Raw genomic sequence first — 226639 nt, forward strand, 5'->3', positions numbered from 1 at the left:
GGTAGTTGTTCTTGAGCACATTGGCCTTGGTGGCCAGATCCTGCAGTTGTTTGAACACCTCGTCGGCGTAGAGCGGATTGCGGCTGCTGACGTAGTTCTTTTCCGCCTGGCGCACCATGAGCACCGCCTTGCTCAGCACATTGGCCTGGCCGGCCACGTCCAGCATCCGCAGGCCGTTGGTCTCGCCGATGCTCCTGAGCTGACGGATGGCTTCGCTGCTCAGCCTGAACTCCAGCTCCTCGAACCGCTCTATGGCCTGGCGGGCGCTGCTTTCCAGCTGTTGCTGGGCGTCGACCGCGGCCTGCTGGTGCCGGCGCAGGTCGGCCAGGGCGCCTTGGTAGAGGCCGAGGTATTGCTGCAGGTCGCCGATCTGGGCCGCTATCTCTGGATACTGCAGTATCTTGCGGGCTTCCTCGCTCAGTTCGGCGGCCTGGCGGCTTTGCTCCAGCGCTTGCTCCATGTATTGCTCGTCGTGGCGCAATAGGTAGTTTTTCTCGTTCATTCTGGCTTCGACCACCAGGGTCTCGATTTCATCAACTTTCACCAGGCGTTCGATCAGGTGCTGGATGGTCTGCATCCGGCCGTAACTGAGCCAGGCGCTGATCAGGGAGATCAGCAGTACCACCCCGAACCCGAAGATCAGCTTTTTACGTACACTCATATCGACGATAAAACGTAAAGCATTCATGAAGATATCCTCAAAAAGCGGGGGTGGTGACAAGAGGGCGGCCCAAGGTCCGGCCGTGGCCGTGTCGCGAAACAGCAAAGATGGGGGCTTTATTCATCGGGCTTCCTTTCAGGGTGTTTTTGCGTGATATGCGCCGGTGACGGATGCCATGGCCGTCACTTGGTTCCATGACTCAGCCTGATATCGGGGCCATTGCGCCTGCGTTTTCGCATCATGGCGCCGTCACCGCCTGCACGTCACTCGAGTCTGTACTGATCCACCAATCATATCGGCCTGCCCGGGCGAAAGCTTAGTATTTTATCCCTGTGTGGATTCATATAGGTCTTTTATTGGGTGCTTTTTTTAGCTGGATCACAAAGCTGAAACGTTTTAGCTGGAAGTCGTTGTTTGGCTAAATCGGTTTAGCTATGGTGCTCCCATCAAGTACGAGCGGAGAGAATGATGTCTGTGATTTATTGCCTGGGTGATGGTGTGATGGATTTGCTGCCGGCCGAGGGTGGCCAGCTGCTGCCCTGCGTGGGCGGGGCACCGGCCAACGTGGCCGTGGGCATCCGCCGGCTGGGCGTGGCCTCCGCCTTCGTCGGCCGTCTGGGCCGGGATCCCTTCGGCGACATGATCATCGACACCCTGGCACGCGAAGGCGTCGCCACCTCCTGGGTGCGGCAGGACGCGCGGCTGCCCACCAGTTCTACCCTGGTGGCGCTGGATGCCCGGGGCGAACGCAGCTTTTTCTTCCTGGCGCAGCAGTCAGCGGATCAACTGCTGGCGCCGGCCGACTTGCCCGAGTTCAAGGCCGGCGACTGGCTGCACCTCTGCTCCCTGGCCCTGACCGCCGAGCCGGCGCGGGGCACCACCCTGATGGCGGTGCGCCGCATCCGCCAGGCCGGCGGCTTCGTCAGCTTCGATGCCAATATCCGCCTGAGCCGCTGGCCGGACGAAGCCAGCCTCAAGGCGTCGCTGGAACGCATCATTCCGGACGTGGACCTGCTCAAGCTGTCCGGCGAGGAAGCCGAACTGCTCACCGGCCACGCCGATCCCAACCTGGCCATGACGGCCCTGGAAAACGAATACCGGTTGCCTTTTGTGCTTATTTCCCTGGGCGCAGAAGGCGTACTGGCCTCCCTCAAGGGGGAGCGACTGTGGCAGCCCGCCTTCGCGGTGGAGGCTGTCGACACCACGGGGGCGGGAGATGCCTTCATGGCCGGCCTGCTGGCGGGCCTGGCCACCTACCCCCAAGCCGATAAGGCGCAATTCGCCACCGTACTGACCCAGGCCCAGGCCTGTGGCGCCCAGTGTTGCCTACGACTGGGTGCCATGGCGGCCCTGCCGGATACGGCGGCGATGGAGGACTTTATCGCCCATAACCTCACTCTCGTTTAATTGCAGGAGAATTACATGACAAGGAAAGCATTATTGTTGGGTTTACTGGTGGCAGGGACCGCGGCCACCGCCAATGCCGAAGTGACCTGGGAAGGCAACAAGGGCCGCCTGAGCCTGGGCGGCGACGTCGAGTTCGACATCAACGCCGCCAACAAGCAGGAAAACAGCAACCTGTATATGAACGACGGTCGCGACGACCGCTGGGATCAGACCGGCCGGCTGCTGATCGACGTCTTCGGGGAGCGGACCGCCGACTCCGGCGCCTACGCCCGGGTCAAGGCCCAGCCCACCCTGGCCACCAACGGTGGCGTGGGCTCGGATGACGCCTGGTTTGCCTTCGGCCGCAGCGACGTGGGCGAGATGAAGATCGGCCGCTTCGAGGCGCTGGACCTCTTCCCCCTCGGCCAGGATGTGTTCGTGGAGCACTCCGGCGACACTTCCTCCGGCCTCTACACCGACGGCTCCGCCTACCTGTACATGGCCAAGGAAGCCCGCGGCCGGGCCGGTGACGCCGGTCACGTGATGGTGAGCCGCCAACTGGGCGATGTTTACCTCGAGCTGGCCACCATGTTCGGCAACCGGGAGGATTTGTTCAACGTGGTCGACGGTGCCCGCCGTTATCACGGCCACGAACTGACCAAGGAAAAAGACTCCATCGTGGTGCGGCCGGCGCTGCGCTGGCAGCTGGGCGACTTCAGCTGGGCGCTGGGCGCCGAGCACAACCTGGTGGAAGACGCCATCATCGACGACGAAGGCCGTAAGGTGGCCCGCCGCACCGGTTACGGCACCACCTTCGGCTGGCAGTCCGGCCTGATCAAGGCCAACCTCAACGCCGCCTACCTGGACGCGCTGAACGAAGAGAACTTGACCCTGGGCGCCAACGTGCTGTTCGACAAGTTCGGCCTGGGCTACATCTACGGCCGCAACGAGATAGACGAGGCCGCCGCCGGGTTCGAGTACCTCGAAGGCACCCAGCAGAGCAACACCCTCTATACCTCCTACCGGTTCGACAACGTGCTGGACCTGGACAACTTCGGCATCCTGCTCGGGGCCTACTGGTCCGACTTTGATGTGGAAGAGTCCACCACCGCCACCGACCGCTACGGGGCCCGGGTGCGCTTCAAGTACTTCTTCTAATCTTTATGGGGACGGCGATCGTCCCCATCCTTGTTTGTTGTAATGGGAATCTGCTGTTATGAATATTGAAGCCATTGCCAAAGGACTGCTGCCGCTGCTGGGCGGCAAGGATAACCTGGTCAGTGCCGCCCATTGCGCCACCCGGCTGCGGCTGGTGCTGAGCGACGACAGCCTGGTCGACAAGGCCGCCATCCAGGAGCTGGAAGGGGTAAAGGGCTGCTTCGCCAACGCCGGCCAGCTGCAGGTGATCTTCGGCACCGGCCTGGTCAACAAGGTGTATGCGGAGTTCACCAAAATCGCCGGCCTGGGTGAAACCAGCAAGGCGGAGCTGGTGGACGCCGCCGCCGCCAAGCTCAATCCGGCCCAGCGCCTGGCCCGGACCCTGTCCAATATCTTCGTGCCCATCATTCCGGCCATCGTCTCCGCCGGTTTGCTGATGGGCCTGCTCGGCATGGTGCGCTCCTACGGCTGGGTATCCCCCGACAGCGCCCTGTTCATCATGCTCGACATGTTCAGCTCGGCCGCCTTTATCATTTTGCCGGTGCTGATCGGCTTTACCGCCGCCCGCGAGTTCGGCGGCAACCCCTACCTGGGCGCCACCCTGGGCGGCATCCTCACCCATCCGGCCCTGACCAACGCCTGGACGGTGGCCGACGGCTTCAAGACCATGGAATTCATGGGGCTGGAAGTGGGCATGGTCGGCTACCAGGGCACCGTCTTCCCCATGCTGCTGGCGGTATGGGTGATGAGCCAGGTGGAAAAGCGCCTGCGCAAGGTGGTGCCCAACGCCCTGGATCTGATCGTCACCCCCTTCCTCACCCTGCTGATCGCGGGCTTCGTGGCCCTGCTGTTCGTCGGCCCCCTCGGCCGCGGCCTGGGCGACGGCATTTCGCTGGTGCTCAGTACCCTCTACGATCACGCCGGCTGGCTGGCGGGCCTGGTGTTCGGCGGCACCTATTCGGCCATCGTGATCACCGGTATCCACCACAGCTTCCACGCCATCGAAACCGGGCTGCTGACCAACCCGGCCATCGCCGTCAACTTCCTGCTGCCGATCTGGGCCATGTCCAACGTGGCCCAGGGCGGCGCCTGCCTGGCGGTGTATTTCAAGACCAAGGACGCCAAGCTCAAGGCCATCACGGTGCCGGCCGGCGCCTCCTGCCTGCTGGGCATTACCGAGGCGGCCATCTTCGGGGTCAACCTGCGCTACGGCAAGCCCTTCCTGGCCGGCCTGCTCGGCGGCGCCCTGGGCGGGGCCTACGTGGTGGCCTCCAAGGTGGGCATGACCGCCGTGGGCCTGACCGGCCTGCCGGGCCTGGCCATAGTGCAGCCCGCCTCGCTGCTGAACTACGGCATCGGCATGGTCATCGCCTTCGGCGCGGCCTTCACCGCCTCTACCCTGCTGAAGTACAAGCTGGACTGATGGAAATCAGGTAGCTGACAAACCTTCGGATTACTCCGTTGTCACTCCCGCGAAGGCGGGAGTCCACTGCAAACTGTCATGGACCTCCGCCTTCGCGGAGGTGACGACGAGATGCGGAGGTGACGACGAGATGCGGAGGTGGCGACGAGATAATGGAGTTTGTCATCAAACTGCAAGGAGATATGGCAATGACCGAACAGCAGTGGCTGAACAGGCTGAGCGAAGCCTTGCTCGGGGGGCTGAACCGGGCCGAGGGGGATCCCCACCGGCCCGGTTGGCATATCGCCGCCCCGGTGGGCCTGCTCAACGATCCCAACGGCTTTATCCAGTTCGACGGCCGCTACCGGCTGTTCTACCAGTGGAACCCGCTGGCCTGCGCCCACGGCGCCAAGGCCTGGGGTCAGCTGGTGTCGGACGACCTGGTGCACTGGCAACACCTGGGGTTGGCCCTGGCCCCCACCGAGGACTACGAGCGCAATGGCTGCTACTCCGGCTCTGCGGTGGACAACAACGGCGAGCTGACCCTGATCTACACCGGCAACGTCAAGTACGATCGGGAGCGGCGCACCGCCTTCCAGTGCCTGGCGGTGGAGCGGGAGTTCGGCGAGTTCGAGAAGCTGGGCCCGGTGCTGGACTTGCCCGAGGGCTACACCGGCCATGTGCGGGATCCCAAGGTGTGGCGGCACGACGGGCACTGGTGGATGGTGCTGGCGGCCCAGAGCGAGGACGGCCAGGGCAAGGTGCTGCTCTACCGGAGCGCCGATCTGCACCACTGGCAGCAACTCGGGGTGCTGGCCGGCAGCCGGGAGCAGGGCCTGGATGAGTTCGGCTATATGTGGGAGTGCCCGGATCTGTTCGAGCTGGACGGGCGCCATGTGCTCATATGCTGCCCCCAGGGCCTGCCGGCCGAGGCCGATCGCTACCGGAACCTGTACCAGTGCGGCTGGCTGGCCGGCGAGCTGGACTGGCACAGCGGGCGCCTGGCCCACGGCGACTTCCACGAGCTGGATCTGGGCTTTGAATTCTATGCCCCGCAAACCACCCTGGACGACCAGGGCCGGCGCCTGCTGATCGGCTGGCTCGGCCTGCCCGACGACAACGAGCCGGCCCAGCCGACCCGGGACTACGGCTGGATGAACCAGCTCAGCTGCCCGCGGGTATTGAGCTGGCGCCAGGGCAAGCTGTATCAGAATCCGGTGCCCGAGCTGGCCGCCCTGCGCGGCGAGGCGTTCGACTGGCAGGGGCTGGCGGTGCAGGCGCCCCGGCTGCAGGGCGGGCGGGCCGAGCTTGAGCTGGTCATCAGCGGCGAGGTGCGGCTCTACCTGGGCCAGGCGGCGGTGCTCACGGTTAACGCCGGCGGCCTCGAGCTCCGGCGCCTGAACTGGCGCAGCGGCGAATGGGAAAGCCGGCGCCGGCATGGGCCGGTCACGGATCTGCGGCTGCTGCTCGACAGCTCCAGCATCGAACTCTTTATCAACGAGGGGGAAGCGGCGATGTCGGCCCGCTATTTCCCGGGAGCCAACCCCGAGATCCGCTGGGGCGGAGCGGGGGAGACCCGCTTCCGCTACTGGCCGCTGGCGCCGGTGCTGCGCTCGTCGTGACCGGGCTCAGAGCCCGATATCCCGCACATTTTCCATCACCACGAAGGTGCTGGTCTGCAGCACATGGGGCAGGGCGGAGATCTTTTCGCCCAGCACCATGCGGTAGGAGGCCATGTCCTTGGTGCGGATCTTCAGCAGGTAGTCGAAGCCGCCGGCGATCATGTGGCACTGCTCCACCTCGGCAATCTTGAGCGCCGCCTTGTTGAAGGCGGTGAGGGCCTTGCTGCTGGTGTCGTTCAGGGTGATCTGCACGAAGGAGATATGGCTGAGTCCCAGCTTGCTCTGATCCACCAGGGCGGTGTAGCCGGTGATGTAGCCCTGCTCTTCGAGCCGGCGCATGCGCAGCTGGCAGGGGGTTTTCGACAGCCCGACCCGGGAGGCCAGCTCGGTGAGGGTGATGCGGGCGTTCTCCCGCAGCTCCTGGATAATCTGCAAGTCCGCCCTGTCCAGATTGCTCATCTTTCTCTTCCTCTTTCATCAACATGTCCCCGGCGCGATGGCATGGCGCGCCACCGACGTGCCGGGAAAATACGGCATTATGGTCAGTATGGCTACTTTTATCATTTTTTGTAGGTAATAGTTAAAAAATAAACGACATAAAAAGTCTATTGATCGTGTTTGTTTTCGCTATATAGGAAAAATGAATATTCACTTTCGGTTAGCATGATGCCAACAAAATTGCACATACCGAGGGAGAAGGTCGGATGAAAGAACAAGCACTGTCGCTGGCGGCTTGCCGGGAAACGATTCGTGGTCATTACCTGGCGGACGAAGCCGGGGTGGTCAAGGCCCTGGCGGCCAATGCCCGGGTGTCCGCCGACGTTCGCGCCCGCATCTCGGCCCGGGCGGCCGAGCTGGTGCGTAACGTGCGCGCCAGCTCCACCCCGACCATGATGGAAAAATTCCTGGCCCAGTACGGCCTCACCACCAAGGAAGGCGTGGCCCTGATGTGCCTGGCCGAGGCGCTGCTGCGGGTGCCGGACAAGAGCACCATCGACGAGCTGATCGAAGACAAGATTTCATCCGGCAACTGGGGCGAGCACCGCGGCCGCTCCAGCTCCTCGCTGATCAACAGCTCCACCTGGGCGTTGCTGGTCACCGGCAAGCTGCTGTCGCCGGTGGACCGCCAGGGCCTGGCGACCACCCTGCGCGGCATGATCAAGCGCCTGGGCGAGCCGGTGGTACGCACCGCCGTCGGCCAGGCGATGAAGGAGATGGGGCGCCAGTTCGTGCTGGGCCGCAACATCGAGGAGGCGCTCAAGCGCGCCAAAAAATACGAGGAGCGGGGCTACACCTATTCCTATGACATGCTGGGCGAGGCCGCCCGCACCGACGCCGACGCCCTGCGTTACCACCGGGCCTACTGGGCCGCCATCGCCGCCCTGGCGCCCCACTGCCGGCACCCGGACATCCGCCAGAACCCCGGCATTTCGGTCAAGCTGTCGGCGCTGCACGCCCGCTACGAGTTCGGCCAGAAAGCACGGGTGATGAACGAGCTGGTGCCCCGCACCCTGGAGCTGGCCAAACAGGCCAAGGCCGCCAACATGGGCTTCAACATCGACGCGGAGGAAGCGGATCGCCTGGACCTGTCCCTGGACGTGATCGAAGCGGTGCTGTCCGATCCCGCCCTGGCGGGCTGGGACGGCTTCGGCATCGTGGTGCAGGCCTTCGGCAAGCGGGCCGCCCCTGTGCTCGACTGGCTGTACGCCCTGGCCGACAGGCTCGACCGCCGCATCATGGTGCGGCTGGTGAAAGGCGCCTACTGGGATGCGGAGATCAAGCGCGCCCAGGTGATGGGGCTGGCGGACTTTCCGGTGTTCACCCGCAAGGTCAACAGCGATCTGTCCTATATCGCCTGCGCCCAGAAGCTGCTGGGGATGACCGATCGCATCTATCCCCAGTTCGCCACCCACAACGCCCACTCGGTGTCGGCCATCCTCGAGCTGGCCCAGGGCCGCGACTGCTTCGAATTCCAGCGCCTGCACGGCATGGGCGAATCCCTGCACGACGCCGTGCTCACCAGGCAGGGTACCCGCTGCCGTATCTACGCGCCGGTGGGCGCCCACCAGGATCTGCTGGCCTACCTGGTGCGCCGCCTGCTGGAAAACGGCGCCAACAGCTCCTTCGTCAACCAGATTGTCGACACCCGCATCAAGCCCGAGGACATCGCCCGGGATCCCTTCGATGCGGTGGCAGCCATGGGCGACCTGGTGTCGAGCAAGACCATAGCGCGCCCGGCCGCTCTCTACGGTGCTAAACGCCGCAACGCCCGGGGCTGGGACATCACCAATCCGGTGGAAGTGGCGGAAATCGACGCCGCCCGCGCGCCTTACCAGCACCACCGGTGGACCGGCGGCCCGGTGATCGCCGGCCCGGTGAACAGCACCCTGACAGAGGAAGTGCGCAACCCGGCGGTGCCGTCCGATCTGGTGGGGCAGGTGACCCAGGCCTCGGCAGAGGATATCGACACCGCCATCGCCGCCGCCCGCACCGGGTTCGCGCTCTGGTCCGCCCTGCCGGTGGCCGAGCGTTGCGCGCGCATCCGCCGGGTGGCCGACCTGTTCGAGGAACACGCCGCCGAGCTGTTCGCCCTGGCCACCCGGGAGGCGGGCAAGACCCTGCTGGATGGGGTTGCCGAGATCCGCGAGGCGGTCGACTTCGCCCGCTACTATCCGAATGAAGCCGAGCGTAACCAGGACGTCGGCACCGGCCGGGGGGTGATCGCCTGTATCTCGCCCTGGAACTTCCCCCTGGCCATCTTCGCCGGCCAGGTGCTGGCGGGGCTGGCGGCGGGCAACGCCGTCATCGCCAAGCCCGCCGGCCAGACCGCGCTGATCGCCACCCGGGCGGTCGAGCTGATGCACGAGGCCGGCATTCCCCGCGAGGCCATCCAGCTGCTGCCCGGCAGCGGCAGCACGGTGGGCGCAGCCCTGACCTCGGACCCGCGCATCGACGGTGTCTGCTTTACCGGCTCCACCGCCACCGCCCAGCGCATCAACAAGGTGATGGCCGAGTCCATGGCGCCGGACGCGCCCCTGGTGGCGGAAACCGGCGGCCTCAACGCCATGATAGTGGACTCCACTGCGCTGCCGGAGCAGGTGGTGCGCGACGTGCTGGCCTCTTCCTTCCAGAGCGCCGGCCAGCGCTGCTCCGCCCTGCGCATGCTCTATGTGCAGAAGGACATCGCCGATCACCTGCTGGAGATGCTGTTCGGCGCCATGGACGAGCTGCGCCTGGGCAACCCCTGGCAGCTCTCCACCGACGTGGGCCCGGTGATCGATGAGAACGCCAAGCGCGGCATCGAGGCGCACTGCGAAAAATTTGCGCGCCGGGGGCGGGTGCTCAAGCAACTGCCGGTGCCCGCCGAGGGGCTCTTTGTGGCGCCGACGGTGATCAAGCTCGAGGGCATCCACGAGCTGGAGGAGGAGATCTTCGGGCCCGTGCTGCACGTGGCCACCTTCGAGGCCCATGAGCTCGACCAGGTGGTCGACCGGATCAACGCCCAGGGTTTCGGCCTGACCTTCGGCCTGCACACCCGGGTCGACAAGCGGGTGGAACGCATCGTCAACCGGGTCAAGGTCGGCAATATCTACGTCAACCGCAACCAGATCGGCGCCATCGTCGGCTCCCAGCCCTTCGGCGGCGAAGGGCTCTCGGGCACCGGTCCCAAGGCGGGCGGTCCCCAGTATGTACGCCGCTTTATGAAGGTGGACACCGGGGCGGGCGTGCCGGCGGCGGCCGAGGCCGCGGTAACGGCGGCCCGGGTGCAGGAGGCCATCGGCCGGCTGGACGGCAAGGACTGGGCCCGTGCCCAACACCGGGCCGAGCGGCTGGCGGCCATCTTCGGCACCGTGCCGGCGGCGCTGGACGCCACGGCGGAAGAGATGCCGGGCCCGACCGGCGAGCTCAACCGACTGCGCTGCTTCGCCCGCGGCACCCTGCTCTGCCTGGGGCCGGATCTGGCCTCGGCCATGCAGCAGGCCGGCACCGCCCTGTCCCAGGGCAACGCCGTGGTGGTGGTGGCGCCGGGCGCGAGCGCGGCGCTGGCAGGCGCCGAGGCGGCCGGCATTCCGGCCATCGGCCTGGACGGCCTGCTGCAACCCGCCGCCCTCGAGACCCTTACCGGCTTCGAGGCGGTGGCAAGCCACGCCGACACCGCCACCCTGCGCCAGTACCGGCTGGCCCTGGCGCGCCGCGACGGCGCCCTGCTGCCGCTTATCACCGAGCAGGCGCTGCCCGAGCGCTTCGTGATCGAGCGCCACCTGTGCGTCGACACCACGGCGGCGGGCGGCAACGCCAGCCTGATCGCCGCCTCGGAGTAAGCGGCCGGACGGCCCGGGTCCTGCCCGCAGGGGGGCCGGGCCGTCACTCCCTGGATCCGGCGGCTCATGGTGCTGGCGGTCGATGTCAGGACGGGTAGAATGGGGGTATCTGCCAACAAGATGCTAGAGACGTGGATAAAAAGAAACTGACCATAGCCCGGCTGGCGGAGCTGGCCGGGGTGTCCAAGGCCACGGCCAGCCTGGTGATGAACGGCAAGGCCGACCAGTACCGCATTGCCGACGAAACCCGCGAACGGGTGATGGCGGTGGCCAAGCGCTACCAGTACCAGCCCAACCTCCATGCCCGCGCCCTGGGCTCCCGCCGCAGCCATACCCTGGGGCTGGTGATCCCCGATCTCACCAACTTCGGCTTCGCCAGCATCGCCAAGTCCCTGGAATCCCGTTGCCGGGAGGCCGGGCTGCAGTTGCTGATCGCCTGCTCCGATGACGATCCCGAACTCGAGCAACAGGTGGTGGCGGGGCTGATCCAGCGGCAGGTGGATGCCCTGATCGTGGCGTCCAGCGCCATCGACGACGCCCCCTATCGCCAGCTGACCGAGCGGCTGCCGGTGATCCAGCTCGACCGCCATATCGGCCAGTCGAGCCTGCCGCTGGTGATTTCCGATGCCTGCCGGGCCACGGCGGAGCTGGTGCAGTCCCTGGCCCGGGGGCAGGAGGCGGTGTACTTCCTGGGCGGGCAGCTGGCGCTGTCGCCCAGCCGCCACCGCCTGGCGGGCTACGAGCTGGGACTGCAGCGGGCCGGGATAGAGGCCCGGCCGGAATGGGTGCGGACGGCGGACTATCGCTCGGTGTCGGGCTACCGCATGATGGCCGAGCTGCACCGGGAGCTGGGCCGGCTGCCCGGGGCCCTTTTTACCGCCTCCTTTACCCTGCTCGAGGGGGTGTTGCGCTACCTCAACGAGCATCATTTGCTGGCCGAGCCGATCCGGCTCGGCACCTTCGATGATCACGAACTGCTCGACTGCCTGCCGATCGCGGTGGATGCGGTGGCCCAGGACTGCGACGCCCTGGCCGGGGCGGCCTTCGAGTTGTGCAGCCTGCTGCTGCGGGGCGAAACCCTGGTCAAGGCCGCCCATGTGGTGCCGACCAGGGTCCATTGGCGCAGCCGCGCTCAGTGCGAGGCGTAAGTACCGGAGCGGGACAGGGAGGCCACCAGCAGCTGGGCTTCGCTGACGGAGTGGAGTTGTTCGACCAGTACCTCGTCCTGCTGCCAGTCGACACGGCTACCGGTGGCGGCGTAGAGCTGGTCGTTCAGGCTGGCGGGCGTGATCCGCTCTTGCCGCTCGGCCCTGCCGCCCGGCAGGTAGATGGTGCCGTTGGAGAAGTCGACCGCGAAGGCCACCACCCCGGGCACGATAAAGAACAGCAGGCCGATGCCGTTGGCGATGGCCACGACCGGGTCGATGCGGCCGCTGATCTGGCCCTTGCGTTCGGGATAGAAGATGGTGCCGCAGGCGGCCAGCTGGGTGGTGAGCATCCCGGCCAAGGCCAGCGCCAGCGACTTTTGTTTGAGCCCCGTCATACAGTTACCTCTGTGTGGTTAAACGCCGACCCAGTTTATACGATAACGGTATTATCTGAATCCGTTTTTGGCGGGCTGTGACAGTGGCTGGCGCCGGTGCGGCCGGGAGGGGAAAAGCGCTAACGTAAGGCATTATGGTGCCGGCCTTACGTTAGCGTGTGATCAGGCCTTGAACAGCCGGTGGAAGGCCTCGGCGTGGTCCTGGCTGGCCTGCTGTTTGTCGTCGAAGGCCCGGGTGACCTCTTCCAGGGAGCAGGCTTCCTCCCTGAATTCCTGCACCTTGCGATCGTAATGGTCGCTCGCCGCCTTCAGTTTCGCCCTTTTATCCTGCAGTTCGTCCCAGGCGTCTCTGGTCGCTTCGCTGTATTTGGCCATAGGGTACCTCCTGTGTGGTTGAGCCCCTAAAGTGTAGTACGGCGAGGTGCCGGGTTGGAAAGGTCGATTGAAATCGCCCCTGCGGCGGGCATTGTAGGGTCGAATTTATTCGACCGAACACGGCTCCGGGTTGAGACGGTTCATTGAAATGGCTCGACAGGGATTGCCGGAAAGCAAAAAGCCCACCTTGCGGTGGGCTTTTCAGGATGATTTGGTCGGCGTGAGAGGATTTGAACCTCCGACCCCTGACACCCCATGACAGTGCGCTACCAGGCTGCGCTACACGCCGAAATCGTCGTTGTGTCGACGGGGACGGATTCTAGGGAAGTGGCCGGGGGCTGTCAACACCCGTTCCGGCCACTCTGGTGCGTTTGCCTGCTATTTGCGCACTAGCGGGTAAATTGCATCCGCTGGCCGAAGGCCTGTTCGCTGACCACGCCGTTCTGGTAGGCGATTTGGCCGTTGACCAGGGTGGTGTCGACCCGGCTCTTGAGGGTGGTGCCCTCGAGCGGCGACCAGCCGCAGTGGTAGAGCAGGTTGTCCTTGCTCACCGTGGTCTGGTCGTTGAGATCGAACAGCACCAGATCGGCGAAGTAGCCTTCGCGGATGTAGCCGCGATCTTTTATCTGATAACGTTCGGCCACCGCATGGGCGGTTTTGCGCACTATGGTTTCCAGGCTGAAGATGCCCTTGTGGTAGAACTCCATCAGCATCGGCAGGGCGTGCTGGCACAGGGGCAGGCCCGAGGGCGCGCCGAAGTAGGGGTTCTGCTTGTCGACCCAGGTGTGGGGGGCGTGGTCGGTGGCGATGATGTCGATGATGTCCTGGTTGACCGCGTCGATCAGCGCCTGCTGGTCGGCGGCGGTCTTGATCGCCGGGTTGCACTTGATCTGGGCACCCAGGCGCTCGTAGTCGGCCTCGTTGTAGAACAGGTGGTGCACGCACACCTCGGCGGTGATGTTCTTGTCCTTCAGCTCGGCCAGGGAGTGGCTGGCGGTGAAGTGGCTCATCTCCCGGGCGGTGGTGAGGTGCAGCACGTGCAGCTTGGACTGGTAGCGCTTGGCCAGGCTCACCGCCAGGGAAGAGGACAGGTAGCAGGCTTCGGCGCTGCGGATATGGCCGTGCTCGCCGAAGGGCACGGCGTCGCCGTACTTGGCCCGGGCCAGCTCTTCGTTGCGCTTGATGGTGGGCGAGTCTTCGCAGTGGGTGGCGATCAGTACCGGGCTGTCACGGAAGATGCCGGCCAGGGCCGCTTCGCTGTCGACCAGCATGTTGCCGGTGGAGGCACCCATGAACACCTTGACGCCGCAGGTCTGGTTGGGCAGCAGCCGCTGGATCTGCTCCAGGTTGTCGTTGGTGCCGCCCAGGTAGAAGCTGTAGTTGCCGGCGGCCCGGCCCTCGGCCAGCTTGAACTTGGCCTCCAGCGCCTCCAGGGTGGTGGTTTGCGGATTGACGTTGGGCATGTCCATGAAACTGGTGGTGCCCCCGGCCACGGCTGCGCGGGATTCTGACGCTATGTTGCCCTTGTCGGGCATGCCGGGCTCGCGAAAATGCACTTGATCGTCGATCATGCCCGGCAGCAGGTGTTTGCCGGCGGCGTCCAGCACCCGGGCGCCGGCGGGGGCGCTGAGGCCAAAGCCGATCTGGGCGATGCGCTCGCCCTCGATCAGCAGATCCTGCACCTGGACACGGCCTTCGTTGACCAGGGTTGCGTTTTTAATCAATAGTTTATTCATTGTGACTTCATTCCTTTGGCGGCTAACAAGGCTATAATAGCGAATCTTGCCCGGAGCCGACAGGCGAGGCCCGGCGATTTATCTCAAGGAGACAGGCAATGGCAGAAGAGACCATTTTCAGCAAAATCATCCGCAAGGAAATTCCCGCCGAGATCCTGTACCAGGACGAACTGGTCACCGCCTTTCGCGACATCCACCCCAAGGCGCCGACCCATGTGCTGATCGTCCCCAATGTGCTGATCCCCACCGTCAACGAGGTGGAGGCCGAGCACGAGCAGGCCCTGGGCCGGCTGTTCACCGTGGCGCGCAAGCTGGCGGCCGAGGCCGGACTCGCCGAGGACGGCTATCGCCTGATCGTGAACTGCAACCGTCACGGCGGCCAGGAGGTTTACCACATCCACATGCACCTGCTGGGTGGCCGCCCCCTGGGCCCCATGCTGGCGCGGTGAGGAGAGGCCGATGAGGTTGCCCCGTCTTAGTCTGCTGCTGGCGGCCGCCGTGCTCGGCGGCTGTACCCTGCCCAATCCCTATTCCACATCGCCGGCACCGGTGACCCCGGCCACGCCGGACACCCAGCCGGCCGCGCCCGTGGTACAGCCGCCCCTGCGCCCGACGCCGCCGCCGGTGATAGAGCTGCCCGAGCCGCCGGTGGCCACGCCCCTGCCCGAGGCGCGCAGCCCCAACCTGGATCGACTGGCCGACGGCCTGGCCGCCCGGTTGCGCAACAGCGGTGTCATCAACGAGGTGAACGGTGTGGTGCTGCTGGACGAGATCCGCAACCAGGCCGGCAGCCCGGTGGATACCCGGGGCCTGACCGAGCGGTTGCAGGCCAACCTGGCCGGCAGCCTGCGCTTTGTCGATGGCTCCCGGGTCAGCGGCCTGCGCCAGCAGCTGGCCTACCAGGGCGGCCGGGCCGACATGGCCGCCCTGGTGCGCCTGGGCCGGCAGAGCGGCGCCGACTACCTGCTGTCCAGCAGCCTGGGCCGCAGCGGCTCGGGCTTCAGCCTGCAGGGACAGCTGATGGAGCTCGCCAGCGGCGAGGTGCTCTGGTCCGACAGCGTCAGTGGACGCTGAGCCGCTGCTGAGGGCCCTGCCCGCCGAGTGGCGGGGGCGGTTGACGCCCCTGGCGGGCGGGCTGACCAACCGCTGCTGGCGGCTGGATAGGCCCGGCAACAGCTACTGGCTGCGCCTGGGCTGTGCCGACCCGGCCGCCCTGGGCATCGACCGCCGGCTGGAATTATGCGCCCACCTGGCGGCGGCCGCCGCCGGGCTGGCACTGCCGGTGCGCTTCGCCCGGCCCGAGCAGGGCCTGCTGATCCTGGACTGGCAGGAGGAAAGGGACTGGCGGCAGCGCACGCCGGACATGACCCGGCTGATGGGCCGGGTGGCGGCGCTGCACCGGCTGCCGACGGCCCTGCCGGTACTGGATTTGCGCGCGCGGCTGGGTCATTATCTGCAGCGATTGTCGCCGCTGCCGGCCGACATCGCCCGGGTGCTGCCCCTGTTCGAGCGCGCCGAACTGAATCCGTCCTTTTCCCCGGTGTTCTGTCACCATGATCTCAATGCCGCCAACCTGCTGGGCGGACGCCCCTGGCTGCTGGACTGGGAATATGCCGCCCGGGGCGATGCCGCCTTTGAGCTGGCGGTGATCGCCGACAGCTTCGGGCTGGATCGGCCGGGGCGGGCGGCCATGCTGGCTGCCTACCGGGCCGGGGGCGGCGAGCTGAGCGAGGCCCGGTTGGCCGCCCGGCTGCCCTGGGTGTGGCTGCTTACGGCGCTGTGGGCGGCGGTGCAATACCGCCAGTGCGGCCAGGCCGAATACCTGGAACAACAGCAACAGGCAGTGCACCGGCTCTGCCGATACCGAAACGAACTGGAGTGATGATGGGCCCTTTTATCCTTGACCTGAACGGCCACGAACTGGAGGCGGAAGAGTGCGAACTGATCGAGCACCCCGCCGTGGGCGGGATCATATTTTTCAGCCGAAATTATCATGACCGGGCCCAGCTGGACGCCCTGGTCAAGGCCATCCGCAGGGTCAAGCCGGGGCTGTTGCTCACCGTGGACCACGAAGGGGGACGGGTGCAGCGCTTTCGCGAGGGCTTTTTTCCGCTGCCGGCACCGGGCCGGCTGGCGGGCCTGGATCACCCCGAGCTGTCTTCCCTGCTGGAGGACGCCGGCTGGCTGATGGCGGCCGAGCTGCTGGCCCACGACATCGATCTCAGCTTTGCGCCGGTGCTCGATCTGGAGCGGGGCAGCGAGGTGATAGGGGATCGCAGTTTCGGCGCCGATCCGGAGCAGGTGATAGCGAGGGCCGGCGCCTACATCGGCGGCATGAAGGCGGCGGGCATGGCGGCGGTGGCCAAGCACTTTCCCGGCCACGGCAGCGTGCGCGCCGACTCCCACAAGGAAAGCCCGGTGGACGAGCGGGAGTTGGCCGAGATAGCAGCGGCCGATCTGCTGCCCTTCAAGGCCCTGGTCAGCCAGGGCCTGGTGCAGGGCATGATGCCGGCCCACGTTATCTACCGCGCGGTGGACCTGGAGCCGGCGGGTTTTTCGTCGTTCTGGATCAAGGAGATGCTGCGCCGCCGGCTCGGCTTTACCGGCCTGGTGTTCAGCGACGATCTGACCATGGAAGGGGCGGCGGTGGCCGGCGGCTACGCCGAGCGGGCGCGGCGGGCGCTGGCGGCGGGCTGCGACCTGCTGCTGGCCTGCAACCACAGGGCGGGGGCGGTGAGCATTATCGACAGCCTGCCCCATGATCTGCAGCGGGATCTGTCGCCCCTGCGCAAGCGGGACAACGCCGGCGCCGCCCACCTCTACGGCAGCCGGCGCTGGCGCGAGGCGAGCGAGCGGCTGCTGCGGATTTCCCGGGAGCAGGGCTGGACCGGCTGAAGGTCCGGGTGTTGATTTGATGTGAAAATAAAGTTGTGCTCTCAAGCACAGCTTTTAGAATGGCGGTGCCCGGCATGGGCACCACAGACTGCCGACAAAAGGTGGCCGTTCTCTGTTGTCACTCCCGCCAAGGCGGGAGTCCAGTGCAGTATGTCATGGAGCTCCGCCTTCGCGGAGATGACCGCAGTTTAACCGTGTTGATAAAGGGAAGATCCGGCAAAAAGCAGGTAATGGACTTGTTATCATGCGGTGCCCGGTACTGGCACCCTGAGCAAGAATCTGCCGCTATGGGCGGGCCATAGCCGCAGGTTTTTACTTTAAACATTGAAGAGGTCAGACATGACAAGGATTATCGTGGTCGGCGGCGGCGCCGGCGGCTTGGAGCTGGTTACCAAACTGGGCCGGCAACTGGGGCGTAAGGGCAAGGCGGAAGTGATACTGGTGGATCGCAACCGGACCCACCTGTGGAAACCCCTGCTGCACGAAGTGGCCACCGGCGCCATGGACCCGGGCATCGACGGCCTGAGCTACCGCTCCCAGGCCCACAATCACGGCTTCAGCTTCCATTTGGGCACCCTCACCAACATCGACCGGGAAGCCAAAACCATCACCCTGGCGCCCCTGCTCGACGACCATGGTAATCCCATGGTGAGCGAGCGCTATCTCAAATACGACATCCTGGTGCTGGCCATCGGCTCCGTGTCCAACGACTTCGGCACCCAGGGCGTGCGCGAGCACTGCATCTTCCTCGACAGCCCGCAGCAGGCCGAACGTTTCCACGACGAGCTGATGAACCGCTTTTTGCAGTACGCCGAGAGCGACACCGTGGACGAAAAGGTGGACATCGCCATCGTCGGCGGCGGCGCCACCGGGGTGGAGCTGTCGGCCGAGCTGTACAACGCGGTGGAGCACCTGGCGGCCTACGGCTTTAAAAAGCTCAACCGCAACTGCCTGCGGCTGACCCTGGTGGAGGCGGGGCCGCGCATACTGCCGGCGCTGCCCGAGCGTATTTCCGCCATGGCGCACAAGGAGCTGCGCGAGCTGGGCGTGGACGTGCGCACCAACACCATGATAGTGGAGGCCACCGCCGAGGGGCTCAAGACCAAGGAAGGCGAGCTGATCCCCGCCAAGCTGATGGTGTGGGCGGCGGGCATCAAGGCGCCGGACTTTATGAAGGACATCGCCGGGCTGGAGACCAACCGCATCAACCAGCTGGCGGTGACCAACACCCTGCAGACCACCCGCGACGAGAACATTTTCGTGATCGGTGACTGCGCCTTCTGCCTGCAGGACAACGGCAAGCCGGTGCCGCCCCGGGCCCAGTCTGCCCACCAGATGGCGAGCCAGGCCTATGACAACATCATGGCCAAGCTCAACAACAAGCCGCTCAAGCCCTATGCGTACAAGGACCACGGCTCGCTGGTGAACCTGAGCCGCTACTCTACCGTCGGCTCCCTGATGGGCAACCTGATGCGCGGCTCCATGATGGTGGAAGGCCGCATCGCCCGCACCGTGTACATCTCCCTCTACCGCATGCACCAGGTGGCGCTGCACGGCTACACCCGCACCGGCCTGATGATGCTGGTGGGCCGCATCAACCGCTACCTGCGCCCCCGGCTCAAGCTGCACTGATTTTTTAAGCCGGAAGCCGGAAGCCGGAAGCTTGAGGCTGGAAGCTGGAAGGAGTACCCTCCTTCCGGCTTCAGGCCGCGGAGAAACCCTGGCCTTTCTCTGTTGTCACTCCCGCTCTTTCTGTCACTCCCGCTCTTTCTGTCACTCCCGCCCTTTCCCGTCACTCCCGCGAAGGCGCTGAGGGATCCCCAAAAAAATCGGCAGGCATGGTAGATTGCGTCTTTATTAATCGCCAAAAAAACAAAGACGTTCCGCCATGCCTGCCGTGTCCTCAGTTTGCCATAAATTCTTCGCGTCTGCCTTCGCTCCTTTTCATCAGGCTCGGGTAAAAACCCTGCTGAACTGTGCCGAAGGACTCATTACCGGCAACACCCTCTCCTTGACCCGGATTGGACGACATCTGCCCGGCAAAGCCTGCGTCAAGCACAAGATAAAACGCGTCGACCGCTTTCTTCGTAATGAGAAGGCCCACCAGGACTGCGTCACCATGAGTGCCGCCCTGACCCGCCGCATCACCGATTGCTTGCCCTGCTGCTTCATTGCCATTGACTGGAGCGGCTGTTGCAGCCAGGACTTTCATGTCTTGCGCGCCAGCCTGGTGTATAAAGGTCGCAGCCTGCCCTTGCTGAACCGTGTTGTGCCCTCTGCGCGACAAGAAAATCATGATGAACATCAGCAGTTTCTGCTCGATCTGCATGCCGCCCTGGGGGCACACCAGCGGGTCATTCTTCTGTCGGACGGTGGCTTTAAAACGCCGTGGCTGAATCAGGTGCGGGCGTTGGGCTGGGTGTTTGTAGGGCGAGTGCGCGGGCGCATCCATGGCAAGTTGGATAACGAGAAAGAGTGGTATCCCGCGGCCACGCTGGCCCAGCAGGCGACGGCCACCCCAGAGGCGCTGGGAGCGGGCCTGTTGGGTAAGACAGTGAAGCCAGCCTGCCCGGTTTACTATCACCAGTACCATGCCCCCTCGAAGGGACGGCACAAGAAACGGGGCAAGAAGCAGCCCATGTATCCCCAGGCAGAGAAGCAGTATCGCGACGCGGCGGAAGAGCCGTGGCTGCTGGTGACCTCGGATGCGGAACTCACTGCCCAGCAGGTCGTCTCTCTGTATCGGAAGCGGATGCAAATCGAGCAGAACTTCCGTGATGACAAGAGCCAGCGTTATGGTTTTGGCTGGAGCAACAGTAAAAGTCAGGGGGAGGGTCGCTTGGGTCAACTGTGCCTGATAGCCCAGGTAGCAACCCTGCTCCTGTGGTTGGTGGGGTTCGAGTGCGAACAACAAGGGCTGCATCGGCGATACCAGGCCAACACCGAGGAGCGTCGGGTGCTTTCCTTTTTAACCTTGGGAAAACAGGTGCTTATCCATGAGCCGAGGAGAGTAACGGGCTCGCTACTGGAGCGAGCCTTAACACGCTTGAGCCGTATCTACACCCTCATGGAAGAGGTCGCGGCATGACCAGAAAAAACTGGGGAGCCGTCAGCGCGAAGGCGGGAGTCCAGGTGTTGGGCGCCGACGTGGTGTTGGCATTATGGATCCCCGCCTTCGCGGGGATGACGGCGGTAGGGGCGGGGATAATATTCCCGTCACTCCCGCGCTCTTTCCCGTCACTCCCGCGAAGGCGGGAGTCCAGGTGTCGGGCGCCGACGTGGTGTTGGCGTTATGGATCCCCGCCTTCGCGGGGATGACGGCGGTAGGGGCGGGGATAATATTCCCGTCACTCCCGCGCTCTTTCCCGTCACTCCCGCGAAGGAGGGAGTCCAGTGCAATCTGCCATGGATCTCCGTCTGCTTCCGGTCATCTCCGTCTGCTTCCGGTCATCTCCGTCTGCTTCCGGTCATCTCCGTCTGCTTCCGGTCATCTCCGTCTTCTTAACCCTGGTCATCTCCGCCTGCTCCGGGTTACCGAGTGCCCCCTTTCGGTGCATAACGATGCCGTGCCGCTATTTTGTGCACAGCTCCGATGGGTTCCGTTCCGGCACCGAACATCGGCGTTGTCCGCGGTAATGGCGGCATCGTGACGACATCATGAATGGCTCCATATGAAGATGAATGTTGCTGCCTGCATAATTAATATCGCTGCTGTCATAATGCCAGGTATTAAGATCTGACTTTTCCCTTATGCCTGGTTTTTAATGTCACTAAAAAGTTAAATTGCACTATTAAGTTTTGATTTTTTCCTTGTATAGTGACCGGGCCATCTGCGGGCCGGAAGGGGTTTCCGGCCGGTGAGTGTCGCCAATGGAGCGGGTGGCAGCCCATTCAAGGAGAGCATTAGATGAAAATGACCCCCACCGTACTGGCCGCGGCCCTGTCCGCCTGTTTGTCCACTTCCCTGTATGCCGCGCCCGAACTGCCGGTGGCCGGCCTGGATACCGGCAGCAGCCAGTACGCCACCGCCAACGCCTGGGTGGAAATCGACCAGGCCGCCTTCGAGCACAATATCCGCACCCTGCAGGCGCTGCTGGACGGCAAATCCCAGATCTGCGCCATCATGAAGGCCGATGCCTACGGCCATGGCATCGCCAACCTGATGCCCTCGGTGATTGCCGCCGGCATTCCCTGCGTGGGCATCACCAGCAACGAGGAAGCGCGGGTAGTGCGGGAAAGCGGCTATGAAGGCCGCATCATGCGGGTGCGCAGCGCCACTCCGGCGGAGGTGCGCGACGGCCTCCAATACGACATGGAAGAGCTGTTCGGCGATATCGAGGCGGCACGCCTGGCGGCCGAAGTGGCCGGGGCCGAGGGCAAGACCCTGCGTTACCACCTGGGACTGAACGCCGGCGGCATGAGCCGCAACGGCCTGGAGCTGGCCACCGAGCAAGGCAAGGCCGAGGCCCGCGCGCTGATGCAGCTGGATAACCTGGAGCTGGTGGGCATCATGACCCACTTCCAGTACGAGGAAGCGGACTTCGTGCGCCAGGGCCTGGCCAAATTCAACGAGCAGTCGCAATGGCTGATTGACGACGCCGGCCTGGACCGCAGCAAGCTGACCCTGCACACCGCTAACTCCTTCACCACCCTGGAAGTGCCGGAAGCCCGGCTCGACATGGTGCGCCCCGGCGGCATCATCTACGGCGACACCATCCCCAGCTATACCGAATACAAGAAAGTGATGTCGTTCAAGACCCGGGTGGCCTCGGTAAACGACTATCCGGCGGGCAGCAAGGTGGGCTACGACGGCACCCATACCCTGGAGCGGGATGCGCTGCTGGCCAACCTGCCCATGGGGTATTCCGACGGCTACCGCCGGGTATTCACCAACAACGCCCATGTGGTGGTGAACGGCCAGCGTGCGCCGGTGGTGGGCCGGGTGTCGATGAACACCACCATGATCGACGTGACCGATATTCCGGGAGTGAAGCCGGGTGACGAGGTGGTGCTGTTCGGCAAACAGGGTGAGGTGGAAGTGACCCAGGGCGAGCTGGAAGACGCCAACGGCGCCCTGCTGGCGGACTTGTACACCGTATGGGGCAACTCCAATCCCAAGATCCTCAAGCGCGCGCAATAACAGCGGGAAGCGGGAAGCTTGATGCCGGAAGCGGGAAGAAAAACCGCTTCCGGTTTTTTATTGCCTGCATCCCCCTGGCCTGGATGTCCGCCTTCGCGGGCATGACGGGAGCCGATGTTACTCCGTAGACCTTCCCATCACCCCGTAGCCTTTCCCATCACTCCCGCGCTCTTCCTGTCACTCCCGCGAAGGCGGGAGTCCATTGGCGGGCCGGCCAGCGAAGCAACCACCACAGATTTGGCTCCGGCGGCAACTTGCTCAGTCTGAGAAAAATTCAGGAAGAAGAAGACCGCTCGCTTTCGCGCTTCATCAGCATAAAGGTGAGGTACATCTTGGTCGGCAAAGAGAGGATCATGCCCAGTGCCACGCAGCCGGCGCTGACAAGAATGCCCTTCACCCCCAGCGGTTCCATATGGTCGCTGTTGTGCAGGTACACCCCCAGCACGATCAGGCAGATGCCCACCAGCATCACCCCCTTCAGCACCCGGATTAGCATCTCGTCGGACATGGACCCTCCCGCGAACCAGTCGCTACCACAGCTTCAGATTAGCGCGGGGAGGGGGCGGGGAGTTGATTTATATCAGGGATGGCTGCGTTTTTGGTACTTGGGGACAGGACCGCCATCATTTGACCCCGCTCCCGGGGTAATAACCACCTACACTTTACATGGTTATGTGTGTTCTCGGTGACCTGCGATACCCTGATATCGCGCTATACGGAGTGATAGGCCATGAACAACCGTCAAATATTAATAGTCTTGCTTGTTGCACTCGGGCTCAGTGGCTGCGATAGAAGCCTGCAAAGCTTCAGTTTGCCGGTGGGCGATGTTGCGCGTGGCGAGCAAGTGTTTATGAATATGCAGTGTCTGAGCTGCCATACGATGGAAGGCTATGAGCGACCGGCAGGCGAGCATGAGTTATCGATAAACCTGGGAGGCAAGGTGAAGGGCCTGAAAACCTATGGGGAGCTGGTGACCTCCGTGATTAACCCCTCCCACCGGCTGGCGCAAGGCTATGATCGTTCAACAATCCAGGTAGAGGGAGAATCGGTGATGCCGGTGTATAACGATGTGATGACGGTGACGGAACTCGTTGATCTGGTGACTTTTCTGGAGTCCCATTACGAGCTGGAACCCTATGAGCCGACTCCGTATGGCTCCTATCATTAACAGCCTTACCCGGAACCTGGTCAGTTAGCCAAAACCGGCGGTCTGCGCTCACGACTGCGCAGACCGCCCTTAACCGAATACGCTTTTTTCAACCAGTATCGCCTTGTAGCCCCCCTGGAAAAGGAGTCCCGCCCGTCTGTGGCTGCGGTTAAAGGTGTGTATCAACACCGTTGAGCTGGCGCATTCCGTTGGACGGAAACGTATTTAACAGAAACTGCCATACCGCCTGCGCGGCCCGGGTACGCGCGCCAACGCACACCAGGTTTACCGGGCTGTGCTCGGGATGACGCCAGTCGGTCAGCACCGGGGTCAGCAGCCCCGCATCGCGCTCGCGCACAATAAATTGGGGATCGATCATCATGATGCCCAGACCGGCACAGGCCATATCCACCAGGGCACGGCTGTTGTCGGTTTTAATCGCCGGCGTTACTTCCAGTATCTCGGTCCGGCCGTCGCTGCTCTCGAATGGCCAGAAGGCATGGGATCCAAATACCAGACAGTGGTGGCGAGCCAGGTCGTGAGGCGACTCCGGCACACCCTGCTCGGCTAGATACCGCGGCGAGGCAAACCAGCCCCAGCCTTTTTCACCGATTTTACGCGCAATCAGCGACGAGTCGGGCAGTTGCCCGATGCGGATGGCAATATCCACTTTCTCGGCCAGCAGGTCGACGGTTCTGTCTTCCAGACTCAGCTCGAGTTCAATGTCCGGATAGGTACGGCGCAGGCGGCCCAGCAGCGGCACCAGAAACACCTGGCCCATCAGAATGCTGGCGCTGATTTTTACCTTGCCCCTGGGCGTGGCCTGCATATCGTCAACCAGCCCATGCAGATTGGCCAGCACGGTCCCCAGCTCGCCGGTGCCGAGCAGCAGGTTGCGGCCGACATCGGTCAGCTGCAGCTGCCGGGTGGAGCGCTGCAGCAGGGGCTGCCCGACAAATTCTTCCAGCTGGCGGATCTTCTTGCTGACCGATGAACGCGGCAGGCCGAGCTCGCCGGCCGCGGCCTGAAAGCTGCCCCGTTCGGCCACCAGATGGAACACGTGCAGCAACGGCAGGTTGAGGTAAGCCATCGTCAGTCCTTTATTTGTTTTCATAAGGGAATCAATGAGTGAGCATATTGCTGCCTTATGGATGACAACGCAAGTTGCTAATCTGCCGGGCATACAACGCAATACAGAGGAGAATGCGTATGAACGGCAAGACAATTCTGGTTACCGGCGGTACGGCGGGCATTGGTTGCGCACTGGCGCAAGCGCTGAGTGAAAAAGGCGCCAAGGTCATCATCACCGGACGCGATCGGGCAAGGGTTGAGCAGGCGGCCGCCGCCATGGGTTGCGCCGGTTACGTCGCCGACAGCGCCGACAGCGCCGACAGCGCGCAGTTAACACGGCTGGCGGCGGCATTGCAGCAGGACAACATCCGCCTGGATGGCCTGGTGCTGAATGCCGGGGTGTTCTACCCCGACGCCGTCACCGCCACCACCGAGGAAGCCTTTGACCTGACCATGGCGATTAACACCAAGGGCCCCTTTATTACCCTGCAACAACTGCAGCCGCTGCTGAACAACCCGTCCAGCGTGGTGTTTGTGTCCAGCATTGCGGTGACCAAAGCCTTCCCGAATGCGGCCGTTTATGCCGCCAGCAAGGCCGCCTTTGAAGCCATTGTACGGGTGGCCAACCTCGAGTTTGCCCCCTTCGGTATCCGTATCAACTCCATCCGCCCGGGGGTCACGGCGACCGATATCCAGGGCAAGGCCGGCATGAGCGCCGAGCAGCAGGCGGAGCTGTTCGGCTCTATGAACGGCACCGTGCTGGGCCGGGTGATGACGCCGGACGATCAGATCGGCGCGATTGAATTCCTGCTGTCCGACCGGTCGCTGGCCATGCGCAGCGCCGTAGTGGAAGTGGATGGCGGCTTCCTGCTGTAAGCCGCGGCTGGCCGCAAAGCACAAGCCTCGGGAAGCTTCTGACGGCTGACAAACCGTCGTATTGCTCTGTAGTCACTCCCGCAGGCGGGAGCCCGGTGCCATATGTCATGGATCTCCGCCTTCGCGGAGATGACGGCAGTGGAGCAGGCTCCTTTCCCGGCATCGATTGAGGCGGATTGGATTTGTTCGAGGAGACTAAACCGCAAGCCGAGGGGAAGGGGCAAAAGGCAAGAGCTGATCCCCATCTCGCCTGGCCTGTATACCCTGGCCGAAGACGTCGTGGAGGTGCACAGACAGGGTGCCGCCCATGAATCGTCTCTTTGGGCGGCACCGACTTAAGTGACGGTTAACAGCGCTTAACGGGCGTATTTCTCGGCGCGTTTGCCGCGCAATATTTTTTTCTTCGGCCCGGTGCTTTTCGGGGCGCTCGGCTTTTTCAGGCGCACGGGCTTGGGCGCGGCCTGGTTGCCGGTGGCATCGGCCGGCTTGGCGCGGCGCGGCTTGCCCTTGGCATTGCCCGAGCCTTCCAGCTCGATCACCGTTTCGCTGGCCCGGTTTGCACGCCCGGACAACACCTTGCGCGAGATGCTTTTGAGCAGGGTGCCGCGGTTGCTCACTTCAAAGCCCGGCTTGACGATGCGTTTGATCTCGGTGCCAATCAGCTTTTGAATGCGCTCCAGAGTTTGCTCTTCTTCCCGGCTGACAAAGGAAATGGCGGTGCCGGCGGCCCCGGCGCGGCCGGTGCGGCCGATGCGGTGCACGTAATCCTCGGGCAGATAGGGCAGGTTGAAGTTCACCACATAGTCCAGGCCCTGGATATCCAGGCCCCGGGCGGCCACTTCGGTGGCGATAAGCACCTGCAACTTGGCGGACTTGAAGTCGGCGATGGCGCGGCGCCTGGAGCCCTGGCTTTTGTCGCCATGGCACACGGCGGCCTCGATTTTGCGCTGCTTCAGGCCGGCCAGCAGCCGGTCGGCCTGCTCCTTGGTGCTGGTAAACACCAGCACCTGGAACCAGTTTTTCTCTTCCAGCAGCTGTTCGAATAGTTCTATTTTGCGGCTTTCTTCCACCGGATAGACCGCATGGCGGACGGTATCGGCCGTGCTGTTGACTCGGGTGACCCGGATTTGCTGATGATTGTGCAGGATCTTGTGGGACAGCTCGTTGACCGCCGGCGAGCTGGTGGCGGAAAACAGCAGGGTCTGGCGCTTGGGCGCGGTCAGCTGCATCAGTTTCAGCACATCGGTGATAAAGCCCATGTCCAGCATGCGGTCGGCTTCATCCAGCACCACAAATTCCACGTCGCTCAATGCCACGTTGCCCAGGGTGATGTGCTCCATCAAGCGGCCGGGGGTGCTGATCACCATGTCCACGCCCGCTTTCAGCTTGTTGGCCTGGCCACCCATCTTCACGCCGCCGTAGAGCGCGGTGACGCTCAGCGGCAGATGCCGTGCGTAGCCGCCGATGGCATCGGCCAGTTGCTCGGCCAGCTCGCGGGTGGGGGTGAGGATAAGGGCGCGGGGGCGGCGCTCGACCCTGGCTTTGGGGTTGTCCAGCATGCGCTGCAATACGGGAACGGCGAAGGCGGCGGTTTTGCCGGTGCCGGTTTGGGCGGTCACCTGCAAATCCTTGCCGCGCCGGGCGGGCACTATGGCCTGGGCCTGTACGGGGGTCATAGCACTGTAGCCACATTCTACAAGAGCGCGCTGTAGATCCGGGGCCAGATCCAGAGATGAAAATTGCATAAGAGTTCCTCTGTAGAGTCGCTACAGTCAAAAAAACGAGGGCAGAATATACAGGATTTTGGCGGTGGAAGAGAGGATTGTTTGTGGTTTTGGCGAAATTTTGGCCGGTAAACCAGGGTGCTGCCGGACCTGGCGGCAGGTCCGGCAGCGGGGCTTAGCCTTCCTCGGCCTCGTCGGCGGCGACGCGGGGCTGATGGTTGCAGGCCCGGGCGAGGATCTCCACGTAGAAGGAGGGCAATTCCTGCGCCACGGCGGCATCGATATGGGCGTTGATTTCAGAGGTGAAAATCTTTTCCGCCGCCGCTTCAGTGGCACCGAAGCGGCAATCGAAGGTCCAGTAGTCCATGCCCGCCGGCAGTGCCTTGCGGCGCTCCCGGTTCAGGTATTTTCTGATGTCGTGCTTGATGGCGTCCACCAGACGAGCCGGCTTCAGCCTGGGGTGGGTCAGGGCGATGGTCTTTTTCATTCAAAATCCTAGGGGTGTGTACAAGAGTCAAGCCGAGTCGGCTTTTAAAGGCGGATTCTACATGGATGGGCAGAAGATAACTGCCCATTTCTGCGATTTTTTGTCCGTAAGGGGAGGCAAGCGGGGTCAGATGGAGAGGAGCTGGCCAGGTGATAGCCAAATGGGACGTAAATGTCAGGCCCGGATCCAAGCTCCGTCACCGCGCCATTAGCGCGAACACCCCCCATCCCAGGTATTCGCGCGTGTAAGTGACGTAGCGCCCGGGCTCCGAGGTTAATTGGGCACGAACCTCTTGGGCCAGCTCGTCGTCGGGGTTGGCTTCAAGCCATAGGCGCATGGTGAGCCACTTGGCCGCCTCGTATCTGTCCCAGCCGTCCTGATCCGCCTGAACCATTTCAACGACGTCGTAGCCGAGGTGGCCGAAAGACGCGATAAGCTCCGGGAGCGTGAGAAAATCGGAGATGGAGTGGGCAAGACACCCCCTGGCGACCTCTTCCGTCGGCGGCAACTGCCGCCAGTAGGGCTCGCCGATGAGGATGATCCCGTTGGCACCGAGACTCTTCGCCAAAAGCCCGATGGTGCCGGCAACGCCACCACCGATCCAGCTGGCACCGACACAGGCCGCCACACCGGCTTTTTCGTCGGCGACATAGCCGGCGGCATCGCCATGGATAAACTCGACCCGATCGGCGACGCCGAGTTCTTCGGCACGGAGTTTTGCCTGCTCGCTGAACAACTGGCTCATGTCGATGCCGGTGCCGATGATGCCGTGATCCCGTGCCCAGGTGCACAGCATCTCCCCCGAACCACTGCCGAGGTCGAGCACCCGGGTTCCGGGTTTCAGGCGCAGCGCCGCGCCTAGGGTGGCGAGCTTTTCGGGGGTGATCGGGTTGTGGATGCGGTGGGCACTTTCAGTAATGTTGAATATCCGGGGGATGTCCATGGTGGGAAATCTCCTTGGTTATTGCGGGCACTTCATCACGAAGAAGGCGTAGCCATAGTAGTTCGAGTATTGGCGGTAAAGCGCTATCTCCTGTTGTGCTTCTTCTATCACCGCCTGACCCTGGGGGTCGCCCTTCCATAGCTTTATCTTCTCGGCCAGGATCAGCTCCATTGGCTCGTAGTAGTCCCGCATCCATGTATCTGCGGGAAGCACAAAGTGGCCCTCCGGCTCGTATCCCAGCCGGCGGATCACGGCGAGCTTGCTCTCGATGGTGTCTATCTCGGAATACTGCTTCCAGAATTCAACCACCGGCACCGGCGGGTCGGGCTTTAACCAAACGGCCTCGCTGGCGGCAACATGGCCACCCGGGCGGAGGAACTTCTTGATTTTTTGGAGGCCACGCTCGAAGCCAAGATGATAGATGGCGCCTTCTGACCAGATGATATCGAAACTGGCGGCGAGGAAGTCCATTTGAGTCATGTCTTGCTCAAGGACGGTCAGCCGGTCTGAGACCCCCGCATTCGCGGCGTTGGACTGTGTTCGCTCGAGCATCAGCGGGAGAAAGTCGAGCGCCAGCACTTCTCCACCGGACATCTTGAGAAGATCAACCGTCTGCACACCCGGCCCGCATCCGATGTCGAGAATGCGTGGGCACGGCGGCACCGCTGACATCAACCCATAGGCGCGCCGGGTTGACTCGGACGAACCAGGGCCAGCCCGAGGCACCCTGCCAAAGACTTCAAGAAAGTATTCCATTCCTTCCATTTTCAGTGGGCTCCGTCAAAGCGGTTGATCGTTTGGTCGCACCTGCAGCGAATTGTTATGTTGCAACACACCAAGCACAGACAACGATTTCGCCATTTGGAGAATATAGCACTGTTTCCGATCTGCGCTCTCGGTCCCAAAATGTGAGTCGGGATAGCCACCCACCCCAGGGCAAGATTACGAAACCCCCAGTCCTGCCAAGACGTGTGACAGGTAGGCGCTGTTTCGGCTGGCCCGCTTTTGCTTGCGTTTCATCCCGGCCTTGAAGCTGGTATCTCCCTTCAACGCATTGAAGGCGATATGCCGGATGGTGGCCATATTCTCGCCGGCCTGCTCACGGCGGATGCGGCAGTCGTCTTCACGCATGCCCACATCCAGTTGCCAGTGCAGTTGGGATTCTATCGACCAGTGGGAGCGGCTCGCTTCCAGCAGCTCCTTGGCCGACAACTTGGCCGAGCTGATGTAGTAGCGCACCTTGATGTCCTTGGCCGGTTCGCCGCCCACTTCCCGGACTGCCGCCACTATCCCCAGCGTTTTCAGCTCCGGCCATTCAAACACCAGGTCGCTCAGGATGGACAAGTCGTCCACCGCCAGGCTCAGCCGGGTTTCCTTGCGGCCATGGCCACTTTCCTGCGTACTGTAGCTGTCACTCTCGGGATGTTGAAACATCTCCATGCGGAAGTAGTTGTTAAAGGCTTCCTCTAATCTGGGCTGGTTGCCTTTCACCGCCAGCAGGTAGTCCGCCCCCTTGTTGAGCACCTTCTGGGCGATGGCCCGCTGGCAGCCCATAGCGTCGATGGTCACCAGGCAGCCACGAATGCTCAGCAACTCCAGTAGTTCCGGAATGGCGGTGATCTCATTGGATTTGGCATCGGTTTTAACCTGGCCCAGCACCACCTGATTGGCGGCGCTGAACGCCGACACCATGTGGATGGCGCCTTGCCGGCGGCCCTTGTCGTAGCTGCGCCGCAGGGTTTTACCGTCGATGGCAATCACTTCGCCTGCGGTGGCCACATGGCAGTCTTTCATCCAGGCGGCAAAGCTCTTTTGCAACTGCGTGGCCGAGAGCATGCCCATCACCCGGGCGATGGTATCGTGCACCGGCACCCCGTTCTCGAAGTCGCCATACTGGCGCAGCCAGTCGAGGTGATCGACACCGAAATCTTCGATTTCCTCCCATCCTTCGGCGCCGCCAATCACGGCCACGATAGTGAGGAAAAGGATGTCCGAGAGCTTGTGCTCCACCTTCCATTGCTGGCGCGGGTCACTGATGATGGAGAGGTGTTGCAAGAGGCCGAGTCCGTTCATGGCGATCATCTGTCGTTGAAAAGACAGCATATGATCACAGCTGGCATTGATCGTCAAAGCGATCCTTCAATATCGAGATTTCTCTTCAAAAAGTGTGCTCTCCGCTGTACAACATGGCTGTCAGTGTTTAAATTTTTAACACCCCGAAAGCCTTGTCCCATAAGGCTTTTTCATGATCTTGCCCTGCCACCCACCCCATTCACTTAGTATTAACCCGGCGGCAAAATACATCGACTATGCCGCATAAGCGATGTGCTCCGATCGGAAGTAACTTTTCACCCGCTCCGACCTGCGCTGCAACTTCCGCATAGAGGAGCGGGTTCGCTTCTTGAGCTCTTCCACACTGCGAATCGCCGGCCCACTGTGCACCATGCCTTTCAGGTCACCATTGAGATACTCATCCGGATTCAGTTCCGGTGAGTAGGCGGGCAGGAAAAAGACCTCCAGAAAACGCTTTACCGTCCCTTTTTCCAGCCAGCGTTTGACCTTTTTGGCATGATGAACCCGCAGGTTATCCAGGATCAGAAATACTTTTCCCGGGGTGGAGGCAATCAGCCCGCGCATGAACTTGATCAACACGTCTGCCGTCATGGTGGATTCATACAGCATGAAGCGGACCGTACCTTGGTTGGTGATGGCCGACACCATGTTCAGGGAAACCCGCTTGGCCGGCAGGGCTTGTACCGGCGTCTTGCCAACCGGGGCATAGCTGCGCCCATGTTGGACCGTGTTCTTGATGCCGGTTTCGTCGCCCCAGAAGATCTGGGCCTTTTCAGCCTTGGCACGGGCCTTGATACGTGGATACTCCTCGTTCAGCCAGGCTTCGACACGAGCCGGGCTCTGCTCCCATGCCTTTTTCAAGGGCTTCTGGGGTGTAAATCCCCAGCGCTTGAGGTAGTCCCCCATGGTGCGAACCGGAATGTGGATGCCCCAAAATTGCTTGATCAGTTCAGCAATGGAGCGCCGGGTCCACAGGGCAAACCCCAGCTTGTACTGATCGGGCATATGGTCGCGGATAGCCTCGATCACCTTCTGCTGTTGCACGGCGTTCAGGCGGCCGGGCTTGTTTTTTGGACCCCGTTTCTGGACGGCGAGAGCCGCTTTGCCGCCGGCCTCGTAGCGCTTGAACCAACGGCCCACGGTATCAGGGCAAGATTACGAAACCCCCAGTCCTGCCAAGACGTGTGACAGGTAGGCGCTGTTTCGGCTGGCCCGCTTTTGCTTGCGTTTCATCCCGGCCTTGAAGCTGGTATCTCCCTTCAACGCATTGAAGGCGATATGCCGGATGGTGGCCATATTCTCGCCGGCCTGTTCACGGCGGATGCGGCAGTCGTCTTCCCGCATGCCCACGTCAAGCTGCCAGTGCAGCTGGGATTCTATCGACCAGTGGGAACGGGTCGCTTCCAGCAGCTCCTTGGCCGACAACTTGGCTGAGCTGATGTAGTAGCGCACCTTGATGTCCTTGGCCGGTTGGCCGCCCACTTCCCGTATGGCCGCCACTATCCCTAAGGTCTTCAGCCCCGGCCATTCAAACACCAAGTCGCCCAGGATGGACAGATCATCCACCGCCAGGCTCAGCCGGGTTTCCTTGCGGCCATGGCCACTTTCCTGCGTGCTGTAGCTGTCACTGTCGGGACGCTGAAACATCTCCATCCGGAAGTAGTTATTGAAGGCTTCCTCCAGCTTGGGCTGGTTGCCTTTCACCGCCAGCAGGTAGTCCGCCCCCTTGCTGATCACCTTCTGGGCGATGGCCCGCTGGCAGCCCATGGCGTCGATGGTTACCAGGCAACCACGAATGCTCAGTAACTCCAACAGCTCCGGAATGGCGGTGATCTCATTGGATTTGGCATCGATTTTGACCTGGCCTAGCACCACCTGATTGGCGGCGCTGAACGCCGATACCATGTGGATGGCGCCTTGCCGGCGGCCCTTGTCGTAGCTGCGCCGCAGGGTTTTGCCGTCGATGGCAATCACTTCGCCTGCGGTGGCCACGTGGCACTCTTTCATCCAGGCGGCAAAGCTCTTTTGCAACTGCGTGGCCGAGAGCATGCCCATCACCCGGGCGATGGTATCGTGCACCGGCACCCCGTTCTCGAAGTCGCCATACTGGCGCAGCCAGTCGAGATGATCGATGCCGAAATCCTCGACTTCTTCCCACCCTTCGGCGCCGCCGATCACGGCCACGATGGTGAGAAAGAGGATGTCCGAGAGCTTGTGCTCCACCTTCCATTGCTGGCGTGGGTCACTGATGATGGAGAGGTGCTGCAAGAGGCCGAGTCCGTTCATGGCGATCATCTGTCGTTAAAAAGACAGCATAGGATCACAGCTGATGTTAATCGTCAAAGCGATCCTTTCCCATCGAGATATTTCTTCAAAAAGTGTGCGCTCCGCTGTACAAGGTGGCTGTTAGTGTTTAAATTTAAAACCCGCCGAGAGCCTTGTCCCATAAGGCTTTTTCATGATCTTACCCTGTCCAGATGTGCGATTTGACGGTATGACTCGAGGTAGGAGCCGGATGCGTTAGCAGCGCACGTCCGGATCTGTGCGGGGGGTGGCGGGTGACCGCCATTCCTACCGCGACCAAGTACAGAGCATTAATCTCAATTTTAATTATCTCTTAGTCTTTGGATCTTCCTGGTGTCGATTAAAGCAAGTTAAATTGATTTTAGTGTAATTCGATACTTGGAGGTTAAAAGGTAAGGCTTGACCCCTAGTTTTGTGGTGGTAAGATTAGCGTGAACTTAGTCCTTTGGATGTTGAAGTGGTCTTTGTGATAGCTTAGTTTACATTTATACAAGTTTCACTAATTTCTCTGTATCCATAAAGCTATTGTTTAGAATAACTATTTTCATGTTGATTGTTAACGAGAAGGTATAGAGATGAAAAAAGTTTTAAGTGCAGCATTGGTTTTATCAATATGCTTCAGTGTTAAAGCTGAAAATGAAATGCCTCCTCCTTTTACTAAAGCGCTTTTTTATAAAATAGTTGAAGGAGTACCTCAGGTAGATGCATTTGATACTGAGGTGTCAGCAGTAGAGAAAAATAATAAGTATCTACAAGAGTTTGGGCAAGAATATACTCTTAATATCACCCTGACGGCTTATCATCCATTGGTTGGTTATATTTTATCTGGTCAACAATATAGAAGAGTAGAATATGATAAAGAAAATGTGATGATGCAGAATAATTTTGGTGCTAAATTTGAAGTTGAAGTTTCGACATATGAATTCGATTATGTCTCATTTGATGCGTTGTACCTACAGCCACCCGCAGATAAAGCTAGGCAGATTTTTGAAAAGGAAGCAATAATAACAACCAAAAAAATACTACCTCCTACTTCGAAAGGCGGACTGATATGTGGTAAGAATGAACCAACGGGATCTCCAACGATAGATACGCCGAAGATTTCAAGAATTAGTGGGTGTGAACTTGTAATGGTTGTGGATCAGATATTGATTGATGGTAATGACTATAGTGAATATATTGTAAGAGCAGGAGAGCTGTCTTTTATATATTAGTATATTGATGTAATGGTAAAGGTTAATGAATGATTAAGCCTTCCTCATTGCTTGTGACTTATAAGATATAAGTCTACATGGGTAAGGTGATAATGGTACTAAAATAAGCTACAAATAGATGATAGTAGTTTCTGGCAGTAGGCATAGCAGATTCAGTTAAGTGTCTCTCATACACCATCGAGTACGGACAGAAAACCGCGCTTGCCGTCATCGCTTTCGAATATAGATTCACGTCGATTACCCCGTGAGGTTAGATGGTACAGAGCACCTGCAAATTCCAGTCGTAACGGTCTGGCCATTCTGGGCTCCTTTCCAGGCATTGATTAACGCGAATTGGATGTATTCGAGTATAAGCCGAGATACGGGGCAAAAGGCAAGACCCCGTAACCCCGTAACCCCGTAACCCCGTAACTTCATGTTCAATGTCGATAGTATGTGGTTAAACTGTTATTTTTCTTTGCAGTATTCCTTTTTAAAATCACTTCCTTCGGTTAATCCCATTACATATGAGTTTGACATCGGGGTGGATAAAAACTTCAGAACGGCACCATTTCCATAGAATGTCATCTTTGTTGTACGGCCATCACTTTCTCCATCTTGATATGAGAACCTTTTTCCATCCAATATGGCTGAGTTAGGTGATAGTGTTACTATCAATTCATGATTTCCACATTGGTAATTGAATTGTTGAGCAGTTGTTAGTGGCGAAAATAAAACGCACCCTAATAGCACAAATTTATTCTTATTCATGTTCACTCCTTTTTTATAGGCAGCTTTTATTATAACTTTGATGCTTACAACATCTTTCGCATTCTTATTATATCTATTTGCATATAATATCTTGGACTCTGAAATCCCAAACCCATAGCCTTGGATATTCTGCAGAATGGTAGACTTGATACTGAGTTTTACCATTTAACTCTCTGACTCCAAACACTTTTGTTTTTTCTCCTGCTTTAGAACTGTCGTCACTCCAAGTTGTAATGCACTTTTTTCCTTCAGATAGGAATCTTTGAACCTCATAGCCTACTGATGTTATTGCTGCGTTTGTATTAGAGGTTAGTGTTAATCCTATAAATAAATAAAAGAATATTAAAAATCTCATTTTTCACCCTCTTGTTTTAAATGAATTCTCGGTTTAATTTTCTATGCTATTTCTGTTTGACTTTAGTAAGCGTGCAATCAATCCTGTCATCCCAACTTTCAATGCCATAACTGCAACAAGAATGATTAAATTGGTATTTGCATCCCATCGGCTGACTATACTTTCTTACCTTTTTCTATATCGTTTACATTTAGTCATATATTCTGTTCTATTCCATATTACCATAAACCACTCTCTTAATATTTAGTGACTTTAAAAGTAAAGGCAGATAATGAATGTACTCGAAAAAATATAATACGACATTTTCCAGGCTATGTTGAGTGTTTTTATTATGTTGCATATACCAGTACCTTTTTTCAGTAATTTAATATCTCTAAAAGCTCGCTTGCACGTGATTCAATCTCTTCACGATCAGCGTCTGATAGGGTGTGAAGGTAGCCATTTTTCAACACTCGTGCTGGTTTAGATCCACGTTTTGCTTTCTTATCACTATGGAACATTGTTTTGACTTTAGATTCACAGTAGGAGATACCTAAGTGTTTAAAAGATGCTTCGAGTTGAGTGTAACTCCACCTGAAAGGAATATCCGACAAGTTCTTATGGTAGGTAATTAGCTTCTTCGCCAAAACTTCACACACAAGCCAGAGATCCAAAAAATCTCCAAGGACCCCTTGAGCCTTAAATCCAGGAGAGCAATTAGCTATATCAGCTAGTGCTTTTAACTGCTGTTTGGTAAGGGACACGGTTTTTAACACAATACGTCCTCCTTGACAGTATAATGTACGCAACACAGGTCGAAAAGCTATGCAGCGTTTGTGGCTGCGATTGTTATGTGTTTTTACTCTCGAGTTGAATTCTTACCGGTGAACCACATTTCCTTGCTAGGATTCCTTTGGCTGCCAACGGCTTATTAATGTAAGTGTCAAAAGCCATTCCAATATTTTGAACTCTTACCCCCGTCTCGCTTTCAAGGTGTTTTAAAGAAATTTCTGCTGGTAATGTACGAGTGCCATCTTCAAGTTCTTTCAATATCACTCGAACAATTTTTGCTCCATCATCACTTAGCATCTACAAACTCTCCAATGATCATAAATCCAAGCTAATCAGCATGGATTTTTGCGCTCTTGCTTGAATGCCTTATTAAACGTCGCCCCTCAATGTGGGTGACTAATAACATTAAAAACCTAAACAATGACTTGAACTTGAGAGAATGATTTTTGCTGTTTGGCGTACTTGTGATTTTTAGTAAAGAGCCTGTTTTTGAATAAGCATTTTTAACTAAATATTCTGTATCTTTACCAATGTACTTTTTGAATTCGTCAAAGTCACCGATAGTTCTTGCTGTTACTTTTTCTTTTGAAATTGAATTTATAGAAAATCCACTTTCTATTGATTTGTCAAAAGCTTTTCTCTCAAGCCCCTTTGCTATATCGATATCACTAAGTTCATTTTGTAGAGCATCTGCAAGGAAGGTTAAATTACTTTGAATCTCAAATATCAAAGCCTGCCTGTTCGCATTTTTTGATTGCCACCTAGCTCGCTCCTTATCAAAGATATCGTATAGTTCTTTCCAAATGCTCATTGGTATTCCTTAGGCACCTGCGGTTTAATGCTGCACATATATGCTATTGCTTCAATCCGGCATGTATTATGGTAATTTTATCGTTATTTGTGAGTTGACAATATTTCAAGAAAAACATCATTTTGTAAACCACGAATGTATATTTTTATTCTGCTTGTGGTGTTTTAACGAACATTTTCAGTTGGGCACTAAATATACTCCGTATCCATGGACTTCTGGATGGCTGAATCAAGTGGCGGTCATATTCCGCGGCCACGCTACCGCCCGGACGTTTCAGGTCGCCAATCCCTGCCACCACTGTGTTCAAACGTATCTATTCTGGCCGCTGGGATGGGGCAGGGCAATTGCAAAAAGCAGGAAGTGGGGGGCAAAACGCCTGAGTGGTGGTTTTATAAGCGGTTTTGGGGGCGGTGGGGTGTGGTATTTGAGCGAAGGTCAGGGGTGGGTGTTGTCTGGCCGGCGGCTAACGCGCCGGGCTAGATGAAACCCTCTCCCTGGGCAGGAGGGAGAGGACTATGTTACCAGCCGTTTTCGGCCAGCTCCCGGGGGTAGCCGCGCTGGCGGGCCAGGTGCACTGCGGTGGCTTCCACTTTTGCCGGATCCTGGTCGGCGGTGATGGCCAGGGTGGGGGAGAGCGCCGGGGGCCGGTTTGCCGCCGGCTGGCCCAGCCAGCCCAGCTCCGCCAGCTTGCCGACGATGCGGTCGGCGGCGGTCAGCGCCGAGGAGGCTTTTACAATTTCTACCCGGGCGTAGTGGCTGCCCTCGAAGGACACGTCCGCCGCCCGCAGTTTGGGGTCGCTGCCCGGGATCTGCTGGGCGCCAAACAGCGGCTGACCGGCGGGCTCGGCCCCGGCAAAGGCGGGCAGCAGCCGGGCCAGGTGGGCGATGGCGCCGCGGGTGCGGGCGTCCACGTCCTCGGCCTGCCAGCCCTGGTCTATTTGCCGGCGATAGTGCTCGGGCAGGCGGGGCTGGGCGCTGTCGGCGCCGCTGGCCACCAGGCCGTCCTTGAACAGGGTGATGGCGTCGGTCATGCCGTGCAGCTGGAACAGGCCGCCGGGGTAGGGGGTCAGCTGGGCCATGCCGTCCGGGGTGCCGCGCTCGCCGTGGAAGATCACCTCGGGCCACTGGCCCGGCACCGGCCAGCGGGCCAGGTAGGCGGCCTTGTACTCCACCAGCCGCTGGCGGCGGTAGCCGGCCATGTCGTCCACCAGGCCGGTGCGAAAGCCGCAGGCGTTGACCAAAAAGTCCACCTCGTCCAGCCGTTCGCCGGCCGGCCCCCGGCTGTTAATGCGCCAGCCGCCCTCGACGGGGGCCAGCCCGGTGGCTTTGGTGTTCAGCCGCAGCTCGCAGTGGGGCGAGGCGGTCAGCGCCAGGGTGGCGGTGGCGGCCATGCGGAACAGGCTCCAACCGTATTCCTGCACCAGCACCAGGGGGAACTTGAGCCGGTCCGGATCCAGCCGCTGGGCCAGGGGCACCAGCCAGTCGTCCGGGCGTTGGGCCCGCTCGGGCAGGGGGCTGCGGGCCAGGGCTTCGAATTGTTCCCGGTCGTAGCAGCGGTAGTAGTCTTCGGGCTCGCCCAGCACCCGGTTGGCCGGGTCTTGTGCCACCAGCCGGCGGTATTCCTCCGCCAGCAGGGCCAGGCGCGGCAGCAGGGCGTTCGGGTCGCCCGCGTCGGTCACCGGCACCGCCACCACCGTGGGGCGGCGGTTGATGCAGTGGGGGTAGGCGCGCACCGAGGCGATGGACTGGCGCAGCAGCGCCAGGCACTGGTCGTCACTGATTTCCCGGTAGAGGTTGCCGCCCGCGTGCAGGTGGCAGATGGGCGGGCCCTTTACCAGGCCGTCGCTCGCCTCCAGCAGCAGGCTGTCAATGCCCAGGTCGGCCAGGCGCAGCGCCACCGTGGCGCCGGCCACGCCGCCGCCCAAAATGCCGACCCGCAGGGGGCCGTGGGCGGTGGCGTTACAGCAGGGTGATGTCATGTGGTCTCTGTCGTTTATCGCAGGCCGGCGCCGCCCCTCCCTGGCGGCGCGGGCGGGGTTAAATTTGGTGAGCCTCCAGCTCCTTCAGCATGTCGCCCACCAGGGCCAGCCGGGCCTTGGCGTCCTGGCTGGGAATGGCAAAGCGCAGCCGGGTCGGGCCTTCCATCTTGTAGATGCGCGGCTGGCTTTGCAGCAGGCTGACCAGGTAGCCGGGGTCGACTTTCGCCTCCTGGCCAAAGGAGAGGGTGCCGCCCTGGGGGCCGGCGTCGATTTTTTCTATGCCGAGCCGGCTGGCCCTGAGCTTGAGCCCGGCCAGGGCCACCAGGTTCTTGCCCGGCTCCGGCAGCAGGCCGAAGCGGTCGATCAGCTCCACCTGCAGCTCGCGCAGGGCGGCGTCGTCCTCGGCGGCGGCGATGCGCTTGTACATGGACAGGCGCATGTTCACGTCCGGAATGTAGTCGTCCGGCAGCAGGGCGGGCAGGCGCAGCTCTATTTCGGTTTGCGATCGCAGCAGCTGATCCAGGGCCGGCTCCTTGCCGGACTGCAGCGCCTTCACCGCCTGCTCCAGCATCTCCATATAAAGGCTGAAGCCGATGGCGGTGATCTGGCCGCTCTGCTCCTCGCCCAGCAGCTCGCCGGCGCCGCGGATCTCCAGGTCGTGGGTGGCCAGGGCAAAGCCCGCGCCCAAATCCTCCAGCGCGGCAATGGCCTCCAGCCGCTTCTTGGCGTCGGTGGTCATCCGCTTGGGGTGGGGGGTGAGCAAATAGGCGTAGGCCTGGTGGTGGGAGCGGCCCACCCGGCCGCGCAGCTGGTGCAACTGGGCCAGGCCCAGCTTGTCGGCCCGGTCCATGATGATGGTGTTGGCGCTCGGCACGTCGATGCCGGTTTCGATGATGGTGGAGCACAGCAGCAGGTTAAAGCGCTGGTGATAAAAGTCGGACATCACCCGCTCCAGCTCGCGCTCGCGCATCTGGCCGTGGGCGATGCCGATGCGCGCCTCGGGCACCAGGGCGCGCAGGGCGTCGGCGCTGTTCTCTATGGTCTGCACCTCGTTGTGCAGGTAGTACACCTGGCCGCCGCGCTTGAGCTCCCGCAGCACGGCCTCGCGCACCAGGGCCGGGTCGTGCTCGCGCACGAAGGTCTTCACCGCCAGCCGCTTGGCGGGCGGGGTGGCGATGATGGACAAATCGCGCATGCCGCCCATGGCCATGTTGAGGGTGCGGGGAATGGGGGTGGCGGTCAGGGTGAGGATGTCCACGTCGGCGCGCAGCGCCTTGATCTGATCCTTCTGCCGCACCCCGAAGCGGTGCTCCTCGTCCACGATCAGCAGGCCCAGATCCTTGAACTTCACCTCCTGGCTCAGCAGCTTGTGGGTGCCGATCACAATGTCGATGCTGCCGTCGGCCAGGCCGGCCAGCGCCTTGTCCTGCTCCTTGCCGCTCTTGAAGCGGCTGATCATCTCCACCCGCACCGGCCAGTTGGCGAAGCGGTCGCGGAAGTTGTCGTAGTGCTGCTGGGCCAGCAGGGTGGTGGGCACCAGCACCGCCACCTGCTTGCCGCCGTGCACCGCCACAAAGGCGGCGCGCATGGCCACCTCGGTCTTGCCAAAGCCCACGTCGCCGCACACCAGCCGGTCCATCGCCTTGGGCTGGGTCATGTCGGTCAGCACGGCGTTGATGGCCCTGAGCTGGTCGTCGGTTTCCTCGAAGGGGAAGGCGTCGCAGAACTGGCGGTAGGCGCTCTTGTCGTGGGTCACGGCCTGGCCCGGCTTGGCGGCCCGGCGGGCGTACACGTCCAGCAGCTCGGCGGCCACGTCGCGCACCTTTTCCGCGGCCTTGCGCTTGGCCTTGGCCCAGGCGTCGTTGCCCAGCTTGTTGAGGCTGGGGTCGTCGGCGCCGCTGTAGCGGCCCACCAGGTGCAGGGCGGTCACCGGTACATACAGCTTGTCGCCGCCGGCGTATTCCAGGGTGAGGTATTCGGACTTGAGCCCGCCCGCCTCCAGGGTCTGCAGCCCCGTGTAGCGGCCCACGCCGTGGTCCAGGTGCACCACCGGCTGGCCGATGGACAGCTCCGCCAGGTTGCGGATAAGGGTGTCCGGGCTCAGGGCCGTGGACTTTTCCCGCCGCCGGCGCTGGATCACCCGGCCGCCGAGCAGGTCGCCCTCGCACACCAGGGCGAAGTCATCATTCAGCACAAAACCCTGGGACAGGGGGCTCACCAGCAGGCCGAGGCGCTCGTCGCCGGCCGCAAAGCGGCCCAGGCTGTCCACCGGCCAGGGCTTGAGCGGGCTGCCCGCCAGCAACTCCAGCAGGGCCTCGCGCCGGCCGGCGCTCTCCACCGAGAACAGCACCCGGCCGGGGAATTGTTCGCAAAAGGCCAGCAGCCGGGCCAGGGGCTCGGTTTTCTGGTGCTCTACCTCAAGCTCCGGCAGGGGCGCCACCGGGGCGTTGATCCGGTCGCCCTTTTCCAGCACCGGGGTCTGGCTCAGTTGCAGCCGGGGCCAGTGGTTGAGCCGGCCCAGCAGCTCGTCGGGCCTGAGGTAGAGCTCGTCGGGGGCGAGCAGCGGGCGCAGCGGGTCGTGGCGGCGGTCTTCGTAGCGCCCCGCCACCTCCTGCCAGAAGGTCTCGGCGGCCTCGAGCAGCTCGCCCAGGCCCAGCACCAGCAAGGGGTCGGGCAGGGAGTCGAACAGGGTCTGGGTCTGCTCGAAGAACAGCGGAAAGTAATATTCGATGCCGGGCGGAAACTGGCCCTGGCTCACCCTGTGGTAGAGCGCCTCGGGCTCGTTGCGCAGGGCAAAGCGCTCCCGGTACTGGCCGCGAAAGCGCTCGATGGCGGCGGCGTCGGTGGGGAATTCCCGCGCCGGCAGCAGCCGGACATGGTCCACCTTGTCCTTGGAGCGCTGGGTGTCGGGGTCGAAGGGGCGCAGGCTGTCGATGTCGTCGTCGAAAAAGTCGATGCGGTAGGGCTCTGCCGCCCCCATGGGAAAGAGATCCAGCAGGGCGCCGCGGGCGGCGAATTCGCCATGCTCCAGCACCTGGTCCACCGCCCGGTAGCCGGCCTGCTCCAGCCGCCGGCGCAGGGCGTGCAGGTCGAGCCGGTCGCCGGTTTTCAGCAGCAGGCTGTTCTGCTCCAGCCAGGCCCGGGGCGGGGTGCGCAGCATCAGGGTGGTCACCGGCACGATCAGCAGGCCCCGGGTCAGGGCCGGCAGGCCGTACAGGGTTTCCAGCCGCTGGGAGAGGATGTCCTGGTGCGGCGAAAAACTGTCGTAGGGCAGGGTTTCCCAGTCCGGGAACAGGTGCACCGGCAGGGCCGGGTCGTCGGCCAGCAGGTGGCTCACTTCCTGCTCCAGGCGCAGGGCGGTGGGGGTGTCGGGCACCACCAGCAGCACCGGTTGGGCCTGCTGGCGCACCTGCCCGGCGATGGCGAGCGACAGGCTGCTGCCGATAAGCCCGCCCAGGCTGGCCCTGGGGCGGGGAGTGGGGCTGGGGATCTGTATCATGAGGCGGAGTGGTCGTCTTGTTGGGCGCGGCGCTCGGCGCGGGCCTTGAGTTGTTTGGCCTGCAGTTGCAGGCTGGCGCGGATCAGGGCGTCCCTGTCCTGCTCGCGGATGGCGATAAAGTCGCAGCGGTAGTGGCCGGGCTCGGCCTCGGCGCAGAGGACGCCGTAGGCGTATACCGCCACCGACTGCTCCGGTAAAAACAGTTTGACCCTTACCCGGGCCCCGTCGGCCAGGGGCTGACGCGAGGCGAAGCGAAAGCCGCCGCCGCCCAGGGTCTGGGTCTGGTAGCGCTGGTCCGGGCTGTCCTGGCCGGCCAGCACATAGCTCAGCACCAGGTCGATTTTGCGTGACTGCTGGTTGATCACCTCCACCAGTTCGGCGGCGTGCTCGTCCAGGTTGCGCAGCAGCCGGGCGTTGCTGGTGTCGATGCGGGTGATTTCGCTGACCAGCTTGAAGGGCGCGGGGATCTCAGCCTCCAGGGCTTCTTCGTCGGGCACGCTTTCGCCCTCGGCCAGGGGGATCAGGTTGACCTGGGCCTGGTAGTCGACGCTGAAATAGGGGTCTGCCATGATTCACTGCTCTTGTTGCGCCATTCACGAACCTTTATTATTCCGCAACTCGCGGGTGACGTAAAACCCTTTGAAAAACGGATGATTAGACCATGTTTCAACCCCTGACGCTGATGTTGGGCCTGCGTTATGCCGGCGCCCGGGGGCGGCGCAGCTTCGCCTCCTTCGTTTCCGGCTTCTCCACCATCGGCATTCTGCTGGGGGTGGCCGCCCTGATCCTGGTGTCGGCGGTGATGAACGGTTTCGAGCAGCAGTTAAAAGATCGCCTGCTCGGCGTCATTCCCCATGCCCTGGTCACCGGCGATCAGCGCCGCCTGGCCGAGCCTTCGCAGTACGCCGCCCTGTTCGATAACACCGGTGTAGTGAAAGCCGCGGCCCCCTTTATCAGCGCCGAGGCCATGGTGCAGGGGCCGGGCCACCTCACCGGGGTGGAGCTCTACGGCCTGGATCTCGCCAACGATCAGGACCGCCTGCTGCAGAGCCTGGACGCCCGCACCCGGGAATACTTCCAATACCTGCCCTATGGCCTGGTGATGGGTGCCGGCGTGGCCCGCAGCCTGGGGGTTGAGCCCGGCGACCAGGTGCGGGTCACGGTCACCGAAGGCAGCCGCTTCACCCCCCTCGGCCGGGTGCCGAGCCAGCGCCTCTTTACCCTGGTGGGCACCTTCAGCACCGGCAACGACGTGGACAACCAGGTGGTGCTGACCCGGCTGGAGGACGCCGCCCGCCTGCTGCGCTACCGGGAAGGGGAGGCCTCGGGGCTGCGCCTGTGGCTGAACGATCCCTTCGAACTGGAGCGGCTGCCGGCGCTGCCGGCGGGGCTCAGGCTAGAGAGCTGGCAGCAGAGCCGGGGCGAGCTGTTCCAGGCGGTGGCCATGGAGAAACGGCTGATGAGCCTGATGCTGGCGCTGATCATCCTGGTGGCGGCCTTCAATATCCTCTCCGCCATGGTGATGGTGGTGACCGACAAGGAAGCGGAAATCGCCATGCTGCAGACCCTGGGACTGAACCGGGAGCGGGTGATGGCGGTGTTCATGATCCAGGGCGGTTTCAGCGGTGTGCTGGGCAGCCTGCTCGGCTTTGCGCTGGGGCTGCTGCTCTGCCTCAACCTGGACGGGGTGCTCGACATCCTCGGCATCAACTTCTATTCCGCCGCCGGCGGCAGCCAGCTGCCGGTGCTGCTGCTGCCCGGCCAGCTGATCCTTATCCTGTTTTCCACCCTGTTGTTGTGCGTGCTGGCCAGCCTGTATCCGGCCTGGCGGGCGTCGCGCGTTCATCCTGCCGAGGCACTGCGTTATGAGTAACCCCCTGTTAGTGGTCGAATCCGTGAGCAAAACCCACCAGGACGGGGACCAGCCGGTGCATATCCTGAACGGCGTCAGCCTCAAGCTCGGCGCCGGCGAGAGCCTGGCGGTGGTGGGCAGCTCGGGCTCGGGCAAGAGCACCCTGCTGCACCTGCTCGGCAGCCTGGACGTGCCGAGCGCCGGCCGGGTGCTGGTGGAAGGGGAGGATCTGCACCGGCTGCCGGCCCGGGCCCAGGCCCGCTTTCGCAACCAGAAGCTGGGTTTCGTGTATCAGTTCCACCACCTGCTGGGGGAGTTCAGCGCCCTGGAAAACGCCGCCATGCCGCTGCTGATCGCCGGTCGGCCGGTGGCCGAGGCGAAGGCGCGGGCCGAGGCCCTGCTGAGCAGGGTGGGCCTGGGCCACCGGCTGGAGCACAGGCCCGCGGCCCTGTCCGGCGGCGAGCGTCAGCGGGTGGCCATCGCCCGTGCCCTGGTCAACAATCCCCGGCTGGTGCTGGCGGACGAGCCCACCGGCAACCTGGACGCCCACAGCGCCGCCGAGGTGTTCGCTCTGCTGGCCGAACTGCAGAGCGAGCTGGGCACCGGCCTGGTGGTGGTGACCCACGATCTGGCCCTGGCCGCCCGGCTCGACCGCCAGGCCCGGCTGGTGGACGGCCACCTGGAGGAGCAAGGCTGATGTTCCGTCCCTTAAGTGTCTACCTGGGCTGGCGCTTCAGCCGGGCCAAGCGGCGCAACCGCTTTATCTCCTTTATTTCGGTGGCGTCCATCCTCGGCATCGCCATCGGTGTCGGCGCCCTGATCCTGGGGCTGTCGGCGATGAACGGCTTCCAGCGCGAGCTGGAAAACCGCATCCTGTCGGTGCTGCCCCATGGCCAGCTCTACGCCGCCGAGGAGCCCGTGGCCAACTGGGGCGATATGGTCGGCCGGCTGGAGGCGGCGCCCGGCATACTGGCGGCGGCGCCCTTCGTGCCGCTCGAGGGCCTGCTCAGCAAGGGCGCCAAGCTCAAGGCGGTGCAGCTGCAGGGGGTGCTGCCGGCGCTGGAAGGGCGGATCTCGCGGCTGGAGCCCTACCTCGGCGGCGCCAGCCTGGAGCGGCTGGCGCCGGGCGAGCACGGCCTGATCCTGGGCAAGGCCATCGCCGAGCAGCTGGAGCTGGCGGTGGGCGACAGCGTGTCGCTGCTGCTGCCGGCGCCCGGCGGCCAGGGCTTCGGCTCGCCCCGCCGCCACAGCTTCACCCTGGTGGGCATTCTCAGCCTGGGCGGCCAGCTCGACACCGTGCTCGGCTACACCCACCTGGCGGACGCCCAGGCCCTGCGAGAGCTGGACGACGAGGTGATGGGCTTCCACCTGCGGGTGGACCGGGTGCTGGCCGCCGACCAGCTGACCCTGAACGCGGCCATGCCGCTGCCGGCGCCCTTCTACGTGAGCAGCTGGATGAACAGCCAGGGCAACATCTACCGGGACATCCAGCTGGTGCGCACCCTGATGATAGTGGTGCTGCTGCTGGTGATGGCGGTGGCCAGCTTCAACATCGTCTCCACCCTGGTGATGGCGGTCAACGAGAAGAAGGGCGACATCGCCATCCTCAAGACCATGGGCGCCGGCCCCTGGCAGATCCGCGGCGCCTTCGTGGTGCAGGGCATGCTCAACGGCGTGGTCGGCGTGGTGGTGGGCGGCCTGCTCGGCGGTCTGCTGGCAACCCGGCTGTCGGCGCTGGTGGCCGGTTACGAGCGGCTGACCGGACACCGGCTGCTCAACCCCGAAGTCTACTTTATCGACTTTATCCCCACCGAGTTCCACTGGGCGGATCTCTGGCTGGTCACCGGCTCGGCCCTGGGGCTGATCTTCGTCGCCACCCTCTACCCCGCCTGGCGCGCCGGCCGGCTGCTGCCGCGACAACTGCTGGGAGAAGCGTAAGAGCAGCTGGAAGCGGGAAGCTGGAAGCCTGAAGCCTGAAGCTGGAAGTTAACCGGAGGCGTCCTGTTTGAGGCGGTTGATAAGGCCGGAAAGCATGGCTGCGATATCTCGGGTTTCCTGTATCCAGTGCTGGCCGGTATCGCCGGCCAGATACCCGATATCCACTCCGATATAGGCCTGGGTTCTCAGTTCGGCACAGGAGCCTTTGGCGATCAGCAGGAAGTGGATCTTGTCTCTGGCTGTGCGACGGCTCATGCCCTCGGCTATGTTGCACGGAATGGACAAACCAGCCCGGGTTATCTGGTCCTTGAATCCGCGATCATTAAGGCCATGCAGTGCCTTGTAGATGTCTGCCGACAACCTTGCCGAGCGCTTCCATACATCCAGCTTTTCAAAATCCATGGTTCTGCTTGCCCAAACAGTGACTCCCAGACAAGCATAGCGTTAACTTCCAGCTTCCAGCTTCCAGCTTCCAGCTTCAGGCTTACTCCCGCTACTTCCTATTCACCTTCCGCAGCCACCAGGACAGCTGCACCTTCCAGCGCCAGCCCAGTTGCACCAGCAGCCAGCCGAGCAGGGCCGAGCCCAGGCCCAGCAGCAGGCAGCCGGTGAGCAGGGGCAGGGCGGCGGCGAGGGCTTCCGCTTCCAGCGGCCCCTCGAGGTCGAGCTCGGGGGTGCCCAGCAGCCGGGCGCCCAGGCGGTAGCCCAGGTAGAACATGGGGGCCAGGGTCACCGGGTTGTTGACCCAGACCATGGCGATGGCGAGCGGCAGGTAGCCCTTGAACAGCAGGGCCAGGGCGATGGCCACCAGGGTATGCATGGGCAGGGGCAGCCAGGCGGCGAACAGGCCGGCGGCCACCGCCACGGCGGCGGAATGGCGATTGCAGAACCAGTAGTCGGGCTCGAGCAGGCGTTCGCCGAACAGTCGCAGCATCCGGTGCTGGCGCAGGGTGGCCTGATCCGGCATCTTGCGGCGCAGCCACTGGCGCAGCATCAGCGGCCCCGCCGGCGCAGTTTCCAGCGGCGGGACACGGATCTGCGCCAGAGGGCGTGGATCAGCATGTAGCCGGAGGCCGAACTGACCACTCCCAGCACCAGGCAGCCCAGCAGGAAGGGCGGGGCCGCCGTGGTCATGGCGCTGCCGAGCCAGCTCAGGCTCATCTCGAAGTGCTGGTAGTGATGGGGCTTGTTCAGCAGGAAGGAGCCCAGTCGGTAGGCGAAGTAGAACATCGGCGGCATGGTCAGCGGATTGGTTGTCCACACCAGTACCGCCGACAGCGGCAGGTTGACCCGGAAAAGCATGGCCAGCGCCGCCGCCACCACCATCTGGAATGGGATGGGCAGCCAGGCGCAGAACAGGCCCACCGCGAAGGCGCCCGCCGCCGAGTGGCGATTCAGGTGCCAGAGGTTGTTGTCGTGCAAGCGGTGCCCAAGTTTGCTCAGGTGCTTGTGGTTCTTGATGGTGCCCGGATCGGGCATCAGGCGTTTTAACGTCTTTTTTGGCATCTGCTCCGGGTCCGCAATACTTATCCGATGGATAAGCGGCTGTTCTTTTTCTGTGCCGGCGTCTCGACCGTCCTGCTCTGGCCCTGGTTGCCGGACTGGGACTGGTGGCTACCGCTGGCCCTGCTGGGCGGGTTGTGCTGGCGCATCCGGCCGGCAACGGCTTGTCTCCTGTTCGGGATGATGTGGTCTCTGTGTTACAGCCACTGGCAACTGGGGTGGTTGCAGCACCCCGGCCTGTTCCAGCGCAGCCAGATGATGGCAGGCACGGTGGAGGCGGTACAGCACCGGGACCATGGCGTGAGTCGGCTGATTGTCAGTCTGAAAAGCCTTGATGGTCAAGTATTTTCCCCCCCTCCCCGGGTGCTGCTGTCCTGGTACGGGGAGGGGCCGGCCCCCGGGGAGGGGGCCTTCATCCGCTCGGTCAGCCGGTTGCAGCCGCCACACGGCCTGCATAATCCGGGCGGCTTCGACGGCGCCCGCTGGCTGCTGGGGCAGGGCATCAGCGCCCGGGGATACCTGACCGGCAGCCTGCATCTCCGGCCGGCCCCGCCTTCCCGCCGGATGCAGCTGCTGGAGGCGTTCCGGGATCTCAGCGCGGAGCTGCCGAGCCAGCGCTGGCTGCTGGCCCTGAGCTTCGGTGATCGCAGCCGGCTGCAGGGGCAGGACTGGGACACCCTGCGCGCCCTGGGCGTCAGCCATCTGTTCGCCATCTCCGGGCTGCATATCGGCCTGGTGGCCGGCGTGGGGCTGCTGCTCGGCCGGCTGGGCGGCGGTCGGCTGCCGGGTGCCGTGCTGGCGGCCGGCCTGGCCCTGGGCTACGCCTGGCTGGCCGGCTTTGCGCTGCCGACCCAAAGGGCGTTGCTGATGCTGTTGCTGTGGCTGGCCCTGATCGGCTGGGGCCGCTTCTGGAGCGGGCGGCGCATCCTGCTGGTCACCATGGCGCTGCTGCTGGCCACCATGCCCTGGCTGGCGTTCAACCCGGGGTTCTGGCTGTCGGTGCTGGCGGTGGCGGCCCTGCTGGCCAGCGCCGGCTGGCTGGGCGGGCGTGGCCTGTGGCGGCTGCAACTGGGGCTGACCCTGTTGCTGTTGCCGCTGGTGATGTTGCTGTTCGACGGCATCAGCTGGCTGTCGCTGCCGGCCAACCTGCTGCTGATCCCGTTGTTTTCCCTGCTGTTGATCCCGCTGCTGTTGCTGGCCTGCCTGGCGCTGGTCCCGTTTCCGGGACTGGCGCTGCTGTTGCTGCGCCTGCTGGACGGCCTGTTCGCGCCGCTGATGGCGGGCCTGCACGAGCTGGAGCGGCTGTTTTCGCCCTGGCTGGCGTTGTCGGCGCAGGCCCAGGGCGTCCTGCTGCTGGCCCTGCTGGTGCTGCCGGCGGCGCTCTTGCCCAGGGGACGCTGGCTGGCGGGCCTGGGCTGCTATCTGCTGCTGTTGCAGCTCTGGCCCCGGCCGGCCTGGGAGGTACGGGTGCTGGACGTGGGCCAGGGCCTGTCGGTGCTGGTGACCCAGGGGCGGGAGGCGCTCTTGTACGACACCGGCAACCGTTTCCCCTCCGGCTTCAACATGGCCGATGGCGTCATACTGCCGCTGTTGGCGCATCTGGACATTGACCGCCTCGACTACCTGGTGGTGAGCCACGACGACAGCGATCACAGCGGCAACCGGGACTACCTGGCCTCCGTGCTGCCGGTCACCCACCGCCGTGGCGCCTGGCCGGACGGCCAGCACTGCCGGGCCGGGCAAACCGAGCAATGGGGCCAACTGACCCTGAGGGTGCTGTGGCCGGTAGCGCCGAGCGGCCACAGCAACAACGATTCCTGCGTGCTGCATATCGGCGACGGCCGGCTGTCGCTGCTGCTGACCGGCGATATCGAGGCCCGGGCCGAGCGCGCCCTGCTCGCCACCGGCCAGGCGCTGGGCGCCCAGCTGTTGCTGAGCCCCCACCACGGCAGCCGCAGCTCCTCCAGCGAGGACTTCAACCGGGCGGTGGCGCCGGACTGGGTGGTGCACACCGCCGGCTTCAACAACCGCTGGGGCTTTCCCTCGCCGGAAGTGGTGGCCCGCTTCGACCGCCAGGGGGTGGCGCAGCTCAATACCGGCGAGCACGGCATGGTGCACCTGGCGGCGGACGGCGACCGCTGGCGGCTGCTGAACCCGAGGCGCGCCGGTGCCTGGTATCATCGGCTCAACGCTTGGTTGAACGAGGCTAAGCCGTTAGAATAGCGCCTTGTTTTTCAAGGCAGAGACCTTATGTCCCCACAAGCACACTCCTCGTCCTGGCCGGTGCTCAAGCGCCTGCTCGGTTATGTGAAGGAGCGCAAGCTCGGTCTGGTGGCCGCCATCTTCGGCATGGCCGGCTACGCCGCCGTCGACACCACTTTCGTCTATTCCATCAAGCCGCTGATCGACGAGGGCCTGACCGGCCAGGATCCGAACGTACTGAAGTGGATGCCGCTGTTCGTGATCGGCATCGTCTTCCTGCGCGGCGTCTGTACTTTCCTGTCCGGCTACTGCATGGCCTGGGTCGGCAACCATGTGGTGATGACCCTGCAGCAGCAGGTGTTCAACAAGCTGATGGCCATGCCGGTGGCCTTTTTCGACCGGCACAACACCGGCAATCTGCTGTCCAAGGTGACCTACGACGCCTCCCAGGTGTCGTCGGCGGCCAGCTCCACCCTGGTGACCCTGGTGCGGGAGGGGGCCACGGTGATCGGCCTGCTGGGCCTGATGTTCTACCATTCCTGGCAGCTGTCGCTGATCTTCTTCGTGGTCGGCCCGGTGGTAGGGGTGATGATAGCGGTGATCAGCCGCCGTTTCCGCCGCATCAGCAAGGGCATGCAGGACGCCATGGGCAACATCACCAGCAGCACCGAGCAGATGCTCAAGGGCCACAAGGAAGTGCTGATGTTCAACGGCCAGCGGGTGGAGTCGGGCCGCTTCTCCGGGGTCAGCAACAAGGTGCGCCAGCAGAACATGAAGATGGTGGCGGCCGACTCCATCGGCACCCCATTGGTGCAGGTGATCGCCTCCACCGCCCTGGCCATACTGCTCTATGTGGCCACCTTCGATGACATTCAGCAGCAGCTGACGCCGGGCACCTTCACCGTGATCGTCACCTCCATGATGATGCTGATGCGGCCGCTGAAGAGCCTGACCCAGGTCAACGCCGCCTACCAGCGCGGCATCGCCGCTTGCCAGAGCCTGTTCGAGCTGCTCGACAGCGACGGCGAACAGGACGAAGGCGACAGGCCGTTGGCGCGGGCCCAGGGCCGGATCGAATTCGACCATGTCACCTTCCGCTACCCCACCAAGGACACCCCGGCGCTGAAGGACGTCAGTTTCAGCCTGGCGCCGGGCAAGACCATCGCCCTGGTGGGTCGCTCCGGCTCGGGCAAGAGCACCATCGCCAGCCTGCTGACCCGCTTCTACGACGTGGACCAGGGCGAGATCCGCCTGGATGGGGTCGATATCCGCCAGTACCGGCTGAGCGATCTGCGGCGCCAGTTCGCCCTGGTGTCCCAGCATGTGCACCTGTTCAACGACACCATCGCCAACAACATCGCCTACGCCGCCCAGGGCGAGTACAGCCGCGAACAGATCATCGCGGCGGCCAGGGTGGCCTACGCGGATGAATTTATCCAGAAGTTGGATCAGGGCTACGACACCGTGATCGGCGAGAACGGCGCCAGCCTGTCCGGCGGCCAGCGCCAGCGCATCGCCATCGCCCGGGCCATGCTGCGCAATGCGCCGCTGCTGATCCTGGACGAGGCCACCTCGGCACTGGATACCGAATCGGAGCGTCATATCCAGGCGGCGCTGGAGGCGTTGCGCAAGGACAGGACGGCGCTGGTGATCGCCCATCGGCTGTCCACCATCGAGAACGCGGACGAGATCCTGGTGATCGACGAGGGCAGGGTGGTGGAGCGGGGCACCCATGCGGAGCTGCTGGCGCGCGAAGGCGCCTACGCCCAGCTGCGCAGCATCCAGTACGGCGAAGCCTGATGCGGGCCTGGTACAAGGCCCCCGGCTGGTTGTGGCTGCTGGCGCCCCTGAGCGGCCTGTTCGCCCTGGCGAGCGGCCTGCGCCGCTGGCTGTTCCGGCGCGGCTTCAAGGCCGTGTACCGGGCGCCGGTGCCGGTCATCGTGGTGGGCAACCTGACCGTGGGCGGCAACGGCAAGACGCCGCTGGTGGTCTGGCTGGTGGAGTGGCTGCGCGGCCAGGGCTACCGGCCCGGGGTGATCAGCCGGGGCTACGGCGGCAAGGCCGAGCGCTATCCCCTGGTGTTGGATGAGGCCACTTCCGCCGCCGAGGCCGGCGACGAGCCGGTGCTGATCCACAGACGCACCGGCTGCCCGGTGGTGGTGGGGCCCAACCGGAGCGAGGCCGCCGCCCGCCTGGTGGCGCTGGGCGCGGACATCATCGTCAGTGACGACGGCCTGCAGCACTACGCCCTGGCCCGGGACATCGAACTGGTGGTGGTGGACGGCAGGCGCCGTTTCGGCAACGGCCAGCTGCTGCCCATGGGCCCCCTGCGCGAGGGGCTGTGGCGGCTCGGCCGGGTGAGTGCCGTGGTCAACAACGGCGGCCCGGCCCGGGCCGGGGAATACCTGATGCAGCTGGAGCCGGGGCCGCTCCGGCCGCTGGCGGGGGAGACGGCGCCCGAGCCCGGCACCCGGGTTCATGCCCTGGCGGGTATCGGCCATCCGCCGCGCTTTTTCGCCACCCTCGAACAACTGGGCTTTGTCCTTGACCGGCGCCTGGCCCTGGCCGACCATAAAGCGGTGAGCCCGCAACAACTGGCGGCGCTGGCGTCGGCTCCCCTGCTGGTGACCGAGAAGGATGCGGTGAAGTGGCCGGGGGGGCACGACAACGCCTGGTTCGTTCCCGTCGATGCCCGGCTGCCTCCCGAATTTGAACAGATGCTGTTAACCCGACTGAAGGAGCAAGACCATGGCGATTGACGCCAAACTGGTGGAAATCATTGCCTGCCCGGTGTGCAAGGGCAAGCTGCAACTGGACCGGCAGCACAACGAGCTGATCTGCCGTTTCGACCGGCTGGCCTATCCCATTACCGAGAACATTCCGGTGCTGCTGGAAAACCGGGCCCGCAAACTCGACCTGGATGAGCTGCCCGGATGAGCGTTATCGTCGTGATCCCCGCCCGCTTCAGCTCCACCCGGCTGCCGGGCAAGCCCCTGGCCGATATCCATGGCAAGCCGATGATCCGCCGGGTGGTGGAGCAGGCCCAAAAGAGCGCCGCCGCCCGGGTGGTGGTGGCCACCGATGACGAGCGCATCCGTGCCGCCCTGGCGGATGCCGGGGTGGAGGTGTGCATGACCGGCCGCCATCACGAGTCCGGCACCGAACGCCTGGCCGAGGTGGTGGAGCTGCTCGGCCTGGCCCCGGACGAGATAGTGGTCAATGTGCAGGGGGACGAACCCCTGTTGCCGCCCGAACTGGTGGATCAGGTAGCCGGCCTGCTGGCCGGCAGTGACGCCCCCATGGCGACCCTGGCCACCCCCCTGGAGACGGCGGCCCAGTGGCAGGATCCCAACGTGGTCAAGGTGGTGCAGAGCCTGGCGGGCAAGGCGCTTTATTTCAGCCGGGCGCCCATTCCCTGGGACAGGGACGGCATGGCGGCCGGTGCACCGGCGTTGGACGGCTGTCTGCGCCATATCGGTATCTATGCCTACCGGGCCGGCTTTATCCGCCGTTACCTGGCCTTGCCGGCCAGCCCCCTGGAGCAGCGGGAAAAACTCGAGCAGCTCAGGGTACTCTGGCACGGCGAGAGCATCGCCCTGGCCGAGGCCTGCGTGGTGCCGCCGGCCGGGGTGGATACTCCTGAGGATCTGGAGCTGGTTCGTCGCCTGCTGAGCGAGGGCTGACTCGATTCAGCTCCCGCGGCAAGAGAAAATTCACTGCAAGAAAAAAGATAACGGGGTACATTGCCCCGCAATAACGGCGTACCGCCGCCACAAGGAAACCTCTGAGGAAAGTTATGATTACCCTGGGTGAATACATCGTCAAGAAACAAGCTGAATACCCCAGCGCCACCGGCGAACTGTCGTCGCTGCTGTCTTCCATCCGCCGTGCCGCCAAGGTGGTCAACCGGGAGATCAACCGAGCCGGCCTGGCCGTTGACATCATCGGCGGCAGCAGCGGCAGCGAGAACGTGCAGGGCGAGGTGCAGCAGAAGCTGGATGTATACGCCAACGATATGTTCAAGGCGGCGCTGGAAGCCCGGGGCGAGGTGTGCGGTATCGCCTCCGAAGAGGAAGATCATTTCGTGGCCTTCGACAGCGAAAGCCATTCCAATGCCAAGTACGTGGTGCTGATGGACCCGCTCGACGGTTCTTCGAACATCGACGTAAACGTTTCCGTGGGCACCATCTTCTCCATCTACCGCCGGATCAGCGAGCCGGGCGAGCCGGTGACCATGGAGGACTTCCTGCAGCCGGGCATCAACCAGATCGCCGCCGGCTACGTGGTGTACGGCTCCTCCACCATGCTGGTGTACACCACCGGCCACGGGGTGCACGGCTTTACCTATGATCCCACCCTCGGCTCCTTCTGCCTGTCCCACGAGAATATCCGCATTCCCGAGGAAGGTACCATCTACTCTATCAACGAGGGCAACTACATCAAGTTCCCCGACGGGGTGAAGAAGTACCTCAAGTATTGCCAGGAGAAGGACGACGCCAGCAAGCGGCCCTATACCTCCCGCTACATCGGCTCCCTGGTGTCCGACTTCCACCGCAACATGCTCAAGGGCGGCATCTATATCTATCCGTCCGGCACCAGCGCCCCCAACGGCAAGCTGCGCCTGCTGTACGAGTGCAATCCCCTGGCCTTCCTGGCCGAGCAGGCGGGCGGCAAGGCGTCCGACGGTTTCCGCCGGATCATGGAGATCAAACCCACCTCCCTGCACCAGCGCACGCCCTACTTCGTCGGCTCCACCCGCATGGTGGAAAAGGCCGAGGAGTTCATGACCCAGTACTCGTCGCCCGCGGCCGAATAAGGGCCGAGCGGGCGCCACGGCGCCATCCCGCACAATATCGAGGCCGGGCTTGATCCTGATCAAGCCCGGCCTTGTTGTCCGTCTTGAAAGTTGCCGGCGGCTGATAATACTTGATCTTGGAGTGGTCAAAAAACAATCAACCCGAGGAGGTGGTTATCATGGCACTGAAAGATCTGTCCCCGTCCAGACTGGCGCCCTGGAACTGGTTCCGCCACGAGCAGGACGAGGCCATGCCCATGGTGGACAAGGAGCAGGACGTCCACCCCATGCTCCGGCTGCAGCAGGACATGGACCGGCTGTTCGAGCGCAGCCTGCGCCGTTTCGGTGCCCCGTCCCTGGAAGACTGGCCCAGCTTCAGCCAGCTCAAACCCAGCCTGGACATCAGCGAACGGGAAGGCAACTACTTGATCAGCATGGAGATCCCCGGCGTCAAGAAAGAGGACATCAGCCTCACCCTGGAAGGGAACCGGCTGACCATCCGGGGCGAGAAGAAATACGAACACGAAGAGAAAACCGACAAGCTGCACCGGGTGGAGCGCAGCTACGGTCACTTCCAGCGCTTGCTCACCCTGCCGGACGATGCCAGGGCCGGCGATATCAAGGCCGAGTTCAAGGACGGGGTGCTGAAGGTCAGCGTTCCCCGCCAGCCGCACAGCGAAAGCAAGGCCAAGCAGATCGATATCGGTCCCTCGGCCTAGGGGCGGCACTCATAACAAAAAGGCCGGCGTGATGCCGGCCTTTGTCTTGCCCGAAAGGCTGCTTACTTTTCGACCTGGGACTTGAAATCCCGCTGGGGCGCGCCGGTGTACAGCTGGCGCGGACGGCCGATCTTCTGCTTGGGATCGGAGATCATCTCGTTCCAGTGGGACATCCAGCCCACGGTACGGGCCAGGGCGAAGATCACGGTAAACATGGAGGTCGGGATACCGATGGCCTTCAGGATGATACCGGAGTAGAAGTCCACGTTCGGATACAGCTTGCGCTCGACGAAGTAGGGGTCGGACAGCGCGATACGCTCCAGCTCCATGGCCACGTCCAGCAGCGGATCCTGGATCTTGAGGTCGTCCAGCACTTCGTGGCAGGTGTCGCGCATCACGGTGGCGCGCGGATCGAAGTTCTTGTACACCCGGTGACCGAAGCCCATCAGGCGGAAGGGATCGTCCTTGTCCTTGGCCTTCTCGATGTATTCGGGAATGCGATCCACGGAGCCGATCTCTTCCAGCATCATCAGGCAGGCCTCGTTGGCGCCACCGTGGGCCGGTCCCCACAGGGAGGCGATACCGGCGGCGATACAGGCGAAGGGGTTGGCACCGCTGGAGCCGGCCAGGCGCACCGTGGAGGTGGAGGCGTTCTGCTCGTGATCCGCATGCAGGGTGAAGATGCGGTCGATGGCGCGCTCGACGATGGGGTTGACCTTGTACTCCTCGCAGGGCACGGCGAACATCATATGCAGGAAGTTGCCCGCATAGCTCAGGTCATTGCGCGGATACACGAAGGGCTGGCCGATGGAGTACTTGTAGGCCATGGCGGCGATGGTCGGCATCTTGGCGACCAGACGGTGGGCCGCGATTTCACGATGTTGAGGATTGTTGATGTCCATGGGATCGTGGTAGAAGGCGGACAGGCCGGCGATCACGCCGCAGACGATGGCCATGGGGTGGGCATCGCGGCGATAGCCCTTGAAGAAGGACGACAGCTGCTCGTGCACCATGGTGTGACGCATGATGTTGTGGTGGAACTTTTCGTACTGCTTGGCGGTAGGGGCCTCGCCGTACAGCAGCATGTAGCAGACTTCAAGGTAGTTGGCGTTTTGTGCCAGCTGGTCGATCGGGTAGCCACGGTGCAACAGTATGCCCTGGTCACCGTCGATGTAGGTGATTTCGGACCGACAGGAAGCGGTAGCCATAAAACCGGGGTCGAAGGTGAAATAACCGTGTGAGCCCAGGGAACTGATATCGATCACATCGTAACCAGCAGTGCCTGACGCGATCGGAAGCTCGATGGGTTCCTTGCCGGGCAGATGCAGTGTGGCCTTTTGGTCAGCCATAGCACGTCTCCTTTTGCTTTTATAATAGATCCACGGGTAAGAATATTTACGCAGATTAAACGATTTTTTAATCGCTTTCACCTCCCATGGTGCGGCCATATTGAAGACAGAAGCGAGGGCGAATGTCAATTTTCGTCGGCGTGCCGCACAGCCCGTTAACCCCGTTGTGCGATCGAGTTTACATATTTGGCAATTGTTTCAGGGCCTTCATTGTAATTGCTCCCCCCCCTCCTTATACTGGCCGCCGAGGGTATAAGATGCAGTTGTGGCCATGTCGCAGATGCAGGCCAGGGGGTCCCGAGCGGTAGTAAGGCGAGGGGTTCCTGATGTGCATTTTTTGTCATGACCTCATTTTCGTATACCCGGGCAACACCTGTTAAAACAATAACTAACGTGCTCAATGGAGCTAGTGGGCAAGACCGTGACTAAAAAACAGAGACCTGTAAACCTCGACCTACGGACTATTCGCCAACCTGTCACCGCCATCGCATCCATCCTCCACCGGGTTTCCGGTGTCATCACGCTGTTTGCACTCGCCATCCTGCTGTGGCTGCTCAGTTACTCGCTCTCTTCCGAGGCCGGGTTCCGGGCGGTTGTGGATATTCTCGACGGTTTCTTCGTCGGGTTCATCCTCTGGGGTGTGCTGACTGCACTGGCCTACCATATCGTGGGCGGCATTCGCCACCTGATTATGGATCTGGGCTACTGTGAGGAGCTGGAGTCGGGTGCGCTGAGCGCCAAAGTGGCGTTCGGTGTGACAATTGTATTGTCACTGCTGGCGGGGGTACTGGTATGGTAACCAATTCTGCAACCTTTGGCCGCAGCGGCGTGCATGATTTCATGCTGATCCGTGCCACGGCCATCATTTTGACCTTATACACCATCTATCTGGTGGGCTTTATCGCCTTCAACGACATCACCTACGAGGTCTGGACCGGCTTTTTCGACAAGACCTTCACCAAGGTGTTTACCTTGCTGGCCTTGTTCAGCGTGCTGATGCACGGCTGGATCGGCGCCTGGCAGGTGCTGTCCGACTATGTCAAGCCGGCGCTGTGGCGCGGCCTGGCCCAGTTCGGGGTGGTGGTGTTGCTGCTGGTGTATCTGCTGACCGGTATCGTTGTTCTGTGGGGTGTATAAGGTGACTATTGCAATTCGCGAATTCGACGCCGTGGTAATCGGCGCCGGCGGCGCCGGCATGCGCGCCGCCTTACAAATAGCGGAATCCGGCAAGAGCTGCGCGCTCCTGTCCAAGGTATTCCCGACCCGTTCCCATACCGTGTCCGCCCAGGGCGGCATCACGGTGGCGCTGGGCAATGCCCACGACGACAACTGGGAATGGCACATGTACGACACCGTCAAGGGCTCCGACTACATCGGTGACCAGGACGCCATCGAGTTCATGTGTCAGACCGGCCCCGAGGCCATCCTCGAGCTGGAAAAAATGGGTCTGCCCTTCTCCCGTTTCGATAACGGCAAGGTGTACCAGCGTCCCTTCGGCGGCCAGTCCAAGGCCTTCGGCGGCGAACAGGCGGCACGCACCGCGGCGGCCTCCGACCGCACCGGTCACGCCCTGCTGCACACCCTCTACCAGCAGAACGTCAAGCATCAGACCACGGTGTTCTCCGAGTGGTATGCCCTGGATCTGGTGAAGAACCAGGACGGTGACGTGGTCGGCTGTACCGCCATCGATATCGAAACCGGTGAGGTGGTCTACTTCAAGGCCAAGGCGACCATACTGGCCACCGGCGGCGCCGGTCGTATTTTCCAGTCCACCACCAACGCCCATATCAACACCGGCGACGGTGTCGGCATGGCGCTGCGCGCCGGCGTGCCGGTACAGGACATGGAAATGTGGCAGTTCCACCCCACCGGCATCGCCGGCGCCGGGGTGCTGGTGACCGAAGGTTGCCGGGGCGAGGGCGGTTACCTGCTGAACAAGGACGGCGAGCGCTTCATGGAGCGTTATGCCCCCAACGCCAAGGACCTGGCCGGTCGCGACGTGGTGGCCCGCTCCATGATGATCGAGATCCGCGAAGGCCGCGGCTGCGACGGCCCCTGGGGTCCGCACATCAAGCTGAAGCTGGATCACCTGGGCAAGGAAGTGCTGGAAAGCCGCCTGCCCGGCATCTGCGAGCTGTCCCGCACCTTCGCCCACGTGGACCCGGTGAAAGAGCCGATCCCCGTTATCCCCACCTGTCACTACATGATGGGCGGTATCCCCACCAACGTGCACGGCCAGGCCCTGAAACAGGATGCCAACGGCAACGACGTGCCGGTGAAGGGCCTGTTCGCCGTGGGCGAGATCGCCTGCGTGTCGGTGCACGGTGCCAACCGCCTGGGCGGCAACTCCCTGCTCGACCTGGTGGTGTTCGGTCGTGCCGTGGGTCGTCACCTGACCGAAGCCCTGAACGAACTGGGTGAGGTGCGTGGTGCGTCCGAGTCCGACCTCGACGCCTCCCTGGCCCGTTACCACCGTTGGGAAAACACCCGCAGCGGTGAGGATCCGGTACAGATCAGGAAAGACCTGCAGCGCTGCATGCAGAACAACTTCTCCGTATTCCGGGAAGGCGATGCCATGGCCGAAGGCCTGGCCGAGCTCAAGGTGATCCGCGAGCGTCTGAAGTCCGCCCGTCTGGACGACACCAGTCGCGACTTCAACACTCAGCGTATCGAGTGCCTGGAGCTGGACAACCTGATGGAAACCGCCTACGCCACCGCCGTGGCCGCGAACTTCCGTACCGAAAGCCGTGGTGCTCATTCCCGCTTCGATTATCCGGAGCGTGACGATGAGAACTGGCTGTGTCATTCGCTGTACAGCCCGGAAACCGAGTCCATGACCAAACGCTCCGTGAATATGTCGCCGAAGACCCGTGACGCATTCCCGCCGAAGGCGCGGACTTACTGAGGGGAGGGGATAACATGCAAATTACCATTTCTGTTTACCGCTACAACCCGGAAACCGATTCCGCACCGCACATGAAGGACTATCAGCTGGATGTCCCCCAGGGCTCCGACATGATGGTGCTGGATGCCCTGCTGCTGCTGAAGGAGCAGGATCCTGGCCTGGCCTTCCGTCGCTCCTGCCGTGAAGGCGTGTGCGGCTCCGACGGCCTGAACATGAACGGCAAGAACGGCCTGGCCTGTATTACCCCGCTGTCCGATCTGCTGGCCAAGGGCAACAAGGTGGTGATCCGCCCGCTGCCCGGCCTGCCGGTGGTGCGCGACCTGGTGGTCGATATGAGCCAGTTCTACACCCAGTGGGAGAAGGTCAAGCCTTTCCTCATCGCCGAAGACAAGCAGCCGCCCGCCCGCGAGCGCCTGCAGTCGCCGGAAGAACGTGCCAAGCTGGACGGGCTGTACGAGTGCATTCTGTGCGCCTGCTGCTCCACCTCTTGTCCGTCCTTCTGGTGGAACCCGGACAAGTTCATCGGTCCGGCCGGCCTGCTGGCCGCCTATCGCTGGCTGGCCGACAGCCGCGACACCGCCACCGATGATCGCCTGTCCAACCTGGATGACGCCTTCAGCGTGTTCCGCTGCCACGGCATCATGAACTGTGTGAACGTGTGTCCCAAAGGCCTTAACCCCACCAAGGCCATCGGTCATATCAAGTCCATGCTGTTGAAACGGGCCGTGTAATAGTCCCAAACTGATAATCCGCCGCCCGCGAGGGCGGCTTTGACTCGACGACCAGAACGACAGTAGCCCTGTCGAGAAGTTACAAAGGGATAAAGATGCACAATGGCGTAATGCAAGCCTGGCTGGAATCTTCTCACCTGGCCGGTGCCAATGCGACCTATGTAGAAGACCTGTACGAGGCCTATCTTGCCGATCCTGAAGCCGTTCCCGACCAATGGAGGTCCGTTTTCGACGGCCTGCCGGCGCAAGACGGCAACGTTCAGGACCAACCCCACTCGCAAGTAAGAGATTATTTTCGCCGCCTCGCCAAAGACACCTCCCGTTATGCCACCCCAGTCAGTGACCCCCATACTGACGCCAAGCAAGTCAAAGTTCTGCAGCTGATCAACGCCTACCGTTTCCGGGGCCATCAGAACGCGAACCTGGACCCGCTCGGGCTGTGGAAACGGGAAACCGTGGCGGAGCTGGATCCGGCCTTCCACAACCTGACCGGCGCAGACCTCGAGGCGACCTTCAACGTGGGCTCCTATGCCATCGGCAAGGAAACCATGAAGCTGAAGGATCTGGTGGCCGCCCTGAAGAAGACCTACTGCGGCTCCGTGGGTGCGGAATACATGCACATCACCAGCACCGAAGAAAAACGCTGGATCCAGAGCCGCCTCGAGCCGGTGGTCGGTGCCCCCCGTTACACCCAGGAAGACAAGCTGCGCTTCCTCGACAGCCTGACCGCCGCCGAGGGTCTGGAGAAATACCTGGGCGCCAAGTTCCCCGGTGCCAAGCGCTTCTCCCTGGAAGGTGGCGACGCCCTGATCCCCATGACCAAGGAGCTGATCCGTCGCTTCGGCGAGAAGGGTGGCCGGGAAGTGGTGATCGGCATGGCCCACCGGGGCCGCCTGAACATGCTGGTCAATGTGCTGGGCAAGCGCCCGCAAGACCTGTTCGACGCCTTTGCCGGCAAGTACGAGACCCAGAGCTCCGGTGACGTCAAGTATCACATGGGCTTCAGCTCCGACTTCGAAACGCCCGGCGGCGTGGTGCATCTGGCGCTGGCCTTCAACCCCTCGCACCTGGAAATTGTCAACCCCGTGGTTATCGGCTCGGTGCGCGCACGCATGGACCGGCTCGACAACCCGGACGGCCGCCAGGTGCTGCCGATCACCATCCACGGCGACTCGGCCTTCGCCGGCCAGGGCGTGGTGGCGGAAACCTTCAACATGTCGCTGACCCGCGGCTATGGCGTGGGTGGCACCGTCCGCATCGTGATCAACAACCAGGTGGGTTTCACCACCTCCAACCCGCGCGATACCCGCTCCACCGAGTACTGTACCGACATCGCCAAGATGGTGCAGGCGCCCATCTTCCACGTCAATGCCGACGATCCGGAAGCCGTGGTGCAGGTGACCCAGCTGGCCCTGGACTTCCGCAACGAGTTCGGCCGTGATGTGGTGATCGATCTGGTGTGCTACCGCCGTCACGGCCACAACGAGGCGGACGAGCCGAGCGCGACCCAGCCGCTGATGTACCAGAAGATCAAGAAGCACCCGACCCCGCGCAAGATCTACGCGGACCGGCTGATCGAGGAGAGCACCGTCTCTACCGAAGACGCCACCTCGATGATCAACGAGTACCGGGATGCCCTGGACCATGGCGAGTGCGTGGTCAAGGAATGGCGCCCGATGGAGAAGCATTCCGTCGACTGGTCTCCCTACCTGGGCCACGAGTGGGACATGCCTTACGACTCCACCTATCCGCTGGACAAGCTGAAGGATCTGGCCGAGCGGGTGACCAGCTACCCCGAGACCCACACCCTGCAGCGCCAGGTCGGCAAGATCTATGATGACCGTCGGCTGATGGCCAAGGGCGAAAAGCTGGCGGACTGGGGCTTTGCCGAAGTGCTGGCTTACGCCACCCTGTGCGACAGCGGCTATGAAGTTCGCCTCACCGGCCAGGATTCCGGCCGCGGCACCTTCTTCCACCGCCATGCGGTGCTGCACAACCAGAACGACGCCAGCACCTATACCCCGCTGTGCCACCTGTCCGGCAACCAGGGCCAGTTCCAGGTCTATGACTCGGTGCTGAGCGAAGAGGCGGTGATGGCATTCGAATACGGCTATGCCACCGCCGAGCCGGAAGGCCTGACCATCTGGGAAGCCCAGTTCGGTGACTTCGCCAACGGTGCCCAGGTGGTGATCGACCAGTTCCTGAGTTCCGGCGAGCAGAAGTGGGGGCGGATGTGCGGCCTGACCCTGCTGCTGCCCCACGGCTACGAAGGCCAGGGCCCCGAGCACTCCAGCGCCCGTCTGGAGCGCTACCTGCAGCTGTGCGCCGAGCACAACATGCAGGTGTGCGTGCCGACCACCCCGGCCCAGGTGTTCCATATGCTGCGTCGTCAGGTGCTGCGTCCCATGCGCCGCCCGCTGGTGGTGATGACGCCCAAGTCGCTGCTGCGTCATCCGCTGGCGGTGTCCGAGCTGGACACCCTGGCCAGTGGAACCTTCCAGAATGCCATCGGCGAGATCGATGCCCTGGATCCGAAAGGCGTCAAGCGGGTTGTCCTGTGCTCCGGCAAGGTCTATTACGATCTGCTGGAAGCCCGCCGCAAGAATGAACAAACGGATGTGGCCATTATCCGGATCGAGCAATTGTATCCGTTCCCTCAGGAAGAGGTTGCCGCGATTCTTGCCGACTACCAGCACGTGAAAGACTTCGTCTGGTGTCAGGAAGAGCCGCAAAACCAAGGGGCCTGGTATTGCAGCCAGCACCATTTCTGGGCTGCCATCCCGGCGGGTGCCAACCTGCGTTATGCCGGTCGTGCCGCTTCTGCGTCCCCGGCCGTGGGTTACACCTCTGTTCACTTACAACAACAAAAAGCGTTGGTCGAAGACGCACTGACGTTGACTGAAGCATAACGCACAAAGGACATATTGATGACCATCGAAATCAAGGTTCCCGACCTACCAGAATCTGTCGCCGACGCCACCATCGCCACCTGGCACAAACAGCCGGGTGACCGGGTTGAGCGTGACGAAGTGATCGTCGACATCGAAACCGACAAGGTGGTGCTGGAAGTTCCAGCCCCCGAAGCCGGGATACTGGAAGCCATCCTCGAAGGTGACGGCGCCACCGTACTGGGGCAGCAGGTGATCGGCAAGCTCAAGCAGGGCGCCGTGGCCGGTGAAGAGACCAAGGACAAGCCGGCCGCCGCCAACGGCGAAGCCAAGGAAGAAGTCAAGGCCGATGCCGACGAGGCCCTGAGCCCGGCGGTGCGCCGCCTGGTGGCCGAGCACAACATCGACGTGGCCAAGCTGGCCGGCTCCGGCAAGGGTGGCCGCATCACCAAGGAAGACGTGGAAGCCTTCATCAAGGGCGGCAACAAGCCTGCCGCGCCGGCCGCCGAGGTCAAGGCCCCGGTCATCCCGCTGGGCGAGCGCACCGAGAAGCGCGTGCCCATGACCCGCCTGCGCAAGCGCGTGGCCGAGCGTCTGCTCGAAGCCAAGAACACCACCGCCATGCTGACCACCTTCAACGAGGTCAACATGGGCCCCATCATGAGCCTGCGCAAGCAGTATCAGGAGGTGTTCGAGAAGCGCCACGGCATTCGTCTGGGCTTCATGTCCTTCTACGTGAAGGCGGTGGTGGAGTCGCTCAAGCGCTACCCCGAGGTGAACGCCTCCATCGACGGTGACGATATCGTCTACCACAACTACTTCGATGTCAGCATCGCCGTGTCCACCCCCCGTGGCCTGGTGACCCCGGTACTGCGCGACTGCGATCGCCTGAGCCTGGCCGACATCGAGAAGAGCATCAAGGATCTGGCCATCAAGGGTCGTGACGGCAAGCTGACCGTGGACGACATGACCGGCGGCAACTTCACCATCACCAACGGTGGCGTGTTCGGCTCCCTGATGTCTACCCCCATCATCAACCCGCCGCAGAGCGCCATCCTGGGTATGCACAAGATCCAGGAGCGCCCGATGGCGGTGAACGGCAAGGTGGAAATCCAGCCGATGATGTACCTGGCGCTGTCCTACGACCACCGCCTGATCGACGGCCGCGAGTCCGTGGGTTACCTGGTGTCCGTGAAGGAGCTGCTGGAAGACCCGACCCGTCTGCTGCTGGACGTCTGAGTCGATAATAACAAGAGGTCGGGTTGCGGCCCGACCCGTTTGTATGCCCTGAACCCAAACACAACAACGGAAAACGCAACATGAATTTGCATGAATATCAGGCAAAACAGCTGTTTGCCGAATACGGTCTGCCCGTATCTGAAGGCTACGCATGTGACAACCCGCAAGAAGCGGTAGAGGCTGCCAGCAAAATCGGCGGCGACATGTGGGTGGTGAAGTGCCAGGTCCACGCCGGTGGCCGTGGCAAGGCGGGCGGCGTCAAGCTGGCCAAGACCAAGGAAGAAATCCGTGAGTTCGCCGAAAACTGGCTGGGCAAGAACCTGGTGACCTACCAGACCGACGCCAAGGGCCAGCCGGTGGCCAAGATCCTGGTCGAGTCCTGCACCGACATCGACAAGGAGCTGTACCTGGGCGCCGTGGTCGACCGTGGCACCCGTCGCGTGGTGTTCATGGCCTCTACCGAAGGCGGCGTGGAAATCGAGAAAGTCGCCGAAGAGACCCCCGAACTGATCCACAAGGCCGCCATCGATCCGCTGGTGGGCCCGCAGCCCTACCAGGGCCGTGAACTGGCGTTCAAACTGGGCCTGCAAGGCGACCAGATCAAGCAGTTCACCAAGATCTTCCTGGGCCTGGGCCAGATGTTCCTGGACTACGATTTCGCCCTGCTCGAGATCAACCCCCTGGTGATCACCACCGCCGGCAACCTGCACTGCCTGGACGGCAAGATCAACATCGACTCCAACGCCCTGTTCCGTCAGCCCAAGCTGCGTGAAATGCACGATCCGTCCCAGGACGACGCCCGTGAAGCCCACGCCGCCAAATGGGAACTGAACTACGTGGCCCTCGACGGCAACATCGGCTGCATGGTCAACGGCGCCGGCCTGGCCATGGGTACCATGGACATCGTCAACCTGCACGGCGGCAAGCCGGCCAACTTCCTGGACGTGGGCGGTGGCGCCACCAAGGAGCGGGTGACCGAGGCGTTCAAGATCATTCTCTCCGACAGCAATGTACAAGCGGTGCTGGTGAACATCTTCGGCGGCATCGTCCGTTGCGACATGATCGCCGAAGGCATCATCGGTGCGGTGAAGGAAGTGGGCGTCAAGGTCCCGGTGGTGGTGCGTCTGGAAGGCAACAACGCCGATCTGGGTGCCAAGAAGCTGGCCGAATCCGGCCTCAACATCATCGCCGCCACCAGCCTGACCGACGCTGCCGTTCAGGTCGTCAACGCCGCACAGGGGAAATAAGAGAATGAGCATTCTGATCAACAAAGACACCAAGGTTATCTGTCAGGGTTTTACCGGTGGCCAGGGGACTTTCCACTCCGAGCAGGCGATCGCCTACGGTACCCAGATGGTCGGCGGCGTGTCTCCGGGCAAGGGCGGCACCACCCACCTCGGCCTGCCGGTGTTCAACACCGTGCGTGAAGCGGTCGAAGCCACCGGCGCCACCGCCACCGTGATCTATGTTCCGGCTCCCTTCTGCAAGGACGCCATCCTGGAAGCCATCGACGCCGGCATCAAGTTCATCGTCACCATCACCGAAGGCATCCCGACCCTCGACATGCTGGACGTGAAAGTCAAGCTGGACGAAGCCGGCGTGCGCATGATCGGCCCCAACTGCCCGGGCGTGATCACTCCGGACGAATGCAAGATCGGCATCATGCCCGGCCACATCCACAAGAAGGGCAAGGTCGGCATCGTGTCCCGCTCCGGCACCCTGACCTACGAAGCGGTCAAGCAGACCACCGACGAAGGGTTCGGCCAGTCCACCTGTGTGGGCATCGGCGGTGACCCCATCCCCGGCTCCAACTTTATCGACATCCTGAAGCTGTTCCAGGAAGATCCGGAGACCGAGGCCATCGTGATGATCGGTGAAATCGGCGGCACCGCCGAGGAAGAAGCCGCCGCCTTCATCAAGGCCAACGTGACCAAGCCGGTGGTGTCCTACATCGCCGGTGTGACCGCGCCTCCCGGCAAGCGCATGGGCCATGCCGGCGCCATCATCTCGGGCGGCAAGGGCACTGCCGACGAGAAGTTCGCCGCCCTGCAGGACGCCGGTGTCAAGACCGTGCGTTCCCTGGCCGAGATCGGCAAGGCACTGCGTGAAGTGACCGGCTGGTAACACAAAGCCGGAAGCTTGAAGCTAAAAGCTGGAAGAGAAAAGGAGCCGTTGCAGGCTCCTTTTTTTATGCGGCTGGCTCTAGCTTCCAGCTTCCAGCTTCTAGCTTTAGTTACATGCGTTCCGTCCTGCTCCAGGGATCCGGCCTCATGCTGAACTGGCCGTGCTGCCAGTGGCTGGCCAGGCGGCGGAAATCGTCTCCCTTCATGTGGATCAGATCCCGGTGGTCGCCGCTTTCCAGGTAGACATCCGCCATGCCGAGCAGGGCGTCGTCGACCAGGGTGTCGATGGCGTAAGGATCGCCCAGAGCCGGGATGGCGCCCGGATCGCAGTCGTTGAACCACTGCTCCAGGGTGCGTTCCGGTGCCAGCTGGACTTCACCGTGTACCAGATAGTTCAGGCGCTGCAAATCCACCTTGTCGGCGGCGGGGATCACCGCCATGATCGACTTGCCGTCGTCCCGCTCCAGGATCACCGCCTTGGCCATCTGGGCGAGGGGAACGTGACCGGCGATGGCACTCTGTGCCGCTCCTTCCGAATAGGCATGGTGCACCATGTCGTAGGGAATATGATGTCGGTCCAAGTACTCTTTCAATCTGAGTGACATACCCATAGCTACCTCCCGAAGGCCAAGCCGTAGCCGGCCGCGCCTTTCTTTGCTGCATAACCAGTATAGACCTCCGCACAAAACTTGACTCTGTAATGCCTCATTTGAAGCCTTGATCCAGATCAAGCGCGGATGGGATTACCATTTTTTAACCGGCCAATTACCTTAGAATGACTTTTTCGGACCCGAACGAGAGCCCTAAGGAATGCGTAACCTCTCATTGAACTGGAAGATTTTCCTGCCGCTGCTGGTGATTTTCGTGCTGGTATTCGTGCTGTGCTTTGCCGTGTCGACCCAGCTGCAACGCGGCCTGGCCCTGCACCTGGCGGAGGAGAAGATCGAAACCACCGCCAACCTCTATATGGATCAGCTCAATGTGCTGATGGTGAACGGCGCCATTCACCAGCGCGGCCTGGTACAAACCAAGATCCAGGAAGAAAAGGGCATCGAGCAGGCGCGGGTGATCCGGGCTCCCGCCGTGACCAAACTGTTTGGCCCCGGGGCCCCCGATCAGGGTATTCAGGACGATCTTGACCGGCGTGCCATTGAACAGGGCGAAACCGTACTCGAACTGCACCTGGAAGACGACATTCCCAACCTGACCCTGATCAAGCCGTTCAAGGCCTATCGGGAATATCGTGGTACCGCCTGTTTGCAGTGCCACCAGGTGCCGGAAGGCACCGTCATGGGGGCGGTGCGCATCAGTTACGATCTGAGCGATACCTTTGGCCAGATAAAGAGCAATAACCTGCGCCTGGCCGCCATGCTGATTGGCGTATTCCTGGTGGCCTTTGCGGTGCTCTGGCTGGTACAGAATCACTATCTCAAACGACCGATCCTGAACATCAGCCACCGATTGCAGCAAGTGGCGGCCGAGCGGGATCTGTCTACCCGGCTGGTGCCGCTCGGTAAGGACGAACTGGGCGGCCTGGTCGGCGCCATCAACGGCCTGCTGGGCAGTTTTCAGCACAGCCTGACCGAGGTACGCCGTGTTACCGGTAATATTTATACCGCGGCCGGAGACATTCAGCAGACGTCTCAGCAGACCGATATCTCGGCCAGGGCTCAGGATAATGAAACCGCCCTGATTGCCACCGCCATCAATGAAATGGAAGCCTCGGCCCGGGAAGTGCGGGAAAACGCCCGACTGACCGCCGAAACCTCGGAGCAGAGTCATGCCTTTGCCCTGACGGCCAGCGATCAGGCTCGGGTGGCGGTAGAGGGGATCCAGACCCTGAATGGCGAGATTGGACGCATTGATCGGGTGATCCGCGAGCTTGACGGCCGCTGTGACCAGGTCGACAAGGTGCTCGACATGATCAAGGGGATTGCCGAGCAGACCAACCTGCTGGCGCTCAATGCCGCCATTGAGGCGGCACGGGCCGGCGCCTCGGGGAGGGGCTTTGCGGTGGTGGCCGACGAAGTGCGTACCCTGGCACTGCGCACCCAGCAGTCGGCCGAGGAAATCACCGGCATGATCCGCTTATTACAGAATGAAGCCAAGGATGCGGTACAGGCCATCGAGATGGCTGAAGGGCAGGCCATCGACAGCGTGGCCCGCACCCAGGACGCCATGAGCTCGTTGCAGGCCATTATTGAGCAGGTGGCGCGTATTAACGAACTCAACGCCCAGGTATCGGCCTCGGCGGACGAGCAAAGCGCGGTGTGTTCGGAAGTGAGCCGCAACATTACCCGGGTGCGGGACTCCTCCGGCGAAACCCTGTCCCAGGCCGAAGCCGCTGCCGGTGCCAGCCTGCAACTGGTGGAAGAGTGCAGGGTGCTGGAGCAGATGATTGCGCACTACCGGCTGCAGGGACGGGGTGAGGACGGTGACGAGCCCGTGCCGGCAGGAGCGCCGGTGGCGGCCATCTGAGACGGAAGGGGACGATGAGGCGTCTGCTGACAACCCCTCGTAGTTCTCTGTCGTCACTCCTGCGAAGGCGGGAGTCCAGTGCAATATGTCATGGTTCTCCGCCTTCGCGGAGATGACCAGAGGGAAAGACGGAGATGACGGCAGTTCAACAGCGGTGATAAAGGGAAATATCTGGCGAAAAAGCGGATGATGGACTTTGCCATCAAGCTGAAGGGGATGCTCAGGCGTCCCCTTTTACTTCCAGCACCCGGCTCAGCACTTCGCCCCGGGCCAGGCGGGTGCGCAGCTCGTCCCCGGGCGCAAGCCGGCTGGCGTCCGTCACCACCTGGCCCCGGCTCAGGGTGATGCTGTAGCCCCGGGAGAGGGTGGCCAGGGGGCTCATGGCCTCGAGCCGGGAGGCGGCCAGCGCCAGCCGGTGCTTGTCTTGCTCGAGGCGGCTGCGGCACAGGGCACCGAGTCGTTGCTCAAGCCGGAGCAGCCGATCGCGCCCGGCCTGCAGGCGGCGCTCCGGATGCTGATGCTGCAACCGCAGCCTGAGCGCGTCTAGGCGCTGCCCGGCCCGTTCCAGCCGGCGCTGCCATGCCCGCAGCAGGCGCAGTTGCAGCAGATCCAGGCCCTGGGCCTGCTGCTGCAGGCGGCGTTCGGGATGCTGGCGGCCGAGGCGCAGTTCCAGCTGCTGCAGGCGCTGACGCTGGCCCTGCAGGTAACGGCGCTGGGCCGAGGCCAGCCGCTGGCCCCACTGCAGCCATTGCTGAGCCTGGGCCTGGCCGTCGTGGCTGATCAGTTCGGCGGCGGCAGACGGGGTAGGGGCACGCAGGTCGGCCACCAGATCGCTCAGGGTGATGTCGACCTCGTGGCCGACCGCGCTGACCACCGGCAGGGCCGAGGCGGCGATGGCCCGCACCAGCCGCTCGTCGTTGAAGCACCAGAGATCTTCCAGCGAGCCGCCGCCCCGGGCCAGGATCAGCAGATCCGTTTCTGCCCGGCGGTTGGCGGCTGCCAGGGCCGACAGCAGTTGCGGCACCGCCGCCTCGCCCTGCACCTGGCTGGGGTAGAGAACCACCCGCAGCTGGGGGGCCCGCCGCGCCAGCACGGTCAGGATGTCGTGCAGGGCCGCGCCCGTGGCCGAGCTGATGACACCGATGCGGGCCGGATGGGCGGGGAGGGGCCGTTTGCGGCCGGCGTCGAACAGGCCCTCGGCGCCGAGCCGCTGCTTGAGCGCTTCGAACTGCTGCTTGAGCAGGCCCTCGCCGGCGGGCGCCATGGTCTGGGCCACCAGCTGGTAATCACCCCTGGGTTCGTACAGGGTGACCTTGCCGAAAATCAGCACCTGATCGCCCTCCCTGGGGCGGAAGGCCACGCTGCGGTTGTTGCCGCGGAACATGGCGCAGCGCAGCTGGGACTGGCTGTCCTTGAGCGAAAAGTACCAGTGGCCGGATCCCGGCATGGACAGGTTGGAAATTTCCCCGGTCAGCCAGACGGCGCCCATTTCGCCTTCCAGCAGCAAGCGGGCCTGGCGGTTGAGGCGGCTGACCGTATAGATGTCCGTTAACTTTTCCTGATGCAAAATGGCCCCTGAGTAGTATTTTTACATAAAAATAAACCGCTTTGCCCGATATTTTGCGCTTAATTTGCCAAAATAACAAAAATCGCTTTACCGGAGGGGGACGGATGCCTACAATTTGTCGGCAATATTTTTCCCCCAACCTATGGTGAATATTGCGATGCTTAGGATTGCCCAAGACGCCCTGACCTTTGATGATGTACTGCTGGTCCCTGCCCATTCCACCGTGTTGCCCAACACGGCCGATCTCCGCACCCGCCTGACCCGGGAAATCAATCTTAACATTCCAATCGTTTCCGCCGCCATGGACACGGTGACCGAGGCCGATCTGGCCATCGCCCTGGCCCAGGAAGGGGGCATCGGCTTTATTCACAAGAACATGTCGATCGAGCAGCAGGCGGCCCAGGTGCGCAAGGTCAAGAAGTTCGAGAGCGGCGTGGTGTCCGATCCGGTCACCGTCCGCCCGGACATGACCATCGCCGATGTGCGGGAGCTCACCCGCCAGAACGGATTCGCCGGTTATCCGGTAGTGACGGCCGAGGGGGAACTGGTCGGCATCATCACCGGGCGGGATGTCCGTTTCGTACAGGACATGAGCAAGAAGGTGCACGAGGCCATGACCGGCAAGGAGCGGCTGGTAACGGTGCCGGTGGGCGCGGCCCGGGAGCAGGTTGAGGCCCTGATGCAGGAGCATCGCATCGAGAAGGTGCTGGTGGTGGCCGCCAACGGCCAGCTGACCGGCATGATCAGCGCCAAGGACTTCCAGAAGGCCGAGAGCAAGCCCAACGCCTGCAAGGACGACCAGGGCCGGCTGCGGGTCGGTGCGGCCGTGGGTGCCGCACCGGGCAACGAAGAACGCATCGCCGCCCTGGTGGCCGCCGGCCTGGACGTGCTGCTGATCGACTCTTCCCACGGCCATTCCGAAGGGGTGCTGGAACGTATCCGTGAAACCCGCAAGGCCTATCCGAACCTGCCGATCATCGGCGGCAACGTGGCCACCGCCGCCGGTGCGCTCGCCCTGGCCGAGGCCGGTGCCAGTGCGGTCAAGGTGGGCATCGGTCCCGGCTCCATCTGTACCACCCGTATCGTGACCGGTTGCGGCGTGCCCCAGATCACCGCCGTGGGCAACGCGGTGGCGGCCCTGAAGGATCTGGGCATACCGGTGATCGCCGACGGCGGCATCCGTTTCTCCGGCGATATCGCCAAGGCCCTGGCCGCCGGCGCCCACTGCGTGATGATGGGCTCCATGTTCGCCGGCACCGAGGAATCGCCCGGCGAGATCGAGCTGTTCCAGGGCCGTTCCTTCAAGTCCTACCGCGGCATGGGCTCGCTCGGCGCCATGACCAAGGGCTCCAGCGACCGCTACTTCCAGACCGACAACGCCGCCGACAAGCTGGTGCCGGAAGGCATCGAAGGCCGGGTGCCCTACAAGGGCAAGCTCAAGGAAATCATCCATCAGCAGATGGGCGGCCTGCGCAGCGCCATGGGCCTGACCGGCAGCGCCACCATCGACGACCTGCGCACCAAGGCGGAATTTGTTAAGATATCCGGCGCCGGCATCCAGGAATCCCATGTCCACGATGTGACCATTACCAAGGAAGCCCCCAACTACCGGCTGGGCTGAACCCGAAAGCAACAAACGGGGGAGTAATCCCCCGTTTTTCTATTGTCGTCTGGCCCCCCACAGGCGGCCCTTGAAACTAGTAGGAAAGCGATGACCAAGAATATTCATGATAACCGGATCCTGATCCTGGACTTCGGCTCCCAATACACCCAGTTGATCGCCCGCCGCGTGCGGGAGCTCGGGGTGTACTGCGAACTGTGGGCCTGGGACGTGACCGAAGCTCAGATCCGCGACTTCAATCCGAACGGTATCATCTTGTCCGGGGGGCCCGAGTCCGTCACCGAGGCGAACAGCCCGCGGGCGCCGGAGTATGTGTTCAACGCCGGGGTGCCGGTGTTCGGCATCTGCTACGGCATGCAGACCATGGCCGAGCAACTGGGCGGCGCCGTGGCCGGCTCCAGCGAGCGGGAGTTCGGCTACGCCCAGGTGCAGCGGGTGGCCGAGTGCGCCCTGTTCGCCAATATCGAGGACGCGGTGGATGCCGAGGGCAACGCCCTGCTGGACGTGTGGATGAGCCACGGCGACAAGGTGGTGGCCCTGCCCGAAGGCTTCACCAAGGTGGCCCAGACCGGCAACTGCCCCTTCGCCGCCATGGCCGACGAAGAGCGCCGTTTCTACGGCGTGCAGTTCCACCCCGAGGTGACCCACACCCGCCAGGGTGCGCGCATGCTGGAGCACTTCGTGCGCGGCATCTGTGGCTGCGAGGCGCTGTGGACTCCGGCCTCCATCATCGAGGACGCCGTGGCTCGCATCAAAGAGCAGGTGGGCGACGATGAGGTGATCCTGGGCCTGTCCGGCGGTGTGGACTCCTCGGTGGTGGCCATGCTGGTACACCGTGCCATCGGCGACAAGCTGACCTGTGTGTTCGTGGACAACGGCCTGCTGCGCCTGAACGAAGGCGAGCAGGTGATGGAAATGTTCGGCGACCACTTCGGCCTGAACATCATCAAGGCCGACGCCGAAGAGCGCTTCCTGTCCGCCCTGGCGGGTGAGAACGATCCGGAAGCCAAGCGCAAGATCATCGGCCGCGTGTTCGTTGAAGTGTTCGACGAAGAGTCCAGGAAGCTGAAAAATGCCCGCTGGCTGGCCCAGGGCACCATCTATCCGGACGTGATCGAATCCGCCGCCTCCGCCACCGGCAAGGCGCACGTGATCAAGTCCCACCACAACGTGGGCGGCCTGCCGGAAGACATGAAGATGGGTCTGGTCGAACCGCTGCGCGAGCTGTTCAAGGACGAAGTGCGCAAGGTCGGTCTGGAGCTGGGTCTGCCCTACAACATGCTGTATCGCCACCCCTTCCCGGGCCCGGGCCTGGGCGTGCGGGTGCTGGGTGAAGTGAAGAAGGAATACTGCGACCTGCTGCGCCGTGCCGACGCCATCTTCATCGAGGAGCTGCACAAGCACGACCTGTACCACAAGGTCAGCCAGGCCTTCACCGTGTTCATGCCGGTCCGCTCCGTGGGCGTCATGGGCGACGGCCGCAAGTACGACTGGGTGGTATCCCTGCGTGCGGTGGAGACCATCGACTTTATGACCGCCCACTGGGCGCACCTGCCCTACGACTTCCTGGGGCATGTGTCCAACCGGATCATCAACGAAGTCGACGGCATCTCCCGCGTGGTGTACGACATCTCCGGCAAGCCGCCCGCCACCATCGAGTGGGAATAATCACTCGTTAGGTAACAGCTGGCAGCAACCGGCATGAAATGACATTTAAGCCCATGTTTACATGGGCTTTTTTGTTTTTATAGCCTGCACTGTCTGGCAACATTTGGCAGCGGGAAGCACGACTTGAGCGTGGTATCGAACTTGGTATTATCAGTGAGCGATGCCATAAGTGAGAGCCAATACCATGCTGCCTTGCCTTATGATTACATGGTATCAAATTTCAATAAAGCACTGTTTTTAAAGCAATAAAGAGCCAATTCATAGGGCTTTTTCAGCATGGTATCAACATCGACTAAGGACCAGACTCATGCTGACCGATACCAAGCTGCGCCACCTCAAGCCCAGAGACAAGCTCTACAAGGTAAACGACCGGGATGGCCTCTATATGGCCGTGACGCCGGCCGGCACCGTCTCATTCCGTTACAACTACTCCATCCATGGCCGCCAGGAGACGATCACCTTTGGCCGCTACGGCGTAGGTGGTATTACCCTGGCAGAAGCCCGGGAGCAGCTGCATGAAGCCAAGCGCATGGTGGCCGATGGCAAATCACCAGCCAAGGAGAAAGCCCGGAAAAAGGCCCGAGTGAAAGACGCGGAAACCTTTGGTGTTTGGGCGGAGAAGTGGCTGCGAGGCTATCAGATGGCGGACTCCACCCGTGATATGCGCCGCTCCGTGTATGCCAGAGAGCTGGAAAAGAAATTCGGCAATCAGAAGCTTACCGAGATAACCCATGAAGACCTGCGGGCACTGACCGACGCCATCGTAGAGCGGGGCGCACCGGCCACCGCCGTTCACACCCGTGACATTGTGCTCCAGGTATACCGCTGGGCGATTGAGCGGGGGCAGAAGGTCGAGAATCCGGCCGATTCGGTAAGGCCTTCCAGCATTGCCAGGTTTGAACCCCGGGACCGCACCCTGTCACCGGAAGAGATCAGGCTCATGTATCAGTACATTGAGCGGATTGGTACCTCACCGTCCATTCGGGCTGCGGTAAAGCTGTTGCTGCTGACCATGGTACGCAAAAGCGAGCTGACCAATGCCACTTGGAGTGAAATTAACTTCAGCGAAGCGCTGTGGACCATTCCCAAAGAGCGGATGAAGCGGCGAAATCCCCATCTGGTGTTCCTGTCCCGCCAGGCCCTGGACATTCTTATTGCCCTGAAGACCTTCTCGGGAGGTTCGGACTACGTTCTGCCGTCCCGCTATGACTCCGACTTGCCCATGAGCAGCGCCACCCTGAACCGCGTGCTGGACCTGACCTATAAGCTGGCTCAGAAAGAAGGGCAGCTCTTGGCCAAGTTCGGCCCCCACGATCTGCGCCGCACCGCCAGCACCCTGCTGCACGAAGCCGGTTACAATACCGACTGGATTGAGAAATGCCTGGCCCATGAGCAAAAGGGCGTAAGGGCCGTATACAACAAAGCCGAGTACCGTGAACAGCGTACTGCCATGCTGCAGGACTGGGCTGATATGATTGATGAGTGGATGGTATAAAATTCGACTAACTACCATCAGTACTTAATGTCAAATTATAAAATAATTCTAATTTGATTTTTAAAGTTGTAAGATGTCGTAGGTTGTTGAAATTATAATACAAAATCATCCAATGTTATTTAAGTGAGAGCATAAGTGGATAAAAGTTTAGAGATTGTTACGAGATCCTTTTTCTCAGACATTGAAAATAACTTCTCATTAAAAAAAGGTTCTATTGTTAATGCTAAAGCAATGGATCAGATGTATGAATCAGTGGAGGTTAAAAAAGGTTCATTAGGCGTAGCTGTTGAGTCGATAAGAGCCCTAAAGGCTCCGAAAGAATATACTTATCAAAATGTCTTGCGGGCTTGGTTCAAAAAGCCTGGCCTAAATGATTGCAAAGTTGGTCCTCATCCAGATTTTGCTTACTTGAAATATAGTGGTGATATAGAGCACCATCATATTGTGACGATGTTCGTTGATATAAAACGAAGTTCAAGGCTTTCTTTGCTAATACCTTTAGAAGAAGCGTACTTGGTAAAAAATCGTATTCTTCAAGCCTGTGTGGATGTCATCAGAGCTCTAGATGGCTATCCTCATAGACTTATGGGTGATGCGGTTATGGCATTTTTTGGAGATAAAAATACTTCTTCAGAAGATGCTATAGCGAATGCATTGAATGCTGCGTCTTCACTAAAACTTGTATTGACAGAATCAGTTTTTCCAGAGTTAGATCGTATACTTGGAAAAGATGTTAATCTTGGCATTAGAATAGGGTTGGACTTTGGTCATGATAAAGAGGTTATTTGGGCTAACTATGGATATGGCGAAGCCTCTGAAGTCACAGCCCTTGGTCTACCTGTAGATTTAGCTTCCAAGGCTCAATCCCAAGCTAAAACCAATACAGCTATGATCGGACAAGGAATACTAGACCACATTGATTTCCCAGACTTTTATTCAGAGATAAAAGTTATAGAAAAAAACGGTGAAACGTTCAAAGAACGTTATATCTTACCAAACATGAGCAATGATGAAGGTGAGAAATTAAACCGTCGATGCCGCTTACTCAAGATGGATAGTTATCAAGAGTTACTACCAATTCCAGTTAACTTGAAAAGTAATGGCATTGGTGGAATTAATTTAGTCCCTCATGATGATATAAGATTCAAATGTTATTATCTGTCAGATGATAGTCAAACTTGGGAAGAATACATATCAGTATCTTCATTCCTCAAGAAAGATGTGAAGTTGAAGTTTAAGATAGAAATACTAAATCCAGGTAAGCTCAGTTACTATGGTCCTTTGAAGGCAAAGTTAACAAAAACAAACCATGGGAAGGAAGCTGAAAACAAAGGTGATAAGGGAAGTTCCTATCAAACTATAAATATAGAACACAGTTCCAATCAATACCAAAATTCAATTTTAAAAGAAATTCCTGAGGCAACAGCATATAGAGGGCTTCACACAATGGAGATGATCTTATACCCTCAGTCTCAGCCGGAATTCATTATTTACAAGAACATCATAGGTGTTTTTATTGTTTGATTTGACTAGCAGGGGCGTGCCCCCTGTCTATTTTCTATTTGCATACATTTAAGATGTTAACAAATGCTGAATGCTCGCTAAAGAAAACTAGAATGGCCAAGCCGAATATGGATGACGTGAGAGATATCCACAACCAATATAACCCTTTTTTGAAATTACCCATTTTTGCCATACAAATGCCTGAGCAAATCCAGTGATTTTCTAAAATGTCGATTTCGATAATTGAATGGAAATCTTTTCCATTCAAGCTGTTATAGTGACTCTTGAAATCATCTAGACTTGAGAATCCATTCTTGATTGATGCAAAAGAGATAATGGATTTTGATTCTGATGGCTCTAGGTTGGGAGAGAAAACATTTCTAATGGAATTAAAAAACATGATCCATGGTACTAATGTTAATCCTATTATTGCACATATTAATGTGGTTGGAATCACTGTTTTTTCATCATTTATTACACTATAAAAAAGGGTCGAGTATATTCCTATAAATGTGATTCCAGCAGCTAAGCAAAATGATGCTTTTTGATCAGCAGATAGTATAAAGCTATCCGTTCGCCTTAGCGATTCAAGCAAAATCTGCGTTTCTTGCTTCATGTAAACACTCCTTAGATATAGTGATGAGAGAAACTAAAAAAATCCTTTCACTGATACGCAATTTTACAGGTCATCTACTCGATATTCCAAGCGCGATTTCAGCTAAACCCCGTCACTCCAAACAATCAACCCCTCGGCCCCCATTCGACAACACTTCCGCCTGCTTCAGCACCAGCTCTACCGCCTGGCACTTCCAGCGTTGCAGGGTACGGCGCACTAGAATAGGCAGTTTGGCCCGCATGTTTTCTATTACTTGCAAGCCCACCGTGTAGGGCTGGAGAGCAACTTCATTTTAGCCGCTAAAATTATGACAGCTGCTTTTTTAGCAAGTTTCTGCCAGATAAACCTGCTACTTGGCGTTCCGAAGGTTACTTTGTTGTGCTAGTCAGTACAAGTTTTATTTGTTTTTAGAATGTGCGCCTTGTTGCTTTTTGGAAATTTTAGCGGCTAAAAAATTATGAGGATATATCCTTTTTTAGCGCTCGTTTTTCTTTTTTGTTTGTCTGTCGGGAAGGTTTAGCTTAACTTTTCCTGCCTATTTCTTTCTGGTTTCGATATATCGAAAACAATTCCTTAGTTAGCTTTTTAAGTTGGAGGTTTAATTTATTTTTTATTTAAAAAAATATTTTTGTTGTTAGTATTAAAGTCTCTTCTGGTCTTGGGAGGCAATCACATGCAAGTAATGGCACATAAAGCACTTATAAACAGGAAAGTACTTCTGGAGATGATTCCGCTTTCAGCTCGGACAATTTACAACATGGAACAGCGGGGCGAATTTCCGCGTCGCATTGCACTAACAAGCAGAAATGTTGCCTGGGATCTGGCAGAGGTCGAAAAGTGGATTGAAGAGCGTAAGTCATCGGGTATTCAGGCCATGCGACCTGGTTATTTTATGGGAGGTTGACGATATGCCTCTTGATCTCATGTCTGCGTTTTCTGAGCTGCCGCCGGCGATTGATTACGTTTTGCCGAATATGGTTGCGGGAACCGTGGGGGCCATTGTTTCACCTGGCGGGGCGGGTAAGTCCATGCTGGCCTTGCAGCTGGCGGCACAGATTGCCGGTGGTCCCGACCTGCTGGATATTGGCGAGTTTCCCTCCGGCGCCGTGGCTTACCTACCAGCCGAAGATCCGACCGCGGCTATCCATCATCGGCTGCATGTACTGGGAGCACATCTCACGCTCCCACAGCAGCAGGCGGTGGCTGATGGGCTGCTGGTTGAGCCATTGATTGGCAGGTGCCCTGACATTATGTCCTCGGCGTGGTTCGATGGCCTCAGGCAGGTTGCAGAGGGTCGACGCCTGCTGATCCTGGATACACTGCGCCGTTTCCATATCGAGGAAGAAAACGCCAGCGGGCCTATGTCGCAGGTGATTGGCCGGATGGAGGCCATCGCCGCCGAAACGGGCTGCGCCATCGTATTTCTGCATCATTCCAGCAAGGGAGCGGCCATGATGGGCGCTGGCGACCAACAGCAAGCCAGCCGTGGCTCATCTGTGCTGGTCGATAACATCCGTTGGCAATCCTACCTCTCAGGCATGACGCCAGGGGAGGCCGAGGAATGGGGAGTGGATGACGGCCAGCGAGGCTACTTTGTCCGCTTTGGCGTAAGCAAGGCCAATTACGGCGCACCTTTTCCCGAACGTTGGTTGCGCCGACATGAAGGGGGCGTGCTCAAGCCGGCCGTTCTGGAGCGGCAAAAGCGGCAGCAGTTTGTGAAGCCGAAAGCAGTGGTAGGGCTTGGTGATGACAACTGGTAACAAGGTCGCTCCCACCAGCACGGCGTTACAGGCTCGTGTGATGATCTATCAACCCACTCAGCGTCCCCGAGAACGCAAGGGGCAATGGATGGACACCTGCTTTGGTCGCTGTCGAGTAACCGGCAGGCTCGGACAGCGCCATGCCGACCTTATGGAATCCATGCTGTACGTTGCCGAGCGGAAGCGGGATGTGTCGGATGGCGGAGTGGAGCTTCTGGTAGACCCTGCGAAGCTTCGCCGGACAATGTCCGATCATCAATACAGCCTTACCCAGATTGAGAAGCTGTTGGCTGAACTGCGGGCGGCGACCATCACTATAGAGACGCCGCAGTTTGATTTTCCAATTATCGGGGGCCTGATCGATCACGTAATACCCTCACCGATGACTCGTCCCGACCCTCTGACCAGGGGAAAACGCAACCTGTGGCGTGTCCGGTTGGGAGTTGCCCTGGTCATGCTGCTGGAGCACGACTTATCCCTTCACTACCAGCCGGCGCCTATCACCAGGCTCAAGCATGGGATCAGTCAAGCGGTAGCTCGCCATGTGCTGACCCATAAGCATGATCCAGCCGGGGGCTGGCATATGGATACCCTGATCCGTGCCGTATGCGGTGACGATGTTGCTGGCCAGGCCGTGCGGGATGGGCGTAGACGACTGAAACATGATGCCGCCGGGCTTGCCGAGCTGGGGATAGAAATCACTGATGAGAACAGGGTGAAGCGTGGCACAGCCGCCCGATAGCGTGGCGTACCCGCCCGAAGGCGTGGCACAACCGCCCGGAAGCGTGGTACAGCCGCCCGAATTTTTGCCGTTTTAGCAGGATCTTCAGGATATTTCAGGATATCCAGGCGGTATAACCGCCCGCTTGATGCGGGCGATTACACCTTTCTTGATAAAGCCCTTGTCGGGCTTTATCAATCGGCCTATGGCCGATGGTTGAACGCCAGGAGGGGAGGGTTGCCAGGTCCGAGTTGGCCTCCGGCTACAGTGCTGCCGGAGAAGACGAAGGAGCGCCGCAAAGGAATTGCTATGGCGTGGTTTATTGACACTTGAGGGGCGGCGCCTCGGTTTTATTGACATTTGAGGGGCAGCCATCCGGCTTGGTTGACACCTGGGAACGCCGGTTACGGTTGTATTGCCACCTGGAGTCAGCATTTTGGCCTGGTTGAGGGCTTGAGGCACGGTACTTTGGCGTTATTGACATTTGAGGGGCGGCCGGGCTGGTAGTGGGGAAAGCGGGTGGAAACCTGTGTATTCCAAGGTGGAAAGCGCAAGGTCGGCAGGCATGGGGCGAACACGATTAGAGCGCTGTTTTACCGCTGTTGGCGCGCTGCTTTATCGCTGCAACTATCAGCAACTGCGCTGTTTAAGGCTGATTGTGTGCGATTACACGACGAATACACGGTAATAGCGATGCTTTGCACAGGGCATACACACAAAAACGAATGCTGAGATGCGGGCAGGATGTGTGAAGTAGGCCCACCATGCAAGCATGGCGGAGCCTCTTCACCGGCCCTTATTCGCACCTGCGGTGCTCAACGTTCATCCTGCCCTGCGGGGCCGTCCAGCTCAGATGGCAATCACGAAGAGGACGGTGACATGGAGACAAGCGAGAACAAGCCAACGAGAAAGGGCAGTAATCCGATCAAGGTCTATTGCCTGCCCGAGGAAAGGGCGGCCATCGAGACCAACGCCAGGAGGGCGGGCCATAGCGCCTCGACCTATCTGCGCTTGGTCGGCCAGGGCTACCAGGTTCGAGGAGTGACCGATGCCGAGCAGGTGCGCGAACTGGTCAGGGTGAATGGCGACCTGGGCCGCCTGGGTGGCCTGCTGAAACTCTGGCTGACGAATGACGCCAGGGTGGCCGGAGTCGGGGCCAATACCATCCTGGCTGTTCTGGGCCGTATCGAGGCGACGCAGGAGCAGATGAGCTTCCTCATGGAGTCCATACTTCGGCCGAAGGCCGAATCATGATAGCCAAACACGTTGCCATGCGTTCACAGGGCAAATCCGACTTTGCCGGGTTGGTGAATTACATCACCGACAAACAGAGCAAGGAGCATCGGTTAGGGGCCGTTCGGCTGACCAATTGCGAGGCACATTCGGTCCGGGACGCGATCAGCGAAGTGCTGGCGACCCAGTTTGCCAACACCAGGGCGAAGAGCGACAAGACCTATCACCTGATTGTCAGCTTCCGGGCCGGGGAGCAGGTTGAAGCCGAGACCCTGGCCGCCATCGAGGATCGTATTTGCGAGGGACTGGGCTTTGGCGAGCATCAGCGTATCAGTGCCGTTCACAACGACACCGACAACCTGCATATCCATATCGCCATCAACAAGATCCACCCGACGCGGAACACCATCCACGAGCCCTACTACCCACACCAGACGCTGGCCGAGCTGTGCGAAGCCATGGAGCGGGATTATGGGTTGCAGAGGGACAACCACATGCCGCGCCGGCGCGGTGCCGAGGCCCGGGCGGCCGACATGGAGCGCCACGCCGGTATTGAAAGCCTGATCGGCTGGATCAAGCGCGAGTGCCTGGACGAACTCAAGGCCGCGCAGTCCTGGGGTGAGCTGCACCGGGTGATGCGTGACAACGGCCTGGAACTCCGGGGGCGGGGCAATGGGTTGGTGGTGATGGCCGGCGATGACGTTATGGTCAAGGCGAGCACCCTGGGGCGGGATTTCTCCAAGCCGAAGCTGGAAGCCCGTTTTGGCCCGTTCGAGCCTGACCAGGCGCAACAGGCCAGGCCCCGCCGACAGTACCGCAAAGATCCGGTACGGCTGCGGGTGAACACCAGCGCGCTTTACGCCCGGTACAAGTCAGAGCAGGCGACGGCAGCGGCCAACAAAACGGCGGCCCTGGATAAAGCCCGGCGACAGAAAGACCGCCGGATTGATCACGCCAAGATGAAAGGCAGGGCGAGGCGGGCGGCCATCAAGCTTACTGGCGGCGGCAAGCTGACCCAAAAGCTCCTGTATGCCCAGGCCAGCAGTGCCCTGAAAGCCGACATTGATGCCATCCATAAGCAGTACCGGGAAGAACGGCAGGCCATCCATGAGGCCCACGGAAAGCGCACTTGGGCCGATTGGCTCAAGCGGGAGGCCCTGCAGGGCGATGCCGAGGCCCTGGCCGCGCTGCGGGCCAGGGAGGCCGCTCAGGGCCTCAAGGGCAATACCCTCAAGGGAGAGGGGCGGGCGAAGCCCGGTCATGCGCCGGTGATCGACAACATCACCAAGAAGGGCACCATCATTTACCGGGCCGGCTCCAGTGCGGTGCGCGACGATGGCGACCGGCTCCAGGTATCCAGGGAATCCGACCAGGCAGGTATCCAGAATGCGCTACGACTGGCGATGGAGCGTTATGGCGACCGCATTACCGTGCATGGCTCGCCGGAGTTCAAGGCCCGAGTGATCCGGGCGGCCGTGGATGGGCAACTGCCTGTTAGATTCGCGGATGCCGGTCTGGAACGCCGTCGCCAGGCCCTGGCCAACAGCCAGGGTACAACCGGGGTCCAGGGGCGGGCCAAACGGTCGGGAGTAACGCCAATCGGCCAGGAGCCGCCGCCGATGCGCCGTAACCGGCTGCAAACCCTGTCCCAGCTCGATGTGCTGCGCCTTGGGAACAAGGCCGTCAGCACGCCGGCCCCGCCAGGGTCGAACGAGCAGGAGCGCCGCAAGGCCAAGCTGCGGGCGGAGCTGGACGCCAAGAAGGCAAGGCGGCAGAGCAAGGGGCGGGCGCGGTAAAATTTGTTCAATGATTGCAGTGTGCTAAAATGCAGTCATGTAAAGCAAGTGCGGGGTTTGAAATCATGCCGTCTATCACCGTTAGAAATGTGCCGGATGAGGTGCATCGTGCCCTGAAGGTGCTGGCTGCCCAGCACGGGCGCAGCGCCGAAGCGGAAATCCGCGACATCCTGGAAAATGCCGTAAAGCCGAAAGGCCGGAAGAAACTGGGTTCTCTGCTGGCCGAGATTGGCCGACGGGCCAAGTTGACCGATGAAGATCTTAAAACCATCGAGCAGGTGCGTGACAAGACCCCTGCCAAGCCCATGACGTTCGAATGATCGTACTGGATACCAATGTCGTTTCGGAGCCACTGCGTCAGGCCCCCGAAGCCCGGGTGATTGAATGGATTGACGCGCAGACGCTCGAAACGCTTTACCTGTCGGCTATCACGGTGGCCGAATTGCGTTTCGGGATGGCGTCGTTGCCTGCCGGCAAACGCCGTGACGGGTTGCAAGAGAGCCTGGAAAAGCAAATTCTGCCGCTGTTTGCCGGTCGGGTGCTGCCGTTCGATATGTCGGCATCGAAAGCCTACGGCGAGCTGATGGCGAAGGCACGGGCAGCCGGCCTGGCAATCGGCGCAGCCGATGGATATATCGCCGCGACGGCCGCCGCCAATGGCATGATCGTCGCCACGCGAGACGTCAGCCCGTTTGAAGCGGCGGGCGTAGACACTATTAACCCTTGGGAAGCCTAACCGTCCCCAAGGACAATGACACCGATGTTCAACAACAATGCGGCCGCGCGTTTTAACGGTGTCGCGCAGGTCGGACGCCGGGATAGTAAGTAACGAGCTATCTCTGTAGAGGTCCACATTCACCGCTGACGTTCAGCAGGGGTAGCGGTTTGCAGCCATATCCGGCGAGCCGCTACAGGTTGGTGAGTGCAACTTAGTTACGACAACACTAAGAGCACTCAATCATGCAAAAAGAACGTATTTTAGCGGCTAAAATGGCCGCGCTCGCCATCTCCCTGGCGTTGACCACGTCCGTGCCTGTACAGGCGGGCATTCCGGTTGTCGACGGCACCAACCTGGCGCAAAACATGATGTCCGCGATGGAGGCCGTTGCGCAGACGCTCAAGCAAATTGAGCAGTATCAAACCCAGCTCCAGCAGTACGAAAACCAACTGCAAAACACCATGGCTCCGGCCGCTTACATTTGGGATCAGGCCCAGACCACCATCAATGATCTGGTTCAGGCCACCAACACGCTTCAGCATTACCAGAACCAGCTTGGCAGCCTCGATGCTTACCTGGGCAAGTTCCAGGATGTGGCCTATTACCGCAGCTCGCCCTGTTTTAACGGTTCCGGTGGCTGCACACCGGCCGAAAAAGCTGCGATGGAAAAAAACCGCCGCCTGGCGTCCGAATCGCAAAAAGCGGCCAACGACGCGCTGTTTCGCGGGCTTAACCAGCAGCAGCGCAACCTGCAATCCGACGCTCGTCAGCTTGAACGCCTGCAATCCGCCGCCCAGGGCGCAGACGGCCAGCTTGCCGCCATCGGCTACGCCAACCAACTCGCCAGCAACCAGGCCAACCAGCTCCTGCAGATCCGTAGCCTGCTGATTGCCCAGCAGAATGCAGAGGCAGCCCGGCTGGCGTCCGAAATGGATGCCTACGCCAGGGGCGAAGCACGGGAACAGCAGCTGCGCACCTGGACCTATCAACCGAGCTCAGCAGATCGCTACTAAGGGAGGCCGCCATGAAAAGAATCATTCCATTAGTGGCCCTGGTTGCCTTGGTCGGGTGTGAGCAGGAAGTAGTACCGGAGGCGAGCGCGGCCACCTGTGCGCCGGCCGCATTTCAGCAGGCCATCCGCGAGCTGAGAAACGAGGCGAACCGGAAAGCCTTCACCCAGGCTTGCCGATCCTTCGAGAAAGCCCGGCAAATGCGGAGCTGGGAGTTTAAGCCCAGCTCCCCCGACCGGTATTGATGGGGGGCCACAGCATGAAACGAATAGCCTTTTGTGGCCTGGGAGTGTTGGCCGCCGTTGTCGTGTCGGAGCCCGTTCTGGCGCAGGAGCTGTCCAGCAGCAACATCATGGATGATGTGCTGGACCGTTTTCATGGTGCCGCCTCGACCTGGGGGCCCGCCATAGAAGCCGCCGCGAGCCGTCTCTTCTGGACCCTGGTGGTGATCTCGATGGTCTGGACCTTCGGCATGATGGCGTTGCGCAAGGCCGACATTGGCGAGTTCTTCGCGGAACTGGTGCGGTTCACCATCTTCACCGGGTTCTTCTGGTGGCTGCTGACGAACGCGAACCAAGGCATGAACATTGCCGGAACCATCGTCCAGTCATTGCAAACCCTGGGCGCGCAGGCCGGCGGCCTGTCCAACAGTAATCTCGGCCCGTCCAGCATCCTGGATCTTGGCTTTGAACTCTACGACCGGACGGTACAGGCCACGTCGGAGCTGAGCTGGCAACAGTTCGCCACTGCGCTGGTGATGGAGCTGATGGCCCTGGCGGTATTGCTGGTGCTGGCGATTATTTCCGTCAACCTGCTGTTGTTGCTGGCGGCCAGTTGGATACTGCTTTACGCAGGCGTGTTCTTCCTGGGCTTTGGTGGTTCCCGTTGGACCTCGGACATGGCGATCAATTACTACAAGGCCATTCTCGGCATTGCGGCCCAGTTGATGGCCATGGTGTTGCTTGTCGCCATCGGTCGGGATTTCCTCGCTCATTATTACTCGCAGATCAGCGAGAACATGGCGTCCCAGGAGCTGGTGGTGATGCTGGTGGTGTCTGTGATCCTGCTGTTCCTGGTGAACAAGGTGCCGCCCATGATTTCCGGTCTAGTATCCGGCGGCAGCGTCGGTGCCATGGGCATTGGCTCTTTTGGGGCCGGAGCTGCAATGGGCGCAGCCATGACGGCGGCCGGCATGGCCATGGCGGGTGCCAAAATGGCCGGAGGCGCCATGCTGGGCGGTGCCGCAAATGCGGTAGGTGGCGCCTCGGCCCTTAAGGCGGCATTTGAAAAGGCGTCGGCTGCCGCCTCGGCATCCGGTGGTGAGATGCCAGGCTTCGGTGAAACTGGCCATGGCGGCGGTAACTGGGCGGGTGAAAGCTCAAACGGTGGCGATACGGGCACGGGAGACACCCCGTTCGCGCAAGCCGCTGGCTTTGGTGGTTCTGGCACCCGCTCAGGCAGTAACGGTGGCGGGTTCAGCCGAGCGGCTTCGCTGGCAGCCGGCACGGCGGGAGAGCTGGCAAAAGGTATCGGCTCAAAGGCGGCCGGGAAGTTCCAGGGCAAAGTGAGCCAGACCGCCGGCGGCCGCTTGGCGTCCTCTATCCGCGAGGGCATGGAGCCGAGGGGCAATAACGATGCCGGAGGAGGTGACAAGGCGGGCGAACCTGCCCCATCTTTCGGTAACGACAGCCTGGGCGGCACCGGCTCTGTGGACCGTGGCTAGTAAGGCGCATAAGGAGACTCCTCGATGAAACAACGTCACTTCATGGTTGCCCTGGACATGCTCGACAAAGCCCAGGAGACCCACACCGGAGTCGCTTTTGAGCCGGTTATCGAACCAGCAGTAGGGGAAGAGAAGGACGCCGAGGCGGAGATTGCCGCCTTTGTGAACCGCCCGGACCCTACTGGCTGGGTGGAGGCATCAAGTAGCAACCGCATCAGCAATGACGCAGGAGCTGGGGCTGGGAAAACCCCGTTTTCAACTCAAACATAGCCTGTCAGAGAGGTGATATGTGACAACCGCCTATAATATCGAAGTTCAGGAAGCAATTTATCACGCAGCAGCCGAGCCATCTTCTTTGGTGTTCATCGATTAGCTGTGCGTATGCTACATTTTCGAACGTGTTTAGATACGGCCACGCAGTCCGTTGAAATCCTTCAAGCTTTACTAAAAACTAAACAGGGGTCACAAAGATTGGCTCAGGAGCTTCCTGTCCAAGAAGCCTCTTCTTTCGTTCTTTGTTTCGGTCTTTGATTGCCTCCTTCCTAGCTCTGTGAAACACTGGAACATAGTGTGCCCAGCGACTGTTGATCGGTTGTTGAGCACTCACGCGTGCATCCATAGAGGTCTTTGCAATCATCAGACACCTCCAGAACTCTTCAGGGGTCGGTGCGTCCCACATGCTTTCTATCCATATTCGTGCCCATTGAGCATTTTCATGCTCTGACAACGCATACTTGGCAACTTGTCCACAAATGCCTTTACTATCGATATGCTTACTCATAATATCAACGAATTCATCAGATTGGATCGAGTAACCCGCAATCGATATCGCGTATGCTTGGTCCAGGCTATTTTCGCTTGACGCCAGTTGTAGAACCGTCGACTTAATAAAGTCGGCGGCTCCAAAGCGTTCTGCTGCGAGCACTTCCCGAACAAGAACTGCTTCATTTTCTGAACCTAGAAGCCTTTTTCGCCACAATGTTTTCATTGGTTCAGACGCATAGCTTCCCCAAATTGCTTGATGTTCAAGTGTTAGGTCGTCTCCCAAAGATAGCGTTACGAAACCTTGTGACGAGCAAGCACGGTTCAGCAGTGCCACAGCTTGTTCAGGAGATTTCGAGGAGATTAGGTGTGCTACCGCAAAGGCCAAATTATTGAGCCAAATAAATTGGGCGCTCTCCGCCTTTTTCAAAATTTCGAGTAGTTTATCCAGCAGTGTAGGCACTTCAGCAATAAGATGCTGGAGACTGTCGATAGTGACCTCTCGCACCAATATTCTTGCATCTGACTCCTTAATTTCCTCGAAAAATACCTCCGCCACAGCGCTTAGTCTGCTTTGCTTCTCGTCGAAGTTATCATTATCCTCTAGAACCTCCCTCAAATCCTTTTGCTTAGGAAAGCGCTCTCCCTCTCGATCTGTTTCTTCAATAGACAGGAGAGGGAAGGGTACTGGCGCTGTTCGCGAGAATTGAAAGTCTGCGAGCGGAGGTTGTGTCTTGCCTGCATCTACGACTCCTCTGCGAATTTTTTGTAAAAAGTGATCGGCCAATAGCTTGGTAAACGCAGTGCCAAGCCTATCGCTTGACACGAACCAAGTCTTGTGGCTGATCCGCTTCAGAAGGTAATCAATTGATACTTCGCCTCGAACGCTCGCCTCGACCAATAACATCGAACCGAACCAGCTTTCACGAGTATCTCCGTCAGCTGAGGTCGTATTCCAATTGCTGCAAGTGTGCGCTTGTCGAACCTGCTTCAGGTCTCTGTGCGTCGCCAACTCAAAGGCGATGGCGCGAAGCTTTGAAGATTTTCCGCGAGAACACTTCAATATAAGTTCTTCGAGTTCATCATTTATCTGCGTCTGCCCATAAAGCGCAGCCGCAAGAGCGCCGTATGCTGCGTCTTCATCATTTTTTTTGAGTGCGTCTTGAGCCGCCGCTACTATTTTTTCTGTCGGCTGAGGTTTGAAGCTGGGGATGACTTGGAGTAGGTAGTCTGGCCCGAGGGCCTTGCCTGTCATGCACTTGAGTTGTTCACCTGCCGAAATCTGTGCGGCGGCGTAGTAGAATGCGAACATCCGACAAATCGATTGCTCTTTTTCGGGCAGTGTCTCAAAGGCATAGCTTTCCACCATCCTATTGATCAAGTTCTTTGCCAAGTCAGGATCGACCAATGGGAGGTGGTCCTCACAGTTCAAAATGACCTGTCGCAGAGGAAATCCTGTTCTTGTCAGCAGCCCTGCAAGGATATCTCGAGTTTTCTCAATAGCGACAGCGGGTTCAAATCGGCAGGCAACCGGCAGAAAATCCCTGAAGCTGTAATCTTCGCTTCCAAGACCCATAGTCTGCAAAATCTTGTCCGGATCGAGAGCACTGAATTGCTGCGCCCCTTTATTCATGTCTACCGGTCGTGTGGCGTCGGGGTTTGCCACCTTAGCCTGGCGCCATTTATCTGGTGACGGGGGATCGAAGTGAAACCAATCCATTCTTATCTCTTCAGCTAGCACGCTAGCTGCTACTGAGTCTGCTTCCTCTCCTGTTGCGTAAAGCATTCGAACAACCGTCCACTGACCACCTTGCGAGGTACATTTTGCACGCAGTGGCTCGATTGCCCTCAGGAAAGCATTTCTGGTCACGGCTCTATCCACCCGATTGAACGTCGTCAGTTGCTGAAATGCTTTCCGTGCAGAATACACATTCCTATCCAATGCAAACGCTAAACCCATTGCAACAAAGCTATCGGCGAAGTCAACGAGGGAGCGCCCCGCCAGTAGCCGAAGAGCCAGCGTAAACAAGTCATCAGGCTCGTTCGATACTTCGGTCATCCGCTCCAGTAGTTGTTTTTCAAAAGTGGATAGAGAAGACAATACCTCTCCGATTTCAGATTTTTTTTTCTCAATCTGTTTTTCGTACTCAGAATCACTCTGCCCGTGATAGCGATTGGTCTGTTCAACGGGATCCTTGTTGTAACAGTGAAGCCACTGATGAATGGCGGTTTCTGCCGCATGCCACCCTGCCTCGGAGGTTGAAACCTCAAACGCGGCGTGGACAAACCAGTCTTGATTGACCCGCAGCCCTCTTTCGAGGCAAAAATGCTTGAGGGCATCGAAAAGCGCTTTTGGCTGATGCTTGATGATCTCAACGAATTCCTCAAAGCGACGGTCGTCTACATTTTGGATATTGGCAAACGCATCCAGCAGAGCAGAGAAGATTTCCGTATCGAACCGAATGTCGTCTAGCGCGCAGATCAATAGAGATGCAAAGAGCACGTCAGCGGTTCGGTCCATAGCACTGATTGGTTCGACAAGCTGGAATATCCGCTTAGATAAATCTTGTTTCGCCCGAAGAGTTTGCCAAAGTTGGTCGACAAGTGTAAAGCCGAGCGCGAGGGTTAAGCCCTCGTCACGTAGTTCATACTGATCGCCGGGGCCTGGGAGTGGTCGGAAGAACCTAGTCTCAATGACTGCGTTGGAGTCCGCCTGAAAGTTTTGAGGCGGTTCGTTCGAAGACGCTTGCACCCGCTCCAACACTTCTGTTGCATGCTTGCTGAGACGGTTGGTCAAATCCACGAAGGTTTCGTCTTCGTAGTTCTCGAGCTGCGACCTGCGAAGGTGCTCCATTAGCAATCTATCGATCGTCAATCCTTTCCATGTGATGGCCTTCCGATGCGGAAGAGTTGTGACGGCAACGCTAAGCAGTCTGGGGTTTTGGAGTGTTTTTAGGGTTTTTGGGTCGAGCCAATCAAGAGAAATTCCATGATGTTGCAGAAGTTTATTGCGTTCTGCGGGCGACCACTCAGGAACCTTGATGACAGTCGGTGTGAAGGCTAAACCACGGGCGATTGCCTTCTGCCAGAAGTGTGGCCTGACGGTCACGAGCATCCTTCCTCCGACGGCATCTAACCGGGATTGGATGCCGTTAAGTAATTTGTCCCAACGGAGGTTTTGACGTTGGTTTAGACCGTCAACGACGACCATCAAAGAAGCTAGTGGTGGTGTAGTTCTCCATGCCTGAAGGCGGTGCCTCCACCTAATCTTAAGCGCGTCGTCGGCTATTTCGCCGGTTTGCTTGATCAGAAGATGGATCAAGAAATCATCCAAGTCTCCGACTGACACACCGTCAAGCTGCTCTGCGCTGACGAATAGCGCCAAGCCTTTTGCGTCAGAGCAGAGTTGTGCGGAAAGCCATGATTTTCCGTGGCCCTCATCACCTAACAGAACGACTTCTTTGCCTACTTGAATCTCGCTCGCGATGTGACCCCGTAGTTCGTCGCGCATCGGCGGAGAAGCTTGCTCCTTTAGAACCGCTAGTCCTTGGCCGTAACGTTCCCTAGCTAGGTGTGTGGAGCTAAACGTTTGCTTTCGCCACTCGATGTTCAAATCGACCGCTCGCTTTAACGCCAACTTCGAAACATTAAGATTTAACTTGAGTCTCTGAAGGAGGTTATCGAATTCTGGGTGATGCGAGACAGACGAGAATGCCGCTTCAAGGTCACCTTCGGTTAGCTTTTTCTGGTTCGTGTTATCATGGTGGTTTTTGACGATGAAATTGATGGCGTCATTACCTGCGGCAACCAGCACGATGGCAAGAAGCGGCAGCGGGGCGGCGGTCCAATCCAAAATAAGGGTGAAGACAGCGTTTTGGTCGCCAGTTACCTTCACGGCTGCTGCAAGCTGTGAGCTGACCTCGGTCGTTGCACCCAGAATCCACAAGCGGTCAGCAGTATTTTTACTGCGAGCTAAATCCACGATTTTTGTCAAAACATCATTTCTATGGATGTCCCCTGAGTATCGCTTGGCTTCAAAGCAAACGGGGTCGCCCGGCATGACAGCATCTCCGTCCATCCCGCCTTGCAGTCCACTTGCCGCAAGACGGAATGGGATGCCGGTCAAATTCGTCAGCGCAATGCGAAGAAGCCCTTCAAACCCGTCTCCCCCCGAGGCCTTGATCGACAAAATCCCAATTCTAATTGTGTCGAGGCTATCTTTGTATTTGCAAACGACATTTTTACTCATGCGTTCTCTCTTTTGATTGCTCGGGTGAGGCGTCGAGTCTCATTTAGAAAGTTATTTTTATTAACACTTGACTTGTTGGCACTGCTGCGCATCTGTTTCTTTACTAAAAGACTGAATCTTAGCGCAGGTGAATCTAAATTTTAGCTTTCACTCCGTTGCTAATCCAGCTCGCATTTGCAGCGGAAGTCTGCTTCCTGCCCATCTTGGTCCATCGTGATGAGTAAATAACTGATCCTAATAGTGCTACATTCTGGCTGTTCCGTAACCACTTCCGGGAAAGGGCGAAACTGTATCCATGAAGTGCCTGACCCGTTGGAGAAGTGACCAGATGCTGCGGCATTGGTGGTTACGGGTCACTGTCTCGTGCAGCTTGTGCCAGAGCAGCTCTATCTTGTTGATCCATGGCGAGCAACCGGTTGGAAGAGCAAGATGAACTTGGGGTTCTTCACCAGCCAGGCCTGGACCTGGCGGCTTTTGTGGATCACGTAGTTGTCCAGGATCAGAGTGATCTGCCGAGCCCGGCGATAGCGCCGCCGCAAGGCCTCCAGCAGGGTGATGAACAGGGAAGAATTCTTTTTATGGCCAGAGTGTCAACAACACCCCAGTTTGACCGCTTTTCATCAACATAGATTGTCCGGTTTTCATCAGTGTTCAGTGTCCGGTTGTTGAGCTTCGGTATCGTCAGTATCCTCCTGTCGTGGGAGTGTTCCGGGAACGAGACCGGCCTTACGTTTGTCTTTAAGCCGGTAGCTTTCCCCCCTGATGTTCAGCGTCGTTGAGTGGTGCAGGAGTCGGTCGAGGATCGCCGTGGCGATGACCTGATCTGCTCGACTTTGCTGTGGTAGTCCGGGTCTTTGATCCACAGTGTGTGGGCGACTCTACGCCAGACAATCCCCTCACGAGGCAGCCAACGGCGGAGCGTGGAGGCCGCGATGTCGAGACCCAACAACCGATTGATTTCAATAGCAAAGAGCTCGGTAGACCAACGACTGCGCTGGTAACCCAAGTCTTGTGGTGACATCTGGATAAGCGTCTGAAGCAGCATGATAATGTTACGGATAGGAAGAACGGGTGGCCGGCCTGCCGGCAGTGAACGCAAGGCATCGAGCCCGCCGTCCTGGTACCAGTTGAACCAGCGGCCCAGGGTAGAGCGCGCGGCCCCGGTCAGCTCCTATCGTTTGTGACGCAACAACACCGCCATGACTCTCCGAGCATGTTGTTTGTCTGGCGTGGTCTGAATGATTTTGTGCATCCGGTGTTGCTCAGGACGTGGCATGGGCTCAGTCCTTTGGGTGTCGAGTTGAGTATGTTTGGCGACTGATCAGATCGCACAAACTGGACTGAGTTCCCTGCCTCCACTGATCTACTATTCGGAACAGCTATTTAACGTTAAGCTAACGGAAAACCTGCCCTATCAGCGCAATTTGAGCGATTTTCATACAGCTATCCGTGTTGAAAACTGCGGGGGAGGGAGGTTGGATTTATGTCAGTATATCCTTTACTGTAACAAGGATGGTATAGAAGCAGATAAGTAGAGATTTTTAGAGCTTAATTATATATGTCCTTGATTGGCTAGGGATGGAGTGAGGTGGTCGGGTATGGAACAGTCTTTTTCAGTTAAAAATTTCCGGAGTATTTATGATCTTGATTTGCGAAATCGAGGAGATTTAGAGCGTGAATACTTTGAAGAAGCATATGGCGAAAGGCTGAAAATTAGAAATACAAAAAAGCTAAAGTATCAGATTGTATCAAAATTTAAAAAATGTTTGATAAAAAAAGACCGCTATGAAAAAAGAATGGAAGTAATCAGAAGGTTGTTGGAGATAAGAATAGATAGGTACAACAAGTGTGTAAATGATGAGATTGAAAGAATTTGCAATAAAGTAAATAGAAAGGGATATAAACTACCTTTAGAGAAGTTACCCAATCAGATTTCTGATAAAGACGCTTTTACAATTGGTAAGAGCGTGGAGAGTATATTTGTTACAAGGCATTTGCATAATATCATAAGAAGCACGTATAATATAAAGCAATCGCATCGTGACTTAATCGTTAGCAGAGTTAAAAGTGTTTGCTTAGATAAAAGCCCTAAATATATTGTCAAAGCTGACGTAAAAGATTTTTACGAAAGCATTGAGCATGAGCTTATTATAAAAAAGCTGCACGCATCCACAAGGCTGTCTGTATTGCCTAAGAGAATACTCACTCAACTTCTTAGATCATATGCTAAGTTGGTGGGGGGTGATAAAGGGCTTCCAAGAGGTGTTGGTTTAAGTGCCTATTTATCAGAAGTATATATGAAAGACTTGGATGATGAGCTGGTGAATAATCCGGATTTAACGTTTTATTCTCGCTACGTCGATGACTTAATATTGATATACTCTCCAGATGTTATAAAGAATAAGTCTTATTACCTTCAGACTGTAGATGAAGCTGTTGATAGGAAGAAATTAAAATTAAATAATAAAACAAAAGAAATTGATCTGACAATAGATAAAGCTCAAGAATTTGAATATCTGGGGTATGGGTTTTCATTTAAAGGTAAAGATATAGCAATTCGGCTCAGCAGTAAAAGGGTTGATAAATATAAAGAGCGTATCAATCAGGCTTTCGATAACTATTTTAAAAAATGCAAATATAATCCTGATGAAAAAGCTGATCTTCTAATAGATAAAATTCGGTTTTTAACTGGAAATACTCGGCTTTTGCATGCAAAAAGCAAAGCGTTTACTGGTGTCTATTTTAATAACATGTATATTAACCCGGCGGCAAAATACATCGATTATGCCGCATAAGCGATGTGCTCCGATCGGAAGTAACTTTTCACCCGCTCCGACCTGCGCTGCAACTTCCGCATAGAGGAGCGGGTTCGCTTCTTGAGCTCTTCCACACTGCGAATCGCCGGCCCACTGTGCACCATGCCTTTCAGGTCACCATTGAGATACTCATCCGGATTCAGTTCCGGTGAGTAGGCGGGCAGGAAAAAGACCTCCAGAAAACGCTTTACCGTCCCTTTTTCCAGCCAGCGTTTGACCTTTTTGGCATGATGAACCCGCAGGTTATCCAGGATCAGAAATACTTTTCCCGGGGTGGAGGCAATCAGCCCGCGCATGAACTTGATCAACACGTCTGCCGTCATGGTGGATTCATACAGCATGAAGCGGACCGTACCTTGGTTGGTGATGGCCGACACCATGTTCAGGGAAACCCGCTTGGCCGGCAGGGCTTGTACCGGCGTCTTGCCAACCGGGGCATAGCTGCGCCCATGTTGGACCGTGTTCTTGATGCCGGTTTCGTCGCCCCAGAAGATCTGGGCCTTTTCAGCCTTGGCACGGGCCTTGATACGTGGATACTCCTCGTTCAGCCAGGCTTCGACACGAGCCGGGCTCTGCTCCCATGCCTTTTTCAAGGGCTTCTGGGGTGTAAATCCCCAGCGCTTGAGGTAGTCCCCCATGGTGCGAACCGGAATGTGGATGCCCCAAAATTGCTTGATCAGTTCAGCAATGGAGCGCCGGGTCCACAGGGCAAACCCCAGCTTGTACTGATCGGGCATATGGTCGCGGATAGCCTCGATCACCTTCTGCTGTTGCACGGCGTTCAGGCGGCCGGGCTTGTTTTTTGGACCCCGTTTCTGGACGGCGAGAGCCGCTTTGCCGCCGGCCTCGTAGCGCTTGAACCAACGGCCCACGGTATCCGGATGAACATTCAGTAATCGGCCGATCTCGCGGAAGGTCTTATTTTCCAGTCGAAGTCGGATGGCCTGCTGCCTCAGCAGCTCTTGTTGCTCGGTGGTGAGCTTGCGTGCATCTGTTTTCATTCGCACAGTATATCAGATCTAAACTGCCGCCGGGTTAATATCTATTCGACCCAACGCTCCTTCCAGCTTGCCGATATCCACCCCGCCATGCAGACCCCGGCCGGTGCGCAGTATGTAGGAGTTGATCTCCACCACTCGTTGTGGCGGAAAATGCAGCAGGCTCATTACATGTCAGCCAGGCGCTTGAAGGTGTTCTGATGCTCCTTCAAGGTGAGCCGGGTTTCGGACTTGACTATCTGCTTGCCCTCTTCGCCGCTCAGGTCGAGCCGTTTAGAAGCGCGAATGTGAGGCCGGGTCTGTGCCTGGGGCAGGCCGTATTTATTGGTTTTGATATGGGTCGTCATGGCGTTCTCCTTGATGACGTGGTTAATGATGATGGTACGATCGGCCGCTGCGGCGGGCAAGCCTTCGAGTGCAATACAGACATGCCCGCCAGGGTGACTGATCAGGACTTGTTGTCTTTCAGGGTTTTTTTCAGTTGCTCGTCGCGCCAGGCAGAGCGGTGGCGCAATTGCTTGGTTGCCGCCTCAATGAACTGGAACAGCAGGTCGTGCGACACCATCAGGCCATTGGGCATGGTCATGGCCTTGAGCAGATCCTCGGGCGAGCCGATAAAGGTGTCTGGCGCCACCGGGCTGACGTGCTCTTTGCCTTCAAAGTCGAAGTGAACCAGCCAGCGCCGGTGAGTCAGGCTGGGGGCCGGTGCCACGGGTTGGTGGTCGAGCACGTCCAGCACCCAGCGACGGAACTCGGCGGCCACTTCGGTACGAGAGAACATGGCCAGCAGATGGGCGCCGCGCAGGGAGAAAATGCGCACCTCTTTTTGCAGATTTCCCGAGAGGGCCAATTTGACCCTCTCGGTCATGCAGGGGGTAAACTCGCCGGCGTTGCGGCGGTAAATGCGGCTGATGGCGTTTTCATTGGCATAGCCAAGGGCCTGGGCGATCTGGGCGGCTTGCAGCCAGGGCTGGCCGTGGTGATCAACAATATCGAGTGGGAATGAGGCCGGTTATCGGTGAATGACAAAAGCCCCTGCAGTGCAGGGGCTTTTTGTTATTGGGTGCATATAACCTATGATGCCGGCGCACCCGACATTTTCACACTCGTGACACAGAAGTCCATTATTTGAGCTGGGAGTTATCAAAACCTTTGGCGCTCGGACAGGTTCAGCTAAGAAGACATCAGCGGGAGAACCAGTCACTTGCAGACTCAGGTGTTCACGTTTATGATTTGTTCATGATTCATGAACGATGATAATGTGTGAACACTAACGCGACTCTGCTGATGCTGGCCCTGGATAGTCTGCCCTCGCACATCCAGGGCGAGTCAACCTTTGATCCAAAGCCGGATGGCCATCCTTACTCTGATGCTCAAGTCACCCTGACGGTACACGGCGAACGCTACCGGTTTAGCGTTGAAATAAAGCATATCCATCGTAAAGAAAGCCTCTCAACACTGCTGGGTGCTGCTCGTCCCGACACCCTGCTGGTTTGCAACAGACTGTCAGCTCATCTCGCCGACTTTTGCTCCAGCAACGCTATCAACTTCATTGATGAAGCCGGCAACGCCAGGGTGAGCTGTAACGGACTGAATCTGTGGATTGAAGGAAAAAACAGCTCTGAAAGTCACCCTGTAACTCAGCAGCAGGCAAAGCCGGGGCTGGGCTTTATGAAGCTGCTGTTTGCCTTGTTGGCTCATGAGGATGTGTTACACCTACCATTTCGAACTATTGCCGAGATGGCAAATATTTCGTTGGGCATGGTTAGCAAGGGGTTTAAATACCTGGAGTCTGAAAAGCTTGTCAGTCTGGGCAGTACCCGGCGGATTCTGGATAAAGAAGCCCTTTACCATATCTGGATTGAGCACTATCGCACGGTACTAAGGCCAAAGCTCGGTGGGCTAAAACTGGTTGCTCCGGATGACTGGCGAGATATCCCCTTAACACCCAATGATTACTGGGGGGGAGAAGTGGCCGCCGATGAACTGACTCGCTATTTACAGCCTTATGAGTTACAGCTCTTTACCTTTGAGCCACTGCAGAAAAAGCTTGCTCTGCTCAAGGCAAAGCCAGACCCTGCCGGCAGACTCTGGTTGGTTCCGGCATTCTGGGGGAAGGAGCTGGAAATCAATATCAACGCCAGGGCATTGCTGGCTGTTGCCGAACTGCTTGCAAGCAGCGATAGCCGAAACAAAGAGGTTGCCGAACTCATCAATGATCAATATCTACACCTTAAAACACTCCCTGAAACCCGGGTTTGAGCCTGTACTGACAGTGATCACCCGCACAACCAGACAAACCGGAGTGCCATTTTTTGTTGCTGGGGCAACGGCGAGAGATCTCGTTCTGTATCATGTGTTTGGGCGAGATCCCGGTCGCCAGACCCGGGATATTGATACCGGTATTCTGGTGCCGGATTGGGACGCTTTCGCCAGAGTAAGGCAGGCTTTGCTGGATGCTGGTTTAACAGTAACCAAGAGGATCCATCGACTACAAGACCCCGAAAGTGGCTTGCCAATTGATATTATTCCATTTGGTGCCATAGCCGATGACGCAGGTGAAATACAGTGGCCACCAGAGCATGCTGTCACCATGTCGGTGGCCGGGTTTCAGGAAGCTTACGATGCCGCCTTATCAGTAGAAGTAGGGCTGGGCGATATCATCAAAGTCGCGTCGCTGGCCGGGCTGACTCTGCTAAAGCTGATAGCCTGGCAGGAGCGGGGAAACGAGAGTAGTAAAGACGCGGCTGACTTTTTAACCATTCTGCTTGAGTACCAGCATGTTCAGGAGGATCGTCTGTGGGAGCCTTATGTCCCGGCAGAGCGGCTGGAGTATGATACCGAGAGGCAAGGAGCTTTCCTGCTCGGGTACGATTTGAAGATGATCTTGTCTGAGCCAGCAACCAATCCGGACACCGTCAGCCGGATTACCGCATTGGCGGCTGATATTGATGGACTGGTCGGGGCTCAGTTCAGAAGTCAGAACCTCTGCGGTTACGAGAGGGTAGAGCAGCTGCAGCATGACTTTTTGGCGGGACTGGAGTTGTAAGAACAGTCTCAACTCAGTAAAAAACTAAAAAATACTGAACATGGTATTTTTCTTGGTATTGAAGATGTATGGCTTAGTAAGATACTGATATTTAAAGGTACTATTGATTATCGAGTGGAAGTGATGCACTAGCGGCGGACGGCCTGCCGCATCCGGCGGAATAACAATAACAGCCCCTGATATCAGGGGCTTTTTGTATCTACAGGGCGGGCTGGTGATTTCTTGTTGTTTTTCTGTTGCCGGTTTGTGTCCGGGGGACTAGGCTAAAAATGCTACTGTTAAGTAAACATTTGAGTCCTCGACCACCCCCTGATGAGGTGGTCGTTTTTATTGGGCGGCCGGCCGCCGGAAGTGTCCTGCCGGGCGGCGTCGCACGGCCGCCTCTGTGGCTGTAAATATATTGTAAAATCAGCTTGTTGAAGCATTTTTGCTGGCCTTGAACCCGGCGGGTTGTTATGGTGGCCCGCGCGCCGGTAACCGGCCATCTTCGCTTCCCCTCAGCCCGGCACTGTCCCAAGGAGTTGTCATGCGCCGCACCCTGCTCAAGCTGCCCCTGCTGGCCCTGGCCATTTCCGCTTTGCCCCTGTCCCCGATGGCTGCCGATGCCGACCGGAAGGACATCGTCATCGGCACCACCGTCGGGGACTTCGCCGACATGGTGACCGAATCGGTCAAGCCCTTCCTGGAAGCGCGTGGCTACCGGGTAAAACTGGTGGAATTCACCGACTACGTGATGCCCAACCTGGCGCTGGCGGAAGGGGCGCTGGACGTCAACTGCTTCCAGCACCGGCCTTACCTCGAAACCTTCAGCAGGGACAGGGGCCTGGATCTGACCCCCGTCACCCAGGTGCCCACCGGCCCCATGGGGCTCTATTCCGGCAAACTGGACTCCCTGGAGCGGGTGAACAAGGGCAGCACCGTCGCCATTCCCAACGATCCCACCAACCAGGCCCGGGCCCTGCTGATGCTGGAAGACCTGGGCTGGATCAAACTCAAGGCCGGCATAGATCCGCTGCGCGCCAGCGAGTTCGATGTGGCGGAAAACCCCAAGGGCATCCGGCTGGTGCCGCTGGAGGCGGCGCAGCTGCCGCGCTCGCGCCAGGACGTGGACTTTTCGGTGATCAACGGCAACTACGCCGCTTCCAGCGGCATTCCCTTCGCCGAGGGCCTCTTCCTCGAGCGCAGCTACGATTTCATCAACTGGGTGGTGGTGCGCAGCGAGGACCGGGACCAGCCCTTCGTTCAGGACCTGATCGACGCCTACAACGCCGACGGCTTCAAGGACTATGCCATCAGGCGCTTCGAGGGTTACAAGTACCCCGAGTCCTGGAACCGCTGAGCGTCCGCCCATGCACCGTTCGTGGCAATTCGAGCACCAGGGCCGCCGGCTGGCGGTGATGGAGTGGGGCGACCCGGGGGGCGTGCCGCTGGTGGCCCTGCATGGCTGGCTCGACAACGCGGCCGGCTTTACCCTGCTGGCCAGGTTGTTGCCCGATGTCCGGCTGATCGCCCTGGATCTGGCCGGCCACGGTCTTTCCGACCACCGGCCCGCCGGCCAGCCTTACTATATCTGGGACAATGTGGCCGACGTGCTGGCGCTGGTGGATGAGCTTGGGCTGGCGCGGGTCGCGCTGCTCGGCCATTCCATGGGCGCCGGGGTGGCCAGCCTGTTCGCCGGGGCCTTTCCCGAGCGGGTCAGCCAATTGTTCCTGCTGGACGGCCTGGCGCCCCTCGCGTATCCGGCCGATGAGCTGCCGGCGCAGATGGCCGAGGCGCTGCTGAAAAGCGGCCGGCTGCAACGGCGTGCCCTGCGGCCCTATGCCAGCTTCGAGCAGGCGGTGCGGGCGCGCATGGGCGGGCGCTGGCCGGTGCGCCGCGAGGCGGCCACCTGGCTCTTGGCACGGGGCCTGCGCGAGGAGGCCGACGGCTGGTACTGGCGCAGCGATCTGGCGCTGACCCAGCCGTCGCTGGTGCGGCTGTGCGAGGCGCAAATCGCGGCCTTTTTGCGCCGGCTGTCCATGCCGGTGCTGCTGGTGATGGCGGACTCGGGCATCGGCATGGCACGGGTCGAAGCGCAGCTTGGTCTGGTGCCGCAACTGGAGCTCGAGGTGCTGGCCGGCGGCCATCATCTGCACCTGGAGCCGGCGCCGGCGGCGCGGATCGCCCGGTGGATAGGGGAGCGGTTGTCGGCCTAAAGCGGCAGCGAGTCCTGGGGCGGGTTGTCCTGCTGGGCGAGCTCCAGCTCCAGCTGTTTCTTGCGGGCGGCGGCCAGCACCCGGCGCCGGCGGTCCTGGCACAGGCGGATGACGTCGCGGCGCTGGGCCGGGGTGAACGTCAGCCAGTTGAAACGTTCTTCCCGGCTGCGAAAGCAGCCCTTGCAATAGCCCCTGTTGTTCACCTGGCATACGCCGATACAGGGGCTGGGTACGTCAAAAAACTCCAGCTGCTCCATAGTTCACCCCCTCCTTCACCCTGCTCAATGGAGCATATTTCGCCGCCATCGGCAAGCGGCTAGAGCTGATCCCGCAGCCGGTACCAGGCCATGGCCAGCACCAGGGCGGGAGTGCGCAGCAGCCGGCCGCCGGGAAAATCGTGGTGGGGGATGCGCCCGAACAGGTCGAAGCGCTCGGCGCTGCCGGCGATGGCGTCGGCCATCAGGGTACCGGCCATGCCGGTGAGGGCGATGCCGTGGCCGGAGAAACCCTGGGCGAAATAGAGGTTGCGGTCGAGGCGGCCGAAGTGGGGCGCCCGGTTCATGGTGATGCCCACGTAGCCGCCCCAGGTGTACTGCTGCTTCACGCCCTGCAACTGGGGGAATACCTGGCGCAGCCGCTTGCCCATGGCGTCCGCCAGGTTGAGGGGATCCAGGCGCGAGTAGCTGACCCGGCCGCCGAACAGCAGCCGGTGGTCGGCGCTCAGGCGGAAATAGTCGAGCACGAAGTTGATGTCGGCCACCGCCATGTTGTTGCGGATCAGGTCGCGGGCACGCTCGGCGCCGAGCGGCTCGGTGGCGGTGATGTAGGTGCCCACCGGCATGATCTTGCGCTCCAGCTCGGGGGCCAGTCCTTCGAGGTAGGCGTTGCCGCACAGCAGCAGGTGCCGGCTGCGCACCTTGCCCCTGGGCGTATGGGCCACCGGGGTGGCGCCCCGTTCGAGGCGGGTGACCGGGCTGTGCTCGAAGAAGCGGGCGCCGGCCTTGCTCGCCGCCCTGACCAGCCCCAGGGTGTAGTTGAGCGGATGCACATGACCGCTGGCGGGATCGAAGAGGCCGCCCAGATAGGCCTCGGTGTTCAACTGCCCCCGCACCTGCTCCCGGCTCCACAGCTCGAGTCCGTCATAGCCGAAATGGCGGCGCAGATCCCCGGCCCAGGCCTCCAGCTCGGTCAGATGGCGGGGCTTCACCGCCGCGTGCAGGTGGCCGTCGGCCAGATCGCAGTCGATGGCGTGCTCATGGATGCGCCGGCGCATCTGGGTCATGGACTCGAGCGAGATGTCCCACAGTGCCTTGCTTGTTTCCATGCCGACCAGGCGGGTGAGCTTGGGCTGGTCGCAGGCGTAGCCGAAGATCATCTGGCCGCCGCTGCGCCCCGAGGCGCCCCAGCCCGCCAGCCGGCCTTCCAGCACCGCCACCTTGTAGCCGCGCTCCGCCAGGGCCAGCGCCGCCGAGGCGCCGGTGATGCCGGCGCCGACGATGCACACGTCCACATCCAGATCTTCCTCCAGCGGGGGGAAGCTCAGGGGGTACTTGATGGAGGCGGCGTAGTAGGAATCGGCGTGCTGTTGCATAAGGGCTCCGGATGGCTAAACCAGATGTTGATACCACTGGTATTCCAGCGGGGTGACGTGCTGGTCGAACTCGGCCAGCTCGTGGCGTTTGTTGATGAGGTAGGCGCGGTGAAAATCCTTGCCCAGGTACTGGGACAAGCGGTGCGACTGGGCGAAGCGGTCGAGCGCGTCCTGCCAGCGGTAGGGCAGCAGCTGCAGGTCGAGCTTGTTGGCGTCGCCCTGGATGGGGGCGGGCGGGCGCAATTGCTCGCCGATGCCGTGATCCACCGCCGCCAGTATGGCCGCCACCACCAGATAGGGGTTGGCGTCGGCGCCGGCCACCCGGTGCTCGAGCCGGGTGTTGCTCTTGTCGCCGGAGGGAATGCGCAGCGCCACGGTGCGGTTGTCGAAACCCCAGCTGGCGTGCAGCGGCACGAACATGTGGGGCTGCAGCCGGCGGTAGGAGTTTGCGTTGGGCGCGAACAGCGCCATGCATTCGGGCAGCATGCTGCAGTTGCCGGCGATGGCCTGGCGCAGCAGCTCGTGGTTGTCGGAAAACACGTTGTTGCCGGCCTCGTCGAGCAGGCTGACGTGGATGTGCATGCCCGAGCCGGCCTGGCCGTTGTAGGGCTTGGCCATGAAGGTGGCGTACATGCCTTCCTTGATGGCGATGGCCTTGATCGCCCGTTTGAGCAGTATCGCCTGATCGCAGGCGGCGACGGCATCGTTCTGGTGCATCAGGTTGATCTCGAACTGGCCCGGGGCGTATTCGGCCACGGCGTTGTCCGCCGGTATCTTCTGCACCTGGCACACCTCCGCCACCCGCACCAGGAAGTCTTCCCAGCTGTCGAGATCGTCGAGGGAATAGACCTGGGTGTCGTGCATGCGTTCGTCGGTGCCCGGCAGTATGGGCGGCTGGGGCAGGCCGTCGGGACCTTCCTTCTGATCCACCAGGTAGAATTCCAGCTCCACCGCCACGCAGGGGCGAAGGCCTTTGTCCAGCAGCCGCTGCACCACCTTCTGCAGCACGTGGCGCGGATCGGCGAAGAAGGGACTGCCGTCGCTCTCCTCCATGGTCATCAGGATCTGGCCGGAGGGGGTCTTGTGCCAGGGTACCGGCACCAGGGTGTGTGGCAGCAGCCGGCAGACGCGATCGCTGTCGCCCTGGGCGAAGCCGAGCCCGGTTTCCTCCACCGTCTGGCCGGTGATGTCGAGGGCGAACACCGAGGCGGGCAGGCTGATGCCGTCGCGCAGGGCATTTTCCAGGGCGCTGGTCTGGATGCGTTTGCCCCTGAGCACGCCGTTGATGTCGCACAGCATCAGGTCGACGGACTGAAAGTCCGACCAGGGGCTGCCGGGGGCATGGTGGTGTCTGGCGCTGTGGGCCTTGTTCATGGCGTTATCCTTAACGGGTCATTCGAATCCTGTTATCAGGTAATCATGACAAGCAGTGTTTAATATATCCATATTTTTGCCAATTTTGATCCCGATCTCGTTTACTTTCCCGCAGCCTGATAATTTGTTTGCGGATCTGCAATTTCTATGTCTAGCATATTTTTAGCCAATTATGGACTATGCTTGCCTTTGTTTCCTAAACCATGAGCCTGGTTATGAGTGTTCAAGATCCCGAAAAGCGTGATATGGAGTGGCTGCGGCTGTGGATGCAGCAGCACGCCATTACCGAGGTGGAGTGCCTGTTGCCGGATTTCACCGGCAACGCCCGCGGCAAGATACTGCCCGCCAGCAAGTTCCTGAAGGAAGGGGGCATGCGGCTGCCGGAGAACATCTTCCTGCAGACCGTCAACGGCGACTGGCCGGAAGACGACAACATCGACTGGACCGAACGGGACATGGAGCTGCACGCCGACATCAACACGCCGCGGCTGGTGCCCTGGGCGACCGAGCCCACCGCCCAGGTGATCCACGACTGTTTCGACGCCGACGGCAAGCCGGTGGACATAGCCCCGCGCAGCGTGCTGCGCCGGGTGCTCAGGCTCTACGAGGAGCAGGGCTGGCGCCCGGTGGTGGCGCCGGAGCTGGAGTTCTTTTTGGTGAAGAAGAACGAGGACTGGGACTACCCGCTGGAGCCGCCCATCGGTCGCAACGGCCGGCCGGAAACCGCCCGCCAGTCGTTCAGCATCGACGCGGTCAACGAGTTCGATCCCATCTTCGAGGAGATGTACGACTTCTGCGAGGCCCAGGAGCTGGAGGTGGATACCCTGATCCACGAATCCGGGGCGGCCCAGATGGAAGTGAACTTCATCCACGGCGACGCCCTGGATCTGGCGGATCAGGTGTTCCTGTTCAAACGCACCATGCGCGAGGCGGCGATGCGCCACCACGTGTACGCCACCTTTATGGCCAAGCCGATGAAGAACGAGCCGGGCAGCGCCATGCACATTCACCAGAGCCTGGTGGACGTCAACGGCAACAATCTGTTCGCCAACGCCGACGGCAGCCACAGCGAGCTGTTTCTGCACTATATCGGCGGCATGCAGCGCTATATACCGAGTGCCGTGGCCCTGTTCGCGCCCAACGTCAACTCCTACCGCCGGCTGGCCTTCGGGGACTCGGCGCCGCGCAACATGGCCTGGGGCGAGGACAACCGCACCGTGGGCCTGCGGGTGCCGCGTTCGGGGCCGGCGGACCGGCGTGTCGAAAACCGTTTCGCCGGCGCCGATGCCAACCCCTACCTGGCCCTGGCCGCCAGCCTGGCCTGCGGTTACCTGGGCATGATGCAGCAGCTCAAGCCTACCGCGCAGGTGCAGGGCAGTGCCTACAACATGCCCTTCGGTCTGGCCCGCAGCCTGGAAGAGGCCCTGCTGGAGCTGGAGCAGTGCGAAGATCTGCGCCAGATCCTGGGCCCCCGCTTCGTCAACGCCTTTATTTCGGTCAAGCGCAAGGAATACGAGGCCTTCTTCACCGTGATCAGTGCCTGGGAACGGGAGTTCCTGCTGCTGAACGTTTAACCGAGAACGGAGCCGATCATGGCAGAGCAACAAGGAAGTCGCCGCCTGCAGGAGCTGGATGCCGCCCACCACCTGCATCCCTTTACCGACAGCCAGGCGCTGCACCGCAAGGGTACCCGCGTCATAGAGCGGGGCGAGGGGGTCTATCTGTGGGATGCGGACGGCAACCGCATCCTCGACGGCATGGCGGGCCTGTGGTGCGTCAACCTGGGCTACGGCCGGGAAGAGCTGATCCGGGCCGCCGAGCAGCAGCTGCGCCGGCTGCCCTATTACAACCTCTTTTTCCAGACCACCCATCCGCAAGCCACCGAGCTGGCCGCCACTCTGGCCGGGCTGCTGCCCGGCGACATGCAGCATGTGTTTTTTACCGGCTCGGGCTCGGAATGCAACGACACCGTGGTGCGCATGGTGCGCCACTACTGGGCAAGCCAGGGTCAACCCGGGCGGCAGGTGATCATCAGCCGGCACAACGCCTACCACGGCTCCACCCTGGCCGGCGCCGCCCTGGGCGGCATGAAGCCGATGCACGCCCAGGGCGGGCTGCCGTTGCCCGACATCGTCCATATCGACCAGCCCTATCACTTCGGGGAAGGGCAGGGACAGGATCCGCACGCCTTCGGGCTGGCGCGGGCCCGGCAGCTCGAGCAGAAAATCCTGGAACTCGGTCCCGAGCGGGTGGCGGCCTTTATCGGCGAACCCATCCAGGGTGCCGGCGGCGTCATCATTCCGCCCGCCAGCTACTGGCCCGAGATCAAGCGCATCTGCAAGCAGTACGACATCCTGCTGGTGGCGGACGAAGTGATCTGCGGCTTCGGCCGCACCGGTCACTGGTTTGCCAGCGAATACTACGATCTGCAGCCCGATCTGCTGTGCATGGCCAAGGGCATCACCTCCGGCTATATACCGCTGGGGGCGGTGGGGGTGGGCTCCCGGGTGGCCGAGGGACTCATCAGGGCCGGGGAGTTCTTCCACGGCTTCACCTATTCCGGCCATCCGGTGGCCTGCGCCGTGGCGCTGGCCAGTATCGAGGTGATGCGGCGAGAAAAAATAGTCGAACGAGTCCATACTGATACCGGTCCCTACCTGCAGCAGGCCTGGGCCAGCCTGGGGGATCACCCCCTGGTGGGCGAAACCCGGGGCCTGGGGCTGGTGGCGGCGCTGGAGCTGGTGGCGGACAAAACCGACAACCGGCGCTTCGGCAGCGCGGCCGGCGCGGGGCTGATCTGCCGGGAGCACTGTTTTGACCTGGGCCTGGTGATGCGGGCGGTGGGGGATACCATGATCATCTCGCCGCCCCTGGTGATCACCCGGGCCGAGATCGACGAGCTGGTCGACAAGGCCCGCCAGGCACTGGATTTGACTTACCAGACATTGATGAACTGACAAGGACGGAGAACACCATGGCGAACAAAGTGCAAAACGGTTATCGATTGGGTCTGTTGGCGGCCGGTGTGGGCATGGCGCTGAGTGCCCAGGCCCAGGAGCCGGCCCAGGTCAACTTCTATAACTGGTCCGACTATATCGCGGAAGATACCCTGGCCAATTTTACCGCCGACACCGGTATCCAGGTCACTTATGACGTGTTCGACTCCAACGAGGTGCTGGAGGCCAAGCTGCTGGCGGGCAACACCGGCTTCGACCTGGTGGTGCCCACCGGCGACTTTATGGGCCGGCAGATCCAGGCCGGGGCCTTTATGGAGCTGGATAAATCCAAGCTGACCAACTATGGCAACCTGGATCCCCAAATCATGGCATTGCTGGCAGACAAGGATCCGGGCAACAAGTTCGGCGTGCCTTATCTGTGGGGCACCACCGGTATCGGCTATAACGTAGACAAGGTGAAGGAAGCCCTGGGCGAAGCGGCGCCGGTGGACTCCTGGGATCTGGTGATGAAGCCGGAAAACCTGGAGAAACTCAGCCAGTGCGGGGTAGCCTTCCTCGATGCGCCCACCGAGATCTTTGCCGCCGCGCTCAACTATCAGGGGCTGGATCCCAACAGCACCAACACCGAGGACTATAACGGCCCGGCCACCGAGCTGATGCTGAGCCTGCGGCCCCACATCACCTACTTCCATTCCTCCAAGTACATCAACGATCTGGCCAACGGCGACATCTGCGTGGCGGTGGGCTGGTCCGGCGACATTCTGCAGGCGCGGGATCGGGCCGACGAGGCGAAGCAGGGGGTGAACGTGGCCTACAGCATTCCCAAGGAAGGGGCGCTGATGTGGTTCGACATGCTGACCATCCCCAGGGATGCCAAGCACCCGGACAACGCCCACAAGCTCATCGATTACCTGATGAAGCCGGAGGTGATCGCCGGGGTGTCCAACTACGTGGCCTACGCCAATGCCAACAGCGCCTCCAGGGAATTCGTGGACGAGGAGATCCTGAACGACACCGGCATCTATCCCACCGCGGAAGCGGCGGAGAAGCTCTATACCGCCAAGATACTGCCCCAGAGCGTGAACCGGGTGATCACCCGCGCCTGGACCCGGGTCAAGACCGGACGTTAAGCCTGGCCGAGCGGTGCCGCTCCCGGGCAGAGGACCACGGGAACGGCGCCGTCACCATTCGACAAGGTTCTCAAGGAGGTGAGCATGCCGGATAACGGTCACGAAGAGCAGGCCGGGGACAGCCCCTTCCTGGAAATCCGCGGGGTCAGCAAGCTGTTCGACGGCCAGCCGGCGGTGGATGACGTCAGCCTGCAGATTCGCCGGGGGGAGATCTTCGCCCTGCTCGGCGCCTCGGGCTGCGGCAAGTCCACCCTGTTGCGCATGCTGGCCGGCTTCGAGCAGCCGAGCAAGGGCGAGATCCTGCTCGAAGGGGTCGATATCGCCGAGGTGCCGCCCTATGACAGGCCCATCAACATGATGTTTCAGTCCTATGCCCTGTTCCCCCATATGACGGTGGAGGCCAACATCGCCTTCGGCCTCAAGCAGGACCGGCTGCCCAGGGCGGAGATCGCCGAGCGGGTGGCCAACATGCTCAGGCTGGTGCACATGGAGGAGTTCGCCCGGCGCAAGCCCCACCAGCTGTCCGGCGGCCAGCGTCAGCGGGTGGCGCTGGCGCGCAGCCTGGCCAAACGGCCCAAGCTGCTGCTGCTGGACGAGCCCATGGGCGCGCTCGACAAGAAGCTCAGGGAAGAAATGCAGCTCGAACTAGTCAACATCATCGAGCAGGTGGGGGTGACCTGTGTCATGGTGACCCATGATCAGGAGGAGGCCATGACCATGGCCGGGCGCATCGCCATCATGAACAAGGGCCGGCTGGTGCAGGTGGGCGATCCGCTCGACGTGTACGAATACCCCAACTGCCGTTACAGCGCCGAGTTTATCGGCTCGGTCAACGTGTTCGACGGCATCCTCGAAAACAACGATACCGACAGCGCCCTTATCCGCTGCGCCGAGCTCGAGCGGCCGCTCAGGATAAACCACGGCGTGTCCATCGCCGAGGGGCTGCCGCTGATGATAGCGGTACGGCCCGAGAAGATGTACCTGAGCCGCGAACAGCCCGCCGAGGAACACAACTGGCTGAGCGGCATCGTCGACGAGATAGCCTATCTCGGCAGCCTGTCCATCTACCATGTGCGGCTGGCCGCGGGCAAGCGTATCCTGGCCACCCTGCCCAACGTGGACCGGCACCGCAAGGGCAACCCTACCTGGGGCGACCGGGTGTATCTGCGCTGGGAGGCGGACAGCTGCGCCGTCTTGCTGATCTAGGGGGTGATGATGTACCGCCGTTCCCGTTCGAACACCGGCCGCCGGCTGGTGATAGCACTGCCCTACACCTGGCTGCTGCTGTTTTTTCTGATCCCTTTCCTCATCGTGTTCAAGATCAGCCTGTCCGAGGCAGCCCTGTCCATCCCACCCTATGGCGAAGTGGTGAGTTTCGCCAACGATCAGCTGCAGATAGTGCTGAATTTCGGCAACTACCTGTTCCTGCTGAGCGACAGCCTCTATATCCAGTCCTATTTGCAGTCGCTGCAGGTGGCGGCGGTGTCGACCCTGCTGTGCCTGCTGATCGGCTACCCCCTGGCCTGGGCCATCGTCCACTCCCGGCCGTCCACCCGCAACGTGCTGCTGATGCTGGTGATACTGCCGTCCTGGACCTCCTTCCTGATCCGGGTCTACGCCTGGATGGGCATCCTCGGCAACAACGGCTTTCTCAACAACCTGTTGCTCTGGCTGGGGGTGACAGACACACCGCTGCAGATCCTCAACACCAACACCGCCGTCTACATCGGCATCGTCTATGCCTATCTGCCGTTCATGGTGCTGCCGCTCTATACCGCCCTGATGCGCCTCGACTATTCCCTGGTGGAGGCGGCGGCGGATCTGGGCGCCCGGCCCTGGAAGACCCTGGCCACGGTGATAGTGCCGCTGACCAAGGGCGGCATCATCGCCGGCTCCATGCTGGTGTTCATTCCGGCGGTGGGGGAGTTCGTCATTCCCGAGCTGCTCGGCGGCCCCGATACCCTGCTGATCGGCCGGGTGCTGTGGCAGGAGTTCTTCAACAACCGCGACTGGCCGATAGCGGCGGCGGTGGCCAGCATCATGTTGCTGCTGCTGATGGTGCCCATCATGTGGTTCCACCGGACCCAACGTAAAGAGCTGGAGGACTGAGCCATGAACGCCATCCCCGTCAGCCGCTCCCGGCTGCGCCCCCTGATCCTGCTGCTGGGCTTCGGCTTCCTCTACCTGCCGATGCTGCTGCTGATCATCTATTCCTTCAACAGCTCGCGCCTGGTCACGGTGTGGGCCGGCTGGTCCACCCGCTGGTACGGCGAGCTGCTGCAGGATCAGATGATGATGCAGGCGGTGGGGCTGAGCCTGACCATCGCCTTCTTCGCCGCCTCCGCCGCCGTGGTACTGGGCACGGTGGCGGGTTTCGTGCTCACCCACATGGGCCGCTTTCGCGGCGAGAGCGGCTTCGCCTTCATGATCACGGCGCCCCTGGTGATGCCCGAGGTGATCACCGGGCTGTCGCTGCTGCTGCTGTTCGTGGCCATGGGCGACTGGCTGGGCTGGCCGGCCCAGCGGGGCATGGGCACCATCTGGATTGCCCACGTCACCTTCTGTACCGCCTATGTGGCGGTGGTGGTCAGCTCCCGGCTGCGGGAGCTGGACAAGTCGGTGGAGGAGGCGGCCATGGATCTGGGCGCCCGGCCGCTCAAGGTGTTCTTCGTGATCACCCTGCCGATCATCGCCCCGGCCATCATCGCCGGCTGGCTGCTGGCCTTTACCCTGTCCCTCGACGATCTGGTGATTGCCAGCTTCGTGTCCGGCCCCAACGCCACCACCCTGCCGATGGTGGTGTTCTCCAGTGTGCGCCTGGGCGTCAGTCCCAAGATCAACGCCCTGGCCACCATCATCATACTGATAGTGTCGCTGGTCACCTTTGTCGGCTGGTGGCTGATGGCCCGGGCCGAGAAGCGCCGGGCCCTGGAAGCCGCCGCCGCCCGGGCCGGCGGCTAGGGGAGGGCTCATGGAGCTGGCGGAACGACTGAAATGGCTGCGCACCCGGCACGGTCTGTCCCAACGGGAGCTGGCCAAGCGCGCCGGGGTCAACAACAGCCTGATCTCCCAGATCGAGCAGGCGGCGGTGAACCCCTCGGTGGCCACCCTGAAACGGGTGCTGGACGGCTTTCCCATCTCCATGGGGGAGTTCTTCAGCCTGGAGCAGGCGCCGCGACGGCAGGTGTTCTTCCGCGACCACGAGCTGGTGCCCATGAGCAGCGGCCAGGTGCAGATGTGGCTGGTGGGCCCCCTGCATGGGCGCCGGCTTGCACTGCAGCGGGAGCTCTATCCGCCCGGCGCCGACACCGGCCCCGGCATGCTGAGCAACGAGGCGGAGGAGGCGGGGCTGGTGCTGCGGGGCGAAATCGAGGTGACGGTGGGCGAGCACTGCTGCCTGCTGCGGGCGGGGGACGGTTACTACTTCGATACCCGCCAGCCGCATCGTTTTCGCAATATCGGCACCGAGGTGTGCGAGCTGGTGTCGGCGGCCACGCCGCCGACCTTCTAGAAGGAAGGGGGGGTATTGGCGGAGATCAGCTCCAGCGCCTGGTCGCCGATGCTGACGAAGCGGTGGGGCTGGGTGCTGTCGAAGTAGTAGCCGTCGCCCGGGCCCAGCTCGAACTCCTGTTTGCCCACGGTGAGCCGCAGCCTGCCCTGGATCACCACGCCGCACTCCTGGCCGGCGTGGCTGAGCAGCTCGGGGCCGGTGTCGGCGCCCGGGGGCATGGTTTCGCGCAGCAGGCCGATGGCACGGCCGGGAAAGCCGCCGCCGATGAGACGATAGCCGATGTTGCCGGAGCCCAGCTCGGGCTGCTCTTCGGCCCGGTACACCACGGGGTTGCTGTTGTCCTCGGCCTCGGCGAAGAATTCCGCCAGCGACATGGGCAGGCCGTCGAGCAGCCGCTTCAGGGAGCCGATGGAGGGGCTGACCTGGTTTTTTTCCACCTGGGAAATAAAGCCGTTGGTCACCCCGGAGCGCTTGGCGAGCTCACGCTGGGACAATTGGGCCTGTTGCCGGACGGTTTTCAGACGATTGCCAATGTCCATCTGCGGGAATTCTCCTTGAGTCCAATTGAATGTCAAAACGGATGCGAGCAAGATAACGCTATCGATTCTATAACAAGATCAGGGCGATGCCGTTGATCTCGCGCGCATTCTAACGCACAACGCGGCCGACACACAGAGGTGGGTATGGATATCGGAGTACCGAAGGAAATCAAGAACCACGAGTATCGGGTGGGCATGACCCCCGGCGGCGTCAAGGAGCTGGTGCGGGACGGCCACCGGGTGCTGGTGCAGAGCGGGGCGGGCACCGCCATCGGCCTGCTGGACGAACACTATGTTGCCGCCGGTGCCGAACTGGTGGCGGAGGCGGCCGAGCTCTTCGCCCGCGCCGAGATGATCGTCAAGGTCAAGGAGCCCCAGGCCGAGGAGTACCGGCGGCTCAAGTCCGGCCAGGTGCTGTTCACCTACCTGCACCTGGCACCGGACTTGCCCCAGACTGAGGGGCTGCTCCAGTCCGGATGCACCGCCATCGCCTACGAAACCGTGACCGATCGCCAGGGCGGCCTGCCGCTGCTGGCGCCGATGAGCGAGGTGGCCGGACGCATGGCGATCCAGGCCGGCGCCCATTGCCTGGAAAAGGCCCAGGGCGGACGCGGCATGCTGCTGGGCGGGGTGCCCGGGGTGGCGCCGGCCCGGGTGCTGGTGCTGGGCGGCGGCGTGGTCGGCATCAACGCCGCCCGCATGGCCCTGGGGCTGGGCGCCGATGTGACCCTGTTCGACAAGTCCCTGCCGCGGCTGAAGGAGCTGGACAGCCTCTACGGCCCAGGCCTGAAGACCCTGTATTCCACCGGGGATGCCATCGAGGCCGAGCTGCCCCGGGCCGATCTGGTGATCGGCGCCGTGCTGATCCCCGGGGCGGCGGCGCCCAAGCTGGTGACCCGCGAGATGCTGAAACTGCTGCCCAGGGGCGCCGTGCTGGTGGACGTGGCCATCGATCAGGGCGGCTGTTTCGAGACCAGCAAGGCCACCACCCACCGGCAGCCCACCTATGAGGTGGACGGCATCGTCCATTACTGTGTGGCCAACATGCCGGGCGGGGTGGCGCGTACCTCGACCTTCGCCCTGACCAACGCCACCCTGCCCTTTGTGCAGGCCCTGGCCAACAAGGGCTGGCGGCGGGCGCTGCAGGACGACGAACACCTGGCCCGGGGCCTGAACGTGCACGCCGGCAAGCTGTGCTACCTGGCGGTGGCCGAGGCCCATGAGCTGCCCTTTACCCCGCTGGAAGACGTGCTGGCGCACCCTTGATGAGGAACTTCATGCAGCTTGGATTGTTGCTCTGTGATCATATCGATCCGGAATTCAGCCGCACCGGTGGCGACTATCCCGATCTCTTTTCCGATCGCATCCGCGAGGTGGTGCCCTCGGCCCGGCTCCAGGTGTTCGATGCCGAGGCCGGTGAACTGCCGGACCCGGGCACCCGGCTGGACGGCTGGATCATCAGCGGGGCCCGCCACGATGCCTTCGGCGACTACCCCTGGCTCGAACGGCTGAAAGCCCGGGTGCATGAGCTGTTGGCGGCGGGAGAGCGGGTGGCCGGGGTCTGCTTCGGCCACCAGTTGCTGGCCCTGATGCACGGCGGCGAGGTGAACCGCTCGCCGGTCGGCTGGGGCATCGGCAACCACGGCTACCGCTGGCGAGCCGAAGGCTCCCCCGGTTACCGGCTGCTGGTGAGCCACCAGGATCAGGTGCTGCGCCTGCCCGGGCAGGCCCGGCTGCTGGCCGGCTCCACCTTCTGCCCCAATGCGGCCTTTACCTTGGGCGATCGGGTGATGGGGGTGCAGGGGCATCCGGAATTCACCCCCGGCTACGCCCGTTTCCTGATGGAACGGCGCCGGCACCGGTTCGACGACGAGCGCTACCGCCAGGCCATGGATTCCGTCGAGCAGCCCCACCATGGCCCCGAGGTGATGGGCATGATTCTGGCTTTTTTGCGGGGAGAGAGTCCCCATGTTCCGGACGAAACCGGCAACCCAGCGGATTGAGGAGCAGGCCATGGAACTCTATATCGCCAACAAGAACTATTCGTCCTGGTCGCTGCGACCCTGGATCTTGATGCGGATGCTGGGCATCCCCTTCACCGAGCGGCTGGTGCCCTTCGGGGAAGGCTCCAACTGGAGCGAGTTTCGCCGTTTCTCGCCCAGCGGCAAGGTGCCCTGCCTGGTGGATGGGAGCCTCACCGTCTGGGACTCCCTGGCGATAGTGGAGTACCTGGCCGAGTCCTGGCCGGCCGTCTGGCCCCAGGCCAGGGAGGCACGGGCCTGGGCCCGGTCGGCGGTGGCCGAGATGCACTCGGGCTTCGGCGTCCTGCGCGGCCGGTGCCCGATGAATTGCGGCCTGCATATCGCCCTTGACGGGATGGATGGCGCCCTGCGCCAGGATCTCGAGCGTCTGAACGAGCTGTGGCAGGAGGGGCTTGCGCGTTTCGGCGGCCCCTGGCTGGCGGGCGAGGCCTTCGGTGCGGCGGACGCCTTCTTCGCGCCCGTGGTGTTCCGGGCCATCAACTACCGGTTGCCGCTGGCACCCATCGCCGCCGGCTATGCCCAGCGCATCCTGGCGCTGCCGGCGATGCAGGACTGGCTGGCGGCGGCCCTGGCGGAGCCCTGGCGGGAGCCGGACCACGAGCGGGAAGCGCTGCAGGCCGGTACCCTGCTCGAGGACAGGCGGCGGAGCCCGGGCTGAAGCCCGCTTTCGGGAGTCGGCCATGGATGAACTGGCGGAAACCCTGCTGGCCGGGCACCAGACCCTGGCGCGGCTGGGGGTGGCGCTGCTGCTGGGCACCCTTATCGGCATCCAGCGTGGCTGGCAGAGCCGGGACACCCAGGCCGGGTTGCGGGTGGCCGGCATCCGGACCCATGCCCTGGTAGGGCTGCTCGGCGGCCTGGTGGCGCTGCTGGGTACTCATGTGGGCCAGTGGATCATCGCCGTCGGCCTGCTCGGGGTGGTGGCGGTGGTGCTGGTGGCCTACCGGGTGCACAGCCGGGAGCGGGCGGATTACAGCATCACCGGCAGCATCGGGCTGGTGCTGACCTTCTGCTTCGGCGCCCTGGCGATGCTCGACAACCCGGCCATCGCCGCCACCGCCGCGGTGATCACCGCCTTTATCCTCGACAACAAGCGGGAGATCCACGGCCTGCTGCATAAGCTGCAGGAGCACGAGCTGGACGCCGGGCTCAAGCTGCTGTTGATCACCGTGGTGATGCTGCCGCTGTTGCCCAACAGCGACATGGGGCCGGGCGGCGCCATCAATCCCTACGAGATCTGGTGGATGGTGGTGCTGATCGCCTCCATCTCCTTCCTCGGCTATTTCGCCATTCGGATCGGCGGCACCGAGAAGGGTATCTTCTTCACCAGCCTGTTCGCGGGGTTGAGCTCCTCCACCGCCCTGACCCTGCATTATTCCCGCCTTTCCCGCGAGTCGCCGGTGCTTTCCCCCTTGCTGGCGGCCGGGGTGCTGCTGGCCTGCGGCACCATGTTCCCGCGCATCCTGGTGTACTGCGCCCTGATCAATCCGGCGCTGCTGGCCGCCCTCTGGCCGCCGGTGCTGGTGATGGCGTTGCTGCTCTATGGTCCCGCCGCCTGGATCTGGCGCCGCCATCGTACCGAGGCGAACGTGGATCAACCGAGTCTGCATATGAACCCCCTGGATCTCAAGGCCGCCTTCCTGTTCGGTGGCCTTATCCTGCTGATCATGCTGCTCGGGGAATGGCTGAGGGAGCTGTTGGGGCGGACCGGCATACTGCTGCTGTCGTTCGCCTCCGGGGTGGCCGATGTGGACGCCATTACCCTGTCATTGGCGCGGATGTCGGTGTCCGGCATCGATCACGGCACCGCCGTGCTCGGCATCGTGCTGGCGGCATCGGTCAACAACCTGGTGAAGGCGGCCATGGCCCTGGCGCTGGGGGACGCCGCCCTGGGGCGGCGGGTGGCGCTGGCGATGGCCGCCTCGCTGCTGGCCGGCCTGGGGCTGGCCTGGGGGATGAACTGAAACAACACTTGAAGCCGGAAGCCTGACTTTTAGTCACAAGTTTTTGTTGACTTTAGATCAGCAAAACATCGGCCAAAGCGCACAGCTCCTCCGGCACGCCGTAAACCCCTCCCTGGGGGCTCCGCCGCGCCCTCCCTGGCGCGGAGGGCCGGCGGAGCTGCGCCCTTTGCCCTCTCTATCGCCTCGCAGCCGCCTGTTGGCACCATCTTCAGACGACGTCGGAGATTGAAAGAGGCAACAGGGATGGCCTCCGCCGACCGTCACCTGCCAGGGATGGCAGGTGCGAGCCTACATGGACGTACTTGCGGCGTGTCGGCGGAGGTAGCCCTGCTGCCTCTTCTCTGCATCAAATCAGGCAGCCGGACTTGTGACCAAAAGTCAGGCCGGAAGCCTGAAGCTGGAAGCGGTACCATGTGGCCAGGGAGAGTGGCGTATTCCATCTCGACATGAGCCGGCCTTCGGCAATAAAAAACGGCGCCGTACATCACGGCGCCGTTTGCTATTTTTTCTTCCAGCTTCCAGCTTCCAGCTTCCAGCTTCCAGCTTCCAGCTTCCAGCTTCCAGCTTCCAGCCGGTTTATGCCGGCAGCAGTTCCCGGTGCAGATCGGCCACCACCTGGCCGGCTACGTCTTCCTCGATCAGGAAGCACAGGTTGTGGGGGCTGGCGCCGTAGCAGATCATGCGGATATTGACGTCGCTCAGGGCCTGGAACACCCGGCTGCCAGTGCCGTTGACTTCGCTCATGCGGTTGCCGATCAACGCCACCAGCGCCAGGCCGTGCTCCACCTTGAGGTGGCAATGCTTGCTGAGCTCGGCCTGCACTTCCTCGGTCAGCAGCTCGGCGCCGGCGTCCAGGGTCAGGGACACGCTGATCTCCGAGGTGGTGATGAGATCCACCGAAATCTTGTGCCTGGCCAGAATGCCGAACACCTCGGCCAAAAAGCCGTGGGCCTGGAACATGCTCTGGCTGGTCAGGGTCAGCAATACCTGGTTGCGGCGCAGGGCCAGGGCGCGGAACAGGGGCTGGCTGGGGGTGCTGTTGCGGATCCAGGTGCCGCCGTCTTCCGGCGCCTTGCTCGAGCCCACGAACACCGGGATCTGCCGGCGGACCGCTGGCTGCAGGGTGGCGGGGTGCAGTACCTTGGCGCCGAAGGTGGCCATTTCCGAGGCTTCGCTGAAGCTGATTTCGGGAATGGCGCGGGCCTCGCTCACCAGGCGCGGATCCGTGGTGTAGATGCCGGGCACGTCGGTCCAGATCTCCACGGCGGCGGCGTGCAGTGCCTCGCCCAGCAGGGCGGCGGAGTAGTCGCTGCCGCCCCGGCCCAGGGTGGTGGTGCGGCCGTCATGGGCGGCGCCGATAAAGCCCTGGGTCACCACCAGCTGGCGTTCGCACAGGGGCTTGAGTTCTTCTTCCGCCGCCGCCGCCAGGGCGGTGAGATCGGGGGCGGCACGGCTGAAGCGGTCGTCGGTGCGCATCACCTTGCGCACGTCGAACCAGATGGCCTGGGTGCCCCGCTGGCGCAGCAGCTCCACGAACAGCCGGGTGGACATCAGCTCGCCCTGGGCCACGATCTCGTCGTGCAGCGCCTTGGTGGGGCTGATGGCGGCGCTGTCGGCCAGTTCCTTGATATGGTGCAGTATCTCTTCGATATGGCGGGTCAATACCTCGGGCTGCCCCAGGCTGTCGAGGATGCCGTGCTGGATGCCGGTCAACTGTTGCAGCAGTCGGGCACGGCTGTCCGGCTGGTGTTCCCCCGAGGCCAGGGCCACCAGCAGGTTGGTGACGCCGGAACTGGCGCTCAGTACCGCCAGGCGGGTGTCGGGGTTCTGTTCGAGAATGGCGGCGCAACGGCTCATGGCATCGGCGTCGGCAACGCTGGTTCCGCCGAATTTGGCAACGGTTAACTGACTCAAGTGCAGCTCCTTGATGTGTGCATGCGAAAACAAAAACGGGGGAACGACTGCAGGGACGGGAAAGGTCACTTAGAAGCACTCCACCCATGGGTGACAACCCGAAGGATTCAGCCTTCGTGGCCGACGGTGATACGCTGCCCCGTATCACCACCTCGGCGTTATCTCCCCTGACCGGCGATCTCGGGAGTGGGAGCTCCTCCTGCCGGCTGCCTGAATAACGCGCCTCTTCTTTTGCCCGAAGCGGGCTGCCATATAACTACTGACTCTGCCGGGCACTGTCAATGATTAAATGGCCAAATCCTCTTATATCAGATCCTTCATCATGATCTTGGAGCGTCGCTGGTAGTTGTACAGCTTCTGTTTGCCCATGGGCAGGGCATCGACGTCCACCGGCTCGAAGCCCCGCTCTCGGAACCAGTGGATGGAACGGGTGGTGAGGATGAACAGCCGGGTCAGGCCGCGTTTCTTGGCCTGATCCTCCACCTTGTGCAGCAGCATGTCGCCCCGGCTGCCGCGGCGGTAATCCGGGTGGATGGCGACGCAGGCCATCTCTGCCATGCCTTCCTCCGGGAAGGGGTAGAGGGCGGCGCAGCCGATGATGGCGCCGTCCTTCTCGATGATGGTGAACTGATCCACCTCCATCTCCAGTTGCTCCCGGGAGCGGCGCACCAGTATGCCTTCCTCCTCCAGCGGGCGGATCAGATCCAGGATGCCGCCGATGTCGTCGATACGGGCCTGGCGGGCCTGCTCGGCGCTCTGGCTGACGATCTGGGTGCCGAGGCCGTCGCGGGTGAACAGCTCCTGGATCAGGGCCCCGTCTTCCCTGTAGCTGACCAGGTGGCTGCGCGGCACCCCGGCACGGCAGCTGGAAATGGCGGCGCGCAGGTAGCGGGCGGTGCCGGACATGGTATCGCCCTCCGCCAGCAGCCGCTGCAGGTGCTCCTCCGCCTGCTCGGGAAAGAGTTCGGCGATGGCCACCCCGTCCTCGTTCATCACCCCGCGCTGGGAGCAGAAGCCGATCAGCTTGTCGGCCTTGAGCTCGATGGCCAGCCGCCGGGCCAGCTCCTCGGAGGAGAGGTTGAAGCTTTCACCGGTGACCGAGAAGCCGATGGGGGAAATGAGCACGGTGCCGCCGTTGGCCAGCTGGTGGTGGATGGTGTCGGTGTGGATGCGGCGCACCCGGCCCGAGTGCTGGTAGTCCACGCCGTCATCCACCCCCAGGGGCTGGGCGATGACGAAGTTGCCGGTCACCACGTTGATGCGGGCATTCTGCATGGGGGTGTTGACCAGCCCCATCGACAGCCGGGCCATGATGTCCATCTGCAGGCCGCCGCAGACGTCCTTGATCACCCGGAAACTGCTCTCGTCGGTAACCCGGGTGTGCTTGTGGAAGAGTCCTTCCAGTCCGGCTTCCGCCAGGCCCCGGTCGATTTGCGGACGGGCGCCGAACACGATGACCAGCCGGATCCCGAGGCTGGTAAGCAGCGCTATATCACTGATGATATTCGGAAAATTATCCTGGTCTATGGCTTCTCCGCCGAGCATCACCACGAAAGTGGAGCCCCGGTGCAGGTTCACATAGGGGCTGGATTGGCGGAATGCCTTGACCAGGGCGGCATCATTATCGCGCACGGAGTGTCCTTTAAAAACGGAAGAAAACAGGGATCAATGATCGTGAAAAGTAATGCAAAAAACAAGACTAAATACTTATATCTGACCCGGGCCGGGTGTTTCTCGTCCAACGACAAAGGGTGACTATGAGCTTGATTTCCATCAACACCGGACGGCGCTGAAGCGCGGATACTATATGCAATGTTAACTCAGGCATCGAGGCGTGAAATCGTCGCCGTTTGCGATGCAAAAATGAGAGCGGGCGCCAAGAATCGAAAATGTCCTGCCTCCGGCTTTATGTTAAGATTTTTAGGCATTTGGCCGCCACGGCGGGCGGATGCCAGGTAACTATAGCCAAAACAACAAAAGTGAGAACAACAATGCAAAGGAAACTGTGCTTGTCCGTTTTAGGAGGACTGGCGGCGCTGTCGAGTGCGCCCGTGTTCGCTGCCGGTGGTCAACTGGATTTGACCGGCTCCACTGTCGGCATTTTCGCTGTCGTTATCTTCGTCATCGCCTACCTGCTGGTGATGGGGGAGGAATACCTCCACCTGCGCAAATCCAAGCCGGTGCTGGTGGCGGCCGGTATCATCTGGGTGGCCATCGGCTGGACCTATATCCAGCACGGCATCCCGGGGGTGACCGAAGCCGCCTTTCGCCACAACCTGCTGGAATATGCCGAATTGCTGCTGTTCCTGCTGGTGGCCATGACCTATATCAACGCCATGGAAGAGCGCCGGCTGTTCGATGCGCTGCGGGCCTGGATGGTGCGCAAGGGCTTCAGTTACAAGACGCTGTTCTGGCTGACCGGTTTTCTGGCCTTCTTTATCTCGCCCATCGCCGACAACCTGACCACGGCCTTGCTGATGTGTGCCGTGGTCACCAAGGTGGCGGAAGGGGACAAGCGCTTTATCAACCTGTGCTGCATCAATATCGTGATCGCCGCCAACGCCGGCGGTGCCTTCAGCCCCTTCGGCGATATCACCACCCTGATGGTGTGGCAGGCCGGTATCGTCAAGTTCGGCGAATTCTTCACCCTGTTCATTCCGTCCCTGCTCAACTACCTGGTGCCGGCGCTGGTGATGAACTTCTTCATCGAAAACCGCAAACCCGCTTCTCTCTACGAGGAAATTGAACTCAAGCGCGGCGCCATCCGCATCGTGCTGCTGTTCCTGCTGACCATCGCCACCGCCGTGCTCTGCCACAGCCTGCTGCACCTGCCGCCGGTGCTGGGCATGATGACCGGCCTGGGCTACCTGCAGTTTTTCGGCTATTTCCTGCGCCAGACCCTGCCGGGGTCGCTGGCGCGCAAGCGGGCCCTGGCCCAGAAACGGGGCGACGAGGAAGCGCTCAAGCGCCTCGGCAGCGTGGTGCCCTTCGACGTGTTCAACCGGGTGGCCCGGGCCGAGTGGGACACGCTGCTGTTCTTCTACGGGGTGGTGATGTGCGTGGGCGGCCTGGGTTACATGGGCTACCTGGCGCTGGTGTCCGATCTGCTGTACACCCAGTGGGACGCGGTCTACGCCAACGTGGCGCTGGGGCTGATGTCGGCGGTGGTGGACAACATTCCGGTGATGTTCGCGGTGCTGACCATGCAGCCGGAAATGTCCCACGGCAACTGGCTACTGATCACCCTCACCGCCGGCGTGGGCGGCAGCCTGCTGTCCATCGGCTCCGCCGCCGGAGTGGCACTGATGGGCCAGGCCCGGGGCATGTACACCTTCTTCGGCCACCTCAAGTGGGCGCCGGTGATCTTCCTCGGCTACGTGGTGAGCATACTGGCCCACCTCTGGCTCAACGCCGAGAGCTTCCATATCTACGGCTGAGCCGGCACACCGCCCCCTTGCGGGGGCGGTGTGAGTTCGGCTACCACCAGAGGGTAGTCAGTCCCAATCCCACGAAGATGACCGCACTGGCGCCGTGTATCCACTTCATGGGGATGCGCTCGGCACCTTTTCGGCCGAGCAGCACCACGGGTACGTTGGCGGCCATCATGCCGAGGGTGGTGCCGGCCACCACCAGCCAGAAGTCTTCCACGAAGCGGGCCGCCAGCAGCACGGTGGCGAGCTGGGTCTTGTCGCCCATCTCCGCCAGGAAAAACAGCACGAAGGTGGTAATGAAGGGGCCGAAACGGTGGAACCGACCGTCTTCGTCGTCGAGCTTGTCGGGGATCAGCATCCAGACGGCCATGGCGAAGAAGGAGGTGGCCAGCAGCCAGCGCAGCCAGCCCGGATCCAGCCAGTGCTGGACCCAGACTCCCACCCAGCCTGCGAGGGCGTGGTTCAGCAGGGTGGCGGCCAGGATGCCGAGGATGATACTCAGGGGCGTTCTGAAACGACAGCTCAGCACCAGGGCGAGCAACTGGGTTTTGTCACCGATTTCGGCAATGGCAACGGCGAGCGTCGAAGTGGTCAGGGCTTCCAAGGTCTATACCAGAGGGGACGGGATTATTGTCAACCAATGAACAAGCCGTGCCGCCCGTCCCCGGTATCGGCATCAGCCTGTCAAAGGTCTCGTCAAACCCCTAAAGGTCACGGGCGCCATGGTGATTTTGCACCAATCGTGTTGACGACCGTCTCGCGTAGAGCGACTACTCCCCCTTGTGCAGGAGCGGCCATTTTAGCCGCCGAAGGTAAAAAAGCAAGGACTTAGCCGCCCACCTTTTTGACCTGGAAGCCGGCCTTGGTCAGCAGGGCGGCCACCTGCTCCAGCCGGTCGCCCTGGATCTCGATGACGCCGTCCTTGATGGCGCCACCGGTGCCGAGTTGGGATTTCAGGCGTTTGGCCTGCTCCTTGAGCTGCTCCATGGGCACGCCGTAGATGCAGATGACGCCGGCGCCCTTGCGTCCCTTGGTCTCGCGGCGCAACCGTACCAGGCCGTCGGCGGGGAAGGGACTGTTGGTGCCGGTCGCCTGGCCGTCATCGGCCCGCCAGCCGGGGTCCGTGCTGTAGACGATTTTGTTCATGATTTCGGCTCTATGATGAGTTGCAGCAGTTCGCCCTCCAGCAGGGCGCGCTTGACCAGGGCCAGGCCGCCGATAGTCTGGTCGTCCTGGAAGTGGGCCCGCACTATGGGCAGGCCCTGGTGGAAGCTCGGCAGGGACTGGTACTCGATGGCCTTGCCGATCAGCGGAAAGACGATGCTCTCGGCTTCGCACAGGGCACCGGTGAGCAACACCTTCTGGGGATTGAACAGGTTGACCATGATGGCCAGGGCCTGGCCCAGGTGCTCGGCGGCGCGTTCCAGGATGTTGCGTGCCAGCTGGTCACCGGCGAGGGCGCACCGGCACAGCTCGGCCATGGTCAGCCGGTGCGGGTCGAGCAGGCTGTGGTAACCCTGGGCCAGCATCTTCTGCGCCTGGCGCAGCAGGGCGGCGTCGGCCACCATGGTTTCCAGGCAGCCGAAGTTGCCGCAGTGGCAGCGATCGCCCAGGGGATCGACCCGGATATGGCCGATCTCCGCCACATCCCGTCCCAGGCTCTTGAAGATGCGCCCTTCGGTGATGATGCCGGCGCCCACCCCGTGGTGCACGCTGACCAGCACCGAATCGAGGCAGTCGCGGGAGGCGCCGAAATAGTGCTCGGCCAGGGCCAGGGCGCGGATATCGTTGCCGATGAATACCGGCAGGCCCAGGGCCTTGCGCAGTAGCGCGGCCAGCTCCACCTGGGCCAGCGGGTAGCTGGGGTGGTAGATCACCTGGCCGCGCAGGGCGTCGGTGAGCCCCGGCATGATCACCGAGAGGGCAATCAGGTTGAGCTTGCCCGCCCGACGGGCGATAAAGTCGCCGATATAGCTACAGAGCGCGGTCAGCAGGGCCTCCTGCTGACGGGAGGGAAAGGGGTGGGTCTCCCGGCCATAGGGGTTGCCTTCCAGATCATACAGCGACAGGCTGAGTTCGCCCCGGCCCAGTTTGACCGAGATCAGGTGGAAATCCCTGGTGACCGTCGTCAGCGAAATGGCCCGGCGGCCGCCGGTGGAAGCCTGGTGCTCCATTTCCCGGATCAGGCCGTGCTCGAGCAGGGTCCGGGTAATCTTGGTCACGCTGGCCGGAGCCAGGTTGCTCAGCTCGGCGATCTTGACCCGTGAAATCGGGCCCTGGCTGTCGATCAGCCGGTAGACGGCCGAGCTGTTGACCTGTTTGACTAGGTCAACGTTGGCGATTTGTCCGCGGGTCATTGGGTTGTGAAACGTCCGTTTACCAAGGTGGTCCTGACGCGATAATCCGTATCGAAGACCACCAGATTAGCCACCTTGCCGGTGACGACGGAGCCCAGCTCCCGCTCCAGTCCCAGTGCCCGGGCCGGATAGAGGCTGGCCATGCGCAGCGCCTCTTCCAGCGGCAGCCCCACCTGCTCTACCAGGTTGCGGACTCCCTCCATCATGGTCAGCGCCGAGCCGCCGAGTGTACCACGCTCGTCCAGGCATTGCCCATCCCGTACATAGACGGTGGCGCCACAGAAATCGAACTGGCTGAAGTCGGGGCCGGCGCCGGCGGCGGCGGTGGCGTCGGTCACCAGGCACAGGCGTTCGCCCAGCACCTTGTGCGCCAAGCGTACATTGGCGTAATGCACATGGAAGCCGTCCACTATGATGCCGGCGCAGACCCCGGGATGATCGTAGACGGCGCCCACGGCCCCGGGCTCGCGGCCGCTGGCGGTGGGAGTCATGGCGTTGTAGAGGTGGGTGGCGAAGCCCACCCCGGCCTCGAAACCGGCCATGGCCTGCTCGTAGCTGGCGGCGGTGTGCCCCATGGACACCAGTATGCCGGCCTCGCGCAGGCGGCGGATATGGTCGGCGCTGTTGCACTCGGGGGCCAGGGTCAGCTTGGCGATGACGTCGGCATGCTGGCACAGGAAGGCGAGCATGGGCTCGGTCAGGGCGCGGATCTGCCGCTCGGGGTGGATGCCCCTGCGCTTGACGTTGGTGTAGGGACCTTCCAGGTGCAGGCCCAGCACCTGGTGGCGATGGCGGGCCATGTACTCCCGGGTCACCGCCACCGCCTGGCGCATGTCCTGGTCGGGCGAGGTGATCAGGGTCGGCAGGAAACTGGTGGTGCCGGATTTCAGGTTGGCCTGGTGCATGGTGTCCAGGGTAGCCAGGCTGATGTCGTCGTTGAACATGACGCCGCCACAGCCGTTGAGCTGCAGATCGATAAAGCCGGCACTGAGCAGGGCCCCGCCCAGGGGATGGCGGGGGACTAGGGGGTCCAGCTCCGCTTCCGGGAGCAGGGCGGCGATCCTGTCGTCGGCGATCAGCACCGCACTGTCTTGATGCAGGTGTTCACCATCGAACAGGGTGCACTGGGTCAGGGCAAACATGGGGCTTACTCCAGGTGGTTGATATTGTCGGCTTCCAACTGCTCGAAATAACGCACCGTCTTCACCTTGAGCTCCATGGTGGCCGGGGTGTCGCACACGATCAGGCCGCGCGGGTGCAACTGCAGGGCCGACACCGTCCACAGGTGGTTGACGCTGCCTTCTACCGCCGCCTGCAAGGCCAGGGCCTTGTTGTGGCCGGTCACCAGTATCATGATCTCTTCGGCGTCCAGCAGGGTACCCACGCCCACGGTCAGCGCCAGACGCGGCACCTGTTCCGGATCGTTGTCGAAAAAGCGGGAGTTGGCCAGCCGGGTGTCTTCGGTCAGGGTTTTTATCCGGGTACGAGAGGATAAAGAAGATGCGGGCTCATTGAAAGCGATATGACCGTCGCTGCCCACCCCGCCCATAAACAGGTGGATCTTGCCGTATTGCCTGATTTTGTCCTCGTAGCGGCGGCACTCGGCCTCCAAATCCGGGGCGTTGCCGTCCAGCAGGTTGATGTTCTCCGGGGTCATGTCCACCTGGCTGAAGAAGTTTTCGTGCATGAAATGGTGGTAGCTCTGGGGGTGGTGCTTGGGTAAGCCCACATACTCGTCCATATTGAAGGTGACCACATGGCGGAAGCTGACTTCCCCGGCCCGGTGGAGCCTGATCAGCTCCCGGTAGGTGGCCAGGGGGGTACCGCCGGTGGGTAAGCCGAGCACGAAGGGGCGTTCGGCGCTGGGGGCGAAGGCCTTGATCCGGCTGGCGATATGGCGGGCGGCCCAGCGGCTGACCTGGGTGGCGGTGGCAAGGGGGATAAGACGCATTATGGATACCTCGGTTGTGCATCGACGGATGATCATATTTCACATGGTAAAATAAGTGTGGGTGATTGGCCAAACTTAAGCTTGAAAAATATCCATTTTTGGTGATTTGAATCACAAATAATCAGATCTTAATTTGTTGTGTGAATTATATCCGCATAGACTGGGCACAAGCCGGTTTGGACAGAACAGGCTCCCGACAGACAATGCATAAGGAGAGCAGCCGTGAACGTGCTGGGTTATTTACAGAAATTGGGCAAGGCGTTGATGTTACCCATAGCCACACTGCCGGTGGCGGCGCTGTTGTTGCGCCTGGGGCAACCGGATCTATTGGGTATCCCCTTCATCGCCGAGGCGGGCGGGGCCATCTTCGGCCAGCTGCCGTTGCTGTTCGGCCTCGGCATCGCCGTGGGCCTGTCCAAGGACGATGCCGGGGCGGCGGCCCTGGCCGGGGCCGTGGGGTACTTCGTGCTGACCGGGGCGGCCAAGACCATCAACAGCGAAATCGACATGTCCTTCTTCGGCGGCATCATCGCCGGTATCATCGCCGGCCACTGCTACAACCGCTTTCATATGGTCAAGCTGCCGGACTACCTGGCTTTCTTCGGCGGCAAGCGGCTGGTGCCGATCATGACCGGTCTGGTCGCCCTGCTGGCGGCCTTTGTCGCCGGTTTCGTCTGGCCGGCCATCCAGCACGGCATCGACAGCTTCGGCATGGCGGTATCGACGTCCGGCGGTATCGGCCAGTTCTTCTACGGCCTGCTCAACCGGGGGCTGATCCCGGTGGGCCTGCACCATGTGGTCAACTCCATCTTCTGGTTCGGCCTGGGCGAGTGTACCAAGGTGACCTTCGAGGCGGCCGGTGTCATCCAGAACCTGTGCATGGATCCGGCCCTGGTAGGCTCCCTGAGCGTGGGTGGGCCCGTTCCCGGGGTGGATGGCGCCACCATCACCCAGATCGCCGGGGAAGCGACCCGGGGCGACCTGCACCGTTTCTTCGCCGGCGATCCCACCGCCGGGGTGTTCATGGCCGGCTTCTTCCCGGTGATGATGTTCGGCCTGCCCGCCGGGGCCCTGGCCATGGTGCTGGCCGCGCCCAGGGACAAGCGGGCCCAGGTGGGCGGCCTGCTGCTGTCGGTGGCGGTCACCTCCTTCCTGACCGGCATCACCGAGCCGCTGGAATTCACCTTCATGTTCCTGGCACCGATGCTGTACGGCATCCATGCGGTGCTCACCGGCCTGTCACTGGTGGTGGTCAACCTGTTCGGGGTGCTGCACGGTTTCGGCTTCTCCGCCGGGCTGTTCGACATGGTGCTGAACTGGGGCCTGGCCACCAAGCCCTGGACCCTGGTGGCCATCGGCCTGGTGTTCGGCGCCGTCTATTTCACCGCCTTCTATTTCGCCATCAAGCTGTTCAACCTCAAGACGCCGGGACGGGAAGCCGACGAACCGGCCGCGGCCGGTCGCAGCGTCACCGACAAGTCGCAATTGGCACGGGAGTACCTGGTGGCCTTGGGCGGAGAAGACAACCTGGCCAATATCGATGCCTGCATCACCCGCCTGCGCCTGACCATGAAGGATCGCAGCCGGGTCGACGAGGCCAGGCTGAAGGAGCTGGGTGCCAAGGGCGTGGTCAAGCTGGGCGAGCAGAACCTGCAGGTGATACTGGGCCCCTTGGCGGAAATCATGGCGGCAGAGATCAAGGCCCTGACCGGCAGCCGCTGACCTCGACCCGATCAGGCACATTCATCGAAAACGGTGTCGACCAGAAGGTCGGCACCGTTTTTTATTATCTAGTGGAATAAATTGCCCCAAGTTGGTGAAAGTGGATATTTGGCATGGGCAAAAGGGTCCAAAACGGGGCACCAAACTGCAGCAGGCAGCACCGGATAGGGAAAGAGCGGGTCGTGATTTTTTACGGCTGTCAAGAGGGGTTTTCCCGCGTAACAGACTCAAAAGGTTATGCACAGCGGGCGCAGCCCTTGTGCCTGTAGGGCTTGGCTCAGTTATCCACCATTTCTGTGGATAAGGCTGTGGACTGGGTGGATGCAACCGGTGCAAAGCCAGACGGGACGGGCTTCCCGGATAAGTAGGCAAAAAAGTAGGCAAAAAATAATTTATTGAAAAACAATTACTTGAAAAAAAATACAAGAAGTTTCCGCTCAGTATCTGAACACCGGCAGAAAATAGAGTTAAAGCACTATAATGTGGGTTTTTAAGAAGGGGAGGAGTCGATTTAGTGGATAAGTCAAGTAGTGCAGAGCAAAATCTGGCTCCCCCTGCTGGACTCGAACCAGCGACATACGGATTAACAGTCCGCCGTTCTACCGACTGAACTAAGGGGGAATCTCATGAAGAGGCCGCAGATAATACGCAGGCCCCTGGCCGGGGTCAAGGATAAAATCGGCTTTTTTGCGGCATCTGGGCCGGGGTTAAGTTTTCGCTTAAATTTACCGGTCCGGCGGGGGTAAACTGGGTTTTGGCGACAGAGGAGAGCGGCAATGAGTAAAGACTTCCAACTGGTGAGCGACTATCAACCCGGCGGCGATCAGCCCAACGCGATAGCGCAGCTGCTGGAGGGCATCGATGCCGGCCTGGCGCACCAGACCCTGCTGGGGGTGACCGGCTCGGGCAAGACCTTTACCATGGCCAACGTCATCGCCGCCCTCAACAGGCCCACCATGATACTGGCCCCCAACAAGACGCTGGCGGCCCAGCTCTACGGCGAGATGAAGGAGTTCTTTCCCCACAACGCGGTGGAGTACTTCGTCTCCTACTACGACTACTACCAGCCCGAAGCCTATGTGCCGACCACCGACACCTTTATCGAGAAGGACGCCTCGATCAACGATCATATCGAGCAGATGCGGTTGTCGGCCACCAAGGCGCTGATGGAGCGGCGGGACGTGATCATCGTGGCCTCGGTGTCGGCCATCTACGGCCTGGGCGATCCCCAGTCCTACCTGAGCATGATGCTGCACCTGCGCACCGGCGACCGGCTGGAGCAACGCGACATGCTGCGCCGGCTGGCGGAGCTGCAATACAGCCGTAACGACGCCGCCTTCCAGCGCGGCACCTTCCGGGTGCGCGGCGAGGTGATCGACATCTTCCCGGCGGAGTCCGACAGCGAGGCGGTGCGGGTGGAACTGTTCGACGACGAAATCGAGCGCATCAGCCTGTTCGATCCGCTCACCGGCGCCGTGCAACAGACCCTGGCCCGCTTCACCATCTACCCCAAGACCCACTATGTGACGCCGCGCGAGACCCTGCTCGAGGCCATTGAGCACATCAAGAAAGAGCTGGTCGAACGCAAGGCCCAGCTGCTGGCGGCCAACAAGCTGCTGGAAGAGCAGCGCATCAGCCAGCGCACCCAGTTCGACATCGAGATGATCCAGGAACTGGGCTATTGCTCGGGGATAGAGAACTACTCCCGCTACCTGTCGGGGCGGGGAGAGGGCGAGCCGCCGCCCACCCTGTTCGACTACCTGCCCGGCGACGGCCTGCTGATCATCGACGAGTCCCATGTCACGGTGCCGCAGATCGGCGGCATGTACAAGGGTGACCGCTCGCGCAAGGAAACCCTGGTGGAGTACGGTTTCCGGCTGCCCTCGGCACTGGACAACAGACCGCTGCGCTTCGAGGAATTCGAGGCGCTGATGCCGCAGACGGTATTCGTCTCCGCCACCCCCGGTCCCTACGAGCTGGACAAGTCCGGCAGCGACATCGCCGAGCAGGTGGTGCGCCCCACCGGCCTGCTCGACCCCGAGCTGGAGGTGCGGCCGGTGGCGACCCAGGTGGACGACCTGCTGTCGGAGGCGAAGTTGCGCGCCGGGCGGGACGAGCGGGTGCTGGTCACCACCCTCACCAAGCGCATGGCGGAGGATCTGACCGAGTACCTGAACGAGCACGGGGTGCGGGTGCGCTACCTGCACTCGGATATCGACACCGTGGAGCGGATGGAGATCATCCGCGACCTGCGCCTGGGGCAGTTTGACGTGCTGGTGGGCATCAACCTGCTGCGGGAAGGGCTGGACATGCCGGAGGTGTCGCTGGTGGCCATTCTGGATGCGGACAAGGAAGGCTTCCTGCGCTCCGAACGCTCCCTTATCCAGACGATAGGGCGGGCGGCGCGCAACCTGAGCGGCAAGGCCATCCTCTATGCGGACAGCATCACCCGCTCCATGGCCGCCGCCATCAATGAGACCGAACGCCGCCGGGAGCTGCAGCGGCGCTTCAACGAGGAGCACGGCATAGTGCCGCGCGGCCTCAACAAGCGCATCACCGACGTGATGGATCTGGACGGCACCAAACGGGTCGGCTCCAAGCGCGCCAAGGAAAAGACCCCGGTGCCGGCGCACCTGCCCAGCGCCAAGGAGCTTAGCCACCAGATCGACGAGCTGGAGAAGGTCATGCTCAACCACGCCCGCAACCTGGAATTCGAGCAGGCGGCGGCGGCACGCGATCGCATTCACCTGCTGCGGGAGCAGTTGATCCGCAGCTGAAGCCAGAAGCTAGAAGCTGGAAGTGAGAGCCTGCCTGGATTCCGGCTTCCGGCTTCCGGCTAGGGCTTCGCCTGATACGCGGCGGTATCCCACAAGGGCACGGTCGACAGGGAGTGCTTGAAGCTGCCTTCGGTTTCCTTGGTACTGTAGGCCACGTACAGCAGGCTCTGGCTGGCTTCGTCGTAGATACGGCGGATCTTCAGGCTTTTCAGGAAGATGCTTTTCGACTTCTTGAACACGATATCGCCGCTCTTGGACTTGTCCACCGCCGCTATCATTCCGGGGGTGATCTCCCCGGTCTGGCGGCAGCTGATCGACATGTCGGAAGGATCCGCCAGGCTCAGATCCGCCACTACGTTGGAGATATGGCAGGTCACCCCGCTGACCACCGGGTCGGTAAGTACCTCTATCTTGATGTCCTTGGTGGTGAATACCCCGAGGGAGACATCGCCCACTTCATTGTTGTCGCAACCGCTAAGGGCGAGGACGACGAGCCCCGCCATGGTGATCCTGCTCCGCATTCCGGGCCCCTTGTCATCGTACCTGTCTGCTTGTTAGCGGGTGTGATAACACAAAGCCCCGTCCGGTGCCATCTCCGCTCCCTATCTTTTAATAAACATTTCATATGTACCTTATTGTTCGAAGCCTGATCCAGATCAGGGAAAAGGACTATCCTGGGACGGGCGTATTCCAATATATGGTGTTTGTATCTAGCATTGTCACACAACATATAGTGTTTGGTGCGAGTGATGCTCAATGCCTTCGAACCCAGGGTGGTACTGCAGGAAGTGCCCGGCGAGGTTAGCCTGGCCTGGCTGGTGACCGGCTGCCCCCTGGCCTGCCCGGGCTGCCACAGCCGCGACAGCTGGGACCCGCAAGCGGGCAGCCCGCTCACCGGCGAGCGGCTGCAGGGCTGGCTGGAGCGTTATCGGGGCCTGCTGACCTGTGTGTTGTTTTTCGGTGGAGAATGGGACCGGGAGGCGCTGCTGGCGCTGCTGCGCCAGGTACGGCGGCAGGGACTCAAGACCTGCCTCTATACCGGGCGGGAGCGGGTGGGCCGGGCGCTGCTGGCCGAGCTCGACTACCTCAAGACGGGCCCCTGGCGGGCCGAGCTCGGCGGTCTCGACTCCAGAGACACTAACCAACGGCTGATTTGCCTGAGCACGGGTGAATCGCTCAATCACACTTTTTGGAGAAGGTCATGATACGTCTGCACCCGGAGCAGCTGCGCGCCAAGGTAGACAGCTTCAACGCTTACATGAAGGCGTCCAACGCGGCGGATGGCTCCAAGATGGATCCCAATGCCAACGTGACCCAGAAAAACATCGCCACCGCCGAGGCGGAGCTGATGAAGGACTTTTTTGTGCAGGTCAACCGGGGACTGGTGAAGAACAAGATCGCCGAGCTGTTCGGCGCCGATCTCGCCACCGAGTACGAGCGGCAAATCGAGCAGCACGAGATCTACGTGCACGATGAAACCAGCCTCAAGCCCTATTGCGTGTCCATCACCATGTACCCCTTCCTGCTCGACGGCCTGACCCGGCTCGGCGGCGAGAGCCAGGCGCCCCGGCACCTGGAGTCCTTCTGTGGCGCCTTCGTCAACCTGGTGTTCGCCATCAGCGCCCAGTTCGCCGGCGCCGTCGCCACCGTGGAGTTTTTGACCTACTTCGATTATTTCGCCCGCAAGGATTACGGCGACGACTACCTCACCGAGCATGCCCACGCCATCAACAATCACCTGCAGCACGTGGTCTACGCCATCAACCAGCCGGCGGCGGCCAGGGGCTACCAGAGCGTGTTCTGGAATATTTCCCTGTTCGATCGCGACTATTTCAACACCATGTTCGAGTTTTTCGTCTTCCCCGACGGCAGCCGGCCCGAGGCCGAGTCGGTGTTCCGGCTGCAGGCTCATTTCCTCGACTGGTTCAACGAAGAGCGGCGCAAGGCGGTGCTGACCTTCCCGGTGGTGACCGCCGCCATGCTGACCCGGGACGGCGCCCCCGCCGATGAGGCCTTCGCCGAGCTGTGCGCCGGGCAGATGAGCCGGGGCAACAGCTTCTTCATCTACATGTCGGACAGCGCCGACTCCCTGGCCTCCTGCTGCCGGCTGCGCAACGAGGTGAGCGATCATACCTTCTCCTACACCCTGGGGGCGGGCGGGGTGGCCACCGGCTCGATCAACGTCATCACCCTCAACATGAACCGGCTGGAGCAGGACGGCCGCGATTTGCTGACCGAGATCCACAAAATCCAGCGCTATCAGGTGGCCTATCGCCGGCTGATGGAGGACTTCCTGGAAAACGGCATCCTCACCGTCTACGACGCCGGCTTTATCAGCCTGGACAAGCAGTTCCTCACCATCGGCATCAACGGCATGGTGGAGGCGGCAGAGTACCGGGGTATCCAGGTCGGCAACAACCCCGACTACCAGCGCTTTGTCAGCGAGCGGCTCAAGATCATCTACGACGCCAACCGGGTGGCGCGGCAGGAGTACGGCTACCTGTTCAACACCGAGTTTGTGCCGGCGGAAAACCTGGGGGTGAAGAACGCCAAGTGGGACAGGGCCGACGGCTATGTGGTGCCGCGGGACTGCTACAACTCCTACTTCTATGTGGTGGAAGACGAGGAGGGGACCCAGGTGCTCGACAAGTTCGTGCTGCACGGCCGGGATCTGGTGCAATACCTGGACGGCGGATCGGCGCTGCACCTCAACCTGGACGAGCACCTGAGCAGGGCAGGCTACCTGCAGCTCTACCGCATCGCCGCCAGCACCGGCTGCCATTATTTCACCGTCAACGTGCGCAGCACCCTGTGCAACGACTGCGGCCATATCAGCAAGCATACCGACTGGGCGTGCGGGCAGTGCGGCAGCGAGAATATCGATCACGCTACCCGGGTGATCGGCTACCTGAAGCGGGTGTCGGCCTTCAGCGCCGGCCGCCGGGCCGAGCACGGCCGGCGCTTCTACCACCGGTAATCCTCTTGCCTCTTTCCAGCCCGGTGCCGTCTGATGGTTGTACCCGCAGGCAACACCGGCGCGGATGGGGAGGGCAAAGGGAGTTGCTCTGCCGACCTTCTGTTTCAGGGATGAACGGAGAGCGTACATGGGGCGAGCTTGCTCGCCGTGACGAGCCATTTCGGCCTGACCGAACATCCAGTGAATGTTCGCAGCAGGCCGCAACGGCGAGTGCCCTATTTTATGGCGTGTCGGCAGGGTAGTACATTTTGGCCGAGTACAGCAGATCTCAAACAGGCTGTTACAGCCAGCCCTTGCGCTTGAAGAAGTAGTAGGTGCCGCAGGCGGACATCAGCATCATCACCAGCGACATGGGGTAGCCGTAATCGAAGCCCAGCTCCGGCATGATCTCGAAGTTCATGCCGTAGATGCTGGCGATCAGCGTCGGCGGCAGGAATACCACCGCGGCCACCGAGAAAATCTTGATCACCTTGCTCTGCTCCAGGCTGGTAAAGCCCATGGCCGCTTCCAGCTGGAAGTTGATCTTGTCGAACAGGAACTGGGTGTGGGGCAGCAGCGACTCGATGTCGTAGAGCATCTCGTCGATCCACTTGCGCTGCTCGTCACTGGCGTTCTGACGCAGCGAACGCTTGAGGAAGCGCAGCGCGCGGCGGGTATCGTACAGCGCCAGGCGGATATGGCCGTTGCCGTCTTCCTGCAGCATCAGATCCGACATGGTCTTGTGCAGATCGTCCACCTGCAGCACTTCCTTGGCGGTGTCTTCCAGGGTCTTGTAGCCATCCTCGATCAGGTCGGAAATGTACTCTATCTTGAGCTGGAAGATTTCCAGCAGCAGATCCGGGGCGTCTTCCACTTCCAGCCGGTCCTGGCGCATGTAGTGGCGCAGCAGTCGCATCAGCCCCAGATCGTCCTCGCGAAAGCTGATCAGCAGGTTGTTGCGCAGGGTAAAGAGCACGTTGATGCCGTCGATTTCCTTGCCCAGGCGCTGGGGGAACAGGGAGTGGATATGCAGGCCGTCCTTGTCCCGGTAGAAGCGGGCCGAGGCCTCGATGTCGTCCAGCTCGTCGAGCTCGGGCACTTCCTCGACGAACAGCTGTTTCATCCAGTGTTGTTCCTGCTCGTCGGGCTTGAGGATATCCAGCCACAGGGTGTTGGGCGGCAGCTTGTCCTCCAGGTCGAGCGGCTGAATGGCCAGGGATTTTCCGTGCAGTGTATAGGCTGTGATCATGACAGCTCTCCAACCAATAAGCATTAGCCGCACTATATAGGGGCGGGCGGCGGATGTCAGGTCATCCCCGTCCCGAAGGTGGCGATAGCATTAATTTTCCTCCCGCTAAGGGTAGACTCAAATGACTTGACCTTGCGAGAGGCCTATAATGAGGCAGAGCCCTGCCTTGAGGACTGTCCACCGGAGAGCCGCCGTGAAGCGAATCTGTTGTATCTTGATGTTGTTGCTGGCCACGCCCGTGGCCGCCGAGATGGCCCTGAAGGCCCGGCAGACGGTGGATGTCTACGGCTCGAGCGCGCTGGAGCCGAGCCTGGCGGACGTGGATTACCGGTTGTCCTGGCAGCTGTCGGGACAGGAGGCCGAGCAGGGCTGCCTGCCGGCCCAGGTGCTGGTGTCGCTCACCGCCACCGTTACCGAGCCCTTGGAGTGGCCGCAAACGCCGGAATGGCAGAACTATCGCCTGGCCCTCACTGCCTACGAGCGGCTGGTGCGGGAGCGGGCCCTGCTGGCGGCGGAGTGGCTGGAGCGTTCCCTGTTCGAGATAGCTCCCCAGCCGAGCTGCGAGCAACTGCGCCGGGTGGCGGACAACGTCGGTTATCACCAGCTGGACATCGCCCAAACCCTGCTGCGGGATTTTCAGCAGCAGAACGATTACGGTCGTAACCTGGGACTGATTCGCCCGCAATAGTTTCTTCCATTTCCGCTGTAGCTGCGATTTCAAGGGCGGCAGCCTGCCGGCGAGACGGGAGCGGTGCGCTCGGCTCCGTAGCAGTCCGCTTCTGTACAAGGAAAGGCGTTCAGTCTACCGCCTTGCCCTTTTGCAGCTTGCGCAGCCAGTGCCGGTTGGGATTGAGCGCCGCCAGCAGTTCACGTGCCAGCGGGTAGGGCTCGTCCAGCAGCTGGGCGGCCATCAATTCCGCCAGCAACGGCGCCGAGCACATCCCCCTGGAACCCAGCCCCGACAGCACATAGAGACCGGCATGATCCGCCGCCAGCGGCAGGGCCTGGCCGGGCTTCTGGTGCATGCCGCGGTACTGCGCCAACTGGGCGGGCTTGTCCGGGACGGCGCCGGCCAGCGGCAGGTGATCCCGGCAGGCGGCGCGGATGCCTACCCGGCCGGCGCCGGCCTGTGCCGCCAGCCCCTGCAGGGCGGGCAGGGTGCGCAGCAACTTGTCCAGGTTGTCCTGCTCTTCGGCCGGGCGGTAGTCCAGCCCGGTTTGCTGGCGGCCATAGCTGGCGCCGACACAGTGCTGTCCCTGCCAGGCCGGGGTCAGGTAGCCCTCGTAGCAGACCACCGTCCTCAGTGGCGCCAGCTGCGGTGCCGTGGGTTGGTGGTTGACCTGGCCCCGTACTGGATACAGGGCGAGTGTCTCGGCCTGGGGCAGGGAGGTGACTTCATGGCCGTTGGCCAGCACCACATTGTCGGCATGGAAGTCGTCACCGCTGGTATTCAGGTGCCAGCGGTGGCCATCGCGGCTCAGCGCGGTAACCCGGGTATTGAAGTGACAATCGAGCAGGCCGCTCGACTGCGCCTCGGCCAGCAGGGCCCGGGTCAATTCGAAGGGGCAGACCCAGCCGCCCAGGGGGTAGAGCACGCCGGGGAGTTCGGCCTCGATGCCGGTGGTATCCCTGACCGCGTCGGCATCGAGCGCGTGCACCAGCGCCTCGGGAAAGGGGCCTTCGAGCAGTTTGGCGATTTTGGCGCCGCTCTTGTCGTCGTGGGCCAGCTGCACCACTCCGCACCAATGGTGGGGGAAGGGCCGGCGCCCGGCCAGGGCCGGCAGCGCCCGACGGCCGAACAGGAAGGCCTGCAGGAAGAAGCGGCTCAGGCTGTCGTGTTCGCCGTTCAGCAGCGGATAGATGGCGCCCTGGCGATTGCCCGAGGCGCCGGCGGCGGGCTCGGCGGCCTGCTCCAGCAGGGTCACCCTGTGGCCGCGCCGGGTCAGAGCATGAGCCAGGGCGGCCCCGGCCACGCCGGCGCCGACGATGGCGGTATGGGTGCCCCGGCCGGGGCGGCGCCAGTACCAGGGGGTAGGGTAGGGGGCGCGGATGTCGGGACGGCGGTGTCCGGCCAGCATTTCCCGCTTGCGGCCGAAGCCCTTGACCCGGGCCACCTCGAAGCCGGCCTCCTGCAGTCCCCGGCGGACGAAACCGGCGGCGGTAAAGGTGGCCAGGGTGGCGCCGTTCCTGGCCAGCCGGGCCAGTTCCCGGAACAGCTCGGGGGTCCACATCTCGGGATTCTTGCTGGGGGCGAAGCCGTCCAGGTACCAGGCATCCACCGTGCCGAGCAGGCCGGCTTCCATCTGGGGCAGCAGTTCGGCCACGTCCCCCAGCCACAGATCCAGGCAGACGTCCTCCGCCAGCCACAGCCGGTGACAGCCGCCGACGGCCAGCGGATATTCAGCTAACAAATGTTCGCTTAAAGTGCTAAGCTCTGGCCACTGGCTCAGGGCCTGTCGCAGATCGGCGTGGGAGAGCGGATACTTTTCCACGCTGATGAAGTGCAGGCGCCGGGCGTTACCTTGCGGATGTTGCCGACGATAGTCGATGAAGGCCTGCCAGGTGGCCAGAAAGTTGAGGCCGGTGCCAAAGCCGGTTTCGGCCACCACGAACAGGGCGCGGTCATGGTCGACGAAACGTTGCGGCAGGCCGTTCTGGCCGAGAAACACATAGCGGGTTTCGGCCAGGCCGTTGTCGTTGGAAAAGTAGACATCGTCGAACGCGGCGGCGACCGGTGTGCCCTGGTCGTTCCAATCCAGGCGAGCGGTCGTGATGAAGTGGGGTGACACTGAACCTCCGGGGCCGTAAAAGCGGTCATTTTATGTGAAAGCAGACCAGTTTGACCATGTTTTGTGGTTAGAATTGGCGCCAAATCAAGACAGTAGGTAAAGATAGATGAGAAGAGCAGTCATTACCGGTATCGGTGTGGTGTCCAGCATTGGCAACAACAAGGAAGAGGTTCTGGCTTCCCTCAAGACGGGCCGCTCCGGTATCAGCTTCTCCCAGCAGTTTGCGGACTATAACCTGCGCAGCCAGGTGTGGGGGAACATCAAGCTGAACCCGGCCGAGCATATCGATCGCAAGGTCATGCGCTTTATGGGCGATGCCGCCGCCTTTGCCTATCTTTCCATGGAGCAGGCCATTGCCGACGCCGGGCTCGACGAGTCCATGGTATCCAACGAGCGTACCGGTCTGGTGGTCGGCTCCGGCGGTGCCTCTTCCAAGAACCAGATCGAGGCCTGCGATACCCTGCGGGAAAAAGGCGTGCGGCGGGTCGGTCCCTACATGGTGCCGCGCACCATGTCCTCCACCACCTCCGCCTGCCTGGCCACCCCGTTCAAGATCAAGGGTATCAACTATTCCATCAGCTCCGCCTGCGCCACCTCGGCTCACTGCATCGGCCATGCCCTGGAGCAGATCCAGATGGGCAAGCAGGACATCGTGTTCGCCGGTGGCGGCGAAGAGGTGGACTGGACCCTGGCGCTGCAGTTCGACGCCATGGGCGCCCTGTCCAGCAAGTACAACGACACCCCGGAGCTGGCCTCCCGCACCTACGACGCCGGTCGTGACGGTTTCGTTATCTCCGGTGGCGGTGGCATAGTGGTGGTGGAAGAGCTGGAGCACGCCTTGAAGCGCGGTGCCAAGATCTACGCCGAGATCACCGGCTACGGCGCCACCTCCGACGGCTACGACATGGTGGCCCCGTCCGGTGAAGGCGCGGTGCGCTGCATGAAGCAGGCCATGGCCACGGCCCCGAACCCGGTGCAGTACGTCAACACCCATGGCACCTCCACCCCGGTGGGCGACGTCAAGGAGCTGGAGGCCATCCACGGCCTGTTCGGCACCGAGGCTCCCTACATCTCCGCCACCAAGGCGATGACCGGCCACGCCCTGGGCGCCGCCGGCGTGCACGAAGCGGTGTACTCGCTGCTGATGCTGGAGCACGGCTTCATCGCTCCCAGCATCAATATCTCCGAGCTGGACGAGAAGGCCAAGGGCCTGCCCATCGTCACCGAATATAAGGAAGCCGAGCTGGACACCGTGATGTCCAACAGCTTCGGCTTCGGCGGCACCAACGCCAGCCTGGTGTTCAGCAAGTACAAGGGCTGATTTGAACCCCAAGGGCTGAAATGGAAAAAGGGCGCTTCGGCGCCCTTTTTGTTTTCCCTTTGGCACTTTGTTCAATAGTGGTCACCTCCGCGAAGGCGGAGGTCCATGAGATATTGCACTGGACTCCCGCCTTCGCGGGAGTGACAACAGAATCTGAAGGTTGGTCAGCGGTCTGCAACAGCGACGGCGTTCTTTCCAGCTATCTTCACGCTTACAGCTTCCGCCGGTCCCAGCGGATAAAGCCCCAGGCGCCGAGGGCGCCGAACAGAAAGCCGAGCAGGCTGCTGGCCAGGATATCCGCGGGCCAGTGCAGGCCCAGCAGCAGGCGGGAGTAGCAGACCGCCACCGCCCAGCCGGCCAGGAGGCCGACCAACCAGGGCGAGGCACGGCGGTAGGCCAGCAGCAGGCAGAAGAAGGCCGCGATGGTCATGGCCGCGATGGAATGGCCCGAGGGGAAGGAGTAAGTCACCTCTTCCTGCCAGTGCAGTTTGAGCCAGCCGGGGATCTGCTGCTCCGGCACCCGGCTCAGGCCCTCGGCCAGCCATTGCTCGCGCACCGACTCCCTCTGGGCATAGAAGCTGCCGCTGTCGATCTTGCCCTGCTCCTCCAGCCAGAGCACATAGGGCCTGGGCTCCTTGAAATACTGTTTGGCCAGGGTCTTGGTCACGAAGGCGCCCCCCAGGGCCGTCATCAGGCAGAGAAAAAACACCAGAAACTGGCCGGGGCGGAGGCGCCAGCGATGCAGGGTGAGGGCGCTCAGCAGCACCAGGGTGATGATGATGCCGGCCGAGCCGACCGACAGGGTCAGGCCGTAGGCGACCAGGGCGGGGGGATCGTCCAGCTCCAGCAGGGGGAACCAGTGCCAATGCCAGTGGTAGCCCAGGCTGGCGACGGCGACGGGCAGGACCAGTATGGCCAGCACGCCAAAGAGTAGCTTCAGAGTCATGGATGGAGGTCGAATCACGGCAAAGCGGCGAGTCTAGCAAAAGCACGAGCGGATTACAGCTGAAGCCCCGGGCGACTCGGGGTACAATGCCTGGGCCGTTCAAGGAGGTAACCGATGAAATTGCTGGCCGATGAAAATATGCCCTTCGTGCAGGAGTTGTTTGGCGACTGGGCCGAGGTGGTGACCTGCCCCGGCCGGGCTATCCGGCCCGAGCAGCTGCGGGATGTGGATGTACTGCTGGTACGCTCCATCACCCGGGTGGACGAGGCCCTGCTGGCCCAGGCCGAGCGGCTGGCCTTCGTGGGCACCGCCACCATCGGCTGCGACCACGTGGACACCGCCCTGCTGGCCCGCCGCGGCATCGGTTTTGCCAGTGCGCCGGGCTGCAACAAGGTGGCGGTGGGCGACTATGTGCTGGCGGCCCTGCTGCGGGTGGCGAACCATAAGGGCTGGCAACTCGCCGGCAAGACCCTGGCCGTGATCGGTGCCGGCAATACCGGGTCCGAGGTGGCCGGACGGGCCCGGGCACTGGGTATGCGGGTGCAGCTGTGCGACCCCTTCCTGGCCGAACGGGATCCGACGGCTTTTGTCGAATTTGAGCAGGCCTTACGCGCCGATGTCGTCAGTTTTCACGTGCCGCTGACCCGGACCGGCCCCCATGCCACCTGGCACCTGCTCGATGAGGCCGTGATCGGGGGGCTGCACGCGGAGCAGGTGCTGATCAACGCCTGCCGGGGGGACGTGTGGGATAACCGGGTGCTGTTGCAGCGGCAACTGGGGTCGGCGCCCCTGACCCTGGTGATGGATGTGTGGGAGCACGAGCCCGAGGTGCTGGCCTCCCTGGTGCCCCATGTCCTGCTTGCCACACCGCATATCGCCGGTTACAGCCTGGAGGGCAAGGTCAGGGGTACCTTCGCCCTTTACCAGGCCCTGTGTGCCCAGCAGGGGAGGGTGATGGACATCGCTCCTGAACGGTTGCTGCCGGCTGCCCCGGTGCAAACCGTGACCCTGGCCGGAGCACCGGATCAGGTGCTGCTCGAACGCCTGGTGCGGCTGGTTTACGACATCGAGCAGGATGACGTGGCCTTTCGTGGGGCCCTGGGCCAGCCCGGTTTCTTCGACCGGCTGCGCAAGGACTATCCCCAGCGGCGTGAACTGGGTTCGTTGCAATTGCTGGGGGCGGACGTGGCCGCCGACGAATTGGGGTTTAAAGCCTGAAGCGCGGCTGCCGATAGAGCATTGAGTGAGATGACGGATAGATAAGTTCCTATTGGCACTGTTTTTTTCTACACTTGTGCCATGGCTAGCCAAGACGGCCGGGTTACCCGGTGAAGAGTCAGGAAAAGGATATAACATACGCAATGATACGACTCAGACCACAGCTTAGTTTCGGTCTGGCCTTGTGGCTGGCCTGCTCCGTACCTTCGTTCGCCCAGGGTGAGTTCTATATCGAGCTGAGAGGCCCCGAATCATCCGCCCCGGAGCAGCGGGCGTCACCGGCATCGCCGGCCCCTGCTGCACAAGTGCCGCCGGCGCCGACTACCGCCACCGCCCCGGGACGCTACGGCCCCATCCGCAGCACCGACACCCTCTGGGCCATCGCCGCCCGCCATACCCGGGCACCGGTCACCGTACAGCAGACCATGGTGGCGCTCTATCACCTCAACCCCAACGCCTTCGTGCGGGGCAATGTCAATTATCTGCAACGGGGGGCCACCCTGCGGCTGCCGACCGAGTCCCAGGCCCAGCAACGTTCGCCCCGCGAAGCGGAGGCCGAATTCCGGCGCCTGAGCCGGCAGGGCAATCGTAGCGTCACCCGGGCGGCCACGGCGCCCAGACCCGAGGTCACCCGCCAGCCGGCGGCAGCTTCCAGGCCCGCACCGGCGGCAGTGCCCAAGCCAGCCGAGCCGGCCCGGCCGGCCACCGTGTTGAGCGAGCCGAAGCCGGCGCCCGCGCCGGCTCCTGTCGTCGCCTCTCCTCCCGCGGCGACCGTTTCCCTAACCCCGAGTGAGCCCCTCGTCGCCGCGCCTGTCGTGGCGGCGAGTGCGGAACCCTCGACGCCGGAACAGGCCGAGCAAGTGGCACTGGCTCAGCTGCAAACCCGTCTCATGGATGAACTGCGTGAGCAAGTGGCGATGTCCAACGAGCAACTGGCTGCCTTGGCCGACAATAACCAGGCGCTGCGTCAGCGCCTGAGCCAGCTGACGGCCGAAGTCAACGAATTGAAACTGGTGCGGGACGGTGGCCGGGATCTGCCTGGCGGGACAGGAAGCTGGTTCGACGAATTGCTGCGCAACCCCTTGAACCTGGCCCTGGTGCTGACCCTGCCGGCGCTGTTGCTGCTGGCGCTGTTTACCCTGTGGTGGCGTAACAGGATAAGGCGGGAGTTGGCCGAGCAGGAGCGGGAGCTGGCCGAGACCACCTCGGCCGTGATGGATGAGGAGCATAACGACTTCGACCAGTTGTTTGCCACCGAGCCCGAGCCCGCGGGATCTCCGCAGGCTTCCTCCTTTGCCGAGCCCGAGGCGAAAACGACCGAGCGGGATATCGACGAGGACGCTTTCGCGCGTTTCCTGGAAGAACAACAGCTGCAGGAAGAGCAGGAAGCCCAGCTGCAGCTGCAGGAAGAACGGGAAGAGCAGGAAACCCAGTTGCAACAGGGGACCGAAGCGCAGGCCGACGAGCCCGAAGCGGTGCCGGAAGATCTTTCGCAGATGCTGTTCGATGATGAAACGGCGATGGGAGGGGACAGGAAAAACCGGGTTTCCAACGATGACATCGATGAGATGCTCTTCGATTCGGTTGCTGCAGAGACGGTCGAGGCACCGGAAGAGGCCGAGTCCCCGCAGCGGGAGAAGGCCGCCGAATCCTATGTGTCGGTGGACAAGCTGATGGAAGAGGCGGAGCTCAGCGAGGGACCGGAGCGGGACTACGAGCGTAAGCTGGATCTGGAATTGGATGAATATGCCGATGTGCTGGGACGCGGCCAGCAGGTCGATATCGATCTGGACGAGGGGGGCATGGGCGCCAAACTGGATCTGGCGCGGGCCTATATCGAGATAGAAGATATCGACAGCGCCCGCGAACTGCTCAACGAGGCCCTCGAGCAGGGCAATGCCGAGCAACAGGCCGATGCCCGCAAGCTGCTGCAGCGGCTGGCCAAACGATAATGCTGCCTCCTCCGGCTCTCTCCGGAGCCGGTTCTTCAATTTGCCGCGCCAACGGGTATAATTGCCGTCCTTTTTGACCTTGGAACTGATTATGCGCATTGCCCTTGGCATAGAGTATGACGGCAGCCGCTATTACGGCTGGCAGCGGCAACGGGAAGTCCCCAGCATCCAGGAAGAGGTGGAAAAAGCCCTTTCAAAAATCGCCGATCATCCGGTGGAGGTGCAGTGTGCCGGACGCACCGATGCCGGCGTGCACGGCACCAATCAGGTGGTGCACTTCGACACCCAGGCCGAGCGCCCGGCCGGGGCCTGGACCCTGGGCATGAACGCCAACCTGCCGCCGGACATAGCGGTGCGCTGGGTCAAGCCGGTAGGGGAGGACTTCCACGCCCGCTTCAGCGCCACCGCCCGGCGCTACCGTTACATCATCTTCAACCACAATATGAGGCCCGCCATCCACGGCCGCGGCGTCAGCCACTATGCCGGCTCCATCGACGCCGACAAGATGCACGAGGCGGGCCAGTGCCTGCTGGGTGAGCGGGATTTCAGCGCCTTCCGGGCGGTGCAGTGCCAGTCGAACAGCCCCTACCGCAACGTGATGCACCTGAACGTCCGGCGCCATGGCCACTATGTGGTGCTGGACATCAAGGCCAACGCTTTTCTGCATCATATGGTGCGCAATATCACCGGCACCTTGCTGCAGGTGGGCATGGGCCAGGCCGAGGCTGCCTGGGTCAAAGAGGTGCTGGAGGGGCGGGATCGCAACCTGGCCGGGGTCACCGCCAAGGCGGGCGGCCTCTATCTGGTGGAGGTGGATTATCCGGAGGAATTCGGCCTGCCCCGGGCGGCCCCGGGACCACTCTGGCTGCCCGACACCCTGGTCGGATCGCGGTAAGACCAGTGTCGGCGGCTCCAGTTTTTTATCAACCTGCATGCAGTTATATGGTTTAATGCCAGCCGGAAAATGGCCCCTGTCCTCCGTCGGGGATCCCATGGCCATCGAGGTTGTCAGGCCGGCCCGTCGCCGCGCCCCGGGCGCCATGCCGTTGACAGCGGTGCCCAACCTGATCAAACTGCGTGATAACTATGCAATACGCTAAGGATTTCCATGAGTTGGCTTGAGAAAATTCTCCCCAAGAACAAGAACATCGGTGTGCGTCGGCACAACATCCCGGAAGGGGTCTGGACCAAGTGCACCAATTGCGAGCAGGTGCTGTACCGTGCCGAGCTGGATCGCAACCTGGAAGTCTGCCCCAAGTGCGATCACCATATGCGCATCGGCGCACGGGCGCGCCTGGACAAGTTCCTGGATCAGGACGGCCGTGAGGAGCTGGGCGCCGAGCTTGAGCCCCAGGACGTGCTCAAGTTCAAGGACTCCAAGAAATACAAGGACAGGATCAGCGCGGCCCAGAAGGCCAGCAACGAGAAGGACGCCATGGTGGTGCTCAAGGGCACCCTGAAAGGATTGCCGGTGGTGGCCTGTGCCTTCGAATTTTCCTTTATGGGTGGCTCCATGGCCTCGGTGGTGGGCGCGCGCTTCGTCAAGGCGGTGGAAACCTGCCTGGCGGAAAATCGTGCCCTGGTCTGTTTCTCCGCCTCCGGCGGTGCCCGCATGCAGGAAGCCTTGTTCTCCCTGATGCAGATGGCCAAGACCAGCGCCGCCCTCAACCGCCTGTCCCAGGCCGGTCTGCCTTTCATTTCGGTGCTGACCGACCCGACCATGGGCGGGGTGTCTGCCAGCCTGGCGATGCTGGGCGACGTCAACGTGGGTGAGCCCAAGGCCCTGATCGGTTTCGCCGGGCCCCGGGTCATCGAGCAGACGGTACGCGAGAAGCTGCCCGAAGGCTTTCAGCGCAGCGAGTTCCTGCTGGAGCACGGCGCCATCGACATGATCATCGATCGCCGCGAGATGCGTGCTCGCCTGGCGGGCCTGATCGGCAAGCTGATGAACCAGGAGCCGGCCGAGTTCTGATGAGCCGCACCACCGACGTCATCTCAAGCCGGTCCATCGAGGACTGGCTTGCCTTTCTGGAAGGCCTTAACATCGCCCATATCGAGCTGGGGCTCGAGCGGATGGCGCTGGTGGCCGGACGGCTCGGCCTGCTCCAGCTGCCGAGTCATGTGATCACCGTGGCTGGCACCAACGGCAAGGGCACCACCTGTGCCCTGCTCGAGGCCATGCTCAGTGCCGCCGGGCACAGCGTGGGGGTCTATTCCTCGCCCCATCTGCTCGACTACCGGGAGCGGGTGCGTATCAACGGCGAAAGCCCGGCCGCGGCGGACTTCTGTGCCGCTTTCTCCGCGGTCGAGGCGGCTCGCGGCGATACCGCGCTTACCTATTTCGAGTTCTCTACCCTGGCCGCGCTCTGGCTGTTTCGGGAAGCGGCGCCGGAGGTGGTGCTGCTGGAGGTTGGGTTGGGCGGGCGGCTCGATGCCACCAATGTGGTGGCCTCGGATCAGACCGTCATCACCACCATCGCCCTCGATCATACCGACTGGTTGGGGCCGGATCGGGAAGCCATCGGTTTCGAGAAGGCCGGCATCTTCCGTGCAGACAAACCGGCGGTGTGCGGTGATCCGGCTCCGCCCGCCAGCCTGCTGGCCCATGCCGAGCGGCTCGGCACACCGCTTTCCTGCGTCGGACGGGACTACCACTGGACACGGCAGGACGGGCACTGGTCCTTCGAGGGGCTGGGCTGGCGGCTCGAGGGGTTGCCGTTGCCGTCACTGCCGCCGATGAACGCGGCCACCGCCCTGGCCGTGCTGGCGCTGTCGCCCTTCCGGATCGGAGAAGAGGCGGTGCACACCGGCCTGCGCCAGGCCCGCCTGAGCGGACGTATGCAGCAGCTGGAGCCCCGGCTGTGGGTGGACGTGGCCCACAACCCCGAGTCGGCGGCCTACCTCGCCAGCCGGCTGGCGGCGCTGCCGGTGTCCGGCCGGCGGCTGGCGGTGGTGGGCATGCTCAAGGACAAGGACATCGCCGCCAGCCTGGCGCCGCTGGCGCCGTTGGTGGATGCCTGGTACCTGGCCAGTCTGGGTGGCCCGCGCGGCGCCGGCGCCGGCGAGCTGGCCCGGCTGCAGCCGGGCGGACTATGTTTCGACTCGGTCGGGGCGGCGCTGCAGGCCGCGCAGGCGGACTGCGGTGAACAGGATATCGTCATCGCCTTCGGCTCCTTCTACACGGTGGCCGAGGTGTTGGCGAGCAAGGCTCAACTACCGGCAAGCGAATAAGAGGCTTCTTTGGCAACACAATTTCAGCATCGATTGGTCGGCACCGTGATCCTGGTGGCCCTGGGCGTGATCTTTCTGCCCGATTTGCTGGACGGCAAGCAGCAGGCGGCCCCCGATGAAGCGGTGAGCATTCCCTTGCGGCCCGAACTCGAGCCTCTCCGCCCGGCGGTCACGGCACCACCGGCCGAGGAGCTGGCGGTCCAGCCGCCGGCGCCGGAACCCAGGCCCGAGGTCTGGACCCTGGAAGAAATGAAGGAAGCCCCGCCGGTGGCGCCCAAGGCCGAGCCTCGGGTAGCGGCCCAGCCGGCGCCCCAGCCGGTTGCACCGGCCCCGCAACCGGCGGTCCAGCCCGCTGCCCCGGCACCTGCTCCGCAACCCGCGCCCCAGGTGGCTGCCCAGCCGGCACCCAAACCGGCGCCGGTGATCAAGCCGGCGCCCATCATCCAGCCGGCACCCATTATTCAGCCGGCGCCGCAGTCCGCGGCCCGGCAGGTACCGCCCCACGGCGGCAACTACATCGTCCAGCTGGGGGCATTCCGCAACGCGGACAATGTCAACGCCCTGGTCGCCAAGTTGCGCGCCGCCGGCTATCGGGCCCAGACCACCCCGGCGGTGCCGCGCCAGGGCGAGCTGAACCGGGTCTGGGTCGGTCCCGACAGCAAGCCGAGGCTGGAGCAACAGCTGGGCGCGCTGGAACGGCTGACCGGGCTCAAGGGCACAGTGTTGCCACAATAACAGCGGCAGTGCGCAGCCGGGACGCCTGGATAGGGGCCCCGGCATCGCCTTCAGATACACTTTACCGGTTTCGGCAGGCCGGCCAGCTTGGTGGCCTGCTTGGCCGGTCCCTTGGGAAACAGCCGGTACAGGTAGCGGCTGTTGCCCTTTTCCTCGCCCAGCTCCTTGGCCATGGCCTTGACCAGGGCCCGGATGGCCGGGGAGGTATTGTATTTGAGGTAGAAGGCGCGCACGAACTGGATCACCTCCCAGTGTTCGGGGGTGAGCGCTATGCCTTCCTGCTCCGCCAGCCGCTCGACCATGGCCGGCTGCCAGTCCTGATGATGCTTCAGATAACCCTGAGCGTCGGTTTCTATCAGCCGCCCTTCGAATTCAAACATAACGACTCCTCTGTTGGGCCGCCATCTTACCCAAGACGGCCGGTCGCTGCATCCTCTGCCGGCGTTTGCTCCCGAAACCCCCGGGCCAGCTGGTAGAGATCGTTGACCAGCAGGGTGATGTGGCCGAGCAACTGGCGGGTAAGGATCACCCATTCATCGTCGCTGTCCGCGGCCGCCACCGGCAGCGGGGTATAGGCGGGCAGCTCCTCGTCGCTCTGCAAGGCCTTGGCCGCGGCCTCGAGCCGGGCCACCAGCTCCGGCACCGGGGTGTCGGCCAGTACCAGGGAGTGCATGCGGTGGGCACCCAGGGTCGACAGGTAGGACAGCAGGGCGTGGTTGCGGTAGGCGATGTCGAAACAGAGGTTGAGCCAGTGCTTGGGCACCGGCTCGACCCGGATATTCTGCCAGGCCAGGGCCAGCTGGTTGTCGGCCAGGTGGGCCTGCTTGCGCGGCAGCCGGTAATCCAGCTCGTCATTGCGCCCCTGCTCGAACTGGCGGGCGATGGCGGCCAGGTAGGCGGCGTTGGCTGCCATGGCGTCGGCCATCAGCCGGGGCAGATGGCGGCGCTGCCAGTCGGGCCAGATGAACCACACCGCCACGAAGGCCAGGGCGCAGCCGGCCAGGGTGTCGAGCAGGCGGGGCAGGAACACCGGCTCCTGGCCGCTGCCCTGCAGGTTGAAGGCCAGCAGCACGAAGAGGGTGACGAAGCCCACCGCCCAGCTGTAATAGACCTTGACCTGGGTGAAGAAGATGAAGTTGCACAACAGCAGTATGGCAATCTGGGCCCCGGCCGAGGGGAAGAGGTACAGCAGCGGTATGCCTGCCAGCAGGCCGCCGATGGTGCCCAGGGTGCGCTGCGCCAGGCGCTTGCGGGTGGCGCTGAAGCTGGGCTGGCAGACGAAGAGGATGGTCAGCAATATCCAGTAGCCCCGCTCCAGCTCGAGGGTGGCGATCAGTGAATAGCCGAGGGCGAAGCACAGGCTCAGGCGCACCCCGTGGCGGAACAGGATGGAGTTGGGATGCAGCAGCGCCTTGAGCTTGGGCCAGAACGGCTGGCGCGGCGGACGGGCCAGCTCGACCGGCGCCGCCTCGGGCGGCGTCTGCCGCCGGGTCAGCGCCTCGGCCCGCAGCAGGGCCCGGTGCAGGTGTTCCATGTTGCGGGTGAGGAACTTCATCGGACTCAAAAGGGTGCGAGGGTAGTGGCGTTTGAGGTGGCTGTAGTCCAGTTGATCCTGCAGCGCACTCAGCTCCCAGGCGATGCGTTTGCCGTGCCGGTAGGCGTTGTGGGTGAGGATGGCATAGCCCAGTCGGTAGCAGGCCTCGCCCAGCTCCACCAGCAGGGTCTGGTAGCCGGCCAGCACGTCGGCCTGGTCGAGATCCTGGTTGAGCTGCCGGTAGGAATAGTGGCTGGAGGCGGCCCGCTCGTGCATCTCCTGCACCAGCAGGTAGAGCGCCAGCAGCCGGCCCAGCTCCGCGTCCTGCCGGTCGCGACCCTGAATGCGGCGGTTGAGCATCTGCTTGGTGACTTCCAGGGCGTTCACCAGCTGGATATTGAGCTGGGCCAGGCCGTGGCGCAGTTGCTGGTGCTCTTCCTGGGGGCTGTCGAAGAAGCGGGATTTCTCCAGCAGGTAGCGGGACAGGGCGAAGTAGCACTGGGCCAGTTGCTCGTGCACCTGTTTGTAGGGCCAGGCCAGCAGCACCAGCCAGGACAGCAGGCCGTACCAGGCCGCTCCCAGGGTGAGCAGCAACGGCTGGTACCAGAAGGAGGGGCTGTCCGCGTGGCCCTGCATGGCGTAGAGGGACACCAGCAGGGTGCCGAAGCCGAGGCTGCCGGCGGTGGGCCCCCAGGCCCCGAGCAGTACCAGGGCGAAGGTGGTGAAGACCAGCAGGGGCCCGAACAGCCAGGGGCTGTCGATGAGCCAGCTGACGCCGCTGATGGCGGCGAAGAAGCACAGCAGGCTCAGCAGCAGGTGGCGCAACCGGCCTTTCGGATCCTGATCCACCTCGCTCAGGGCGCCGGCCATGGCGCCCAGGGCCAGGGTGACGGCGGCGGGCACCTGGCCCAGCCACCAGCCGGGCAGCAGCAGGCTGGACATGGCCAGCAATACCTTGAGGGCGAAGAAGAAGTGGCTGTCGGTAAAGACGCGCCTGAGCCAGATGATAGCGGGCGACATATTGCGTTTTGACCAGGATGGGGGCTCGAGCCCAAATCATACCCAAGTCGCGGCCGGAGCACAGCCGCCAACGCCAATAAAAAAGCCCCGGACGGGGCTTTTTTGATGACAAGACGGGGACGCTTAGTCCCGGCTCAGGCCCAGCAGTTGCAGCAGGCTGAGGAAAATGTTGAAGATGGACACGTACAGGGTCACGGTGGCGGAGATGTAGTTCTGCTCGCCGCCGTGGATGATGGCGCTGGTCTGCATCAGGATGGCGCCGGACGAGAACAGGATGAACAGGGCGCTCAGGGCCAGGCTCAGGGCCGGCAGGGCCAGGAACAGGTTGGCCACGAAGCCCACCAGTATCACCACGAAGCCGGCCATCATCATGCCGCCGAGGAAGGACATGTCTTTCTTGGTGGTCAGCACGTAGGCGGACAGCGACAGGAAGGTCAGGGCGGTGCCGCCCAGCGCCAGCATCACGGTCTCGGTACCGGAGGAGGTGCTCAGGTAATGGTTGAGGATGGGGCCTATGGTGTAGCCGGTGAAGGCGGTAAAGGCGAAGATGAACAACAATCCCAGGCCGCTGTTCTTGTTGCGCTCGGTGAGGAACATCAGGCCGTAGAAGCCGACCAAGGTGATGATAAGACCCGGGCGGGGCAGGGCCAGCATGGCGCTGACGCCGGCGGACAGGGCGGCGACCACCAGGGTCATGCCCAGCAGCATGTAGGTGTTGCGCAGAACCTTGTTGGTCTCCAGCGCGCCCGTCTGGGTACGGGACAGGGTATTGTTGTATCGCATCGTTCAGACTCCTTTGTGTCTAAAACAGGGATGGAACCACTGAATAATGGGGTACATTGTGGACATAATATGACCCGGTTGTCGAGCTTTACGTGCCCGAATTCAAGGGCTTGCCCCGGGAAATGGACGGCCTCTGTCCATTTAGTGTCCACTCGCGCCCGGGGCGGCATTTATCGGTTTACAAAAAGAAAGGCCCTGAAGTAGTATGGTCGCCCGTCGGAGGGGTGGCAGAGTGGTTGAATGCACCGGTCTTGAAAACCGGCGTGGGTTAATAGCCCACCGTGGGTTCAAATCCCACCTCCTCCGCCAGATTGAAACGCCGCTGAAGCATTGCTTCGGCGGCGTTTTTGCTTGTCGGATCTATCCGACCTGGCCTTCCCGGGCCTGTCTTCTGCGCTGCAGCCAGGCGACCAGGCCGGCCAGGGCCAGGGCGGGGATGAACATCCATTCCTTGGTCGGCCTGTCCGCCGGACGTTGCAGCGCCACTATCTCAAGACCGAAATCCACGCCCAGCCGCTCGGCCTGGCTGCCGAAGTCCACCCGCTCTACGATGGCCTTGTCCCCCTCTACCCGTACCGCGCTGATACCGGTGCTGGCCAGCCGCTCCTCGGCACCTGCGCGGCTGGCATCGAAGCGCAGCCTGACCACCTTGTTGACGGCCTCGCCAAAGAGGCTGGTGCCGCCCAACTGGATGATGATGGACTCGGCAGGCCTGAGATCCTCCACCACTTCCCGCCATTCGGTGCCGTCATATTCCGCCATGGGCGGGTAGAGCCGATCCCAGAAGAAGCCGGGGCGGAACAGGGTGAAGGCCACCAGCAGCAGCGCCAGGGTCTCCCACCAGCGACTCCTGACCAGCCAGAAGCCCTGGGTGGCGGCGGCGAACAGCAGCATGGCGGCCAGCGCGCTCAGTATGGTCAGCAACAGTCCCCACCAGCTTTCTATGCCCAGCAACAGCAGCTGGGTGTTGAAGATGAACATGAAGGGCAGTATGGCGGTGCGGATATCGTAGGCGAAGCCCTGCAAGCCGGTTCTGATCGGGTCTGACTTGGCGATGGCCGCGGCAGCGAAGGCGGCCAGCCCCACCGGCGGCGTGTCGTCCGCCAGTATCCCGAAGTAGAACACGAACAGGTGCACGGCGATCAGCGGCACGATGAGCCCGTGCTGGGCACCCAGGTTGACGATCACCGGTGCCATCAGGGTGGACACCACAATGTAGTTGGCGGTGGTGGGCAACCCCATGCCTAGCAGCAGGCTGATGACGGCGGTGAACAGCAGCATCAGCAGCAGGTTGCCGCCGGAGATGAACTCCACGAACTCGGTCATCACCAGGCCGATGCCGGTCAGGGTCACGGTGCCCACGACGATGCCGGCGGCGGCGGTGGCCACGCCGATGCCGATCATGTTGCGCGCCCCCGTGACCATGCCCTGGAAGAGGTCGTCCAGCCCCTCCCGGCTCAGCTGGCTCCAGGCGGACTGGTGGCGAAAAAACGCCTTGAGCGGCTTGTGGGTCACCACGATGAACATCATGAACAGGGTGGCCCAGAAGGCGGACAGTCCCGGCGAGAGACGCTCGACGGTGAGACACCAGACCAGCACCACTATCGGCAGCAGGTAATAGATGCCGGCCTTGAAGGTGGGACCCGGCTCGGGCATGTGGATATCGGGATTGTCGGGATCGTCGATGGCCAGCTCCGGCAGCCGGGCCGCCACCGCCACCAGGGCGATGTAGACGGCCAGGGCCAATCCGCTCAACACCCAGCTGGCGGTGGCGCCGAACAGGGTCTTGGTCCAGCCGATGCCGTAGTAAACGCCGGCCGACAGCAGCATGAAGGCGATGACGACGGTGAAGACGCCGAGCAGTCGTTGCAGTATCGTGGCCTTGCGCCGCTGTTGCAGCGGTTTCATGCCGGCCTTGATCGCTTCCAGGTGGACGATGTAGAGGAGGGCGGCGTAGGAGATCAGCGCCGGCAGTATGGCGGCCTTGATCACCTCGACGTAGGAAATGCCCACGTACTCCACCATCAGGAAGGCGGCGGCCCCCATGATGGGTGGGGTGAGCTGGCCGTTGGTAGAGGCCGCCACCTCCACCGCACCGGCCTTGCTGGCGGGAAAGCCAACCCGTTTCATCAGCGGAATGGTGAAGGTGCCGGTGGTGACCACGTTGGCGATGGAAGAGCCGGACACCAGGCCGGACAGGCCGGAGGAGACCACCGCCGCCTTGGCCGGGCCGCCGCGCATGTGGCCGAGCAGGGAGAAGGCGACCTTGATGAAGTAGTTGCCGGCGCCGGCCCGCTCCAGCAGGGAGCCGAACAGCACGAACATGAACACGAAGGAAGTCGAGACCCCGAGCGCCACCCCGAATACCCCCTCTGTGGTCAGCCACTGGTGGGTGATGATGCGGTTGAGACTGGCCCCGCGGTGGGCGATGACGTCCGGCATATGGGGGCCGGCAAAGGTATAGACGAGGAAGACCGCCGCCACCACCATCAGGGGAGGACCCAGGGCGCGGCGGGTGGCTTCCAGCAGCAACAGCATGCCGGCGCAGCCGACCACCAGGTCCTGGGTGGTCGGCAGCCCGGGGCGGGTGGACAGCTCCCGGTAGAACAGGAACAGGTAGGCGGCGGCGAAGGCGCCGGCCAGGGCCAGCAACCAGTCCTGCACGGGAACACGATCCCGCGGTGATCGCTTGAGCGCCGGATAGGCGGTGAAGGCCAGGAAGACGGCGAAGGCCAGGTGGATGGCCCTGGCTTCGGTGTCGTTCAGAATGGCGATGTTCAGCATGAACGGCAGTGGCGACACATACCACAGCTGGAACAGGGTCCAGGCGAAGGGCACCAGCAGCAAAACCCAGTGGCCGAACCCGGAAGGGTGACGGGCACCGGTGTCGGCGGCCAGCATATCTTCGAGTTCTTGCCGGGTCTTATCTTGAGGTTGGGACATGAACGGCTCCTCCGATACCCGCCATGAGGCGCGGGTCCGCGTGGCAAAAGGGCGGCACCCCGCACAGGCGGGCCGCCCTTCCGGCACCATGGCGCAACGGCAGGGAAGGGCTCCCCGCCAGATGGGCAGGGGCTGTGGTTATTCCACCAGCCCCGCTTCCTTGAAGTATTTGCGGGCACCATCATGCAGGGGCGCGGTCAGGCCGTCCTTCACCATCTGCTCCTTTTCAAGATTGCTGAAAGCCGGATGCAGCTGTACGAACTGATCGAAGTTTTCGAACACCGCCTTGGTCAGCTCGTAGATGACGTTCTCCGGCACCTTGGCGCTGGTCACCAGGTTGGCGCCTACCCCGAAGGTCTGCACGTCTTCGTCGGCGCCGGCGTATTCGCCCCCGGGAATGGTGATGTAGCGGTAGTAGGCGTTGTCGGCTACCAGTTTGTCGACCACTTCGCCGGTCACGCTGACCAGGTTGGCTTCGCAGGCGGTGGTGGCTTCCTTGATGGAGCCGTTGGGATGGCCCACCACATAGACGAAGGCATCGATGCGGTTGTCGCACAGAGCCTGACCGTGCTCGGCCGGGCGCAGCTCGGACACCAGGCTGAAGTCGCCGTGGCTCCAGCCGTAGGCCTTGAGCAGGATCTCCATGGTGTCGCGCTGGCCGGAGCCGGGATTGCCGATATTGACCCGTTTGCCCTTAAGGTCTTCAAAGGTTTTGATATTGGCGTCCTTGCGCGCCACTATGGTCAACGCCTCGCCGTGCAGGGCGAAGACGGCGCGCAGATCCTCGAACTTGCCCTGGTCGGCGAAGGTGCCTTCGCCGTTATAAGCCTGATATTCCAGATCCGACTGGGCGACGCCCACCTCCAGCTCGCCAGAGCGCAGGGAGTTGAGGTTATAGGCGGAGCCGCCGGTGCTTTCCACCGAACAGCGCACCCCGTGCTCGGCCCGACCCAGGTTGACCAGCCGGCAGATGGCGCCACCGGTAGGATAATAGACGCCGGTCACGCCGCCGGTGCCGATGGTGATGAACGTTTGGTCGGCCGCCATGGCCGCCGGTGCACCCAGGCTCAACCCCAAAACGGCAGCGGCGCTGCCCATGGTTTTCTTGATCGACATAGTTCCTTTTCCTTGTCTTGGCTGTAAACAGTCGGCCAATCGCTTTTGACCTGTAAGCTGTTCAAAGATAGCAAAAAATTTGAAGGCGTGAGTTTTATTGGGGAGCGGGGGGCACAAAAATGGATTCAAGTGGATAAATACGGGGAAGGCCGGGGCGCAGGGCGCAACCCGGCCAGGTGGAGATCAGCGGCTCTCGATGGCGGCGATCATGCGGTGCAGGGCTTCGTCCAGCATGGGACGGGGACAGCCGAAGTTGAGCCGGACGAAATTGCTGCCGCCGAACTGGCCGCCGGGGGAGAGGCCGACGCCGGCCTGCTCGAAGAAACCGATGGGATCCTCGAGCTGGAGGGCGCCGATGTCGATCCAGGCCAGGTAGGTGGCTTCGGGGACAAGCACCTTGACGCCCGGCACCCGGTTGAGCCGCTCCACCAGCAGATCCCGGTTCTGGCGCAGATAGGCCAGCTGCGCCTGCAACCAGTCGTCGCCGTCCCGGTAGGCGGCTTCGGCGGCGACGAAACCGAGCAGGTTGACGTCGGCCATGATGCCCCGGGCGGCCCGGACAAAGCGGGTGCGGAGCTCGGCGTTGGGCACGATGGCGAAGGAGCAGCACAGACCGGCGATATTGAAGGTCTTGCTGGGCGCCATCAGGATGATGCTGCGGCTGGCGGCGTCCTCGTCCAGGGCGGCGTAGGGAAGGTGGGGCTTGCCTTCGTCGAGCAGCAGATCGCAGTGGATTTCGTCGGAGCAAACCACCAGGTCGTGCCGCTTGGCAACGTCGTTGATGGCCAGCAGCTCGTCCCGGGTATAGATGGTGCCGCCCGGATTGTGGGGGTTGCAGAACAGCAGCAGGTTGCTGTGTTCCGCCTGTCGGTCGAGTTCATCCAGATCCAGCAGCCAACGGCCATCTTTTTCCACCATGCCGACGTGGGCGGCCTTGCGGCCATGGAAGCCGGGGGCATGCAGGAAGGGATAATAGATCGGCTTGGGCGTCAGGATGGCACTGCCCGGCTCGCTGAAGGTCTGGCAGGCCAGGTTCAGGGCCGGCACTACCCCCGGCATGTACACCAACCAGTCGGCTTCGATGCGCCAGTTGTAGCGCTCCGCCATGCGTTGAATGATCAGTTCGGTCAGGGCCGGGCTGGGCCGGCTGTAGCCGAAGATGCCGTGTTCCACCCGCTCGCTCAGCGCTTCTATCACCGCAGGCGGTGCCTTGAACTCGGTATCCGCCACCCACATCGGCAGTATGTCGGTACCTTCGTACTTGAGCCACTTGAGGGCGCGGGTGGGGCGGCGGTCTATCCACTGATCAAAATCAAACATGGGGGTTCCTTATCAGATGCAGGGCCATCAGCATAAGGAAGGCTGCCTGCCCTGGCAAGGCTCAGCTCGCCGCGACCGCACTCTCGTGGGCACCGTAGTGCTGCCGGGTCAGGGTCAGCAGCAGGCTGGCGGCCGGTCCGGGGGGCGTGGCCCGCGGCAGGATCAGATGGGTGAAGCGTTTGCGCAGGGCCTGGTTGACCATGGGAAGCCGTTGCAGATGTCCGCCTTCGACCAGGGGAGTCACCACCTCCAGCGGCAGCCAGGCAAAACCGATGCCGCGACGCAGCAGGGACAGGGCATCGTGCAGGTGGTTGATGATCCAGCGCTGCTCCGCCCGCTCCCAGCCTTCTTCCTGCTCACTGCCATCGGCCAGCACCAGCTCCAGCTCGGGTTCCAGCTCATGGGCGCTGATTTCCCCGAAACGGGCCAGGGCATGGTCGGGGGAGCAAACGGGCACATAGGTGGTACTGGCCAGCGGCAGGCAGGTCACGCCGGGAAAGGCGCGGCAGGCGAACACCAGATCGGCGGCCTGCTTGGCCACCACGGTGCGGCAGCCTGCGGGTTGGGCCTCCACCAGGTGGATCCGGCAGCCGCGCGAGCGGGGAGCGAAGTCGGACAGGGCCTGATACAACGGCTGGCGGGGCAGGGAGGCTTCCACCACGATGCGTAAGATCGGCTCCCAGCCACTGGCGAGCACGTCGGCCAACTGCTCCAGGCTCTCGATGTCCTGGGTCAGCTTGCGGGAGCGGCGCAGAAAGACTTCGCCTTCGGGGGTGAGGTAGGCCTTGCGCCCCCTCACCTCCAGCAACGACAGCCCCAGGCCCTGCTGCAGCTTGGCCACGGCATGGTTGAGGGAAGACTGGCTCTTGTTGAGTTTTTCCGCAGCCTGGGCATAGCCGCCGCAGTCGACCACCGCCTGAAAGATCCGCCACTGCTCTACCGTGCTTTTGGGGCGATACATGGCCGCTTATTTCCTTGTCGCAAGAGGACGGTGCTGCAGGGTCCTCTGAGTCACAGATACAAGAATAGTTGTAGCCGATGTCGCCCGGGCTGTCAGCCTATTGGCCGGCCTGGGGCCGGATTCTGTCCGGCTGGGCGTCGAGCGACTGGCCGGTGACGGTTAGGCTGTCGTCGCCCATCAGGTAGAGATAGAGGGGCATGATGTCCAGCGGGGTGCGCAGGCTGGCCGGATCCTCGCCGGGGTAGGCCCGGGCCCGCATGCCGGTGCGGGTGGCACCAGGATTGATGCAGTTGACCCTGACCCGGGTGTTTTCGAGCTCGTCGGCCAGTACCTGCATCATGCCCTCGGTGGCGAATTTGGAGATGGCGTAGCTGCCCCAGTAGGCCCGGCCCCGGCGGCCCACACTCGAGCTGGTGTAGGCGATGGAGGCCGGTGCGCTGGCTTTCAGCAGCGGCAGCAGTGCCTGGGTCATCAGGAACTGGGACTTCATATTGACCTGCATCACCTTGTCCCACTCGTCCTCGCCGATCATCTCGAAGGGACCGAGCACACCCAGTTGTCCGGCGTTGAACAAGACGCCGTCGAGGCGGCCAAACTGCTGGCGGATGGTCTCGGCCATGTCCAGGTAGTGCTGACGGGTGGCACCCTGCAGATCCAGGGGAATAATGGCCGGCTCGGGGCTGCCTTGGGCCAGCAGCTCGTCGTATACCGCTTCCAGTTTCTTCACTGTCTTGCCGAGCAGGATCACGGTGGCACCGTGAGCGCCGTAGCTGAGTGCCGCCTGGCGGCCGATACCGTCGCCGGCCCCGGTGACCAGTATCACCTTGCCGGCGAGTAATTCGGGGGAGGCATGATAGTCGAGCATCTGTCGCATTCTCTAGGGAGTTCAAGGTGGCCAGATCAAACCAGACTCTGGCCCGGGACGCCAGCCTTTAGGAGTAAAAAAGCCCATTGGTGTTCCTTGCGCCGGCTCTTACAATGGGTGCCGAACTACGCCTTTAAGGAGAAGTCATGCTGGAATTTGTGTACGAATACGGTCTGTTCGTCGCCAAGAGCCTCACTTGGGTGCTGGCCATCGCCCTGCTGGTGGCCCTGGTGGCGGGATTGGCGGCCCGTCAGAAGCAGGCCGGCGAACAGTTGGAGGTGGAGGATCTCGGCGCGGGCCTGCGCCGCCAGCGGCAGCGGCTGCAACTGGCCACGGCCGGCAGTGATGCCGAGCGCAAGCAGCTCAAGCAGGCGTTCAGGCAGCAGGCCAAGGCCGACAAAAAGGCCGGCGATGAACGCCCCCGGCTCTATGTGCTGGACTTCAAGGGCAGCATGGACGCCCGCGAAGTGGAAGGACTCAGCCGGGAGATCACCGCCCTGCTGCAACTGGCCCGACCCGGTGACGAGACGCTGCTCCGGCTCGAGTCCGGCGGCGGCCTGGTGCACGGCTACGGCCTGGGCGCGGCCGAACTGGCCCGGCTCAAGGCGCGCGGCATCGGGCTGACGGTGGCGGTGGACAAGGTGGCGGCCAGCGGCGGCTACATGATGGCCTGCGTGGCCGAGCGCGTCATCGCGGCTCCCTTCGCCATCGTCGGCTCCATCGGGGTGGTGGCCCAGTTGCCCAACTTCAACAAATACCTGAAGAAGAAAAACATCGATATCGAGTTGCACACCGCCGGCGAGTACAAGCGCACCCTGACCCTGTTCGGGGAAAACGACGAACACGGCAGGGCCAAGTTCCGGGAAGAGCTGGAGGTGATCCATCGACGGTTCAAGGAATTCATCGCCCAGAACCGGCCGACCCTGGATGTGGAACGGGTGGCGACCGGAGAGCACTGGCTGGCCCGCGATGGCCATGAACTGGGCCTGGTGGACGAACTGCTGACCAGCAGCGACTTCCTGCTGGCCCGGAGCGAGGACAGGCGCATCATCCGCCTGCATTACAAGCCCAGGCCGAGCCTGAAGGACAAGCTGGGCAAGGCGGCGGAGGCCGGGGTGAGCCGGGCGCTGATGAAGCTTTATGAAGCGGGCCAGCGGCCCTTTGGCTGACGAAAAATAAAGAGGGCCGGTATCAGACCGGCCCTCTCAATTTCCTGTCCCCGTCATCTCACCGCTGGAAGGGGTAGACGGAGCCCAGCTTCAGGATCTGGGTGAGTTCGTCCAGGGCGGCGCGGGACTCCTGCAACAGGGCCGGATCGCGCAGGTCGGTCAGGCTCAGCCGCTCGCGGTAGTGCTTGTCCACCCACTGGTTGAGGCGGGCGAACAGGGTCTCATTCATCAGGCAGGCCGGGTTGGTGGCGGCGTGCTCCGCTTGTGTCATGGCCACCCGCAACCGCAGGCAGGCGGGGCCGCCGCCGTTGCGCATGCTCTGCTTCACGTCCATGAAATGCACTTCCCGGATGGGAGTGCCCAGTGTTACCAGCTTGTCCAGATAGGCCTTGACGCTCGGGGTGTCGGCACATTCGGTGGGCGCGATGATGGCCATGTGGCCGGGTTTGAGGGTGACGATCTGGGTATTGAACAGATAGCTCTTCACCGCGTCCGCCACCGGTACCTCATCGGTGGGCACTTCGATAAAGTGCAGCTCGGTGCCGGGCAGCTTGCGGCGGATCTCCTCCAGGGCGGCGGCGGTGTTGAGGAAGGCTTCCTGGTGATAGAAGAGGACGTTCTGGTTGCCCACGGCGATGACGTCGTTGTGGAACACCCCTTGATCGATCACCGCCGGGTTCTGCTGGATAAAGATGGCGGTGTCCTCGCCCAGGCCGTGCAGCCGGGCGACGGCGCGGGAGGCCTCCAGGGTCTGCCGCGCCGGGTAGCGGTGCGGGGCGGGGGCGCTCAGGTTGAAGGCGCTGCGGCCGTAGACGAACAGTTCCACCCCGGCGTGGCCGTAGTCGGCGCACAGGCGGGTGTGGTTGGCGGCGCCTTCGTCACCGAAGTAGTCGTTGGCGGGCAGGGCCTGGTGGTGGCTGAAATGGCGCTCGTCGGCAAAGACCTGGCCGAGGATGCGGCCGGTCACCTCATGCTCGATGGAGCGGTGAAACTTGTTGGTCAGATTGGCCGGGGTGAAGTGGATACGGCCGTCGGCGGTGTCGGCGCTGGGCGACACTGTGGCGGCATTGGCGGTCCACATGCTGGAAGCGGAGCAGCAGGCGGCCAGCAGCACCGGGTCTTCCCGGAACGCCTTTTCCAGTACCTGGGCATCGGTGCCGGTAAAGCCCAGACGGCGCAGGGTATGGATATCGGGGCGCTCCTGGGGGGCCAGCACACCCTGTACCAGGCCCAGTTCGGTCAACGCCTTCATCTTGCGCAGGCCCTGCTTGGCCGCTTCTTTCGGGCTGGAAACATCCTGGGCGTTGCTTTGAGAAGCGACATTGCCGTAAGACAAGCCGGCATAGTTGTGGGTGGGGCCGACCAGACCGTCAAAATTGGCTTCAAACTGTACCATTATATTGTCCTTTTAAATGGTGAAAAGTGACAAGAAAATCCTGCTGGTGGCCATTATATGTGGATTTATTCGGAAGATGTAACCCCTTTTTAACAACAGATCGCACCAAAGTAATAACAATGCATAAAAAGCGGGCGAACAGGCAGCGGTATAAAAAAAGCGGTTGATTCCGACGGGCATGAGGGTGTTAATAAATAAATATAAATTCATTGAACTTTTTTCCGGGCCACGCCGGGCAAGTTTGCTTTTTACGGCTTTTTCACTTATACAGCCGTCATTACCTTGCCGCCGGAACCCCGAACGGGGCCAGACTTTAAGGATCTAAACGCGCTTTATGAGCAAATCGCTGGTTATCGTCGAATCGCCCGCCAAGGCAAAAACCATCAACAAGTACCTGGGAAAGGACTTCATCGTCAAATCCAGCGTCGGCCACGTGCGTGACCTGCCGACCGCCGGCTCCTCCTCCGCGAAAAAAACCGGTGGCCGCAAGACCGACACCAAGCAGCTGAGCGCCGAAGAAAAGGCCCGGCTGAAGAAGGAAAAAGAGCACCAGGCGCTGATCGCGCGCATGGGGGTGGATCCCGAGCACGGCTGGAAGGCGGACTACCAGGTGCTGCCGGGTAAGGAAAAGGTGGTGTCCGAATTGCAGAGCCTGGCGGAAAAGGCCGACACCGTTTACCTGGCAACGGACTTGGACCGGGAGGGGGAAGCCATCGCCTGGCACCTGAAGGAGCTGATCGGCGGTGACCAGGGCCGTTTCAAACGGGTGGTGTTCAACGAGATCACCAAGAGTGCCATCCAGGAGGCCTTCAGCCACCCGTCCGACCTCAACCTGAACCGGGTCAACGCCCAGCAGGCCCGTCGCTTCCTGGACCGGGTGGTGGGCTATATGGTGTCGCCGCTGTTGTGGAAAAAAGTCGCTCGGGGTCTGTCCGCCGGCCGGGTGCAGTCGGTGGCGGTGCGGCTCATCGTGGAGAAAGAGCGCGAGATCAAGGCCTTCATACCGGAAGAATACTGGGATATCCAGGCGGCCTTGAGCAATGCACAGCAGTTGGCACTAACCATGATGGTGGCCAAGTGCCGGGGGCAGGAGTTCCGGCCGGTCAACGAAGCCCAGACCATGGCGGCGGTGGATGCCCTCAAGGCCAGCCGGTTCGAAGTGGTGTCCCGGGAAGACAAGCCGACCCAGAGCAAGCCGCCGGCGCCCTTCATTACCTCCACCCTGCAGCAGGCGGCCAGCACCCGACTGAGCTTCGGGGTGAAGCGCACCATGATGCTGGCCCAGCGCCTGTACGAGGCAGGCTATATCACCTATATGCGAACCGATTCCACCAACCTGAGCCAGGAAGCGGTGAACGGGGTGCGCGATTTTATCCAGGACAACTACGGCAAGGCCTACCTGCCCGAGAGCCCCAACGTTTACGGCGCCAAGGCCAACGCCCAGGAGGCCCACGAGGCCATCCGCCCTTCGGACGTGACCCTGACGGCGGACCGGCTCGACGGCATGGAAGCGGATGCCAAACGGCTGTACGATCTCATCTGGCGGCAGTTCGTGGCCTGCCAGATGACGCCGGCCCAGTACGACAGCAGCACCATCACGGTGCAGGCCGGCGATTACGAACTCAAGGCCCGTGGCCGCATCCTGCGTTTCGCTGGCTGGACCAAGGTGCTGAGTCCCCAGAGCCGCAAGGGCGAAGATACCGAGCTGCCGGCGGTGCAGGCGGGCGAGGTGCTCAGCCTCGACGGACTCGAACCCAAGCAGCACTTCACCAAGCCACCGGCCCGCTTCACCGAGGCGGCGCTGGTACGGGAGCTGGAGAAGCGGGGCATCGGCCGGCCGTCCACCTATGCCTCCATCATCTCCACTATCCAGGATCGGGGCTATGTCAAGGTGGAAAGCCGGCGTTTCTTTGCGGAGAAGATGGGCGAAATCGTGGCCGACCGGCTGCAGGAGAGCTTCGCCGAGCTGATGAATTACGACTTCACCGCCCAGATGGAAAGCAAGCTGGACGAAATTGCCGGTGGCAGCCTGAACTGGACCCAGGTGCTGGATGCTTTCTATGCCGAGTTCAGTGAGGAGCTGGAAAAGGCCGAACGGCCCTCGGAAGAAGGCGGCATGCGCGCCAACCAGATGGTACTGACCGATATCGATTGTCCGGCCTGTGGCCGCAAGATGGGGATCCGTACCGCCACCACCGGGGTTTTCCTCGGCTGTTCCGGCTATGCCCTGCCACCCAAGGAGCGCTGCAAGCAGACCATCAACCTGATCCCGGGCGACGATTTCGTGCTGGCCAACGACGAAGAGGCGGAAACCGACGCCCTGCGTGCCAAGCACCGGTGCGGCAAGTGCGGCACCGCCATGGACGCCTACCTTATCGACGATAAGCGCAAGCTGCACGTGTGCGGCCAGAACCCGGATTGCGACGGCTACGAGCTGGAAGAAGGCCAGTTCAAGCTCAAGGGCTACGAAGGGCCGGTGATCGACTGCGATCGCTGCGGTGCCGAGATGCAGCTCAAGAGCGGCCGCTTCGGCAAGTACATGGCCTGTACCAACGAGGCCTGCGGCAATACCCGCAAGATCCTGAAAAACGGTGAAGTGGCGCCGCCGAAGGAAGATCCGGTGCACTTGCCGGAACTGCCCTGCAGTCAATCCGATGCCTACTTTGTGTTGCGCGACGGCGCTGCCGGCATCTTCCTGGCCGCCAGCAATTTCCCCAAATCCCGGGAGACCCGGGCGCCCCTGGTGGAAGAGCTGATCCGTTTCAAGGACCGCTTGCCCGAAAAATATCGGTATCTGACCGAGGCTCCGACCCAGGATCCGGAGGGTAACAAGGCAATTGTGCGTTTTAGTCGTAAAAACAAGGAACAATATGTGATGACCGAGGTCAATAAAAAGGCCACTGGTTGGACCGCACACTATGCCGAAGGAAAGTGGCAGCAGAGCCAGAAAGGTAAATAACAGGCATATTTTCTCATATTTCGGTCAAATTAAGTGGATAGCACTAAGGAGAGCGTGCAGAGCCGATAGAAATGGGACGTTATGGATTCGCAGGCTGAGCTTGTCGTAAGGAGTGAATATGGATATTCATGAAATCAGGCCGGGGATGATCTGCCATACCTCGGATGGCTCGGGTTATGTACTGGAAGTGGACGTCAATAACCAGCTGGTGTTGTTGCAACGCGAAGACGAAACCATTCCTTTTCAGGTCCATGTCAGCGAATTGCTGGAAGAGACCGATTAAGCATTAGCCCACCTCAGTGTTCCATCAGCATCAGTATGGCAGCCAGATCCGGCTGCCACTGATGCTGTTTCATCAGTACCCTGTCCCCCTTCAACAACACCCCTTCCTGCTGCAACCGCCGGCGTTGCTCATGCCAGCCATCGCTGCCCTTGGGCAGGCTGATGCGGCCCGAAGCCGCCACCACCCGGTGCCAGGGCAGGTCCACGGTGTTTTGGGTTCTGAGCACGCGGCCGACCAGCCTGGCCCGGCCCGGCAGGCCGGCCAGATCCGCCAACTGGCCGTAGCTGACCACCCGTCCCGCCGGTACCAGGGCGAGCAGGGTCAGTATGGCCTGTTGGCGGGAGTCCATGCTCAGGAGAAGGTACGGGTCATGTCATTCAGCCCCTGGGAGCGTTCCAGTAGTTGCCGGCTGGAGGCCTCCACCTGGGCTATCTTGCCCAGGTTGGCGGACGAGGCTTCGGAAATCTGATGTACATTGCGGCTGATCTCCTCGGCCACCTGCTGCTGCTGGCCGGCGGCGGCGGAAATCTGCACCGTGATCCCCACTATGTTGTCGATCTCGCCTACCACCCGGCTCAGGCTGGCGCTGCCGGCTTCGGCGGCATCTACACATTCCTGGCTGTGCTCCATGTTGGCATCCATCATCGAGCGCCATTTGGCGAGGGTCTGCTGGATCTGGCCGATGCTGCTCTGAATCTGCTCGGTGGCGCCGTGGGTGCGGGTGGACAGGGCCCGTACCTCCTCCGCCACCACGGCGAAGCCGCGACCGTGCTCCCCGGCCCGGGCCGCTTCGATGGCGGCGTTGAGCGCCAGCAGGTTGGTCTGATCGGCAATACCCTGGATTTCGCTCATCAGGGTGCCGATACGATCCGACTCCTGGGTCAGCGCGAAGGTGGCCTCGGCGGCGTGCTCGGCCTCCCGGGCCAGTTCGATGATCTTCTGCTTGGCCTGCTCCAGCTGGCCCTGGGTCAGATGGCACTGGTGCTGGGCTTCCTCCGCATTGGCGGCGGCCCGCTGGGTATTCTGGGTGATCTCGGTGGCGGTGCTCGACATCTCGTCGATGGCGGCGGCGATCTGGTGGGTATCGCTGTCCTGGCGGCTCAGGTCGTCCCGGGCGCCGCTCATGGCCTGCATCAGGGCACCGGCCAGGGACTTGAGCGAGCCGGTGGCATCGTCGACCCGGCCCAGTATGGTGCGGGTACGGGCCTGCCACATTTTCAGGTGGTAGTCGGCGATGGCGTGGGGGGCGTCGCCGGAGTAGACCAGTCGCGAGATACTGTCGTAGTCCCTGCCCAGGCTGTGGAAGAAATGCCGGGTGCCGAACAACTGCCTGCGGTAGCAAAGCAGCAGCCAGGCCAGGGGCAGCAGGCTCCACAGCAGCTGGCCGCCGCCGCCATTGACGAAGGCACCCGCCAGCAGTGCCAGGAGCCCGGCTGCCGACAGCCAGGGCATCACCCGTTTCAACTGCGGGCGTGATACGCTGTTTTGCTGTTCCTGTTTCAATAGCTGGCGGTAGGCCTGGCTGGCCCGGTCTCGTACCCGGTCGTCGAGCTTGGTGCGCACCGACTGATAACCCACTATTTTGCCCTGCTGGTAGATGGGGGTGACGTAGGCGTCTACCCAGTAGTAGCGGCCATCCTTGCAGCGATTCTTGACCGCACCCCGCCAGGCCTGGCCCGCCTTGATATGATCCCACAGATCCTGAAAGGCGGCCTTGGGCATGTCCGGATGGCGGACAATGTTATGATTATGGCCGACCAATTCCTCGGGTTGGTAACCGGCGACCCGGCAGAATACCTCGTTGGCATAGGTGATGACACCGCGTAGATCGGTGGTGGAAACCAGTTGTTCCTGGTCGCTATAAGTGACTTCTTCGTTGATAAGGTGCTGGTTTCTGCTGTTCATCTGGTTATTGGTTTCTGTTATCTGGTGTGTGCATATCGGCTCCCGGCCGCCAAACTTGAGGGAAGCCGGGCCCGGGACACTACTATACGTGACCGGGTGCAGATTTCATCCCGGGCCTCCGCTTATGTGACAGGTATTTAACATTTGATACAGGAAGCTCAATCCGCCGCCAGCGCCTGACCCTCCCGCCGGGGATCGGCGCTGGCGCTGAGCCGCCCCGGTTGCAGCAGAATGCCGTGCAGGCCGGAGTTGAGTTCGGTCAGCCGGGTATCGAAGCCGAGCCGCTCCAGTCCCGGCTGCAGGGCCAGGTTGCGGCCGCCCGGCTCCAACTCCAGCACGCCGCCCCGATGCAGGATATGGGGCTGATGCACCGCCTCCTGGATATCCATGCCCCAGTCCAGCACATTGAGCAGGGCGTGGAGCACATAGCCGATAATACTGCTGCCGCCGGGGGAGCCGATCACCAGCAGCGGCCTGTCCCGGTAAAACACCAGGGTGGGGGTCATGGAGGAGCGGGGACGCTTGCCCGGCTCCAGCCGATTGGCCACCGTTACCCCGTCCAGCTCCGGGTGGAAGGAAAAGTCGGTCAGTTCGTTGTTGAGCAGGAAGCCCTGCACCATGAGCCGGGAGCCGAAGCCGTGCTCGATGGTGGAGGTCATCGCCAGGGCGTTGCCTGCCTGGTCGACGATGCTGATATGGCTGGTGGCGGCGAATTCGGGAGAGCTGTCCGGGGCCTGATGGCCGAGCCGGGGCGCGGGTACGCCGGGCGCGACCTGTTCCAGGGCCTGGGAGCGCTCGCCAATCAGGGCGGCACGACCGGCCAGATAGTCGGGATCGAGCAGCGCTTCGACCGGCACCGGCACGAAATCGGCATCGGCCACATAGCGGTTGCGATCGGCGAAGGCCAGCCTTGAGGCATCGGCGATCCAACGCCAGCCCTGGGGAGAGTTGGGGCCCAATGAGGCCAGCTCTACATGGGAGAGGATGCCCAGTATCTGCCCCAGGGCCAGGGTGCCTGAGCTGGGCGGACCCATGCCGCAAACCTGATATTGCCGGTAGGGTGCGCAGAGGGTCGGACGCTCTTTCACCCTGTAGGCCGTGAGATCTTCCGGGCCGAGGAAACCGGCTGGGCTGGCCTGGCGGACCTTGTCCACCATGGCGGCGGCGATTTCCCCCTGGTAGAAGGCCGAGGGGCCTTCGAGGCTGAGCCGGGTCAGCAGGGCCGCCAGAAGGGGGTTGCGTTTGGTGCTGCCGGCCTGCAGCGGACGGCCGGTCTCGTCGAAGAAATAGGCGCGGGCGGCGGGGTCCCTTGTCAGCTGTGCTTTATCTTCCGCCACCAGCCGGGCCAGGCGTGATGACACGGTGAAGCCGTTGAGCGCCAGGTCGATGGCCGGGGCGAACAGCTCCCGCCAGGGGAGGCGGCCGAAGCGCTGATGCGCCTGCCACATCAGCTGCACCGTGCCGGGAGTCCCCACCGAGCGGCCACCGACCATCGCATCAAGGCGTGTGAGCGGCCGGCCTTCCTCGTCCAGGAAGAGGTCTGCCGGGGCGGCGAAGGGGGCTGTTTCCCGCCCGTCCAGGGTGGTGAGACGGCCAGGATCCTGCTGCCAGTACACCAGGAAGGCGCCGCCGCCCAGGCCCGAGGACTGGGGCTCGACCAGGGTCAGCACCGCCTGGGCCGCCACCATGGCATCCACTGCGGTGCCACCCCGGCGCAGCATGTCCCGGGCAGCCCTGCTGGCATCGGGGTGGGCGGTCACCACCAGGGCCCGCTCGGCCCGCACCAGGGGGGTGGTCCGCCAGCCGGTGGCAGTTTCCGGGGCCGGGGTGTCGGCGAAGGTGTGCGGCACGAGCAGCAGCAGGGTGAGCAGCAGGGGCATGGGTGGGCTCCGTGAAAGGGGATGTCAGCAAGCTTAGCCGGAGTTGGTGGACACCGCCAAAGGCGGAGGCTGATAAAAAATGCCCAACTCGCTGAAAATTAAAGCAAATGAATTGGGGAAAGGAAAAATGGCTTGTATTGTCCGCCCGCCTGCCTATAATGCGCATCCATCGGCCGCAGCGCGGCTCATAGAGCAAGTTAGAAGTGTTATGCGGGAATAGCTCAGTTGGTAGAGCACAACCTTGCCAAGGTTGGGGTCGCGAGTTCGAGTCTCGTTTCCCGCTCCAAATTCTGCAAGGGCGCGTTAGCAAAGCGGTTATGCAGCGGATTGCAAATCCGTTTAGAGCGGTTCGACTCCGCTACGCGCCTCCATCTTCTGTACGACATTACCCTTGGCCATCGAGCCACTCCCTGTCCACCCTGATATACCAGTCTCCTTCTCTGTTCAAATAATTCTGCCTGCTGCCCAGTTGTTCGCAATGGCGGCCCCCGGTCAGCCAGCCCAGTTTTTGCTGGGGCTCGAATGACGGATCCGGTGACTCCGTCCCCCAGTGCCCCCGCTCGCCTTGTCCGCCCAGGAACAGGCGACAGTCATGCGGATAGTAGAGCCTTCCCTTGAGGATAAGCCGGTGGTTTTCCGGCATCAGTCCCTGGCGGAGGAGGCGCTCGCCTATCTGTGGGTGCAGGCTGAGGCGCAACTGATGGTGGAGCATATGCTCCAGTTTGTGTCGTAACTTGTCGCGGGGATTGACCCCCCGGGCATCGCCGTAGGCGGTGTCCGGATCGGTGATCAGGTAGAATTTGACCGCCACTTCCCAGTGTTCGATACGCTGCAACTGCTTGTCCCGCACGATAAAATCAAACGCCCCCAGGGTGGTACCCGCCACCACTTGCTGCCAGTCGTAGGCCAGCAGTTGGAAGCGCTCCTGATCCAACAGGTAGAAGTGCCAGAGCGCTTCGAAATACTGGCCCAGGCGGCGGTAGGGCCGGCAGTGGGCATGCAGTATCCCGGGAGCGGCGTCCAGCTCGAGCAGCCGCGACCGGTACCGACTCAGCAGCGTCCGATACCAGTCGTTAGCGGGGGCCAGAGGGATGGCGGGCAGCAGGTTGGGGCTGGCCAGGGTCCAGGCCAGATCCCGGACCATGGGATCGTGCAGGCGGGTCAACAAGCGACGGAGGGAATCGCCCATAACGGGTACCTTTTGTTTTACAATGGGCCAAACTCACGCCATGGAGCCAGCATGAATAATCTGGAACTCGAACGGCTGCTGGATCGGCAGCTCAATGCACAAGCTATCAAGGATTATTGTCCGAACGGCCTGCAAGTGGAAGGTAAAAGCGAGGTCCACCATGTGGTGACCGGGGTGACCGCCAGCCAGGCGCTGGTGGATCGGGCGGTGGCGGTGGGGGCCGATGCGCTGCTGGTGCATCACGGCTATTTCTGGAAGGGAGAAAGCGAACAGATCAGAGGCATGAAGCGGCGGCGGCTCAAGGCGTTGCTCGCACATGACATCAACCTCTATGCCTATCACCTGCCCCTCGACATCGCCCCCGGCCTCGGCAACAACGCCCAGCTGGCAGCCCTGCTGGGTATCCGGCAAACCGGCCCCCTGGAGCCGGATAATGCCCTCTCGGTATCGATGCGAGGCGAACTGGACGCACCGCTCAGCGGAGAGCAACTGGCCGAGCGGTTGCAGCAGCGCCTGGGCCGCCCTGTGCTGCATGTGGGCGAGACGGGACCGGCGCTTATCCGCCGGGTCGGCTTCTGTACCGGCGGCGGCCAGGGCTTTATCGAGTTGGCGGCGGAGCAGGGCATGGATGCCTTCATCAGCGGCGAAGTGTCGGAGCAGACGGTGCACGTGGCCCGGGAACTGGGGTTGCACTTCTTCGCGGCCGGTCATCACGCCACCGAACGCTACGGCATCAAGGCGCTGGGAGAATGGCTGGCGGCGGAACACGGGCTCAAGGTCAGTTTTGTTGATATCGACAACCCGGCCTGAGCCCATAAAAAAAAGACCAGGGTACATGAATACCCTGGTTTCGCAGCAGCCACACAGGCATAAACTGTCGTCGTTCCTAACAACAAAATGAGCAGTGGGTGAGGGTGACAAATGAGTCACACTGGATGTTGAGTTCATGTTAACATGAAGTTAATTTGCTGCAAGTATTTTTTCATGTTCAGCATAAAAAAGACCAACCGGACGGTATCAAGGTGAGAGAACAAAGATGGTAGATGAAAGACTGAATGTCTTGTTGGTAGAGGATACGCCTTCCCTGGCGGCGCTTTATCAGGCCTATCTGCAGGATGAGCCCCTGTCGCTGACGGTGGTGAGCAATGGCCGGCAGGCACTGGAACACATCCGGCAGCAGCCACCGGATATCCTGTTGCTCGACCTGATCCTGCCGGACATGCCCGGTATGGAAATCCTGCAGTGGCTGCACCGGGAGCACCCGGAGGTGACCACCATAGTGATGACCGCCCATGGCTCGGTCGATGTGGCGGTCGATGCCATGCGCCTGGGGGCCCACGACTTCATCAACAAGCCGGTGGAAGCGGAACGACTCAAGGTCACGCTGCACAACACCATGAAGTTCCGCCATCTCAACCAACTGGTGGACAGGTTCCGGCATGAGATAGAGCAGAAGCGCTTCCAGGGCTTTATCGGTGAAAGCCTGCCCATGCAGAAGGTATACCGGCTGATCGAAAACGCCGCCCCCAGCAGTGCCACCGTCTTCATCACCGGTGAAAGCGGCACCGGCAAGGAAGTTTGCGCCGAGGCCATCCACCAGCTGAGTGGCCGCTCCGAAGGCCCTTTTATCGCCCTCAACTGTGCCGCCATCCCCAAGGATCTGATGGAGAGCGAGCTGTTTGGTCATATCAAGGGCGCCTTCACCGGGGCCCTGCAGGACAGGGACGGCGCCGTGATCCGGGCCGATGGCGGCACCCTGTTCATGGACGAGATCTGTGAAATGGATCTGGAACTGCAGAGCAAGCTGCTGCGTTTTCTGCAGACCGGGCTTATCCAGCCGGTGGGCAGTTCCCGCCAGATCAAGGTGGACGTGCGCATCGTCTGCGCGACCAATCGGGATCCCCTGGTCGAGGTGGAGCAGGGACGCTTCCGGGAGGACCTCTACTACCGCCTGCACGTGATCCCGGTGCACCTGCCGCCGCTGCGGGAGCGGGGAGCGGATGTGATCAGCATCGCTACCGCCCTGGTGCGGCAGGCCTCGAGGGAAGAGGGCAAGTCCTTCGTGGGGTTGTCCGAGGCCACCAAGGATCGGTTGCAGGCCTACCACTGGCCGGGCAATGTCCGCCAGTTGCAGAACGTCATCCGCAATGCGGTAGTGCTGCACCAGGGGGAATGGATAGAGCTGGACATGCTGCCGGCTCCCCTCGACAAGCCGCAGAGCCAGGGCGGTTCCGGCCAGGCGGCCGTCGAGCCGGCTGCCGCCCCCATCATCCCCTTGGCCTCCCTGGAGCGTCAGGCGATAGAGCGCGCCATCCAGCATTGCCAGGGCAACGTGTCCCGGGCTGCCGCCCTGCTGGAAGTCAGCCCCTCGACCATTTATCGCAAGCTGCAAAGCTGGGGGAAAGGCGTATGAACGATTGGCTCAGGTTGCAGGCCCGGCTGCCGTTGCTCGACGAACATCAGATTCAGCGGCTGGAGCGGGAGTTGGGGGAGACGACCCTGTCTCGGCTGTGGAAACTGTTCGTGGAGGACGGACGAGAGCAGGGGGAGGCTCTGGAGCAGGCCTTTGAGGCCCGGGATTACGACGCCATGGCCCGCTGCTGCCATAGCCTGAAGTCGGCCTGCGGCAGCTACGGCGCCCTGCGCTGTCAGTATCTGGGTGAGAAGCTGGAGCAGTCCTGCCGGGAGCGGGATGACGTCCGGGTAGGCGAGCAGATGGGCGTGTGGCGGCGGACGCTGGAAGCGACCCTGAATGAACTGGAAACACGGCTCGCCGGTTGACAGGCAAAAAAAATGGTCAACCCAGAGGGTTGACCGAACTTCAGCGGGAGCTGAAGAGAGCACGGGATAAAAACGACTGACATAGTATATGAAATTATCGTGCCAACTTTTACAACTCCCGTCTCATCAGGGTTTCCGACTCAATTGAGTGTTTTTTCAGCGACGCATAACGCTAATTTTCTCAATTTGAGAATCAATTTTTTTGCAATTTGCTGCTTTGGGGCTCTTTGCCATTCAGGTAGATGAGCGCCGCCTCCAGCCGAGACTGTACATCCAGCTTGCGCATCAGTGCCTTCATGTGCACCTTGACCGTGCCCTCGGCGATATTGAGGCTGTCGGCGATCTGCTTGTTGCTGAAGCCTTCCGCCAGCAGGGCCAGGATCTGCCGCTCCCGGTAGGTCAGGTTGGCCAGTTGCTCCGCTGCCCCCTGGCGGGTGCTCTCCAGCAGTTTGTCGCTGACCGGCCGCTCGCCCAGCAGAGCCTGTTGCAGGGCCGGGATCAGTGATTCTGGCTCTATGTCCTTCAACAGGTAACCGTCGGCACCCAGATCGAGCAGGCGGCGGGCGTCTTCCTGGCTGTCGGACACGGTCAGGATCACCACTTTGCCCTGGTAGCCCTGTTGCCGCAGCGCCAGCAGCACCTCCGATCCCTGCTCCTCGCCCAGGTTCAGGTCGAGCAGGATCAGATCCGGGTTGATTTGCGCAGCCTGCTGCAGGGCCTCGGCACCGTTGTCGGCCTCGGCGACCACCTCGAAGGGGCCGGCGGCGGTGATCCAGGTCTTGATCCCCTTGCGCATCAGGGGATGGTCATCGACCAGTAACAGGGTGGCGGTGTGAGTTTGTGTCATGGGTCAGTTACTTCTATGAATGGGAACAGCGGTATGGTAATCGATCACCAGCATATGCAAAGCCCGGTGAGAGGGCAATAATAGTGGTATCCGATAAGTCATTTTATCCCGATCACATATTTTTCTTGATCTGAAGCTATGTTTTTCCCTATGGTGATAGGTGAAAATACAGTGACGTTGACAAACTCCGAGTCGGGTGAGCCTAAGTTGGCCAAGGCCAATAGGGTTGCCAGACCGTTCAGCCACCGGCTGTAAGGGTAGGGAGAGAAATGTCCCTGCCTCCCGTATTGGAAAGGTGTTTATGTTTGAATTACAGGATGCGTTCGCGCGCAAGTTCCACTATTTGCGGCTGTCGGTTACCGACGTCTGCAACTTCAAGTGCCAGTACTGCCTGCCCGACGGCTACAAGCCCGATGGCCGCAAGTCCTTTCTGACCCTGGACGAAATTCGTCGCCTGACCCGGGCCTTCGCCGCCATGGGGACCAACAAGGTGCGCATTACCGGAGGCGAGCCCTCCCTGCGCAAGGACTTTACCGCCATCATCGAAACCGTGGCCGCCACGCCGGGAGTCCGCAAGGTAGCCACCACCACCAACGGCTATCGCATGGCCAAACAAGTGGCCGACTGGCGCCGTGCCGGCCTGTCCGCCATCAATGTCAGTGTGGACAGCCTGGACCCGCGTATGTTCCACCAGATCACCGGGGAGAACCGCTTCCAGGAAGTGATGGCCGGTATCGACGCCGCCTTCGCCGCCGGCTTCGAGCAGGTCAAGGTCAACACGGTGCTGATGCGCGGTCTCAACGACGGCGAACTGGGTCGCTTCCTGGCCTGGATCAAGGACAATCCCATTCAGCTGCGTTTTATCGAGCTGATGCAGACCGGCGAGATGGACCAGCTGTTCGAACGACACCATGTGCGCGGCGCCCTCATCAAGGAGCAGTTGCTGCGCGCCGGCTGGCAGCAGAAAGTGCGGGCCCACAACGACGGTCCGGCCGAGGTGTTCTGGCACCCGGACTACGTCGGCGAAATCGGCCTTATCATGCCCTATGCCAAGGACTTCTGTGCCAGCTGCAACCGGCTGCGGGTGTCCTCGGTCGGCAAGCTGCACCTGTGCCTGTTCGGAGAGTACGGGGTCGAGCTGCGGGATCTGCTGGCCGAGGACGGCCAGCAGGCGGCGCTGCAGCTGCGCTTGCGCGAAGCCCTGGCCGATAAAAAAGCCACCCACTTTCTCCATCAGGGGCAGACCGGCATGACCCCTCATTTGGCCTCCATCGGCGGCTGAACTTCTTTCTCAGACCCCTTCCCACAGGAGAAAGCACCGTTTTCTCCTGCTGCGGTAGTATCCGGTTGATCCAGATCAACACTCCCTCCTTTGTACCCACTAGGTGGTATTCCTCCGCTTGTTCCCCCGCTAATACCATATAACCAATAGGTGATAAGCATCAGGCAAACATCATCTTAACGTCTATGCTACACAGAAAGTTATGGCACAACGGGGGCTTATGACATCGGGACCGGACTTATCACGGCGGCGCTGGCTCAAGGGCGGATTGACCCCGGCCAGGCCGGAGAATCCGCTGCCCTGGTCGCGTGACTGGCCGAGCTTCACCGACGGCTGCAGCCGTTGCGGCGACTGCCTGCGGGCTTGCCCCGAACGGGTCATCGTGGCGGGCGACGGCGGCTTTCCGGTGGTGGATTTCGGCCGGGGAGAGTGCACCTTCTGCGGCCGCTGCGCCGAGAGCTGTGCCGAACCACTCTTCGTTCCCCGTCAGGAGGAGCCCTGGCACCAGTTGGCCGAGTTCGGTCCTGCCTGTCTGGCCATCCGGGGCGTGCACTGCCGCAGTTGCGAAGACAGTTGCGAGCCCCGGGCCATCCGTTTCCGGCCGCAGTTGGGCGCCGTGGCCCGTCCCGAGCTGGACGCCGAGCATTGCACCGGCTGTGGCGCCTGTGTCGCCGGCTGTCCGGCGGCCGCCATCAAGATTTTGAGTCAGGAGCAAGCATGAGCAAAGCAAATGAATGGCACGTCGCCAGCCTGGTGGTCTATTGCCGGCCCGAACTGATGGGGCAAGCACTGGGAGCCATCGGTGCCATGGACGGGGTGGAGGTGCCGGTGTCGGGAGAGCAGGGAAAACTGGTGGTGTCGATCGAAGGTCCTACCCAGCAGTCGGTGGTCAGCCGTATCGACCAGATAGCGCTGCTGGACGGTATTTTGTCTACCACCCTTATTTATCATGAATTTGCTGAACTGGAAGCAGGTGAGGAGCAACAATGAAGCTGAGTCGTCGCGCCTTTATGAAGGCCAATGCGGTGGCCGCCGCCGCCGCCGCCGCCGGGCTGGCCGTGCCAGCCGGAGCCACCAATCTGATCACCAGCCGGGATCAGACCGCCATCAAGTGGGACAAGGCCCCCTGTCGCTTCTGCGGCACCGGCTGCTCGGTGCTGGTGGGCTCCCAGGACGGACGGGTGGTAGCCACCCAGGGGGATCCGGATGCGCCGGTCAACAAGGGCCTGAACTGCATCAAGGGTTATTTTCTGTCGAAAATCATGTACGGCAAGGACCGGCTGACCACGCCGCTGTTGCGCATGAAAAACGGCAAGTTTGACAAAAACGGAGACTTCACTCCGATCAGCTGGGATCAGGCGTTCGACATCATGGCCGAGAAGTGGAAGGCCACTCTCAAGGAAAAGGGGCCCGACGGCATCGGCATGTTCGGCTCCGGCCAGTGGACCATCATGGAAGGCTACGCCGCCGCCAAGCTGTACAAGGCCGGTTTCCGTTCCAACAACCTGGATCCCAACGCCCGCCATTGCATGGCCTCCGCCGTGGCCGGCTTTATGCGCACCTTCGGCATGGACGAGCCCATGGGCTGCTATGACGATATCGAAGCCACCGACGCCTTCGTGCTGTGGGGCTCCAACATGGCGGAGATGCACCCCATCCTCTGGTCACGGCTGACCGACCGTCGCCTGAGCGCACCCCATGTGCAGGTGCATGTGCTGTCCACCTTCGAACACCGCAGCTTCGAGCTGGCGGACAACGGCATGGTGTTCCATCCCCAGACCGATCTGGCCATCCTCAACTACATCGCCCACTACATCATCGAGAACGGCTATGTAAACCAGGATTTCGTCGAGAAGCACGTCAATTTCGTCAAGGGCGAAACCGACATCGGCTACGGCCTGCGCCCGACCCATCCGCTGCAGCAGGCGGCGGCCCACCCGGACTCCGGCGCCTCCACCCCCATCAGCTTCGAGGAATTCGCCAGCTTCGTGGCCGATTACGACGTGGAGACCGTTTCCAAGCTTTCCGGCGTGCCTACCGACAAGCTGGAAGCACTGGCACAGGCCTACGCGGATCCCTACATCAAGGTGGTGTCCTTCTGGACCATGGGCTTCAACCAGCACACCCGGGGTACCTGGGCCAACAACATGGTCTACAACATCCACCTGCTGACCGGCAAGATCTCCGAGCCGGGCAACAGCCCCTTCTCGCTCACCGGCCAGCCCTCGGCCTGCGGCACCGCCCGGGAAGTGGGTACCTTCGCCCACCGGCTGCCGGCGGACATGGTGGTCACCAATGCGGATCACCGCGCCTACTCCGAGAAAATCTGGAAGCTGCCCGACGGCACCATCAACTCGCAGGTGGGCTACCATGCCGTGCTGCAGAACCGCATGCTGAAAGACGGCAAGCTCAATGCCTACTGGGTGATGTGCAACAACAACATGCAGGCCGCCCCCAACATGAACGAGGAGGGGCTGCCCGGCTACCGCAACCCGGCCAACTTCATCGTGGTGTCCGACCCTTATCCCACCGTCACCGCCCAGGCGGCGGATCTGGTGCTGCCCACCGCCATGTGGGTGGAGAAGGAAGGCGGCTACGGTAATGCCGAACGCCGCACCCAGGTATGGTACCAGCAGGTTAAATCCCCCGAGGGGGCCAAGTCGGATCTGTGGCAGCTGATGGAGTTCTCCAAGCGCTTCACCATGGAAGAAGTCTGGCCCGAGGAGCTGCTGGCCAAGATGCCCGAATACCGGGGCAAGACCCTCTATGAGGTGCTCTACCGCAACGGCCAGGTGGATCAGTATCCGTCCGAGGACTGCAAGAACGAGCTCAACGACGAACGGGATCACTTCGGCTTCTATGTACAGAAGGGCCTGTTCGAGGAGTATGCCAAGTTCGGCAGGGGCCATGCCCACGACCTGGCGCCCTACGACATGTACCACCAGGCCCGCGGCCTGCGCTGGCCGGTGGTGGACGGCCAGGAGACCCTGTGGCGTTACCGGGAAGGCTATGACCCCTATGTGGAGAAAGGCACCGGGGTGCAGTTCTACGGCCACAAGGACAACAGGGCCATCATCTTTGCCCTGCCGTTCGAGCCGGCGGCCGAGGTACCGGATGCGGAATACAACCTCTGGCTGTCCACCGGGCGGGTGCTGGAACACTGGCACTCCGGCACCATGACCCGGCGGGTGCCGGAGCTGCACCGCGCCTATCCCGACGCCCAGGTGTTCATGCACCCGGACGATGCCCGGGAACGGGGCTTGCGCCGGGGTGACGAGGTGGTGATCGCCTCCCGCCGGGGCGAGATGAAGAGCCGGGTGGAAACCCGCGGCCGCAACCGACCGCCCAAGGGGCTGGTGTTCGTGCCCTGGTTCGACGAAAGCCAACTGATCAACCGCCTGACCCTGGATGCCACCTGCCCGCTCTCGAAAGAGACCGACTTCAAGAAGTGCGCGGTCAAGGTGATGAAGGCATAAGGACGGGAGCAGGGGATGAGCGGGCTTTCACGACGGCAGTTCATGCTGCAGCTGGCGGGTGGCGGTTGCGCCATGGGCCTGGTCGGGCTGGGACTGGGGGCATACAGCCGCCAGGCCGCCAGCCTGCCGGCCCAGGCGCTGCGGCCGCCGGGCGCGGGGGCCGAGTCGGATTTTCTCGGCGCCTGCGTGCGCTGCGGCCTGTGTGTGGAGGCCTGCCCCTACGACACCCTCAAGCTGGCCCGGCTGTTGACGCCGGTGACCACGGGCACCCCTTACTTCGAGGCCCGGGCCGTGCCCTGCGAGATGTGCGACGACATTCCCTGCGTGGCGGCCTGTCCGACCGGGGCGCTGGATCCGGCATTGACCGAGATCGACGAGTCCCGCATGGGCCTGGCGGTGCTGATCGATCACGAGACCTGCCTCAACTGGCAGGGCCTGCGCTGTGACGTCTGCTACCGGGTCTGCCCGCTGATCGATCAGGCCATCACCCTGGAGGCGGGCCACAACGGCAGGACCGGGCACCATGCCCTGTTCATCCCGACGGTGCATGCGGACGCCTGTACCGGCTGCGGCAAGTGCGAGCATGCCTGTGTGCTGGAAGAGGCGGCGATCAAGGTACTGCCCAGAACGCTGGCCAAGGGTGAGCTGGGTGCCCATTACCGCTGGGGCTGGGTCGAGAAGGAAAAGGCCGGTGAATCCCTTATCGGGGACAAGCTGACCCTGCCGACCCGCCGTCCCGAAGGAGGGCTGTGATGAAGCGGCATCCCGGCACCGAGGCGGTGGAACGCAAAGGCTGGTGGCGGGCACATCGCTTCCTGTTGTTGCGCCGGCTGTGCCAGTTGTCGGTACTGAGTCTGTTCCTGCTCGGCCCCTGGGCCGGGATCTGGCTTATCGAAGGCAACCTGTCCAGTTCCCTGCTGCTGGAAACGGTGCCGATGACGGATCCCTTCGCCCTGGTGCAGCTGCTGGCGGCGGGGCACGGGCCGGTGCTGACCGCCTGGCTGGGGGCGTTGATCGTCCTGGTCGGCTATGCCCTGGTCGGGGGGCGGGTGTTCTGCTCCTGGGTCTGCCCCCTGAATCCGGTTACCGATGCCGCCGGCTGGTTGCGCCGTCGGCTGGGGTTGCGCCAGGGCTCGGGTCTTTCCAACCGGCTGCGCTACTGGCTGCTGGCCACTATTCTGGTGGTACCGTTCATCGGCGGCCTGGTGGTGTGGGAGTCGGTCAACCCGGTATCCCTGCTGCACCGGGGCCTGCTGTTCGGCATGGGCTGGGGCTGGTTGCTGATAGCGGCGGTGTTTTTGTTCGACAGCTTCGTGGCGGACAGGGGCTGGTGCGGTCATCTGTGCCCCCAGGGCGCCTTCTGGGGGCTGGTGAACAAGCTGAGACCCTTGCAGGTGACGGCAGCCGGTCGGGAGCACTGCACCAGCTGCATGGATTGTTACGCGGTCTGTCCCGAGCCCCAGGTGCTGAAGGGGCCGGTGCATGGGGCCAAAAGGGGCATAGGCCCCGAAATCAAGATGACGGATTGTAGCCATTGTGGGCGTTGTATCGACGTGTGTGCGGAAGACGTCTTCAGTTTCACCACGCGTTTTGCAAAAAAGGCGGAGAAAAAATGATGATAAAGACTGGAAAAGTGATGGGAGCGCTGCTGCTGGCGGCTTGGGTGGGCATGGTGCAGGCTCAGGTCGAGGAGATTGATGCCCATACCGGTAAACTGCACTCGTTGCAGGGGGATACCGCCTTGCAATACAACAAGGATGCCGAACGGCTCAAGGATCCGGTCAAGGATCAGGGTATTCAGGATCGGCAGTACATCCATCAGCCGCCCCTGGTGCCTCATCAGGTACGGGGCTACGAGGTGGATCTCAAGGTCAACCGCTGCCTGGCCTGCCACGGCTGGAAGAACGCCGCTGCACGCAACGCGCCCCGGGTCAGTCCTACCCACTATGAAACCCGGGACGGCATGACCCTGGGTGACATCAGCCCGCGGCGTTACTTCTGCCTGCAGTGCCATGTGCCGCAGACCGACGCCAAGCCGCTGGTGGACAACACCTTCACTCCCGTTGAATCCCTGCGGTAAGGAGCCCCCATGGCGGAGAAGAAAAGCCTGTTCAAACGGCTGTGGCAAACCTTCCGTTCACCCAGCAAGGTGGCGGTGGGCGTGGTGCTGGTATTCGGCTTCTTCGGTGGCGTCATCTTCTGGGGCGGCTTCAACACCGCCCTGGAGGTGACCAACACCGAGCAGTTCTGTATCGGCTGCCACGAAATGCAGGACAACGTCTATCTGGAGTACCGGGATACCATCCATTACGCCAACCGCTCCGGGGTCAGGGCCAGCTGCCCCGACTGCCATGTGCCCCATGAGTGGACCCACAAGATAGTGCGCAAGATAGCGGCGTCCAAGGAAGTCTGGGGCAAGATCACCGGCATCATCGACACCCCCGAAAAGTTCGAGGCCCATCGCCGCCACATGGCGGATCGGGAGTGGCAGCGGATGAAGGAAACCGACTCGCGGGAGTGCCGCAACTGCCACAACTTTGACTACATGGACTTCAGTGTGCAGGGCAGCCGTGCCGTCCAGGCCCACTCCACCTCGTTGGCCAGTGGGGAGAAAACCTGTATCGATTGCCACAAGGGCATAGCGCATCAGTTGCCCAATATGCGTGGTGTCGAAGGATTCTGAATAGCAGCCATGAATGACATCAAAGCCTGTGGCATTATTGCCCCAGGCTTTGTTGTTTTCCGGATTGACCTTCCGCCGTGCTGTGCGAGAATGTTTCAATTATTATCTTTATGTGAAAATTGATGAGAGGATGCCATGAGTCATGCAAGCCAGGCCTTCGTGCCCCTGAAGATAGCGGTGCTGACCGTCTCCGATACCCGTAACGAAGACACCGACACCTCGGGTCGTTTCCTGGCCGAGGCGATCACCGCCGCCGGCCACCAACTGGCGGAAAAGATCATCCTCAAGGACGACAAGTACGACATCCGCGCCCTGGTGTCACGCTGGGTCGCCAGCCCCGAGGTACAGGTGGTATTGATCACCGGCGGCACCGGCTTTACCGGCCGCGATACCACCCCCGAGGCGGTGGGCCCGCTGCTGGATACCGTCATCGACGGCTTCGGCGAGTTGTTCCGCCATATCACCTATCAGGAACTGGGTACCTCCACGGTGCAGAGCCGGGCCCTGGGGGGGCTGGCCAACCGCACCGCCGTGTTCTGCATGCCCGGCTCCACCGGTGCCTGCCGCACCGGCTGGAACGGCATCCTGGCCGAACAGCTCGATGCCCGCCACAAGCCCTGCAACTTCGTGCAGCACCTGGTGTAGCCCCATGAGTGAACTGACCCACATCAACGCCTCGGGCGAGGCCAACATGGTGGACGTGAGCGCCAAGGCGGTAACGGTGCGCGAGGCCCGGGCCGAGGCCTGGGTACTGATGGCACCGGAAACCCTGCAGTTGATCCTCGGCGGGCGGCACCACAAGGGGGACGTGTTCGCCACCGCCCGTATCGCCGGCATCATGGCGGCCAAGAAAACCGCCGATCTCATCCCCCTGTGCCATCCGCTGGCGCTGTCCAAGGTGGAAGTCCGGCTCGAGGCCGACGAGGAAAAAGGCGGGGTGCGCATCGAGAGCTACTGCAAACTGGCGGGGCAGACCGGGGTGGAAATGGAAGCGCTCACCGCCGCCTCGGTGGCGGCACTGACCATCTATGATATGTGTAAGGCGGTGCAAAAGGACATGCGCATCGAAGGCGTCCGCCTGCTGGAAAAGCGGGGCGGCAAATCAGGAGATTTTAAAGCGACATGATCAAGGTGGTATTTTTCGCGCAGGTACGCGAGCTGGTGGGCCAGGACGAACTCAGCCTGGCCGAGGACTATGGCAACGTCGAGGCCCTGCGCCGGGCCCTGGCCGGGCGCGGCGACAAATGGGCGCTGGCGCTGTCCGACGACAGGCTGCTGGCGGCGGTGAACCACACCATAGTGCCGCTCGACACCCCCATCAAGGCCGGTGACGAGGTCGCCTTCTTTCCGCCGGTCACCGGAGGCTGACATGATCAGGGTACAGACCGAGGACTTCGAGCTGGGCACCGAATACGCCGCCCTCAGCCGCTCGCACCAGGCCGGCGCGGTGGTGACCTTCGTCGGCAAGGTGCGGGAGATGAACCAGGGGGAGGCGGTCAGCGGCATGACCCTGGAGCACTATCCGGGCATGACCGAGCTTTCCCTTGCGCAGATAGTGGAGGAGGCGCACCGGCGCTGGCCGCTGCTGGAGTGCCGGGTGATCCACCGGGTGGGCCGGCTCGAGCTCGGCGATCAAATCGTGTTCGTGGGGGTGGCGAGCGCCCACCGGGAGGCGGCCTTCGAAGCCTGCCACTTCATCATGGACTACCTCAAGACCCGGGCCCCCTTCTGGAAGAAGGAGACCACGGCCGGCGGCGAGGAGCGCTGGGTAGAGGCGAAGGAGAGCGATACCCAAGCCGCCCGGAAGTGGTAACCCTAGGGCTGAACGTCAGGTCACAAGGGCGGCCGATCAAGGCTGACGGGGCGCTTGTCCACACACCGGGCAATCCGGCGCCTTGGGCAGGCCCAACTCGCGGGTGCTGAGCTGCATGCCGTCCACCAGCAACAGCTTGCCCCGGGGTGAACGGCCCATATGGGCCAGCAACTTGACCGCTTCCAGCGCCTGCAGGCTGCCCATCACCCCCACCATGGGCGCCAGCACCCCGGCTTCCACACAGCTCAGCACCGCGCCTCCCATCAGCCGGCTCAGGCAGGCATAGCAGGGCTCGTCCTCGCCGTAGGTAAAGACGCTGAGCTGGCCTTCCATGCGGATCACCGCCGCCGAGATCAGCGGCACCCCGGCCTCGAAACACAGCCGGTTCACCAACTGGCGGGTATCCAGGTTGTCGGTGCCGTCCAATACCAGCTGGTGTTGCGGGATAAGCGAGCGCAGCAGCGTCTCGTCGGCCCGGGCCGCATGGGTGGTCACCTCGAGATAGGGGTTGGCGGCGCGCAGACTGTCGGCGGCCGAATCCACCTTGGGCCGGCCCAGATCCGCGTCCTGGTGCAACACCTGCCGTTGCAGGTTGGACAGCTCCACTACATCGTGATCCACCAGGGTGAGCCGTCCCACCCCGGCCACCGCCAGGTACTGGCCGGCGGCACAGCCCAGGCCGCCGGCCCCGATCATCAGCACGGCGGCATTCTTCAAGGCCTCCTGGCCCTCGATATCGAACTGGCGCAGCACTATCTGGCGGTTATAGCGCAGCCATTCCTGGTCGCTGAGTTCCTTCATCACCAGTACAACCCATCGATAAGTTCCAGGGTGACCATGTCTCCCTCGGCCACATCGCCCCTGTCCTGCTCCAGGTGCAGCAGGCAGTTGGCGTCGGCCATGGCGCTATACACCGCCGAACTCTGGGAACCGGCGGTCACCACCCCCAGGCTACCGTCCGCCTGGGTACTGACGATGCCACGCTGGAAGTCCATGCGGCCGGGGCTTTTCTTGAACGGCATCAGGGCCCGGGCCTGCAGCAGCGGGGTGGGCTTGAGGCGCTCGCCGGCCAGGCGGGCGAGGGCGGGGCGCACCAGCAGGTGAAAGGTGACGGCGGCGGACACCGGGTTACCGGGCAGACCGAAGAAGGCACAGTCGCCGACATGGCCGAAGGCAAAGGGTTTGCCCGGCTTGATGGCCAGCTTCCAGAAGCCGATCCGGCCCACCTCTTCCAGCACCTGCTTGGTGTAGTCCGCATCGCCCACCGACACACCGCCGGAGGTGATCAGGGCATCGGCTTCCCGGGCGGCCTTGAGAAAACGGGCGCGGATAAGCTCGGGATCGTCGGCTAGGATACCGTAGTCGATCACCCGGATACCGAGTCGCTCCAGCATGGCGCGCACCCCGATACGGTTGGAATCGTAGATGTCGCCGGGGGCGAGCAGTTCGCCCGGGTTTCTCAGTTCGTCGCCGGTGGAGAGCAGGGCCACGGTCAGGGGGCGGCGCACGCAGATCTGCTCCAGCCCGAGGGACGCCAGCACCGACAAGACCCGGGCATTGATACGGGTACCGGCCTCGAACACCGTCTCGCCCTGAGCCAAATCCTCGGCGGGAAAGCGCACATGCTGGCCCGTTTTCACCGGCCCGCCAGGATAAACGACGTTGTGCTCGGAGCGGCAGTTTTCCTGCATCACCACGCTGTCGGCACCCAATGGCAGGGCGGCACCGGTCATGATGCGCACGCACTCGCCGGGGCCGACCCGGCCACCGAAGGGGTGCCCGGCCAGGCTGGTGCCAACCAGTTGAAGGCCCACACCATCGACCACGTCATCGGCGCGCAGGGCGTAGCCGTCCATCGCCGAGTTGGCGAAGGAGGGCACGTCAATAGGGGAACTGACGGCTTCGGCCAGGATATGGTTCAGGGCCTGTTCGAGGGGGATGATGTCGGTGGCGGAAACCGCCTCGATCCGACTCAGCATGTCGTTCTTGGCATCGAGATAAGGACGCAGGCCGGGTTGGCTGCAGCAGTCGATAATAGCCATATGGGTTACCTAGATTGATCGGCGTAAGGGTGATTCTTTCAGATTAAAACATTTTTTAACATATTTCTCGGCGTTTCCTCGATGTGATTCCGCCATTCACAGCGGCCGTCAAATGGACTACCATTCCAGCAGTTTTGTTGTCCGTATTTTCACTCTCCCACGGAGATAGCCATGACCGCTTTGAGCGATGCCGCCATCCGGGTCCGTTCCGCCCTGGAAACCCGGGGGCTCGAAACCCCTATGCGGGGTAACAACCTGACCCTGGATGAAAAACAGTCCCGCATTACCGGGCTGATGACCGAAATGATGGACGTGTTGGGACTGGATCTGGAAGACGACAGCCTGGCCGAAACCCCGGAGCGGATTGCCAAGATGTATGTCCGGGAGATTTTTTCCGGGTTAGACTACGCCTACTTCCCCAAGATTACCTTGATCGACAACAAGATGAAGGTAGACGAAATGGTTCAGGTGCGGGACATCTCGCTCACCAGCACCTGTGAGCACCACTTTGTGACCATAGACGGCACCGCCACCGTGGCTTATATCCCCCGCAGCAAGGTGATCGGCCTGTCCAAGATCAACCGTATCGTGCAGTTTTTCGCCCGCCGACCCCAGGTGCAGGAGCGATTGACCCAGCAGGTACTGGTGGCGTTGCAGACGTTGTTGGAATCCGATGACGTGGCGGTCAGCATCACCGCCACCCATTACTGTGTCAAGGCGCGCGGGGTGATGGATGCCACCAGCACTACCACTACTACCTCCCTCGGCGGCATCTTCAAGAGCCGGCCCGATACCCGCCAGGAGTTTTTGAGCGGCGTGGTGCGCTGAGGACGGCGTCGGTGGGGCGATGAATCCGCCCTACCGCTTGAAGCAGTCCTCCATGTAGTCCACGAAGCACTTGACCCTGCTGGGCAGAAAATGCCGATGTGGATACACCAAATTCAGGCTGTAAACCGGCAGTTGGAACTCTTCCAGCAGGGGAACCAGTTCCCCTCTCGTCAGATAATCCTCCACGATGAAATGGGGCTGCATGATGATGCCCATGCCCTGGCTGGCCGCCAATGCCAGCGCCCGTCCGGTGTTGGCTCTCATGATTCCCTTGGGGCGGATGTGGTAGTTGTGTCCCCGATGGCGATATTGCCACTGAGGCTCGCTCAGGGTATAGAGCAGGCAGTTGTGCTCCGCCAGTTGCTCCGGATGGGTGGGGGTACCGTGCCTGGCCAGATAAGCGGGGGCGGCGCAAGTCAGCAGAGTCACCGGGGCCAGGGGGCGGGCGATCAGCGATGAATCCGCCAGGGTGCCGATGCGCAGAGCCAGATCGAAGTTCTCCTCCACCAGGGCCACCAGGCGGTCGCTGTATTCCAGGTCGAGCAGTATGTCCGGGTAACGCCGGTTGAACTCCGCCAGCAGGGGCGCCACCTTGAGGTTGCCGAAATCCATGGGCACCGAGATGCGGATGCGCCCGCTGGGCTGGCGGCTGTGGTCGGAGATCAGGGCGTTGGCTTGCTCCAGCTCCGCCAGTATGGCGTGACAGCGCTCGTAGTAGAGGTGCCCGGCCTCGGTGACGCTGACCCGGCGGGTGGTGCGCATCAGCAGCCGGGCATTGAGGTGCTGCTCGAGCAGGCCGACTTGTTTGGAAACCATGGCCACCGATAGCTCCAGTTGCTGGGCGGCCCTGGTGAAGCTCTGCAGTTCGACCACCTTGCAAAACACCCGGATGGCGGCTAGCTGATCCATCAATCTCTCCCCTTGTTGCTGCGTCGGTCGCGTAGTGTTATCGGCGGTTTTTCCGGCTCAGTGCATTGCTTTCCCCGTTGATGAGCAAGATTTTTATCTACTGACTCTGGCCGGGGGATATCCTGTAGTGGTATTTAAAATTACCATGTTAAAATGTTGATAATTCATTTTATTCATAGCTGTGGGGCCGATAGAGTGGTCTGGTCGATGCAAGCGGCGATGCGGCATGGGTTTTATTAGGCTGGAACCCGGCCGTCCCTGGGTGCTTGCATGGATACATGCCCTTTAGGGATCTGAAGTTGTTTTGCCGAGCTGGTCCCGAGCCGGCGCGCGAGCGCCGGTATTTTTTCCCGCCCACATCCCCTCACAAGCTATGCTTTTATCGACTCCGATTGTCTTTCCCATCCCCACTGCCGGCCGATACGGCTGATCACAGCATAGTATTATTTACTATTGGTTGATAATGTTTTATTTCAGGTGAGATTGTTCTCATCCTTCCGCCGTCTTACTATCAAAAACGAACAGAAACCTGCGAATGAGACGCAGCATGCCAATAATGACGGAGATCGTTATGAAAACCACCGCAACCCTGTTGTTCACTTCCCTGCTGCTGGCAGGTCCCGCCCTGGCTGCCGACTACAAGGTCGATCCGGCCCATACCACAGTGGTGTTCGAGGTGGGACACCTTCAGGTCAGCACCCTGATGGGCCGCTTCAACGAGTTCGAGGGGGATTATCATTTCGACGGTGACAACCCCGCTGCGGCCAAGGCCCGCCTTACCATCCAGGCCGAGAGTATCGACACCAACCACGAAGACCGTGACAAGCACCTGCGCAGCCCCGACTTCTTCGACGTACGCCAGTACCCGACCCTGGATTTCGAAAGTACCGGCTACGAGGGCGATAAGGACGGCGGCAAGCTTGCGGGCAACCTGACCGTGCATGGCGTGACCCAGCCGGTGACCTTCGACGTGCAGTTTATCGGTGAGGGTGACGATCCCTGGGGCGGTTATCGCAGCGGCTTCAATGCCCAGGCCGAGGTCAAGCGCAGTGACTTCGGCATGAGCTACGGCCTGCCCGGCGTGGGTGACGAGATCACCATCCGGCTGTTTGTCGAAGGTATCCGTCAGTAGCCGGAGGGGGTGTTATGGGCTTGGATCTCTTGATTCAAACCCTGCTGCCGGCCGTGATCGCGGGCGCCATCGGATGGTGGCGCCCGTCATTGTTCTGGTGGGCGGCGGGGCTGGCGGTGTGGGCGACCCTGGGTTGGGCGGCACAGTGGTATTTCTGGCCGAGCCGGGGCATCCACTGGCTGCCGGTGGTGTTCTGGACGGTGGCCCTGGCGGGGCTGGTGCCTGCGAACCCGGGACGGCTGCTGCGCCTGGGGCTGGCCGGTGGAGTGTTCCTGCTGGCCCTGTGGCCCCTGCTGCCACGCTATCCCGAGGCCATCATCGGCCTGCTGGCATTTCTGCTGTGGCAGGGCTGGCGGGAGTGGCGTCCCGGTCCCGGAGCCGGGATCGGTTTCGTGGCCGGGGCGGCCATGTTCACCCTGGTGGTGGCCATCGGCGGCAGCGTGCTACTGGCCCAGGCCGGTGGCGCCCTGGCGGTGCTGGCCGGCTTCCTCTGGCTGGCCGGGCTGAGCCAGGGGCTGTCCGACAGGGACATGACCGCCGGCTACGTGCTCTGGCTCGCCCTGTGCTGGCAGTTCATCCCCCTGGACTGGTGGGTGGTGGCGCTGGCGCTGGTGCCGCCCCTGGTGGACCAGGGCTTGCGCGGCCGCGGCCCCTGGCCCGCGGCCCTGGGTGCCCTGGCCTCGGCGGTGCTGGCCGGTGCCGTCGGCCTCTGGCTGGTATGGCCCAAGGTGTCCCTCTATTGAGCGGCACGGGAAGCGCCCACGGGCGCTTTCTCGCTCTTTACCCCGGCGGCGGCTTGGGTCATGCTGCGCCTTTTGGGAGGAGAGAGCATGAAACCCAGAGTGGAGATCCGTTATTGCACCCTGTGCCGCTGGTTGCTGCGCTCGGCCTGGCTGGCCCAGGAGATATTGTCGACCTTCGCCGACGAGGTGGGGGAGGTGGCCCTGATCCCGGGCGAAAAGGGCCAGTTTCAGATTTATGTGGACGGCGAGCTGATCTGGTGCCGGGTGGCCGACAACGGCTTTCCCGAGGCCAAGGAAGTCAAGCAGCGGCTGCGGGACAAGATTGCCCCCGAGCGCAGCCTAGGCCACAGCGATCGCTGAGGCTGCCGTGTCCACCGTCAAATGGGGCGCGATATAGCGCTGGTAACGGCTGCCCTTGAGTCGGTGCAGGTCCACCAGCACCAGGCCGTCGATGCAGTCGGCAAAATCCGGATCGGTACCGAAATCGATAAACTGCACGCCGCCCGGCTCGCACAGCTCCGAATACTGTTTGTACAGGGTGGGGATGCCGACCCCCATGTTGTCCAGCAACTGCTTGAGCAGCGTCAGATCCTGGTGGTAATCCGCACCGCCGAAGGTGTCGCGCAGGGCCGGCGTCGTCGGCGGCAGCGGCCGGCGGGAACGGGCCAGGGCGGCCGTAGCCGGGAAGTGCAGGCGATAGAAGGCCACCAGCAGATCCCGCGCCGGCACCGGCAGGGCGGCACTCAGCGAGACGGGCCCGAACAGGTAGCGATAGTGAGGATGGCGGGCGAGGAAAGCGCCGATGCCGAACCAGAGGTAATCCAGGCTGCGCCGGCCCCAGTAGGCGGGCTGGATAAAGCTGCGGCCGAGTTCCAGGCCCTGGGCCAGGAAGGGCTGCATGGCCTCGCCGTAATCGAACAGGTGATGGCTGTAGAGGCCGGGCAGGCCCTTGCGGGCCAGTTGCTCGGCGGTGGGAACAAAGCGATAGGCGCCGATCACTTCCAGCTCTTGCGGATCCCACAGCAGCAACTGGTAATAATCATCGTCGAAGGGATCCAGGTCTCTCCGTTTGCCGGTGCCTTCCCCCACGGCGCGAAACGACAGCTCCCGCAGTCGCCCTATCTCGCGCAGTATCACGCAATGACCGGCCCGGCTGGCGCGGGTGAGGTAGATCGCCTTGCCGTCCTGGGTCTGGCCCAGCAGCTCACATTTTTCTACCGCCTTCTTCAACTGTTGCCGGGGTTCGGGTGGCGCAATCGCCACTTGGGTCTCAAGCAGGCCGGGCTTGCCCTTGCCAAGTCGGTAAAGATGGCGTCGAAACAGCAGGCAGAGCCCCTTGTCATTGAGGCCGGTCTGGCGACAGCTCTCCCAGGCGATGGGTTGACCGATGCGCAGTGAGATCTGCTTGTTTTGCTGACGGAACATTTCCCGTACCAGCAGCAAACCGGCCAGCGGGCGGCTGGCCAGTGAGCTTAAATAGAAGAAGGCGGAGTTGCGTCCGCGGATATGCACCGGCACTATGGCCGCCCGGGCTTTGGTGGCCAGGCGAATAAAGCCCGAGTGCCAGCGGCCGTCGCGGATGCCCTTGGGGCCCAGGCGGGAGACCTCGCCGGCGGGAAAGACGATCACCACGCCGCCCTGAGCCAGGTGACGGTTGACGGCACCGAGCTGGGCGCGGGCGGTCTTGCCGGTCATGTTGTCCACCGGCAGCAGCAGGGAGGCCAGCGGCTCGAGCCGCGCCAGCATCTGGTTGGCGATGACCTTGGTATCGGGGCGGACCCGCGATACCAGCTTGAGCAGGGCCAGGCCGTCGAGGGAGCCGATGGGGTGATTGGCGATGATCACCACGGGGCCGGAAGCCGGGATATGCTCCAGCTCCTGCTCTCGCAGGGTCACCTGAAAGCGGAAATAGTCGAGCACCTGCTCGACGAAGTCGAGGCCGCGCAGGTGCGGATACTGCTCGGCGAACTCGATGAACGCCTGCTCATGCAGCAGGTAACGTAACAGCGCTTTGCAGCCGGGTACATGCTGCCATCTGGGCAGGTACTCGGCGGCCAGGGTGTCGACGGATAACATAACGGGCTCCTCCCTTGCAGTGGTGCCCAAACTAGGGAAGCCCCGTGACGGCGATATTGCGCCGCCATGATGATTTGATGACAAGGAAACGCCATGACCAACCATGTGCCGGTCAGCCTGGACCAGATAGCCCCGCTCTTTGCTCGCACCGACGGCCTCCGAGGCCGCCTTGCCCTGGTCTGCGAAGGGGGCGGTCAGCGGGGTATCTTTACCGCCGGTGTGCTCGACGTCTTTCTGGAAGAAGGCTTTGATCCCTTCGATATCCTGATCGGTACCTCGGCCGGCGCCCAGAACCTGGCCGCCTTCATGTGCCATGCCCACGGCTATGCTCGGGAGGTGATCAGCGACTACACCACTCGCGCCGAGTTTTTCCGCCCGCTGCATTTTGCCCGCGGCGGAGACCTGGTGGATCTGGACTGGTATTTCGAGGTGCTCGGTCAGACCTTGCCGCTGGATACCGCCACCGGGCAGAAGCGGCTGGGACGGCGGGAGCTGCTGTTCAGCAGTACCCGGCTGCGGGACTACCGCCCGCACTATTTCCGGCCGGCCGACGGCGACTGGCTGCTGGGACTCAAGGCCTCCAGCGCCATCCCCCTGTTCTACCGGGCCGGGGTGGCATGGCAGGGTGAGCGTTTCGTGGACGGTGGCGTGGCCGACGCCATACCGGTGCGCGAGGCCTATCGCCGGGGCGCGCGCACCATAGTGGTGGTTCGTACCCTGCCCCAGCACAGCCGCTTCAGCCTGCAGTGGGCGCGGCGGCTGGAAGGCTGGATAGGGCGGGAGCGGCTGGGCGATCTGCTGCAACTGGTGGAGGCCCACGAGCGTTGCTTCAACGACGCCCACGACTTCATCCGCCGGCCGCCGGCCGATGCCCGGGTAATCGAAATCTTCCCCCACCGGCCGCTGCAAAGCCGGGTGCTGGGCTCGACCCGGGCACAACTCGATCAGGACTACGAACTGGGCCGCCGCTGCGGTCGCTATTTCCTGCAGGCGCTGGGGCCTGCCGTCATGGCGGTGGCGGCGCAATAAATTTGTCGTCTGCCGGGGTCATGCTCTGGTCATGGCCCGGCTCTGTGTGTACACTCGCCCCCCGATTTTCAGGCCAAGCCGTCCTTAGGCCGTTACTATTTAGGGTGTAACGGTGTTGCTTGCTGAAGCGAGGGGGCCCACACCCTGGGTACCAAACAATTATCGCACCGGGTCTTACCGAGGTCCGGATCTTCTATTGGCCCTTACACTGAATGGGGACAAAGAACATGGCAGAATGGTCCGCAAACGACGCGCTCAAGGTGTATAACCTGCCTTACTGGGGCGCCGGTTTCTTTCATCTGGACGACCAGGGACGCGTCGTTGTCACGCCCGACAAAACCCGGCCCGAAGCCAGGGTGGTGCTCTCCGAGGTGGTCGAGCAGCTCAAGGCCGAAGGTTACGCCGCCCCGGTGCTGCTGCGTTTTCCCGACATCATCAAGAGCCGGATCGACGCCTTGTTCAATGCCTTCAACGGCGCCATCGAGGATTATGGCTACGAGGGCGACTACCTGACCGTCTACCCGATCAAGGTCAACCAGCAGCGCGGCGTGCTGGACGCGGTCACCAAGGCCTACAAGGACAAGCCTCGCCTGGGTCTTGAGGCCGGTTCCAAGCCCGAGCTGCTGGCGGTGCTGGCCCATACCCACGAAACCGAGTCGGTGATCGTGTGCAACGGCTACAAGGACAAGGAATACGTGCGCCTGGCGCTGCTCGGTACCAAGATGGGCCACCAGGTCTATATTGTGATCGAGAAGCTGTCGGAGCTGGCCCTGGTGATGGAAGAGGCCAGGCGCATCAACGTGTCGCCACGGCTGGGCGTACGCGCCCGGCTGGCGTCCCAGGGCGCCGGCAAGTGGCAGTCCAGCGGCGGCGAGAAGTCCAAGTTCGGCCTGAGCGCTTCCCAGGTGCTGGCCCTGGTCAACCAGCTGAAGGACGCCGGTTGCATCGACTGGCTGCAACTGCTGCACTTCCACCTGGGCTCGCAGATCGCCAATATCCGCGACATCCAGAAGGGCATCCGCGAATGCGGCCGTTTCTACGCCGAGCTGCGCCGGCTGGATGTGCCGGTGGACATCGTCGACGTGGGCGGCGGCCTGGGCGTGGACTACGAAGGGACCCGCTCCCAGAGTTACTGCTCCGCCAACTACAACCTGCGCGAATACGCCAACAACGTGGTGTGGGGCATCGGCAACGTCTGCCGTGAATTCGACCTGCCCTATCCGCGCATCATCAGCGAGTCGGGCCGGGCCATTACCGCCCACCACGCCATGCTGGTGGCCAACGTGATCAGCATCGAGTCGGCCACCCCGACCCAGCCGGCGGCGCCGGCGGACGATGCGCCCTTCCTGCTGCAGAACATGTGGGAAACCTGGGAAGACCTGTGCCGGGACGATCCGCCGCTGCTCGAAATCTACCACGACACCGTGGCCGAGCTGGCCGACGTGCACGAGCAGTACAACATGGGACTGATGAGCCTGCAGGACCGGGCCTGGGCCGAAGAGGTACACCTCAATATCTGCCTCGGCATCAAGGCCAGGCTGGACTCGGTCAACCGGGCGCACAGGCCCATCATGGACGAGCTGAACGAGAAGCTGGCGGACAAGTGCTTCGTCAACTTCTCCCTGTTCCAGTCCCTGCCCGATGCCTGGGGTATCGATCAGATCTTCCCTGTGCTGCCGCTGGACGGCCTGGACCGGCCGCCGAGCCGGCGGGCGGTGATCCTGGACATCACCTGCGATTCCGACGGTGCCATCGATCAGTACGTGGACGGCCAGGGGGTGGAGACCACGCTGCCGATGCCGGAGTTCATGCCCGGCCAGCCCCACTACCTGGGCTTTTTCCTGGTGGGGGCCTATCAGGAGATCCTGGGGGACATGCACAACCTGTTCGGCGACACCCACAGCGCCGAGGTGGTGCTGGATGAGCGGGGCCAGGTGCAGATCAATAATATCAAGGAAGGCAGCAACGTGGCCGAGCTGCTGCGCTACGTGGACATCGATCCCAGTGTGATCAACGCCCAGTACGAGCTGCAGGCCAGCCATCCGGATCTGGACGAGGAAACGCGTGCCATGCTGCTGAAGGAGCTGTCCGCCGGCCTGGAAGGCTACGCCTACCTGGAAGAAGAGCTCTGACGGGCCCGGTTTGACACCGGAAGCTGGAAGCGCAATGCTTCCAGCTTCCAGCTTCCAGCTTCCAGCTTCCAGCTTCTAACTTCCGCCTTTCAGCTCCTGCTGCCGTTCCAGTTTACGTTCGAAATCCCGGGTGACGATGGCCAAGGCGGCCAGCACCAGCGCGGGATCCACATCATTGACTTCCAGCAATTCGATCAGATCCACCGCCAGCTGAACTTCTGCCGGGGCATCGGCCAGGCTCATGATAGGCTCCTTTTTTGACAATGCCGGACTCATCACCGGATTTTACCCAAAAAAATGCCCAGCGGAGCTGGGCAAAGACTTAGTGCTTAATTGCAGTGGCATTACATTGGAGCGGGGATAAGGCAGAAGGTTCCCGTAAAATATGCCGGATAACGTAAATTTTTTTGACGCGCTTTTAACTTGACAGCAACCAGCTTTAAAACGTAAATTTTAAACATGTGTTTTATTTGAGGTGCCCAGTGAGCAAAAAAGATACCAAGCAGAAGATCCTCGATGCCGCCGAGGTGTTGTTCGCCGAGCAGGGTTTCAGCGAAACCTCGCTCAGGCTGATCACCAGTGCAGCCGACGTCAACCTGGCTTCGGTCAATTACCATTTCGGCTCCAAGAAGGATCTGATCAAGGCGGTGATGGATCGCTACCTGGCGCTCTTCATGCCTGGTGTCGACGAGGCCTTGAAACGCCTGCTGGCGGAGCCGGAAACCAACCTGCACCAGGTGTTCGACTGCTTCGTAGCGCCCTTGATGACGCTGACCAAAATCAAGCGCCGCGGGCCCGAAATCTTCCTGCAACTGCTGGGCCGGGGCTATATCGACAACCAGGGCTTCCTGCGCTGGTTTATCGTCAATCACTACGGCGGGGTGCTGGAGCATTTCACCCAGGCCATCCGCAAGGCGGCGCCCGAGCTGTCTTCCGCCGATGTGTTCTGGCGGCTGCACTTCACCCTGGGTACCGTGGTGTTCACCATGGCCTCCAGCGAGGCGCTGCGGGATATCGCCCGTACCGATTTCAACGAAGAGATAGATGTGGAAGGGTTGGTGCGTAAGGTAATCCCTTACCTGGCCAGTGGCGTCGGCGCCAAGCCCTGTTGATTTACCATCCCGGTTACTAAGGAGAGGGATCATGAGTTTACGCAAGAAATGGATCAGTGGGCCGGCCTTCGCCACCTTCAAGAAGATACTGCCGCCGCTGTCGGCTACCGAGCGCGAGGCGATGGAGGCCGGCTCGGTGTGGTGGGATGGCGAGCTGTTCTGCGGCAACCCGGACTGGTCCAAGCTGGCGGCCTATGGTCCTTCCTCCCTCACCGACGAAGAGCAGCAGTTCCTCGACAATCAGGTCGAAACCCTGCTCGCCATGCTCGATGACCACCACATCGTCAATGACGAACGCGAACTGCCCGAGCCGGTATGGGACTATATCAAGAAGGAAGGCTTCTTCTCGCTGATCATCCCCAAGTCCTACGGTGGCCGGGACTTTTCCGCCTACGCCAACTCCACCATAGTGGCCCGCATCGCCAGCCGCAGCATCAGCGCCGCCGTTACCGTCATGGTGCCGAACTCCCTGGGGCCTGGTGAGCTGCTGATGCACTACGGCACTCAGGAGCAGAAGGATCGCTGGTTGCCGGGCCTGGCCAGGGGCACTGAAGTGCCCTGTTTCGCCCTCACCGGACCGGAAGCCGGCTCCGATGCCGGCGCCATTCCCGACAGTGGCGTGCTGTGCCAGGGTGAGTACAATGGCGAGCAGGTGCTCGGTATCCGCCTCAACTGGGACAAGCGTTACATTACCCTGGCGCCGCGCGCCACCGTGCTGGGCCTGGCGTTCAAGCTCTATGATCCGGACGGCCTGCTGGGCGACCAGCCCGAACTCGGTATCACCTGCGCCCTCATCCCCACCAGCCACAAGGGGGTGGAGATCGGTGATCGACACTTCCCCATGGGCCTTGCGTTCCTCAACGGCACCACCCGGGGCAAGGATGTGTTCATCCCCCTTGACTGGATCATCGGTGGCCCCGACTATGCCGGCCGGGGTTGGCGTATGCTGGTGGAGTGTCTGTCCGCCGGCCGCGGCATTTCCCTGCCTGCACTGGGTACCGCCAGCGGTCACCTGGCGGTGCAGAGCACCAGCGCCTACGCCTATGTGCGCAAGCAGTTCGGCCTGTCCATCGGCAAGTTCGAAGGGGTGCAGGAAGCCCTGGCCCGCATCGGCGGCTTCACCTACCAGCTGGAGGCGGCCCGCCGGCTGACAACCCGCGGCCTGGATCTGAAGGAGAGCCCGGCCATCGTCACCGCCATCTCCAAATATCACATGACCGAAATGGCCCGCACCGTGATGGACGATGCCATGGACGTGCACGCGGGCAAGGCCATCCAGATGGGGCCCAAGAACTACCTGGCCCACAACTACATGGGCATTCCGGTGGCGATCACCGTGGAAGGGGCCAATATCCTGACCCGCAACCTGATGATCTTCGGCCAGGGTGCCACCCGCTGCCATCCCTATGTGCTGAAGGAGCTGGAGGCGGCGGCCAACCCGGACGAGAAGGCCGGGCTGGAGCAGTTCGACCGTTTGTTGTTCCAGCATATCGGCTTCGCCGCCGGCAACGTGTTCGGTGCCTTCTGGCAGGGGCTCACCGGTGCCCGCTTCAACGGCGCGCCGGTGTCCGGTCCCACCGCCCGCTACTACCGGCAACTGGCCCGCATGAGCAAGGCCCTGGCCCTGTGCGCCGACATGTCGATGCTGATCATGGGCGGTGACCTCAAGCGCAAGGAGATGATTTCGGCCCGCTTGGGGGATGTGCTGAGCCACCTCTACCTGGCCAGTGCTACCCTGAAGTTTTACGAGGACAACGGTCGCCTCGCCGAGGAACTGCCCTTCGTGCACTACGCGGTGGGCCGCAACCTGCACCTGATCGGCGAGGCCCTGGACGGCTTCTTCCAGAACTTCCCCAACCGTGTCGTGGCGCTGGCGCTGAAAGCGCTGATCTTCCCGCTGGGCAACCGCTACCACAAGCCCCTGGACAAGCACGCCCAGGCCATCTGCGCGCGGCTGATGACCCCGGGTGGGGTGCGTGATCGGCTGACCCAATTGTGCTATGTGCCCAAGGACAGCGAACCGGGCCTCGGCGAGGTGGAAGCAGCCTTTCTGGCCATGGTATCGGTGCGGGGCATCGAGCAGAAGCTGCTGGAGGCGCAAAAAGCCGGCAAGCTGCCGCGCAAGCTGCCCTTCGAGCAGATGCTGGAGCAGGCGAGGGGCCAGAATATTATCAGCGATACCGAAGCCCAGCGCCTGATCAAGGCCGAAGAGCTGCGCCGCCGCGCCATCGCGGTAGACAGCTTCGCCCCCGGGGTACTGAGCCGCGAAATGCCAAAAAAGTCTGACGCGGCCTGAGCCGTCGGCAGCCATCAACAACAAAGGCCGGGCAAATGCCCGGCCTTTTTATATTTCTTCCAGCTTCTGCCGCTTATTCTACGGTCAGGATCTTGCAGGTATTGGTGCTGCCGACCACTTCCATCATGTCGCCGTGGGTGAGCAGGACCAGATCGCCGGAGTTGACGTAACCGGCCTGCTTCAGGGTGGCCAGGGCCTCGCGGCAGATCTCGGCATTGCTCAGGTTGTCGTCGGGCTTGAAGTATACCGGGGTCACGCCGCGATACAGGTTGGTCCAGGCCAGGGTCTTGGCTTCCCGGGACAGGGAGAAGATCGGCAGGCCGGAGCTGATGCGGGACATCAGCAGCGGGGTGGTGCCGGACTGGGTCAGGGCCACGATGGCCTTGACGCCCTGCAGGTGGTTGGCCGCGTACATGGTGGACATGGCCACGGTTTCTTCCACCGAGGTGAAGGTGAAGTTCATGCGGTGGTTGGACACGTTGACGCTGGGGTGCTTCTCGGCGCCCAGGCACACTTCCGCCATGGCCTTCACGGTTTCGATGGGGAACTGGCCGGCGGCGGTCTCGGCGGACAGCATCACGGCGTCGGTGCCGTCCAGCACGGCGTTGGCCACGTCCATGACCTCGGCGCGGGTGGGCAGGGGCGCATTGATCATCGACTCCATCATCTGGGTGGCGGTGATCACCACCCGGTTCAGGCGGCGGGAGGTGCGGATCAGCTTCTTCTGCACACCCACCAGCTCGGGATCGCCGATTTCCACGCCCAGGTCGCCCCGGGCTACCATGACCACGTCGGAAGCCAGGATCACGTCTTCCATGGCGGCGTCGGTGGCTACCGCTTCGGCACGCTCCACCTTGGCCACCAGCTTGGCATTGCTGCCGGCGGCGCGGGCCAGTTCACGGGCAATGCGCATGTCTTCGCCGGTGCGGGGGAAGGACACGGCCAGGTAGTCGACGCCGATCTTGGCGGCGGTCTTGATGTCTTCCTTGTCCTTGTCGGTCAGGGCCGGGGCGGACAGACCACCGCCTTTCTTGTTGATGCCCTTGTTGTTGGACAGGGGGCCGGCCACGGTGACTTCGGTCAGCACCTTGTTGCCGTCCACGCTCTCGACCCGCAGCTGTACCCGGCCGTCGTCGAGCAGCAGGATGTCGCCGTTCTTGACGTCTTGCGGCAGCTCCTTGTAGTCGATGCCGACGCGTTCCTGATCGCCTGCGCCCTTGGGCAGATCCGCATCCAGCACGAACTTGTCACCGACATTGAGGTGGATCTTGCCGTCCTTGAAGGTAGACACCCGGATCTTGGGACCCTGCAGGTCGCCCAGGATGGCCACGTGCTTGCCCAGCTTCCTGGCGATTTCCCGCACCTGGTTGGCGCGGGCCATGTGATCTTCCGGGGTACCGTGGGAGAAGTTCATGCGCACCACGTTGGCGCCGGCGGCGATGATCCCTTCCAGGTTGTTGTCGCGATCGGTGGCCGGGCCCAGGGTGGTGACAATCTTGGTACGTCTTAACATAAGAGACTCCAATAGAGATGTAGATGATATAAAGAGGGGAAGTTTGAGTTGCTTTTTAAGCCTGGCAGGCTGCGAATAGGGGACGAACAACGGATGTCTGCAGACGGGAGTCTTGGGTTCGCCAATCGAGCCGTCATGGGCTCTCGGTGGGTGATGAATGGCTTGCTCACGGCCTGACGCTGCATCCTTGGTTTTGTAAATTGTTACCGATAATAACCGATGTCGGGACCAAAGTGTAGACTGGGTCACAAAAATGGCCGGTATTTGCCGGCCATTTGATCAAAATCAAAGGTGAGGGTTATCAAATCGTGAATTTTTTATCCCTTCCTTAACTTTCCTCAGGTTTTCCCGAAACTTGCTGCCGCGGCGCAGGATGAAACCGGTGGCGAGCACGTCGATCAGCACCATCTGCGCCAGGCGGGAAGCCATTGGCAGGTAGACATCGGTGTCTTCCGGCACGTCCATCGACAACACCATGGTGCACTCCCGGGCCAGGGGGGAGTCCTTGGCGGTGAGGCCGATGACGATGGCGTCGTTCTGGCGGGCGAGCTGGGCGATTTCCACCAGCGCCTTGGTACGGCCGGTGTGGGAGATCAGCACCACCACATCGCCTTCGGAGCTACTGATGCAGCTCATGCGCATCATCACCACGTCGTCGAAGCACAGCACCGGCACGTTGAAGCGGAAGAACTTGTTCATGGCGTCGTGGGCCACGGCGGAAGAGGCGCCCAGGCCGAAGAAGGACAGCTTCTTGGCCTGGGTCAGGATATCCACGCAACGGTTGACCGCCTGCGGGTCAAGACTGTGCCGGGCCGAGTCCAGGCAGGCCATGCTGGATTCGAAGATCTTGGCGGTATAGGACTCAGGGCCGTCGTCTTCCTCCACATGGCGGTTCACGTAGGGAGTGCCGTTGGCCAGGCTCTGGGCCAGATGCAGCTTGAAGTCGGGGAAACCCTTGGTGTCGAGCCGGCGGCAGAAACGATTGACGGTCGGCTCGCTCACGTCCGCCAGCTTGGCCAGGGCGGCGATGCTGGAATGGATGGCGGTTTGCGGCGAAGCCAGGATCACTTCCGCCACTTTCCTTTCAGACTTGCTGAAACTATCTATATTTTTTGTAATTTTTTCCAATGTATTCATCTGGACTACCGGGCTCGATGGGACGGGCCAGGAACAACCCTGGGCTGCGTAACATAAGTGGATACACTATACAGGACAATCGATTGCGTTAAGAGTATCCCCATACCAAAGTATGACTGAACTCTAAAAAAATTACTCGAAAGAAGAAAAATAAGCCAATAATGGTGTTGCTTAATAACAAATGAAATGAATGGGTCATTCTGTGGAGATGTAAAAAAGCCCCGCGTGCGGGGCTTTTTGCCAGGAGCTGCGGGTACTTAGAGCAGTTCGCCCCAGAGATCGTATTCGTCGGAGTGGGTGACGGTGACCTTCACCAGTTCGCCGGGTTTGAGGCCGGTCTCGCCGTTGAGGTAGACCAGGCCGTCGATTTCCGGGGCGTCGGCGCTGGAGCGGCCGATGGCACCTTCTTCGTCCACCTCGTCGATCAGTACCTCGATGACCCTGCCCACCTTCTGTGCCAGCTTGCGGGTGGAGATCTCCTGCTGCAATGCCATAAAGCGCTCGAAGCGCTCCTGTTTGACTTCTTCCGGCACCGGATCCGCCAGCTCGTTGGCACGGGCGCCTTCCACCGGGCTGTAGGTGAAGCAGCCGACTCGATCCAGCTCGGCTTGCTCGATAAAATCGAGCAGCAGCTGAAAGTCTTCCTCGGTCTCGCCCGGGAAGCCGACGATAAAGGTGGAGCGGATGGTGATCTCGGGGCAGATCTCGCGCCAGCTGCGGATGCGTTCCAGGGTGCGCTCCACCGCTCCCGGGCGCTTCATCAGTTTCAGGATACGCGGGCTGGCGTGCTGCAGCGGGATATCCAGGTAGGGCAGTATCTTGCCGTCGCGCATCAGCGGGATCAGATCGTCCACGTGCGGGTAGGGGTAGACATAGTGCAGCCGAACCCAGACGCCCATCTTGCCAAGCTCTTCGCACAGGGCCTGGATGTGGGTCTTGACCGGCATGCCATCGGCAAAGCCGGTCTTGTGCTTGACGTCCACCCCGTAGGCGGAGGTGTCCTGAGAGATCACCAGCAGCTCCTTCACCCCGGCGTCCACCAGGCGGCGGGCCTCACTCAGTACCTCGCCGATGGGACGGCTGTCCAGATCGCCGCGCATGGAGGGGATGATGCAGAAGGTGCACTTGTGATTGCAGCCTTCGGAAATCTTCAGGTAGGCGAAATGCTTGGGGGTAAGCTTGACGCCCTGCTCGGGCACCAGGCTGACGAAGGGGTTGTATTCCGGGCGCGGCACGTACTTGTGCACATGGTTCAGCACCTGCTCGTAGGAGTGGGGGCCGGTGATCTCCAGCACCTTGGGGTGTACTTCGCGAATTTGATCTTCCTTGGCGCCCAGGCAGCCGGTGACGATGACCTTGCCATTTTCGCTCAGGGCTTCGCCCACCGCCTCGAGGGATTCCTGCACGGCGCTGTCGATAAAGCCGCAAGTATTGACGATCACCAGATCGGCATCATCGTAGGAAGGCACCACGTCGTAGCCTTCGATACGCAGCTGGGTCAGGATACGCTCGGAGTCGACCAGGTTTTTCGGGCAACCGAGGGACACGAAGCCGATACGGGGGACAGACATACTCACTTGACTTGACTCACTTTGAAAGAGGATAGAAACGAAAGAGGGCGCATTTTACACCCAAGCCGGCTGATGAAAAAAGAGCCAGCAACAAAAACACCCCGGAAGGCCGGGGTGTTTTCAACTGACAAAAACTTACTTGGCGAAGTTTTCTGCCACGAAGTCCCAGTTGACCAGGGCCCAGAAGGCTTTCACATAGTCGGGACGTACGTTGCGGTAGTCGATGTAGTAGGCGTGCTCCCAGACGTCACAGGTCAGCAGCGGGGCAAGACCCTCGGTCAGCGGGCAGCCGGCGTTGGAGGTGTTGACGATGCCCACGGAGCCGTCGGCCTTCTTCACCAGCCAGGTCCAGCCGGAGCCGAAGTTGGTCACGCAGGACTTGGTGAACTCTTCCTTGAAGGCATCGAAGGAGCCGAAGGCAGCCGTGATGGCGTCGGCCAGGGCACCGGTCGGCTCGCCGCCACCGTTGGGGGACAGGCAGTGCCAGTAGAAGGTGTGGTTCCACACCTGGGCGGCGTTGTTGAAGATGCCGCCGGAAGAGGTCTTGATGATGTCTTCCAGGGATTTGCCTTCGAACTCGGTGCCGGGAACCAGGTTGTTCAGGTTGACCACATAGGTGTTGTGGTGCTTGCCGTAGTGGTATTCCAGGGTTTCCTGGGAGATATGGGGTTCCAGAGCATTTTTGGCGTAAGGCAGTGCGGGAAGTTCAAATGCCATTGTTATCTTCTCCATTTTGATTGTGCCAGCCGGGGCTGGCCGAGACATTGCTGCTTGTTGTTTTCTTTCCATGGCGGAAACGACTCCAGTCTGAGCATAGCCGCAAACCGCTAAATTGCTGAAAGGATTGTAACAGTTTGCCGGATGGCGAAACAACAACAGCTTTTGTAAGGGGATAATGCCCCGGTATTCGCTGGCAGCTTGATGACAAAGTCGTTGTCATGACTGCATAAGCCGGCCAAAGGGCCAGCCCCGCCGACACGCCGTGAATCCGTCCATGGAGGCTCCGCCGCGCCTCTGACTGCCAGGAATGGCGGGAATGCCGAACGGCTGGAGCATTTTCCGGCCCTGGCGTGGAGGGTCGGAAGCGGTTCCCTTTGTCCGCCTATTTTGGCATGGTGCCTGTCATAAGTAAGCCCAAAGCTTTGTCAGCAGCCTGCCCGGTATTCAGCGGGACTTTTATTGCCTTGCAGATACCGATTTATGTGTCCTCGCTCTTGTGACCGCAGAGGGATAAAGTAGAATAGCCTTTTTTAACGACAACGCCGTCCGAGGTGGTTATGGACACCATTGAAAAAATCAAAACCCAGATCAGCGAAAACCCCATCCTGCTGTATATGAAAGGTTCACCCAAGTTTCCCAGCTGCGGCTTTTCCGCCCAGGCCTCCCAGGCGCTGATGAACTGCGGCGAGCCTTTCGCCTATGTGGATATCCTGCAAAATCCCGATATCCGCGCCGAGCTGCCCAAGTACGCCAACTGGCCGACCTTTCCCCAGCTGTGGGTGGAAGGGGAGTTGATCGGTGGCTGCGACATCATCATCGAGATGTTCCAGCAGGGCGAACTGCAGTCTCTGATCAAGGATACCGCCACCCGCCATCCCCGCCCCGAACAGGCATAACCCAGCCCGGCGCCAGGCAGAGGCGTGAAGGGCGAAGCGTAACGATGCCGGTTGTCGGCTGATATCCGGCCGGCGCTGGCATTGTCGGCTTGGCCGCCTATATTTTCACGCCTCACGCCTCACGCCTCACGCCTCACGCCTCAGGGCCTGAAACACACTTCCAGCAGGGTGCCGCCCCCGTCAGCGGAACCGATGCGCAGGGTGCCACCCAGGCTGGCGGCCCTGTCCTGCATGATCTTGAGCCCATAGTGCTGACCCTGATCCGCGTCGGTGTCGATGCCGGTGCCGTTGTCCTCCACCGACAGGTGGATCTCGTCGTCCTGCTGCCAGACCCGGACCGCCACCTGGCTGGCGTGAGCGTGCTTGAACACATTGTGCAGGGCCTCGCGGGTGATCTGTACCAGATGAATGGTTTGGTTGGGGCTCAACCTATGGGGGGAGATACGGTACTCGAAGTCGATGGCAAAGCCCATGCGGCGGCCGAATTCGGCCAGGGTGTCGCTCAGGGCGGCATAGAGGCCCGGCTTGTCCAGCTTGAGGCGGAAGGTGGTGAGCAGCTCCCGCAACTGGCGGTAGGCGTTGTTCAGTCCTTCGCGCATCTCGTCCAGCCCCGAGGCCACTTCGGGACTGGGATTGGGCAGCTGCAGTTGCACATAGCTGACCTGCAGCTTGAGGTAGGTGAGGGCCTGGGCCAGGGAATCGTGCAGCTCGCGGGCGATGGTCGCCCTTTCCTCCATCAGTTGCAGCTGCTGGTGCTGGTGTTGGCGCCGGTCCAGGGCCAGCGCCGTGGTGAACTGATCGAAGATGCTGGCCAGCAGCTGTTGCTGTTCGTCACTCAGTGCCTGGTCCGGCGGGCAGTAGGCGAGTACCTGGCCGTAGTGGCCGCTGCCGTCCTGCAGCGGCCAGCGATAGTTGGGCTGGTCACGTGGCGCGTCGCCGTCGGAGCAGGCGGTGAGCTCGTCGAAGGCGTTGTCGTCGTCGCCTTCGTAGAGGTGGATGCAGATCTGGCGCAGGGGGGTGAGTTGCTCCAGCCGGTTCAGCAGGCCGGGCAGGCGCTGATAGAGGGGCTCCACCCCCTGCAGCTCGCGCTGGGTATCGTAGAGAGTGCTCAGGGTCTGGTTGGAGCGCACCAGGGCCCGGGTCTGCTGCTCCACCTTTTCTTCCAACTGGCCATAAAGCTCGGACAGCTGCTGGTTCATGGTGTCCATGGTGTCGGCCAACACCGCCATTTCATCGTCGCCGCCGATGCCGCTGCGGCAGGCGAAATCCCCCTGGCCCACGGCCCGGGCCACCAGCAGCAGGCGACGCAGGGGAGTGAGCAGGCGCTGGTGCAGGTAGATCACCGCCGCCACCAAAATCAGCAACATGGCCAGCATCACCATGAACTGCAGCCAGCTCTGGCGTTGCAGGCTGGCCTCGGTATTCTGCTCGAGCTGGACCACCAGACGGTCGATGGCGTCGACGAAGGCGGCTACCTGTCCGCTGACCGGTTCGCGCGCTTCGGCCTGCTGCAGGCTTATCCTGAGCTGCTGCCATTGCCGCTGCAGCTGCCGATGTTCCTGACTGAGGGCGTCACTCTCCAGCACCCGCACCAGTACCGGATCTCGCAGATCCCGTTCCAGCATCAGCAGATCGCCATCATCCTGCAGCGGGACCCGGCTGAGCAGGCGATAGCTCTGCATCCTGAGCGAGCCGGCCTTGTTGATCACATAGGCCCGGCCTTTGCTCTTGTCGGACAACCAGGCCGAGGCCGCCAGGCTGACCAGGGCCAGCAGCACCAGGGTCAGCATCAGCAGGGTGAGGCGGGTCAGCAGGGAGCGGGAGAAGGGGATCGATGACATGGCATAATGGTTCCGATAGGATTTGGCGCAGCTTACAAAGAATTGGCCAGGCCCGCCACGGGTCTGTGCCTGATGCGGGGATGATATGAAGGCGGATGTAATGGTGATCGGCGCAGGTTCGGTAGGTCTGGCCGCAGGCTACCAGTTGGCCCGGCAGGGGGCCCGGGTCGTTTTGCTGGACGAGGGGGCGCCGCCCCATGCCCTGGGCTCGCACCATGGCAGCACCCGGCTGATCCGTTATGCCTACGGCGAGGGCGCCCGCTACGTCCCCTTACTGCTGCGCGCCCGCCGGCTCTGGCAGGAGTTGGAGGCCGAGAGCGGCGAGTCGCTGCTGCTGCCCTGCGGCGTGCTGAACCTGGGGCGGGACGACAGCCCTTTTATCCGTCAGGTGGCGGCCAGCGCCCGGGAGTACGGCCTGGCGCTGGAGCAAGTAGAAAGGAACGAGATCGCCCGCCGCTGGCCCACCTGGCGACTGCCGGTGGGGCAGGCCGGTGCCTTCGAGCCAGAGGCCGGCGTGCTCTATTGCGAACGGGCGCTACTGGCCTGGCGTCGCCTGGCCGAACGGGCGGGCGCCCGGCTGCTCGAGCACAGCGCCGTGCGGGCCCTGCGTATCGACAGCGAGGGGCGGGTCATCGCCAAAACCGGCCAGGGGGAACTGGGAGCGGACAGGGCGCTGATCTGCGCCGGCCAGCATAGCGCCCGCCTGCTCGCCGGCCTGGGGCTGACGCTGCCGTTGACCCGGGTGCGCAAGACCTTCGCCTGGTACCGGGCCGACGAGCAGGCCATGGGCCCCGGCCGCTTTCCCGGTTTCTCCGCCGATCTGGCCGAAGGCATCTACTACGGCTTTCCGACCCTGGACGGCGCCGGCTTCAAGCTGGGTCGCCACGACGGTGGCCAACCCCTGGCCCCGGGCGAGCCTCTGGTGCCGTTTGGCGCTTTTGAAGAGGACAGGGCGGAGCTGGATGCCGTTGTGCAGGCGTATCTGCCGCAGGTGGGGAGTTTCATCGAGGGCAAGGCCTGTCACTATATCCGCACCCCGGATGAGGACTTTATCCTGGATCGGCATCCGGAACACGAGCAGCTGTTTTTCGCCAGCGCCTGCTCGGGCCACGGTTTCAAGTTCGCCGGCGTGCTGGGCGAGTTGTTCGCCCACTGGATGCTGGACGGCGATCCCGGCTTCGATCTGGCGCCCTTCCGCCTGACCCGGTTCGGGTAAGGGCCTGCCGAATGTATTCGACCGACCATAGCGTAGGGCCCGCCGAAGTGGGCCCTACGGCACCGAAGGCTCGTCCGTCAAAGGGGACGTTCAGGTTTCCCACTGCGCGGGAATGCAGGCGGGCCGCCTGCGCCCCGGCCGTATCGGCCAATCCCGGGCTTTATACCGCCGGGATCTGCTGGGTGATGCAGTGGATATTGCCGCCGCCGAGCAGGATCTCCCGCGCCGGCACACCCACTACTTCCAGCTCAGGGAAGATGGTCTCCAGCAGCCGTTGGGCCTCGCCGTCGGTGCGCTCGTCCAGCAGCGGGAACACCAGCCGCCGGTTGCTGATCAGGAAGTTCACGTAGGAGCCCGCCAGCCGCTCGCCGGCCAGCCGGGGTACGGCGGCGCCGCTTTGCACCCCGGCGGCTTCCTCCTCGGTCACATACAGCGGGCCGGGCTGGGGCAGCTTCCACACCTTGAGCTTGCGGCCCCTGGCGTCCTCCGCCTGCTCCAGCACCGCCAGCGCCGCCCGGCTGCGGGCATGCTGGGGATCGCTTTCATCCTCGCACCAGTGCAGCAGTACCTCGCCGGGGCGGGCGAAACAGGCCATGTTGTCGATATGGCCGTCGGTCTCGTCCATATAGACCCCTTCCGGCAGCCAGATAAAGTGGCTGACGCCCAGGGTTTCCCTCAGGTGCTGCTCTATGTCCGCCTGGCTCAGGTGGGGGTTGCGGTTGGGGTTCAGCAGGCACTCGGCGGTGGTGAGCAGGGTGCCTTCGCCGTCCACGTGGATGGAACCGCCTTCGAGCACCAGCGGGCTGGCCACCGCCGGCAGCCCGTGTACCGCCAGCATGGCCCGGGCCATGGCCTGATCCTGGTCCCAGGGGTGGTAGAGGCCGCCCTCATGGCCGCCCCAGGCGTTGAAGCGCCAGTCGATGCCGACGGCCCCGCCCTTGCCGTTCACCACCAGGGTCGGGCCCGTGTCCCGGGCCCAGGCGTCGTCGCTTTCGATGGCCACCAGCGTGACCTGGGGCGGCATCACCGTCCGGGCCTTGTCCATCTCCTTTGCCGGCACCGCCATGTAGACGGGGGTGGCGGCGGCGATGGCCTCGGCCACCCGGGCGAAGGTGGCCTGGGCCGGGGCGCCCTGCTCGCGCCAGTTGTCCGGCCGGTGCGGCCAGATCATCCACACCGCCTGCTGGGGCGCCCATTCGGCGGGCATATAAAAGCCGTTCAGCTGTTCCATCAGCGGCCTCCCGGGGTCTTGCCGTCGGAGGTCATCAGCGCCTGGTACATGGCCGGGCGGCGGTCGCGGAACAGGCCCCAGCTGATGCGGGTCTTGGCGATGGCGTCCAGATCGAAGCTGTGCACCAGCACGCACTCGGAGGTCTTGTCCGCCTGTTGCACCAGCTCGCCGAACTGGTCGGCGATAAAGGAAGAGCCGTAGAAGGTCATCTCCAGGCCGTCGATGTACTTGCTCTGCTCGGTGCCGATGCGGTTGGAGGCGATCACCGGCACCAGGTTGGCGGCGGCGTGGCCCTGCTGGGTGCGGGTCCAGTGGGGCTGGCTGTCGATCTCCGGGTAGGCGGGCTCGGAGCCGATGGCGGTGGGGAAGAAAATGAGTTCGGCGCCCATCAGCGCCAGGCTGCGGGCGGTTTCCGGGAACCACTGATCCCAGCAGATGCCCACGCCGATCTTGGCGTAGCGGGTCTGCCACACCTTGAAGCCGGTGTCGCCGGGGGTGAAGAACTGCTTCTCCTGGTAGGCCGGGCCGTTGGGAATATGGGTCTTGCGATAGACATCCAGCAGGCTGCCGTCGGCGTCGATCACCACCAGGGAGTTGTAGTGGGCGTAGCCGGCGCGCTCGAAGAAGCTGAGCGGCAGCACCACCTCCAGCTCCTGGGCCAGGGCCTGGAAGTGGCGGATCAACGGGCTGTTGTCCACTTCCTGGGCCAGGGCGAAGTGCTCGGGGCTCTGGTCGATGCAGAAATAGGGAGTTTCAAACAGTTCCTGGATCAGGATGATCTGGGCACCCTGAGCGGCGGCCTGGCGCACCAGCTGCTCGGCGCGGGCGATGTTCTCTTCTTTGTCCCAGCTGCAGGCCATCTGGGTGGCGGCCACGGTAACCATTGCCATGGTGAACTCCTTGATAATGAGGGGTTAGTGTCTGAAGCCGATAGAAAGTGTCATGCCTCTGCCAGTCGGCCAAAGGGCCAACTCCGCCGACTCGCCGTAAACCCATCCCTGGGGGCTCGACGGCGCCATCCCTGGCGCCAACGGTCGGCGGAGCAGTTCCCTTTGGCCTCTTCCCGGGACCTGGCGTTGACTGCCGAGGTGCTATCCATCAGCCATCCGAATCTTCAGGCTTCAGTGTGACTCTTGCCTTACCATCCATCAAATGAATAGTATTAATCAGTTTATTCTTATGGTGAATATTTGATGAAGCTGCACCAGCTCGATCTCAACCTGTTGCTCGCCTTCGATGCCTTGATGATCCAGCGCAACGTCACCCGGGCGGCGGAGCAGTGCTTTATCAGCCAGCCGGCCATGAGTCACGCCCTCAACCGGCTGCGCCAGTTCTTCGAAGATCCCCTGCTGGTGCGCAGTGCCACCGGCATGGTGCCCACGGCGCGGGCCGAGGCCCTGCACCGGGCGGTGCGCCAGGCCCTGGGGCTGCTGGAACAGGAACTGGGGCGGGAGGAACGCTTCGACCCCGCCACCTCCGGCCGGCGCTTTGTGCTCAGCACCACCGACTATGTGGAGTGCGTGCTGGTGCCGCCGCTGATCCGCCGGCTGAAGACGCAGGCGCCCGGGGTGCGCATCGAGATAGAAATATTGCGCGATCGCCTGCCCGAGGGGGCCCTGGCCAACGGCGAGGTGGATCTGGTGCTGGGGTTCGACGAGTACATGCAGGTGCCCGGCTCGCTGCGTACCGAAACCTGGCTGACCGAGCCGCTGGCCGGGGTGGTCAGCCGGGAACACCCCACGGTGGGGGAGCGGCTCAGTCTGGAACAGCTCACCGGCTTGCCCCATGTGTTCCACTCGCCGCTCGGTACCCGCGAGTCCATCGTCGATCGCTGGCTGGCGGGGCAGGGGCGCAAGCGCACCATCTCGGTCAACAGTCAGAGCTACATGTCGGCGGCGGCCATCGTCGGCCAGAGCGACCATCTGCTGGTGCTGCCCCGCAAGGTGGCGATGATGCTGGCCGACGCCTGGCCGCTGCGGATGGTGGCGCTGCCGGGGGACGCGCCCGCCTACCACCTCAACTGCGTCTGGCATCCGCTGCACGATCGCCAGCCGGCGCTGCAGTGGCTGCGTGTCCTGCTGCGTAGCCTGATCTGACCCGCAGGGCGCCGGTTACGCCGGGCCTGCCGTAGGGTCCGTTTCAACGGACCACCCTGCCAACGGCGTCGGGGTTCGGTCGAATAAATTCAACCCTACGACTGTGGCCCACCGGAACTCTGGGTCCGGTCGCCTGTATCAATGGGCCGTTTCACCCCCCGCACTCGGGCGCAGGTAGAGCAGCCAGTAGGTCAGTCCCACCAGCACGCCGCCGCCGATGATATTGCCGAGGGTGACCGGCAGCAGGTTGCGCAGCAGGAAGTTGGTCAGGGTCAGGTCAGTAAAATCGGCGGGCAGGGCGCCGGTCAGGGCCCAGAATTCGGGGCCGGCGAAGTTCAGGATGGCGATGGCCAGGGGCACGACAAAGAGGTTGGCGATGCTGTGCTCGAAGCCGCTGGCCACGAACATCGAGATCGGCAGCAGCATCACCAGCACCTTGTCGGTATTGCTGCGGCAGGAAAACGTCATCCACACCGCCAGGCACACCATCAGGTTGCACAGTACGCCTAAGGCCACCGCCTGCACAAAGCCGTGGTGCAGCTTGTGCCGGGCGATGATCAGGGTATTGATGCCCCAGGCGCCATCGGCGGCCAGGTGCTGGCCGGCCAGCCAGATCAGCAGCACGAACAGCAGGGCGCCGCCCAGGTTGCCCAGGTAGACGATGGCCCAATTGCGACCCAGTTGGGCCCAACTGATGCGCCGGCTGGCCCGGGCGACGGTGGTGAGCACGCTGGAGGTGAACAGCTCGCCGCCGCAGATCACCACCAGGATCAGCCCCAGGCTGAAGGCGATGCCGCCGACGAAACGGGCCATGCCCCAGGGCAGGCCGCCGGCGCCGGTGGTCACCGTGATATAGAACACGAAGGCGATGGAGATAAAGACTCCGGCGGTGATCGCCAGAATGAAAGATTGCAACGGATGCTTGGTTGCCTTGTACACCCCCACTTCCTCGGCCTTTTCGGCCATTGCCGGGGGGAGTATGGCGTCGAACGGTTGGTTATCCGGTTTCATCATGGTGACCATCGGGCTGAGAATGTTGTTTTATTCTAACCAAATGGTGGCAGGGAAGATTGATATGGATCAGCGATGGCGAGGCGGTGCCGTCCCTGGCACCGGGCGTGAGTTGTCCCTCGTTCAGAGGATGACGGCGGCCAGCCAGCCGAAGGCGATCAGCGGCAGGTTGTAGTGCAGGAAGGTGGGCACCACCGAGTCCCAGATATGGTCGTGCTGGCCATCCGCGTTCAGGCCAGAGGTCGGGCCCAGGGTCGAGTCCGAGGCCGGCGAGCCCGCATCGCCCAGGGCGCCGGCGGTGCCGATGATGGCGACCGTGGCCAGCGGCGAAAAGCCGAGCGCGATGCACAGGGGCACGTAGATGGGCGCGATGATCGGAATGGTGGAAAAGGACGAACCGATGCCCATGGTGATCAGCAGGCCCACCACCAGCATCAACAGGGCGGCCAGGGATTTGTTATCCCCGATCAGCATGTCCACCGTTTGTACCAGCGAGCTCACGCCGTCGGTGGCCTTGATCACGGCGGCGAAGCCGGCGGCGGCAATCATGATAAAACCGATCAGCGACATCATCTTCACCCCCTGGGTGAAGGCGTCCTGGCTTTCCCTGAACTTGATCACTCCGCCCAGGGTGAAGATGATAAAGCCGGCCATGGCGCCGAGGATGATGGAGTCGCTGTAGAGCTGCAGGCCCAGGGCCACGACGATGGCCACCAGGGCGATGGCCACATGCACATAGTTGATGCGGACATGCTCGGGCTCCACCGCCACTATCTTGTCTTCGTCGTAGTCGCGGGGCCGGCGGTAACTGATGAACAGCGCCACCAGCAGGCCGAGCAGCATGCCGCCCACGGGAATGGCCATGGCGGTGGGCAGCATGGCCTTGTCGGCCGCCACCCCGTTTTCCACCAGGTTGGCCAGCAGGATGTTGTTGAGGAAGATGCCGCCAAAGCCGATCGGCAGCAGCATGTAGGTGGCGGTCAGGCCGAAGGTCAGCACGCAGGCCACGGCGCGTCTGTCCAGCCGGAGCCGGGCCATCACGTGCAGCAGCGGCGGGATCAGGATGGGGATGAAGGCGATGTGCACCGGGATCAGGTTCTGCGAGGAAATGGCCACCAGCAGGATGGCGGCGAGCAGCAGCGCCTTGACCCACAGCAGGCGGCCGGGGCTGGCCTCCTGGCCCAGGGTGCGGATCACCTTGAGCGCGAGCAGGTCGGTGATGCCGGAGCGGGCGATGGCCACGGCAAAGGCGCCCAGCATGGCATAACTCAGGGCGATGGTGGCACCGCCCCCCAGGCCGCCGGCGAAGATATCGACCGCCTCGGTCAGGGGCAGGCCGGCGACCATGCCGCCCACCAGGGCGCTGAGGGTGAGGGCCACCACCACGTTGATGCGCATCAGGCTCAGGGCCAGCATCAGGCAGACGGCAACGACAACAGGATTCATGGACTGTCCTTACAGGATTTGGTGAACGGAAAAGCGAAGGGGGCTAGTTTGCAAATTCAGCCCGGGATGTCGAGCATTATTTGGCTCAGCATCGTCTTCTGTTGCCGATCCTGCTACCTGGAGCCATTTGTACAGAGAATTGGCATCATTCCATCCGCCGGTGTCATGGGCACTGCCGCAACTTTACACAACCGGCCCGCGCGCCCTTGGGTTTGCCGCTGGTCGCCCATATACTGTGTAGTCGAACTGCGTGGTTTCCTGGAAACCCATTATTGTAAACACCAAGGAGATAGACATGAGCGTATTGGTAGGCCGCCCGGCCCCCGACTTTACTGCTGCAGCTGTACTGGGTAATGGCGAAATCGTTGATAACTTCAACCTGAAAGAGTTCACCGAGGGCAAAGCCGCCGTGGTGTTCTTCTACCCGCTGGACTTCACCTTCGTGTGCCCGTCCGAGCTGATTGCCTTCGATCGCCGTTTTGAAGAGTTCCAGAAGCGTGGCGTGGAAGTGATCGGCGTGTCCATCGACTCCCAGTTCAGCCATAACGCCTGGCGCAACACTCCGGTGGACAAGGGCGGTATCGGCCAGGTGAAATACCCGCTGGTCGCCGACGTCAAGCACGAGATCTGCAAGGCCTACGACGTGGAGCACCCGGAAGCCGGTGTCGCCTTCCGCGGCTCCTTCCTGATCGACGCCAACGGGGTGGTGCGTCACCAGGTGGTGAACGATCTGCCGCTGGGCCGCAATATCGACGAAATGCTGCGTATGGTCGATGCCCTGCAATTCCACGAAGAGCACGGCGAAGTGTGTCCGGCCCAGTGGGAAAAGGGCAAGCAAGGCATGCAGGCCTCTGCGGACGGCGTGGCCAAGTACCTGGCGGAGCACGCCGAGGGCCTGTAATACTCCCTACTGCGTTTATCGCCTCAGAATGCCGGCACGGGATGCCGGCATTTTTTTATTGTGGGAAACAGTCATTGATGCAATGACCGGGATGAAAGGCCGGGACCTGTCAGGCGGTAGTGCTTTCCCGTAACAGGTTCAGCATGGCTTGTGCATGTTCGTTGGCTTCCCGCCCCAGCTCGGTGAGATAGCCGCCGTCCCGCAGGGTGATCAGGCCCTTGTCGTGCAGCCGGGCGGCGGCGGCAATTACCGCCGGATCCGCATCGTGATGCACCTTGATGCCTTGCTGGGTGGTGTCGAGATCGAAATGCAGCAACAGGTTCAACTCGTCCATCAATGCCTGGTTGTAACGCATAAATGCTCCTCAGGGGAGGGTGGGTGACTCCCGGACCTTAGCCTGTTCCGCCGCCGCGGGTTGGGTGCTGGCTCACAAATCCGGTTTCAGGGAGTCGATTTTGTCTCTTGCATCACGTCGGCGGCTTACCGATGATGTCCCTTTGCCGACCAACCGAGAAGGACTCAGCCGCGCATGACCGCCATCCACATCAGAGACGCCCGTTTCGCCATCAGCGAACGTCATCGTTTGACCATCCGCCACCTCGAGCTCGAGGCGGGGCAGTGCTGGAGCTTCGTCGGCGCCAACGGCAGCGGCAAGACCGCCCTGGCCCGGGCCCTGGCCGGCGAACTCAGGCTGCTGGAAGGCGAGGCCGACAACGGTTTCGGACGCATCGAGTGGGTGTCGTTCGAACAGCTTCAGCAACTGGCCGACCGGGAGCGGGATGAGGACGAGAGCGATCTGCTCGACTACGAGGATCAGGGCCACAGCGCCCGCCAGATCATCCTGGAGGGGGGCGGCGACGAGGCGCGGCTGGCGTCGCTGGCCGAGCGCTTCGGCATCGGCGGACTGCTGGAGCGCGGCTTCAAGTACCTCTCCACCGGGGAAACCCGCAAGGTGCTGCTGTGCCGCGCCCTGCTGCGGGAGCCGGCGCTGCTGATCCTGGACGAGCCTTTCGACGGCCTGGACGTGACCGCCCATGCCGGCCTGATGCGGCTGCTGGAAGAGCTGGTGGCGGCGGGACAGAGCCTGGTGCTGATCCTCAACCGCTTCGAGGAGATCCCCGACTTTGCCGACCGGCTCGGCCTGGTGGCGGAATGCGAACTGGGCCTGGCCGGCCCTCGTGCCGAGGTGGCGGCCTCGGCCGAGCTGCTGCAACTGACCCACCTGGCGGCCATGGAGCAGGCGGGCCAGCGCCTGCCGCCGGCAGATCCGGACGCGGTACGGCGGACGCTGGACGAGCAGGGACCGCGCATCCTGATGCGGGACATCAAGGTCGGCTACGGTGACAAGCGCATCCTCGACGGCCTGAACTGGCAGGTCAACCCGGGCGAGCACTGGCAGATCGTCGGTCCCAACGGCGCCGGCAAGTCCACCCTGCTGAGCCTGGTCACCGGTGACCATCCCCAGGGCTACAGCAACGATCTCACCCTGTTCGGCCGTCGCCGGGGCAGTGGCGAAAGCATCTGGGACATCAAGCAGCACATCGGCTACGTCAGCACCAGCATGCAGCAGGACTACCGGGTCACGGCCACGCCCCGCTCGGTGATCCTGTCCGGCTTCTTCGACTCCATCGGCGTCTACCGGCAGCCCGGCGACCGCCAACTGGCCCTGGCCGAGCAGTGGCTGGTGCTGCTCGGCCTGGAGCGGCTCGCCAACGAGCCCTTCCGCAACCTGTCCTACGGCCAGCAGCGGCTGCTGCTGATCGCCCGGGCCATGGTCAAGCACCCGCCCATCCTGATCCTGGACGAACCCCTGCAGGGGCTGGATACCTTCAATCGCCACTGGGTCAAGCGCTGGATCGATCTGCTGGTGGCGGAGGGCGGCACCCAGCTGTTGTTCGTGTCCCACCACCAAGAAGATGCCCCGGCCTGTATCAGCCACCGGCTGAGCTTTATCCCCGAGGGCGAGGGCCATATTTATCGCAGCGAGGCGCTTCAAGGGACTTGACCGCAATCCCGGGCGGGGCGAGGATGGGATCCCCTTTGTCTGTCGGGACATTAACCGATGCTGAATATGGACTTTTCTCAACGACTGGCCCTTCCCTATGACTCTGCCCGCTGGCAGGCCTCCCCGGCCCCCGGGGTATGGCGCTACCCGCTGGAGCGGGAGCAGGCGGAAAGCGGTCATGTCACCAGCCTGGTTCGGTTTGAACCGGAGGCCCGCTTCCCCGAGCATAGCCATCCTCGGGGTGAGGAATTTTGGGTACTGGAAGGGACCTTCTCCGATGAGCAGGGCGACTACCCCGCCGGCAGCTACGTGCGCCACCCGCCCGGCAGCCGGCATGGCGCCTTCAGCCGTGAGGGCTGCCTCATCTTCGTCAAACTCAACCAGTTCGCCGCCGACGACGAGGGCGAACGCAAGCTGCTGCCCGGGCAGGATCTGTGGATCACCGGTGAGCACGGCTATCGCCGCCTGCCCCTGCACAAGCACGATGGGATCAGTACCAGCCTGCTCGACTTTCCCCAAGGAGGCCGCTTTCCGCCCTGCTGTTACAAGCACGGGCTGGAAATCCTGGTGCTTGAAGGCCAACTCGCCGAGGGACCGCTCTCCTATCCGGTATTGAGCTGGCTGCGCTTTCCCGCCGGCACAGTGCCCGAGCTGGAAGCGGGCCGCCATACCCGGCTCTGGGTGAGAACCGGCCACCTGCCGGCCTGACCGGGCCGTCGCATCCGTTGCCGGTGTCTCCGCGCACCGGCAACCTTTCCCCTTCGGCCGGCTCCGCCATGGCGCAATGGCGAGCAGACAGGCTCCCCGCTTGATCCAAGTCAAAGAGGAAGGCGCATTGTTTGCGTTTCTCCGCTTCAGCCCGCGAGGATGGCGCCGATACACTGTTTATCTCAGCGGTATCACGAGGCTTTGCATGACATCACTCAAACTCACCCACAAGCTCGGCTTACTGGTGTTGCTGCCTTTGGCGGCGTTGCTCCTGTTTGCTTCCCTCTATGCATTGGCGAGCTATCGCACCATGGCCAATGCGGCCGACATGGTGCCCATCACCCGGCTGGCGGCGCAAAGCGGCCAGTTGGCGCACCAGTTGCAAGCGGAGCGGGGACTCTCGGCCAGCAGCATCAACGACAGCCGCGGGGAGTTCGGCGCCAGGCTGGCCGAGCAGCGGGCCCGCACCGAGCAGGCCCTGCGTCGGCTCGAGCAGGGCAGCCGCCAGCTGGTGCTCGAGGGGGAGGCCGCCAGCCGCCACCAGGCCCTGCAGCAGGCACTGGGCCGGCTCGAGGGCCTGCGCCGGCAGGTGGATGGCAAGCAGCTGACGGTGCCCCAGGTGGTCGATGACTACAGCCAGGTGATCGCCGCCCTGCTGGCGGTGATCGACGGCGCCGTGCCGCTGGCGGCGGATGCGCCCCAGGCCGCCGCCCTCGGCGCCTACAGTGCCTTCCTGCAGGCCAAGGATCGCCTGGGGCTGCTGCGCGCCAGCCTGAGTTCAGCCCGGGTGGCGGGCCAGTTCAGCCCCGAGCTGTACCGTCGCTTCGCCGCCCTGGAGGCCCAGCACCAGGCCTATCTGGAGCGTTTCATGGTGCTGGCCGAGCCCCAGTGGCGAGCCCAGTTCGGCCAGTTGCAGGGCTCGCCACTGGCCCGGGAAGTGCAGGACAGCATCGACCAGGCCCACCGCCAGCACGGCGGCGGCAGCCTGAGCGGCGAGGCCTCCGCCTGGTTCAGCCTGGCCAGCCGTTATATCGACGCGATCAAGGGGGCCGAAGACCAGTTCGCCGCCAGCCTGGCGCAGACCGGCGAACAGGGCTACCAGGCCGCGCGCAACAGCTTTTTCCTGGCCCTGGTGCTGAGCCTGGCGGCGGCCCTGCTCACCCTGCTGGTCTGCGGCCTGATACTGCGGGATCTGCGTCGGGGATTCGCCGAGTTGCAGGCGGGCATCATGCGCATCGCCCACCGCCAGGACTTCAGCCAGCCGGTGCGGGTGGCCAGTCGCGACGAACTGGGCGAACTGGCCGACGCCATCAACCGCATGCAGTGCCAGCTGTCCACCCTGCTCGGCCGGATGCGCGACACCTGTGAACACCTGATGGCCCACAGCGGCCATACCCGCAGTACCCTGCAGCTGATCCAGCAGGATCTGGACAAGGGGCTGGGGCAGGTGGATCTGGTGGTGTCCGCCGCCACCGAAATGTCGGCCACCGTGGCCGAGATCGCCCGCCACGCCTCGGAAACCTTCTCCGCCGCCAACCACACCATTGCCCGGGCTTCGGACGGTGATCGCAAGGTGGACGGCACCATAGCCGCCATCGAGCAGGTGGCCGCCTCCCTGGAGCACGGTGAGGCCAAGGTAGTCGAGGTGGCGGGCTACAGCCGGGAGGTGAGCAACTTTCTGGAAGTGATCAAGCAGATCTCCGATCGCACCAACCTGCTGGCGCTGAACGCGGCCATCGAGGCGGCCCGGGCCGGCGAGTCGGGCCGGGGCTTCGCGGTGGTGGCGGAAGAGGTCCGCTCCCTGGCGTTGCAGACCCAGAGCACCGCCGAGCAGATAGAGAGCATGCTGACCCGGCTGCGCCAGGGCAGCGAGCAGGCGGTGGAGGCCATGGGGCAGGGACGCAGCCGCAGCCTGGCCTGCGTCGGCGAGGCCCGGGAGGCCGGCGCCCAGCTGACCGCCATCGTCGAGGAAATCGGCCAGGTCAACGCCATGACCGAGCAGGTGGCCACCGCCACCGAGGAGCAGCGCACCGTGACCGACGATATCCAGCACAACATAGTGGTGATGAAGCAGGGCTACGACAACACCCAGAGCTGTGCCGGCGAGCTGGTGCGCGGCAGCGAACTGATGGCGCAGATGGTGGTGGAGCTGGATGGCCGCCTCAAGGCCTTTATCCTGGGCGAGGGGGACGGCCGACCGGGCTCCCTGGTACAGGACGAGCCGGGCTGGGTACCGAGCCTGCAACGGCGGTGAGCGTTGCCGCCCGGCCTTGCCGGGCGGTTATTCGTCGGCGCCCGGATCCCTGAACTCCGGCGTTTCCATCGGCCCCAGTGGCCAGCCACCCAGCTCCTTCCAGCGGTTGACGATAAGGCAGAACAGCTCGGCGGTCTTGCGGGTATCGTAGAGGGCGCTGTGGGCTTCCTTGTTGTCGAAGCTCATGCCTGCCGCCTTGCAGGCCTTGGCCAGTACCGTCTGGCCCAGGGCCAGGCCGGCGAGGGTGGCGGTGTCGAAGGTGGCGAAGGGGTGGAAGGGATTGCGCTTGATGCCCGCCCGCTCCGCCGCCGCCATCACGAAGCCGTGATCGAAGGAGGCGTTGTGGGCCACCACTATGGCCCGCTGGCACTGGTTGGCCTTGATGCCCTTGCGCACCCCCTTGAAGATCTGCTCCAGGGCCTCGTGCTCGGTCACGGCGCCGCGCAGGGCGCTGTAGGGGTCGATGCCGGTGAAGGCGAGGGCGGCAGGCTCCAGGTTGGCGCCCTCGAAGGGGGACACATGGAAATGGTAAGTCTGATCCGGGATCAGCCAGCCGTTCTTGTCCATCTTCAGGGTGATGGCGGCAATTTCCAGCAGGGCGTCGGTCTGGGCGTTGAAACCGCCGGTTTCCACATCGATCACCACCGGAAAATAGCCCCGAAAGCGCTCGTGAATCTGAGTTGATGCTGCTGTTGCCGTCATTATCGTCCTAGGGTTGCCTCAAAAAGCGGGGGGCTTATTATGCCAGAGTCGCCCGGCGAGATCGCCTGCAAAGGCAGGCCAGGCACGAGAGGAACCCGGTTTGGTGCAATAATGTGCAAACGCACCGAGGGAGCGAGAAAAAGATTGCGCCGGCGTCGGCTCTTGCCTACTATACGCCCCGCTGAAAGGGCAAGGCTCTGCAGTGTTCAACAATTTGGTGAGGTGTCCGAGTGGCTGCCAAGAGGCGAAGCCGGGGCAAAAAACACGCAGCGTGCTGCGTCAGCCCGAGGACGGTGATCCGAAGAGAAAAAGCCGGTGAAGCAGACACCGTAGATAAAAAACGCATAAAAATTTGGTGAGGTGTCCGAGTGGCTGCCAAGAGGCGAAGCCGGGGCAAAAAGCACGCAGCGTGCTGCGTCAGCCCGAGGACGGTGATCCGAAGAGAAAAAGCCGGTGAAGCAGACACCGTAGATAAAAAACGCATAAAAATTTGGTGAGGTGTCCGAGTGGCTGAAGGAGCACGCCTGGAAAGTGTGTATACGGCAACGTATCGAGGGTTCGAATCCCTCCCTCACCGCCAAATCGAAAAGCCCGCAGCAATGCGGGCTTTTTTCGTTCCGGTCCCGTCCGGTGGCCGACTTCCGTCGCAACGGTGCCGATATTGTGAATATCATCAAGCACCTAGAGCCGAACCTACTGGTGCTTTCCGCCGTTTTTGTAATACTGTTGTTAACCGAGCCCGACATCAGACAAGGACAGTTATGAGCATCCATACCGACAAGCTACCCTTGGAAATGCTGTATCACTGGGCCGAACGCCAGCCCGCTGCCATCTACCTGCGTCAACCGAAAGACGGCCACTGGCACCAGCACAGCTGGTCCCAGGTATTGGAGCAGGCGGCCCGGCTGGTGGCCGGGCTCAGGACCCTGGGGCTGGAGCCCGGGGACAAGGTAGCCCTGCTGTCCAAAAACTGCGCCGAGTGGTTTATCTGCGACTTCGCCCTGCAGATGGGCGGCTATGTGAGTGTGCCCATCTACCCCACCGCCGGGGCCGACACGGTGCGCTACGTGCTGGAGCACAGCGAAAGCAAGGCCATCTTCACCGGCAAGCTGGACGAACCGGACATCCAGGAGCCGGGCATCCCCGACGGCCTCACCCGTCTTGCCATGCCCTATCCCTCCACCATGGAAACCCACCACCACTGGGCGGATCTGCTGGCCCAGGCCCCCATCGCCGAGCGGCCGGTGCCGGAGCGGGATCGCCTGATGAGCCTGGTGTACACCTCCGGCAGCACCGGCAACCCCAAGGGGGTGATGATCTGCTTCGGCGCCTATGCCGCCGCCTGCCAGGGCATTCTGCAGACCACCGGGCTGTCGAGCGAGGACCGGGCCTTCTCCTACCTGCCGCTGTCCCATATCACCGAGCGGGTCTATATCCTCGGCGCCAGCCTCTACGGCGGCGTCCCGGTGGGCTTCGCCCAGAGCCTGGATACCTTTATCGAGGACGTGAAGACCATCTCGCCCACGGTGTTTATCTCGGTGCCCCGGTTATGGACCAACTTCCGCAGCCGCATTCTGGAAAAATTGCCCCAGAAGAAGCTGGATCTGCTGCTCAGGATCCCCTTTGTCTCCGGCCTGGTGAAGAAGAAAATCCGCGCCGGTCTGGGTCTCAGCGCCGCCCGCATCCTGGGGTGCGGCTCGGCACCGGTATCGCCGTCGCTGCTGCGCTGGTACGAGCGGCTCGACATGCCCATTACCGAGGCCTGGGGCATGACCGAGAACCTGGCCTATTCCACCCTCAACTATCCCTATCGTTCCGACAAGGTCGGTACCGTGGGCAAGCCCGGGGTTAAGGTGGAGATCCGCATCTCCGACAGCGGCGAGGTATTGTGCCGCTGCCCGGGCATGATGAGCGGCTACTACAAGCAGGAGTCCGCCACCCGCGAGACCCTGCAGGACGGTTGGTTGCACACCGGGGATCAGGGACGGTTGGACGCGGACGGATACCTCACCATCACCGGACGGACCAAGGACGCCTTCAAGACCGCCAAGGGCAAATACGTGTTGCCGGTGCCGATAGAGGCCATGTTGATCGAGAACGAGGCGATAGAGCAGGTGTGCGTGGTGGGCAGCGGCCAGGCCCAGCCGGTGGCCCTGGTGCAGCTGGCGGAAGGCCTGGATCGACGGCACAAGGGGACCATCGCCGAGCAACTGGCGGCCACCCTGGGCCATGTTAACCAGAAGCTTGAAAGCCACCAGCGCCTGGGCGGCATACTGGTGATGGAGGCCCCCTGGACGGTGGACAACGACATCATGACACCCACCCTCAAGATCAAGCGTCACCTGCTGGAGCAACGTTACGCGGATCTGGATCAACGCTGGCCGGGCGGCCAGGTGGTATTGTGGGAGCAGGATCTGCCGGCGGCCGGGTGATTGTTGCAAAAATGGAATAATAACTTTTTTCGTTTTACGGAATAACCGCTAATTCCACCGGGAGAGCTATGTTACCTTTTTGTACAAGCTTACTTACATCTATCTTTTGTTAGTGGAATCGGGCAGACGGAAGCTGCCCATTTTTTTGCCTGTCTTTTACTCTTCTTCGCTCTTGTCCTGCCAGTTCCTTACCCAGGTTGACGCCAGCCGCTCGCGCATGTGTTTGTCGATGAATTCGATAAAGGTATTGAGCCGTACCGGGGCCAGCTCACGATTGTGGTACACCATGTGGAACGGCCGCTTGCCGCCCAGCCAGGCCGGCAGCACCGGCCGCAACAGGCCGGCATTCACATGGTGGGCCACATAGTGCTTGGGCACGTTGACGATGCCCAACCCCTGGATGGCGGCCTTTACCGCCGACTGCATCTGGTTGACTGACAGCCGGGCCACCGGCTTCAGGTGGAAACGGCGGCCGTCCTCGTGGGTCAGTTGCCAGTTGCGGTGCGGCCAGCACTGGATGATATGGTGCTGATCCAGCTCTTCCGGCATCAGCGGCATGCCCTGGCGCTCCACATAGTGGGGGGAGGCGAACAGGCCGTAGTGTACCTCTCCCAAGCGGCGGGCGCGCAGGCTGGAGTCGGGCAGCTCGCCGCTGAAGAAGACCACGTCCAGATCCGTGTCCAGCAGGCTGGTGTAGTCGTTGCTTTGCAGCAGATCGATACGGATGGCCGGATACTTCAGGCAGAATTCAGTGATGCCGTCGATCAGGAAGGTGTTGGAGATGGCGATAGGGGCGGCTACCTTGATCAGGCCGCTCATGTGCTGGCTCTGGCCCTGGATATCGCCGGTGACCTGCTCCATTTCCGTGAGCAGGGGGTTGAGCCGCTCGAAGTAGCGCCGCCCCTCCTCGGTGAGCTGCAGCTTGCGGGTGGTGCGGCTCAGCAACTTGCAGCCGAGCGACTGCTCCAGTGCCGAAATCCGCCGGCTGAGGGTGGCGGTGGGCATGCCCAGCTGGGCGGCGGCATGGGAAAAGCCGCCCTGTTGCACGACTTTGACGAAGAGGTAAAAAGCGTCCAGGTTTTTCATGGGGCGAGCCGGGGGTCCGTTGGTGCCGAGGGCGATCAAGCATGGGGCGACTCTATGCGAGGGCGGCGCCGAGATCCAGTAAAATGCGCTAGGCCGGCTGCAGGTAACGGCGCAGCAGGGCCACGAATTCCGGGGGCTCCCGGTCCAGGTTCGACTCGTGCACCAGCAGATCATAGCCGTAGAGCTCGCGCATGTGAGCCATGCGGTGGCCGAGCATGGCGGCCAGTCCCTCGTAGTGGCGGCCGTTGGTCGAGCGGTATTGGTTGTCTTCCACCAGCCAGTCTTGCAGCCGGCGGCGGCTGACCGCACCGTGGCGCAGGGCCATGGCCAGCAGGGGCCGCTGCTCGTTGAGCATGTGTACCGTCAGCCGCGGCGTCATCAGGGGCAGGAATTCGTCATAGTCGCGGATCTTGATGCCGATATAGGGCAGTTCCACCAGGTCCAGTCCCTCGTGCAGGCGGGGCTGATCGACACGCACTATGTTACTCCAGTGCAGGCTCCAGCCGCCGATCTTGTGGTGGAAATGCAGGTTGTCGGCGCTGAGTGAAAAACTGTAGGGCGGCTCCCTGAGCTTGAGCACGCCCAGCACCGTCATCACCAGGCTGGCGAGGAAGAGGAAGATCACCACCAGGTGGCCGCGCCCGCCCAGCCAGTACAACACCATGGTCAGCGCCAGCATCAGGGTCACACCGGCCAGAGCAAGGGGCAGGCCATGGCGGCGCGATATGGGCTCTATGTGTTGGGTTTCCCGCACCCTCTCTCCCATTTGAAGCGTGATTCCATTAAGGTGATGATACACAAAGACCGACAGCAAGAGGTAAAAATGACAACCGCCATCGAGGTGATGCGCCGCCACAGATCCATCCGTAAGTTCACCGAGCAGCCCCTTTCTGCCGAACAACGGGAGGCCATCATGGCGGCGGCCCAGGCCGCACCCAGCTCCAGTTTTCTGCAGGCCTCGGCGGTGATCCGGGTGACCGATCCCGGGCTGCGTAACCGCCTGGTGTCCCTGTGCGGCAACCAGGCCTACGTGGCCGGCGCCGCCGAGTTCTGGGTGTTTTGCGCCGACTTTCACCGCCACCTGCAGTGGGTGCCCGAAGCCAAGACCGGCTTTGCCGAACAACTGCTGATCGGCGCCATCGACACCGCCCTGATGGGGCAGAATGCGCTGACGGCGGCGGAGTCCCTGGGGTTGGGCGGGGTCTTCATCGGGGCGGTGCGCAACCACCCTCAGGAGCTCAGCTCCCTGCTGGGGCTGCCCAGGGGAGTGATCCCCCTGTTCGGGCTCTGCATCGGGCACCCGGCCCAGGATCCCGAGCCCAAGCCCAGGTTGCCCGCGGCCCTGATGTTCTTCGAGAACGGCTACCCGGTGCAACAGGACGAAGCCCTGATGCGGGACTACGACGAGCGGGTGCGCCACTACTACCGTACCCGTAGCGGTGGCAACAAGGAGGTGAGCTGGACCGGGCAGATAGGGGAAACCCTGGCCAGGGAGGCGCGTCCCTTCATGCTGGAGTTTCTGCAACGCCAGGGATTCTGTCTGCGTTAATCTCCGGCCCTGTCGGACAGCTTGACCACCAGCAGATCGCAGCCGTCGATATCGAGGAAGCCCACCGTATGGGAGAACAGGTGGCCGAGGAAATGATGCTCGAGCTGGTGGCCGCAGATCAGCAGGTCGGCGTTCTTTTCCTTCACCGCCAGGCGCACCGCCTGGCGGACATCGCCGCTCGGCAGAGAGATGCTGGCCACCTGGTGCTGGGTCTCCTTCAGCATCTTCATGATCTCGTGGCCGCTTTCGAGTCGCAGTTTCATCTTGAGCTGGCGCAGATCCATGTTCAGGCTGCCCACGTAGACACCGCTCACGTCCGGCTCCACATGCACCAGGTGCAGTCTGGCCTGATAGCATTCCGCCAGCTCCACCGCCCGCTTGAGCAGCGGCTTTTCCCTGTGATTCAGCTCCAGGGCTACCAGAATATTACGATAGGGCATAGGGGCCTCCTTTGAGCCGGCGGCACTCTGCCCACCGGTGACTACAGCCAGGATGTTGCCATGTGGGTCACTATCAGGCCGACGACGACTAAATGCAAGAACAGGGTGGCGGCCAGCACCAGGGGCTTCCAGCCCACGGCACCGAGTCCTCCCAGCCGGGTGCCGAGCCCCAGGGCGGCCATGGCCATGGTCAGGGCCCAGCTATCGAGGTGCTTGATGGTGGCCGTCCAGGTGGGCGGCAGGTTCACCAGGGAGTTGAACAGCACCACGGCGATAAAGCCGAAGGCGAACCAGGGCAGGGGGGGCCGGACCGCCCGGATGCCGCTCTTGCGGCTGAGCCACCAGCCCAGCACCAGCAACACCGGCGCCAGCATCATCACCCGGGTCAGCTTGGCGATCACCGCCGTCTGGGCCACATCATCACCCATGGCGACGCCAGCGGCAACCACTTGAGCCACTTCGTGCACGGTGGCACCGGTATAGATGCCCATGGCCTGGGGCGACAGCCCGAGCCGGGGGTAGAGCAACGGATAAATGAACATGGCCAGGGTGCCGAACAACACCACTGTGCCTACCGCCACCGTGGTCTGCTGCGGGCGGGCGCGTACCACCGGCTCGGCGGCGAGGATGGCGGCAGCCCCGCAGATGGCGGAGCCCGCCCCCACCAGCAGGCTGGTGGGGGCGTCCAGGCCCAGCCAGCGTCGGCCCAGCCAGTAGGCCAGCCCCAGGGTGGAAAGCAGCATCACCGCATCCACCAGCAGGGCGCCGGTGCCGACTTTGGCAATCTGCTGCAGGCTGATGTGGATACCATAGAAGGCGACCCCGAGGCGGAGCAACCGCTTCTTGCAGAACTCCAGGCCGGGTTGCCAGTCGCCCAGTGCCAGCCGAGGCCATGCATTGCCCAGCACCAGGCCCAGCAGTATGGCGAAGATCAGCGGGCTGATACCGGCGTCAAACTGCCGGGCCAGCAGCAGGCTGGTGGCGGCCAGCAGGCCGGCGAGGCTGATTCCCTGAACGATGACAAACATGACGGCATTCCCCCGAGTGACAGGAGGCCAGTCTATGTCGGCAGAGGAATTAATAAAAATTGAAGCTTTTTATTTAATTAATCAATAAAATTGATTTTTTAGATTGTGTACATTTTGTTTTAATTTTGTGTGCTGAATGACAAAGGGAAAGTGTCTGTGCTACGCTTGCGCCAATTGGGAGGGCTGTAGATGATCCTTATTCTTACCTTGCTGGCACCCCTGTCCGGGGTTCTTTTTTATATTGCCGCGCTGCAATGCGCCTTGCCCCCGCGTCGCTGGGCGCTGCTCGGCTGCCTGTTCGGCCCCGCCGTATTGCCCCTGTTCATGGCCAAGCGCCGTTGGTCGTTGCTGTGTGCCCGGGGCCGAAGCTACGGCCTGCTCAGGGCCTGATTTGATCTCGCGCAAGGCCGACTCCGGGCCTTCTGCTAAACTGCCCCCTCGGGATCTGTTTGGAGCATGTTATGAGTGCACTGGAAAAATTAATCTGGAACGTCTTGGGCTATACCGCCATGCCATTGATTTTTTTGACAGGTTTTATCGGAGTATCGGTGGTGACCTGCCTTATTTTGTTGTGGATGGACAAGCGGAAGGGCTGAGTGTGCCTTTGTTGACTGAGATCAAGCCCTGGCCTGGGCGCGGGGCGTAAGCTTAAAACCGTTGGCGCCACGTCAACAACCTGATGATCACCTGGGTGATCTCAGATTCTGGTTTCTGTTCACTCGTTAGTATGTAATCTTTTCGACTGGCCGCCCGGCCAGTTTTTTTTTGCACGCCTTCACCAAAGTGTCATCAACCAGGGGCAAACTCTGGTCCCGCCGGTGCCATACTGCCCCCGCAATCCGTGCCCAAGCCCGAAAAAACGAACGATTTTCGGTGGATTTGTGTTCTTTATGTTATAGCTAAGATAAGAACGAAAAAGAGTTCCCGCCACTTGGTTAAAGGGTGAGCTGGATCCTTGAGCACAACAAAACGCAGGGGTATGATGCCCGCCGTTGAAAAAGGCGGGTTCGCCTGAAAGTGAGGTGGAGATGAATATCTTTATCATGCGCCACGGCCAGGCGGCACCGGAGGCATCCAGCGATGCTTTACGGCCTTTGACCGGACAGGGAAGGGATGAGACCTGTTTGATGGCGCAATGGCTGGCACAACAAGTGCCGGTATTTGATCGTGTGCTGGTCAGTCCTTATCTGCGTACCAGGCAAACCTGGCAGCAGGTATCCAAGCATATAACCGGAACCCAGGTGGAGTGCTGCGAAGAGCTCACTCCCAATGCCGACGCGGATGTCGCCGCCAGCCTGTTGCTGGCTTATGGCGAGCTGCACCGGCAGGATAACCTGCTGGTGGTGAGTCACATGCCACTGGTCGGTTTTCTGGTCGAGAGTCTGTGCCCGGCAACCATGGCACCGATTTTCGTGACCTCGGGTATCGCCAAAGTTATCCTCGAGCAGGGCCAGACGCCCGTGTTCAACTGGTTGGAAGGGCCTCACAATGTCCGTCCCCATTATGAACAGCCTTACCATCTGCTCGGGTCTTTAGGGTAAGTGAGAATAAGGAAAATAAGCAGAGGTGAATCATGCGTATTTTTAAGAAGTATCAGCCTTTGTTGATTGCCAAGTATGTCAAGACCTTCTTCAGCGGCCGCCTCTACATCCGGGGCCGGGGCGCCTTCCTCTACGCCAAGGGGATGCTGGTGATGCCGGAGCACGCCGATAAGCGTCACCGCGTCACGGTACAGGAGATCAACCGCCTGATCGGCCGGCTGCAGGAGCCGCAAACCGCCTGATTCTTCGCGTAAGCGGTCAACCATGTTGAAAGGCCGGACAGCTCCGGCCTTTGTCGTTTCTTATACCCAAGGGGCCACTTCAACGGACCATCCCGGCGCCGGTCGAATACATTCGGCCCTGCGGCGGTCCCGTCGAACCTATCCCACCAACCGCCGCATTGCCCCGGCGTCGATTCAGAGCTCGGTCTTGAGCAGCACCAAGAGGGCGGCATCGCCACCCCATTCCCGGGTGGCCTGATGAAAGGCCAGCACCTGGGGATGCTGGGCCAGCCACATGGGCAGCCGCTGCTTGAGGATATGCTTGCCATGGCCGTGCATGATGGACACGCACTTCACGTGCTGGCGGCGGGCCGCCAGCAGCAGGGCCGACAACTCCTCCTTGGCCTGCTCCTGGGTCAGGCCGTGCAAGTCCAAAAACAGATCCGGTACATAATCGCCCCGGCGCAGCTTTTTCAGCTCATAGGCGGAGGTGTCCTCCTGGCGGTAACGGGTGGGTCCTTCCTGCTCCAGCCAGGGCTCGTAGAGATCGGAAAAAGGGTGGGCCTCGGCACTGTCCTTGCGCCCCCCTTGCCGCTGCGCTTTCACCTTGACCGGCGCCCGGTGCGGACTTATGGTATCCTGCTTCAATTTGCGGACACCCTGCACCGCTTCCTTAAAGAGCGCCTTGTCGTCGTCTTCAGGGGGAGGGGTGGTGGTCATGTCTGCATCCGATTAGTCAAAAATAGCCATTTTATCGAGGCGGAGGGGTTTTGGACACGCTTTTTCATGACGAGGCGCTCACCGAGCTGCACACCATAGGCGACTGGTTGCGGTTTGCCGTCAGCCGTTTTCAGCAGGCCGGCCTGTTCTACGGCCACGGTACCGACAACGCCTGGGACGAAGCGGTGCAGCTGGTACTGCCGCTGCTGCACCTGCCCCAGGACTGCCCGCCCCAGGTGCGCGATGCCCGCCTGCTGCCGAGCGAGCGCAAGCGTTTGCTGGAGGCCCTGCAGCAACGGGTCGAGCAGCGTTTGCCCACCCCCTACATCACCCATACCGCCTGGTTCGCCGGCTATGAATTCTATGTGGACGAGCGGGTGCTGATCCCGCGCTCGCCCATCGCCGAGCTGATCGACACGGGCTTCGCCCCCTGGCTGGCCCACGAGCCCTGCCGCATCATGGACTTGTGCACCGGCTCCGGCTGTATCGCCATCGCCCTGGCCCACGCCTTTCCCGAGGCCGAGGTGGACGCCCTGGACATCTCCCGCGAGGCGTTGGATGTGGCCGAGATCAACATCCAGAACCACGGCCTGGAGCAGCAGGTGATCCCCATCGAGTCGGATCTGTTCTCGGCCCTGCCGGCGGGAGACCAGTACGATCTGATCGTGGCCAATCCGCCCTACGTGGACGAGGAGGACATGGGCGACCTGCCCGAAGAGTTCCGCCACGAGCCCGAGCTGGCCCTGGCCTCCGGCGCCGATGGCCTGGACTTTACCCGCCGCCTGCTGGCCCAGGCCTGCGACTTCCTCACCGAGGACGGGGTGCTGGTGGTGGAAGTGGGCAACAGCCAGGTCCACCTGGAAACCGCCTATCCCGAACTGCCCCTGTCCTGGGTCGAGTTCGCCAACGGCGGCCACGGCGTCTTCGTGATCAGCCGGCGCGATCTTTTGCCCTTTCGGGACCGGTTTTAAGCGCGGTTTTGCAAGCCGAGCCCTAGTGGCATCGAGCGGGTACCGCTGAGCAGATCCTTCGCGCCAGGGATGGCGCGGCGGAGCCCCCAGGGGGCGAGTAGTTCAGGCTGACCGAACATCCAGTGAATGTTCGCAGCAGCAGCGAAACTATGAGTAGCATGTTCTTACGGCGTGTCTGCGTGCGATACCCGGTCGATGCACGGTATTTAGGATCAGTTACTTCATTTTACTACTAAGGAAATTCAGCTAATGGCAGGGAACAGTATCGGAACCCTCTTTCGTGTCTCCACCTTCGGCGAGAGCCACGGCCCGGCCCTGGGCGCCGTGGTCGACGGCGTGCCCCCGGGCATCGAACTCGATGAAGTGGATTTGCAGCATGATCTGGACAGGCGCAAGCCCGGCACCTCCCGTTTCACCACCCAGCGGCGGGAAGCGGATCAGGTCAGGATCCTGAGCGGCGTGTTCGAAGGCAAGACCACCGGCACCTCCATCGGCCTGCTGATCGAGAATACCGATCAGCGCTCCCAGGATTACTCCGCCATCAAGGATCTGTTCCGGCCGGGGCATGCCGATTACACCTACCACCAGAAATACGGCATCCGCGACTACCGCGGCGGCGGCCGCTCCTCGGCCCGGGAAACCGCCATGCGGGTGGCCGCCGGCGCCATCGCCAAGAAGGTGCTGGCCCGTTACGGCGTGTCCATCTACGCCCACCTGACCCAGCTCGGCCCGATCAAGGCCGAGGCCTTCGACAAAAGCATCATCGAAACCAACCC

General features: G+C 61.9%; 203 protein-coding genes, 6 tRNA genes, 3 pseudogenes and 3 riboswitches (2 of these 215 only partly in view). Of the genes and pseudogenes, 124 read left to right on the top strand and 88 right to left on the bottom strand.

What is annotated here, in order from left to right:
* Window positions 1-688 carry the beginning of a HAMP domain-containing methyl-accepting chemotaxis protein gene (locus ACT7DK_RS07605; protein WP_445397880.1) on the bottom strand. Its footprint begins 1298 nt before the window's first position, so only the first 688 of its 1986 coding nucleotides appear in the window; it begins with the start codon at window positions 686-688; the stop codon falls past the left edge of the window.
* Window positions 689-1126: 438 nt separating this feature from the next.
* Between ACT7DK_RS07605 and ACT7DK_RS07610 the strand changes: the two genes are divergently transcribed.
* The 4 genes from ACT7DK_RS07610 to ACT7DK_RS07625 all read left to right on the top strand — a co-directional run bounded on the left by ACT7DK_RS07610 (window position 1127) and on the right by ACT7DK_RS07625 (window position 6229).
* Window positions 1127-2068 carry an aminoimidazole riboside kinase gene (locus tag ACT7DK_RS07610; protein ID WP_445397882.1) on the top strand — a complete coding sequence of 314 codons (942 nt, stop codon included), beginning with the start codon at window positions 1127-1129 and terminating at the stop codon, window positions 2066-2068.
* 15 nt (window positions 2069-2083) lie between these two features.
* Entirely contained in the window at window positions 2084-3205 is a 1122-nt protein-coding gene (locus ACT7DK_RS07615) for a carbohydrate porin (protein WP_445397884.1), read from the top strand.
* Window positions 3206-3263: 58 nt separating this feature from the next.
* Window positions 3264-4628 carry a sucrose-specific PTS transporter subunit IIBC gene (locus ACT7DK_RS07620; protein WP_445397886.1) on the top strand — a complete coding sequence of 455 codons (1365 nt, stop codon included), beginning with the start codon at window positions 3264-3266 and terminating at the stop codon, window positions 4626-4628.
* A 188-nt stretch (window positions 4629-4816) separates the two neighbouring features.
* Window positions 4817-6229: a sucrose-6-phosphate hydrolase gene (locus ACT7DK_RS07625; protein WP_445397888.1), complete on the top strand. Its 1413-nt coding sequence runs from the start codon at window positions 4817-4819 to the stop codon at window positions 6227-6229.
* A 6-nt stretch (window positions 6230-6235) separates the two neighbouring features.
* Here ACT7DK_RS07625 and ACT7DK_RS07630 read toward each other — a convergent pair whose 3' ends face one another.
* Window positions 6236-6688, bottom strand: a complete 453-nt coding sequence (locus tag ACT7DK_RS07630) for an Lrp/AsnC family transcriptional regulator (protein ID WP_445397890.1) — start codon at window positions 6686-6688, stop codon at window positions 6236-6238.
* Between the two features lie 245 nt (window positions 6689-6933).
* On the opposite strand from ACT7DK_RS07630, the gene putA reads away from it, so the two are divergent.
* Both putA and ACT7DK_RS07640 read left to right on the top strand, forming a co-directional pair.
* Window positions 6934-10551, top strand: a complete 3618-nt coding sequence (putA, locus tag ACT7DK_RS07635; RefSeq protein WP_445397892.1) for a bifunctional proline dehydrogenase/L-glutamate gamma-semialdehyde dehydrogenase PutA — start codon at window positions 6934-6936, stop codon at window positions 10549-10551.
* A gap of 131 nt (window positions 10552-10682) precedes the next feature.
* Window positions 10683-11699: a substrate-binding domain-containing protein gene (locus tag ACT7DK_RS07640; protein ID WP_445397894.1), complete on the top strand. Its 1017-nt coding sequence runs from the start codon at window positions 10683-10685 to the stop codon at window positions 11697-11699.
* Here the strand turns inward: ACT7DK_RS07640 and ACT7DK_RS07645 are convergent.
* The 4 genes from ACT7DK_RS07645 to ACT7DK_RS07660 all read right to left on the bottom strand — a co-directional run bounded on the left by ACT7DK_RS07645 (window position 11684) and on the right by ACT7DK_RS07660 (window position 14205).
* A complete protein-coding gene (locus ACT7DK_RS07645; protein ID WP_445397896.1) occupies window positions 11684-12094 on the bottom strand; it encodes a hypothetical protein in 411 nt (136 codons plus the stop codon). The two genes, ACT7DK_RS07640 and ACT7DK_RS07645, sit on opposite strands and share 16 nt — an antisense overlap.
* A gap of 162 nt (window positions 12095-12256) precedes the next feature.
* Window positions 12257-12469, bottom strand: coding sequence for a hypothetical protein (locus ACT7DK_RS07650; protein ID WP_445397898.1), 213 nt, complete (start codon window positions 12467-12469; stop codon window positions 12257-12259).
* A gap of 212 nt (window positions 12470-12681) precedes the next feature.
* Window positions 12682-12758 (bottom strand) — tRNA-Pro (locus tag ACT7DK_RS07655).
* Window positions 12759-12858: 100 nt separating this feature from the next.
* Window positions 12859-14205 carry a dihydroorotase gene (locus ACT7DK_RS07660; RefSeq protein WP_445397900.1) on the bottom strand — a complete coding sequence of 449 codons (1347 nt, stop codon included), beginning with the start codon at window positions 14203-14205 and terminating at the stop codon, window positions 12859-12861.
* Between the two features lie 98 nt (window positions 14206-14303).
* Between ACT7DK_RS07660 and hinT the strand changes: the two genes are divergently transcribed.
* The 7 genes from hinT to alr all read left to right on the top strand — a co-directional run bounded on the left by hinT (window position 14304) and on the right by alr (window position 22240).
* Window positions 14304-14654, top strand: a complete 351-nt coding sequence (gene hinT / locus ACT7DK_RS07665) for a purine nucleoside phosphoramidase (protein WP_445397902.1) — start codon at window positions 14304-14306, stop codon at window positions 14652-14654.
* A gap of 10 nt (window positions 14655-14664) precedes the next feature.
* The gene (locus ACT7DK_RS07670) at window positions 14665-15279 is read left to right on the top strand and encodes a penicillin-binding protein activator LpoB (RefSeq protein ID WP_445397904.1); all 615 of its coding nucleotides are present in this window, start codon (window positions 14665-14667) and stop codon (window positions 15277-15279) included.
* Window positions 15269-16087 carry a phosphotransferase gene (locus tag ACT7DK_RS07675; protein ID WP_445397906.1) on the top strand — a complete coding sequence of 273 codons (819 nt, stop codon included), beginning with the start codon at window positions 15269-15271 and terminating at the stop codon, window positions 16085-16087. The genes ACT7DK_RS07670 and ACT7DK_RS07675 overlap by 11 nt, the downstream gene beginning before the upstream one ends.
* Window positions 16087-17100, top strand: coding sequence for a beta-N-acetylhexosaminidase (nagZ, locus tag ACT7DK_RS07680; RefSeq protein WP_445397908.1), 1014 nt, complete (start codon window positions 16087-16089; stop codon window positions 17098-17100). The genes ACT7DK_RS07675 and nagZ overlap by 1 nt, the downstream gene beginning before the upstream one ends.
* Before the next feature lie 339 nt (window positions 17101-17439).
* Window positions 17440-18732 carry an NAD(P)/FAD-dependent oxidoreductase gene (locus tag ACT7DK_RS07685; protein WP_445397910.1) on the top strand — a complete coding sequence of 431 codons (1293 nt, stop codon included), beginning with the start codon at window positions 17440-17442 and terminating at the stop codon, window positions 18730-18732.
* Window positions 18733-18988: 256 nt separating this feature from the next.
* The gene (locus tag ACT7DK_RS07690) at window positions 18989-20188 is read left to right on the top strand and encodes an IS4 family transposase (protein WP_445397912.1); all 1200 of its coding nucleotides are present in this window, start codon (window positions 18989-18991) and stop codon (window positions 20186-20188) included.
* A gap of 819 nt (window positions 20189-21007) precedes the next feature.
* On the top strand, window positions 21008-22240 hold the full coding sequence (gene alr / locus ACT7DK_RS07695; RefSeq protein ID WP_445397914.1) for an alanine racemase: 1233 nt from the start codon (window positions 21008-21010) through the stop codon (window positions 22238-22240).
* Between the two features lie 274 nt (window positions 22241-22514).
* On the opposite strand, the gene ACT7DK_RS07700 is transcribed toward alr, so the two are convergent.
* On the bottom strand, window positions 22515-22748 hold the full coding sequence (locus ACT7DK_RS07700; protein ID WP_445397916.1) for a hypothetical protein: 234 nt from the start codon (window positions 22746-22748) through the stop codon (window positions 22515-22517).
* A gap of 222 nt (window positions 22749-22970) precedes the next feature.
* On the opposite strand from ACT7DK_RS07700, the gene ACT7DK_RS07705 reads away from it, so the two are divergent.
* Window positions 22971-23408, top strand: a complete 438-nt coding sequence (locus ACT7DK_RS07705) for a c-type cytochrome (RefSeq protein ID WP_445397918.1) — start codon at window positions 22971-22973, stop codon at window positions 23406-23408.
* A 148-nt stretch (window positions 23409-23556) separates the two neighbouring features.
* Here ACT7DK_RS07705 and ACT7DK_RS07710 read toward each other — a convergent pair whose 3' ends face one another.
* Window positions 23557-24477, bottom strand: a complete 921-nt coding sequence (locus ACT7DK_RS07710; protein WP_445397920.1) for a LysR family transcriptional regulator — start codon at window positions 24475-24477, stop codon at window positions 23557-23559.
* 119 nt (window positions 24478-24596) lie between these two features.
* On the opposite strand from ACT7DK_RS07710, the gene ACT7DK_RS07715 reads away from it, so the two are divergent.
* The gene (locus ACT7DK_RS07715; RefSeq protein ID WP_445397922.1) at window positions 24597-25334 is read left to right on the top strand and encodes an SDR family NAD(P)-dependent oxidoreductase; all 738 of its coding nucleotides are present in this window, start codon (window positions 24597-24599) and stop codon (window positions 25332-25334) included.
* 356 nt (window positions 25335-25690) lie between these two features.
* On the opposite strand, the gene ACT7DK_RS07720 is transcribed toward ACT7DK_RS07715, so the two are convergent.
* The 7 genes from ACT7DK_RS07720 to ACT7DK_RS07750 form a co-directional block, all read right to left on the bottom strand.
* A complete protein-coding gene (locus ACT7DK_RS07720; protein WP_445397924.1) occupies window positions 25691-27079 on the bottom strand; it encodes a DEAD/DEAH box helicase in 1389 nt (462 codons plus the stop codon).
* 154 nt (window positions 27080-27233) lie between these two features.
* Window positions 27234-27545 (bottom strand): DUF6172 family protein, encoded by a 312-nt coding sequence (locus tag ACT7DK_RS07725; protein WP_094040368.1) that lies wholly within the window; start codon window positions 27543-27545, stop codon window positions 27234-27236.
* Window positions 27546-27741: 196 nt separating this feature from the next.
* Window positions 27742-28488, bottom strand: a complete 747-nt coding sequence (locus ACT7DK_RS07730) for an SAM-dependent methyltransferase (RefSeq protein ID WP_445397926.1) — start codon at window positions 28486-28488, stop codon at window positions 27742-27744.
* Window positions 28489-28506: 18 nt separating this feature from the next.
* Window positions 28507-29253: a class I SAM-dependent methyltransferase gene (locus ACT7DK_RS07735; protein WP_445397928.1), complete on the bottom strand. Its 747-nt coding sequence runs from the start codon at window positions 29251-29253 to the stop codon at window positions 28507-28509.
* Between the two features lie 177 nt (window positions 29254-29430).
* Complete coding sequence (locus ACT7DK_RS07740) at window positions 29431-30561, bottom strand: ISAs1 family transposase (protein ID WP_445402298.1); 1131 nt, start codon at window positions 30559-30561, stop codon at window positions 29431-29433.
* Window positions 30562-30795: 234 nt separating this feature from the next.
* Window positions 30796-31701 (bottom strand): IS630 family transposase, encoded by a 906-nt coding sequence (locus ACT7DK_RS07745; protein WP_445397930.1) that lies wholly within the window; start codon window positions 31699-31701, stop codon window positions 30796-30798.
* Between the two features lie 15 nt (window positions 31702-31716).
* Window positions 31717-32847 carry an ISAs1 family transposase gene (locus ACT7DK_RS07750; RefSeq protein WP_445397932.1) on the bottom strand — a complete coding sequence of 377 codons (1131 nt, stop codon included), beginning with the start codon at window positions 32845-32847 and terminating at the stop codon, window positions 31717-31719.
* 593 nt (window positions 32848-33440) lie between these two features.
* On the opposite strand from ACT7DK_RS07750, the gene ACT7DK_RS07755 reads away from it, so the two are divergent.
* Window positions 33441-34079 (top strand): hypothetical protein, encoded by a 639-nt coding sequence (locus tag ACT7DK_RS07755; protein WP_445397934.1) that lies wholly within the window; start codon window positions 33441-33443, stop codon window positions 34077-34079.
* A 447-nt stretch (window positions 34080-34526) separates the two neighbouring features.
* On the opposite strand, the gene ACT7DK_RS07760 is transcribed toward ACT7DK_RS07755, so the two are convergent.
* The 7 genes from ACT7DK_RS07760 to ACT7DK_RS07790 all read right to left on the bottom strand — a co-directional run bounded on the left by ACT7DK_RS07760 (window position 34527) and on the right by ACT7DK_RS07790 (window position 42813).
* Entirely contained in the window at window positions 34527-34994 is a 468-nt protein-coding gene (locus ACT7DK_RS07760; protein ID WP_445397936.1) for a hypothetical protein, read from the bottom strand.
* Window positions 34995-35540: 546 nt separating this feature from the next.
* On the bottom strand, window positions 35541-35939 hold the full coding sequence (locus tag ACT7DK_RS07765; RefSeq protein WP_445397938.1) for a hypothetical protein: 399 nt from the start codon (window positions 35937-35939) through the stop codon (window positions 35541-35543).
* 73 nt (window positions 35940-36012) lie between these two features.
* Complete coding sequence (locus ACT7DK_RS07770; protein ID WP_445397940.1) at window positions 36013-36252, bottom strand: hypothetical protein; 240 nt, start codon at window positions 36250-36252, stop codon at window positions 36013-36015.
* A 31-nt stretch (window positions 36253-36283) separates the two neighbouring features.
* The gene (locus ACT7DK_RS07775; protein WP_445397942.1) at window positions 36284-36766 is read right to left on the bottom strand and encodes a hypothetical protein; all 483 of its coding nucleotides are present in this window, start codon (window positions 36764-36766) and stop codon (window positions 36284-36286) included.
* A 518-nt stretch (window positions 36767-37284) separates the two neighbouring features.
* Entirely contained in the window at window positions 37285-38745 is a 1461-nt protein-coding gene (locus ACT7DK_RS07780; RefSeq protein WP_445397944.1) for an FAD-dependent oxidoreductase, read from the bottom strand.
* A 58-nt stretch (window positions 38746-38803) separates the two neighbouring features.
* Window positions 38804-42244 (bottom strand): transcription-repair coupling factor, encoded by a 3441-nt coding sequence (mfd, locus tag ACT7DK_RS07785; protein WP_445397946.1) that lies wholly within the window; start codon window positions 42242-42244, stop codon window positions 38804-38806.
* Window positions 42241-42813 (bottom strand): PilZ domain-containing protein, encoded by a 573-nt coding sequence (locus ACT7DK_RS07790; protein WP_445397948.1) that lies wholly within the window; start codon window positions 42811-42813, stop codon window positions 42241-42243. Before ACT7DK_RS07790 ends, mfd begins: the two co-directional genes overlap by 4 nt.
* A 92-nt stretch (window positions 42814-42905) precedes the next feature.
* Between ACT7DK_RS07790 and ACT7DK_RS07795 the strand changes: the two genes are divergently transcribed.
* Genes ACT7DK_RS07795 through lolE form a run of 3 tightly spaced genes read left to right on the top strand, consistent with a single transcriptional unit; the run spans window position 42906 to window position 46034 of the window.
* Window positions 42906-44117: a lipoprotein-releasing ABC transporter permease subunit gene (locus ACT7DK_RS07795; RefSeq protein ID WP_445397950.1), complete on the top strand. Its 1212-nt coding sequence runs from the start codon at window positions 42906-42908 to the stop codon at window positions 44115-44117.
* A complete protein-coding gene (gene lolD, locus ACT7DK_RS07800) occupies window positions 44110-44793 on the top strand; it encodes a lipoprotein-releasing ABC transporter ATP-binding protein LolD (RefSeq protein WP_445397952.1) in 684 nt (227 codons plus the stop codon). Before ACT7DK_RS07795 ends, lolD begins: the two co-directional genes overlap by 8 nt.
* The gene (lolE, locus tag ACT7DK_RS07805) at window positions 44793-46034 is read left to right on the top strand and encodes a lipoprotein-releasing ABC transporter permease subunit LolE (protein WP_445397954.1); all 1242 of its coding nucleotides are present in this window, start codon (window positions 44793-44795) and stop codon (window positions 46032-46034) included. The genes lolD and lolE overlap by 1 nt, the downstream gene beginning before the upstream one ends.
* A gap of 48 nt (window positions 46035-46082) precedes the next feature.
* On the opposite strand, the gene ACT7DK_RS07810 is transcribed toward lolE, so the two are convergent.
* The 3 genes from ACT7DK_RS07810 to ACT7DK_RS07820 all read right to left on the bottom strand — a co-directional run bounded on the left by ACT7DK_RS07810 (window position 46083) and on the right by ACT7DK_RS07820 (window position 47540).
* A complete protein-coding gene (locus ACT7DK_RS07810; protein ID WP_445397956.1) occupies window positions 46083-46436 on the bottom strand; it encodes a four helix bundle protein in 354 nt (117 codons plus the stop codon).
* Window positions 46437-46527: 91 nt separating this feature from the next.
* Window positions 46528-47028 (bottom strand): DUF2062 domain-containing protein, encoded by a 501-nt coding sequence (locus tag ACT7DK_RS07815; RefSeq protein WP_445397958.1) that lies wholly within the window; start codon window positions 47026-47028, stop codon window positions 46528-46530.
* Window positions 47028-47540 (bottom strand): DUF2062 domain-containing protein, encoded by a 513-nt coding sequence (locus ACT7DK_RS07820; protein WP_445397960.1) that lies wholly within the window; start codon window positions 47538-47540, stop codon window positions 47028-47030. Before ACT7DK_RS07820 ends, ACT7DK_RS07815 begins: the two co-directional genes overlap by 1 nt.
* A 27-nt stretch (window positions 47541-47567) precedes the next feature.
* On the opposite strand from ACT7DK_RS07820, the gene ACT7DK_RS07825 reads away from it, so the two are divergent.
* The 7 genes from ACT7DK_RS07825 to ACT7DK_RS07855 all read left to right on the top strand — a co-directional run bounded on the left by ACT7DK_RS07825 (window position 47568) and on the right by ACT7DK_RS07855 (window position 55253).
* Window positions 47568-49760, top strand: a complete 2193-nt coding sequence (locus ACT7DK_RS07825; protein WP_445397962.1) for a DNA internalization-related competence protein ComEC/Rec2 — start codon at window positions 47568-47570, stop codon at window positions 49758-49760.
* A 27-nt stretch (window positions 49761-49787) separates the two neighbouring features.
* Window positions 49788-51539 carry a lipid A ABC transporter ATP-binding protein/permease MsbA gene (gene msbA / locus ACT7DK_RS07830; RefSeq protein WP_445397964.1) on the top strand — a complete coding sequence of 584 codons (1752 nt, stop codon included), beginning with the start codon at window positions 49788-49790 and terminating at the stop codon, window positions 51537-51539.
* Window positions 51539-52498, top strand: coding sequence for a tetraacyldisaccharide 4'-kinase (gene lpxK, locus ACT7DK_RS07835; protein WP_445397966.1), 960 nt, complete (start codon window positions 51539-51541; stop codon window positions 52496-52498). Before msbA ends, lpxK begins: the two co-directional genes overlap by 1 nt.
* The gene (locus ACT7DK_RS07840; RefSeq protein ID WP_094040296.1) at window positions 52488-52676 is read left to right on the top strand and encodes a Trm112 family protein; all 189 of its coding nucleotides are present in this window, start codon (window positions 52488-52490) and stop codon (window positions 52674-52676) included. Before lpxK ends, ACT7DK_RS07840 begins: the two co-directional genes overlap by 11 nt.
* Window positions 52673-53422 (top strand): 3-deoxy-manno-octulosonate cytidylyltransferase, encoded by a 750-nt coding sequence (gene kdsB, locus ACT7DK_RS07845; protein ID WP_445397969.1) that lies wholly within the window; start codon window positions 52673-52675, stop codon window positions 53420-53422. Before ACT7DK_RS07840 ends, kdsB begins: the two co-directional genes overlap by 4 nt.
* A 113-nt stretch (window positions 53423-53535) precedes the next feature.
* On the top strand, window positions 53536-54555 hold the full coding sequence (gene fbp / locus ACT7DK_RS07850; RefSeq protein ID WP_445397971.1) for a class 1 fructose-bisphosphatase: 1020 nt from the start codon (window positions 53536-53538) through the stop codon (window positions 54553-54555).
* A 158-nt stretch (window positions 54556-54713) separates the two neighbouring features.
* A complete protein-coding gene (locus ACT7DK_RS07855; RefSeq protein ID WP_445397973.1) occupies window positions 54714-55253 on the top strand; it encodes an Hsp20/alpha crystallin family protein in 540 nt (179 codons plus the stop codon).
* Between the two features lie 62 nt (window positions 55254-55315).
* Here the strand turns inward: ACT7DK_RS07855 and ACT7DK_RS07860 are convergent, their stop codons facing one another.
* Complete coding sequence (locus ACT7DK_RS07860) at window positions 55316-56602, bottom strand: citrate synthase (RefSeq protein WP_445397975.1); 1287 nt, start codon at window positions 56600-56602, stop codon at window positions 55316-55318.
* A gap of 409 nt (window positions 56603-57011) precedes the next feature.
* On the opposite strand from ACT7DK_RS07860, the gene sdhC reads away from it, so the two are divergent.
* The 8 genes from sdhC to sucD all read left to right on the top strand — a co-directional run bounded on the left by sdhC (window position 57012) and on the right by sucD (window position 66489).
* On the top strand, window positions 57012-57401 hold the full coding sequence (gene sdhC, locus ACT7DK_RS07865) for a succinate dehydrogenase cytochrome b556 subunit (RefSeq protein ID WP_232513298.1): 390 nt from the start codon (window positions 57012-57014) through the stop codon (window positions 57399-57401).
* Window positions 57395-57739 (top strand): succinate dehydrogenase, hydrophobic membrane anchor protein, encoded by a 345-nt coding sequence (sdhD, locus tag ACT7DK_RS07870; RefSeq protein ID WP_375057999.1) that lies wholly within the window; start codon window positions 57395-57397, stop codon window positions 57737-57739. The genes sdhC and sdhD overlap by 7 nt, the downstream gene beginning before the upstream one ends.
* A 1-nt stretch (window position 57740) precedes the next feature.
* Window positions 57741-59507, top strand: coding sequence for a succinate dehydrogenase flavoprotein subunit (gene sdhA, locus ACT7DK_RS07875; RefSeq protein ID WP_445397978.1), 1767 nt, complete (start codon window positions 57741-57743; stop codon window positions 59505-59507).
* Between the two features lie 14 nt (window positions 59508-59521).
* The gene (locus ACT7DK_RS07880; protein ID WP_445397980.1) at window positions 59522-60238 is read left to right on the top strand and encodes a succinate dehydrogenase iron-sulfur subunit; all 717 of its coding nucleotides are present in this window, start codon (window positions 59522-59524) and stop codon (window positions 60236-60238) included.
* 95 nt (window positions 60239-60333) lie between these two features.
* A complete protein-coding gene (gene sucA / locus ACT7DK_RS07885) occupies window positions 60334-63147 on the top strand; it encodes a 2-oxoglutarate dehydrogenase E1 component (protein WP_445397982.1) in 2814 nt (937 codons plus the stop codon).
* An 18-nt stretch (window positions 63148-63165) separates the two neighbouring features.
* On the top strand, window positions 63166-64365 hold the full coding sequence (gene odhB, locus ACT7DK_RS07890; protein ID WP_445397984.1) for a 2-oxoglutarate dehydrogenase complex dihydrolipoyllysine-residue succinyltransferase: 1200 nt from the start codon (window positions 63166-63168) through the stop codon (window positions 64363-64365).
* An 80-nt stretch (window positions 64366-64445) separates the two neighbouring features.
* Entirely contained in the window at window positions 64446-65612 is a 1167-nt protein-coding gene (sucC, locus tag ACT7DK_RS07895) for an ADP-forming succinate--CoA ligase subunit beta (RefSeq protein ID WP_445397986.1), read from the top strand.
* Between the two features lie 4 nt (window positions 65613-65616).
* Window positions 65617-66489: a succinate--CoA ligase subunit alpha gene (gene sucD / locus ACT7DK_RS07900; protein WP_445397988.1), complete on the top strand. Its 873-nt coding sequence runs from the start codon at window positions 65617-65619 to the stop codon at window positions 66487-66489.
* Window positions 66490-66598: 109 nt separating this feature from the next.
* On the opposite strand, the gene ACT7DK_RS07905 is transcribed toward sucD, so the two are convergent.
* Window positions 66599-67069 carry an aminoacyl-tRNA deacylase gene (locus ACT7DK_RS07905; RefSeq protein ID WP_445397990.1) on the bottom strand — a complete coding sequence of 157 codons (471 nt, stop codon included), beginning with the start codon at window positions 67067-67069 and terminating at the stop codon, window positions 66599-66601.
* Between the two features lie 229 nt (window positions 67070-67298).
* Here ACT7DK_RS07905 and ACT7DK_RS07910 point away from each other — a divergent pair, with 229 nt between their 5' ends.
* Window positions 67299-68966, top strand: coding sequence for a methyl-accepting chemotaxis protein (locus tag ACT7DK_RS07910; protein ID WP_445397992.1), 1668 nt, complete (start codon window positions 67299-67301; stop codon window positions 68964-68966).
* A 220-nt stretch (window positions 68967-69186) separates the two neighbouring features.
* Here ACT7DK_RS07910 and xseA read toward each other — a convergent pair whose 3' ends face one another.
* Window positions 69187-70533 (bottom strand): exodeoxyribonuclease VII large subunit, encoded by a 1347-nt coding sequence (gene xseA / locus ACT7DK_RS07915; RefSeq protein WP_445397994.1) that lies wholly within the window; start codon window positions 70531-70533, stop codon window positions 69187-69189.
* Window positions 70534-70690: 157 nt separating this feature from the next.
* Between xseA and guaB the strand changes: the two genes are divergently transcribed.
* The 4 genes from guaB (at window position 70691) to ACT7DK_RS07935 (ending at window position 76841) form a co-directional block, all read left to right on the top strand.
* Window positions 70691-72154 (top strand): IMP dehydrogenase, encoded by a 1464-nt coding sequence (gene guaB / locus ACT7DK_RS07920; RefSeq protein WP_445397996.1) that lies wholly within the window; start codon window positions 70691-70693, stop codon window positions 72152-72154.
* 90 nt (window positions 72155-72244) lie between these two features.
* A complete protein-coding gene (guaA, locus tag ACT7DK_RS07925) occupies window positions 72245-73822 on the top strand; it encodes a glutamine-hydrolyzing GMP synthase (RefSeq protein ID WP_445397998.1) in 1578 nt (525 codons plus the stop codon).
* Window positions 73823-74129: 307 nt separating this feature from the next.
* Window positions 74130-75317: a tyrosine-type recombinase/integrase gene (locus tag ACT7DK_RS07930; protein WP_445398000.1), complete on the top strand. Its 1188-nt coding sequence runs from the start codon at window positions 74130-74132 to the stop codon at window positions 75315-75317.
* Between the two features lie 135 nt (window positions 75318-75452).
* Window positions 75453-76841 (top strand): nucleotide-binding domain-containing protein, encoded by a 1389-nt coding sequence (locus ACT7DK_RS07935; protein ID WP_445398002.1) that lies wholly within the window; start codon window positions 75453-75455, stop codon window positions 76839-76841.
* A 34-nt stretch (window positions 76842-76875) separates the two neighbouring features.
* Here ACT7DK_RS07935 and ACT7DK_RS07940 read toward each other — a convergent pair whose 3' ends face one another.
* Window positions 76876-77436 (bottom strand): hypothetical protein, encoded by a 561-nt coding sequence (locus tag ACT7DK_RS07940; protein WP_445398004.1) that lies wholly within the window; start codon window positions 77434-77436, stop codon window positions 76876-76878.
* 673 nt (window positions 77437-78109) lie between these two features.
* Here ACT7DK_RS07940 and ACT7DK_RS07945 point away from each other — a divergent pair.
* From ACT7DK_RS07945 to ACT7DK_RS07995, 11 genes are all read left to right on the top strand, one after another.
* Window positions 78110-78340, top strand: coding sequence for a helix-turn-helix transcriptional regulator (locus ACT7DK_RS07945; protein WP_445398006.1), 231 nt, complete (start codon window positions 78110-78112; stop codon window positions 78338-78340).
* 4 nt (window positions 78341-78344) lie between these two features.
* Window positions 78345-79196 carry a helicase RepA family protein gene (locus ACT7DK_RS07950; RefSeq protein ID WP_445398008.1) on the top strand — a complete coding sequence of 284 codons (852 nt, stop codon included), beginning with the start codon at window positions 78345-78347 and terminating at the stop codon, window positions 79194-79196.
* Between the two features lie 40 nt (window positions 79197-79236).
* The gene (locus ACT7DK_RS07955) at window positions 79237-79938 is read left to right on the top strand and encodes an ABC transporter ATPase (RefSeq protein ID WP_445398010.1); all 702 of its coding nucleotides are present in this window, start codon (window positions 79237-79239) and stop codon (window positions 79936-79938) included.
* A gap of 858 nt (window positions 79939-80796) precedes the next feature.
* Window positions 80797-81171, top strand: coding sequence for a conjugal transfer transcriptional regulator TraJ (traJ, locus tag ACT7DK_RS07960; protein WP_097424112.1), 375 nt, complete (start codon window positions 80797-80799; stop codon window positions 81169-81171).
* Window positions 81168-82946 carry a TraI/MobA(P) family conjugative relaxase gene (gene traI / locus ACT7DK_RS07965; RefSeq protein WP_445398012.1) on the top strand — a complete coding sequence of 593 codons (1779 nt, stop codon included), beginning with the start codon at window positions 81168-81170 and terminating at the stop codon, window positions 82944-82946. The genes traJ and traI overlap by 4 nt, the downstream gene beginning before the upstream one ends.
* Before the next feature lie 65 nt (window positions 82947-83011).
* Window positions 83012-83266 carry a FitA-like ribbon-helix-helix domain-containing protein gene (locus ACT7DK_RS07970; protein ID WP_096779514.1) on the top strand — a complete coding sequence of 85 codons (255 nt, stop codon included), beginning with the start codon at window positions 83012-83014 and terminating at the stop codon, window positions 83264-83266.
* Window positions 83263-83682 carry a type II toxin-antitoxin system VapC family toxin gene (locus tag ACT7DK_RS07975; protein WP_445398015.1) on the top strand — a complete coding sequence of 140 codons (420 nt, stop codon included), beginning with the start codon at window positions 83263-83265 and terminating at the stop codon, window positions 83680-83682. The genes ACT7DK_RS07970 and ACT7DK_RS07975 overlap by 4 nt, the downstream gene beginning before the upstream one ends.
* Before the next feature lie 224 nt (window positions 83683-83906).
* Window positions 83907-84677, top strand: a complete 771-nt coding sequence (trbJ, locus tag ACT7DK_RS07980; protein WP_445398017.1) for a P-type conjugative transfer protein TrbJ — start codon at window positions 83907-83909, stop codon at window positions 84675-84677.
* Window positions 84678-84688: 11 nt separating this feature from the next.
* Window positions 84689-84919: an entry exclusion lipoprotein TrbK gene (gene trbK / locus ACT7DK_RS07985; protein ID WP_445398019.1), complete on the top strand. Its 231-nt coding sequence runs from the start codon at window positions 84689-84691 to the stop codon at window positions 84917-84919.
* A 14-nt stretch (window positions 84920-84933) separates the two neighbouring features.
* The gene (gene trbL, locus ACT7DK_RS07990; RefSeq protein ID WP_445398021.1) at window positions 84934-86397 is read left to right on the top strand and encodes a P-type conjugative transfer protein TrbL; all 1464 of its coding nucleotides are present in this window, start codon (window positions 84934-84936) and stop codon (window positions 86395-86397) included.
* Between the two features lie 24 nt (window positions 86398-86421).
* Window positions 86422-86667: a hypothetical protein gene (locus ACT7DK_RS07995; protein ID WP_445398023.1), complete on the top strand. Its 246-nt coding sequence runs from the start codon at window positions 86422-86424 to the stop codon at window positions 86665-86667.
* A gap of 181 nt (window positions 86668-86848) precedes the next feature.
* Here ACT7DK_RS07995 and ACT7DK_RS08000 read toward each other — a convergent pair whose 3' ends face one another.
* The 4 genes and pseudogenes from ACT7DK_RS08000 to ACT7DK_RS08015 all read right to left on the bottom strand — a co-directional run.
* Window positions 86849-91408, bottom strand: coding sequence for a hypothetical protein (locus ACT7DK_RS08000; RefSeq protein WP_445398025.1), 4560 nt, complete (start codon window positions 91406-91408; stop codon window positions 86849-86851).
* A 243-nt stretch (window positions 91409-91651) separates the two neighbouring features.
* Window positions 91652-92008 (bottom strand): annotated as a pseudogene (locus ACT7DK_RS08005) (IS630 family transposase); the annotation flags it as partial.
* A gap of 44 nt (window positions 92009-92052) precedes the next feature.
* Window positions 92053-92232 (bottom strand): annotated as a pseudogene (locus ACT7DK_RS08010) (ATP-binding protein); the annotation flags it as partial.
* Window positions 92233-92245: 13 nt separating this feature from the next.
* A pseudogene (locus ACT7DK_RS08015) lies at window positions 92246-92684 on the bottom strand (helix-turn-helix domain-containing protein); the annotation flags it as partial.
* A 322-nt stretch (window positions 92685-93006) separates the two neighbouring features.
* Between ACT7DK_RS08015 and drt3a the strand changes: the two are divergent.
* Entirely contained in the window at window positions 93007-94203 is a 1197-nt protein-coding gene (drt3a, locus tag ACT7DK_RS08020; RefSeq protein ID WP_445398027.1) for an antiviral reverse transcriptase Drt3a, read from the top strand.
* On the opposite strand, the gene ACT7DK_RS08025 is transcribed toward drt3a, so the two are convergent.
* The 4 genes from ACT7DK_RS08025 to ACT7DK_RS08040 form a co-directional block, all read right to left on the bottom strand.
* Window positions 94191-95225, bottom strand: coding sequence for an IS630 family transposase (locus ACT7DK_RS08025; RefSeq protein ID WP_445398029.1), 1035 nt, complete (start codon window positions 95223-95225; stop codon window positions 94191-94193). The genes drt3a and ACT7DK_RS08025 overlap by 13 nt on opposite strands.
* An 18-nt stretch (window positions 95226-95243) precedes the next feature.
* Entirely contained in the window at window positions 95244-95390 is a 147-nt protein-coding gene (locus ACT7DK_RS08030) for a hypothetical protein (protein ID WP_445398031.1), read from the bottom strand.
* The gene (locus ACT7DK_RS08035; RefSeq protein ID WP_445398033.1) at window positions 95390-95569 is read right to left on the bottom strand and encodes a hypothetical protein; all 180 of its coding nucleotides are present in this window, start codon (window positions 95567-95569) and stop codon (window positions 95390-95392) included. Before ACT7DK_RS08035 ends, ACT7DK_RS08030 begins: the two co-directional genes overlap by 1 nt.
* A 101-nt stretch (window positions 95570-95670) precedes the next feature.
* Window positions 95671-96213 (bottom strand): BRO-N domain-containing protein, encoded by a 543-nt coding sequence (locus tag ACT7DK_RS08040; RefSeq protein WP_445402300.1) that lies wholly within the window; start codon window positions 96211-96213, stop codon window positions 95671-95673.
* Window positions 96214-96509: 296 nt separating this feature from the next.
* Between ACT7DK_RS08040 and ACT7DK_RS08045 the strand changes: the two genes are divergently transcribed.
* From ACT7DK_RS08045 to ACT7DK_RS08060, 4 genes are all read left to right on the top strand, one after another.
* Window positions 96510-97484 carry a type IV toxin-antitoxin system AbiEi family antitoxin gene (locus ACT7DK_RS08045; protein ID WP_445398035.1) on the top strand — a complete coding sequence of 325 codons (975 nt, stop codon included), beginning with the start codon at window positions 96510-96512 and terminating at the stop codon, window positions 97482-97484.
* Window positions 97438-98271 carry a nucleotidyl transferase AbiEii/AbiGii toxin family protein gene (locus ACT7DK_RS08050; protein WP_445398037.1) on the top strand — a complete coding sequence of 278 codons (834 nt, stop codon included), beginning with the start codon at window positions 97438-97440 and terminating at the stop codon, window positions 98269-98271. The genes ACT7DK_RS08045 and ACT7DK_RS08050 overlap by 47 nt, the downstream gene beginning before the upstream one ends.
* A gap of 526 nt (window positions 98272-98797) precedes the next feature.
* Window positions 98798-99610 (top strand): MetQ/NlpA family ABC transporter substrate-binding protein, encoded by an 813-nt coding sequence (locus ACT7DK_RS08055; RefSeq protein WP_445398039.1) that lies wholly within the window; start codon window positions 98798-98800, stop codon window positions 99608-99610.
* Between the two features lie 10 nt (window positions 99611-99620).
* Window positions 99621-100466, top strand: a complete 846-nt coding sequence (locus ACT7DK_RS08060; protein WP_445398041.1) for an alpha/beta fold hydrolase — start codon at window positions 99621-99623, stop codon at window positions 100464-100466.
* On the opposite strand, the gene ACT7DK_RS08065 is transcribed toward ACT7DK_RS08060, so the two are convergent.
* Genes ACT7DK_RS08065 through ACT7DK_RS08075 form a run of 3 tightly spaced genes read right to left on the bottom strand, consistent with a single transcriptional unit; the run spans window position 100463 to window position 103431 of the window.
* A complete protein-coding gene (locus tag ACT7DK_RS08065; protein ID WP_445398043.1) occupies window positions 100463-100723 on the bottom strand; it encodes a DUF1289 domain-containing protein in 261 nt (86 codons plus the stop codon). The two genes, ACT7DK_RS08060 and ACT7DK_RS08065, sit on opposite strands and share 4 nt — an antisense overlap.
* Before the next feature lie 59 nt (window positions 100724-100782).
* A complete protein-coding gene (locus tag ACT7DK_RS08070; protein WP_445398045.1) occupies window positions 100783-102057 on the bottom strand; it encodes an NAD(P)/FAD-dependent oxidoreductase in 1275 nt (424 codons plus the stop codon).
* A 15-nt stretch (window positions 102058-102072) separates the two neighbouring features.
* Window positions 102073-103431 carry a glutamine synthetase family protein gene (locus ACT7DK_RS08075; RefSeq protein WP_445398047.1) on the bottom strand — a complete coding sequence of 453 codons (1359 nt, stop codon included), beginning with the start codon at window positions 103429-103431 and terminating at the stop codon, window positions 102073-102075.
* Window positions 103432-103646: 215 nt separating this feature from the next.
* Between ACT7DK_RS08075 and ACT7DK_RS08080 the strand changes: the two genes are divergently transcribed.
* From ACT7DK_RS08080 to ACT7DK_RS08110, 7 genes are all read left to right on the top strand, one after another.
* Window positions 103647-105005: a glutamine synthetase family protein gene (locus tag ACT7DK_RS08080; protein ID WP_445398049.1), complete on the top strand. Its 1359-nt coding sequence runs from the start codon at window positions 103647-103649 to the stop codon at window positions 105003-105005.
* 18 nt (window positions 105006-105023) lie between these two features.
* Window positions 105024-106388: an aspartate aminotransferase family protein gene (locus ACT7DK_RS08085; protein ID WP_445398051.1), complete on the top strand. Its 1365-nt coding sequence runs from the start codon at window positions 105024-105026 to the stop codon at window positions 106386-106388.
* Between the two features lie 17 nt (window positions 106389-106405).
* Window positions 106406-107518, top strand: a complete 1113-nt coding sequence (locus ACT7DK_RS08090) for an extracellular solute-binding protein (protein WP_445398053.1) — start codon at window positions 106406-106408, stop codon at window positions 107516-107518.
* An 84-nt stretch (window positions 107519-107602) separates the two neighbouring features.
* Window positions 107603-108724: a putrescine ABC transporter ATP-binding subunit PotG gene (gene potG, locus ACT7DK_RS08095; RefSeq protein ID WP_445398055.1), complete on the top strand. Its 1122-nt coding sequence runs from the start codon at window positions 107603-107605 to the stop codon at window positions 108722-108724.
* Between the two features lie 6 nt (window positions 108725-108730).
* Entirely contained in the window at window positions 108731-109627 is an 897-nt protein-coding gene (gene potH / locus ACT7DK_RS08100) for a putrescine ABC transporter permease PotH (RefSeq protein ID WP_445398057.1), read from the top strand.
* Window positions 109628-109630: 3 nt separating this feature from the next.
* On the top strand, window positions 109631-110479 hold the full coding sequence (potI, locus tag ACT7DK_RS08105) for a putrescine ABC transporter permease PotI (RefSeq protein ID WP_445398059.1): 849 nt from the start codon (window positions 109631-109633) through the stop codon (window positions 110477-110479).
* A gap of 10 nt (window positions 110480-110489) precedes the next feature.
* The gene (locus ACT7DK_RS08110; protein WP_445398061.1) at window positions 110490-111029 is read left to right on the top strand and encodes a cupin domain-containing protein; all 540 of its coding nucleotides are present in this window, start codon (window positions 110490-110492) and stop codon (window positions 111027-111029) included.
* Here ACT7DK_RS08110 and ACT7DK_RS08115 read toward each other — a convergent pair.
* Window positions 111026-111568: a cupin domain-containing protein gene (locus tag ACT7DK_RS08115; protein WP_445398063.1), complete on the bottom strand. Its 543-nt coding sequence runs from the start codon at window positions 111566-111568 to the stop codon at window positions 111026-111028. The genes ACT7DK_RS08110 and ACT7DK_RS08115 overlap by 4 nt on opposite strands.
* A 144-nt stretch (window positions 111569-111712) precedes the next feature.
* Here ACT7DK_RS08115 and ald point away from each other — a divergent pair, with 144 nt between their 5' ends.
* From ald to ACT7DK_RS08135, 4 genes are read left to right on the top strand one after another with little or no spacing between them, the layout of a single operon-like run.
* Window positions 111713-112834 (top strand): alanine dehydrogenase, encoded by a 1122-nt coding sequence (gene ald / locus ACT7DK_RS08120; protein ID WP_445398065.1) that lies wholly within the window; start codon window positions 111713-111715, stop codon window positions 112832-112834.
* Between the two features lie 11 nt (window positions 112835-112845).
* On the top strand, window positions 112846-113571 hold the full coding sequence (locus ACT7DK_RS08125; protein WP_445398067.1) for a glutamine amidotransferase-related protein: 726 nt from the start codon (window positions 112846-112848) through the stop codon (window positions 113569-113571).
* A 10-nt stretch (window positions 113572-113581) separates the two neighbouring features.
* On the top strand, window positions 113582-114268 hold the full coding sequence (locus tag ACT7DK_RS08130; protein ID WP_445398069.1) for a glutathione S-transferase family protein: 687 nt from the start codon (window positions 113582-113584) through the stop codon (window positions 114266-114268).
* Between the two features lie 22 nt (window positions 114269-114290).
* Window positions 114291-115574 carry an MgtC/SapB family protein gene (locus tag ACT7DK_RS08135; RefSeq protein WP_445398071.1) on the top strand — a complete coding sequence of 428 codons (1284 nt, stop codon included), beginning with the start codon at window positions 114291-114293 and terminating at the stop codon, window positions 115572-115574.
* Window positions 115575-116150: 576 nt separating this feature from the next.
* Here the strand turns inward: ACT7DK_RS08135 and lysC are convergent.
* Entirely contained in the window at window positions 116151-117488 is a 1338-nt protein-coding gene (lysC, locus tag ACT7DK_RS08140; protein ID WP_445398073.1) for a lysine-sensitive aspartokinase 3, read from the bottom strand.
* A gap of 65 nt (window positions 117489-117553) precedes the next feature.
* Window positions 117554-117724: riboswitch (Lysine riboswitch) on the bottom strand.
* Window positions 117725-117791: 67 nt separating this feature from the next.
* Complete coding sequence (argA, locus tag ACT7DK_RS08145) at window positions 117792-119120, bottom strand: amino-acid N-acetyltransferase (RefSeq protein ID WP_445398075.1); 1329 nt, start codon at window positions 119118-119120, stop codon at window positions 117792-117794.
* 359 nt (window positions 119121-119479) lie between these two features.
* Here argA and nhaD point away from each other — a divergent pair, with 359 nt between their 5' ends.
* Window positions 119480-120925, top strand: coding sequence for a sodium:proton antiporter NhaD (gene nhaD / locus ACT7DK_RS08150; protein WP_445398077.1), 1446 nt, complete (start codon window positions 119480-119482; stop codon window positions 120923-120925).
* A gap of 40 nt (window positions 120926-120965) precedes the next feature.
* Here the strand turns inward: nhaD and ACT7DK_RS08155 are convergent, their stop codons facing one another.
* The 5 genes from ACT7DK_RS08155 to nagB form a co-directional block, all read right to left on the bottom strand.
* A complete protein-coding gene (locus ACT7DK_RS08155) occupies window positions 120966-121523 on the bottom strand; it encodes a TMEM165/GDT1 family protein (protein WP_445398079.1) in 558 nt (185 codons plus the stop codon).
* A 22-nt stretch (window positions 121524-121545) separates the two neighbouring features.
* A riboswitch (yybP-ykoY riboswitch) is annotated at window positions 121546-121710 on the bottom strand.
* Between the two features lie 37 nt (window positions 121711-121747).
* Window positions 121748-122065: a translation initiation factor gene (locus ACT7DK_RS08160; protein WP_445398081.1), complete on the bottom strand. Its 318-nt coding sequence runs from the start codon at window positions 122063-122065 to the stop codon at window positions 121748-121750.
* Window positions 122062-123276 (bottom strand): ROK family protein, encoded by a 1215-nt coding sequence (locus tag ACT7DK_RS08165; protein ID WP_445398083.1) that lies wholly within the window; start codon window positions 123274-123276, stop codon window positions 122062-122064. The genes ACT7DK_RS08160 and ACT7DK_RS08165 overlap by 4 nt, the downstream gene beginning before the upstream one ends.
* The gene (gene nagA / locus ACT7DK_RS08170; protein ID WP_445398085.1) at window positions 123273-124418 is read right to left on the bottom strand and encodes an N-acetylglucosamine-6-phosphate deacetylase; all 1146 of its coding nucleotides are present in this window, start codon (window positions 124416-124418) and stop codon (window positions 123273-123275) included. The genes ACT7DK_RS08165 and nagA overlap by 4 nt, the downstream gene beginning before the upstream one ends.
* A gap of 5 nt (window positions 124419-124423) precedes the next feature.
* Window positions 124424-125227, bottom strand: coding sequence for a glucosamine-6-phosphate deaminase (gene nagB, locus ACT7DK_RS08175; protein WP_445398087.1), 804 nt, complete (start codon window positions 125225-125227; stop codon window positions 124424-124426).
* A 222-nt stretch (window positions 125228-125449) separates the two neighbouring features.
* Here nagB and nagE point away from each other — a divergent pair, with 222 nt between their 5' ends.
* A complete protein-coding gene (nagE, locus tag ACT7DK_RS08180; protein WP_445398089.1) occupies window positions 125450-126949 on the top strand; it encodes an N-acetylglucosamine-specific PTS transporter subunit IIBC in 1500 nt (499 codons plus the stop codon).
* A gap of 545 nt (window positions 126950-127494) precedes the next feature.
* Here nagE and ACT7DK_RS08185 read toward each other — a convergent pair.
* Window positions 127495-127570: transfer RNA gene (locus ACT7DK_RS08185), tRNA-Asn, on the bottom strand.
* A gap of 155 nt (window positions 127571-127725) precedes the next feature.
* Between ACT7DK_RS08185 and uvrB the strand changes: the two genes are divergently transcribed.
* Window positions 127726-129726: an excinuclease ABC subunit UvrB gene (uvrB, locus tag ACT7DK_RS08190; RefSeq protein ID WP_445398091.1), complete on the top strand. Its 2001-nt coding sequence runs from the start codon at window positions 127726-127728 to the stop codon at window positions 129724-129726.
* 59 nt (window positions 129727-129785) lie between these two features.
* Here the strand turns inward: uvrB and ACT7DK_RS08195 are convergent, their stop codons facing one another.
* Window positions 129786-130247, bottom strand: a complete 462-nt coding sequence (locus ACT7DK_RS08195) for a CreA family protein (RefSeq protein WP_445398093.1) — start codon at window positions 130245-130247, stop codon at window positions 129786-129788.
* Between the two features lie 228 nt (window positions 130248-130475).
* Here ACT7DK_RS08195 and nrdG point away from each other — a divergent pair, with 228 nt between their 5' ends.
* Complete coding sequence (nrdG, locus tag ACT7DK_RS08200) at window positions 130476-130931, top strand: anaerobic ribonucleoside-triphosphate reductase activating protein (protein ID WP_445398095.1); 456 nt, start codon at window positions 130476-130478, stop codon at window positions 130929-130931.
* Entirely contained in the window at window positions 130928-132703 is a 1776-nt protein-coding gene (gene nrdD / locus ACT7DK_RS08205) for an anaerobic ribonucleoside-triphosphate reductase (protein ID WP_445398097.1), read from the top strand. Before nrdG ends, nrdD begins: the two co-directional genes overlap by 4 nt.
* A 280-nt stretch (window positions 132704-132983) precedes the next feature.
* Here the strand turns inward: nrdD and corA are convergent, their stop codons facing one another.
* A complete protein-coding gene (gene corA, locus ACT7DK_RS08210; RefSeq protein ID WP_445398099.1) occupies window positions 132984-133931 on the bottom strand; it encodes a magnesium/cobalt transporter CorA in 948 nt (315 codons plus the stop codon).
* 193 nt (window positions 133932-134124) lie between these two features.
* On the opposite strand from corA, the gene ACT7DK_RS08215 reads away from it, so the two are divergent.
* The gene (locus tag ACT7DK_RS08215; RefSeq protein ID WP_445398101.1) at window positions 134125-134619 is read left to right on the top strand and encodes a DUF922 domain-containing protein; all 495 of its coding nucleotides are present in this window, start codon (window positions 134125-134127) and stop codon (window positions 134617-134619) included.
* Between the two features lie 109 nt (window positions 134620-134728).
* On the opposite strand, the gene mnmC is transcribed toward ACT7DK_RS08215, so the two are convergent.
* Complete coding sequence (gene mnmC / locus ACT7DK_RS08220) at window positions 134729-136720, bottom strand: bifunctional tRNA (5-methylaminomethyl-2-thiouridine)(34)-methyltransferase MnmD/FAD-dependent 5-carboxymethylaminomethyl-2-thiouridine(34) oxidoreductase MnmC (RefSeq protein WP_445398103.1); 1992 nt, start codon at window positions 136718-136720, stop codon at window positions 134729-134731.
* 106 nt (window positions 136721-136826) lie between these two features.
* Here mnmC and fabB point away from each other — a divergent pair, with 106 nt between their 5' ends.
* Complete coding sequence (fabB, locus tag ACT7DK_RS08225; RefSeq protein WP_445398105.1) at window positions 136827-138041, top strand: beta-ketoacyl-ACP synthase I; 1215 nt, start codon at window positions 136827-136829, stop codon at window positions 138039-138041.
* 211 nt (window positions 138042-138252) lie between these two features.
* Here the strand turns inward: fabB and ACT7DK_RS08230 are convergent, their stop codons facing one another.
* Window positions 138253-138987, bottom strand: coding sequence for a phosphatase PAP2 family protein (locus ACT7DK_RS08230; protein ID WP_445398107.1), 735 nt, complete (start codon window positions 138985-138987; stop codon window positions 138253-138255).
* A 114-nt stretch (window positions 138988-139101) separates the two neighbouring features.
* Between ACT7DK_RS08230 and ACT7DK_RS08235 the strand changes: the two genes are divergently transcribed.
* The 6 genes from ACT7DK_RS08235 (at window position 139102) to dedD (ending at window position 146123) form a co-directional block, all read left to right on the top strand.
* Entirely contained in the window at window positions 139102-140205 is a 1104-nt protein-coding gene (locus tag ACT7DK_RS08235) for a 4-phosphoerythronate dehydrogenase (protein ID WP_445398109.1), read from the top strand.
* A 143-nt stretch (window positions 140206-140348) separates the two neighbouring features.
* Window positions 140349-142157 carry a FimV/HubP family polar landmark protein gene (locus tag ACT7DK_RS08240; RefSeq protein ID WP_445398111.1) on the top strand — a complete coding sequence of 603 codons (1809 nt, stop codon included), beginning with the start codon at window positions 140349-140351 and terminating at the stop codon, window positions 142155-142157.
* 91 nt (window positions 142158-142248) lie between these two features.
* Window positions 142249-143052, top strand: coding sequence for a tRNA pseudouridine(38-40) synthase TruA (gene truA, locus ACT7DK_RS08245; protein ID WP_445398113.1), 804 nt, complete (start codon window positions 142249-142251; stop codon window positions 143050-143052).
* A 213-nt stretch (window positions 143053-143265) separates the two neighbouring features.
* Window positions 143266-144129: an acetyl-CoA carboxylase, carboxyltransferase subunit beta gene (gene accD, locus ACT7DK_RS08250; RefSeq protein ID WP_445398115.1), complete on the top strand. Its 864-nt coding sequence runs from the start codon at window positions 143266-143268 to the stop codon at window positions 144127-144129.
* Complete coding sequence (gene folC / locus ACT7DK_RS08255; RefSeq protein ID WP_445398117.1) at window positions 144129-145388, top strand: bifunctional tetrahydrofolate synthase/dihydrofolate synthase; 1260 nt, start codon at window positions 144129-144131, stop codon at window positions 145386-145388. Before accD ends, folC begins: the two co-directional genes overlap by 1 nt.
* A gap of 9 nt (window positions 145389-145397) precedes the next feature.
* Window positions 145398-146123 carry a cell division protein DedD gene (gene dedD / locus ACT7DK_RS08260; RefSeq protein ID WP_445398119.1) on the top strand — a complete coding sequence of 242 codons (726 nt, stop codon included), beginning with the start codon at window positions 145398-145400 and terminating at the stop codon, window positions 146121-146123.
* Window positions 146124-146173: 50 nt separating this feature from the next.
* Here dedD and ACT7DK_RS08265 read toward each other — a convergent pair whose 3' ends face one another.
* The 3 genes from ACT7DK_RS08265 to ACT7DK_RS08275 all read right to left on the bottom strand — a co-directional run bounded on the left by ACT7DK_RS08265 (window position 146174) and on the right by ACT7DK_RS08275 (window position 149460).
* Window positions 146174-146503 carry a TusE/DsrC/DsvC family sulfur relay protein gene (locus tag ACT7DK_RS08265; protein WP_445398121.1) on the bottom strand — a complete coding sequence of 110 codons (330 nt, stop codon included), beginning with the start codon at window positions 146501-146503 and terminating at the stop codon, window positions 146174-146176.
* Between the two features lie 26 nt (window positions 146504-146529).
* Complete coding sequence (gene yccS / locus ACT7DK_RS08270; protein WP_445398123.1) at window positions 146530-148677, bottom strand: YccS family putative transporter; 2148 nt, start codon at window positions 148675-148677, stop codon at window positions 146530-146532.
* A gap of 123 nt (window positions 148678-148800) precedes the next feature.
* Window positions 148801-149460, bottom strand: coding sequence for a Bax inhibitor-1/YccA family protein (locus tag ACT7DK_RS08275; RefSeq protein WP_445398125.1), 660 nt, complete (start codon window positions 149458-149460; stop codon window positions 148801-148803).
* A gap of 218 nt (window positions 149461-149678) precedes the next feature.
* Here ACT7DK_RS08275 and ACT7DK_RS08280 point away from each other — a divergent pair.
* Window positions 149679-149769, top strand: a tRNA-Ser gene (locus tag ACT7DK_RS08280).
* A 51-nt stretch (window positions 149770-149820) separates the two neighbouring features.
* On the opposite strand, the gene ACT7DK_RS08285 is transcribed toward ACT7DK_RS08280, so the two are convergent.
* The 5 genes from ACT7DK_RS08285 to ACT7DK_RS08305 form a co-directional block, all read right to left on the bottom strand.
* Entirely contained in the window at window positions 149821-152403 is a 2583-nt protein-coding gene (locus ACT7DK_RS08285; protein WP_445398127.1) for a TRAP transporter permease, read from the bottom strand.
* 138 nt (window positions 152404-152541) lie between these two features.
* Window positions 152542-153519 carry a TAXI family TRAP transporter solute-binding subunit gene (locus tag ACT7DK_RS08290; protein ID WP_445398129.1) on the bottom strand — a complete coding sequence of 326 codons (978 nt, stop codon included), beginning with the start codon at window positions 153517-153519 and terminating at the stop codon, window positions 152542-152544.
* 183 nt (window positions 153520-153702) lie between these two features.
* Window positions 153703-154839: a MalY/PatB family protein gene (locus ACT7DK_RS08295; protein WP_445398131.1), complete on the bottom strand. Its 1137-nt coding sequence runs from the start codon at window positions 154837-154839 to the stop codon at window positions 153703-153705.
* A gap of 61 nt (window positions 154840-154900) precedes the next feature.
* Window positions 154901-155800 carry a LysR family transcriptional regulator gene (locus ACT7DK_RS08300; RefSeq protein ID WP_445398133.1) on the bottom strand — a complete coding sequence of 300 codons (900 nt, stop codon included), beginning with the start codon at window positions 155798-155800 and terminating at the stop codon, window positions 154901-154903.
* 97 nt (window positions 155801-155897) lie between these two features.
* Window positions 155898-156665: a YciK family oxidoreductase gene (locus ACT7DK_RS08305; protein ID WP_445398135.1), complete on the bottom strand. Its 768-nt coding sequence runs from the start codon at window positions 156663-156665 to the stop codon at window positions 155898-155900.
* A gap of 149 nt (window positions 156666-156814) precedes the next feature.
* Here ACT7DK_RS08305 and sohB point away from each other — a divergent pair, with 149 nt between their 5' ends.
* Window positions 156815-157834, top strand: coding sequence for a protease SohB (gene sohB / locus ACT7DK_RS08310; RefSeq protein WP_445402302.1), 1020 nt, complete (start codon window positions 156815-156817; stop codon window positions 157832-157834).
* A 58-nt stretch (window positions 157835-157892) separates the two neighbouring features.
* On the opposite strand, the gene astB is transcribed toward sohB, so the two are convergent.
* Window positions 157893-159230, bottom strand: a complete 1338-nt coding sequence (gene astB, locus ACT7DK_RS08315) for an N-succinylarginine dihydrolase (protein ID WP_445398137.1) — start codon at window positions 159228-159230, stop codon at window positions 157893-157895.
* Window positions 159231-159564: 334 nt separating this feature from the next.
* On the opposite strand from astB, the gene topA reads away from it, so the two are divergent.
* Together topA and ACT7DK_RS08325 are read left to right on the top strand one after the other, a co-directional pair.
* On the top strand, window positions 159565-162189 hold the full coding sequence (gene topA / locus ACT7DK_RS08320) for a type I DNA topoisomerase (protein ID WP_445398139.1): 2625 nt from the start codon (window positions 159565-159567) through the stop codon (window positions 162187-162189).
* Window positions 162190-162307: 118 nt separating this feature from the next.
* On the top strand, window positions 162308-162472 hold the full coding sequence (locus ACT7DK_RS08325) for a hypothetical protein (protein ID WP_445398141.1): 165 nt from the start codon (window positions 162308-162310) through the stop codon (window positions 162470-162472).
* 13 nt (window positions 162473-162485) lie between these two features.
* On the opposite strand, the gene ACT7DK_RS08330 is transcribed toward ACT7DK_RS08325, so the two are convergent.
* From ACT7DK_RS08330 to ggt, 3 genes are all read right to left on the bottom strand, one after another.
* Window positions 162486-162821 (bottom strand): MGMT family protein, encoded by a 336-nt coding sequence (locus tag ACT7DK_RS08330; RefSeq protein ID WP_445398143.1) that lies wholly within the window; start codon window positions 162819-162821, stop codon window positions 162486-162488.
* A 2-nt stretch (window positions 162822-162823) separates the two neighbouring features.
* On the bottom strand, window positions 162824-164377 hold the full coding sequence (locus ACT7DK_RS08335) for a methyl-accepting chemotaxis protein (protein WP_445398145.1): 1554 nt from the start codon (window positions 164375-164377) through the stop codon (window positions 162824-162826).
* A gap of 158 nt (window positions 164378-164535) precedes the next feature.
* Complete coding sequence (gene ggt, locus ACT7DK_RS08340; RefSeq protein WP_445398147.1) at window positions 164536-166257, bottom strand: gamma-glutamyltransferase; 1722 nt, start codon at window positions 166255-166257, stop codon at window positions 164536-164538.
* Window positions 166258-166467: 210 nt separating this feature from the next.
* Here ggt and ACT7DK_RS08345 point away from each other — a divergent pair.
* Together ACT7DK_RS08345 and ACT7DK_RS08350 are read left to right on the top strand one after the other, a co-directional pair.
* Window positions 166468-166543 (top strand) — tRNA-Gly (locus ACT7DK_RS08345).
* An 11-nt stretch (window positions 166544-166554) separates the two neighbouring features.
* Window positions 166555-166628, top strand: a tRNA-Cys gene (locus ACT7DK_RS08350).
* A gap of 14 nt (window positions 166629-166642) precedes the next feature.
* On the opposite strand, the gene ACT7DK_RS08355 is transcribed toward ACT7DK_RS08350, so the two are convergent.
* Complete coding sequence (locus tag ACT7DK_RS08355) at window positions 166643-167446, bottom strand: DUF1853 family protein (protein WP_445398149.1); 804 nt, start codon at window positions 167444-167446, stop codon at window positions 166643-166645.
* A gap of 51 nt (window positions 167447-167497) precedes the next feature.
* Here ACT7DK_RS08355 and ACT7DK_RS08360 point away from each other — a divergent pair, with 51 nt between their 5' ends.
* The 3 genes from ACT7DK_RS08360 (at window position 167498) to ACT7DK_RS08370 (ending at window position 170227) form a co-directional block, all read left to right on the top strand.
* On the top strand, window positions 167498-168256 hold the full coding sequence (locus ACT7DK_RS08360) for a Nif3-like dinuclear metal center hexameric protein (RefSeq protein WP_445398151.1): 759 nt from the start codon (window positions 167498-167500) through the stop codon (window positions 168254-168256).
* A 226-nt stretch (window positions 168257-168482) separates the two neighbouring features.
* The gene (locus ACT7DK_RS08365) at window positions 168483-169859 is read left to right on the top strand and encodes a sigma-54-dependent transcriptional regulator (protein WP_445398153.1); all 1377 of its coding nucleotides are present in this window, start codon (window positions 168483-168485) and stop codon (window positions 169857-169859) included.
* Complete coding sequence (locus ACT7DK_RS08370; RefSeq protein ID WP_445398155.1) at window positions 169856-170227, top strand: Hpt domain-containing protein; 372 nt, start codon at window positions 169856-169858, stop codon at window positions 170225-170227. The genes ACT7DK_RS08365 and ACT7DK_RS08370 overlap by 4 nt, the downstream gene beginning before the upstream one ends.
* A 193-nt stretch (window positions 170228-170420) precedes the next feature.
* Here ACT7DK_RS08370 and ACT7DK_RS08375 read toward each other — a convergent pair whose 3' ends face one another.
* A complete protein-coding gene (locus ACT7DK_RS08375) occupies window positions 170421-171074 on the bottom strand; it encodes a response regulator (protein ID WP_445398157.1) in 654 nt (217 codons plus the stop codon).
* Between the two features lie 173 nt (window positions 171075-171247).
* A riboswitch (molybdenum cofactor riboswitch) is annotated at window positions 171248-171388 on the top strand.
* Here ACT7DK_RS08375 and moaA point away from each other — a divergent pair.
* The 12 genes from moaA (at window position 171376) to moaE (ending at window position 180328) form a co-directional block, all read left to right on the top strand.
* On the top strand, window positions 171376-172356 hold the full coding sequence (moaA, locus tag ACT7DK_RS08380) for a GTP 3',8-cyclase MoaA (RefSeq protein WP_445398159.1): 981 nt from the start codon (window positions 171376-171378) through the stop codon (window positions 172354-172356). (Overlaps the previous riboswitch by 13 nt.)
* Window positions 172357-172576: 220 nt before the next feature.
* A complete protein-coding gene (napF, locus tag ACT7DK_RS08385; protein WP_445398161.1) occupies window positions 172577-173077 on the top strand; it encodes a ferredoxin-type protein NapF in 501 nt (166 codons plus the stop codon).
* The gene (locus ACT7DK_RS08390) at window positions 173074-173346 is read left to right on the top strand and encodes a chaperone NapD (protein ID WP_445398163.1); all 273 of its coding nucleotides are present in this window, start codon (window positions 173074-173076) and stop codon (window positions 173344-173346) included. Before napF ends, ACT7DK_RS08390 begins: the two co-directional genes overlap by 4 nt.
* Window positions 173343-175832, top strand: coding sequence for a nitrate reductase catalytic subunit NapA (napA, locus tag ACT7DK_RS08395; protein ID WP_445398165.1), 2490 nt, complete (start codon window positions 173343-173345; stop codon window positions 175830-175832). Before ACT7DK_RS08390 ends, napA begins: the two co-directional genes overlap by 4 nt.
* A 15-nt stretch (window positions 175833-175847) precedes the next feature.
* Window positions 175848-176585 carry a ferredoxin-type protein NapG gene (napG, locus tag ACT7DK_RS08400; RefSeq protein WP_445398167.1) on the top strand — a complete coding sequence of 246 codons (738 nt, stop codon included), beginning with the start codon at window positions 175848-175850 and terminating at the stop codon, window positions 176583-176585.
* The gene (gene napH / locus ACT7DK_RS08405) at window positions 176585-177448 is read left to right on the top strand and encodes a quinol dehydrogenase ferredoxin subunit NapH (RefSeq protein ID WP_445398169.1); all 864 of its coding nucleotides are present in this window, start codon (window positions 176585-176587) and stop codon (window positions 177446-177448) included. The genes napG and napH overlap by 1 nt, the downstream gene beginning before the upstream one ends.
* Window positions 177448-177912, top strand: coding sequence for a nitrate reductase cytochrome c-type subunit (locus ACT7DK_RS08410; RefSeq protein WP_445402304.1), 465 nt, complete (start codon window positions 177448-177450; stop codon window positions 177910-177912). Before napH ends, ACT7DK_RS08410 begins: the two co-directional genes overlap by 1 nt.
* Window positions 177913-177921: 9 nt before the next feature.
* Entirely contained in the window at window positions 177922-178515 is a 594-nt protein-coding gene (locus tag ACT7DK_RS08415; protein ID WP_445398171.1) for a cytochrome c3 family protein, read from the top strand.
* 135 nt (window positions 178516-178650) lie between these two features.
* Complete coding sequence (moaB, locus tag ACT7DK_RS08420; protein ID WP_445398173.1) at window positions 178651-179160, top strand: molybdenum cofactor biosynthesis protein B; 510 nt, start codon at window positions 178651-178653, stop codon at window positions 179158-179160.
* A gap of 4 nt (window positions 179161-179164) precedes the next feature.
* Complete coding sequence (moaC, locus tag ACT7DK_RS08425) at window positions 179165-179641, top strand: cyclic pyranopterin monophosphate synthase MoaC (RefSeq protein ID WP_445398175.1); 477 nt, start codon at window positions 179165-179167, stop codon at window positions 179639-179641.
* Window positions 179638-179883, top strand: a complete 246-nt coding sequence (gene moaD, locus ACT7DK_RS08430; RefSeq protein WP_445398177.1) for a molybdopterin synthase sulfur carrier subunit — start codon at window positions 179638-179640, stop codon at window positions 179881-179883. The genes moaC and moaD overlap by 4 nt, the downstream gene beginning before the upstream one ends.
* A gap of 1 nt (window position 179884) precedes the next feature.
* The gene (moaE, locus tag ACT7DK_RS08435; RefSeq protein ID WP_445398179.1) at window positions 179885-180328 is read left to right on the top strand and encodes a molybdopterin synthase catalytic subunit MoaE; all 444 of its coding nucleotides are present in this window, start codon (window positions 179885-179887) and stop codon (window positions 180326-180328) included.
* Between the two features lie 36 nt (window positions 180329-180364).
* Here the strand turns inward: moaE and ACT7DK_RS08440 are convergent, their stop codons facing one another.
* Window positions 180365-181129, bottom strand: coding sequence for a molybdopterin-synthase adenylyltransferase MoeB (locus ACT7DK_RS08440; protein WP_445402306.1), 765 nt, complete (start codon window positions 181127-181129; stop codon window positions 180365-180367).
* A complete protein-coding gene (moeA, locus tag ACT7DK_RS08445; RefSeq protein WP_445398181.1) occupies window positions 181129-182370 on the bottom strand; it encodes a molybdopterin molybdotransferase MoeA in 1242 nt (413 codons plus the stop codon). Before moeA ends, ACT7DK_RS08440 begins: the two co-directional genes overlap by 1 nt.
* 171 nt (window positions 182371-182541) lie before the next feature.
* Between moeA and folE the strand changes: the two genes are divergently transcribed.
* Window positions 182542-183198, top strand: a complete 657-nt coding sequence (gene folE, locus ACT7DK_RS08450) for a GTP cyclohydrolase I FolE (protein ID WP_445398183.1) — start codon at window positions 182542-182544, stop codon at window positions 183196-183198.
* Between the two features lie 30 nt (window positions 183199-183228).
* Here folE and ACT7DK_RS08455 read toward each other — a convergent pair whose 3' ends face one another.
* On the bottom strand, window positions 183229-184107 hold the full coding sequence (locus tag ACT7DK_RS08455) for a LysR family transcriptional regulator (protein WP_445398185.1): 879 nt from the start codon (window positions 184105-184107) through the stop codon (window positions 183229-183231).
* A gap of 571 nt (window positions 184108-184678) precedes the next feature.
* Between ACT7DK_RS08455 and ACT7DK_RS08460 the strand changes: the two genes are divergently transcribed.
* The 3 genes from ACT7DK_RS08460 (at window position 184679) to ACT7DK_RS08470 (ending at window position 186342) form a co-directional block, all read left to right on the top strand.
* Window positions 184679-185239, top strand: coding sequence for a YceI family protein (locus tag ACT7DK_RS08460; protein ID WP_445398187.1), 561 nt, complete (start codon window positions 184679-184681; stop codon window positions 185237-185239).
* A 20-nt stretch (window positions 185240-185259) separates the two neighbouring features.
* On the top strand, window positions 185260-185982 hold the full coding sequence (locus ACT7DK_RS08465) for a hypothetical protein (protein WP_445398189.1): 723 nt from the start codon (window positions 185260-185262) through the stop codon (window positions 185980-185982).
* Window positions 185983-186069: 87 nt separating this feature from the next.
* Window positions 186070-186342 (top strand): SelT/SelW/SelH family protein, encoded by a 273-nt coding sequence (locus ACT7DK_RS08470; protein WP_445398191.1) that lies wholly within the window; start codon window positions 186070-186072, stop codon window positions 186340-186342.
* On the opposite strand, the gene ACT7DK_RS08475 is transcribed toward ACT7DK_RS08470, so the two are convergent.
* On the bottom strand, window positions 186322-188058 hold the full coding sequence (locus ACT7DK_RS08475; protein WP_445398193.1) for a lysophospholipid acyltransferase family protein: 1737 nt from the start codon (window positions 188056-188058) through the stop codon (window positions 186322-186324). The two genes, ACT7DK_RS08470 and ACT7DK_RS08475, sit on opposite strands and share 21 nt — an antisense overlap.
* 93 nt (window positions 188059-188151) lie before the next feature.
* On the opposite strand from ACT7DK_RS08475, the gene ACT7DK_RS08480 reads away from it, so the two are divergent.
* Both ACT7DK_RS08480 and speA read left to right on the top strand, forming a co-directional pair.
* Complete coding sequence (locus ACT7DK_RS08480) at window positions 188152-189087, top strand: patatin-like phospholipase family protein (RefSeq protein ID WP_445398195.1); 936 nt, start codon at window positions 188152-188154, stop codon at window positions 189085-189087.
* A 227-nt stretch (window positions 189088-189314) separates the two neighbouring features.
* Complete coding sequence (speA, locus tag ACT7DK_RS08485; RefSeq protein ID WP_445398197.1) at window positions 189315-191219, top strand: biosynthetic arginine decarboxylase; 1905 nt, start codon at window positions 189315-189317, stop codon at window positions 191217-191219.
* A 75-nt stretch (window positions 191220-191294) separates the two neighbouring features.
* On the opposite strand, the gene ACT7DK_RS08490 is transcribed toward speA, so the two are convergent.
* Window positions 191295-191462: a DUF2496 domain-containing protein gene (locus tag ACT7DK_RS08490; protein ID WP_445398199.1), complete on the bottom strand. Its 168-nt coding sequence runs from the start codon at window positions 191460-191462 to the stop codon at window positions 191295-191297.
* 239 nt (window positions 191463-191701) lie between these two features.
* On the opposite strand from ACT7DK_RS08490, the gene ACT7DK_RS08495 reads away from it, so the two are divergent.
* Together ACT7DK_RS08495 and ACT7DK_RS08500 are read left to right on the top strand one after the other, a co-directional pair.
* Window positions 191702-192331, top strand: a complete 630-nt coding sequence (locus ACT7DK_RS08495) for a TetR/AcrR family transcriptional regulator (RefSeq protein WP_445398201.1) — start codon at window positions 191702-191704, stop codon at window positions 192329-192331.
* Between the two features lie 31 nt (window positions 192332-192362).
* Window positions 192363-194627, top strand: a complete 2265-nt coding sequence (locus ACT7DK_RS08500) for an acyl-CoA dehydrogenase (RefSeq protein WP_445398203.1) — start codon at window positions 192363-192365, stop codon at window positions 194625-194627.
* Between the two features lie 73 nt (window positions 194628-194700).
* On the opposite strand, the gene pyk is transcribed toward ACT7DK_RS08500, so the two are convergent.
* The 4 genes from pyk to sodB all read right to left on the bottom strand — a co-directional run bounded on the left by pyk (window position 194701) and on the right by sodB (window position 199565).
* Entirely contained in the window at window positions 194701-196140 is a 1440-nt protein-coding gene (pyk, locus tag ACT7DK_RS08505) for a pyruvate kinase (RefSeq protein ID WP_445398205.1), read from the bottom strand.
* Between the two features lie 285 nt (window positions 196141-196425).
* Window positions 196426-197277: a MurR/RpiR family transcriptional regulator gene (locus ACT7DK_RS08510; RefSeq protein ID WP_445398207.1), complete on the bottom strand. Its 852-nt coding sequence runs from the start codon at window positions 197275-197277 to the stop codon at window positions 196426-196428.
* A gap of 257 nt (window positions 197278-197534) precedes the next feature.
* Window positions 197535-198848, bottom strand: coding sequence for a 30S ribosomal protein S12 methylthiotransferase RimO (gene rimO, locus ACT7DK_RS08515; protein WP_445402308.1), 1314 nt, complete (start codon window positions 198846-198848; stop codon window positions 197535-197537).
* A 135-nt stretch (window positions 198849-198983) separates the two neighbouring features.
* Entirely contained in the window at window positions 198984-199565 is a 582-nt protein-coding gene (gene sodB, locus ACT7DK_RS08520) for a superoxide dismutase [Fe] (RefSeq protein ID WP_445398209.1), read from the bottom strand.
* A 560-nt stretch (window positions 199566-200125) separates the two neighbouring features.
* Between sodB and ACT7DK_RS08525 the strand changes: the two genes are divergently transcribed.
* Entirely contained in the window at window positions 200126-200464 is a 339-nt protein-coding gene (locus ACT7DK_RS08525; RefSeq protein WP_445398211.1) for a Grx4 family monothiol glutaredoxin, read from the top strand.
* Between the two features lie 140 nt (window positions 200465-200604).
* Here the strand turns inward: ACT7DK_RS08525 and ACT7DK_RS08530 are convergent, their stop codons facing one another.
* Window positions 200605-202305: a histidine kinase gene (locus tag ACT7DK_RS08530; RefSeq protein ID WP_445398213.1), complete on the bottom strand. Its 1701-nt coding sequence runs from the start codon at window positions 202303-202305 to the stop codon at window positions 200605-200607.
* A gap of 85 nt (window positions 202306-202390) precedes the next feature.
* On the opposite strand from ACT7DK_RS08530, the gene solA reads away from it, so the two are divergent.
* Window positions 202391-203521, top strand: a complete 1131-nt coding sequence (solA, locus tag ACT7DK_RS08535; protein ID WP_445398215.1) for an N-methyl-L-tryptophan oxidase — start codon at window positions 202391-202393, stop codon at window positions 203519-203521.
* Window positions 203522-203681: 160 nt separating this feature from the next.
* Here the strand turns inward: solA and aguA are convergent, their stop codons facing one another.
* On the bottom strand, window positions 203682-204752 hold the full coding sequence (gene aguA / locus ACT7DK_RS08540) for an agmatine deiminase (RefSeq protein WP_445398217.1): 1071 nt from the start codon (window positions 204750-204752) through the stop codon (window positions 203682-203684).
* On the bottom strand, window positions 204752-205642 hold the full coding sequence (aguB, locus tag ACT7DK_RS08545; protein WP_445398219.1) for an N-carbamoylputrescine amidase: 891 nt from the start codon (window positions 205640-205642) through the stop codon (window positions 204752-204754). The genes aguA and aguB overlap by 1 nt, the downstream gene beginning before the upstream one ends.
* Window positions 205643-205945: 303 nt before the next feature.
* Between aguB and ACT7DK_RS08550 the strand changes: the two genes are divergently transcribed.
* A complete protein-coding gene (locus tag ACT7DK_RS08550) occupies window positions 205946-206848 on the top strand; it encodes a LysR family transcriptional regulator (protein WP_445398221.1) in 903 nt (300 codons plus the stop codon).
* Between the two features lie 138 nt (window positions 206849-206986).
* Here the strand turns inward: ACT7DK_RS08550 and focA are convergent, their stop codons facing one another.
* Entirely contained in the window at window positions 206987-207862 is an 876-nt protein-coding gene (focA, locus tag ACT7DK_RS08555) for a formate transporter FocA (RefSeq protein WP_445398223.1), read from the bottom strand.
* Between the two features lie 120 nt (window positions 207863-207982).
* Window positions 207983-209305 (bottom strand): Na+/H+ antiporter family protein, encoded by a 1323-nt coding sequence (locus tag ACT7DK_RS08560; RefSeq protein WP_445398225.1) that lies wholly within the window; start codon window positions 209303-209305, stop codon window positions 207983-207985.
* 295 nt (window positions 209306-209600) lie between these two features.
* Here ACT7DK_RS08560 and ACT7DK_RS08565 point away from each other — a divergent pair, with 295 nt between their 5' ends.
* Window positions 209601-210206 (top strand): peroxiredoxin C, encoded by a 606-nt coding sequence (locus ACT7DK_RS08565; protein ID WP_445398227.1) that lies wholly within the window; start codon window positions 209601-209603, stop codon window positions 210204-210206.
* Between the two features lie 109 nt (window positions 210207-210315).
* On the opposite strand, the gene ACT7DK_RS08570 is transcribed toward ACT7DK_RS08565, so the two are convergent.
* Window positions 210316-210561, bottom strand: a complete 246-nt coding sequence (locus ACT7DK_RS08570; RefSeq protein WP_445398229.1) for a TIGR02647 family protein — start codon at window positions 210559-210561, stop codon at window positions 210316-210318.
* Window positions 210562-210735: 174 nt separating this feature from the next.
* Between ACT7DK_RS08570 and modF the strand changes: the two genes are divergently transcribed.
* The 3 genes from modF to ACT7DK_RS08585 all read left to right on the top strand — a co-directional run bounded on the left by modF (window position 210736) and on the right by ACT7DK_RS08585 (window position 215173).
* The gene (gene modF, locus ACT7DK_RS08575) at window positions 210736-212211 is read left to right on the top strand and encodes a molybdate ABC transporter ATP-binding protein ModF (RefSeq protein ID WP_445398231.1); all 1476 of its coding nucleotides are present in this window, start codon (window positions 210736-210738) and stop codon (window positions 212209-212211) included.
* A 66-nt stretch (window positions 212212-212277) separates the two neighbouring features.
* Window positions 212278-212919: a cupin domain-containing protein gene (locus ACT7DK_RS08580; RefSeq protein ID WP_445398233.1), complete on the top strand. Its 642-nt coding sequence runs from the start codon at window positions 212278-212280 to the stop codon at window positions 212917-212919.
* Window positions 212920-213124: 205 nt separating this feature from the next.
* A complete protein-coding gene (locus ACT7DK_RS08585; RefSeq protein ID WP_445398235.1) occupies window positions 213125-215173 on the top strand; it encodes a methyl-accepting chemotaxis protein in 2049 nt (682 codons plus the stop codon).
* Between the two features lie 27 nt (window positions 215174-215200).
* On the opposite strand, the gene rnt is transcribed toward ACT7DK_RS08585, so the two are convergent.
* Window positions 215201-215875 (bottom strand): ribonuclease T, encoded by a 675-nt coding sequence (gene rnt / locus ACT7DK_RS08590; RefSeq protein WP_445398237.1) that lies wholly within the window; start codon window positions 215873-215875, stop codon window positions 215201-215203.
* A 492-nt stretch (window positions 215876-216367) separates the two neighbouring features.
* Here rnt and ACT7DK_RS08595 point away from each other — a divergent pair.
* Together ACT7DK_RS08595 and ACT7DK_RS08600 are read left to right on the top strand one after the other, a co-directional pair.
* Window positions 216368-216455 (top strand) — tRNA-Ser (locus ACT7DK_RS08595).
* A gap of 181 nt (window positions 216456-216636) precedes the next feature.
* Window positions 216637-218307, top strand: coding sequence for an AMP-binding protein (locus ACT7DK_RS08600; protein WP_445398239.1), 1671 nt, complete (start codon window positions 216637-216639; stop codon window positions 218305-218307).
* Window positions 218308-218463: 156 nt separating this feature from the next.
* Here ACT7DK_RS08600 and ACT7DK_RS08605 read toward each other — a convergent pair whose 3' ends face one another.
* Window positions 218464-219393, bottom strand: a complete 930-nt coding sequence (locus tag ACT7DK_RS08605; RefSeq protein WP_445398241.1) for a LysR family transcriptional regulator — start codon at window positions 219391-219393, stop codon at window positions 218464-218466.
* 88 nt (window positions 219394-219481) lie between these two features.
* Entirely contained in the window at window positions 219482-220147 is a 666-nt protein-coding gene (locus tag ACT7DK_RS08610) for a DUF2982 domain-containing protein (RefSeq protein WP_445398243.1), read from the bottom strand.
* A 69-nt stretch (window positions 220148-220216) separates the two neighbouring features.
* On the opposite strand from ACT7DK_RS08610, the gene nfsA reads away from it, so the two are divergent.
* Window positions 220217-220942, top strand: coding sequence for an oxygen-insensitive NADPH nitroreductase (gene nfsA, locus ACT7DK_RS08615; RefSeq protein WP_445398245.1), 726 nt, complete (start codon window positions 220217-220219; stop codon window positions 220940-220942).
* Here nfsA and ACT7DK_RS08620 read toward each other — a convergent pair.
* Together ACT7DK_RS08620 and ACT7DK_RS08625 are read right to left on the bottom strand one after the other, a co-directional pair.
* Window positions 220939-221382, bottom strand: a complete 444-nt coding sequence (locus ACT7DK_RS08620; RefSeq protein WP_445398247.1) for a universal stress protein — start codon at window positions 221380-221382, stop codon at window positions 220939-220941. The two genes, nfsA and ACT7DK_RS08620, sit on opposite strands and share 4 nt — an antisense overlap.
* A 41-nt stretch (window positions 221383-221423) precedes the next feature.
* Window positions 221424-222470 carry a YeiH family protein gene (locus ACT7DK_RS08625; protein ID WP_445402310.1) on the bottom strand — a complete coding sequence of 349 codons (1047 nt, stop codon included), beginning with the start codon at window positions 222468-222470 and terminating at the stop codon, window positions 221424-221426.
* A 129-nt stretch (window positions 222471-222599) separates the two neighbouring features.
* On the opposite strand from ACT7DK_RS08625, the gene ACT7DK_RS08630 reads away from it, so the two are divergent.
* The 4 genes from ACT7DK_RS08630 (at window position 222600) to ACT7DK_RS08645 (ending at window position 224193) form a co-directional block, all read left to right on the top strand.
* Window positions 222600-222800 (top strand): hypothetical protein, encoded by a 201-nt coding sequence (locus tag ACT7DK_RS08630; RefSeq protein WP_445398249.1) that lies wholly within the window; start codon window positions 222600-222602, stop codon window positions 222798-222800.
* Between the two features lie 71 nt (window positions 222801-222871).
* Window positions 222872-223006: a TIGR02808 family protein gene (locus ACT7DK_RS08635; protein ID WP_445398251.1), complete on the top strand. Its 135-nt coding sequence runs from the start codon at window positions 222872-222874 to the stop codon at window positions 223004-223006.
* A 432-nt stretch (window positions 223007-223438) separates the two neighbouring features.
* Window positions 223439-223951, top strand: coding sequence for a phosphohistidine phosphatase SixA (gene sixA, locus ACT7DK_RS08640; protein ID WP_445398253.1), 513 nt, complete (start codon window positions 223439-223441; stop codon window positions 223949-223951).
* Between the two features lie 32 nt (window positions 223952-223983).
* A complete protein-coding gene (locus ACT7DK_RS08645) occupies window positions 223984-224193 on the top strand; it encodes a DUF1107 domain-containing protein (protein ID WP_445398255.1) in 210 nt (69 codons plus the stop codon).
* A gap of 174 nt (window positions 224194-224367) precedes the next feature.
* Here ACT7DK_RS08645 and smrB read toward each other — a convergent pair whose 3' ends face one another.
* Entirely contained in the window at window positions 224368-224892 is a 525-nt protein-coding gene (gene smrB / locus ACT7DK_RS08650; RefSeq protein ID WP_445398257.1) for an endonuclease SmrB, read from the bottom strand.
* Between the two features lie 50 nt (window positions 224893-224942).
* Between smrB and prmB the strand changes: the two genes are divergently transcribed.
* Complete coding sequence (gene prmB, locus ACT7DK_RS08655; protein WP_445398259.1) at window positions 224943-225863, top strand: 50S ribosomal protein L3 N(5)-glutamine methyltransferase; 921 nt, start codon at window positions 224943-224945, stop codon at window positions 225861-225863.
* A gap of 249 nt (window positions 225864-226112) precedes the next feature.
* Window positions 226113-226639 carry the start of a chorismate synthase gene (gene aroC, locus ACT7DK_RS08660; protein ID WP_445398261.1) on the top strand. 556 nt of this gene lie beyond the right edge of the window, so only the first 527 of its 1083 coding nucleotides appear in the window; the start codon lies at window positions 226113-226115; its stop codon lies beyond the right edge, outside the window.

Source organism: Zobellella sp. An-6 (assembly GCF_052487945.1).

Coding starts and splice junctions, on each gene's coding strand:
- moeA (WP_445398181.1), bottom strand. CDS start 182,370: ATGGCTATTATCGACTGCTGCAGCCAACCCGGCCTGCGTCCTTATCTC.
- msbA (WP_445397964.1), top strand. CDS start 49,788: ATGTCCCCACAAGCACACTCCTCGTCCTGGCCGGTGCTCAAGCGCCTG.
- ACT7DK_RS08620 (WP_445398247.1), bottom strand. CDS start 221,382: ATGCCCTATCGTAATATTCTGGTAGCCCTGGAGCTGAATCACAGGGAA.
- ACT7DK_RS08630 (WP_445398249.1), top strand. CDS start 222,600: ATGATCCTTATTCTTACCTTGCTGGCACCCCTGTCCGGGGTTCTTTTT.
- hinT (WP_445397902.1), top strand. CDS start 14,304: ATGGCAGAAGAGACCATTTTCAGCAAAATCATCCGCAAGGAAATTCCC.
- ACT7DK_RS08230 (WP_445398107.1), bottom strand. CDS start 138,987: ATGACTCTGAAGCTACTCTTTGGCGTGCTGGCCATACTGGTCCTGCCC.
- ACT7DK_RS08285 (WP_445398127.1), bottom strand. CDS start 152,403: ATGTCCCAACCTCAAGATAAGACCCGGCAAGAACTCGAAGATATGCTG.
- napF (WP_445398161.1), top strand. CDS start 172,577: ATGACATCGGGACCGGACTTATCACGGCGGCGCTGGCTCAAGGGCGGA.
- ACT7DK_RS08355 (WP_445398149.1), bottom strand. CDS start 167,446: ATGGGCGATTCCCTCCGTCGCTTGTTGACCCGCCTGCACGATCCCATG.
- ACT7DK_RS08080 (WP_445398049.1), top strand. CDS start 103,647: ATGAGTGTTCAAGATCCCGAAAAGCGTGATATGGAGTGGCTGCGGCTG.
- ACT7DK_RS07930 (WP_445398000.1), top strand. CDS start 74,130: ATGCTGACCGATACCAAGCTGCGCCACCTCAAGCCCAGAGACAAGCTC.
- ald (WP_445398065.1), top strand. CDS start 111,713: ATGGATATCGGAGTACCGAAGGAAATCAAGAACCACGAGTATCGGGTG.
- yccS (WP_445398123.1), bottom strand. CDS start 148,677: ATGTCGCCCGCTATCATCTGGCTCAGGCGCGTCTTTACCGACAGCCAC.
- lpxK (WP_445397966.1), top strand. CDS start 51,539: ATGCGGGCCTGGTACAAGGCCCCCGGCTGGTTGTGGCTGCTGGCGCCC.
- ACT7DK_RS07795 (WP_445397950.1), top strand. CDS start 42,906: ATGTTTCAACCCCTGACGCTGATGTTGGGCCTGCGTTATGCCGGCGCC.
- ACT7DK_RS07620 (WP_445397886.1), top strand. CDS start 3,264: ATGAATATTGAAGCCATTGCCAAAGGACTGCTGCCGCTGCTGGGCGGC.
- ACT7DK_RS07705 (WP_445397918.1), top strand. CDS start 22,971: ATGAACAACCGTCAAATATTAATAGTCTTGCTTGTTGCACTCGGGCTC.
- ACT7DK_RS08030 (WP_445398031.1), bottom strand. CDS start 95,390: ATGAGCCTGCTGCATTTTCCGCCACAACGAGTGGTGGAGATCAACTCC.
- ACT7DK_RS08365 (WP_445398153.1), top strand. CDS start 168,483: ATGGTAGATGAAAGACTGAATGTCTTGTTGGTAGAGGATACGCCTTCC.
- ACT7DK_RS07720 (WP_445397924.1), bottom strand. CDS start 27,079: ATGCAATTTTCATCTCTGGATCTGGCCCCGGATCTACAGCGCGCTCTT.
- pyk (WP_445398205.1), bottom strand. CDS start 196,140: ATGTTAAGACGTACCAAGATTGTCACCACCCTGGGCCCGGCCACCGAT.
- focA (WP_445398223.1), bottom strand. CDS start 207,862: ATGATGAAACCGGATAACCAACCGTTCGACGCCATACTCCCCCCGGCA.
- moaD (WP_445398177.1), top strand. CDS start 179,638: ATGATCAAGGTGGTATTTTTCGCGCAGGTACGCGAGCTGGTGGGCCAG.
- napA (WP_445398165.1), top strand. CDS start 173,343: ATGAAGCTGAGTCGTCGCGCCTTTATGAAGGCCAATGCGGTGGCCGCC.
- ACT7DK_RS08500 (WP_445398203.1), top strand. CDS start 192,363: ATGAGTTTACGCAAGAAATGGATCAGTGGGCCGGCCTTCGCCACCTTC.
- ACT7DK_RS08550 (WP_445398221.1), top strand. CDS start 205,946: ATGAAGCTGCACCAGCTCGATCTCAACCTGTTGCTCGCCTTCGATGCC.
- ACT7DK_RS08415 (WP_445398171.1), top strand. CDS start 177,922: ATGGCGGAGAAGAAAAGCCTGTTCAAACGGCTGTGGCAAACCTTCCGT.
- ACT7DK_RS08325 (WP_445398141.1), top strand. CDS start 162,308: ATGGATATTCATGAAATCAGGCCGGGGATGATCTGCCATACCTCGGAT.
- napH (WP_445398169.1), top strand. CDS start 176,585: ATGAAGCGGCATCCCGGCACCGAGGCGGTGGAACGCAAAGGCTGGTGG.
- ACT7DK_RS07645 (WP_445397896.1), bottom strand. CDS start 12,094: ATGACGGGGCTCAAACAAAAGTCGCTGGCGCTGGCCTTGGCCGGGATG.
- napG (WP_445398167.1), top strand. CDS start 175,848: ATGAGCGGGCTTTCACGACGGCAGTTCATGCTGCAGCTGGCGGGTGGC.
- ACT7DK_RS07790 (WP_445397948.1), bottom strand. CDS start 42,813: ATGGCAGACCCCTATTTCAGCGTCGACTACCAGGCCCAGGTCAACCTG.
- ACT7DK_RS08475 (WP_445398193.1), bottom strand. CDS start 188,058: ATGTTATCCGTCGACACCCTGGCCGCCGAGTACCTGCCCAGATGGCAG.
- guaB (WP_445397996.1), top strand. CDS start 70,691: ATGCTTAGGATTGCCCAAGACGCCCTGACCTTTGATGATGTACTGCTG.
- topA (WP_445398139.1), top strand. CDS start 159,565: ATGAGCAAATCGCTGGTTATCGTCGAATCGCCCGCCAAGGCAAAAACC.
- ACT7DK_RS07650 (WP_445397898.1), bottom strand. CDS start 12,469: ATGGCCAAATACAGCGAAGCGACCAGAGACGCCTGGGACGAACTGCAG.
- ACT7DK_RS07950 (WP_445398008.1), top strand. CDS start 78,345: ATGCCTCTTGATCTCATGTCTGCGTTTTCTGAGCTGCCGCCGGCGATT.
- trbJ (WP_445398017.1), top strand. CDS start 83,907: ATGCAAAAAGAACGTATTTTAGCGGCTAAAATGGCCGCGCTCGCCATC.
- ACT7DK_RS08605 (WP_445398241.1), bottom strand. CDS start 219,393: ATGAAAAACCTGGACGCTTTTTACCTCTTCGTCAAAGTCGTGCAACAG.
- ACT7DK_RS08060 (WP_445398041.1), top strand. CDS start 99,621: ATGCACCGTTCGTGGCAATTCGAGCACCAGGGCCGCCGGCTGGCGGTG.
- ACT7DK_RS08305 (WP_445398135.1), bottom strand. CDS start 156,665: ATGCTCGACTATCATGCCTCCCCCGAATTACTCGCCGGCAAGGTGATA.
- ACT7DK_RS08300 (WP_445398133.1), bottom strand. CDS start 155,800: ATGTATCGCCCCAAAAGCACGGTAGAGCAGTGGCGGATCTTTCAGGCG.
- ACT7DK_RS07760 (WP_445397936.1), bottom strand. CDS start 34,994: ATGGTAAAACTCAGTATCAAGTCTACCATTCTGCAGAATATCCAAGGC.
- ACT7DK_RS08050 (WP_445398037.1), top strand. CDS start 97,438: ATGATCAATATCTACACCTTAAAACACTCCCTGAAACCCGGGTTTGAG.
- ACT7DK_RS07690 (WP_445397912.1), top strand. CDS start 18,989: ATGCCTGCCGTGTCCTCAGTTTGCCATAAATTCTTCGCGTCTGCCTTC.
- ACT7DK_RS07625 (WP_445397888.1), top strand. CDS start 4,817: ATGACCGAACAGCAGTGGCTGAACAGGCTGAGCGAAGCCTTGCTCGGG.
- ACT7DK_RS08525 (WP_445398211.1), top strand. CDS start 200,126: ATGGACACCATTGAAAAAATCAAAACCCAGATCAGCGAAAACCCCATC.
- ACT7DK_RS08275 (WP_445398125.1), bottom strand. CDS start 149,460: ATGCGATACAACAATACCCTGTCCCGTACCCAGACGGGCGCGCTGGAG.
- fbp (WP_445397971.1), top strand. CDS start 53,536: ATGATTACCCTGGGTGAATACATCGTCAAGAAACAAGCTGAATACCCC.
- ACT7DK_RS08110 (WP_445398061.1), top strand. CDS start 110,490: ATGGAGCTGGCGGAACGACTGAAATGGCTGCGCACCCGGCACGGTCTG.
- potI (WP_445398059.1), top strand. CDS start 109,631: ATGAACGCCATCCCCGTCAGCCGCTCCCGGCTGCGCCCCCTGATCCTG.
- ACT7DK_RS07810 (WP_445397956.1), bottom strand. CDS start 46,436: ATGGATTTTGAAAAGCTGGATGTATGGAAGCGCTCGGCAAGGTTGTCG.
- moaC (WP_445398175.1), top strand. CDS start 179,165: ATGAGTGAACTGACCCACATCAACGCCTCGGGCGAGGCCAACATGGTG.
- aguA (WP_445398217.1), bottom strand. CDS start 204,752: ATGGAACAGCTGAACGGCTTTTATATGCCCGCCGAATGGGCGCCCCAG.
- sodB (WP_445398209.1), bottom strand. CDS start 199,565: ATGGCATTTGAACTTCCCGCACTGCCTTACGCCAAAAATGCTCTGGAA.
- putA (WP_445397892.1), top strand. CDS start 6,934: ATGAAAGAACAAGCACTGTCGCTGGCGGCTTGCCGGGAAACGATTCGT.
- ACT7DK_RS07700 (WP_445397916.1), bottom strand. CDS start 22,748: ATGTCCGACGAGATGCTAATCCGGGTGCTGAAGGGGGTGATGCTGGTG.
- ACT7DK_RS07615 (WP_445397884.1), top strand. CDS start 2,084: ATGACAAGGAAAGCATTATTGTTGGGTTTACTGGTGGCAGGGACCGCG.
- potG (WP_445398055.1), top strand. CDS start 107,603: ATGCCGGATAACGGTCACGAAGAGCAGGCCGGGGACAGCCCCTTCCTG.
- ACT7DK_RS08645 (WP_445398255.1), top strand. CDS start 223,984: ATGCGTATTTTTAAGAAGTATCAGCCTTTGTTGATTGCCAAGTATGTC.
- ACT7DK_RS07780 (WP_445397944.1), bottom strand. CDS start 38,745: ATGACATCACCCTGCTGTAACGCCACCGCCCACGGCCCCCTGCGGGTC.
- ACT7DK_RS08460 (WP_445398187.1), top strand. CDS start 184,679: ATGAAAACCACCGCAACCCTGTTGTTCACTTCCCTGCTGCTGGCAGGT.
- aguB (WP_445398219.1), bottom strand. CDS start 205,642: ATGGCAATGGTTACCGTGGCCGCCACCCAGATGGCCTGCAGCTGGGAC.
- nrdG (WP_445398095.1), top strand. CDS start 130,476: ATGCTCAATGCCTTCGAACCCAGGGTGGTACTGCAGGAAGTGCCCGGC.
- ACT7DK_RS07955 (WP_445398010.1), top strand. CDS start 79,237: ATGATCTATCAACCCACTCAGCGTCCCCGAGAACGCAAGGGGCAATGG.
- ACT7DK_RS07725 (WP_094040368.1), bottom strand. CDS start 27,545: ATGAAAAAGACCATCGCCCTGACCCACCCCAGGCTGAAGCCGGCTCGT.
- guaA (WP_445397998.1), top strand. CDS start 72,245: ATGACCAAGAATATTCATGATAACCGGATCCTGATCCTGGACTTCGGC.
- ACT7DK_RS08235 (WP_445398109.1), top strand. CDS start 139,102: ATGAAATTGCTGGCCGATGAAAATATGCCCTTCGTGCAGGAGTTGTTT.
- sucA (WP_445397982.1), top strand. CDS start 60,334: ATGCACAATGGCGTAATGCAAGCCTGGCTGGAATCTTCTCACCTGGCC.
- ACT7DK_RS08490 (WP_445398199.1), bottom strand. CDS start 191,462: ATGAGCCTGGCCGATGCCCCGGCAGAAGTTCAGCTGGCGGTGGATCTG.
- ACT7DK_RS08530 (WP_445398213.1), bottom strand. CDS start 202,305: ATGTCATCGATCCCCTTCTCCCGCTCCCTGCTGACCCGCCTCACCCTG.
- ACT7DK_RS07715 (WP_445397922.1), top strand. CDS start 24,597: ATGAACGGCAAGACAATTCTGGTTACCGGCGGTACGGCGGGCATTGGT.
- ACT7DK_RS08065 (WP_445398043.1), bottom strand. CDS start 100,723: ATGGAGCAGCTGGAGTTTTTTGACGTACCCAGCCCCTGTATCGGCGTA.
- accD (WP_445398115.1), top strand. CDS start 143,266: ATGAGTTGGCTTGAGAAAATTCTCCCCAAGAACAAGAACATCGGTGTG.
- ACT7DK_RS07730 (WP_445397926.1), bottom strand. CDS start 28,488: ATGGACATCCCCCGGATATTCAACATTACTGAAAGTGCCCACCGCATC.
- nrdD (WP_445398097.1), top strand. CDS start 130,928: ATGATACGTCTGCACCCGGAGCAGCTGCGCGCCAAGGTAGACAGCTTC.
- ACT7DK_RS07610 (WP_445397882.1), top strand. CDS start 1,127: ATGATGTCTGTGATTTATTGCCTGGGTGATGGTGTGATGGATTTGCTG.
- ACT7DK_RS07860 (WP_445397975.1), bottom strand. CDS start 56,602: ATGGCTGACCAAAAGGCCACACTGCATCTGCCCGGCAAGGAACCCATC.
- sucD (WP_445397988.1), top strand. CDS start 65,617: ATGAGCATTCTGATCAACAAAGACACCAAGGTTATCTGTCAGGGTTTT.
- potH (WP_445398057.1), top strand. CDS start 108,731: ATGATGTACCGCCGTTCCCGTTCGAACACCGGCCGCCGGCTGGTGATA.
- ACT7DK_RS07740 (WP_445402298.1), bottom strand. CDS start 30,561: ATGAACGGACTCGGCCTCTTGCAACACCTCTCCATCATCAGTGACCCG.
- ACT7DK_RS08470 (WP_445398191.1), top strand. CDS start 186,070: ATGAAACCCAGAGTGGAGATCCGTTATTGCACCCTGTGCCGCTGGTTG.
- ACT7DK_RS08330 (WP_445398143.1), bottom strand. CDS start 162,821: ATGGACTCCCGCCAACAGGCCATACTGACCCTGCTCGCCCTGGTACCG.
- ACT7DK_RS08055 (WP_445398039.1), top strand. CDS start 98,798: ATGCGCCGCACCCTGCTCAAGCTGCCCCTGCTGGCCCTGGCCATTTCC.
- ACT7DK_RS07685 (WP_445397910.1), top strand. CDS start 17,440: ATGACAAGGATTATCGTGGTCGGCGGCGGCGCCGGCGGCTTGGAGCTG.
- nagB (WP_445398087.1), bottom strand. CDS start 125,227: ATGCGTCTTATCCCCCTTGCCACCGCCACCCAGGTCAGCCGCTGGGCC.
- ACT7DK_RS08390 (WP_445398163.1), top strand. CDS start 173,074: ATGAGCAAAGCAAATGAATGGCACGTCGCCAGCCTGGTGGTCTATTGC.
- ACT7DK_RS08375 (WP_445398157.1), bottom strand. CDS start 171,074: ATGACACAAACTCACACCGCCACCCTGTTACTGGTCGATGACCATCCC.
- ACT7DK_RS08480 (WP_445398195.1), top strand. CDS start 188,152: ATGACCAACCATGTGCCGGTCAGCCTGGACCAGATAGCCCCGCTCTTT.
- ACT7DK_RS08240 (WP_445398111.1), top strand. CDS start 140,349: ATGATACGACTCAGACCACAGCTTAGTTTCGGTCTGGCCTTGTGGCTG.
- sixA (WP_445398253.1), top strand. CDS start 223,439: ATGAATATCTTTATCATGCGCCACGGCCAGGCGGCACCGGAGGCATCC.
- ACT7DK_RS08025 (WP_445398029.1), bottom strand. CDS start 95,225: ATGAAAACAGATGCACGCAAGCTCACCACCGAGCAACAAGAGCTGCTG.
- solA (WP_445398215.1), top strand. CDS start 202,391: ATGAAGGCGGATGTAATGGTGATCGGCGCAGGTTCGGTAGGTCTGGCC.
- ACT7DK_RS07820 (WP_445397960.1), bottom strand. CDS start 47,540: ATGCCAAAAAAGACGTTAAAACGCCTGATGCCCGATCCGGGCACCATC.
- nagA (WP_445398085.1), bottom strand. CDS start 124,418: ATGTTTGCCCTGACCCAGTGCACCCTGTTCGATGGTGAACACCTGCAT.
- astB (WP_445398137.1), bottom strand. CDS start 159,230: ATGGTACAGTTTGAAGCCAATTTTGACGGTCTGGTCGGCCCCACCCAC.
- ACT7DK_RS08075 (WP_445398047.1), bottom strand. CDS start 103,431: ATGAACAAGGCCCACAGCGCCAGACACCACCATGCCCCCGGCAGCCCC.
- moaA (WP_445398159.1), top strand. CDS start 171,376: ATGTTTGAATTACAGGATGCGTTCGCGCGCAAGTTCCACTATTTGCGG.
- ACT7DK_RS08580 (WP_445398233.1), top strand. CDS start 212,278: ATGGACTTTTCTCAACGACTGGCCCTTCCCTATGACTCTGCCCGCTGG.
- mfd (WP_445397946.1), bottom strand. CDS start 42,244: ATGATACAGATCCCCAGCCCCACTCCCCGCCCCAGGGCCAGCCTGGGC.
- ACT7DK_RS07660 (WP_445397900.1), bottom strand. CDS start 14,205: ATGAATAAACTATTGATTAAAAACGCAACCCTGGTCAACGAAGGCCGT.
- ACT7DK_RS08410 (WP_445402304.1), top strand. CDS start 177,448: ATGATAAAGACTGGAAAAGTGATGGGAGCGCTGCTGCTGGCGGCTTGG.
- ACT7DK_RS07855 (WP_445397973.1), top strand. CDS start 54,714: ATGGCACTGAAAGATCTGTCCCCGTCCAGACTGGCGCCCTGGAACTGG.
- ACT7DK_RS07775 (WP_445397942.1), bottom strand. CDS start 36,766: ATGAGCATTTGGAAAGAACTATACGATATCTTTGATAAGGAGCGAGCT.
- nfsA (WP_445398245.1), top strand. CDS start 220,217: ATGACAACCGCCATCGAGGTGATGCGCCGCCACAGATCCATCCGTAAG.
- alr (WP_445397914.1), top strand. CDS start 21,008: ATGAAAATGACCCCCACCGTACTGGCCGCGGCCCTGTCCGCCTGTTTG.
- ACT7DK_RS08125 (WP_445398067.1), top strand. CDS start 112,846: ATGCAGCTTGGATTGTTGCTCTGTGATCATATCGATCCGGAATTCAGC.
- ACT7DK_RS08600 (WP_445398239.1), top strand. CDS start 216,637: ATGAGCATCCATACCGACAAGCTACCCTTGGAAATGCTGTATCACTGG.
- ACT7DK_RS07945 (WP_445398006.1), top strand. CDS start 78,110: ATGCAAGTAATGGCACATAAAGCACTTATAAACAGGAAAGTACTTCTG.
- trbK (WP_445398019.1), top strand. CDS start 84,689: ATGAAAAGAATCATTCCATTAGTGGCCCTGGTTGCCTTGGTCGGGTGT.
- traJ (WP_097424112.1), top strand. CDS start 80,797: ATGGAGACAAGCGAGAACAAGCCAACGAGAAAGGGCAGTAATCCGATC.
- ACT7DK_RS07710 (WP_445397920.1), bottom strand. CDS start 24,477: ATGGCTTACCTCAACCTGCCGTTGCTGCACGTGTTCCATCTGGTGGCC.
- ACT7DK_RS08035 (WP_445398033.1), bottom strand. CDS start 95,569: ATGACGACCCATATCAAAACCAATAAATACGGCCTGCCCCAGGCACAG.
- ACT7DK_RS07970 (WP_096779514.1), top strand. CDS start 83,012: ATGCCGTCTATCACCGTTAGAAATGTGCCGGATGAGGTGCATCGTGCC.
- kdsB (WP_445397969.1), top strand. CDS start 52,673: ATGAGCGTTATCGTCGTGATCCCCGCCCGCTTCAGCTCCACCCGGCTG.
- moaE (WP_445398179.1), top strand. CDS start 179,885: ATGATCAGGGTACAGACCGAGGACTTCGAGCTGGGCACCGAATACGCC.
- traI (WP_445398012.1), top strand. CDS start 81,168: ATGATAGCCAAACACGTTGCCATGCGTTCACAGGGCAAATCCGACTTT.
- ACT7DK_RS07755 (WP_445397934.1), top strand. CDS start 33,441: ATGAAAAAAGTTTTAAGTGCAGCATTGGTTTTATCAATATGCTTCAGT.
- sucC (WP_445397986.1), top strand. CDS start 64,446: ATGAATTTGCATGAATATCAGGCAAAACAGCTGTTTGCCGAATACGGT.
- ACT7DK_RS07840 (WP_094040296.1), top strand. CDS start 52,488: ATGGCGATTGACGCCAAACTGGTGGAAATCATTGCCTGCCCGGTGTGC.
- ACT7DK_RS08165 (WP_445398083.1), bottom strand. CDS start 123,276: ATGACCCGCGGACAAATCGCCAACGTTGACCTAGTCAAACAGGTCAAC.
- rimO (WP_445402308.1), bottom strand. CDS start 198,848: ATGTCTGTCCCCCGTATCGGCTTCGTGTCCCTCGGTTGCCCGAAAAAC.
- ACT7DK_RS07735 (WP_445397928.1), bottom strand. CDS start 29,253: ATGGAAGGAATGGAATACTTTCTTGAAGTCTTTGGCAGGGTGCCTCGG.
- odhB (WP_445397984.1), top strand. CDS start 63,166: ATGACCATCGAAATCAAGGTTCCCGACCTACCAGAATCTGTCGCCGAC.
- folC (WP_445398117.1), top strand. CDS start 144,129: ATGAGCCGCACCACCGACGTCATCTCAAGCCGGTCCATCGAGGACTGG.
- nagZ (WP_445397908.1), top strand. CDS start 16,087: ATGATGGGCCCTTTTATCCTTGACCTGAACGGCCACGAACTGGAGGCG.
- lolD (WP_445397952.1), top strand. CDS start 44,110: ATGAGTAACCCCCTGTTAGTGGTCGAATCCGTGAGCAAAACCCACCAG.
- ACT7DK_RS08070 (WP_445398045.1), bottom strand. CDS start 102,057: ATGCAACAGCACGCCGATTCCTACTACGCCGCCTCCATCAAGTACCCC.
- ACT7DK_RS07630 (WP_445397890.1), bottom strand. CDS start 6,688: ATGAGCAATCTGGACAGGGCGGACTTGCAGATTATCCAGGAGCTGCGG.
- ACT7DK_RS07815 (WP_445397958.1), bottom strand. CDS start 47,028: ATGCTGCGCCAGTGGCTGCGCCGCAAGATGCCGGATCAGGCCACCCTG.
- ACT7DK_RS08195 (WP_445398093.1), bottom strand. CDS start 130,247: ATGCGGAGCAGGATCACCATGGCGGGGCTCGTCGTCCTCGCCCTTAGC.
- sdhD (WP_375057999.1), top strand. CDS start 57,395: ATGGTAACCAATTCTGCAACCTTTGGCCGCAGCGGCGTGCATGATTTC.
- rnt (WP_445398237.1), bottom strand. CDS start 215,875: ATGACGGCAACAGCAGCATCAACTCAGATTCACGAGCGCTTTCGGGGC.
- ggt (WP_445398147.1), bottom strand. CDS start 166,257: ATGCCCCTGCTGCTCACCCTGCTGCTGCTCGTGCCGCACACCTTCGCC.
- ACT7DK_RS07975 (WP_445398015.1), top strand. CDS start 83,263: ATGATCGTACTGGATACCAATGTCGTTTCGGAGCCACTGCGTCAGGCC.
- lolE (WP_445397954.1), top strand. CDS start 44,793: ATGTTCCGTCCCTTAAGTGTCTACCTGGGCTGGCGCTTCAGCCGGGCC.
- speA (WP_445398197.1), top strand. CDS start 189,315: ATGGCAGAATGGTCCGCAAACGACGCGCTCAAGGTGTATAACCTGCCT.
- trbL (WP_445398021.1), top strand. CDS start 84,934: ATGAAACGAATAGCCTTTTGTGGCCTGGGAGTGTTGGCCGCCGTTGTC.
- ACT7DK_RS08115 (WP_445398063.1), bottom strand. CDS start 111,568: ATGGACATTGGCAATCGTCTGAAAACCGTCCGGCAACAGGCCCAATTG.
- moaB (WP_445398173.1), top strand. CDS start 178,651: ATGAGTCATGCAAGCCAGGCCTTCGTGCCCCTGAAGATAGCGGTGCTG.
- drt3a (WP_445398027.1), top strand. CDS start 93,007: ATGGAACAGTCTTTTTCAGTTAAAAATTTCCGGAGTATTTATGATCTT.
- ACT7DK_RS07750 (WP_445397932.1), bottom strand. CDS start 32,847: ATGAACGGACTCGGCCTCTTGCAGCACCTCTCCATCATCAGTGACCCA.
- ACT7DK_RS07910 (WP_445397992.1), top strand. CDS start 67,299: ATGCGTAACCTCTCATTGAACTGGAAGATTTTCCTGCCGCTGCTGGTG.
- ACT7DK_RS08360 (WP_445398151.1), top strand. CDS start 167,498: ATGAATAATCTGGAACTCGAACGGCTGCTGGATCGGCAGCTCAATGCA.
- ACT7DK_RS07940 (WP_445398004.1), bottom strand. CDS start 77,436: ATGAAGCAAGAAACGCAGATTTTGCTTGAATCGCTAAGGCGAACGGAT.
- corA (WP_445398099.1), bottom strand. CDS start 133,931: ATGATCACAGCCTATACACTGCACGGAAAATCCCTGGCCATTCAGCCG.
- ACT7DK_RS07825 (WP_445397962.1), top strand. CDS start 47,568: ATGGATAAGCGGCTGTTCTTTTTCTGTGCCGGCGTCTCGACCGTCCTG.
- ACT7DK_RS08440 (WP_445402306.1), bottom strand. CDS start 181,129: ATGAAGGAACTCAGCGACCAGGAATGGCTGCGCTATAACCGCCAGATA.
- ACT7DK_RS08455 (WP_445398185.1), bottom strand. CDS start 184,107: ATGGATCAGCTAGCCGCCATCCGGGTGTTTTGCAAGGTGGTCGAACTG.
- smrB (WP_445398257.1), bottom strand. CDS start 224,892: ATGACCACCACCCCTCCCCCTGAAGACGACGACAAGGCGCTCTTTAAG.
- ACT7DK_RS08045 (WP_445398035.1), top strand. CDS start 96,510: ATGCTGGCCCTGGATAGTCTGCCCTCGCACATCCAGGGCGAGTCAACC.
- ACT7DK_RS08135 (WP_445398071.1), top strand. CDS start 114,291: ATGGATGAACTGGCGGAAACCCTGCTGGCCGGGCACCAGACCCTGGCG.
- ACT7DK_RS08570 (WP_445398229.1), bottom strand. CDS start 210,561: ATGCGTTACAACCAGGCATTGATGGACGAGTTGAACCTGTTGCTGCAT.
- ACT7DK_RS08295 (WP_445398131.1), bottom strand. CDS start 154,839: ATGTTTGATTTTGATCAGTGGATAGACCGCCGCCCCACCCGCGCCCTC.
- ACT7DK_RS08090 (WP_445398053.1), top strand. CDS start 106,406: ATGGCGAACAAAGTGCAAAACGGTTATCGATTGGGTCTGTTGGCGGCC.
- ACT7DK_RS07770 (WP_445397940.1), bottom strand. CDS start 36,252: ATGCTAAGTGATGATGGAGCAAAAATTGTTCGAGTGATATTGAAAGAA.
- ACT7DK_RS08085 (WP_445398051.1), top strand. CDS start 105,024: ATGGCAGAGCAACAAGGAAGTCGCCGCCTGCAGGAGCTGGATGCCGCC.
- ACT7DK_RS07670 (WP_445397904.1), top strand. CDS start 14,665: ATGAGGTTGCCCCGTCTTAGTCTGCTGCTGGCGGCCGCCGTGCTCGGC.
- ACT7DK_RS08130 (WP_445398069.1), top strand. CDS start 113,582: ATGGAACTCTATATCGCCAACAAGAACTATTCGTCCTGGTCGCTGCGA.
- ACT7DK_RS08160 (WP_445398081.1), bottom strand. CDS start 122,065: ATGAACAAAATCGTCTACAGCACGGACCCCGGCTGGCGGGCCGATGAC.
- ACT7DK_RS07995 (WP_445398023.1), top strand. CDS start 86,422: ATGAAACAACGTCACTTCATGGTTGCCCTGGACATGCTCGACAAAGCC.
- folE (WP_445398183.1), top strand. CDS start 182,542: ATGACCGCTTTGAGCGATGCCGCCATCCGGGTCCGTTCCGCCCTGGAA.
- uvrB (WP_445398091.1), top strand. CDS start 127,726: ATGAGTAAAGACTTCCAACTGGTGAGCGACTATCAACCCGGCGGCGAT.
- ACT7DK_RS08585 (WP_445398235.1), top strand. CDS start 213,125: ATGACATCACTCAAACTCACCCACAAGCTCGGCTTACTGGTGTTGCTG.
- ACT7DK_RS08290 (WP_445398129.1), bottom strand. CDS start 153,519: ATGTCGATCAAGAAAACCATGGGCAGCGCCGCTGCCGTTTTGGGGTTG.
- ACT7DK_RS08335 (WP_445398145.1), bottom strand. CDS start 164,377: ATGAACAGCAGAAACCAGCACCTTATCAACGAAGAAGTCACTTATAGC.
- nhaD (WP_445398077.1), top strand. CDS start 119,480: ATGCAAAGGAAACTGTGCTTGTCCGTTTTAGGAGGACTGGCGGCGCTG.
- ACT7DK_RS08370 (WP_445398155.1), top strand. CDS start 169,856: ATGAACGATTGGCTCAGGTTGCAGGCCCGGCTGCCGTTGCTCGACGAA.
- ACT7DK_RS07880 (WP_445397980.1), top strand. CDS start 59,522: ATGCAAATTACCATTTCTGTTTACCGCTACAACCCGGAAACCGATTCC.
- truA (WP_445398113.1), top strand. CDS start 142,249: ATGCGCATTGCCCTTGGCATAGAGTATGACGGCAGCCGCTATTACGGC.
- ACT7DK_RS08265 (WP_445398121.1), bottom strand. CDS start 146,503: ATGTTTGAATTCGAAGGGCGGCTGATAGAAACCGACGCTCAGGGTTAT.
- ACT7DK_RS08560 (WP_445398225.1), bottom strand. CDS start 209,305: ATGAATCCTGTTGTCGTTGCCGTCTGCCTGATGCTGGCCCTGAGCCTG.
- ACT7DK_RS08565 (WP_445398227.1), top strand. CDS start 209,601: ATGAGCGTATTGGTAGGCCGCCCGGCCCCCGACTTTACTGCTGCAGCT.
- ACT7DK_RS08000 (WP_445398025.1), bottom strand. CDS start 91,408: ATGAGTAAAAATGTCGTTTGCAAATACAAAGATAGCCTCGACACAATT.
- ACT7DK_RS08510 (WP_445398207.1), bottom strand. CDS start 197,277: ATGAATACATTGGAAAAAATTACAAAAAATATAGATAGTTTCAGCAAG.
- modF (WP_445398231.1), top strand. CDS start 210,736: ATGACCGCCATCCACATCAGAGACGCCCGTTTCGCCATCAGCGAACGT.
- fabB (WP_445398105.1), top strand. CDS start 136,827: ATGAGAAGAGCAGTCATTACCGGTATCGGTGTGGTGTCCAGCATTGGC.
- ACT7DK_RS08635 (WP_445398251.1), top strand. CDS start 222,872: ATGAGTGCACTGGAAAAATTAATCTGGAACGTCTTGGGCTATACCGCC.